This window comes from Cryobacterium sp. Y11 (assembly GCF_002929535.1).
Classification (GTDB): domain Bacteria; phylum Actinomycetota; class Actinomycetes; order Actinomycetales; family Microbacteriaceae; genus Cryobacterium.
Genome location: NZ_PJJO01000054.1, coordinates 1 through 224,873, shown reverse-complemented (window position 1 = coordinate 224,873; position 224,873 = coordinate 1). Strand labels below are relative to the sequence as shown.

The window sequence follows — 224,873 nt, the reverse complement described above, 5'->3', positions numbered from 1 at the left end:
GGGGACGTAACGATCAGTTCTTCCCTGAGGCAGGCGCGCGAGCCTACCTCGATGATCTTCCCTCCGCTGAACTGCACCTGCTCGATACCGGGCACTTCGCCTTGGATGAGCAGCTGGACACCATTGCGCATCTGATCGAGGACTTCATCGCGCGTCATGCACGATAACGGCTGCTCTACGTAAGAGCATCATGAACACAGATAGAAAGATAACGATAATGTCATTTGAGCAACGACTCTCCGTCCGGGACGTCGATCCCGAGGCTTACAAACCGATGTTCGCCCTCGAGAAATACATCCACGCGGGGAGCCTGGGTGAAGCCCTGCTGGCGTTGGTGAAAATTCGTGCTTCGCAGATCAACGGATGTGCGTACTGCCTGGATCTGCACGGGCGTGAAGCCCGAGCGGCGGGCGTCGATCAGCGCCGCCTCGATGTGCTAGCTGGATGGGAGGAGGCACCGAGTCTGTACTCCGAGCGCGAACGTGCCGCCATCGCACTCACTGAAGCGGTGACGCTCATCGGAAACGGAGGCGTGTCTGACTCGTTATGGGGGCAGGTGCAGAAATCATTCGAGGAGAAAGAAATTGTGCAACTGTTGATGGCCATTGCTGCGATCAACGTGTGGAACCGCCTGGCGGTCAGCACTCACCAGAGCCTTCCGCGACAAACGGCCTAACCACTCACGCTACTTGCACGATCGGAAGGTAGCGCGGCACACGTCGGGACGGCGGAGGCATAGCCACGGCAGCCCTGTTCTTATCGAATGAGATGGTGACTACTCTGCGTCCATTCCCCACCAAACACTCACTTTTGGCGCGACTGGACTAATAGTCGCTGCATCGTTGAAGCCATCGTTGATGCCTGCTTGCATGCGGCCATCCGCATTTACAATTCGTTTCATCACGAGCTGTAGTGGGTTTTGCATCAGGTAAGCCGATGGCAGCTGTCGAGGCCACAAGCCAATTTACGGGGAAAGAACGATGATCACGCAGAATACAACGCCGCGCGTTGGCATACCAGCAGCCGACCGTCAACGAACTATTCTTGCCCCCGATCGCGTGATGGTGTCTAGTCTCGACTCGATCAGGATGGCCGTGTGCGCCCTCGCGTTCGGCCTTCCATTTCCACATGGCGTGCGCCGTTGAGTACCGACGATTCCGACGTGACCAAGGTGCCAATGGCCGCTGCCGAAGGCGCGGTCTCAGACTCGGCGCCCCGTGGTTTCCTCGCGCTGGTCACCGCGGCCGCGTTTCTGACTTTCGCAGGCCTTCATGGTCGCCCCGATCCTGCCCCAGCTGGCGCAAGCGTTCCACACCGAATCCGGAACAATAGGTCTAGCCGTCCCGGCCTATCTGCTTCCCTACGGGGTAATGACGTTGCTATGGGGGCCGCTCTCCGACCGGATCGGACGACGTCCCATCATTCTCGGCTCGTTGTTGACGTTCGCCGCTCTCACCGCGGGCACAGTCTTGTCTGACACGGCCGGAATGTTCATGCTGATGCGTCTTGTGACGCGGGCGGCGGCTAGCGGAGTCGTCCCAATCTCCTTAGCGTTGATCGGTGACGTGGTCCCCTTCGCTCAGCGCGGCAGAGCGTTCGGGTGATTGTTCGGTGGAATGGCCGGAGGCATCGCAGTCGGCTCTACCGCCGGCGCCCTGGCGGAACCAACCATCGGCTGGGAAGGTTTGTTCCTCGTTTCCTCAGCAGGCATCTTGGTAATCGGAGTGTTGTCCGCTTTCCTGCTGCCCATCTCACATACGATCCGAGATGCGCCGCCGTGGAATGCTGTGATCGCGGCCTACGGGAAGCTACTGTCCATCTCACGAGGCCGGCGGACCTACAGCTATGTGCTCCTCAACGCCGTGCTGCACTCCGGGATCTACACCTGGCTTGGCCTGTACCTGGTCCAACGTTTCGGGCTCGGCCCGATCGGGGTTGGTCTAGCGCTGCTCGGATACGGGATTCCCGGATTCCTGTTCGGCCCGATTATCGGGAAGCTAGCCGATCGTTATGGCCGGGCGAAGATCATCCCGGCAGGGGTGCTTATCGCCGGAGTGTGCGCGCTCCTCCTGGCCATCGAGGCGCCCTTACCGGTTGTGGCCATAACCATCGCCGCGCTGTCTCTGGGGTACGACATGACGCAGCCCCTGCTGGGGGGTATCGTCACGGATTTGCCCGGTACGATCGGGCAGGCTGTAGGCCTGATGGCGTTCGTTTTGTTCATCGGATTAGGTCTGGGGAGCCTGGTTTTTCAGGGCTTGTTAGTGATGGGCTTCCCTACGGCACTTACGATCTTCGGGATGGCAGCCTTGGTGGCTGCAGGAATCGGACTGCGACTCTTCCGGGAAGAACAAGCTTCAGTCCCCGTGGAGTAAGTAAAACACCTTTTCCGGGCGCGTGGACTAGCGGGATGACAATCGGCGACACTCGGGAACCGCGACGCGTTTCTTTCGAAAATTGGCCGATATTCCTGCGCAAAATGAACAAGTGACCGGTGCAATTTTCATCGGGTGTACTGCACGGCCAAAGAAATATTCGGCCTGATCTCACGTTCATAGAACACGAAGGACTGATGACCTTCGCAGAGATGACTCGTCTGGCCTATGTCTTGATGGCCTAAGGCATCAAGAAGATCCGGTGACCGAGAGAGCCGCTCCTGCACAGGGGCTTCGAAGAGCTCGTGGCCATGCTCGCCGCGCTCTACGCTCCCACGGTCGGCACAGCGGCATCGCTCTGACCACGAACGCTTCCACCCTTGCCCTGAAGATACAGACGCGCAAGGACGCTGGCTTAGAGCGAGGTGCTCTGTCGTTCCCTCGACGATACGATCTTTCGCACTCGGGTCTTCGTTTAGTTCTAAAAACGTCGTTGTTGTTCGTGAGTCCTGCCGCTCAGACACTGTTGAATCGGGTAAGAGTGTCGGCTGGGACGGACCAGGGGCGTGGCTGGCATCGCTGGACCAGGTTTGACAACGGCTGGGTGTGGCCAGGATTCATCTGGGCCGGACGGGAGTCAGACATGTTATCAAGCTCGACAAAGTAAGAATCGTTCTATTCCACCCCAGGTCGGGACCGAGTACTTGCATGGTTCGTACTTAGCTGATAGGACTAAAAATATGAGTAGGACACTGACTCGACAAAAAATCGCCTGCTTTAGAGTGAATGAGTCGTCAGTCGTGAAAGCGGACACCTTTACTCGCGTGATGCCGCTGGAGATCAGAGGTGGCGGGATTCCTCACGCGGTGACGATGCGCACATTCAAGGACGACTATGACGTGGCTGCCGATTTCCTCGTATCGTGGGGCTTGATTGCCGGAGGTGATCAGTTTGCGTCGGCTCGACATTGTACCGGGTCCGCTGTAGAGCGGCTAAATACGTATAGCGTTCTCGATGACGTGCTGGCCACTGGTGTTCGCACCGAAATCCACGTCTGGAACTCAATTTCTACGCCACGAATTCTTCTGGTGTCCGTGGTCAGACCAGCGTTGACGTGGTGCGTACGTCGTCTGTGTATGAAATAAGCGCCGACGAAATGATAATCGACCCGGGTTTTTGGCGGCAGGCTTCGACAAACTGCGCGCAGAACAGGCTGTCTTTTCGAGACACGGTGCTCACGATGTCGAGCCGGACGAGCGTCGAATTGACGCACAAGGCCACGATGGCCAGCGTTTCGATGTTGGCCAGCGTCTTGGCTCCACCCTTCTTAGCCGTCGAACTGACGTCTGAGGGGGAATGGTATTAGAGGACTTCTTCAGGAAAGTTTGATGGTGATCAATTCCGGCGATAAATACGTCGTCGAAAAACCAGCGAGGTTGAAAGGAAGTAATGCGATATGAATGCTAAAGCGCCGATCCAGGATATCAACGAAGATGCCACTGAGATGCTGATTGGAGACCCGAAGACGTGGGCTGCCGGGGTGCCGGGGGTCACCCATTCCATGGGACCGGCCTTCTTGGAGATGGGCATTGGTCGCAGTCTGAAGCTGCTAACGGATATGAACCAGAAGGACGGCTTCGACTGTATGAGTTGTGCTTGGGCGGATCCGGATCACCGAAAGACGTTCGAGTTCTGCGAGAACGGGGCGAAGGCCGTCACGTGGGAGGCTACGCCGGTGGCTATTCCGACGACCTTCTGGTCGGCACACTCCATCAGCAGCTTGCTGGAAAAGTCCGAGTACTGGCTAGGCATGCAGGGGAGATTGATTGAACCCGTCTACAAGCCGAAGGGCAACGACAACTACGAGCCGATCAGCTGGGACGACGCGTTCACGCTCATCGGCGACCGGCTGAAAGTTCTTGATTCTCCCGACGAGGCGACGTTTTATACCAGTGGTCGCACCGCCAACGAGACCGCATTCATCTACCAGCTTCTCGCCCGTTCACTGGGCACCAACAACCTCCCCGACTGTTCCAATATGTGCCATGAGTCCACTGGACTGGCCATGGGCCAATCCATTGGCATCGGAAAGAACACAGTCGCCTACAAAGACTTTGCCAAGGCGGACCTGATCATCGTCATGGGCCAAAACCCTGGTACAAACCACCCCAGAATGCTCACGGCCCTCGAAGAGGCTAAGGAGGCCGGTGCAGATATTGTTGCGGTCAACCCGCTCCTCGAGGCTGGTCTTATCCGCTACAAGAACCCACAGAAGGTGAAAGGTATCATCGGCCACGGAACCGGCCTTGCCGACCAGTACGTGCAGATCCGCGCCGGCGGTGACGGGTGGCTGATGAAAGCAATCTCCAAGCGTGTCTTCGAAGCCGAAGCCGCACACCCCGGAAAAGTGCTCGATCACGAGTTCATCGAGGAGCACTGCGCGGGGCTTGAGGAATTCAAGACACATGTCGCCACGCTCGATCACGACTCGGTTCTTCGAGCAACCGGACTCACGACGGAGGAGATCGACGAGCTTGCTGCACGATACATCAAAGCAGACAAGGTCATCATCACCTGGGCGATGGGGCTGACTCAGCACAAAGACGCTGTTGCCATCATCAAAGAAATCATGAACCTCCTGTTACTTCGGGGAAACATCGGTAAGCCCGGCGCAGGCGCCTCGCCGATCCGTGGACACAGTAACGTGCAAGGCGATCGCACGATGGGCATCTGGGAACAGATGCCCCCAGCATTCTTAGATGCCCTCCAGAAAGAATTTCACTTCGATCCTCCCCGCAAGAACGGCTTCGACACAGTTCAAGCAGTGGAAGCGATGCTCGCAGGAAAGACCAAGGTGTGGATTGCCATGGGCGGCAACCTGGTGTCCGCGGTATCAGATACGGCAGCGGCCGAAGCAGGATTCCGCTCTGTGGGTCTCAACGTGCAGATCTCAACGAAACTGAACCGTAACCACCTGACGGTGGGCGACGAAGCGTTGATCCTGCCAACCATGGGGCGCACCGAGATCGACATCCAGGCAAGGGGCCCGCAGATGCTCTCTGTTGAAGACTCCGTCTGCGCGATCCATGCGACCAGAGGCAAGATCAAGCCGATTTCGGACAAGCTACTCTCCGAAGTGTCAATCGTCACCCGGATCGCACGCAAGGTATTCGGTGATGATGGGCCCATCAACTGGGCCGGGTTTGAAGAGAACTATGACACGATTCGCGATCACATTGAACATGTGATCGAGGGCTTCGACAACTTCAATGAGCGACTCCACCGGGACAACGGTTTCATCCTCCCTCACGGACCGCGTGATTCACGGACCTTCAGCACGCCAACTGGTAAGGCCATGATCACGGTCAATGAGCTCGAATACATCGAGTGTCCACCCGGACGGCTGTTACTGCAATCCATGCGCGCGCACGACCAGTTCAACACGACGATCTACAGCCTGGATGACCGCTACCGCGGCATCAAGAAGAGCCGGAAGGTGATCTTCGTCCATCCAGACGATTTGCCCATGCTCGGTGTCGAAGATGGCCAGATCGTTGATGTGCACAGCGAGTTCACTGACAACGTCGACCGGGTCGTGCGCAACTTCAGGGTTGTCGCATTCCCGACGTCACGCGGGTGTGCAGCTACCTACTTCCCCGAGGGGAACCCGCTCGTCCCGCTGGGTTCCACGGCCGACGGGAGCAACACACCGGCTTCGAAGGCGGTCGTCGTTCGGCTGCAACCGGTCGAGACGGACTGAGCTGCCGCGGACATTTCGGACACTGGTCCCTATGAAAATGAAGGGGTAAAAGCATTGAGCCCGCTATCGGGACTTCGACGCTCAGTACCTTCCACAAGGCCGAAATCGGGTAGACGCTGCATTCGTTGGAACCCGCTGTCACCGCGCTCTTCGCTGGGTCAGACCACGGCTCTTTTTCCCAGGCATACCGGAAAAAATCGCGACTCACAAAGAGTACCTACACTTTGTGACAGGCCGACCGGCAAGCACGGTTTCCTCGTGGTCGATGCGGCGTCGATTGATCTAGTTGCGTATCGGGTCGGCCACAAGAGGGGTCGATCATATCCACGACTGGCTGTCGGTACGCAGATAGCATACGAGCCGAAATATCGAGGGCGCACGTTGATGAATAGACATCGGGAATTTATATCCGTCAATCGTTTCATAGATTTGCAGAAGCAGGGGTTACAGATAAGGCCATAAAGGAGTCGCGCAGAGCTTTTCTTTGGTTTAATTCGGCTCCTTGACCGGGTAGACCTTTAGTCATACTCTTTAAATATGGCTCCACCTCTCGGCAGCGCACTATGTCAGTACTGCGCCGAGAGGGTGTTGTGTGTGAACTTTCCTACCGACTCTAAAATGAGCAACCGTGCGGTCGCCACTCAATCAAGATGCCCAGCCGCCGAGTGGAGAGAAGCCGAGACCCTCCACTGCTTGTCCAAGACAAGCCTAGGAAACATCGATAAAGCACCTTCGCTGTGCAACCCTCTTTTTTAGACGCTTCCCTGTAATTCTCACTCGTACAATCGATTGAAAGGACATGAATCATGACATCTACAGAGCGCAGCAAGCTCGTTCGGTTACAGGACACCAATAAGACCATCGCCGCGACGGATTCCGATATCCGAGGGCACCGAGTTTTCGACAAGGACGGCAACAACCTCGGGAAAGTGGACGCTCTCCTGATCGACGAGCGTGAAGAGAAAGTCCGATTCTTCGAAGTCGCCACGGGTGGTTTCATGGGTCTTGGCAAAAGTAAGTCCTTTATCCCTGTCGACGCTATCACCCATATCGACGATAAAGACGTCCACCTGAATCTACTGACAGACACCGTGGCCGGCTCTCCACCCTATGATCCCGATCTCGTTGAAGACAGCGTCTTCTTTCATGACACCTATGGTTACTACGGGTTCTTGCCTTATTGGGGAATGGGATATGTCTACCCGCCTTACCCGTATTACACCGAGCGGTACTAAGTATCGTCTGCAGTCGCTCGTGCGCGTATCTGCTGTAAGGATTTAGCCAGGAGGAGTCCCCAAAACGACTTAATGACATCGGTGCGGACGTGGCGGAAAGTTCGTCCAGTACAAACGCATGCTCGTGGCGACCCTGAACACAAGGCCTTGCAGCCAGATAACCTCAGAAGCGAGCGCCAAACTGCGACGTCACAAGATGCTCCGTTCGGAGATCTTCAACGTGGAAACTTTGATCGTGCCTGAGCTTTAATGGATCAAGACCTGGGCCAAAATAGACTCAGAATACCGGCGACACCATCTACTTGAGGCTAGTCAAGACTCTGCGCAGCACGGTCTGCGATGACGGCAATCGGTAGATATTGCATTTGCTGGCAACGGTATTGCCGCCAGGGGCGGCGGCTATCTTGGGTGGAGCTGCGAGCAGCGTTGAACCTGGTCAAGGTTTGGCCGGTCGCAACCAGCCCGGGATGACCCTACGAGTGTAAGAGAGGAATCGATTAGGTCGGTCCTCGTATGGGCGGCGATGGCCCAGCCGATTACTCGGCGGCTGTGGGCGTCGATCACGGTCGCCAAGTCGACCCATCCCTCCCAGGTCGTCAGGTAAGTGATATCGCCGACCCAGACCTGGTTCAGCGCCCCGGTGTCGCATTCCCGTTTGACCGCGTCGACCGGGTAAGCGTCGGCGTGGTCAATGATCGTGGTGGTCCTCCACTTCTTCGGACAGATACCCACCAATCCGAGGCGTTGCATGGTCTTGGCGACGGTCTCGCGTGAGATGGTTTCCCGTCGGCACGGAGGTCGGCGAGGACTCTCGGGGCTCCGTAGACCTCGTCGGAGTCGCCGTGGAACCACGTCACTTTCTGCTCGATGTCCTCCCGCCGAATCATGCGGTCCGATGGTTTCCGGTCGAGCCAGACGTAGTAGCCGGATCGGGACACCTCAAGCAGGCGAACCATGCGGGTGATGGTGAAATTGGTCTTCTTACGCCAATCAATTCGAACGCTTTGCGCCCGTATCCGACGGTTCCTGGGCGAAGAAGATGGACGCTTCTTTTAGAAAAGCCCGATCAAGTTTCAGGTCCGCGTTTTCTTTTCGCAACCGGAGCAACTCGGCCCGTTCAGACTCGGTGACTCCGGTCTCGCCGGTGTTGTTTCGGGCTTTGAAAGCGCTGACCCATCAGCCCAGCGAAGCCTCGTTGATGCCGAGCTCGCGGGCCACTGTCGCAACTGCCCTGCCGGTGTTGATCACCAGCTTCACGGCCTCGTCTTTGTACTCAGGAGTGAACTCCCTGCGTGTCTTTCCTACGTGAACATTTTCTCTGGTGAGGTGTGCACCCAACGGGGGCAGGGTCAGTATGAAATTGCTGATCCTGGCGTGCGCGATCAAACACCTCGTTTACCGAGGGAAAGCTGAGGGTTTGTGACCTAGCGCGTCAGCGACCGGCACCCCGGCCCGATGGACAAGTAACCTAGCGTGGACGCTGCGGAAAACTGCCAGCGCGGGAACGGATCAGGATGACGACGGGTGCCTCCCGGGCGAGCGCAGTGCAGCCGAGTCGGTGGCTTCGACTGGTCTGGATCGTGCCTGCCGTTCTGGTGGCGCTGGCCCTCGTCGCGCTCGTGGCACACGGACTGCGCACCGTTGGGCCCATCGAGTCTTTCCTGCGCAGCTATCCCGGCGTCTCTACGCACGCGGCCGCCACCCCGATTGGAGTGCCGGCCTGGCTGGCCTGGCAGCACGGGCTCAACGCCTTCTTCATTCTGTTCGTCATTCGTACCGGATGGCAGGTGCGCACAACCAAACGCCCGAACATTTTCTGGACCCGCACGAACACCGGGCTGTTTCGCACCAAGAACCCCCCGATTCGAATCACCCTCGACCTCTGGCAGCACATCGTTTTCGACACGCTCTGGCTGGTGAACGGCATCGTGTTTTACGTGCTGTTGTTTGCCACCGGCCAATGGTTGAAGGTCGTGCCAACGAATTGGGATGTCCTTCCGAACGCACTGTCGGCCGGCCTGCAATACGCCTCGTTGAACTGGCCGGCCGACAACGGTTGGGCGCACTACAACGCCCTGCAACTGCTCAGCTACTTCGTGGTCATTTTCATCGCCGCACCGGTCGCGCTTGTCACCGGACTTCGCATGTCGCCGGGCCTGTCCGCGCGGTTTCGGAGACTTGACCGGGTTTTTCCCCTGCCGGTAGCGCGCAAACTGCACTCTGCGGTGTTGATCTTCTTCGTGGCCTTCATCCTCGTGCATGTGACCCTCGTGCTCACGACCGGCGCCCGCGCCAACCTCAACAATATGTATGCTGCGCGCAATGACGACGGATGGACCGGCGTCTGGATCTTCGTCGGCTCGCTCCTGCTCATGGCCGCGGTCTGGATCGGCGCGCGTCCCCTCGTCGTTCGAGCCGTCGCGGCCCGCAGTGGGCGCATCATTCACCGCAAGCGCTAAGCGGCGGTCTGCGCGAGAACGTCGCGGCTGAGCATGGCAGCGCCAGCCACGGCTGCCGGCATGACGATGACGGCAGCTCCCGGAATCAGAAACAGTAGATAGGTGAGTACGCCGAAACCGAGGCTGCGCGCGCGGCGGGCGCGCAGCATCCGTCGTCGCTGTTTCAGGGTGAAGCCGCGCGCATCGAAGGCGAAGCCGGTCAGCTCGAGCACGAGGATCCAGCCGCCACACAGCGCGCCCAGAATGAGCACGAGCAGCTGCCCGAGACCGGGAATCAGACCGCAGATCAGCAGCGCAATCGCGACCAGAATGGCGAGGCTGACCAGCCGCACGGCGTCGGCCACGGAGCGCAGCAAGCCGCGCGCCTCTTCGACCGGCGCATCACCCAGGTTGGTCTCGACCCGGCGCCAAATGCGCTCATAGAAGGGGTCGCCGACCAGCAGCGTCACGGCCACAAAGGTATACGCCAATAAGAGGATGCCGGCGGCCGCGACAGCAGCGCCGGCCACGACCCGCATCCCCGTGCGCCACGGCTCGCCCCAGCCGCTCGCAAACGGGCTGATCGCTGCCGCAATCGTCTCGATGTTGACCAGCAGCACGACAATCCCGGCGAGGTAGACGATGCCGACGATGAACGCCGGCAGGGCGCCGAGCAGCATGAGGCGCGGCGAGGTGATCCACATTCTCAGGCCGCGACCGAGAAATGCGGCCCCGGCGATGAATTCGCGGGTGGCGGTGGGCGTGGTCGAAGATGGCACTCTCAAACCCTAACCGTGCGATGCCGCGTTCCAGGCGGTGACGAACGCGGCCGCGGCGGCCGGGTCGGTCTCGTCGGTCTCGAACCGCGGTGGGAGCACGGTCAGGGGCGTGGTGGCCTCGAAGATCAGCTGGAAGAAGCCGCCGTCATACGCGCTGATCCAGTTGGTGCTGCCCGGAACCAGCGCCGCGCGGGCGAGTGGGGCGAACTCGGCGATACCGGTAGAGTTCTGCACGACAACCCGGGCGTCGACGCCCGAGAATTCGACGCTCGTGACGAAGTCGTCGGCCAGCAGGGATGCCGCCGCCGCTAAAGCGAGCGCACGATCGACCGGGTCGGTGCCCTCGACCAGCAGGGTGGTCTCGTCGTCGGCGATCTGGTACTGGAGAGACTTGAGGCCAGCGGCGGTGGGGATGTCGGCGAGCAGGACGTCAATGCCCTGCGCGGCGGCGACGGATTCGACCATGAACCAGAGACTGTTCGGGGACACGAAGATCTCGATCACGCCATCGACATCTCCGAGCTGGTCGATGATGGCGTTGACGGTCGTGAAATCGCCCTCACCGCTCTGCGTGACCAGGCCCGATGTGATCGTGACGAGTCCGAGACGCGCCACGTCGGGCAGGGACTCAATGAAGGCGGTCGCGGGTGCGACATCCGCTTGCCGTTGCAGTTTGAGGCCGAAAGCGTCGCTCGTGAGAGTGGCGCCGGCCAGATCGAAGGCGGCCGATACGATGGCGAATGCGTCGATAGTGGCGTCGCGCCGGATTCGTTCAACACCCCCGGAAACACTGAACCGGCCGGAAGAATCTGCCGCTGAGAGCTCTGCGGCAGTGAACAAGGTGTCGTCATCAAGAAGGGCACCGGTGGCGTCGTAGGCCTCAATGAGGTGGTCAGCGCTGGCAACATTGCCGCGCACGCTGTCGCGGCCGACCACGCCGCCGGCGCTGTTGGGGGTCGCCCGCAGGTCGAAATACAGGTCGAGCACCTGCTCATTGTCGGCCCGAATGTTGTCGACCTGGAGCGTGAAGCCTCCGGTGATCACCTGGATCGCCGGCAATTTGGCGAGGGTCTTTTCCTGCGCTGCGTCGTACTCGCCGATAAGGTGCATCAGCTCCCGAAGGCGATCGTCGGAGACGTCAGACAGGGTGACGGTGGCATCCGCGGAGCCGGCAAAGGGCAAAACGTTAGTCGCCACGATGCTCACGTCGACGACGTCGGTTTCGCTAGCGAGAAATTTGGCGAAGTCGCTTCCAGCGGCGCTGCCGGCGTCCACCGGGCCGCACCCGCGCAGTCCGGTGACGACCGCAAGAACGACGGCGAGAGTGGTGACGCGCTGGCGAATAGGAGCGAGCATGGCGTTAGGGTGGCGCCTCGATTGCGGCCGTCATAGGCTGCTTCAACTATGGTGGTGGCACGATGAAACGATCCGTTCCGCGGTTCCTGGTATTTTCACCGTTGTGCTTGCCTCTCTAATATTGCTGCTGCCAGCCAGCCAGCCTCGGTTCGGACGCTTCGATCCAGGCCTGGATTCCCACCGCGCTTGGTGCTCTCTTCGCGGCTAGTGCATATGTGGCATGGCTGGTTCGGCCAAACGGGCGACAGCTGTCATCGCAGTCGAGGGAGTAGGTGTGTCTATCCACCGTCTTCAGGAGCAACCAGGCGATGAACGTTGCACGTAAGACGCTTCCCTCACTTTCTGGGAAGACCACGGTGGGTGGGAAGATCACCGTTGCTCGAGTCCCCTTATCAGCGGGTTTGGGCGATGATCGCCTCGGCGACCGAGGTTGGTCCGTCGGAGGAGACGCCGTAGAGCGTCTGGCCGAGAGAGAAGAAGAGCGGCGAGGGCGGGCCATCCTCACGACGTGCCTGCGGAGTGGTCTCGCCTTCTACCAATCCTTCGAGGACGATCGGTTCGAGCGCCGATGACATTTCGGGCATCAGGCCATCGAGAATGCTTTCACTGGGAACTTCCTCGAATTGCCTGCCGCCACTAATGACGCCAGGCGAGGTGACCGTGACGTCGACCCATGCGGAGCCGACGGGTGCTGAGATTCGCCACCCGGCCTCACCCGCGGTGGTCATCGCCGGAGATGGTCCGGCGGCGCTTGACGATCCACGGCGTGCAGCCTTGTACGGTGTCGTGCTCGTGAAACGTTGCTGCCTCGTCACGCAGCGCACCGACTACGTACGTGGCACCGGTATTCTCGAAGGATCAACAGTGAGGTGGGAGCAACAGTGACGCACGCGCATCCGCTGCACGTCGACGTTGAGGTGGCCTGCCTGTGCTGCCTCGCGCCGCAGCCGTTTCACTTCACGTCGCTGAGCGACCAGGTGGTCTGCTTGACGTGCGTGCACCACATTGGGGCCGAGAAGAGTGAGCGCCGCGACCTCGAGCACGTGCGCCTGTGGGCCGCGCGCTGGGCTATTGCGCAGAACGCGCAGCGGGAGTACACGGCAGAAACGGATGCCCTACTCATCGCCCGCGACATCGAACTGACCGCCCTGCGCGACCACGTCGCCGAACTCAGTGCCATCGTCGCCGGTCAGTTCTCGGCTGGAATCGACGGGGTGCGGGTCCTGCTGCAAAACGATTTGGTCAAGCGAGCCGAGCGCAATACCGAGCTCGCCCGGCGTCAGATCGACTGGGCGATGGCGGGGATTTGGCGCATCGCGGCGCTACACCACGACGCTGCGGCCTCGAAGTGCTCCTGCGGCCGCAGCGTCGGTAGCTGCGCGGAGAGCACAGCGATCGACTCGTTGCGCCAGGCGCTGGGCGACTGGGAGAAGAAGAACGTGCTGCTCCTGCAGGGCGGCCGGCGGCACGGACTGCCGGCGGACCACCCTGCGGCGCTGGCCCAGCGCATCCGCTGAACGAGCGTGCTGTGCAGGGCAGGTGGGCGGGCTAGTGCCCGATGGGCACCGGCGCGCCAAGCGGTGGACGCCGAATCAGGAACGCAGCTGGAATCGCGAACAACGAGATGATCGCGCCGTACAGGAACGCGTCGTGAATACCGGATGCCATCGCTGGCACCTCGGAGACGCCCTGCGTCAGGAGAGCGGCTGACTGTGCGGTCATCACGGCGATAAACAGTGCGGTGCCGACGGCGCCGGCGAGCTGCTGGATGGTGCCGACGACCGCGCTGCCGTGGGAGTACAGGTTGGGCGTGAGCGAGCCAAGCCCCGATGTAAAAAGCGGCGTGAACAGCATTGACAGGCCGATGCTCATGCCGATATAGGCGAGCATGAGCATCCACGGCTCGGTGGTCTGGCCCATCATCGTCATGGTCCAGAACGCGGCGCTGACAACGATCGACCCGGGAACGAGAAGAATGGTCGGGCCGCGACGGTCGTAGATGCGGCCGACAAACGGTGCGAGCAGGCCCATGACGAGGCCTCCCGGAAGCAGCAATAGCCCGGTGGAGAGCGCGGTCATGCCGAGCACATTCTGCATGTAGAGCGGCAGCAGAATGATGGTGCCGAACAGGGCGATCATGCTGATGCTGAGCATCGAGATCGAGAGGGTGAAGGTGCGGGACTTGAACACGCGCAGGTCGAGCAGCGCTCGATCGGTGCGCTGCAGCTGCAGCTGGCGCAACACGAACAGGCTGAGGGCGACCACGCCGATGCCGAGCGGTAGCCAGCCGGCAGCGGGTGCCCCGCCTAGGTTGCTGAGGCCGTAGACGAACCCGCCAAAGCCGAAGGCGGAGAGGATGACGGAGAGTGCGTCGAGCGGAACCGTGCGCGGCGTCGTTACGTTCTGGATGCGCGAGGCACCGAGAACGAGCGCACCGATGGCGATCGGCAGCACCAGAATGAACATCCAACGCCAGTCCAGCACGCTGAGAATGATGCCAGAGATAGTCGGGCCGATTGCCGGGGCAACCGAGATGACGATGGAGATGTTTCCCATCGTCTTGCCGCGCGACGCCGGTGCGACCAGGGTCATCACGGTCGTCATGAGCAGGGGCATCATGATGGCCGTTCCGCTGGCCTGCACGATGCGGCCAATGAGCAGCATCTCAAAGCCGGGTGCGAGGGCGGCGATCATGGTGCCGGTGCTGAACAGCGTCATGGCGGTGATGAAGATCGGCCGTGTGTTGAAGCGCTGAATGAGAAAACCGGTAATCGGAATGACCACGGCCATGGTGAGCATGAACGCCGTGGTCAGCCACTGCGCGGCGGTCGCCGTGATACTGAGGTCGCTCATGAGGTGCGGCAGGGCCACACCCATGATGGTCTCGTTCAAAATGACGACGAACGCTGAAACCAGCAGTAGTCGAATGACCAGCTGGTTGCGCTTGGCATCGGGATGTATTGCGGCCTCGGGGGTCGTTCCGGTGGCTGTTGCGGTCATAACTGGTCCTGACGGTCGTGCGAAAAAGGGATGTGCCACATAGCGAGGTGCGAAAATGAGCGGCCGTACGCCCCCGGGCCGGCTCGCTCTGTACGCCTCTACGTCAACGATTTGCAGAGTGTGAATTATTCCTGCGCCAGAGAATCGGCCGGAACGCCACGCCCTTGGCCTCAGCTCGGGGGCGAAGTCAGGAAATTCGACGCGCGGGTGCGGTTGCTGCCCGGAATTCCGGGGTCGAGTCCGCTTTGTGCAACGGATGTCCTGAATTAGCCCCCGGGGACGGGGCGAGGGGAGTGTTGGGAGTCAGGCCAGACGGCGAGCGAGGTAGGGGGCGGTGCGACTGGTGGGGTGGGCGGCCACGGTGGCGGGGGTTCCGGTCACTACGATTCGACCGCCCTGGTCGCCACCGGAGGGGCCGAGATCGATCACCCAGTCGGCGGCGGCGATTACGTCCATCTCGTGTTCCACCACGACGACGGTGTTGCCGGCGTCGACGAGGCGCCCGAGCTGCAGCATGAGCAGCTCAACGTCGGCCGGATGCAGCCCGGTCGTCGGCTCGTCGAGCAGGTAGAGCGTGTGACCGCGGCGGGCACGCTGTAGCTCGGTCGCCAGCTTGATACGCTGCGCCTCCCCGCCGGAGAGCTCGGTGGCTGGCTGCCCGAGGCGCAGGTACCCGAGACCCACCTCGCGCAAGGTTTCGAGGCTGCGCGCAGCCACGGGAACATCGGCGAGAAAGACGAGCGCCGCATCGACGGTGAGACGGAGCACCTCGGCGACGTTTTTGCCGCGGTAGGTCACTTCGAGGGTTTCGGGGTTGTAGCGTGACCCGCCGCAGGTAGGACAGGGGGCGTAGCTGCCCGGTAGAAACAGCAGGCCGACGGCTACAAAGCCCTCACCGAGGCAGGTTTCACAGCGACCACCGACAACGTTAAACGAGAATCGGCCGGCCGTGAAACCGCGCTGACGCGCTTCGTCGGTGGCGGCGAAGGTTGCCCGCACGGCATCGAACAGGCCGGTGTAGGTGGCGAGGTTCGACCGCGGTGTGCGCCCAATCGGCTTCTGATCGACCTGCACCAAACGGTCGATGGTCTCCAGCCCGCTCACCTGCGCAAGCGAAATTCGCTCGTCAGACGCCGCGTCATCAGCGGCTTCTCCAGCGGCATCGGCGTCGCCAAGGTCGAGCAACGGCACGTCGTCGGGATCCGGGTGCAAGTACAGCCCCACGGCCTCGGCGAGCACGTGGCTGACCAGGGTCGACTTGCCTGACCCCGAGACGCCCGTAACGGCAGTGAGCACGCCAAGCGGAATCTGCGCGTCGAGCCCGCGCAGATTGTGCCGGGTGATGTTGGTTAGGCCCAACCAGCCCAGCGGATGCCGAAGCTCACCCCGAGTCACCGGGTCGCGGTGGTCAGCAAACAGGTACTGCCTCGTAACGGATGCCTCGACCTCGGCCAGTCCATCGATCGGCCCGCTGTAGAGCACCTCGCCGCCGCCCTCGCCGGCCCGGGGCCCGACGTCGACGACCCAGTCGGCACGACCGACGACATCCATATTGTGTTCGACCACGAAGACCGAGTTGCCCGAGAGTTTGAGCTGTTCGAGCACGTCGAGTAGCGGTTCGGCGTCGGCCGGGTGCAGGCCGGCCGATGGCTCGTCGAGTACGTAGATGACGCCGAACAGGCCAGAGCGCAACTGCGTGGCGATGCGCAGCCGCTGCATCTCACCCGGAGAGAGCGTCGGGGTCGACCGGCCGAGGGCTAGATACCCCAGGCCCAGGTCGAGCAGTACGTTGATGCGGCGCAGCAGGTCGCCGGCCAGGGTGATGGCCACCTCCGACGTATTGGGGGCGCCAGACACGATCGGTCGCAAAACAGCAGCGAGGGCAGTCATGGGCAGAAGGTTGAGTGCCGCAATGGTGTACCCGGCGACCGTCACAGCCAATGCCTCTGGCCGAAGACCGCTCCCGCCGCAGACCGGGCATGGACCGGTTTCGACGTATCGCAGTACCCGCTGCCGCATGGTCTGACTCTTGCTGTCGGCGAGGGTGTGCAGCACAAAGCTTTTCGCACTCCAAAATCTGCCCTGATAGGTCACCGCGGCACGGTCACGCTGCGGCACGACTTCCACAACCGGTTGCTCTTCGGTAAACAGAATCCAGTCCCGGTCGGACTGAGATAGTTTCTGCCAGGGAACATCAATGTCGTAGCCGAGAACGGCGACGATGTCGCGCAGGTTCTTGCCTTGCCAGGCCCCCGGCCAGGCGGTGATGGCGCCATCTCGAATGCTCAGGGTGGGATCGAGCACCATCGACGCTTCGGTGACGGTGTGGGCCATGCCGAGACCGTGGCACCGAGGGCAGGCGCCTATCGCCGTGTTGGGCGAAAATGATTCCGAGTCCAGGCGACCAGTGGCATCCGCTGGATATATGCCGGCACGGGAATACATCATGCGTAACGAGTTGGAGAGGGTGGTGACCGTGCCGACGCTCGATCGAGAACTGGGTGTGCCACGGCGTTGTTGCAGGGCGACGGCCGGTGGTAGCCCGGTGATCTCGTCGACGCGGGGGGTGTGTCCCTGTTGAATCAGCCGACGGGCATATGGTGCGACCGATTCGAAGAAACGGCGCTGGGCCTCGGCGAAGATGGTGCCGAAGGCGAGCGAAGATTTGCCAGAGCCGGAAACTCCGGTGAAGGCCACGATGGCGTCCCGCGGCACGTCGACGTCTACATTGCGCAGGTTGTTCTCGCGGGCTCCGCGTACGCGCACGAAGCCGCTACCGGGTTGAGTGTCGCTGGACGTCTGTGTGGGGTTTTCGTTGAGCATCCGCGCAACAATAGTTGCTGTACCTGCCAGGTTGCCGCTAATGAAAGGCGCTGACCCCGGTGAGGTCGCGGCCAACGAGCAGCGACTGGTTGCTCTCGGTGCCCTCATAGGGGGGATGGACTCGATGTCGGCGAGCAGGAGCGTGAAGCGCCCTGCGCGATCGAGAAAGTGGACCTGGTCCGGGTCCGGGTCCGGGAAGGGGGATGGAGGGGAGGAAGTTGCACAAGGTTTCCATAAGGCCCGCATCACACTCTTACAGGATTCACTCACCCTGAGGAGATAGGTGCGTCATGAGCAGGTTCGAAGGTCACAGAATCGTTCGCGGCAGTCGCAATACAACCGGAATGCGGGGTAGTCCACCTTCCCCGGAAAATGTAAGACCGCAGGGAGTCTTCGGCACGCCCCTGCGCATAGTCGCAGCCGGCATGGCCGCGGTGCTCTACGCCGGACTCGGGCTGACGGCCGCACTGCCTGCCCAGGCGGCCGTCGCCGCGGTCGGCCAGGGGTTCGCCGTCACCTCAAGCGACCTTGCTTTCATTCTCAAGCAGATCAAAATTGCCGAAGCCCACGTGGCCAATACCACCGCGGCCACCGGCCCGTGTGGTGCCCTCGTCGGAACCGGTCCCAACCAGATCGCCAGCCCGTTACTCTCGCTTGGACTGCGCACGGTTGACGGATCCTGCAACAATCTGCAGCCCAGCCAGGACCAGTTTGGCGCCTCCGATCAGGTTTTTCCCCGACTGACTACACCGTTATTCACCGAAGCGGAGGCCACTCCCGCCGGATTTGGTCCGCCGAATGGCACCTCGTACGCCCAGAAAAAGGGCCTGGTTTTCGACCCCGAGCCGCGCACCATCAGCAACCTGATCGTCGATCAGACCTCCACTAACCCGGCCGCTATAGCCGCGGCTGGAAATCCGGTGCGCACCCAGGGCAATGAGGGCGTCGTGGCCTGCACGACCGACCCGAGCGAGGGCGTGCCCTTCGGCACTCCCCCCGGGTGTATCCCCTCCCACGACACGCTGTTCATGCCCAACGTGACGACCGACGTCGGCCTCTCGCCGCCGTACAACTCACTGTTCACCCTGTTCGGCCAGTTCTTCGACCACGGCATTGACCAGACGGTCAAGGGCGGCGGCACGGTCTTCGTGCCGCTTCAGGCCGACGACCCGCTGGTCGCCGGGCCGGACCACGTCTTCGGCAACGCCGACGACCTCGATCCAAACCTGCGCTTCATGGTGCTGACCCGCGGCCAGAACCAGCCCGGAGCCGACGGCGTCGCCGGCGACGACCCATCCACCGCGGCCGACGAGAGCGCCGACGACGTTCAGGATGCCCTCAACACCAACTCGCCCTGGGTTGACCAGAGCCAGACCTATGGCTCGCACGCCTCGCACCAGGTGTTCCTGCGCGAGTACGTGACCGTGGGCGACCGACCGGTTGCCACCGGCAAGCTGGTCGGCGGACCGGCCGGACCAACAGCTGGCGGTATGGCCACTTGGGCTACGACCAAGGCGCAGGCCGCGAACGTGCTCGGGCTGCTGCTGACGGACCAGAACGTGACCAACATTCCGATGCTGGCAGTGGACGCCTACGGCAAGTTCATTCCCGGACCGCTGCGCGGAATGCCGCAGTACGCCACCGCGACCGGTCTGGTCGAGGGTGACACCGGGAGTCCCGTGCCGGTTCCGAGCAACGTGCTGTACTTCAACACCCCGTTCCTCACCGACATCGCGCACAACGCGGAGCCGAAGCCCGGACTGACCCCGGATGGGAACTCGACGGCATCCGCTGACTTCGCCAGCCAGCCGGCCGGTACCTATGACGATGAAATGCTCAATGCGCATTTCATCGCCGGCGACGGTCGCGTCAACGAGAACATCGGCCTGACCGCCATTCACCAGGTCTTCCACTCGGAGCACGACCGCCTGGTGGACGATATCGAGAACACCCTGACCAACGATACTTCTGCCAAGGGCGTTGCGGCCCTGGCCGAGTGGAAACTGGCCAGCGGCGCCGCCGGCTGGAACGGCGAACGCCTGTTTCAGGCTGCCCGCTACGTCACCGAGATGGAATACCAGCACCTCGTGTTCGAGGAATTTGCGCGCAAGGTTCAGCCCGGTATCAACCCGTTCGAACCGTTTGCCTTCACCCAGACCGAGATCAACCCGGCGGTCAAGGCGGAGTTCGCTCACGCTGTGTATCGCTTCGGTCACTCCATGCTGACCGAGACTATCTCGCGTACGAACGAGGGCAAGCCCGGTGTCGATGGCGTCTTCGGCACGAGTGACGACGTTCAGGGCAGCCTGAACGACATCTCGCTGCTCGAGGGGTTCCTCAACCCGCCGGCCTACACCGATGGTGGCCCCGAGGGGCAGCTGACCTCGGGGGAAGCCGCGGGCAGCATCATCATGGGCATGAGCGACCAGGTAGGCAACGAACTCGACGAGTTCGTCACCGACACCCTGCGCAATGACCTGCTCGGCCTGCCGCTCGACCTGGCCGCGATCAACATGACTCGTGCGCGTTCTGAGGGCGTGCCGCGGCTCAACGTGCTCCGCCGCGACCTGTTCAACAAGACCAACGACGGTGCCCTCAAGCCATACACGAACTGGATCGACTTCGGTGAGAACCTCAAACACCCGGAATCGCTGATCAACTTCGTGGCCGCCTACGGTCAGTTCCCCACCATTACCGGCGCGAGCACGCTCGACGGCAAGCGCGACGCCGCACGACTGATCGTGAGTCCCGACGCCCTGGCCGGAGAAGCCTCTCCCGACGACGCCATGGACTTCATGAACAGCACGGGAGCGTGGGCCAATTCGGGCACGCACTCGATCACGGGTGTTGACGAGATCGACCTCTGGGTCGGCGGGCTCGCCGAGATGACCACCCCGTTCGGTGGCCTGCTCGGCACGACCTTCAACTACGTGTTCGAGAACCAGATGACGGACCTGCAAAACGGTGACCGGCTGTACTACCTGGCTCGCACGCCCGGCATGAACCTCCGCACCCAGCTGGAGGGCAACTCGTTTGCCGAGCTCATGATGCGCAACACTAACGCGCACACGCTGAAGGCCGATCCCTTCGCCACGGCTGACTGCAAGTTCGAGCTGAAGAACCTGGCTGGAACCGTCGCAGGCTTCGCGGCCTCTGGCAACACCGTCGCGGACGACCCGCAATCCGAATGTGTGGAGTCGGCGCTGTTGATCCGCATGCCAGACGGCACGATCAAGTATCGTGCCCGCAATGCGGTCGACCCAGCCGGAATCAACGGCCAGGCTGTCTACAACGGCACCGGAACTGTGGACCGGTTGTACGGCGGTAACGACAATGACACCTTCTGGGGTGGCCTCGGTAACGACGTCATCGACGGCGGTGGAGGTGCAGACGTGGCTCTCGGTGGTGAAGGCAACGACATCATCACCGACTTCGCTGGAGATGACGTGCCCAAGGGTGGCCCAGGTAACGACGCCATCGATGCCGGACCAGGCCTTGACATCATCATGGGTGGCGAGGGCAAGGACTTCACCAACGGTGGAGCCAACGCCAACGAAACCTTCGGTGGGGCCGACGACGACTTCATCATGCTCGGTGAAAGTCTCGACGCAGCCTTCGGTGACGGTGGCGACGACTGGGAAGAGGGCGGCAACCAGCCCGACCTCATGATTGGAGACAGCAGCAACCTGTTCTTCCTCGATGACTCGCAGAAGCCCGGTAGCGACTTCATGATCGGTCAGGGTGGAGACGACGACTACGACATGGAGGGCGGCGACGACATTGGTGTCGGTGGCCCCGGCATCGAAAAGGTCGCCGGTGGCTCCGGTTACGACTGGTCGACCGGCCAGGGTGACCCCCAAGCACAGGTCTCCGACCTGGCGCTACCGATCGCTCCGCTCGATATCTTGCAGGTCGGGGTGCGTGACAAATACAACGAGGTCGAGGCGCTCTCCGGCTGGAAGCTGAACGACATCCTCCGCGGTGACGATCTGGTTCCGAGCGCGGTCGGCGGCGGCGGCTTCATCGGTTGTGACGTTCTGGACCAAGCTGGAGTCGACCGCATCGCGGGCCTCGACGCGCTGATTCCGGTCTTCACGACCACATTGGCATCCGTTGTGGCTGTGTCGGCCCAGGGTGACTGCCCGATCCTCGACGGTCCGAACGTGTGGGGCGCCGGCAACGTGCTCCTCGGCGGCGCGGGCAGCGACCTGATCGAGGGACGAGGCGCCGACGATATCATCGACGGTGACGCGTACCTCAGTCTGCGCCTGAGCATTCGCACTACTGCGAGCGACCCGGCGACGGAGATCGGCAGTGCGAGCATCAACGGCACGAACCAGAGTGCGATGGCCAGCCAGTACCTGTCTGACGGTGCCGGTGGACTCACCGGACCGACGTTGCAGGAAGCTGTCTTCGCCGGCACTGTCGACCCGGGCAACATCGTGGCGGTTCGCGAGATTCTGTACGGATCTGGCGGCACTGACTCGGCGCAGTTCTCCGGATTGAGCAGCGACTACGAGGTCACCACCACCGGTGGTAACGGCACGCTGGGTTCGGCTGGGTCAACCACCACGGTGCTTGATAACCGTGGCACCGACGGCACGGACACCCTGCGCAACATTGAACGCCTGCAGTTCAGCGACACCGTGGCGCCGGGGACCCCGACCATCGGTGCTGCCCTTGCCGGCGACCAGCAGGCCACCGTTGACTGGACCGCGTCGCCTGTTGGCGTGGCCACCAGCTTCTCGGTGCGGGTGCTTGACTCGTTCGGAGACCCGGTGGGTGCACTCCGCACCGCGGCCGGAACCGCGGTCAACCTGGTTGTCACCGGGCTGACCAACGGCTCCAGCTACACCTTCCAGGTGTCGGCGACCAACGCGGAAGGAACGAGCGCATTCTCGGCTTCGACCACCGCGGTGACACCGGTAGCACCGGTGGTACAGGTGGTCGCTGGCGCTCCAACGATCGGAACGCCGGTCGCCGGTAACGCTCGAGTGGATGTGAACTGGACGGCCCCAGCACCGGTGGCTAACGCCACCGCGATCACGGGCTACCAGGTTCGCACCTATGAGGGAGCAAGCACCACGGTGTTCCGCACCTCGATCGTCGGCAACGTCTCCACCATTGGTATCACGGTGCTGACGAACGGAACCGGGTACACCTTCGATGTCGCCGCGATCAACTCGATCGGCACCGGAACGGCATCCGCTCGTTCGGTGGTGGTCACACCGACCGCCCCCGTCGTGCAGGTCGTAGCCGGAGCTCCCGTGATCGGAACCTCTGTCGCAGGGAACGCTTCGGTGACCGTGAACTGGGCCGCCCCTGCTGCTGTGGCTAACGCTGCAGCCATAACGGGCTACCGCGTTCGCACCTACATCGGGGCGGCCGCCGGGGTAAACCGCACGGCGACGGTCGCGAACGTCACCACGTCGGTGATCGCAGCGCTGACCAACGGAACCGGGTACACCTTCGATGTCTCCGCGATCAACTCGATCGGCATCGGAGCGGCATCCGCTCGTTCGGTTGCTGTCACACCGCGTACGGAGTTTGTGCTTCCCACGGTGATCGCGCGCACGCCGGCTTCGGGTGCTCGTTCGGTCAGCCAGACCGGCAACGTGACGGCCACGTTCAGTGAACCGGTCACCCGGGTCAGCGGTACGACGTTCGTGCTGCGGCGCGGTACAACGGTGGTCGCAGCAGGGATCGGCTACAACGCCACGACGCGAGTGGCGACGCTGAACCCGGGCGTGACACTGCTCGCCGACCGAACGTATACGGCCACGCTCTCGGGCATCCGTGACGCGGCCGGCAACACGATGGCGACGAGCACGTGGTCGTTTGTCACTGGTCCGGCTCCGACGATTACCAGGAGGACTCCCGCTTCGGGAGCTACAGCGGTGCGCCGGAACGCCAACGTGACAGCGCTCTTCAGTGAAGACATCACCGGAGTAGCCGCGGGCACGGTTCAGATCACGCGGGTCTCCACCGGGGCGGTCGTCACCTCGGTAGCGGCGTTCAACGCCAGGACCAATGTGTTGACCATCAACCCTTCGGTGACTCTGGCCTCGAACGTGGCGTACCGGGTGACTATCACCGGTGGCACCACGAGCGTTCGAGATCTAGTCGGAAACCCGTTCGTGACGAGCACCTGGACGTTCACGACGGGAGCCCTGCTCTAGGAACTACCTGATCCGCTCCGCTCCACCCGGCTGGCGACTCTCCCCGAGTCGCCGGCCGGTCCCACCACATCAGCAGAACAGCACAAAATCGTGAGGAGAGAAGTGACATCACGCAGAGAAGTTTTGCAGCTGGGTGCGTTCGGTGCGCTCGGTGTCATCGGGATGAGCAGCAACGACGACCCAGTTTCCACCGAGCCGCTCATGACGAAAAGCCAGCTCGCACCCGCAAATATGCCGGTGCCCTACGCTGGGGTGTTCCGTCGTCCCCCCGAATTGTTGCCGTACGAGACGGGCTTCGATGACGGCGACCCCTCGCGCCCCTTTGCCCGCTACGCGCTCACCCAGAAGCTCGGCCAGGCCCAGTTTGTTCCCGGGCTCGCCACGACGGTCGCTGGTTATAACGGCATCTTTCCCGGCCCGACCATCCGGCTGAACCAGGGCACCCGGAGCGAGGTGCGCATTCGCAACGCTCTGCCGGCATCCGGCTTGCTTCACTCGAGTGCGTTTCGCACCGTCACCCACCTGCACGGCTCGGCGTCGCTGCCGCAGTACGACGGGTATGCCAACGACTTTACCGCTGTCGGCAAGGTCAAGAACTATCAGTATCCCAACTTCCAGCCGGCGCGTACGCTGTGGTACCACGATCACAACATGCATCTGACGGCGCAGAACGTGTACTCGGGGTTGGCCGGCATTTATCCCCTGCATGACCCGTTCGAACTGGCGCAGCTGCCCCAGGGCGAATTCGATGTGCCGCTCATAATCTCCGATGCGATGTTCAAGGTCGACGGCTCCCTCGGCTACAACGACAATGAGCGCAAGGGGTTATGGGGCGATATCATCATGGTCAACGGGGTGCCGTGGCCCACGATGAAGGTCAAGCCTCGTATTTACCGGTTTCGAGTGCTGATCGCCTCCATTTCACGCTCCTACCGACCGACCCTCTCGAACGGTGAACCGATGTACATCGTCGCCACCGATGGTGGCATGACTCCCACCGTTCAAGCGGTGAAATCCTGGCGTCAGGGCACGGCCGAACGTTACGAAATTCTGATCGATTTTCGCAAGTACCAGCCTGGGCAAACGGTCGAGCTGCGCAACCTCAGCAACAAGAACAACGTGGACTTCGTAAACACCGGCAAGATCATGAAATTCCAGGTCGTAGCCGACTCCGGTGGCAACGCCGGTTCCATCTCGGCCATCCCCACTTCCCTCGACGATGGCGGCGCGGTCCATGCCGATTTGGGCGGCCTGGCCACCATGAGCCTCACGCCGGACATGGCCAAGGTGAAGCGGAAAATGGTGGTGGAGCGCGGGAACGGCCTGTGGAAAATCAACGGCACTACTTGGGCCGACGTAGAGAAGTCGAATTTCACCAAGCTGTTCGGTAATCCGCAGCCCTACGACGTGGAGCAGTGGACCATCACCAACTCTTCGGGCGGTTGGTTCCACCCGGTACACATTCACCTGGTGGATGGCAAGATCATCGGGCGCAATACCAATGGCGGCAAACCGTTCGCCTGGGAGAAGGGCCCCAAGGACGTCTTCTATGTCGGTGAGAATGAGTCCGTCACGGTGCTGATGCAGTTCGATACCGGCAAGGCTGCCGGCGGTCGTTACATGATCCACTGTCACAACCTCGTGCACGAGGACCACGACATGATGATTCAGTTTGCCGTGGGGGACTACCGGGTGAACGATCCGATCACCTCGGACGTTCCCGTCGTTGACAGCACGCCGATGGGCTCCTATCCGCCGGCCTACCGGCCGGGATTGCCGGCGGGTACCTGATGTTCTCCGTAAACCGGCTGGCTCCGGCGGTGCTGCTTGTGCTCATTCTGAGCGGCTGCACCGCCGGCGTAGCCGCCCCGGATTCGTTAGTGAAATCAACCGTTGCACCTGAACCTGGTGCCGACCTCGGCAACGACAGGCCGGTCGTGACCTTTGACGGCCTCATGGTGCGTCGGAGAGTGGCGCTCGCGGTGCATGCCGACGAAAACGTCGACCTCCCGGGTCTGCGCGCCGAACTCGAGCGTCGGGCGACGGATGCCAGCCTCACGTTGTCAGATATCGCCCCCGATGTTCTTCCGGCGGGCCTCCTTGATCAGGCTGTGCCCGTGCTGACGATGCTACTGCCGGCCGGTACGACGACTGCTCAAACGCGCGCTTTGATCGGGCCGGAAGCATCCGTCTCGTCGCTGTCGGCGAGCCAGGACTCAACCTTCTTCGTGGTCGATGTGCTCGTGCACGATCTTCGATTCGAGGTCGCCGCGGCCGACCCGGCGCAGGTGGCCGATTCGATCGCGACGGAAGGCATAGTTGCTGACGCGATCGGTACCTACGGCACGACTTTGGGCGCAGGACTTCTCGGGGTTGACTACATCGGACCGCTGCTCAGCGACGGCCTGGTTGAGTCTGTGCGCGTGGGAATCGCCCGCGGGGCCGGCACTGCTGCGGCGGAGGTAGCTGTGCGGCCCGAGTCGGCGACCGGGGTTGGAGTGAATATTGCAATCGAGCCGCTACCAACTCCCGCCGTCATCGCCGAAACCATGATGGACCACGACGCCGCCGAGGCGACTTCGGTGCCCGTCTCCCCTGGACGTTGGATCGGTTACTAGGTCGGCCTCACGGTGTTGCTCTGCGCGACTGTAGCGATCACGTTGCGGATCGGGTTTCGGCGGCGGCTTCTAGCTACCGCGAGTGAACGGGAACCCGATCGAGGGTCGCCATGACCGAAGTGCCACCGCCCTTCCAGGAGCGCACCTCCAGCGAGCCGCCGGCGACACTGATCGTGTCCCGCATGATGCGCAGACCCACGTGGTTGGCTGGTGCGTCTGCGGAAAGGTCGAAGCCGCATCCGTCGTCGTGGATGAGCAGAATGGTACGGTTCGCGTCTTGCAGGAGAGTCAGTTCCAGGACGCCGGCCCTGGCATGCTTCACGGTGTTGGCGAGCACCTCTCGGGCAACACGGTAGAACATGGCTGCCCGATCGCGGTCGAGGTCACAGTCGGTGGGCATATGGAGTTTGACTTCGATTCCATGCTCGAGTAACCGCGCGGCGAGCTGGGCCAGCGCTTCGGGCAGGCCCAGCTCGTCGAGGTCGGGTGGATACAGTTCGGACGACATAGCGCGCAGCGAGCGAACGTTCTTTTGCAGGATTTCCTTGGCCTGCGCGAAGAGTGGGCGATTCTCGGGCGTTGAGTGCATCTCCTCGGCCTCGAGGGCGTACGACAAACCCGCCAGATCTTGGATGACCTCGTCGTGGAGATCGCGGGCAATGCGCTGACGTTCTAGATCTGAGGCGTCTATGGCGTGTTGAAGCAGCCTGCGGCGGACGGACTGGTGCCCCTGTATTCGACGTGCCAGCTGAACGGCCGGAATGAGCTGGGCCAGTTGCAGTGCACCCAGCGACAACAGGAAAGTGGGGATCAGGCCGAGCAGGACGGAGTCCTGATCCGCGCGCACATCCGCGTCGTTGAAATAGGCTTCCACGACCACGGCCTGACCATTGACTGCGATCGCGCGAACGTAGACCTCGACCAGGTCACCGCTACCGGTTTCAAATTGATTTTCAACTTCGTCTTGGGACTCCAGGCTGGCCCGACCCTGGCCGCCAGCTAAGAGTTCGGGAGCCCAACTGGGCAGGTCGAAATGTCGACCAACCAGCATCGGTAGGTCCGAGTAGATCACCCGACCGGTCGCGTCCCACACCTTGATCCGCACCAGCGCGCCGTCGGCCAGACGCGGTTCCAAGCGCTCATTGATCTGACGATTGGCACCGGCAACTCCGTCGAGCACGGCGTCGGTCAGAAGGGGGCCGAGCGAGTAGTCGGCCAGGCGTTGCGTCAACAACACGGCGTTGGTCATGGCATTAACCGCGGCTTGTGCGCGCACCCAGAGCCCCACCGGGACGGCGATAACCACCGAGGCGATGAGTCCGATCAGGAGAAAACGTTGCACGGCTGCTCGTACCTCCGAGCGCTCTGCAGCCTGATTTTCTTCCGGCCGGGAAAGCCTCGGGGGTCGCCTAGACATGTTGGGCTGGGACCAGACCAAGACGAGTTGCGACCACGACCGCCTCCAGCTGCGAGTGCGCGCCGAGCTTGCCGAGGATGGATTTCACGTAGCCGCGGCAGGTATTCTCGGAAATTCCTAGAGTTTTGGCGTTCGCCCGCACGTCGGAGCCCTCGCCCATGAGGCGGAGCACGGCGAGCTCGCGTTTGGTTAGCTCGGGAAAGGGAATTTCCTCGCTGCGCTGACGGCGCCGAGCGCTGAGCAGCCCAACGAGGGAGGGATGCACGATGAAACCGCCCAGCCGCGCATGGCGGAGGGTGTCGAGCACCGTGGCCAGGGAGCCATCTTTGGGGAGAAAGGCGCAAACGCCGATGGCTGCGGCCTGTTCGAGTGCTTCGAGGGCCGGGTCTCCGGTAAGGATAACGATGCGGGTGTGCGGGGCACGCGCGAGGATGGCCGCGGCCGCGACGAGTCCGCTGCCGTCTGGCAGGTGGTAGTCCATCACGACGACGTCGGGAGACAGCGACAGACAGGCTTCAACGCCGCTGGCTACGCTATTGGCCGACCCGACGCTCTGCAGGTCGGGTTCGCGGTCGAGCGACCCGATCAGCAGTTCGGCGAAAGTGGTGTGGTCGTCGACGACGAGAACGCGAATCTGGGCGGTCGCTGTCGCTTGCACGCTAGGGTCGGTAGGAGACATTTGTGCGGTCATTTCCGACCTCCCTGCCGCCTGTTGAATGGTGCTCGGGCTAGCCGTGATCTTGAGGGAAAAAATTGGCGCAGTCCGAGCACTGTGCTCAGTATTGACAAATGCTGAGGTTCTGTCGAGTGCTGGTATTTTTCCCCCCCATGTGGTACGCCCAGTCGCCTTGGGGGTTGGACGGCGCACTCAGGCGTGAGCGAGCGCGCGTCGCAGAAAAGACGTAACGACATCAGTGGCCTCTCGAACGGAATCCGCGACCGGCTCTGGTCGCGGCAGGGTGGTGGTCGACTTGGCCCCGGTGCGGAGCTGGTCGTGCAACATGAGGAGTGCGGAGAGCACGTCGGCCAGGTCTCCGTCACCGTCGGCGGTTGCCTGCAGCAGACGCGACTGGGCCGAACGCAGCTTCTCGCCTGGCACACAGCCCAGCTCGCTCTGCATGGCGTGGCGGCAGCGTTCATAGGCCTGCAGACCCTCGGCGTGGTGCCCGCTAGTCTCCAGCCCGAGAATGAGGGTGGTCCAGGCCCGCTCGCTGAGCGGATCGTCGACTAACGCGAGTCGCGCGAAATTAAGGGCGTCGGGTATCCGGTGCAGTATCGCCGCGGTTTCGGCCGCCAAAAGACGGGCGGCCGTCAGTCGGGCGGCGTGCAGTTCGCGGGCGTCCAAGGCCCAGGCTGGCACCAGTTCATCACCGAGGAGTGGGGCGGCGGCGAGGTCAAGGGCGCGAAGCAGCAGCGGGTAGGCCAGCTCTGCGCTGGACTTCTGGGCCCGCTGCAGTAAAACGTCGAACTGGTCAAGATCGACGTCGACCAGCTCGCGATCCATCATGTAACCGCCGGTCGTGGTCTGCAGGGGACCGAATTTTCCGGCGCCCGGCTGCAGGTGACGTCGCAGCACGCTGACGTAACTTTCCAGGGTGGGCAGAGCTTCGACGGGTGGATTGGTACCCCAAAGAAGCTCGATTAGACGGTCCTTGGAGACCGCATGTCCCAGGTTTACGAGCAGGATCTCAAGAATTTGGCGTGGTTTAGGCCCGCCGAGATGATGCGCGCGCAATACATCAGATCCGCGACGAATGATCAGGTTGCCAAACAGGCGCACGTTCAGATGCGCCACAGTGGTGGCGACGGGCTGCTCTCGGGTGACGAATTCGATTGTCATTGCGAACCTCCACTATTGGAATGCGACCATGGTGCTCGCTCCCCCGCGTGGGGGAAAGCCGCGTGTGGAGTAGGCAAACACCCCCAATTTGGGGGAACGTATCAGGATGACGTGTGGTGTGCGGTGCCGAGTGAGAGACGGGCGCCGTGCGGCCCGTCCAGCACCAGCGCGGTGGCCTGGTTGGGGATCTCAAAGACCAGGGTCGCCACAACGGATGCCCCGGCGGCGGCGGTCTGCTCCGCCGGATCGACCCAGAGCGCGGTTGATCGGGAACCGAGGCCGGATAGGGAGTAGTCGGCCGCGTGAAAAACCAGGCCGGCAGCATCCGGTGCACTCAGCTCGAGCAGGATGCGCACGCGGTGGGATCCCGGCTGCAGGGGGCTGGTGAGCAGGGTGCCAGCGTTCGGCGCGACCCAGCCGTCGGATTCCAGCGGAATGACCGCGCTAACGCGAGCCAGTCCGCCCGGTACGACGGCGGTATCGCCGAACGGGGTGCTGGGCTTTGTGGCGGTGAGCAGCAGCACGCAGGCCAGGACTGCCATCGCCAGCCAGAGGATGGCCAGCCCGATCACGATCTTGCGATGCCGGCGAGACCGCGTGGAGGTGCTACGGGAGGTGGTGGGGTGCGGCTCGCCATCGTCGGGGCGAACCAGGCGCAGGGTCACGTTCGCGGGAGTCATGGCGGCATCTTGGTGCCGGCACCATGGGAAAACCCTGCTCGGGTGGTCTGCGGCGAGGTTTCCGGGCCCGGTGCGAAGGACCCACAGCCCTCGTGGGGTGTTCGTGCAGGGTTGTCGGTCTGCGGTAGAACGATGGAAGGGAGCCGGGCGTGCCGGCGCCCAAGTCAGCGGGCGAGAGCGGCGAGTTCGGCGCGGGTCGAGGCGCCGACCTTGCGCAGCAGATTGGCAACGTGAAACTTCACGGTGTTCTCACTGATGGTCAGGGCTTCGGCGATTGCCTTGTTGCGTGCTCCGGAAGCGACGAGTTCGAGCACGCCGCGTTCGCGCGGGCTGAGTCCCCAGGCCGCTGCGGCGGTGACGGATGCTGTCGGCGCGTCGAGTGGAAGCGACACGGCCATCTCCGAGCCCCAACCCGCTGTCGCCTCCACGTTGAGGGTGCCGCTGAGCGCGACGACGCGGGCGGCGAGTTGGCGCACGCTCGGTACCTCAGCGTCGAGGTCGCCAGGGCCATCGTCGCGAATGTGAATGAGCAGGTTGCTGCCGTCGCAGCTCCACTGCACGCGCACCCGGGCCACCCCGGCCTGCTCGACCAGGGCCAGCACGGCACCGCGCACGATAGCGCGGGCTTCATGGGCGACCTCGCCGGGCAGCGCCCTTCCATTCACGGGCGGCTCGATGAACTGAACGTCGAGGTCACCAAAGCGCACAAGTGGTTGGAGGTCGTTTTTGAGGCGTTCGAAGGCGCGGGCGACGGGCTCCTCGGTGAGGCTGCGATCGAGGTCGCTCACGGCGCGCAGCGCTACCATCGCGGCCGCGGCGAGCTCCGTTGCCTTCTGGCGTGCGGCTGTGTCGCTCGTGCTGCCCGAGCGCAGCACGGCGAGTAGGGACTCCAGCGTGGTCGCGTGCGCGTCGGTGAGGTCGGCGATGAGTTTGGAGCGTTCGGCGGCCACGGTGCGCGCGGTCTGCACGGACGAATCGGCAGGGCGGGTGCCGAGCTCGGGGAAGGGGGCGGAGAACGTCATGAGTGAAGCCTACCCGAGCCATCCCCGATGCCCGCTCGAAGCCATCCGTTTGGGTAGTTAAACCATTCCTTTGGCGGGCAGCATCACCGCTCGACGGAGTGGAGTATTGACCTATGACCGCAAACACAACTACCCCAGCAGCAGCGGATGCGCTCGGCCTCATTTTCGCCGAGAACAGCCGCGTCGTCGACGCGTTGCGGTCGGCATCCGCTTCAACGCTGGATGACGCGGCAAGCCTAATCGCTGCGGCGCCCCGAGTGTTTGTGCTCGGTGCCGGCCGCTCTGGGTTGGCGCTGAAAATGACCGCGATGCGCCTCATGCACCTCGGTCTGGACGTACACGTGGTCGGCGAGGTGACCAGCCCGGCGATTGCTTCCGGTGATTTGTTGCTGATGGCCAGCGGATCCGGAACGACGGGCGCCATCGTGCGCGCCGCTGAGACGGCTCACGGCGTGGGCGCGAGCATTCTCGCGCTGACCACGGCGCCCGAGTCACCGCTGGGGCGGCTTGCCGCCGTGACCGTGGTCATTCCCGCGGCCGCCAAGCAGGACCACGCGGGTCAGGTGTCGGCCCAGTATTCGGGCGGCCTGTTCGAGCAGGCCGTGCTGCTCGTCGGTGACGCACTGTTTCACACGCTCTGGCAGGCGAGCGGTTCTACGGCCGAACAGCTGTGGCCGCGTCACGCCAACCTCGAATAGGGCGCGCACCTTTTCCCAAAACTTTCCACTCTTAATCACTAATAGAAAGTAGAACCCCATGAAGCTCCAGGTAGCAATGGACGTATTGACCACCGAAGCCGCGCTCACGCTGGCCGCTCAGGTTGCCCCGCACGTCGACATCATCGAGCTCGGCACCCCGCTGATCAAGGCAGAGGGCCTGCGCGCCGTCACCGCGATCAAGGCCGCGCACCCCGACAAGATCGTCTTCGCCGACCTCAAGACGATGGATGCCGGCGAGCTCGAAGCTGACATCGCCTTCACCGCCGGCGCCGACCTTGTGACCGTGCTCGGCACGGCCGGTGACAGCACCATCATCGGAGCCGTCGCCGCCGCAACCAAGCACGGCAAGGGCATCGTCGTTGACCTCATCGGCGTTGCCGACAAGGTCACCCGCGCCCGCGAGGTCACCGCGCTCGGCGCCCAGTTCGTCGAGATGCACGCTGGACTCGACGAGCAGGCCGAGCCCGGCTTCTCGCTCACCACGCTGCTCAACCAGGGCGAGACCGCTAAGGTTCCGTTCTCCCTTGCCGGCGGCGTAAACCTGTCGACCATCGCCTCGGTGCAGCGCGCCGGAGCAACGGTTGCCGTTGCCGGTGGAGCGATCTACGGCGCCGAGGACCCGGCCGCTGCCGCTGCCGCCCTGCGCGCCGCGATTATCTAGTCGCACAGCTTGAACTCAGTGCCGTCCCGCTTCTGCGGGGCGGCACTTGTGCGTGAGCGGATGCCCGCGCTGCCGTGACCAGAAATCCGTCCGGGTCCGGGCCCGGTTTCAACTTCTAAAAATTAGCCGAGCAGCAGTTTGCCGAGCTGGTCGGTCGAGTGCACGACCGCTGTTGCCGCCTCGGCCTCGGCCGGGGAGCCGTAGCCCCACTCCACTAGAATCGCCGGAATGCCATTGGCCCGCGCGCCGAGGGCATCGTAGCTGCGGTCGCCGACCAGGACGGCGCCGCTCGCGTCGACGCCGGTCGCGGCCAGGCGGGCGAGCGCCTCGGCGACGATGTCGGCCTTGTTGCTGCGGGTGTCATCGGCGGAGGCGCCGACGGTTGCCGTGAAGTACTGGGCGAGGTTGAAGTGCGTGAGAATGGCAACAGCGCTGAGCTCGGGCTTGCTGGTGGCGAGGGCGAGGGGAATGCCCGCGGCATGGATGCGCGCGAGCAGGCCGGCAACGCCGGGAAAAACGGCCGTGTCGAGCGCGGCGGCGCCCTGGTATTCGGCGCGGTAGACCGCGATGGCTTCCACGGCTTCGTCGGGAGTCATCCCGGCGTAGTCCTGAAAGGCATCGAACATGGGCGGACCGACGTAGGCGAGAAGCTCCGCGGCGGGGGGAACCGGGCGGCCAAGCAGCGTAAAGGTGCGGGCCAGCGAGCTGGTGATGGCCGGCGCGGAATCGGTGATGGTTCCGTCGAGGTCAAAGAGAATGGCGCTCCAGGTGCGCGTCAATGTTGCGTTCATTCGGCATAGCCTAAGCGGTTAGTCATCCAAATGTCCCATTTGCCCATTTACTCAGCTTTCCCACGGTTTTGGACTCGTCTAGAACAACTTCGATGCCGTGTCGTCGAGTCCGCGCATGGCGTCGTAATCGAGTAGCAGGCAGCGGATGCCGCGATCCTCCGCGAGCCTGCGAGCCTGCGGTTTAATCGTCTGTGCGGCAAAAACCCCACTGACCGGCGCCAAATGCGGGTCGCGGTTCATCAGTTCGAGGTAGCGCGTGAGCTGCTCGACCCCGTCAATATCACCATTCCGCTTCAGCTCTACTGCGACGGATTGGCCGGCGGCATCCTGCGCGAGAATATCAACCGGTCCGATCGCGGTCATGTATTCGCGACGCACGAAGGTAAAGCCATCGCCGAGCAGGTGAATGTGCTCGGCCAGCAGCTTCTGCAGGTGCGACTCGGCGCCGTCCCTGATCAGGCCGGGATCGAAGCCGAGCTCGTGCGCCGAGTCGTGCTGCACGTCGTAGATGCTGACCACGAGTTGGTCGGCGGTCTTGGCGTGGGTGACCGTCCAGAGGGCGGTGATGCCGGCATCCGCTTGATCACTGTCGGGTTCGGAGATGGTGACCGAACACGGCGGGCTCATCCAGTTGAGCGGTTTGTATGAGCCGCCGTCGGAGTGCACGAGCACGCTGCCGTCGCTCTTGATCATGAGTAGGCGGGTGGCCAGTGGCAGGTGCGCGTTGAGACGCCCGGCATAGTCAACGGAACATTTCGCAATTACAAGGCGCACTGGTCGAGCTTAACCGCGCGAGCCCGAAACGGGTGCACCGGATGCCGGTCGCGCCGCCGGGGCCGCCAGCCCCGCCAGCACCATCAGCACCAACACGAGGTACAGCGCGTTGAGAATGCCCCAGGCGTCGCCGAGCAAACCGAGCACCGGCGGCCCGACCAGAAAAGCCCCGTAGCCAATGATGGCCACGGCGCTCACCCGTGCCGCCGCATTCTTGGTGTCGTCGGCCGCCGCCGACATTCCCACCGGAAATCCGAGCGAAGCACCGATGCCCCAGAGGATCGTTCCGATATAGGCCACTGGGATGTTCGGCGCGAGGATGAACAGCACGAGCCCGGCGATGCCGATTCCGGCGCAGGCGCGCAGCACGAGCACCCGGCCGAACCGGTCGAGCAGTGGCCCGCCGATCACTCGGCCCACGGTCATCGCGGCCACGAACACGCCGAACACGATCGCGCCGTCGGTGTTGCTGAGGCCGTGTCCATCGACCGAGGCGAGGGCCAGCCAATCGTTCGCCGAGCCCTCGGCGAAGGTCATGCCGAGAACAATGAGGCCGATCAGCAGTAGTTTGCGATCGCGCCAGACGGCGAGGCCGTCACGCGGCCGCAATCGCTGTCGCCGGGTGAGTGTGGGGGTATCCGTTTTCATGTCGATGCCGGCCGGGAGAAAGCGCACGGCCACGACGATCGTGCCCACAACCAGAACCGCGATGACTAATAGGTGCCAAAATACCGAGATGTCGAGAGCGGATGCCGCGGCGCCGCCGAGCGCGCCGACCACCGTTCCGAGGCTGAAGCAGGCGTGCATGAGTGGCATCAGCGTGCGGCCGATGGCCCCCTCGGCCCCCGCGCCCTCGACGTTCATCATGACGTCGAGCGATCCCATGCCAACGCCGAAGACGGCGAGAGCTGCGAACACGAACGGGGCCGATGGCACGAAGCTGACGCCGACGCCCATCAGCACGAGGCCGGTGGCCGACAGGGAGACACTGACCAGCATGGCGCGGCGTGCGCCGAGGCGGGCGAGCAGGGCAGCGGCGATGAGCAGGCCGAGCACCGAACCAGCCGAGAGACCGAAGATGAGAACGCCGACCTGAGCGGTATCGAGCACGAGGCCGTCGCGCACGGCGGGAACGCGCGACATCCAGCTGGCCAGGCCCAGCCCGGAGACGAAGAATGCCGCAAACACTGCGTTGCGCCAGCCGATCAGGGCCGGACGCGTGACTTCAATGGCCACAGGGGGTTTAGCGGAGGTCATGTGCTCCTCAAGCGGCGGGCGGGAGGCCTCAGGGTGGGTGTTTCAACGCTACAACGATTACGGTGCGGGCCGATGACATAAATTGCGGCGATCTGGGCGGTGGCGCTTTCCGCGCCGATACGGCCCCGAGAGCGCGGAGAAAATCGCGGGCGAATGTAGAGCGGATGCCTGTATTGCACTTTTTAGACGCCCGTATCGTCGAACGCTGCGCGCGTAGTGCCTGGCGATCTTATAAAAGTCGAGCTTCGTTGGCGAGCTGCCAGCTGTGGCCCGTGAGCGCCGGGGTGCCGGTACATACCCTCATTGCCACGTCGTGGGTTCAGGATCACCCGACCGACTCCGCACCCTGCCGATTCGCTCCCCGGAGCAACTTAGCGTAGCCTTGCCTTAGTCCTTCAAGCCCTCGTCTCTGGAGTCCCATGCGCATCCCCCTTTCTGTCGCCGCCCTCGTTGCCGGCGCCACCGTTCTTGCCCTCTCCGGTTGCACGCAGGCCGCCGAACCGGCAGCGACAGCCACCGAAACCAGCGACAACGCCTTCACCCTCTATTCGGGTCGCGACGAAGCGCTCGTGCAGCCCCTGATCGACCAGTTCGAAGAGCAGAGCGGCATCAGCGTCGAGGTGCGGTACGGCAACACGGCCGAGCTCGGCGCCCTGCTGCTCGAAGAGGGCGACGCCACCCCCGCCCAGGTCTTCCTCGCCCAAGATGCCGGAGCGCTCGGCGCCCTCAGTAACGCCGACCTGTTCGCCACCTTGCCGGCCGAAACCACCGACAAGGTCCCCGCAGGATTCACCTCGACCGATGACACCTGGGTCGGCGTCACCGGGCGGGCTCGCGTGATCACCTACGATAGCGAGGCGATGAGCGCGGCCGAGGTGCCTCCAAGCGTCGATGCATTCACCGACCCGGCCTGGGCCGGAAAATTCGGCATCGCGCCGACCAACGCGAGCTTCCAGGCCTTCGTCACCGCCTATCGGGTGCTGAACGGCGAAGACGCCGCCGATGAGTGGGTCGCCGCCGTCGCCGCCAATAGCCCGGTCATCTTCGACAACAACCGCGCCATTCTCGCCGCCGTCAACGACGGGGTCATCCAGGCCGGACTGATCAATCACTACTACTGGTTCGCCCAGGCCGCCGAAACGGGCGAGGCCAACATGCGCGCCCAGCTCTCCTACCCGGAGGCTGGCGACGCTGGCTCAATCGTCAACGTCACCGGCGCTGGCCTGCTCGCCGGCGCCGCCCAGGATGCCGACGCCCTTGAGTTCATCGACTACCTCATCGGTGCCGAGGCGCAGCAGTACTTCGTCGACGAAACCTACGAGTATCCGCTCTTGGCCGGCGTCGAAGCCCCGGCTGGACTGCCAGCGCTTGAGTCACTGGTCAACCCCGACCTCGACCTGGCCGACCTTGACACCCTCGCAGACACCCAGGCCCTGCTCGGCAAGCACGGCCTGATCTAACATAGAAGCAGTGAAGGCGCGGGTGTTGGCTCAGGTCGGCAGCCGCGCCATACCCTCTGTCGCGTGCCGCACGCGACGACCGCAACAAGCGGATGCCCCGGCGTGGGCTAGCGCGCCCACCCCCGCTCATCGCCCCATCCGCCACGCACAGCCCCGCCTGACCATGCCGTTGGTCGCTCCTCGAGAAGCCGGGCCGCTCGCATGACCGAGCTGCTGATCCCGCCCACAGAACCCGCCGCGCCAGCGCGGTGCCGCCTCGGCGCGCCGCCCTGGCTCGTGCTGCTCGCCGCCCTCTGCGCTGCTACGGCCGCCATTCCCCTGGTTTACCTCGTCGTGCGCACGACCGAGGCTGGCCTGACCGAACTGCTCGCCACCCTGGTGCGCCCCCGGGTGCTGCAGCTCACGATCAACACCGTGCTGCTCGCAGCGGCCGTCACCCTGTCCTGCCTCGTGCTCGGCACGATCTGCGCCTGGATTCTCACCCGCATCCGCTTGCCATTCCAGCGCACACTACTGCTGGTCTCGGCGCTGCCACTCGCGGTGCCGAGCTACCTCGCCGCTTACGGTTGGCTGGTCTGGTTTCCGAGCATGAACGGATTCTGGGCAAGTTGGTTCGTCATGACCATGGTCTGTACCCCCTACGTGACGCTGCCGGTCGCGGCGGCGCTGCGGGGGGCATCCGCTGATCTGGAATCGGTAGCCCGCACGCTGGGGCGCGGTCCGCTGCGTGCCTTTACTGCGGCGACCTGGCCGCAAATTCGACCGGCCGCGATCGCCGGGGCGCTGCTGGTCTGCCTCTACTCGCTGAGCGACTTCGGGCTGGTCTCGATGCTGCGTTTTCAGACGCTCACCTGGGGAATCAATGCCGCCTACGGCGCGAGTTTCGACCGCAACCAGGCCGCCCTGCTCGCCCTCGTGCTGGTCGTGCTCGCGCTCGTGGTCGTGGCTGGCGAACGCCGAAGCCGCCGCCAGGTCTCCAGCGTTCCCGGTCGCAGCACCATGCCGACCCGCGCGCCCGGAAAATACGGCGCCGTCTATGTCGGTCTGCTCGTCGCCGCGCCGCTCGCCGGGGTCGTGGTTCCGGTAGTTGGACTGCTCAGTCGCCTGCTCGAGGCCGAAACCCTGCGCGCCATCGACGTGCCCCGGCTGTTGGAAGCGATCGGTGCGACCCTCGGACTCGCCCTCGTCGCCGCAGTGGTCGCCGTGCTCGTGGCCTTGCCGATCGCCGCCCTCGCGGCCCGATACACGGGGAGACTGGTCGCCATGATCGAAGCCGTCGGCTTTCTCGGCCACGCCCTGCCCGGCATTGTCGTGGGCCTCTCGCTCGTATTCTTTGCGCTGGCCGCCGTTCCGATGTTCTACCAAACGTCGATCGTGCTGGTCTTCGCCTATGTCGTCTTGTTCATGCCACGCGCCATCGGCAGCGTGCGCAGCGGCATCGCGGCCGTGCCGGCGAGCCTCGGCGACGTCTCGCGCATGCTCGGTCTATCCCCGTTTCAGACCTGGTGGCGAGTCACCGCGCGCCTCGCCCTGCCCGGCATTGCGATCGGCGCACTGCTCGTTGCCATCTCGGCCATGAAAGAATTGCCGGCGACGCTGCTGCTGCGGCCGACGGGCGTGTCGACGCTCGCGACCGAGTTGTGGAGTCGCACGGCCCTGTTTGAATTCGGTGCAGCGGCGCCGTACGCTGCGGCGCTCGTGCTCGTGGCGATGGTGCCCGCGGTGCTGCTATCGGGCATCCGCGGCACAGCAAAGGAGAACTAGTGGGTTGGGTAACAATCGAGGCGCTCCGCGTCGCGTACGGTGACACGCGGGTGCTCGACGACGTAAATCTGCACATTCCGCGCGGTTCGCTGGTGGCCGTTCTCGGCCCGAGCGGATGCGGCAAGACCACCCTCCTGCGCGCGGTCGCGGGTCTGTTGCCGGTCACCTCCGGCACCATCACCGTTGGTGGACGCCTCGTCACCGGACCGGGCGTGCAACGCGCGCCGGAGAAACGCGGCATGGGCTGGGTTCCGCAGGATGCCTCGCTGTTTCCGCACCTCACGGTCGGTGAGAACATCGGGTTCGGGTTGCCACGCTCACGGCAGAGCGACGATTTGTACTGCGAGCCCGGCGAGGCCCCGGGGGGAGTGTCTGGACTGCTCGCCGGACTCACCCGCCGCGGGCGCGCCGCTCGCCGCGGTGCGGCGCGGGTGCGGGGGAGCTCCCTCGAAACTGCGCCGACGAGCCCTGTGGCTGTGGCGCTGCTGGCGAGCCGCCCGGGCGCAGCGCCCGTGCAGGCGGGTTCCGTTGCCGGCACGGCGCTTGCCGCGAACCCCCGCGCCGCCACTGTGTTGCACGAGACCCGCCGTACCGCTGTGCCCGCGAGTGGCGACCGTGGCCGCCAGAACAGCCGAGCGGACCGCATCGCGGAGCTCGCCAGCCTGGTGGGCCTGTCCGAATTGGTCGATCGCGCCCCCGCGCAGCTCTCCGGCGGTCAGGCCCAACGCGTTTCGCTGGCCCGGGCGCTCGCTCCGCGGCCCGACCTCATGCTGCTCGACGAACCCTTCGCTGCCCTCGATCCACTGCTGCGCTCGGCCCTCCGCACCGAGGTCGCCGCCCTGCTGCGCGGCCAGCGCAACACGAGCCTGCTCGTGACGCACGACCAGGAAGAGGCACTCTCCCTCGCCGACTTCGTCGCCGTGATGCGCGGCGGGAAGATTTTGCAATTCGGCACCCCAGCGGATGTCTACGAGCGCCCGGTCGACCCCTGGGTCGCCGGTTTCGTCGGTGATACCGTCGAGCTCGACGGAGTCTGGCGCGGCGGCCGGGTCGAGTGCGCCCTCGGCTCGCTCGCGGCGGACTGGATGGGCGCGCAGCCTGCCGGTGCAGCATCCGCTCCCGCCGACGGAACGGGTGTGGGCGTGCTGCTCCGCCCCGAATGGCTGACCCTGGGCGCGAAGGGTTCGGCCCAGCCAACAACGGATGCCGTCGCCACCGCCATCGCCTACGCCGGCCACGATGCCCTGGTCACTTTCGCCCTCGCTGACGCGGAGAAAACGGTGGTGCGCGCGCGCATCGCCGCGCCAGACCTGCCCCGCCTTGGTGACCGGGTGACGCTCGGCATCTGCCAGAACGCCCTCGCCTACCCGCTGGAATAACCTCGCCCGGCAGCCGAATCCTGGTGAGCAGATCTGTGGGCCACCAGCGGGCAGTTCTTCATAGCCCTGGGCACGGCTGCCTTTCACACCGGGAGAAGCCGACGCGGCGAACCGAGACGACTTACGAACCCCTCAGGGGATATGACCGTGGTCTACACGTGATCTCGTATCACGCAGGCGAGCGGGATTCGGGCGCGCGAGCGGCGGCATCCACTGGAATCAGCGCGCGCCGACGACCATCCAGGCCATGCTGCGGGCACGCAGCGACAGCGTCACAGCTCGGGCTCCGAGATAGCCGAGGGCGAACGCGGCCATGAGCAGCGCGAGCCCGGCTTCGCCCGACGGCGCCCAGACCAGCACGGCGAAGGCCAGCGGCACGAACACGGCGAGGTTGATCAGCCCGGTCAGCGCGAGATAGCGGGCGTCGCCGGCTCCGATGAGCACGCCGTCGAGCACGAACACGACCGCGCCGAGGGGAACGGATGCCCCCAGCACGATCAGGGTCAGCGGCAGCAGCTGCGTCACTGCCGAGGCGTTGGTGAACGCATGCCCGAGCACCCCGCTCGTGCCGATCACGACTACCGCGAGCACGAGGCCCGCGAGTAGGCCCCACTGCAGGCAACGATGCAGCACGGCGCGCACCTGTGGCACGTCCCCGGCGCCGAGGCCCCGCCCGACGAGGGCCTGGGCGGCAATAGCGAGGGCGTCGAGGGCGAACGCCAGCGTCGCAAACAGGGTCATCGCGATCTGAAAGGCAGCGAGCTCGGGGGAGCCGAGCTGAGCGGCCACAAACACGGCGAGCAGCATGGCGGCGCGCAGGCTCACCGTGCGCAGGAAAAGCCAGCCGCCGCTCCGGGCGCCGAGCAGCAGCCCGGCTCGGTGCGGACGGAGCGGAGCGCTGTGGCGCCGGGCGTGCCTGTTGACGACGACGAGGTAGACCAGGGCCATGCCCCACTGCGCGACGACGGTACCAACGGCTGATCCGGCGATGCCCCAGCTCAGCAGGTAGATGAACACGTAGTTGAGCGCGATGTTCGCGCCGAAACCGATGCCGGCCACGTAGAGCGGGGTACGGGTGTCTTGCAGGCCGCGCAGCAGTCCGGTGGCAGCGAACACCAGCAACATGGCGGGTAGGCCGAACATGGAGATGCCAAGGTAGGTGGCGGCATCCGCTGTCACGGCCGTTTCGGCGCCGAACGCACCGACCAGCGCCGGGGTGGCGAGCAGGCCGCCGGCGGCGAGCACCAGGCCGAGGGCGAGGGCGAGCCAGAGTCCGTCAATGCCGACGGATACCGCCCTCCGCGTGTCTCCGGCGCCGAGCCAGCGCGCCACGGCGGGGGTCGTGCTGTAGGCGAGAAAAACCATGAGGCCGATGATGGTTTGCAATACCGCGCTCGCCAAGCCGAGTCCGGCCAGCGGGGTGGTGCCGAGGTGACCGACCATGGCCGAATCGGCCAGCAGAAACAACGGCTCGGCCACGAGCGCACCGAGAGCGGGCACGGCGAGGCGCAGAATGTCGCGGTCGATGGGCTGTGCCCGCAAAATGTTGATGTGTCGACTCTACGGGTGGCGCGCTCGACCCGCGGCCTGCACCCCATCTGCCGCACTCCGCATGACCGCGCCCGATGTCGGTGCGCGCTACGCCGGTTACCGTCGCGCTCACCCCGTACCGGGCGCGGTCGCCATCGGCCACGTCAAACAATGCCAATGCTCACCGGATGCTGACTGCTCACTATGTAAAATCGCCTCAAGTCAACCGGTGCATGGTGAGGAAGACCGAATCTTTCAGCAACGGCGACCGCTGATCGGTCCTATCCCCTGCCCCATCCCGCTATGTTCGTCCCAGGAGCTTCTGCCGACCGTGGACGCTTCCGGCGCGTGCTGGGAACAACATTTCTGGCCCAGGTGCCCCGTCCCTACCGCAAGGATATTTGCCGCCTCAGTGATGAGCGTGCGGACATCCGCTTTGAAAGGCTCGACCGTGCCTGATAACCAACCACACCCCGAGACACCTACTATCGGCGTTGTCCGCGAGAGCGGGGCGGATGAGCGGCGAGTTGCCCTCGTGCCGCGCGCCGTCGCATCCCTGGTCGCCAGGGGGCTCGATGTCGTCGTTGAATCCGGCGCGGGGGCTGAAGCGCTGATGGGTGACGACCTCTATCTCGAAGCCGGCGCCACCATCGGTGACGCCTGGCGCGCCGACATCGTGCTCAAGGTCGCTCCGCCCACCGACGCCGAGATTGCCCGTCTGAAGCCGGGCGCGACCCTGATCGGGTTCCTCGCGCCGCGCAACGCGGAGAACAAGATTGCTGCGCTGCAGAGTGCTGGCATCATTGGCTACGCTGTCGAGGCGATTCCCCGCATCTCTCGGGCCCAGGTCATGGACGCCTTGTCGTCGCAGGCAAATGTCGCCGGCTATAAGTCGGTCATCCTTGCCGCATCGCTGTCGACTCGGTTCTTCCCGATGCTCACGACGGCCGCGGGCACGGTCAAGCCGGCCAGCGTGCTAGTGCTCGGCGTCGGTGTTGCGGGGCTGCAGGCCCTCGCCACTGCCAGAAGGCTCGGCGGTCGCGTCACCGGCTATGACGTGCGTCCGGATGTCGCCGACCAGGTGCGGTCGGTGGGAGCCCAGTGGCTCGACGTGGGTATCGACGCGGCCGGTGACGGCGGTTACGCCCGCGAGCTGACCGCCGACGAGCGCGCCGCGCAGCAGGCAGCGCTGGAGAAAGCAATTTCTACCTTCGACGTCGTGATCACCACGGCTCTTGTGCCGGGGCGACCGGCGCCGCGGCTGGTGACCGCTCGCGCCGTGCACGGGATGAAGCCGGGCAGTGTCGTCATTGACATGGCGGGGGAGACCGGCGGCAACTGCGAACTCACCGTTCCCGGCGAGAGTGTGGTCGTCGGCGGCGTCACGATTGCCTCGCCGCTCAATCTGCCCTCGACCATGCCCGAGCATGCGAGCGAGCTTTATTCAAAGAACCTCACCGCGCTGCTCGAACTGCTGGTGCGCGACGGCCGACTCGACCCCGACTATTCCGACGACGTTGTGGCGCTCTCGTGCGTCACGCGCGCCTCAGTCTCGAACAGGATCTGACATGGACTCTTTTCTGGCGAACATCGCCATCCTCGTACTCTCGGGATTCATCGGCTTCGCCGTCATCTCAAAAGTGCCAAACACCTTGCACACCCCGCTGATGTCGGGCACCAACGCCATCCACGGTATCGTCGTGCTCGGCGCCCTGACCGTGCTCGGCACGGCAGACAACCCCAGCATCCCGCTACAGATCATCTCGTTCGTGGCGATCGTGTTCGGCACTGTCAACGTCATCGGCGGGTTTGTCGTGACCGACCGGATGCTGGCCATGTTTAAGACCCGGCCAGCCAGCAGCAAGATCGAGGGGATCAACTGACCATGGACATCCTCGTTTACGCCCTCTATATCGTCGCGTTCGCGATGTTCATTATTGGGCTCTCCGGGCTGACTGCCCCGAGATCTGCGGTGCGCGGTAACAAAATTGCTGCGGCCGGCATGGCCATCGCGTTCGTGGCGACCCTGATCCACATCCGCGAGACCAGCAGCTGGCTGATCATCATCGCCGCCCTTGTCGTGGGCGTGATCATCGGCATCCCGCCCGCCCGCAAGGTGAAGATGACGGCGGTGCCGCAGCTCGTTGCCCTGTTCAACGGCGTCGGTGGCGGAACGGTCGCGCTCATCGCCTGGGGTGAATTCATCGAAAGCGATGGCTTCACCGGCCTCCGCGTCGCCTCCGGCCCGGTGCTCCCACTGGTCATCGCCTCCCTCTTCGCGGCGATCATCGGCTCGTTGTCGTTTTGGGGTTCGATCGTCGCCTTCATGAAGCTGCAGCAGATTCTGCCCGGGCGCCCCCTGTCGGTTGGTCGACTGCAACAGCCACTCAACGCGATCCTGTTCCTGGGCTCCGTCGGCGCGGCCGCCATCGTCGGCATCGACTCAGCGAGCACCGGCGCCGACCCGGTCTGGTTCGGCACAATCCTTGTTCTGGCGGGAATTCTCGGGGTGATGACCGTGCTCCCGATCGGCGGCGCCGACATGCCCGTCGTTATCTCGCTGCTGAACGCCCTCACCGGTCTCTCCGCGGCGGCCGCCGGGCTCGCGCTGAACAATATCGCGATGATCGTCGCCGGCATGATCGTCGGGGCGTCGGGCACCATCCTGACCAACCTCATGGCGAAGGCCATGAATCGGTCCATTCTCTCGATCGTGGCCGGCGGTTTCGGTGGCGGAGGCGCCACGGGTGTTGATTCGACGAACAACGGAGACCAAGTTGCCAAGTCCACGTCAGCAGCGGATGCCGCCATCAAGCTTGCCTACGCCAACCAGGTCATCGTCGTGCCGGGTTACGGGCTCGCCGTAGCCCAGGCCCAGCACGCGGTGAAGGACATGGCCAAGGTGCTCGAGGCGCGCGGCGTTGAGGTCAAATACGCGATCCACCCGGTGGCCGGGCGCATGCCGGGGCACATGAACGTGCTCCTGGCCGAGGCCGACGTCTCCTACGACGCCATGAAGGAGACGGACGATATCAACGGCGAGTTCGCGCGCACCGACGTCACCATCGTCATCGGTGCCAACGACGTCACTAACCCGGCCGCGCGCACCGACCCGAACTCGCCCATCTTCGGCATGCCCGTGCTCAACGTGGACCAGTCGCGCGCGGTAATCGTGCTCAAGCGCTCGATGAGTTCGGGCTTCGCCGGCATCGAGAACCCGTTGTTCTTCGGCGTCAACACCACGATGCTCTTCGGCGATGCCAAGAAGTCTGTCGCCCAGGTGACCGAGGAGCTCAAGGCGCTGTAAGTGGTTTTTGATGCATGACCGCGCCCGATATTGGTGCGCGCTCCGCCGGTGACCGTAGCGCCTACCGGTATCGGGCGCGGGCATCCGCTCCCGAAGATAAAACGGATGCCCACTGCTCAAGATGCTAGAAACCACGCGCGACCGAGCCACTACCGCGAGTCCATCTTCCCGATATAAATAATGATCCGCCGCACAATCCTTCTCGAAGTATAATTAATTCTGAGATTAATTATAAATTCGCGTCGAAAGGTGCTCCGGTGACAATATTCGGGCTTTCTGCCGTGGAAGTGGCGGTTCAGCGCGCGCTGGAAACGCTCAACAATGGGCATCCGGTGGTTGAACGTCAGATTCTCGATCTGAAGGAGGAGTCGGGACGGCGCACATCTGGTGGTCAGATCCTGCCAGCAGAGCCCAAAAGCGAGGGTGCCGTCGACAAGCTTGCCCCAGCAGTGGCCTGCATGGCTAATACTCCCGGTGGTGGAGCGTTGCTCCTCGGTGTGGCTGATAACAGCGAGGTGATTGGTACAGAACTCGACCCGGAATGGCTTCGAGTCCGCCTCTATGACACACTCGATCGCCGCGTCACGGTCGACGTGCGACCGGTGAAGATTCGGGGCAGGCGCATCCTCGTGATCATTATTCCCGAGGCCATCGAACCGGTCCGCTACAACAACAAGCTCAATTGGCGGGTCAGCGATCGATGTGTTGAGATTGACGCGTCGAGTTGGCACGCGCGGCGGCACCGACACCTGCAAGTTGACTGGTCTTCGCAAGCCAGTACGTACACGGTTGACGATGTGCGAGCGAGCGCCGTTGAAGTGGCTCGCGACTTTCTTCGTGATTCTGCCGACTCGTCTGCGCAAGAACTGGCCGACGTACCCGCCACTGACCTCTTGCGACGACTCAATGCGATGGACGGTTCGGGAATGCTCACGAACGCTGCGGCGCTCACGTTCATCGGGCGAGGGGAACCAGGCCTGGACTACCTGCGCCGGGAAAACGCCGGTGGAGACAGTATCGCGCGAGTGCGACGAGCGAACCGGTCGTTGCTGGAGGAGTTGCAGGAGGTGTTTACGACTTCCCGCGCGTACAACCCGACCACGCACCTCGATGAGGGGCTGGCCCGCGGCCAGGTACGCCAGATCCCGGAACGTGCACTTCGCGAAGCGATCGTGAACGGTGTTGCCCATCGAGAGTGGACGATCAGCGCGCCGACCGTTGTCGAACATATCGGAGGACTGCTTCGAGTCACCAGCCCCGGCGGATTCGTGTCGGGGGTGAGCCCCGAGAACATCATCAACCATCCATCGGCATCCCGGAATACGGCGCTCGTTGACCTCCTGGCTTCCCTGAGAGTCGCCGAGCGGGAGGGGATTGGCATCGATCGTATGTTCGGTGACATGCTTCGCCTCGGCTACGGCGCTCCGGACATCTCGCAAATTGACGGGCCGAGCGTAGTGACCCGATTGATTGGCAACCATCCGAATGCGGCCTGGATCGAGTGGTTGAACGGGCTCAGCGACCCACGGGTCGGGTCCGATCTTCGATTCTTGATGACGCTCTATTTCGCGATTAGCTACGGCTGGCTCGACGCACGCGTATTGGCACCGTACCTCCAAGTGTCGGAAGCTGAGGCGATTGATGCGATCGCCACTCTCGCCGATCTGACCACTGACGGGCGTCCCGTCTTCATCGATGTGAGAGGAACGCCTCCCGGTACGCCGCCCGCCAAGGCACTCAGTGAGCACGCACGAACGTCGCTCACTGCTCGTGAAGTCGATAGAAACATCCGTCGCTCATGGCCCACCCGAGAGGATGTCGCCCAGTCCTACGCCGCCGCACGTGGCCGTATCAGCACGACCGAATTGGGCGACCTCGTGGGAGCCCAAGCCACGAACGTCGGCTCCGTGCTGTCGTCGCTTGAGGACCAGGGCGTGCTCAAGCCCTCCCGAGAGCAGCGCCGTGGAGCGGGCTTCCACTACCTGTACGTGCAGAGCTAGAACGCCCCGTTTGGGACGAGCGGCGCACGGATATCCTGTTTCGTGACATCCGTTGCTCGCCCAAACTTCGTGGCCGCCTCCAAAACAGGTACGCGCTACGCCGGTTACCGCAGCGCTCACCCGTATCGGGCGCGGCCACCCGCCGAACCCACGAGTGCCCGAGACCACGCCGCAGGGCTCCCTGTCACCGGCCCCCGATAGGCTGAACCCATGACTGAGCTGGCGACTGCATCCGGAATCAACCAGAACGAACTTGACCCGAAGGTGCGCCCGCAAGACGACCTCTTTCGGCACGTGAATGGCCAGTGGATCGCGCGCAGCGAGATTCCCGCCGACAAGGCGCGCTGGGGCTCCTTCATGATGCTCGCCGAAGACGCCGAAAAGGCCGTGCGCGAGATTATCATCGAGGCGCAGACCGCGCCGGCCGGCAGCCTCGAGCGCAAGTTCGGCGACCTGTATACGAGCTTTCTCGACGAGGAACGCATCGAAGCGCTCGGCGCGACACCCCTGCACGAAGACCTCAAAGCGGTCGACGCCGTCACCACCATCTCCGAACTGCTGGCGACCCTCGGTCGCCTCGAACGTGGCGGAGTCGCCGGCGCTTTTCAGCTCTACGTCGACAACGACCCGGGCAACCCAGAGCGCTACCTCGTCTTCATCGCGCAGGGCGGCATTGGTCTGCCAGACGAAAGCTATTACCGCGAAGACAAGTTCGCCGACATTCGCGTCAAGTACCAAGAATTTCTCGAGCGGATGTTCGCCCTCGCCGGTTTCGCCGACGCCGCCCCCCGCGCAGCGCGCGTTTTCGCTCTCGAAACCGAACTCGCCTCGCAGCACTGGGACAAGGTCGCGACTCGCGACAGCGAGAAGACCTACAACCTGCGCACCTGGGGCCAGGTCTCGGCGCTCGCCGCCGGCGCCGACGTTGACCTGTGGCTGGATGGCCTCGATGCCCCGGTCGGCGCCCTCGACGAGGTTGTCGTGCGCCAACCCAGCTACATCGCCGGACTCGCCGCCACCCTCACCGACGACCGCCTTGAATCGTGGCAGGACTGGCTGCGGTGGCAGGTCATCCGCTCGAGTGCGGCGTATTTGTCTCATGATTTCGTCGAGGCGAACTTCGACTTCTACGGTCGAACCCTGAGCGGCACCCCGCAGCTGCGCGATCGTTGGAAGCGCGGCGTCTCGCTGGTCGAGGGCGCACTCGGCGAGGCTGTTGGCCGCATCTACGTGGAGCGCCACTTCAAGCCCAGCGCCAAGGCCAGCATGGACGTGCTCGTGGCTAACCTCGTGCAGGCCTACGAAAACAGCATCAGCACCCTCGACTGGATGACCGAGGAGACACGTGGTCGCGCTCTCGAGAAGCTAAGTAAGTTCACGCCGAAAATCGGCTATCCGGTGAAGTGGCGCGACTATTCGAGCCTAGAAATCGCCGCCGACGACCTGATCAGCAACGTCAAGGCCACTGGGGAATTCGAGTTTCAGCGCGAGCTCGGCAAGATCGGCCAGCCGCTCGACCGCGACGAATGGTTCATGACCCCGCAGACCATCAACGCGTACTACAACCCCGGATTCAACGAGATCGTCTTTCCGGCGGCCATTTTGCAGTATCCGTTCTTCGACGAGGAGCGCGACCCCGCCGCCAACTACGGCGCGATCGGCGCGGTCATCGGCCACGAAATCGGCCACGGATTCGACGACCAGGGCTCGAAGTACGACGGCGACGGCCGCCTCACCGACTGGTGGAGCGCCGACGACAAGGCCGCGTTCGAGCTGCGCACGACCGCACTCATCGCCCAGTTCGAGGGCCTGGAACCGCAGGCCATTCCGGGAAACACCGTCAACGGCGCCCTCACGATCGGTGAGAATATCGGCGACCTCGGTGGGCTTTCCATCGCCTGGAAGGCCTACGTGCTCTCGCTGAACGGTTCGGCGAGCCCGGTCATCGACGGGCTTACCGGCGCCGAAAGGTTCTTCCTCTCCTGGGCGCAGGCCTGGCAAATGAAATTGCGCGACGCTGAGGCCATCCGCTTGCTGGCTATCGACCCGCACTCGCCGAATGAGTTTCGCTGCAACCAGATCGTCAGCAACATTCCCGCGTTCTACGAGGCGTTCGAGGTCGGCGAAGCGGATGCCCTCTACCTCGCCCCCGAAAAGCGCGTCACCATTTGGTAGCTCGCCGGGCGCGCTACGATTCTGGGGGAGCGAGCCGAGGCAGGATTTGGGTGCGCGCTCCGCGAGACGCGTCATAACCGGGTAGCTGGTTTGCCCGGCGGCGAGCATCCACGCCTGGCCGCCCCGCTCGTTGTAGGTTAGGGTTAGCCTTGCTCTGTTGCGTTGACGCTCGGCTTGTGGCTTGAGTGTGGTCGGTGCAAACCGCGAGGATTCTGGCCAAATGGGCGCAGATCGAGTGCGCAGCGATCGAGAAGGGAATGAGCCAACAGTGGTCTCTCCCAGCGGTTCCGCGGGTGGTTCTGATTTTGGTTTTGGCGACAGCGGCGGGCATCGGTCCGGCCCGAATGCGGCTTCTAGCCAAGCGGATGATGGCGGCTTCGGCCATTCCCGCCATGCCGTCACGTCCGGTGGTAAACACCGCGGCGCCGAGGCCCCCGAAAGCTTTGCCCGCGGCTTTGCCGCCCTAGGCGACCTCGCCCTGAATGGTGTGCAGGTGTCGGCGCGGGCGACCGATCTGGCGACCGGGCGCGTACTGTTCTCGGTCGATGACCACGTATCGATGCCGACCGCGAGCATCGGCAAAGTGCTGCTGCTCATTGAGGTGGCCGCTCGGCTGAAAGACGCCGAATTTGGCCTCGCGACGATGCTCGAACGCACTCCCGCCGATGCCGTGAGCGACTCGGGCGTCTGGCAGCACCTGCAGGTCGCCCGTTTAAGCGTCGCCGATCTCGCAGCCCTCGTCGGGGCGACGAGCGACAGCCTCGCCACGAACGTGCTCATTCGAGCTGTCGGGCTGCACGCGGTACGCGCCCGCACCGAACAGCTCGGCCTGAGCCGCACGGCCCTGCTCGATCTCGTGCGCGACAAGCGTGGGCCGGATGACGCCCCGCAGCTGTCCGTTGGCAGCGCCAAGGAACTCACCTGGTTGTTCACCGCACTCGCCCGCGGCGAAATCGTCGATGCGGAGTCGAGCGCCCGGGTGATCGGCTGGCTGTCGCTCAATTCCGACCTGTCCATGGTCGCCAGCGCCTTCGGGCTCAACCCGCTCGCGCATCGGGAGCACGACCTCGGTCTGCTCATGGTGAACAAGACGGGAACGGATGCCGGAGTGCGCAGCGAGGTGGGAATTCTGCGTGGTCCCCGGGCCGGCGTGACCTACGCGGTCTCGATCGTCTTCGACGACTCCCGGCTCGCCGCGAGGCTCGCGGTGCTGGACGGCATGCGCGCTTTCGGCGCCGACCTGCTGGAGTACGCGCACTGAGGCGGACGGGGCCCGGGCCCCGTCCGCGGGCCCAGCTTATAAACTGGGCCCGTGTTCGTAGGGTGGGCCCGGACTCCGCGTGGGCGTGGGCGCTAAGCATCCGCGCACGGTTTGGGTGCTCCCGTCGTGCGCCGAGGTGTGAGTTTCGCCACCGTTGAAACGTTTTTTCGGGCTGAAACTCACACCTCGGTGACCGAAAGTCACGTCTCGGCGCGCGGCCGACCCGCGAGTTGTGCCATCGTGTACGGGACGGGCATAGACGCCCGGCACGAGCGAAGGAGCTATGCCATGGCGGTCATCGGATGGATTGGACTCGGCCACATGGGCGGTCCCATGACGGCAAACCTCATCAAGGCCGGGCACAGCGTGCGCGGCTTCGACCTCAACACCGAGGCTCTCGACGCTGCGGTGGCCGCTGGCGTGACCCGCGCGACCGGCATCGCGGACGCCGTCACCGGCGCCGACGTCGTCTTCACCATGCTTCCCAAGGGCGAGCACGCCCGCGCGGTGTACTTCGGCGACGCGGGAGTGTTCGCCAACGCCGACCCGAAGACTCTGCTGGTGGAATCTTCGACGATCGACATTGAATCGTCCCAGGCCCTGCATGACGCGGCAAAAGCAGCGGGTTTTCGCTTGGTCGACGCCCCGGTCTCTGGCGGCATCACCGGCGCCGAAAAGGGCACGCTCACCTTCATGATCGGAGGTGTTGCGGATGCCGTCGCCGACGCGACCACCTACATCCAGCCGATGGCGGCGAATATCATCCCGACCGGCGGGGCAACGACCGGCCAGGCCGCGAAGATCTGCAACAACCTCATGCTGTTCATCAATCTGGCCGCGACCTCGGAGGGGGCTGTTTTGGCCGATCGGCTGGGACTAGACCCGCAGGTTTTCTGGGATATCGCATCCGTTTCGTCGGGCGATAGCTGGGCGCTGCGTACCTGGTATCCGATCGAGGGCGTGGTGCCGTCGGCGGCGGTGAACCGCGACTTTGCGCCGACCTTCACGGCCGAGCTCGCCAACAAGGACATCGGCCTTGCGATCGCCGCCGCGGCCGCCACCGACACGCCGCTCGAGATCGGCACGCACGTTGCCCAGCTGTTTCAGCGCCTGGTCGACCAGGGTCAGGGCGGCAAGGACTGCTCGATCATCGTGAAGCTCGTCGACGGCACGCTGGCGTGACGCGTGACGCGTGACGCGTGACGCCCGACGCCCGTCGCCCGTCGCCGAACCGTGAGGTTCGCCCCGATTCGAACGGGGCGAACCTCACGGCTCGGCGGAGGGAGCTGAAACGCGCGAGCTGACACGCGGGAAAGAACCGCGGGAGAAGAACGCGCGGGCGACGTCTTAGAACCCGTGCAGCAGCTCCGCGATCACCGCAAGACCGTCTGCGGTGTTCAGCCCGGAGGTCGCCGAGGCGAGTGTTGACGACACGGTATGCACCTCGGAGTCGACAATTGCTGGAACCGCGGCGAGGGCGGCGTGGCCAAGCAGCGCCTCGAACGGTGCGAGCCCGGCACCCTGAAAGTCCTCGACCAGAATAACGTCGGGGTTCATCGCCACAATGGTCTCCACGTCGGCCGGAATGGCGGCCGTGATATCGCTGCTCACGGCGATGGCGTCGCCGCCGCTTATGCCAACGAGGCTGTTCAGCATCGACTCGGCCGAAAGAATGAACACCTTTCCACCGCGGGCCATCAGGCTGAGCACCCGAGGACTGTCGGTGACCCCCGCGACCTGCGCGATGACGGCATCCGTCATGTCGTGCAACTCGCTGATCAGGGCATCGGCGTCGGCCTGCTGCCCCAGGGCGGCGCCGAGCACGTCGATGCTGTTTTCGAGACCGCCGAGGGAGGCAAAGTCGGCGGAGCTGAAAGCGAGCACCGGAATGCCCAGCTCTTCGAGAACCTTCTGCGTTTGCTGCTCACCGCCGTGCCGCCCGGTGAGCAGCACGAGGTCGGGGTTGAGCGCGAGCACCCGCTCGGGGTCGGGCGTTGTGCCCGCTGGCAACACCGTGCCGACCTTACCGGCCGCCGCGAGCTGGGTGCCGGTGCCCTCGGCAACGCTGCCCGCCGCGATCGCGACGAACCGCGACGGGTCGGCCAGGGCAAGAGCGAGATCGCCGGTCTCCGAGCTCAGAGCAGCGATGCGCACGGGCTTGGCGGCAATCGTCACGCTACTCTCACCGACGGTCACCGTGCGCGGCCAGCTTTCTTCTGAAACGGATGCCGCCGCGCTGGCCACCTCGTCGCGCGCCGTGTTCGCGGGCGGCTCCGCGCACGACGTCGTGGCGAACAGTACGGCGAGGGCCATTGTTGCAATGAAGGTTGTCTTGGAACCGGTCATGATTCTCTTTCTTTGTCATTCGTGGGTTGGAGCGCGGTGCGCTCACGCGCGGTCACGCGCAGGGATTGGGTGACCGGATCGGTCGCCACGTGCACGTCAATGCCGTAGACGGTGGCGAGTGCGCTCGGCTGTAGAACGTGGGCGGCCGAACCGTGGCTGTGCACGCGGCCGTCGTTGATGAGGGTGAGATCGTCGCAATATCGAGCAGCAAGGGTGAGGTCGTGCAACACGACAACGACCGTGCAGCCGCGCGCGGCCTGGGCGCGCATGAGCTCGAGCACCTGCGTCTGGTATTTGAGGTCGAGGGCGGAGGTGGGCTCATCGAGCAGCAGAACGCTCGGCTCTTGCGCGAGGGCGCGGGCGAGCTGGGTGAGTTGACGTTGTCCGCCCGAGAGGGCTCCGACGCCGCGGTGGGCCCACGCGGCGGCGCCGGTCTGGGTGAGTGCGGCAGCGGCCATCCGCTCGTCGTGGGCGTTGAGCGCGCCGAATCGGCCGTGGCGGGCGTAGCGCCCCATAAGAACGAGTTCGGTGCCGGTGAAGTCTGCGTCGAGGGCGGTGTCTTGGGGGAGTAGCGCGATGGAGCGTGCCCGTTCGCGCGCGGAGAGACGGGCAAGAGTGTGGCCGGCGAGCAAAACGTTGCCCGAGCGGATGCGCACCAGCCCGGCCAGTGCGCGCAGGACAGTGGACTTGCCGGCGCCGTTTGGGCCGATGAGACCGTGCACGCGGCCCGGGGCTGTGGTCAGCGAGAGGTCGTGAAGCACCTGGCGTTCGCCAAAGAAAACGTTGAGGTGGCGCGCTTCGAGTGGGGTGGGATCGCCCATCAGGCTCGCTTTCGGCGCAGAATAAGCGCGAGCAGTACCGGGGCACCGATGAGGGCGGTGATGGTGCCGGTTTGCAGCACGACTGGGTGCAGCAGCAGGCGAGCTCCCACGTCGGCGACCAGCAAAAAGATGGCGCCGGTCAGTGCGCTGGCCGGCACGAGCAGGCGGTGGTCGGAGCCGAGAACCAGGCGCACGGCATGTGGAACGACCAAGCCGACGAAGGAGATGACGCCGGTGATTGAGACCGCGGCGGCGGTCATGAGGGCGGCAAGCACGAGCAGGGTTTGCCGCACGACGGGAACGTTGACTCCGCTGCTCTGGGCGATGGCCTCACCGAGCAGGAGCAGGTTGAGGTCGCGACCGAAAAACAGCACCGTGATGATGGCCGCGCAGATTGGCACGACGGCGAGCTGTACGTCGTGCATGGTGCGGCCGGTGAGGTCACCGTTGAGCCAGAAAATGACCGAACGCACATCGTCGGGATTGCGAGCGTTGGCCAGCGCAGCGGCGACAATCGCGCCCAAAAAGGCGTTGAGCGCGATGCCGACCAGCAGCAGCGTGGCGGTGCCCTCACGGCGGGAGGAGAGGGCGACGACCTGCACGATGGCGACGGCGCTCAGCGCGCCGATGAAGGCGCCGAGCGGCAGCGTCCACGGAGACGTGGTGGCGGCGCCGGTCACGATGAGCAAAACGGCTGCCACGGCGGCGCCGCTCGAGACTCCGGTGATGCCCGGTTCGGCCAGGGGGTTGCGAAAGACGGCCTGCATGACCGCGCCGGCGACACCGAGTGCGGCGCCAACGAGCAGGGCGACGAGGGCGCGGGGCAGTCGTACGCCGGTGATGAGGCTGGCCTCTGGCGTGATGATGCCGCCGGTGAGGAGTCGGTAAAGGGAAAAAAACGTCGCGTCGAGTGGCACCGATACCGACCCGACTGAGACCGCCGCGACCAGAGTGGCGACCAGTGTCACGCTCAGAACGGGCAGGATCACGCGGCGAGTACTGGCGCGAGACATGATGGCAACCTTATATGAGAATGGTAATCATTCGCAAAAGAGGCGGGTTGCTGAGTTTCAGCGCGGCGTCCGTGCCGCGCCGGGCGGGGGCGATATGCGGTCCGAGTAGACAGCCTGGCTAGCTAGTGAGACTATATAGTCATGCAACTCAAACCCTGGCCAGCCGAGTGGATGCGCGCCGCCCTCGGCCTCAGCGTGCTCCGCACGCTCGCGCCCGGCCCGACCTACGGCTACGCGATCGCTACCGCGCTCGAAACCGCGGGCTTTGGCGCTATCAAAGGCGGCACGCTCTATCCGCTGCTCACCCGTTTTGAAGCCGCCGGCTGGATCGCCGCCGAATGGCGACCGGGCGCCGGGGGACCGGGGCGCAAATACTTCTCGCTCACCGACGCCGGACAGCAGGAGCTCACAGACCAGGCCGCGCACTGGCAACTCTTCTCCACCACCGTGCACGACCACTTGCAGAAAGGGCCGGCCGAATCATGACGACCAGCAACCCACGCGATCACGACAACAGCGATTTCGGCAGCGGTACGTCACGCACCGCCGATTCACAGAGCACCGTTGCGGGCGGCGCTATCCCGGGCGACGCCGCTGCGCCTGGCAAACCCACCGGCATCCGCTTGGACGAGACCGCACGAGAGACCGACAACGCAGCCTGGCTCGAGGATCTCACGATCGAACTGCGCCTGCTCGATGTCAGCGGCGCTGCCATTGGCGATACCGTGGCCAGCGCCCGCGAGTTTCTCGCCGATGCCGGGACGAGCGCCGAGGAGTCCTTTGGGAGCCCCAAACGCTACGCCGCGAAGCTTGACCTGCCGGCCGTGGCCACAGCCAAGACCAATGAGGTCGCGCTCACCACTGGGATCGGGGTGATCGGGCTGGTCGTTTTCGGCCAGACGTCGTTCCCCCTCGCGAGCGGCGACGACGACTTGGCCGTTAGAGTGTGGATGCTCGTGTCCCTCGTGGCGATGGCCCTGATGTTGCCTTTGATACCGAGAGTTATCCCGGTACTGTTGCGCGCGCGTTCACGCCCCGTGGTGGTGGGGATGATTTTCGCTGGGATTTTGGTCGGCGGCGCCGGTCCCGTTCTGCTCAGCGTGTGGTGGGGGCAAGCGGTACTGTTCACCGTTCCCGCGCTGCCGATTGCCATCGGAGCCGGAATTCTGCTGGTGGGGCCATCCATCTGGAATCAGGTGCGCCACAATCTCAGTGACGATCCCATCCTGCAACCGGGCGCGGAGTCCGATCAGCGCCCATCGCTGGGGTCGCGCTTCTTTGTCGTGGTCACGAACTGGATGATGGTGTTTTATGGCGCCGGCAGCTTCGTCCTCATCTTCGTCTTCTCCCCGGACAACCAGTAATGCCCGATCTCGCAATAGAAAGGCCCGGCCGAATCATGACGACCAGCAACCCGTGCGATTCTGACAACGGCAGCACCGGCATCCGCTCGGCGAAGACGGATGACGCCACCTGGTTCGATGAATTCACCATCGAACTGCGGCTGCTCGCGGTGCCGGGCAGCGCCATTGGCGATGCTGTGGCCAGCGCCCGGGAGTTTCTCGCCGATGCCGGCACGAGCGCCGAGGAGTGCTTCGGCAGTCCCAAACGCTATGCGGATGAGCTCGATCTGCCGACCATCCCGCGAAAAGCCGTAAATGGTGCGGGGCTGCGGGCGGGTCTCGGAGTGCTCGGGCTCATCGGGTTCCTGGTTTCAGCGCTGCCTCTCGTGCAGGGTGAGGCGGTCAGCGTCGACCTGCCCACACTCTCGATGTTCGCGGTCGTGTTCATCGGCGCGGTGCTGATGCCGACGTTTCTGTCTTCCCTGGCGAGGGTGCGCCCGCGCGCCTGGATGGTCGTGGTCGCCGCCCTGCTGGGCTTCGCCCTCCCCATCGGCCTGAGCCTGTGGACGGACTCCGCGCAGTCGCTCTTCACCGTGTCAGCGCTGGTGATCGTGATCGTCTCGGCGCTGCTCGTGCTCGTTCCGGCGATCTGGAGCCAGGTGCGCCATTCGCTACGCGATGATCCCATTGTCGAACCGGGTGGCACACCAGCGCCACGCCCCTCGATCTCGACCCGGCTGTTCCTCGGCATGATCACGTGGTCGATGGTGATCCTGTCGATCGTGATCTGGCTGTTCGTGCTGTTCGGCGAGCCGATCGAGCGCTAACGGGCTGTGGTCAGGGAAGCCCCCGTTGGGCCCGAGTTTTACCCTTATGCAGCCGTCGCGCCGTGAGTTTGAACCCGATTTGAATGAGTTAAAACTCACGACTCGGCGACTGAAAGTCACGGCTCAGGGGTAACCAATGGACCAGAGCAGCATGATCGCCGCGACAACCACACCCGAACCCGGTCGCCGCGATGATCAACCCGGCGGCCACGATTGCCCAGGGCTCACTCCACGCGAATCGATCTCGTTCGCGCCAGTGCAGCACCAGCATGATTGCGAGTGCCAGCGACAGCGCGAGCACACCAGGCCGGGTGAACGCGGCCATCACGGCGAATGGAATCATTAGCAGATACCGCTTCGACAGCATCATCCACAGGCTCGCAAAGACCAGGACCAGAAACAGGCTCTCGGCGTAAGCCACCTGCAAAATGAACGACAGCGGCCCGAACCCGAACAGGGCCACCGCCCAGAGCGCGGGATGAAGCCCTGCCCGAGGAACCGGCAGCCGGCCGAGGCGAGAACCAAGCACGCTCAGGCGCTCTGCCCCACCCCCGATCGTCATCGTCCCAGACTGTCGGCGCGGCGGCCGTGCTGGTGGCGGCGTAGTTCGCAGTGGCGGAATAATAGCTGCCGCTGTCATTTGACAGCGCGCTGACGACGCGCTGAGAGAGCCACCATGGCCTATGACACAGGTCTAGCATCCCTTCGACATGAGATTCCGCACGGTTCCGAACGTGCCGCAGCCCCCGGGCGGGAAACTGCCCCGGATCGAGCGCGTAAAATAGATAATCGGGCACTCGCCCGCAATCTGCGCCCTCGACCATTGGAGCCACCGTGGCGACGCCCACCCATCTTGATTCCGTTATCGCCCTCGCCCGCCACCGCGGCTTCGTCTTTCAGGCCGGTGAGATCTACGGCGGTTCCCGCTCCGCCTGGGACTACGGGCCCCTCGGCGTGGAGCTCAAAGAGAACATCAAGAAGCAGTGGTGGCGCTCGATGGTCACCAGCCGCGATGACGTCGTTGGCCTTGACTCGTCCGTGATTTTGCCTCGTCAGGTCTGGGAGGCGTCCGGTCACGTCGAGGTTTTCAGTGACCCGTTGATCGAGTGCACCAGCTGCCACAAGCGTTTTCGCGCCGACCACCTCGAAGAGCAGTATGAGGAGAAGAAGGGCCGCCCGCCCGAGAACGGGCTCGATGACATCGCGTGCCCGAACTGCGGCAACCGTCACATCTGGACCGAGCCGCGCGCCTTCTCCGGACTGCTCAAGACCTACCTCGGGCCGGTAGATGACGAGGCCGGCATGCACTATCTGCGCCCCGAAACCGCGCAGGGCATCTTCGTGAACTTCGCCAACGTGCTGCAGGCGTCGCGCTCCAAGCCTCCGTTCGGAATCGGCCAGATCGGCAAGAGCTTTCGCAACGAGATCACCCCCGGAAACTTCATCTTCCGCACCCGCGAGTTCGAGCAGATGGAGATGGAATTCTTCGTCGAACCCGGAACCGACGAGACCTGGCACCAGTACTGGATCGACACCCGCATGAAGTGGTATACCGACCTCGGCATCAATCCCGAGAACCTGCGCCTGTTCGAACACCCGGCCGAAAAGCTCTCGCACTACTCCAAGCGCACCGTCGACATCGAATACCGCTTCGGCTTCACCGGAACCGAGTTCGGTGAGCTCGAAGGCGTGGCAAACCGTGGCGACTTTGACCTGTCAACGCACGCCAAGGCATCCGGTAAAGATCTGTCCTACTTCGACCAGACTAAGAACGAGCGCTGGGTTCCCTGGGTGATCGAGCCCGCCGCTGGTCTGACCCGCTCGCTGATGGCGTTTTTGGTCGACGCGTACGTCGAAGAAGAAGTTCCAAACGCCAAGGGCGGCGTCGACAAGCGCACCGTACTCAAGCTCGACCCGCGCCTGTCGCCGGTCAAGGCCGCGATTCTGCCACTGTCACGCAATGAGCGACTGTCGCCGATGGCACGCGAGCTCGCCGCGAGCCTGCGCCAGCTCTGGAACGTCGACTTTGATGACGCCGGCGCGATCGGCCGACGCTACCGCCGTCAAGACGAGATCGGCACCCCGTTCTGCATCACGGTCGACTTCGACTCCCTCGACGACCAGGCCGTCACCGTGCGCGACCGCGACACCATGGCGCAGGAGCGCGTGCCGCTCGCCGAGCTCGAGGCCTATCTGGCTGTGCGTCTGCGCGGTGCCTAGCCTTTAAGTGGATGCCGAGATCGATCACGTTGGTCCGTGGCGATCTCGGCGGCCTCGATCAGCGGGTTGGGTACGTCGAACCGGTAAATTTCACGACGCGCCGTAATTTGGGCGACACCGGCACGGCGTGTCGGGATTTTACCGGTGTTGCGTACGCACCGCACGCCGACCTGTTGGCGGGCCTTGATGTGGAGCTGCGGGACCCGCATCCGCCTGCTCTCTTGCTCCTGGCGAACGGTCTCATTGCCACTGTAAAACAGTGCCGGTGCCGGCTCGCCTACCACGGAGCTGACCCTGGCCAGCAGCCTCATTGCCGCCGCCACCAGCTCGCCCGTCTCAGCGCTGACCGTGCCAGAACTGTGTAATGCGCTCGATCGGGCGGGTCTGCGCCCGACGGATGCCTGGCGTCTGGTCATCGTGCAGTTGGCGGGCGATACCGCGCTGCAAGAGCGAATCCGCGCCTCGGTCGCGCACCGCAGCCACGCCGCGCCCGGCTGGGTGCTGCGTTTCGATCAGGTGCGGCCCGACCGCTCCACCGAGCTGCACCACGTGTTGCGTGACGGATACAAGGTTGTCATCGGGGTGCTCCTGCCGGGCAACCGCGACCTCGACATCGTCGTGGACATCAACCACAACATGGGCACGATCGTGAAGGACACCTGTGTCTTCGGTGTGCCGTTGCGTGAGGTCTTGTGAGCTGGGGCGAGGGCCGCTCAGGGACTGGTGCACGGTGACTCCGAGACTCACGATCTTTCACTCGCTGATGCTCGGGCACGCGTGAACCCCGTGCTGGCCCGCACCGCCGGGCTCGAGGCGTCGATCGATTTCGAGCTGTTGTCGAAGTGCCTGCCGCTCGTGGAGTGGATCGTTTCAGTGCTGCCGGAGGGGGGCGCCGATGACCGGCCAGCGGAATGGTCAGACGAGCAACTCGAGCAACTGCGCGCGGACTTCTTTGCGTCGCCGCGCGACGACGACGCCCATCGACTGCTGTTCGAGTCGATTCTCGCGTTCGGCACTCAGCAAGGACTCGATGACCCGGTGCGTTGGAGCGCGGTTGTGGTCGAGGTGCTGCTGATCGACTGGCTCCCGTCGACCCTGACGGAGTCGGCTGATTATCTGGTCAAGGCGCCGGAGCTGGGGCGCGCCGTCGTGCGGTCTGCGCATGCCGAGCGCGGCACCCGCCAGTCGAGGCGCGGAACCCGCTGGTCGATGCGCGATGCGCGAGGCGCGAGGCACGAGCGATCGAGACTCGCGAAGGAGCTCGATCGCTCGCAAGCTCGCGCCTCGATCAAGGAGCCCCGCTGGTCGAGCATGCCGGTCGCCATCGGACTGCGCGAGACAGTCTCGAAAACCGCGGCGCGGGCATCCGTCGGGCAGACTGTAGAGCATGAAAGCTGTCTATTTTGAAGAGTTCGGCGTTCTTCCGGTGCTGCGCGAGGTGCCAGAGCCGCAGTTGAGTGCGGCGGGCGTGATCGTGCGGGTGGAGGCGACCGGACTCTGCCGCAGCGACTGGCACGGCTGGCTGGGCCATGACTCCGACATCGCGTTGCCGCACGTTCCCGGCCATGAACTGGTCGGTGTCATCGATGAGGTCGGGCCGCTGGTGCGCCGGTTCCGCGTCGGGCAGCGGGTGACCGTGCCGTTCGTCTGCGCCTGCGGTGAGTGCCCGGAGTGCGACGCTGGCAATGGCCAAGTCTGCCGCAACCAGACCCAGCCCGGATCCACCCACTGGGGCTCCTACGCCGAGCGCGTCGCGCTGCACAACGCCGACGTGAACCTGATCGCCATCCCCGACGACCTTGACGCCGGTGCTGCCGCGCTGCTCGGATGCCGATTCGCCACGTCGTACCGCGGCCTCGTGCACCAGGCCTCTTTGCAAGCTGGCGAAATCCTCGTGGTTGTTGGCTGCGGCGGGGTCGGCCTGAGCGCGGTCATGATCGGGCAGGCTCTCGGCGCCACGGTCATCGCCGTCGACATCAGTTCCGCCGCGCTCGACGCGGCCACTCGGGTGGGCGCCGCGCACGTGGTCAACTCATTCGGGCTGGACGACGCGGAGGTTGTCAGGCGCATTCGGGCGCTTACCCCAGAAGGCGCGCAGGTGAGTCTCGAGGCGCTTGGCCGGGAGAATACGGTGGCCATCGGCATCCGTTCCCTGGCGATTCGCGGGCGGCACGTGCAGATCGGCCTGCTGGCCGACGACCCACGGATGCCGCTGGGCACGGTGATCGCGAGGGAACTGACCGTGCTCGGTAGCCATGGCATGCCCGCCCACGACTATCCGGCGCTGCTGGAGCTGGTATTGAGCGGCCGGCTGCGCCCGGGGGACCTGATCAGTCGGCGAATCAGCCTCGCTGAAGCGCCGGAGGCCCTCGCTGCAATGTCATCGCCTGGGGCGCCCGCCGGAGTCACCTTGATTGAGGTCGACAGCCCGATGTGACGCCCGCGAGTGGCGGCCTGTCGCCGCACGACCAGTCTCGGCGCGCGAGTCGCCATCTTTGGCCCCTTGAGAGCTCCCCCGAGGGGCCAAAGGTGGCATCTCGCGAAAACCAAGGGGCCAAAGGTGGCATCGCGCTCTGATGGCCCGGATCGAACGGATGGGCGCTGATCGCCCTAACGGCATTGAGGCCGCCGCCGAAGCGGCTGACCGGGAGCGAGTTGGCCGAGCGACCTAGGAGGCGAGCGCCTCGACGCCGCCGGCATTCGCTGCACTGGCGTCGGGCAGCGTCACGTCGATGCCGAACAGGGCGTCGAGGCCGGTGAGATACGAGTCCTGCTCGCCGGCGCGAGCGAGTTCGCGGGCGCGCACCATGGGGGTGTGCAGCAGCACGCCGGCCAGGTGGCGCAGTGCCGACTCGGTCGCCTCACTGGAGTCGCCGCGGCGGCGGGCCCGGGCAATTTCGGCGTCGCGCAGCTCGAATACGTAGTTGCGCAGGGCGACGACGGCCGGGGTGAGGCTTTGTTCCTCGGCCACGTCGGAGAATTTACGCGCGGCCTTGCCGACGATTTCGCGCGCCTCGGTCGTCGCGTTGAGCTCTTCGAGCGGCGCGTGGATGCTGATGGTTTCGAGATCAAGCAGCTCAACACCGGGCACCTGGGTCACATCGGGCGCGACGTTGCGGGGCAGGCCGAGGTCGATGATGAGCTGGGGCGGCGCCTCGGGGCCGACGTCAGCCGGGCAGCTCCGGGCCGGAGCGTCGGCGGTGGCACCCGAAAGGGCAAACGGGTCCTCGCCAATTTCGGCGCGGCCGCGGGTGATCAGTGCAGCGTCGATGACGTGGTCATCGCGCAGGGTGCAGGTGACGACGACGTCGGCGCGGGCCACCTCGGCGGCAAAATCGTCTAAAGAAACGGCTTCGATGTCGTGCGAGTTAGCGAAACCGACGGCGCGTCCGGACGGCGAATAAACGCGCACGTTCTCGGCTCCGCGGTCGCGCAGGGCTGCGAGGGAGGCCCCAGCATAGCGGCCGGTTCCGACCAGGAGCACGCGAGCTTTTGACCAATCACTGACCCGGCTCTCGGCCAGTTCGAGGGCAAGGCGCACGATGGAGCGTCCGGCCGAGCCAATGCCCGTGCGGTTCTTGACGCCGCGAGAGGTTTGAGAGGCGCGCTGAAACAGGCGCTCAAGTTCGGGGCTCGTTGTACCGTCGGCCCGAGCCTGTTCGAGTGCGCGGCGCACCTGGCCGGCAATTTCAACCTCGCCGACGACGACGGATTCGAGGCCGCTGGTCACGGCGAACAGGTGCTCGGCGACTCCATTACCGTGCACGAGGGTGAGATTGTCGCGCAGAGTGTCTTCGTCAAGGCCGGTACTCACGCTCACGGCTTCGATCGCCGCGTAGACCGCGGGCAGCGGCGAGACGCCGTATGGCTGATCGAGGTCGAGGTAAGCCTCGAAGCGGTTGCAGGTCGCGACAACGACGGCACCGCTGAGCGGCTCGTGTTGCTGTACCATGCGACTGGCCGACGAGCCCCCGCCCACAGACAATTTCTCCAGCACATCGAAGGTGGAGTTTTTATGACTGGCGGACAAAAGAATAAGCACTCCGCAATTCTACGACTCAATGCTGTACGCTCTCGGCGCACACCGTCAGGGATATTTGAGAGAATGGGCGGGATGATCCTCGACGCGCAGCATCCACTCTCCTCCGGCCTCACCGCCGATTCCAGCCTGATTCAGGCCTATCAGGGCGTTCGGCCCGCGACGACCCCGGTGTGGTTCATGCGCCAGGCCGGGCGATCACTGCCCGAATATCGCGAACTGCGCGTCGGCACACGCATGCTCGACGTCTGCCTCGACCCCGAGTTGGCCAGCGAAATCTCGCTGCAGCCGGTGCGTCGACACAGCGTCGACGCCGGAATTTTCTTCAGCGACATCGTCGTACCGCTCAAGCTCGTCGGTGTTGACGTGACGATCGTGGCCGGCAAGGGTCCGGTTCTCGGCAAAGCTGTACGCACGTCAGCGGATGTCGACGAGCTCACCGCCCTCGACCCGGCCAGCCTCGACGACGCGCTCGCTCCAATCAGGGACGCCGTCTCTCGCGCGGTATCCCAGCTTGGATCGACCCCGCTGATCGGATTCGCCGGCGCGCCATTCACCCTCGCCGCGTACCTGGTCGAGGGCGGTCCGTCCAAGGATCACATCCACGCCCGCACGCTCATGCATGCCGAGCCCGAGGCCTGGGCCCGGCTCATGGCCTGGACCGCCGATGTCACCGGCCGGTTCCTGCGCGCCCAGGTGCTCGCCGGCGCGAGCGCTGCCCAACTGTTTGACTCGTGGGCCGGAGCCCTCTCTTTGGCCGACTATGCGACATCCGTTGCACCAGCGTCCGCGGCGGCGATCGCGCACGTGCGCGACCTCACTTATAACGCCAGAACCGACGGCACCAGTGACGTCGACCGCAACGTGCCGATCGTGCACTTCGGCGTGGGAACCGGCGAACTGCTCAAAGAAATGCACAACATCGGCGCCGACGTCGTGGGCGTGGATTACCGGGTGCCGCTCGACGAGGCAAATCGCCGGCTCGGCGGCGCCGTTCCGGTGCAGGGCAACGTCGATCCGGCCCTACTGGCCGCGCCGTGGCCCGTGCTCGAAGCGCACGTGCGCGACGTGCTCGAACGCGGCCGCAGCGCGCCCTCGCACGTGCTCAACCTCGGCCACGGCGTTCCGCCCGACACCGACCCCGACGTGCTCACCCGACTGGTCAGCCTCGTGCACGACGTGAGCGCGGCCGAGTAGGAGCAGTGTCATGATCGATGTTCTCGTCATCGGCGGGGGAGTGGCCGGCCTGGTCGCCGCCCGCGAATGCGCTCAGGTCGGCCTGAGTGTCACGATTATTGAAACAACGGATGCGCTCGGCGGCCCGGTCGCCGGCCACGTTCTCGACGGACTCACCCTCGACAGCGGCGCCGAGAGCTTCGCCGTGCGCGGAGGCACGGTCGCGGCATTTATCGATGATCTCGGGCTGACCAACCAGGTCGTCGCCCCCAACGTCGCCGGAGCCTGGCTGCACCTGCCAGCTCTGGCTGCCGCAACGTCACGTGCCAGCGCGAGAAAGATCGCCACGGGGCAAGCTCTCGCCCGCTCCACAACACATGCCGCGGTCAGCGTCCCGCTGCCCAAGGCCGGCGTGCTCGGCATTCCCGGATCGCCGCTCGCCGACGACGTGCGCCGCGTCATCGGCTGGAAGGGGGCGCTCCGCGCCTACGGCGACCGGCTCATGCCCGTGCTCACAATCGGTCGCGAGCACAGTCTCGGCGACCTCGTGAAGAAGCGCATGGGTCAGCGCGTGCTCGACCGTCTGGTCGAGCCCGTCGCCTCCGGTGTCTACACGACGAGCGCCGTCGACCTCGAAATCGACGTCGTCGCCCCCGGGCTCAACCGCGCCCTCACCACGGCCGGCTCCCTCTCCGGCGCGGTCTCGGCGCTTCGCGTCGGCGCCCCGGCCGGCTCCAACGTTGGCGGACTGCTCGGCGGAATGGCCAGCCTGCCCGCCGCCATTGCGGCCTCCCTCGATCGCCACAACGTGACCATTCTGACCGGAACCACAGCCACAGCCCTAGCCCGTTCCGGCACCGACGAAGCACCGACCTGGGCCGTCACCACCACCCGCCAAGCGGATGCCGCCCCCAGCGGCTCGCCCGACGCATCCGCTGTGTCCACCGACAGCACCGCGCCGACCGACAGCACCGCGCCGACCGACAGCGCCGCGCCGACCGACAGCACCCTCATCGCGCGCTACGTCATCATTGCCACCCAGGGCGCGCAGGCCCTGCGGCTGGTCAACCCGCTCGGCGCCCAGTTCGACGCGCTCGCCGAACTCGACTGGCCAGAGCCGACCGCCGTCACGCTCACCACGCTCGTGCTCGACGCGCCAGCCCTCGACGCCCACCCGCGCGGAACTGGCGTGCTCGTCTCAGCGGATGCTCCCGACGTCACCGCCAAGGCGCTCACCCACGTCACCGCCAAGTGGGCCTGGGTGGCCGAAGCGGCCGGCCCTGGCCGCCACGTTGTGCGACTCTCCTACGGTCGGGCTGGCCAGCCCAATCCGACCGACGACCTGAGCGACGGCGAGTTGCAAGCCCTCGCGCTGCACGACGCGTCCGCGCTGCTCGGTGTGCAGCTGCCCGCCAGCTCGGTGCGCGCCTTCGCTCGCACGGAGTGGCGCGACGCCCTGTCGCCGGCCACGCTCGGCGCGCCCGGGCGCACGCACCGGGTGCGGGAGGCCGTTGCCCAGGCTCCGGCGCTGGAGATCACCGGTGCCTGGCTGGCCGGAACCGGCCTCGCCTCCGTCATTCCGCACGCGCTCGAAGCTGGCGACCGCATCCGCCACGCTGCCCTCGGCCTCACCATCACCGCACCAGACACGTAGTCGCGTCCCGAACCGCGGAAGTTCGTGGGCAAAACCGCGAAATCAGCCCAAAGCGGGCCGGTTTCGACTAAGTGTCCGCAGTTCTGCACGGGCCCTCTCGTTCACGCTCGGTATTGACTCGAGCGTGCGTCCTGCCCCGGTGTTGCCCGCGCCGAAGGGCCGGCCTAGATCACGCCCCATGCCAGCTCGCAACCGGGCTCGTCGAGGAACCAGGCGTGGGTTCCGGAAGCCAAGTCTTTGAGTCGCCGTTTGGCAGGGCCTGAGTTTCGTGACACGAACGCCGTGAGGAATCGACAGTGATTCGCCGGAATTCCCTGGGAGAGTGCCCATTCGAGGAGCGCAGCCTTGCGGGGCTCATCGATAGGGCCGTCAGTGGCGACCGCCTCAACGATCCAAAATTGGAGAGGCTCAGTTCCAGAATCGGCCAGGAGCGCATCGGGAAGGAGCTTGGCCACATCGAGATGAATGCCAGCGGCAGCCATCCCCTCCCGATCGAGCATCGCCATTTTCGTACCGGGCTCTGAAATAGAAATAACGATCGGCGAACGAAGACGTTGGGGCGCCCACTGTTCGACGACGCCCTTCAATATCAGTGACGCAGTGCCCGGTTCCAGCCGCCGACTCTCGCCGGTTGGAAGTCGAACATCAATCGCGTGTTCGGCTTGAGCCATCCTTCGCACCCCGGCAGACTTGAGTCGGCCGGAAGCGCTGGTGTACTGGGCGATCCAGTCGGCGATGGCGGCGTAGAGCGCGTCGCCTTCGAGGGTGGGATTGAAAAGCGTCGCAAACGGTCGGGTCAGTATCCAGCGCGGATGGGGGCTTGAGGTCTTGACACCCGGGCGATCGGCAACGGCGCCGAGCGCCCTCCAGCCGGGAAGGGTCTCGTCCCGTAGTGTCTCTCGGGTGTTCTCGCGGTACCACGCAGAAGCCTGAATGTTCCATCGAGCCATGAGTTCGGTTACCGATGCGTTCGCCTTCGGGCCCAAGGCCGCCCGCAGATATTCATGCCGCTCTGCCTCGGCGGTGCGGCCGGTCAGCACGACATCGCGCAGCCAGAGCACTGTGCTGGGTCGGATGTACCGTTGATCTTCGGCCGTCAACTCGGGGTTCTGAACGGCACCGACGTAGATCATGGCTGCAATCGCGGTGGCTGCCAGCGGATTTGAGAGCGACGTATCAAACGCCATCCTGGGGAAAATGAGTTCGAGGCGTTCAGCGCATAGTTCGCGCGAAACGATGGGGAGCCACCCGCTCATTCCATCCCGACGATGCGATAGGCCTGTTCCACAGCATCCACCAGCTCGTCACCGTCCAAATTCTCCCACGATGCCAGAACAGCGGGAGCTGGCATCGGCAGTGATGCCAGCTCATAGGAGCTGACGGCGACGGAACCCGAAATGCACCGCATCAGACGATCAAACGTGGGCGTAGCCAGCACGCGCGCCAATGTGGTCCGTGAAATCAGAGGTGCTTGCAGCGTCGGCCTCAGCACGTTGACGTGATTCTCGATGATGACAGAGCCGCCGAGCTCGGTGAGAACGCTTGGCGAAAGGTCAACAGCCACGAGTCGGCGCACCTGCTCCGGTGACGTCGTACGTTGAACGAGTACCGCGGGTTCCCCGAGCACCATGACGGTGCTGTCGCTGGGCAGGGAGGTAGCGAGATATCTCTTGTCATCACGAGCGCTGTCGCGGTGGATCGTTCCGCCATCGATATCTGCAGCCCAGATGATCCGCAGCCGACCCGTGCCTGGTAGCGCGTGCAGATCGTGCTTACGGCGGTTCCAGACGAGTGGGCCTGTCGAAGCGTGCCATCCGCAAGCGGACAGGGTGAGCGGAAGAGCGGATGCCGCGGCGGCCAGCGCGGCGTCGGACGATTCGCGAGGTATCAGCCAGGGGCGGGAACCTCGAGGAGAGGGGACTGTCGCGACGGCCGTGATCGTTCCATTCGAACGAGCGACATCCACCCACTGGGATCGCTGTCGGGCGAAAACAGCTAGGCACGTTTCCTGAATCACACCGTTGAAAACACCGGCCCGATCCTGTACAAAGGTCAGGCTCCGCAGGGGGGCCTGATCTGCCAGATGCTCGCGGAGCTTGTGAAAGTACAGGCCGGCCGAAAAGCTCGTCGGCACGAGAGCGGCGAGGACACCATCGTCGGTAAGACCGGCCGCGCCCGCCGCCATGAACAACCCGTACAAATTTGCATGCCCGTACAGCGTTTCGCTAAAACGTGACCGCGTCGCGTCGTCGAGTTTGAGGCGCCCGTATGGCGGATTCATGATCGAGACAAGGGCTGCCGGGTATAGAGGAGCGAGGCCGTCGCCAACAACCGCGAGAACGGGAACGGGGCGGCGAAGGTTTTCTGGGATGCGGGCGAGTGTCGGCAAGACCTCGGCAGCTAACACCACGTTTGCCAGGTAGACCGCCCACGGATCTTGGTCGATTCCTTGAATGTGATTGGCGAGCTGCGCGAGCGTGATCGAAGGATCGGTCGAGTAACTCGCGCGCAGGTGCTCGCGTAGGACGGGTAAAAGGAGTGCGCCTGCGCCGCAGGCGGGGTCGCGCACGAGGCCAGGAAGCTGATGATCGTCGGATGTCCAACCGAGAGCTTCCCGTGCCATGCGCCAGAGGCGATCGGCGAGGATCTCTGGCGTGTAGTGCCGACCGTGCTCGGATCGCGTGCGTGGACTGAGGGATTCAACATAGGCCTGACCGAGGGTATGGCCAGAATGAACGAGCGCGGCGCCCGCATCACAGCGCCCCAAACTCAACGGAAGAGGCGGGATTGCTGACATCGCCGTGCGCACGTCGAGCCACACGCCGTTCAGCCCGGCGGCGGCAGCGCGGTGCGCCCACCATTCGGGTATTGCGGCGAGAACGGCGGTAGTGCGGATGCTTGCAGTGCGGGAGCTGGGAGTCGAATCGTGGACGGCAAAAGCGGGCTCTATGAGTACCGTTTCCTCTGCCATCGCCATAGGGTTTACGATACCGTGAGCCACCGACACGATGCAGCACAGAGATTCGAGTGGAGGATGATTTTCGGCTGAGCGGCGGGCAGCCCACGCCCTGAAACTGTGCCTTTCCTGTATTGACACAAGCGGGCCCGGACTTGCCCGGCGAGACCCGATAGCGAAACGGCGAACCGGGTTAGTCTGGGGAGACCTTAGGAAAGTGGAGACACAATGCGCGGAAAGCTTCTGTTCATCACTGGCGGACTCGTCGGCTACGTGCTCGGTGCCCGGGCCGGCCGCAAGCGCTACGACCAGATCGCTGCCGCCGCGAACGATCTCTGGAACGCCAAGCCCGTGCAGCGTCGGGTGACCGAGGTGCGCGACGCAGCTCTCGAACTGGTCGGCGACGTTCCCGTCACGCTCTTCAAAGTCGGCAAGAAGGCCGTCAATCAGGCCGTCGCCAAGAAAAAGGCGGCAACGACAGTGAAAGCGGATGCCCCAGCGACGCCGAAGGCTGCCGCCCCAACGACCCCGAAGCCCACCCCAACGGCCAAGCCGGCGGCGGACGCCGATGATTCCCTGGCGAGCTAACTGCGAACCAGCTCCAAGAATACAGACACCCACCGACACCCGAACGTAGGGAAGGCAATCCGTGACTAGCAGTGGATTCAACCCGAAGAGCAAGCGCCCCTTGTTCGCCCTGATCGGGGAGCTGCCCGGCCAGATCAGCGCCCTCGTCAAAGCCGAACTAGACGCCTTTAAGGCCGAGCTCGCCGCCAAGGCCAAGAATTTCGGGATCGGCGCCGCCGTGTTCATCGTGGCCGGGGCTTTCCTCTTTTTCGCACTCGGGGTGCTCGTCGCCCTCGCAGTGATCTTGCTCGCCCTCGTGCTGCCACTCTGGCTGGCCACGCTTATCGTGCTGGTCGCGTTGCTGCTGATCGCCGCCGTGCTCGTGCTCATCGGCGTGAACCGGGTGAAGGCGGCCACTAAACCCGACCCAGATGGCATGCACGCGAGCATCCGTCACGATGTTGATGCCTTCAAGGGAGTTGGCGAATATGACCACAAATGACCTGCGTGCCGAAGCGCGGAACGCCCGCGCCGAACTCGCGTCCACGCTAGACGCGATCGAATATAAGCTCAATCTGCCCAAGCAGCTGCGCATCACACGGCGTCGCGTGACCCACGCGCTGCGCCAGCTGGGCGAGGACAGCCCGGCCGCCCTCGTTGGTATTGCCCTCGGTGCGGCCACGGTGGTCGGCGTTATCGTCTGGTTCGGGGCATCTGCCGTCGTCAAGAATCGCTAGTTCACAGAAACCGGGCACTCCTTTTGGTGCCGGGGGCAATTCAGAGCAGACTAGAGCTATGACTCACCCGGCTGCCGGAGAGGCAGTACCCAACGTTCACCCCGCCACCCCCACCGATACCGAGGTACCCGCGGCTTCGCCGCAAGGGTTCACTCTCTTTACCGTGTTGCGAAAAGACCCGCACAACCCCGATGACCTCGATGGCCGTGATGTTCCTCACGCTGTGAATGAGCTCGACGATGTGGTGGCCCTCATCGAAGCCGAGGGCGTCACCGTTCGCGGCTTCTACGACGTTTCCGGCCTGAAGGCCGATGCCGACGTCATGATCTGGACGCACGCGCCCGAGGCCGAGACTCTGCAGTGGGCCAATCGTGAACTGCGTCGCAGTCGCCTGCTCAAGAGTCTGCTACCCACCTGGAACGCCATGGGCGTGCACCGCGACGCCGAGTTCAACAAGAGCCACGTACCCGCCTTCTTGCGCGGAGTGGAGCCGAAGGGGTGGCTCACCATCTACCCCTTCGTTCGCAGCTATGAGTGGTACCTGCTGCCCGACGCCGAGCGCAGCAAGATGTTGGCAGACCACGGCCGCAAGGGCGCTGCCTACCGCGGAGCCCTCGCCAACACGGTTTCGGCCTTCGCCCTCGGCGACTACGAGTGGCTACTGCCGATCGAGAGCGACGAGCTCACCGAGCTCGTCGACCTCATGCGCGGCCTGCGCGAGACCGAAGCCCGCCTCCACGTGCGCGAAGAGGTTCCGTTCTACACTGGACGCCGCATCTCCAGCGCCGAGCTCGTCGAGGTTCTGCAGTAATGACCCACTACGACGCCGTTCTGTTGGCCGGATTCGGCGGTCCAGAAGGCCAGGACGACGTGATTCCGTTTCTGCGCAACGTAACGGGTGGTCGCGGCATCCCAGAAGCGCGCCTCGAAGAGGTCGCCACCCACTACCGCCACTTCGGCGGCGTCAGCCCGATCAACGATCAGAACCGCGTGCTGAAGGCCGCCCTGCAGGTCGAACTGACCCGTCGCGGCCTCGACCTGCCGGTGATCTGGGGCAACCGCAACTGGGCGCCGTATCTCCGCGACACCATCTCCGACGCCCATGATGCCGGCCACAATCGTCTGCTCGCCATCGCGACCAGCGCCTACAGCTCGTACAGCGGATGCCGCCAGTACCGCGAGGACTTCGCCGCGGCCCTAACCGAAACGGGCCTAAACGACACGGTCCACATCGACAAGATCCGCCAGTTCTTTGACCACCCGGGCTTCGTCACGCCCTTTATCACCGGTGTGACCCAGGGCTTGAAAGACGTCGTGGAGGCCATTCCCGGCATCAACGTTGACACGGAGGTCGAGATCCTGTTCTCGACCCACTCCATTCCGATGACGGATGCCAGCAAGAGCGGCCCGGCCGAGCGTGGCTTCGGCGAGGGTGGCGCCTACGAGGCGCAGCACCGCGCCGTCGCGCAGGTCGTGATGGACTCCCTGGTCGAGCCGGTAGACGGCCAGGCGAAGTTGAAGACCCAGTGGCAGCTCGTCTACCAGTCCCGCAGCGGCCCGCCCAGCATGCCGTGGCTCGAACCCGACATCAACGATGCGATCGCCCTGCTGCCGGAGCGAGGCATCCGCGCCGTGATCATTGTGCCGCTCGGTTTTGTGAGCGACCACATGGAGGTCATGTGGGACCTCGACAACGAGGCCATGGAAACCAGCGCGAAGTTCGGCATTCACGCCGTGCGCGTGCCGACCCCCGGTGTCTCGCCCGATTTCGTGAGCGGTCTCGTCGACCTGATCGAGGAACGCCTGAACGACACCCCCGACGAAGACCGTCCGGCCGCAACCAACCTCGGCCCCTGGTACGACATCTGTCGCCCCGGCTGCTGCGAAAATGTGCGCCTCGGCTTCAAGCCGGCCGTCGCTGGGATGGCACCGTGACCGTTATTCGCGTGGGCACGCGCGCGAGCGCCTTGGCCCTCGCGCAGACCCAAACCATCGTGAACCGCATTGCGGCCTCGGCCGGAGTCGAGGTCGAAGTCGTGCGCGTCACGACACACGGTGACACCTCCACCGAGTCGCTCTCGAGCCTCGGTGGCACCGGTGTGTTCGCGAGTGCCCTGCGCGAGGCCCTGCTGAACGATGAGTGTGACGTCGTTGTGCATTCGTTCAAAGACTTGCCGACCGAACCGCACCAGGGCCTTCGCATTGGCGCAGTACCCAAACGAGCGGATGCCCGCGACGTGCTGGTTGCGCGCGCCGGTTTCACCCTGGACACCCTGCCGGAGGGCGCCCGCGTCGGCACCGGTTCACCGCGCCGCGTCGCCCAGTTGCGGGAGCGTCGCCCGGATTTGACCGTCGTTGACATTCGCGGCAACATCGACACCCGCATCGGGCGCGTCGCCGAGGGCGATCTCGACGCCGTCGTGCTCGCGGCTGCGGGGCTTGGCCGCCTCGGCCGTCTGGATTCCCTCGGCCCCGAGTTTCTGGAGCTGTCGGCCTGGCCGAGTGCTCCCGGCCAGGGTGCGCTGGCGATCGAGGTGCGGGACGGCAAGCCGGAACGTCTGCTCGGTCTGGCACTCGCCGCCATGAACCACGCCTCCACTCAGGCAACGACAACCGCCGAACGCACCGTGTTGGCGCGCCTCGAAGCTGGCTGCGCCGCGCCGGTCGGTGCCACAGCAGTGGTCGATGATGGTCTGCTCTTTCTCACCGCGACCGTGTACAGCCCTGATGGCTCCCGCAAGGTCACCAGTTCACACGCGGCGACTCCCGATTCCCATTCCGCACCCCATCTCGTGGAAGCCGCGCTCGACGTGGCCGAACGAGTGTCCATAGATCTTCTGGCCGGTGGCGCGGCCGAGTTCGCTCCGTTGAAAGTGACCACGTGATCAATCGACTGACCAAGCCCCTCGCAGGCTGGCGCGTTCTCGTTCCGCGCGGCGGCCCCTGGGGCGACCAGGTGGCAGCGAACCTGCGGGCCAAGGGCGCGCACCCGATCGTTGCACCGATGATCAACTTCGCTGCCACCGACGACGCCCCGGCCCTCGACGCGGCCCTGCAGCGCCTTGCCGCGGGCGACTTCGACTGGATGACCATCACGAGCGCTACTACCGTCGACGTTCTGTCGTCGCACCGCGCCGTCGTCGCGCCCGGAACTCGAATCGCTGCGGTCGGCGAGACCACCGCGGCGGCGCTCATCGCAGCCGGTTACCACGTCGATATCGTGCCCTCTGAGGACAACTCCGCCCGCGGACTGTTGGAAGAATGGGAAACCGCGACCGCCGGCGTTATTCCGCTCCGAGTGCTCACCCTGCGGAGTGAGATCGCCAAGCCGCTGCTCACCGAGGGGCTGCGCCGCATTGGCCACGACGTGGAATCGGTCGTCGCCTACCGCACCATCGGTGTTCCGGTCAGTGACCAGGTCGTCGCCGACGTCAAGGCCGGACTCGTGCACGCCGTTCTCGTCACGAGTGGCAGCGTGGCGCGTCAGGTGCGCGAGCAGTTCGGGGATATCCCCGAACGCACGCTCGTGGCCTGCATCGGACCGCAGACTGCCAGAGACTCCCGGGCCCTCGGACTGCGCGTCGACGTTGTCGCCTCGGCGCGCAGCGCCGAGTCCCTCATCGATGCGCTCGTCGATGCCGCGCTCGAGGGAAGCGCTTCGGCAATCTGAGACGCCGCGATGACTGGCTGCGGCATCCGCTTATTCGATCGGGCAGGTAACGAGCAGATAACGAAATGCACAGCCGAGCGGCGTAGGGTACAAGGGTGACCAAACCCGTTATCCGCCCACGACGCCTGCGCACTAGCGGCGCACTCCGTCGCCTGGCCAGTGAAATTCGTGTCCACCCGGCCGAGCTCGTGCTCCCCATGTTCGTGCATGAGGGCGACGCGCAGCGTGCGATCAGCTCGATGCCCGGTGTCGTGCAGCACAGCATCGATAGTGCCCGACGTGCCGTGGTCGAAGCGGCCGAAGCAGGCATCGGCGGCGTGATGCTGTTCGGGGTGCCGGAGGTGCGCGATGCAATCGGAACCGGTGCGACCGACCCCAACGGCATTCTCAACCTGGCCACCCGCGCCCTGGCCTCTGAGATCGGTGATGCGCTCGTGGTGCAGACCGACCTGTGCCTCGACGAATTCACCGACCACGGGCACTGCGGCGTGCTCGCCGCCGACGGCCACGTCGACAACGATGCAACTCTCGAACGCTACCGTGACATGGCGCTGGCCCAGGCTAACGCCGGCTCAGCGCTGCTCGGCCTCTCCGGCATGATGGACGGCCAGGTAGCAGCCGTGCGCGAAACCCTCGACGCTAACGGCTTCGAAGACACCGCAGTGCTGGCGTACTCGGCCAAGTATGCCTCCGCCTTCTACGGCCCGTTCCGGGAGGCCGTCGCCTCAACCCTGGTCGGCGACCGCCGAACCTACCAGCTCGACCCGGCCAACCGTCGTGAGGGCGTGCGCGAAGCCCGGCTCGACATCGCTGAGGGCGCCGACATCGTCATGGTCAAACCGGCCGGCAGCTACCTCGACGTACTCGCCGAGGTCGCCGCTCTGAGTAATATTCCAGTTTGGGCATATCAAGTCTCCGGCGAATACGCGATGATCGAAGCCGCAGCTGCGCAGGGCTGGATTGACCGCCGGCGTGCCGTCGAAGAGTCGGTGCTCAGCATCCGTCGCGCCGGCGCCGACGCTGTACTTACCTATTGGGCCGTTGAACTGGCCACCTGGCTCACAAAGGAGCAAGCATGACCGACGCGCTACGGGCCGACGAAATTCCGCCTACAGTCGAACGCACCCACAACGACGAGCTGTTCGACCGCGCCCGTCGCGTCATCCCCGGCGGGGTCAACTCTCCGGTACGGGCGTTCGGATCGGTCGGTGGTACCCCGCTCTTCTTGGTGAAGGCTGCCGGTGCTTACGTCACCGACTCCGACGGGCGCGAATATGTCGATCTGGTGAATTCGTGGGGACCGGCGATTCTCGGGCACGCGCATCCCGAGGTGATCAAGGCCGTTCAGGATGCCGCAGCTCTCGGTTTGTCCTTTGGCGCCTCAACGCCCGCCGAGACTGAATTGGCCGAACTGGTCGCTGCGCGGGTTGGCGCTGTCGAAAAGCTGCGCCTCGTTTCTACCGGTACCGAAGCCACCATGACCGCCATTCGGCTGGCCCGCGGTTTTACCGGTCGGGACCTGCTGATCAAGTTCGCCGGGCACTACCACGGTCATTCCGACGGGTTGCTGGCCCAGGCCGGTTCCGGCCTCGCGACCCTCGCCCTGCCCGGTTCGGCCGGCGTCACCGCGGCGACCGCCGCGCAGACTCTGGTGCTGCCCTACAACGACCTCGCTGCCGTGCGGGCCGCCTTCGAGGCGCACCCCGGCCGTATTGCTGCCATCATCACCGAGGCCGCCGCTGCCAATATGGGCGTTGTCGCTCCCGATGCCGGCTTCAACGCGGCCCTGTCGGCGATTGCACACGCCAATGGCGCCTTGCTCATCCTCGACGAGGTGCTCACCGGTTTTCGGGTGAGCCGCTCTGGCTTCTGGGGCCTCGAGACGAGCAGCCTGGAGTCGGCCGGCGAGGAGTTTTACACGCCCGACCTGCTCACCTTCGGCAAGATCATCGGCGGTGGCCTGCCGGTTGCCGCGCTCGGTGGTCGGGCCGACGTGATGGACTTTCTCGCACCGTCCGGCCCGGTCTACCAGGCCGGAACGCTGTCGGGCAATCCGGTCGCAGTTGCGGCTGGCATCGCGACCCTCAACCTGCTCGACGAGAGCGTGTACGACCGGCTCAACGCGACCGCCATCATCCTCTCTGAAGCGGTTTCCGCCTCACTCGCCGCCGAGGGTGTCGCTCACCGGGTGCAGCGAGCTGGCAATCTGTTTAGCTTCGTGTTCGGCGACGAGGCGCAGGGTTCGGCCCCGCGTACCTACGCCGACGTGCAACGCCAGGAAACCTTTCGCTACGCCCCGTTCTTTCACGCCATGCTCGATGGCGGCGTGTCGCTGCCGCCCAGCGTGTTCGAGGCTTGGTTCGTCTCCGATGCGCACGATCAGAGCGCCATCGGGCGCATCTTTGAGGCGCTGCCCGCCGCGGCCAAGGCTGCGGCCGCCGCGACGCCGCAGCACTGATCGGCTTCGATTGGAGAGTTCCTGCGCTGAGACATTACCGCTTTGTTCGCGTCAGACAACGAGTTTTCGGCTTGGACCGGGCAGACTGGAACCATGGCTTCCCTGAGCGTGCATTCCGACCGGCTCGAGATCCACCTGACGCGCGCGGAACGAACGCTGGCGCTCCGACGCGAGTCGATCGTGGTGCAGCGGGAAAACATCCGGTCGGTGATTATCACCGAGGATCCGTGGATCTGGCTGCGCGGCATTCGCTCACCCGGATCGATGATTCCGCTCGTTCTGGCCGCCGGAACCTGGAAGTTTCACGGCGGCAAGGACTTCGTCTCGATCAAGCGTCACCGCGCGGCTGTGGTGATCGACCTCGTCGACGAGGAGTTCGCCCGCGTCATTCTCACCAGTCAGCACGCGGCCACCTTCGTCGACTCGCTCAAACTCCCCGCCTGAACGGTCGGGCAGCTGGAGCGGTCTCGTCGCTTGGGTATCGACTTCGAACTACGCTTGACGCCCCGTTTAGCAATGACTCACCACTCCGATTGCCGTTTAGCCGACTCCTGCCGCCCGGATGAGACATCTGAGCCTGGAGTGACGACTCGCAGCCCGGACCCAGCCAATCTGCGAGAATCACGTATGGATGCATTGCTTGTCACTGACAGCGTCGGACAGGGTGCAGCTGGGGATCTGGAAGTATCTCTGCGAATGCTCAGATACGTCGCGGCGAACCCAGAAACTCCCCGGCTGGTTCGGGTCTACCAGCCGAAGCCGACCGTTGCCTTCAGCCGACGCGAGAGCTTGCTCCCTGGATTCCCTGCTGCGGTGAGCGCTGCCGCCGACCACGGGTTTACGCCTGTGATTCGACCCGCCGGAGGACGAGCGGTTGCGTACGATCAATCATGCCTCGTCGTTGATCTTGTAAACGTTGAAGATGGTGCGTACGGAGGTCGTGATAACGAATATCACTTCAAGACGGTGGGGAATCAGTTCGCTGATGCCCTGCGAGAGTTGGGAGTGGATGCGCGGGTGGGTGCCGTACCGGGCGAATACTGCCCCGGAACCTACAGTGTCAATGCACGCGGCCAGGTAAAACTCGTGGGAACGGCGCAACGCGTGACCCGCGGCGCACGGCTCATGAGTGCCTCAATTCCCGTCGCTGAAACTGGTCCACTCATCGATGTACTGGTCGCGGTCAACCGTGAGTTCGACTTCGCGTGGAACGAACGCACATTCGGGTCGGTGCTTTCTGAAACGAGTGGAGTGACCACAGGCGATGTTACGGAGTCCATCGTTCGGGCGTTTATTGGTGATCGGAGCGGCGAAATTCAGTATCATCTCTTAGCGAATCGTGTGCAATCATGATCCGTAAATTACAAGGCGCCAGTTAGTACCAAGGCACGCGCGGTCCCTTCTCATCCGCAAGCCCGGTCAGGGTGGCCTTGAAAATGCAGCGCCACCAATTTTGCACGGCCACTTGGATATGGTCTGCGAAAAGGCAGAGGGGTCGAGTTCGACTTCGTGAACCAACCGCTGAGCCTCGTCGTCGGCTGCGAGTACATCTCGGCGGCGGGAACCTCTCTGGGTACGAACAACGGAATGGGAGTGTCCTATATTCGTGCGTTGCTGGAATCGAACGACATCCCTCATCCACCGCTGGAGGCAGTCCTCACCGCTATGGAGAACAAGGGCAAGGTGGGGCCGGACAGTTCAACGTCGGGCAACTCGGTGGGCGCCGCATGATCGATGTTAACTGGATCACGGACGAAGAGATCCTCGCGGGATGCAGCGGGTGCGCACGAATTGCGCATTGTCGACCCTGTCGGAGGCGCTCAGACCAGTCCAATCCCGGCGGCCGCATCCGTTGTCATCGTCTTCAAAGACGCAGACACTGACTCGATCGAGGCTCTCATTATCGAGCTAGACAGCGAGCTCAAGCGGGGGTGAGAACTTTCTGACCCGAGCGGGTGAACCACAAGTCCGTGGAACGCGTCTGGCCGTTGATCAAGAGCGTCGTGTCGCAACTGGGATAGGCACCTGCCGGCAACGCCGTGGAGCGAGGAGAACGGGGCGGTCCGCGACCAACGAGGTCTCGGACCGCCCCTGCCCGTAGGTGCACACAGTCCTTTCAATGTCCGCGCTCCGTGTCGGGTCGCTGGCCAGTGAAGGGACGAAGTTGGCCGACCCGGTCAAGGCGCCGCCTCAGCACCCCCCGAAATTACCTTAATACGCGGTCTCGGCGACCAGTGCTGGGTGGAATAAGCGGACTCCACCGGATGCTTTGGCCTGGTCGTCGTAGGCGGTGCCGCCGGGCGACGAAACAATCTCAAGCTGCATTCCCCACGGAGCCATGAAATAGCACCACGTGAGCCCCAAGTTGGGACCGGAATCATAGACGGTCGGCTCACCCAAGACCGTGACGTCGTTCTCTTTGAGGTAAGCGACGGCCGCGTAGATGTCGTCGACGTAGAACGCCAAGTGGTGTCCGCCAATGTCGCTATTCTTCGGTTGGATCGAGTTCTGATCAGGAGACTCGTACTCGAAGACCTCAAGGTTGCTCCCATTCCCTAGACGCAGATATCGAAACTCTTTGATGACGGCGCGCGGGTTGACCCGAAGGTGCTCGGTCATCCAGTCAGTGTCGTCGTTCCGGAAATCCGTTGCGGCAACGAAGAGCGTCTGAGCTCCGAGAATCTTCTCGAAGAAATTACACGCCTCGTTAATGTCGGGAACCGTGAAACCGATGTGTTCCATGCCGCGAATACCTGGGATTGCCATCATTAGCTCCTAGTCATGTTTCGTATTTGTATCAGAAGTAGCGGGTTATTTCCGGGCCACAGATGTTGCGAGCAATTCAGCAATTTCCGAGACGATCATCGAAAATGAGATTGCGCCCGGGTCAGCAGAGCCGACCGATCGCTCTGCCAGTACCCGCGCTCGCCCAATGAGCGGCACGAGCGCTGCTGTTGCCGCCGCTGCATCCCGAGACGTTTTGGCTGCTACCTTCCACGCATCGGTTGCGGACGCACCGTTCGCAACTGCCAACTCGAAGGCATCGGCAAACGGAACTTGGGCATCAACCATCGTTTTGTCACCGAGGGATGCGCCGCCGAGCTGAATAATGGAGGCGACGAATGCCCGGATCGCACGGGATTGAGCGGCCGCGTCCGGGGACGCATCATCGCCCAGCGCGTTACCGGCGGCGGTAAGTGCGGCGCCCCACAAAGCGCCTGACGCGCCACCGGCTTGTTCAGACCAACGATCGCCTGCACCCACAAGAGCAGTTTGTGCGCCGGCACCCTCTGATACCAGCCACTGAACAGCCTCAGCGGCGGCGTGAGATCCCCGAGTCATGCCTATACCGTGATCGCCATCGCCCGCGATTGCATCCAAGTCGCCGAGCATCTCGGCATTTTCGGCAATGAGATCTCTCACCCGACTGAGGCCTTCGGAGATGAGTGCGGCGGCCGTGCACGATTGGTCTCCTCCCCGCGTGTGTACTTTCAACGGCTCCGCTGCGGTGTTGAAGATGCGGTCAGCGGGCAGCTGATTCGCCGTCATGGGGAAACGCTGTACTGCTGGCGTGTCGCACGGCGCAAACCAATATTTTTCGATCTCATCGTCGAGCCAGATCAGCGAGAGTGATACCCCGCCCATGTCGAGCGAGGTCATGAACTCTCCGACTTCACCGTCGACAACGTCGAGCCCAGCAGCCTTTAGTCGGGTTTTTACCGAGCGATAGGTGACGAACAACTCTTCATACTTGGCTGACCCAAGGCCATTGAGAACGGCGATGACGCGCTTTCCTGGGTTTACGGGGACGTCTTCGAGAAGCTTATCCACGAGGAGCTTCGCCACGTCGTCAGCAGTTCCGAGATCAGTTTCGTAGATGCCAGCTTCGCCGTGTACACCGAGGCCGACACCGATTTTTCCCTCGGGAACTTCGAACAGAGGGTGGCCAGCGCCGGGGAGGGTGCAGCCGGAAAAGGCAGCGCCGAAGGTACGTGTGCGGTCGTTAACGTTATTGAAAACCCGCACGACCTCGTCGATATCGAGTCCAGCTTCAGCGGCAGCAGAAGTGACTTTCAGTACGGCCAGTCCGCCCGCGATACCGCGGCGTTTGGAATGGTTCTCTATGGTGGCGGATGCGACGTCGTCGGTAATGACGCAGGTTCGCACCTCGAGACCATCGGCTCGCAGCCGCTCTGCTGCCTGACCGAAGTGCAAAACATCGCCCGCGTAGTTCAGGAAGGCGATTATTACGCCGCCACCTTGATCGGCGGCCCTGGCCACGCTGCAAGCCTGAGAGGCGGAGGGGGAGGAGAAGATGTTGCCAGTGACGGCCCCATCGAGCAGGCCAGTGCCAACCCACCCCAGGAACCCCGGGTAGTGTCCAGTGCCGCCGCCAGAAATGACGGCCACCTTTCCCGGTCGTGATTCCGTGCCGCGAACGACACCTCCGAAGACTTTGCGTACGTAGCGCGAATTTGATTCGATGAATCCCTCGACCAGCTCAGCCGGAAAGTCCGCGGGATTGTTAACTAGGCGCGTCATGACGCGACCTTCCTGTTGTAGTGAACGTGCGTTTCATGCTTGAAACGAGGTACAGCGAGAATTCGACTGAGATCAATGAGCGAGACGAGGGCTCCGGGCCCGATCCGCAATGGATCATTGAGTACTCGAGTCGTTTCGCCAGGTGACGGGTCACCGAGCGAAGAAACGACGAGCGATGCATCGGAGAAGTCTTCATCTACGGTAAAAGTGCTCACCGTAACGACGGTGCGTAGACCCGCGCTTACGGCGGCCCTCAGGCCGTTGTTACTGTCTTCTATGACAATCACGTCGTCGGCATCAACTCCAAGCTCGTCTACGGCAAGCAGGTAGATATCAGGGGCAGGCTTCTTGGCCGGCACGATATCCCCGGCGAAGACCGAAAACTGTGCAGCGAGATCAGCCCCGACGGCATGTCCGAGCACGGCGCGAACGGAAGCTTCCGCAGACGTTGAGGCGCAGGCTAGATTCCAGCCGGCCGTGCTCGCCGCATGCACAATTCGCGCGATCCCGGGGCGGGCTGGCATCACTCCGTCCGCGACGAGGTTCGTGTAGATCTCCGTCTTCTTGCGGTGCCAGGCCGCGATAATTTCCGTCTGACCAGCGATATCGCGGGGCAAGCTGGCATCCGCGACAAACTCGGGAGTGAGAAGACTCTTCAGCCGTTCCTTGCCTCCGCCGATGCGCACCTTGTCGGCGTAATCGACGACGCTCCAACGTACTGGTAGATCATAAAACGCGAATGTCTCGTTGAAGGCTCTGAGGTGGCCATCTTGCTCGGTGTCGGCGAGAACACCGTCGCAGTCGAAAATAAGCGTGGGCACCGCTGTCACCAGGCCTTTCCGGCACTGCCGAACTGCTGGGCGAGGTCGTTTACAAGTTCGGTGAGGTCGCGGCTTACCGACGTAAACAGCGAAGGCGGGTCCCACTTATTGGCCTTTTCTGTCTCTCGAAGGAATGAAAGGTTGGACTTCATGTATGCCTCTTTCATAGCGGTAGAGATATTGACCTTGGCGGCACCCCGGGAGATTAAGTCCTGGAACTGCGCCGTGGTCAGCCCACTGCCGCCGTGCAGCGCGATGGGGATCGGAAGACGCTCAACAATGTCGGATACGCGCTGGACGTCCAGGACCGGGGCGCTTGTGTAACTGCCATGGGCATTACCGATGGATGGGGCAAATACGTCGACTCCGGTAGCTTCGATAAAGCGCAATGAAGTTTCGAGTGATTCGCGGGCAGCCTCGGTATCTGAGCCGTGTCCGTCTTCGACACCTGTAATCGCCTCGATTTCGCCTTCCACGTCTGCGCCGAATGACCGAGCCTCCTTCACGACCTCGATCGTCTGGCGTTGGTTCTCAGCAACGGGTAGTTCCGATGCATCGAACAGCACGGAATTCCAGCCCTCACGGAGACAGGTTGAGAGCACCTCACGGTCGGGGCAATGATCCAGGTGCAGTGTGACCGGGATAGTGATGCCATCCGTCATGGAGCGCCACATACTGGCCAATGCCTTGGGACCAATGCTACGAACGGTCTTGACCGACGTCTGCACGATGACGGGCGAGTTCGCCCTGACCGCACCGGCCAGCACAGCTTCCAACGTCAGGTCGTTGAAAATATTGATGGCCGGTACGCCATACCGCTCCCTGAATGCTCGATCCAGAATTTCTCTCAGTGGTACGACTCCCACAGCAACCTCCTTGTTTGACTGCCCTCACACTAAGAGAGGTAGCCAGTCGGGGGCTATTAGGAGTTCCCCCTCCGTGCGGAGTAGGGGAATCCTCTATAGGGCGGAGTAGCCGGAGTGCTGCGTCGCGGAGCCGCTCATGCTCACCAGCATCGTTCGATTGCGAGCTCCAGTCTTTCGCAGCAGAGATCCGACGTGCTTCTCGACGGTCTTGACGGATATCGCGAGTAAGGTCGCGATTTGTTTGTCAGGCAACCCCTGTGCAACCATTTCGCGCACTTCTCGTTCACGAGCAGTGGGGGAGTCTGCTCCGCCGAGTCCGGCGCGAGAAGACTCCCTGAGGTGCTCAAGCATGTTGCCGTCGATCAGCGCGTCCCCCTGCGCCGCAGCCACGATGATGCGCACGATAGCGTCGACATTTGACCCGCGCTTGATATAGCCGCGCACGCCTGCTTGGGTCGCGAAGCGCATTTGGTCTGCTGTTGGATTGTCTGTCAGCACGACGATGGCCATCTTGGGGTCAAGTGCGCGGACCTTGCCTATCGTGCCGGAAAGGTCGCTCTGAAGCATTTGGAGATCGACCAAGAGTACGTCGGGACGTAAAAGCTCGTAGGCGTCGAGCAGTTGGGCGAGGGTGTTGACCTCGGCGGTCACATTGATGGCGGGCTCGTTGAGGTGTAATAGCCGCACGAGGCCGGCACTGACAATTGGCTGGTCGTTGGCGATTAGTACTTTCCAACGCGGCTGAACCGCGCCGCCGGGCCCCGGCCCGACATCCGGAATTGTTGCCCGCACCTTCGTGCCCCAACCGGGAGTGGTCTCGATGTTCAACTCCCCACCCAAGTGGCTAACCCGCGAAGCCATCCCGTGCAATCCGAGGCAGCCCGAGGGAAGAGATGAATGGTCACCATGGGCAGCTTGCAAATCGAAGCCACGGCCGTCATCTTCGATCAGAACGGAGGCCTCGTGTGTTCTGTAAATAAGGCCGACGCGAACGGTACTCGCCCGGGCGTGCTTGACGACATTACCCAAGGCCTCTTGGACAATTTTAAACGCTTGGTGCGCGATCTCGGGCGGGAGCTCCCGCGGGGTGCCTACAACGACGAGGGTTGTCGATGCAGCGCTCATCGACTCGACCCAAGTGAGCTCTGATCCGACAGCCTCTGCCAAAGTGCGCCCGGCGAGGGCAGTTGGGCCCAGACCGAGCGCTGTACGCCGTGTCTCGGACAGTGCATCCAATGCGATGGCGCGTGCGGTTCCAATGTGCTGCTTGGCTGGCTTGTCGTCCCTGATGTCCTCTTCGGCCTCATCGAGACTGAGAAGGAGTGATGCCAGGGAACGACCGACCGTTTCATGCACATCACGCACGGATCTCTCGCGTTCCTCCGCGATCGCAGCCTCACGTTCTCGTTCGGATGCTCGGCCATGGAGGCGGGAATTGGCCAGCGCGATCGCTGCATGGTTGGCGAACAGTTCGGCTAGGCGTGCATCTGCCTCGGTGAAGACGCGACCGGGGCTCGCGCTGAAGATTATGCAACTGCCAATCACCTCGCCATCCCAGAGAATAGGCACGCCGATAACCGAGCAGTGCCATCGCGGGTCATCGGCGGAGATATGTCCGGCGCGTACTTGGGCGTATTCGTCCAGTATGATTGTGCCTCGTTTGCGCACGACTTCACCCGTGAAGCCTTCAGAGAGCGGGAATGTCTGGCCCTCCTGGCAGCCGACGCCAACATCGGCCTTTTTCGTGTACGTTCCAAGTTTTTCATCTACGAGCGAGATCGACCCCGAATCGCATCCTAGGAGTATCGTGGCGTGGCGCAAGATGCGCTCGAGTAGCGGAGAGAGTTCAAAACGACCAGCGAGGTCGCGTGCCAGTTCGGTCACGGTGTCGAGCTGCTGCTGGAGGCTATCGAACGTCGCCGAGTGCACGTCTATTTTGCTCTGCATCTTTGCTGTTCCATCCGACCGACGTACGCATCGAAGACGGTGACCATCCCTCGCGGCCTCGGTGCCGGGAGAACGAGCGTTACGCTATTTTCACATTAAACCATTGATTGTTGTGCTGGTTTACCCTCATCGTCGGGTCGGGGAACTCCTCATGGTTTCAACCTCAGCTACGTGGTTACCTGACATGGTCGCCGCCGCAGAAGGTCGCGACCACGACGGTATGGAGAAAGTGGTGGGGAACGACTGATGGCGCGCATAGGAATTCTAACCAGCGGCGGGGATTGTCCCGGACTCAACGCGGTGATCCGCGCCTGTGTCTTGCGCGGTATCCGGGGGCACAAAGATGAATTCTTTGGGCTGCTCGATGGATGGAGGGGAGTGGTCGAGCAAAACGCCATCGAACTCGACTGGAAAAGCGTGCGCGGCATCGCGAAGCTTGGCGGCACCATTCTGGGCACGTCCCGCACCTCGCCGTTCGACGATGGAGGCACCGTTCAGAAGGTCGTGGCCAATTTGCGTTTAATGCGACTCGACGCACTGATCGTGATCGGTGGTGAAGGCACCCTGACGGTGGCCAAAATGCTCAGCGATGAGGGCGTGCGCATTATCGGTGTGCCTAAGACGGTGGACAATGACATTTCGGCAACAGATTACACCTTTGGATTCGACACGGCCGTCGAGATTGCTACCGAAGCGATCGACCGGCTGAAGACTACCGGAGAGTCGCATCATCGTTGTATGATCGCCGAAGTCATGGGAAGGCATGTCGGCTGGATCGCCCTCCACGCAGGGATGGCCACCAGCGCACACGCCATCTTAATTCCCGAACAAAACGCGACGATCGATGAGATCTGCGACTGGGTTGGCAAGCCATTCCAGCGTGGCCGTCCTCCCCTGATCGTGGTGGCGGAGGGATTCGTGCCCGACGGCATGACGAGCGCGCATTCCGCACGCGGACTCGACGCGTTCTCTCGCCCCCGTCTCGGCGGAATCGGCGAATTCCTCGCTCCCACCATCGAAGAGCGCACCGGAATCGAGACTCGCTCGACCACTCTCGGTCATATCCAACGCGGTGGTGTACCGAGTGCTTCGGATCGGGTATTAGCTACCAGACTGGGCATGGCGGCAGTCGACGCAGCGCACGACGAAGACTGGGGTCAGATGGTGGCCGTGCGCTCCACGGAGATCGTTCGGGTTGACCTCAGCGAGGCGATCGGCCAGCTCAAGACCGTTCCGCAGAGCCGTTATGACGAGGCTCTAACGCTGTTTGGATAGTCGCCAGGTCGATGACGTAGGGGCTTCCCTACCGTCAGGGATAGGGGGAAGTCCTAATTTCTGTCGCTCCCGCCCGCCTATAGCGTTGGTACAACAGCACTGATCGGGTCGCCGAGCTTCGCAGAGTCACCATCCTGCGCGTGAACTGCGAATTACCACCTTTCTTCACTATGCAGCGCCGAGAGTAAACGAGGAATCGATGCCCAGTATTAAGAACCTTCAGCCAGCGTCCCCCTGGGTCGAACTCCAGGCCACGCAGAAAGATTGGGATGCGGCCGACCCAGCGCTACTGAAGACCATGCTCACTCAGATGCACCTGGTTAGGGCGTTCGAGGAGACCGTGCTTGTTCTCGCCGGGCAGAAGCTGATAAATGGTCCGGCGCACTCCAGCATTGGGCAGGAGGGCGGCGCAGTCGGTTCGATCATGGGATTGACGGCCGCCGACCAGATCAATGGTTCGCACCGCGGCCATCACCAGTTCCTCGCTAAGGCGTTGGGCTTCGTCTCGCCCAGTGGTTTCGATCCCACCGCAGAATTTTCTGACGACGTACGCACAGTGCTGCGGCGCGGCCTGGCCGAGATCTGTGGATTGGCAGACGGCTACTGCGGCGGTCGCGGCGGCTCCATGCACCTGCAGTGGATCGAGGCGGGAGCGATGGGCACCAATGCCATCGTCGGCGGCGCGGTTCCCTTCGCTGCTGGATTTGCTTGGTCGAGCAAGCAGGCGAAGACCGATGCCGTCTCGGTGAGCTATTTCGGCGACGGTGCTATGAACATCGGTTCAGTGCTGGAATCACTCAACCTTGCCTCGGCCTGGGACCTGCCGGTGTGTTTCTTTGTGGAAAACAACCGGTACGCCGTATCAACGACTGTCGAAGAGGCCACCGGTGAGCCCCGGCTGTCTGCTCGCGCTCTCGGGTTCAATATAGCGAGCTGGCGCGTTGACGGGATGGATCCTTTAGCTGTGCATCTCGCCATGGGTGAGGCGCTCCAGCACATGCGCGCCGGTAAAGGCCCGACCATGATCGAGGCCAATGTTTACAGGTACTTTCACCAAAATGGTCCGTTCCCCGGCAGCGCTTTCGGCTACCGCGAGAAAGCCGAAGAAACGGAATGGCGTGAACGTGACCCCCTGCGGATGGTCGAGTCTCATCTTTTGCGGCGCAAGCTGATATCGGAGGAAGAGGTCACCGAGCTTCGCGCAAAAGTCAAGAAAGTTATGGCTGATGTGTCGAATAACCTGCTTGAGGCAGACCCTGCCGGTCAGGGAACGCAACGCTTTCGTCCCGAATTGTGGCCGGACCCAAGCCTGATTGACACAGGAATCCGCGGCGACCTGAGCGAATTCACCGGGGTCGATTTTAAGGAGGCGAAGGACTTCGCTGGCAAAACAGTCACGAAGAAGTTTGTCGACGTCGTAGCAGCGGTCATGGGGCGTCGGATGGAGCAAGACGACTCGATCGTTGTAATGGGCGAGGATGTGCATAAAATGTCCGGGGGACCGCGAGGGGCCACCAAGGGGCTGAAAGACGCCTTCCCCGACCGGGTGCTCGGCACGCCGATCAGCGAGGCGGGGTTTACCGGTCTTGCCGGTGGCATGGCCCTCGATGGGCGTTACCGTCCCGTGGTTGAGCTGATGTACGCTGACTTCATTTGGGTTGCAGCGGACCAGATCTTTAACCAAATCGGCAAGGCCAGACATATGTTTGGCGGTAAGCACGACATGCCACTCGTGATGCGGATCAAAATTGGAACGCGTACCGGCTACGGCTCGCAGCACTCGATGGATCCGGCGGGAATAATGAACACGTCAGTGGGCTGGCGCATTGCCGCGCCTTCGACGGCCCTGGACTACATCGGTATGATGAACAGCTCACTTCGTTGCAATGACCCGGTCGCGGTGCTGGAGCACGACTCCGACCTCTACAAGACGTCATTCGACGTGCCGGAGACGGACCTAGACTTCTATATCCCGATTGGCTCGGCCGCGGTTCGGCGCGAAGGCAAGGCCGTCACGATCATCACGTACCTAGCTATGGTGCAGCAGTCGCTCGATGCGGTTGAAGCTGCCGGTATCGATGCGGAGGTCATCGACCTGCGCTGGCTTGACGCGGCCAGCATTGACTGGGACACGATCGGCGAAAGCATACGCAAGACAAATAATGTGCTTCTCGTCGAGCAGGGGTCGCACGGGACGTCCTACGGGGCGTGGCTGAGTGATGAGATCCAGCGCCGATTCTTCGACTGGCTGGACTCCCCCATTGCCCGCGTGACCGGCGCTGAATCGTCACCGAGCATCAGTAAGGTGCTCGAAAAAGCTGCGATCGCCGACACCGATACGGTTATCGCCTCGTTGACCGAGCTTTTTGGTGCACGTAAGGGCGTGAAGTAGATGGCTTCTATCTTGCGCATGCCCGGTATTTCAGCGGATGCCGAAGAGGCAGTCCTCCTCGAATGGTTGATCCAGGAGAGTGGAGAGTTCCACCCTGGCGACGCATTGGCCACAGTGGAGACCGAGAAAGCGAACGTTGAAATCGAGGCGGACCAGGACGCCGTCCTGTGGCGAACCCTCGCCGAGCCCGGCACTTCTGTTGCCGTCGGCGCCCCGATCGCCGTGCTCATCGCAGTGGATGAAATCGTCGGTGACGACGCCTCAGTTTTCGCTGCACTCGGATTGTCTGTGCCGGGAGGCCCAGGAGTCACGGTGTCGGCAGTGCCGGACCAGCTTCCGCAGGCTCCGATTGATCGGGCTGTGCCGGTCGCGACCGTGCCGACGTCGCTCACCCACGGCCGCATCTTCGCCTCGCCCCTCGCGCGCAGGATCGCTCGGGAAAACAATGTCGATGTTGCCGATATCGAGGGCACAGGGCCTGGCCAGCGCATTGTACGAGATGACGTTCACCGCGCTATTACTGCCCTGGCTGAGCGAGTTAAAGCACCTGACGAAGCCGCCATCACAATACCGCTGACACCCGGGGTGCCGTCCCAGAAGGCTCCAGCCCGAGTCGAAGCGCTCGGCACGGGATATACCGATATTCCGCACAGCGGGATACGCCGAGCCGTTGCCCGGTTCTTGACGCAGAGCAAGCGTGATGCCCCGCATTTTTACCTCAATGCGACCTGCCGGGTGGACGCGCTGCTTGCGCTGCGGCATCAGCTCAACGCGGATGCCGTGGTTCGCGTATCCATTAACGATTTTGTCGTGAAAGCGGTCGCCAAGGCGCTTGCTGAGGTCCCCGAGATGAACGTGATCTGGATGGACGATGCCGTCCGGCGGTACGACTCGGTCGATATCTCCGTGGCAATCGGAAGTGAAAGGGGGCTTGTGACCCCTGTTATCCGATCGGCAGAAAAACTCAGTCTGACAGAGATCTCCAATCAAGTACGTGACTTCGCGGTGCGTGCCAATGAGGGCAGATTGAAGCAGAATGAACTTGAAGGTGGCGCCTTCACCGTTACAAACCTGGGAATGTTTGGCGTAGAGAGCTTCTCAGCCATCATCAATCCACCACAGGCCGGGATCTTAGCGGTCGGTGCGGTGATTCAACAGCCCGTGGTCGTTGACGGGGAACTCACAGTGGGCAGCACCCTCACGGTGACGATCTCAGTCGACCATCGCCCGGTCGATGGCGTGCTCGCTGCCCGGTGGCTGCAACGATTTAAAGCGCTCATTGAGAATCCACTTTCGATCCTTACCTAAGCGAGGAGACTCGCCGCACCAGGTGTCCGTAATGCCGCACGCCCCGAATCGAGGTTCGGGGCGTGCGGCATTTGAGGCACGATACGGGTGTGAGCCAGTACGTAGGGACTTCCCTACCGCACTATAGGGAAAGTCCCAATTTTGACTGAGTACGGGCCTGTATAGCGTTGCAGCAGGCACTCAAGGGCCCTCAGCGGCCGACTACGGCCACCCTCACAGTTCAAAGGAGAACTCGAATGATCACCAAGCGCAGGCTAATCACGGGAATGGTGGTCGCATTCGCAACCGTCGCTATGGCCACCGGCTGCAGCAGCGTCGGCGATGTAGGAGGGGGTGCTCCAGCGGCCGCCGCTGGCGGCTCGGAGGGCGCGTTTCGTATCGCGACCGTCTCTAAAGTCGAGGGAATCACCTGGTTCCAGCGCATGAGCGAGGGCGTCACCATGTTCAACGACGACAACTCTGACACCGTCGAGGCGTGGCAAACGGGACCGGACACGGGGGACTCGGCCAAGCAAGTTGCCATCGTCGAAGACCTCATCGCACAGGGGGTCGACGCCATCATCGTTGTGCCCAACGACCCGCTGGGCATTGCACCCACCCTGAAGAAAGCCCGTGACCAGGGAATCATCGTCGGCACGACGGAGGCGGCAGCACTCGTTGGCACCGACGCTATCGACTTTGACATCGAAGCCTTCGACAACGTGGCCTTCGGTGAGGGATTCGCCAAGGGCCTGGCAGAGGCCATGGGGGGCAAGGGGGACTATGTCGGCAGTGTTGGCTCGTTGACCAGTGAGTCCCACATGACGTGGTTCACATCAGCGGTTGCTTACCTCGAGAAGAACCACCCCGACATGCACCTTGTCGCCGATCAGCCGTACGAGAACGACAACGACGATGCCAAGTCGCGCGCTTCCGCCCAGGAGATTGTCAACGCGTATCCCGATCTTGGGGGCTTCCTCGCAACGACGCCGTCCGGCGGCTCCGGCATGGCATCCGTGCTCAAGGAGAAGAACATTACGGACATCGCCAACGTGAGCCTGAGCTTGCCGTCCGTTTCCGGGCCGGATCTCGATGCCGGTTGGATGAGCTACGCACAGACCTGGGACCCGGCTGGCTGGGGTTACGCCCTGAACGCGGTCGCCCTCGCCATGCTGAACGGCGAGACGGTGGCCACCGGAGACGACCTCGGCTACGACGGCTACAACAGCGTCACCGTCGATGGCCAGCTTATTCTGGGCAACGCCACGATGGAACTGCGTAAGGGCGAGCCGGCAGCTCCGTACGCCTTCTAACCAGACAGCACACTTGTGCGGGGAGGGCTGTCTTCTAGCTCTCCCCGCAACCCATTTCTTTTCCCAATCTCGCATTTTCGCGACAGTATCAGGACGGTCGATCATGATCGGTAAGCCCCTACTCACAGCCTCAAACATCTCCATTTCATTCGGCGGCGTTAAGGCACTGCGCGGTGTAGATTTCACAATCGGCGAGGGAGAGATTCTCTGCCTCGCCGGCGAGAACGGCTGCGGAAAGTCAACCTTCACGAAGATCATCTCCGGCGTCTACACGCCCGATACTGGTGCAATTACAATCGGGGACGAGACCGTAGGTAGTTTGACCCCGCGAAGTGCCATCGCTGCAGGCGTGCAGGTGATTTACCAGGACCTTTCACTCTTTGGTCATCTGAGTGTGGCCGAGAACATTGCTGTCAATCGAATGATGCACGACGGCTCTAAGTTCGTACGCAGCAGCGCGATGCGTGACATCGCGCGCCAACAATTAGAACGTGTCGGCGTCGACCTCGACCTAGACGTTCCCGTATCAACCCTCTCGGTCGCGAACAAACAAATTGTCGCCATCTGTCGGGCGCTTAGCATGGAGGCTCGTCTCCTCTTTATGGATGAGCCAACCACCGCGCTCACCGGTCGCGAGGTCACCCGGTTGCTGTCAATAATCCTCGACCTCAAGGCACGGGGCCTGTCGATCGTTTTCATCAGTCACAAGCTCGACGAAGTATTCAAGATCGCTGACAGCATCACCATTTTCCGCGACGGTCGAAAGGTCGGTGATTTTCAAGCGAACGAGCTCGACGAGCTCAGCCTGAGTCGCCACATGACAGGTCGCGACGTGACGTACACGAGATACCATCGCACTCGCCCCGAGTCGGAACCACTGTTGGAAATCAGTAACCTCAGCCGCAAAGGCAACTATTCGGGCATCGATCTTGCTGTGCGCCCGGGCGACATCGTTGGCCTCACGGGACTGCTCGGCTCAGGCCGCACGGAAATTGCGCTGACGCTCTTCGGGTTGAACAAGCCGGATGGTGGCGAGATCAAGGTCAACGGGAAGCCGGTTGTCCTCAAAGCCCCGTGGGACGCCATGAGACACGGCATAGCCCTTCTGCCCGAAGAGCGGGGGAGCCAGGGGCTCTTCGCGACGCAGTCCGTCGAAGCCAACATCTCGGTCACGATGCTTGACCGCATCCTGAATCCAATGAAGATCCTCAATCACAAGACGGAGAAGGCTCTAGCGACACGAGTGGTCAACGAGATGGGCGTCAATAACAAGGACACGTCGCTCGCCGTCGCCAATTTATCGGGTGGCAACCAGCAGAAAGTTGTACTGGGAAAGTGGATCGCCCGCGAACCTCAAATCTTCATCCTTGACAGCCCCACCGTAGGCATCGACATCGGCTCGAAATCGGAGATTTACGACAAGATTCATCGCCTCGCCGAGAGCGGCATGGGCGTAATTTTCATCTCCGACGAGCCAGAAGAAATTGTGGCGAACTGCAACCGAGTCGTCGTCATGCACGACGGCGAAATCCTCGAGAGATTCGACGAATCACAGGTGCGAGCCGACAACTTTAAGGACGAACTCGTCCAAATCATCAACGATCCCGAATATCGGGTTCACCAGGCCGCGGGTGAGAGGTAACAGCCCATGCAACGACGATCCCTCTTCCGCCGCACATTCGATCGGCCGATGACTTCCATGGAGAAGTACCTCCTCGCGATCATCTTGGTCTACATCGTGATCGTAGCGGTGAAAAACCCCCAGTTTTTCAGCCTCGAGACACTTTTTGACATGATCAGAAACGGGTCGGGAATCATGATCCTCGCTTTGGGGGTGCTGGTGGTTCTCATCTCTGGTGGCATCGATGTGTCGTTCACAGCGATAGCAATCGTGTCGGGATACACCTCAGTACGGCTCATGAAGGTGCTTGGATTCGACAATCTATTGTTCGTCATCCTCGTTGCCGTCGTCATCGGGGCGGTGCTCGGCTCGATCAACGCGCTTCTCATCCATTTCTTCCGGCTGCCAACGCTGATCGTTACCCTCGGTACGGCCAGCGCTTTTCATGGACTCATGGCGATTGCCCTCGGCACGAAGACCTATACGGCGATCGATGTTCCGCAGTCGATGCTCGACTTCGGCTCGTCGAGCCTTCTAACGATCAGCGCTGAGCGCTCGCAATACTCACTTTCGGTCTTTTTTCTCATCGTGCTCGCGTGCATCGTGCTCACCTGGTTCTTGCTTTACCGAACCATGTTGGGTCGTATGGTGTTCGCCATTGGAAGCAATGAAGAGTCGGCATCGCGTATCGGTATCAGCCTCCTCCGAACCAAACTCTTCGTCTATTGCTACTCCGGGTTTCTGTCGGGGCTGATGGGCATCATCTATTTCAGTGGTCTTTCCTACATCAATCCTGTTTCACTCATCGGAACTGAATTGATGATCATCGCCGCAGTTGTGATCGGTGGTGCGAAACTCACCGGTGGCGAGGGCACGATCTTGGGCGCCGTTCTTGGCATCATCATCGTGCAGCTCTTCCAGTCCACCCTGGTCTTCCTGGGATTGGGCGCGTCGTGGAACAACCTGTTCTTTGGGAGCGTGCTCATGGTCAGCCTCGGCATCATGTACTACCGCCAGCGACAGCTGAACAAGCGGTCCCTTGTCTTCTCGTCGAATTAGTACGGAATAGGAACCCGATGCGCTCACTACGAAACCTGGTCCTCCGCGACAAAGAACTCGCCGTGCTCGTCTTTATGACGGCCTGCGTCATCCTCGTGCTCTACATCACGCTCGGCCAACGGCTCTTCTCCCCCACGGGTTTACAGTCGATGTCGGTGCAAGTCAGCGAGTTCGGCTTCTTGGCGCTCGCCATGGCGATCGCCATGCTCACAGGGGGAATCGATCTGTCCGTGGCAGCCGCTGCGAGCCTCGCCGGCATAATGGCGGCCCTCGTTATGTCTGGCCAGATAATCCCCGTGACAGATGAAAACTCAGGAATTTTATTTGTGCTTGGAATCGTTGCGGCTCTCGTTACAGGACTTTTATGCGGCCTTCTCAACGGCTTCCTCATCGCGAAGATCTCGGTGCCGCCGATCCTTGCCACGCTCAGCACGATGATTCTCTTCGCTGGGATTGGGATGGCCATTACGACCGGCCAGAGCGTTCCTGTCCTGGTGCCCTCCTTCGCACAACTCAGTACCTCGGCCGTCGCCAACATTCCGCTTATCTTCATCATGATGGTCGTCGCGTTCCTCGTGGTCGCGTTTGTCTTGAGCCGGACCCGGCTCGGCCGTCGCATCTACCTCTTCGGAGAGAATGAGGTCGCGCTTCGGTTCTCGGGGGTAAGAAGCGAGCGAGTCATTCTGATGAGCTACGCGCTTATCGGGATACTCGTGGGAATCGCAGGAATCATTATGACCTCACGTGCTAACTCGATGCGCGTCGGCGTTGGCGATTCCTATCTGCTTCAAGCTATCCTCGTTGTCGTGTTGGCCGGATTCAATCCGTTCGGTGGCAAGGGGCGCATCATCAGCCTCGCGGTGGGACTCGTGCTGCTGCAGCTGTTGTCTACGGCGTTCAACGCGCTCATGTTCTCCCCATACGCCAAGAACTTTGTCTGGGGTGCCATTCTCTTGCTCGTGATGGTGCTCAATCACTTCGTGCGTCACTGGCGGTTGCGGCAGCCTCCCGAGAAGCCAGCACCACCGGCGCCAGGTCATAAGGAAGAGGTTCGACCCTCGCCGGTGACAGTGTTAATACCGAATCGATGAACGCCAAAATTACTCAAGCCCCCTTCATCCTGGGCTCCAGCCTCAAAATGTATATGGGCCACCAGGCGACTTTGGACTGGGTGCGCGGCGTGCGCGACGTTTGCCGAAACCACCCAGCGGTTCGGTCTGGACTGGCAGAGGTGTTTCTTCTACCCAGCCACCCGGCGATCGTACCGAGTCGGGATCTTTTGGTCGGTTCCGATATTAAATGGGGTGCCCAGGACGTGTTCTGGGAGGACTCGGGCGCATACACCGGAGAGGTGGGGGCCCCGCAACTGCGCGAGATTGGATGCACCTACATAGAACTTGGGCACGCCGAGCGACGCCGTGTACTGGGCGAGACGGATGCGATCGTGTCGGCCAAGACGTATGCCACATTTCGCAACGGGCTCACCCCCGTTCTTTGCATCGGCGAAGATTCCTTGGTGAGCGCCGATGCTGCGTCTCTCGAGTGCATCCGACAGCTCGACGCCTCACTGGAAAAAAGTCGCGAGGTCGGTGCAATCGGCCCCGTCGTTATCGCATACGAGCCCATATGGGCTATCGGTGCGGCCGAATCCGCTCGTCCCGAATATATACGTGACGTCGTTGGCCGAATTCGTGGCTACCTCGCCGCCGATGCCAGCCTGGTGGGAAGCAGGGTGATTTACGGAGGAAGCGCAGGGCCCGGCCTCTTGACCCGCCTCGGCGATGGGGTAGATGGACTCTTCTTGGGCCGATTTGGCCATAACCCCGACGCCTTCGCGTTGATCCTTGACGAGGCCTGGGAGCTCAGCCAAAGGCGTGCCAACCAGGTGTCCTAACCGTTCGTGCAGGTGCTGTGCAGAGAAAAGAGATCCAGGGATGACGCTAAAACCACTACGAATCGTGATCGGCAGCGATGACGCCGGGCATCAGTACAAAGAGATCCTCAAAATGGACCTGTCGACCAATTATCTAGTGAGTTCGCTGATTGACGTCGGCGTCGATAGTGATGGCCATACCGGGTACCCCACGGTTGCAGTTGCCGCCGCAGAGATTGTTGCACGTGGTGAGGCTGACCGCGCCCTGCTGTTCTGTGGAACTGGAATCGGCGTGGCGATTGCAGCGAACAAGGTCGCTGGCATTCGTGCAGCGTCTGCCCATGACAGTTTTTCGGTTGAGCGCCTTGTGCTGAGCAACAACGCCCAGGTGCTGACCATGGGGCAGCGGGTGATTGGTATCGAACTTGCTCGCCGCCTCGTTCGAGAATGGCTCACCTATCGATTCGATGAGACCTCGGCGTCACAGGAAAAAGTGCAACTCATCGATCAGTATGAAGAGACAGGATCTTGCTGATCCAGAGGTCAACGCCGACGTCGACAACCGGTGTCGCAGCGACAACGGCCACGCCCAGCCTGTGTCCCCGTGCCCGACATAGTGAAATAGATGACACGGGTGGACCTGTAGCTAGGTGACGTCTTTCTTCCAGCTCAGGGCGTAGCCGATCACCGTAGCCACCACGGCGTAGCCGAGCAGCACGAGGCCACCCTGCCACCAGTCAAGCGGCGCGGCGCCGGCCGGGTTCGCGAGGGTGAAAACGCTCGCACCGACCAGAGCATCTGAGGCGGCACCGGGCAGAAAGTTGCCGATCTTCGCGGTGATTTCGAGAAACGAGGCCGCGAGGCGCAGCAGTGGTTCAACGAACTGGGTGAACGCGAGCACAATCACGATGGAAGCGACCTGGTTTGGTACCAGCACGCCGAGGCCGACACCGATCGCGGCCCACAGCCCCATGGCCAACAGAATGCGGGCTATCAGCAGCCAGGTCTCCGAGTCGAGTAGCTGTGCATCCACGCCGAACGCGCTCAGCACCCCACCACCGATACCAACGGATGCCGCCAGCGCGACGATCCCCAGGCCAGCGCCGATCAGAATCAGCGTGACCGTCTTGGCCCCGAGCACCACACCGCGGCGCGGTGTGGCCAAAAATGTCGGTGTCAGGGTCTGGTGCCGAAACTCGCCGGTCGTCGCGAGGGCGCCGAGCAGCACCGGAAAGACGTAGCCGACCGAGGACGCAAAGCTGTAGATGATGGGTGGGAGGCTGCCGAAACCAGGATCCGTCGCACCGCCGGTATTCACGGTATCCGGGTTGATCACACCGGTTTGAAGTCCGGCGAACAGTGCCGCGAGGCCGCCGGCGAGCAGGCCGATGTAGCAAAACAGCACGATGGCGAGAATCCACCACAGGCGGGTGCTGAAAATCTTGGCAAATTCGGCCGCGATGGACCGCAGGAACAGTGTCATAGCGGGTGGCCTCCGCCGACGAGGGCGAGAAACGAGTCTTCAAGGCCGGCTTTCTGTCGATGCAGCACGCTCAGTTCGACCCCGGCTTCGAAGGCGAGGTGGCCGAGCAGGGCGGGATCGGGCGTTGCGGCGATGAGTCCGGTGCGGCCGGTCGAGAAGAAGATCCCGGCCGCCGTGAGTACTTTCGCGAGGGCGTCGCGGTCGGGAGAATCCACGATCGTCTGTGGGGTGGCATCCGTGTCGAGACTGGAGAGCGGGCCGAGATGTACGAGCTCGCCGCGGGCGATAATGACGACATCGTCGACGCTCTGTTGCACCTCGGAGAGCAGGTGCGAGCTGACCAAAACGGTGCGGCCCTCGGCGGCCATGTCGCGCAAAAACCCCCGAATCCAGCGGATGCCCTCGGGGTCGAGCCCGTTGATCGGCTCGTCGAGCACAAGCACGCCCGGGTCGCCGAGCAGGGCGTAGGCGAGGCCGAGTCGCTGCCGCATACCGAGCGAGTAGCCGCCGACGCGCTGGGCGGCATGAGCGGCGAGGCCTACCTGGGTGAGCACCTCCAGCACACGTGTGCGCGGCAGCCCGGCGGCGATCGCGTACACGCCGAGGTGGTCGCGAGCGGAACGCCCGGGGTGAAAACTAGCCGCTTCGAGGGCAGCGCCGACAGTGGCAAGCGGATGCGGCAGGTCGCGGTAGCGCACGCCGCCAAAGGTGGCCGTTCCGCTGCTAGCCGCGACCAGCCCGAGCAAAATGCGTAGGGACGTCGTCTTGCCGGCACCGTTCGGACCGAGAAAGCCGGTGACCCGGCCGGGTTCGACGGTGAAAGAGAGGTCGTTGACCGCGCTTGCACCGCCAAAGCGTTTGCTGATGCTGGTGAATTCAATGACCGCGCCGGTAGGCATTCGACCCCCATCTATGGTGTTTCCCAGCCTATTCCCCGATTGACCGTTTTAGGCTGCCGACCGGGGTTTATTTGGTAAAAGCGTGCGCCGCGCAGCTGGGCGCAGCCAGGGCCACGCAGCTCAGGCAGACCACGAGCTGCTGGCGGCACGACGCATCGCGGCAGTTGAGCATGTTCGTGGTGGGCGCGGCGCAAACCTGGCAGGAACCCAGCACGGCAGCCTCTGGAGCGAAATCGATGGACATCCGCTGATCGAAGACGTAAAGCGAACCCGACCAGAGGCCTTCATTGCCGAAGGCCTCGCCGTAGCGCACGATGCCGCCGTCGAGCTGATACACCTCGCCGAATCCACGCGATTTCATGAGACCGCTCAGCACCTCACAGCGGATGCCGCCGGTGCAGTAAGTCACGACCGGCTTGCCCTTGAGGTGGTCATATTTGCCGCTGTCGAGCTCGGCCACGAACTCCCGGGTGTTGGCGACATCGGGCACGACAGCGTCACGAAAATGGCCAATCGCGGCCTCGAACTTATTGCGCCCATCGAAAAAGACGACCTCGTCACCGCGCCCGGCGACGAGCGCGTTAAGTTCGGCTGGTTGCAGTTTGGTGCCGCCGCCGATGACTCCCTCCGTGTCGACGCGGAGTTCGCCGGGGGCGCCGAAGCTCACAATCTCGTCGCGCACCTTGACTACGAGCTTCGGAAAGTCGAGGCTGTGGCCGTGCGCGTCGAGGCCGGTACCCTCGCTCCATTTGAAGTCGATGTTCTTGAACGGCGCGTAGTCGCGGGTCTTGCGAATGTACTTCTTGATGGCCGGCAGGTCGCCGCCCACCGTGCCGTTCAGGCCGTCCTTGGAGATCAGGATGCGTCCGCGCAGGCCGAGTCCGGCGCACAAATCACGCTGCCAGAGGCGCACGGCGTCGGGATCAGCCAGGGGCGTGAAGATGTAATAGAGCAGGATCTTCGGAATGGCCATATACCCATTTTATTGGGGGCGCGTAGGCTGGCCGCACAACCAATAGGAGGCCCTCCGTGACCAACGATCCGCTTGCCCGCTTTGGCGCAGTGCCCCAGTTCGCTCTCACGAGCACCGACATGATCGACGGTAGCCCGTTGCGGCCGGCCCAGTACGGCGCTGCTGCCGGGGGAGCAGATGTCTCCCCCCAGCTCTCCTGGACCGGTTTCCCTCCCGAAACCCAGAGTTTTGCCCTGACCGTGTACGACCCGGATGCCCCGACCGGCTCCGGATTCTGGCACTGGGCCGTGGCAAATCTGCCGGCTTCCGTCACCGAACTCGCAACGGGAGTCACGGCCCTGCCGGCCGGCGCGCTCGTTTTGCCCAACGAGCTGCGCCTGACCTCCTTCGTCGGTGCCGGACCGCCGCCGGGAACAGGCACCCACCGGTACCAATTCATCGTGCACGCCGTCGACGTGCCGACTCTGGACCTCGACGTGCAGTCCACGCCGGGGGTTCTCGGCTTCAACCTGCACTTTCACACGATCGCGCGTGCGGTGTTGGAGGCGACCGGAGTCGCGGGCGGGGCATCCGCTGGCTGAGGGAGGCGGCGGAATACCCACCTGAAACCGGGAGTCACCCCCAAATGGGGTCCTTCCCAGTGGGGATTCGGGGGAGTCGACTTAACCTCAAGTAATGAGTCATACCAGCACCACGTTCGACGTTGTTCGTCCCGCTACCCGTTCTCTTTCCCCAGCTTCGATAGAACGCGTCCGTGACTCTCAGTCGGTGCCCGGTGTCGCAGTTCCGGTCAGTGCAGTTCCGGTCAGGGCGGCTCCGATTAGCGCGGCCACGACCTGGCTGCACGGCATCCGTTTGCACGCCGACGGGGTGACCGTCGACCGGTCTACGCACCGGGAGACGGGCGTGCGTCGGCTGCCGGTCTGGGCGTGGCGCGCACTGATGCTTCGGCGGGCGGTGCCGGTGCATAAGTTCAACCTGAACCCCATCGATTCGGTCGAGTACGATCTCGATCTCGACTACATCGGTGACGGCCAGAAAAATCACCGGCTCGACGTTCTCGTGCCGAAGCGCGATCCCGGCGCGCTCGCCGAACCGCTGCCCGTTTACGTCTACTTTCACGGCGGCGGCTGGACCTCTGGCGATAAGGACCCGCTCACCAAGTACTGTGCGAGCCAGGCGGCCGAGGGCATGATCGTGGTCAACGCCAACTATCGCATGGCCACGCGGTTTCAGCTGGGGCACATGATGCAAGACGGCAACGCGGTACTGGACTGGGTCGCCCGCAACATTGCTGCATACGGGGGCGACCCGACGCGCATCGTGCTCGGCGGCGACTCCGCCGGTGGCCACATTGCGGCGTTGCTCACGGCTGCCGCCTACGAGCCCGCGCTCGCCGAACACTATGAGATCCGGCCACCAATCGCTGCCCGCAGCCTGCGTGGTCTGGTGCAGCACTGCAGCATCGCCGACTTCTCGGTGCTGTTTGATCGCGGTTTTGTGTTGAGCCTGAACTTCGTGCGGATGCTGCTGCCCGAGCGAGGTCGCGGCCTGCACCTGCGCACAGCGGCCCGGTTCATGTCACCAATCGAGTGGCTGGACCGGGGGTTTCCGCCGGTTTTCGTCACCACCTCGGAGCGAGACTACTTCTACCGCGCCAACCTCAACTTCATCGAGGCGCTGCGGGAGCGCAAGATTCGCGTCGACACTCTGATCTACGGGCGGCGCAGCGTCAATACCAAGCACACCTGGCAGCAGGACGACTCGCACCCAGAATCGCAGGAGGTCTACCGCCGCCTCGGCGCGTTCGTGCGCGCCGTTGCGCCGCGCGCCGTAGCCGCGCTCTGAGCTGTTCGACGGCTGAGCTGTTCGGCAGCCGGGTTGAACCTGTGTGCCGGTCGCGGCGAACGGCAGCACCGCGATGTGTGGCTCATCATGCACGTCACCACCGTTGCGGCACCGGATGCTGGCGCTCACCCACAACGGATTGCCCGCCAGAGTCGCGGCCTCGCTAGCATCGGGGACGTGCATATGTTCTTTCGAACCCTCCTCCACGCCCTGCTGTCGCGCTTCGGTCCCCGGCTCGGCCACTTCGATGTAGCGCGCACCAACTTTGTGACGCTGCCGACCGACCAGGATATTTTGCGGCACATGAACAACGGCGTCTACCTGTCCATCATGGACGTGGCGCGCTTCGACATGCTGCAGCGCACCGGCGTCTGGGCCATCTTCAAGGAGCGCGGCTGGTACCCCGTCGTGGTCTCCGAGACGATCAGCTTTCGCAAGTCGCTGAGGCTCGGCCAAAAATTCACCGTCGAGTCGCGCATCATCGGCTTCGACGAGAAGGCCGTGTACGTCGAGCAACGCTTCGTACGACCGGATGCCGACGGCTCGCCCGAAATCTACGCCCACGGCTACATTCGTGGTCGCTTTCTCAAGCGCGCCGGTGGAATCGTCACGATCGACGAGTTGCTCGCGGCCATCGGTGTCGCCCCCGACGACGTGAGCGTGCCCGACTGGCTGCTGGAGTGGGCAAGCACCGCCGCCGTTCCGCCCACGCGGGCCCCAGCCCCCAGCCTCTGGCACTAGTCGGTCGGTTTCCGGTGCGTGCCGGGACAGGACTTCGCGGCGCGCGGGCGTTGCGCCGCTGCGCGGGAGGCCGAACTCCCGCGCACTGGCGCACGTCCCGCGCGTCGCGTGGCGCGGGAGTTCGGGCCATGCCGGAACTCCCGCGCGGCGCCACAGGTCCCGCGCGGCGCCACAGGTCCCGCGCGGCGCCACAGGTCCCGCGCAGCGATCCCGCCCCAACGGATGCCCGGCGCCCGGCTTCCCGCTCTCGCGAGATGTGGAAGGGGATTAGGCGGTGTGGGCCGGAACGATGAGGTCTTTGTAGAAGTGGGCGTGGGCGGGGTAGTAGTGCTCCCACTGCGGTAGCGGCAGACCGGCGCGCGATGCGACGAGGCGATCCAGATAGTAATCCCAGCCGGGGCCGACCGTGGCAGCATCAGACGGTGAACGCAAGCGTTGCCCAAAGGTCAGATTGGTCATGCCATCGCCCTCGACCAGGTGGAACATGGCGCGCCAGGAATCTTCGCCCTCGCCAAAATCGCCGTTGAAGCGATGCGGAGCCTGGCATTCGCGAACGCACACATACTCCCACTTGGCATCCGCTTCGGCCGTCATCTTGAACTTGACCGCTCCGGTGGCCGGCGAACCGGTGTAGGTGCCGATCCACTTCTCGAGCTCGGTGGGGCGGGTCAGGCTCTCCCAGACCTGTCCGATCGGTGCGTTGAATAGCCGATTGAGCATGAGGTACAAGCCGTCTTCGCGGTGAACGAGACGGCCGGTGGGCCTGGCTGACATGGTGACCTCCACTATGAGTGAAACGCGAGTCTGACCATAGGCTAGGCCTCTTTCGGCGCCTCGGCTATACGCTCGGCCTCCTCGAGAATGGTCATCGCGATGTCGCGCCTGCCGTGCCAGTTGACCCGCTGCCGCGCCGCGAACCGGCTCCACGTCACCTTCCGTTTACCTACGAGTCACCTGCGTCTCCTACACAGGAAAACATCCATTGTCTGCAACAGGAGGATCTTTCGTATGAGACGCCCCATTCGCCGCCGAATACCCGTTGTCACCATGGCCGCCTTGGCCTGCGCCGCGCTCACGGCTGCTCCCCTCGTATCGGCGGTGCCCGCGGCATCCGCTGCCATCGTCACCGCGCCGATCGCCGCTCCGGGTATCGACTCGTACTTCACCCTGTCGCCGCTCGGCAGCTACGAAACCGGCACCTTTGACAAGTCCGCCGCCGAAATCGTCACCTACCACGCCGCCAGCCAGCGCCTCTTCGTAGTCAATGCCGCCGAGGGCGCCGTCGACGTGCTGAGCATCAGCGATGCAACCGCTCCCGAAAAGAAGTTCTCCCTCATCGCCGAGGGCGCCGCGATTGACGGCGGTAGCGAGCTCGTTCCGGCCGGCTCGACCGCCAACTCCGTAGCCGTGCGCGCCGACGGCCTCGGTGCCATCGCGATCGAATCGCCCACCAAAACGGATGCCGGTTGGCTGGTCTTCTTCGACGCCAACGCCGCAACGCCCACCGTTCTCGGTGCTGTCGCGGTCGGGGCCCTGCCCGACATGGTGAGCATCTCGGCCGATGGCAACTACGCCGTCGTCGCCAACGAGGGCGAGCCGAACGATGCCTTCACAATCGACCCCGAAGGATCAGTGAGCGTCGTCACGCTGCCGAGCGCAATCGAAGCGCCGGCTCAGTCTGCCGTCGCCACGGCCGACTTTCACGCCTACGAAACCGGTGGTACCAAGACGCTGCCCAAAGACGTGCGCGTCTTCGGACCGACAGTCAACACCATCAACCCGATCTCGGCGAACCTCGAACCCGAATATGTTGCGATCGACGGCCTCACCGCCTACGTCGCACTGCAAGAGGCCAACGCGGTCGCTGTCATCGATCTCGTGACCGCCACGGTCGAGGACATCTGGCCTCTCGGCTTCCAGGACCATGGCGAAGACGGCAACGGCATTGACGCCTCTGACAAGGACTCGATGGTCAACATTCAGACCTACCCCGGCCTGAAGGGCATCTACATGCCCGATGGCATGAACGCCTACACGGCGGGCTCGGGCGAAACCTACCTGGTCACCGCCAACGAGGGCGACGCCCGCGAGTGGGGCGACTACGTCGAAGGCGAACGCGCCAAGAAGCTCACGATCTGCGAGACCAGCCCGCTGTTCGGCCTGAACACCGATGCCGCGATGGGGCGCCTCAACGTCACCACCGAGAACGGCTTCAACGAAGCCAACCAGTGCTACGACGAGCTCTACGCCTTCGGCTCGCGCTCCTTCTCGATCTGGAACACCGACGGCGCCCAGACCTTCGACTCCGGCGACGACTTCGAACAGATCACCTATGCTGCCAACCCCGAGTACTTCAACTCCAACCACAGCGAGTCGAACCTCGAGGGCCGCAGCGACGACAAGGGTCCGGAGCCGGAGAACCTTGCCATCGGTAACATCGACGGCCGCAGCTACGCCTTCATCGGCCTTGAACGGGCCGGCGGCATCATGGCCTACGACATCACCGACCCGACCAACGCGCAGTTCGTGACGTATCTCAACAACCGCAACTTCGCCGTATCGATGGAAGATTCGGTAGATGCCGGAACCGGTGCCACCGACCTGCCGCTGGCCGGCGACCTCGGCCCAGAGGGCGTCACGTTCATCTCCGCCGACGACTCACCCACCGGTGAGCCGATGCTCGCCGTCGGCAACGAGGTCTCCGGAACCACCACGATCTTCGCGATCAACACCAAGGCTCCGGTCAACACCGAAATTCAAATCCTCGGCATCAACGACTTTCACGGTCGTATCGAAGCCAACGCGAATAACAAGGAAGCCGGCGCGGCCGTTCTGGCCGGAGCCGTCGCTCAGCTGAAGACCGAAAACCCGAACACCCTGTTCGTCTCCGCTGGCGATAACATCGGCGCCTCAACGTTCACCTCGTTCTCGCAGCAGGACGAACCGACCATTGACGCCCTTCTCGCGGCCGGGCTGGACGCATCCGTTGTGGGAAACCACGAGTTCGACGGCGGCTGGGACGACCTCAGTAACCGGGTCGTCTCGTCGTTCGGCGACCCGCGTTACGCGCTCGGCGCCAACGTGTACCTGAAGGGCAGCACAACCCCGGCGCTCGATGAATACTGGGTGACGGAGGTTGACGGCGTGCGAGTTGGCTTCATCGGAACCGTCACCGAGCAGACCGCGTCGATGGTTTCCCCGGCCGGAATCGCCGACATTGAGTTCGGCGACCAGCTCGAGGCCGCCAACCGCGTAGCCGCGCAGCTGCAAGATAACGACGTGACCAACGGTGAAGCCGATGTCATTGTGCTGCTCACCCACGAGGGTGGCGTCGGCACGGAGTGCGCGGCAATCGGCGCGGCCGACAGCCTCTACGGCGACCTGATTCGCGGAGCATCGGCCAACATCGACGCGATTCTCTCCGGCCACACGCACGCCACCTACAACTGTTCCTACCCGGTCGAGGGCTGGGCTGACGGGCTGAACCGCCCGGTTATGCAGAGCGGGCAGTACGGCATGAACCTCGACCAGTTGACCATCACGGTTGACCCGGCCACCAACGCGGTCGTGTCGCTAACCAGCGCACTTCTGCCGTTGCACGACGGCACGACCGGCCTCTACCCGGCCGACGCCACCGTGGCGCAGATCGTGACGGATGCCGTCACCCAGGCCGATATCGCCGGCTCGGTAGAAGTTGGCGCGATCAGCGACGACATCACCCGCGCCGACGGTGGCGCCGACCGGGGTTCGGAATCGACCCTCGGCAACCTCGTCGCGGACATTCAGCTCTGGGCCACCTCGAACGCGGCCTTTGGCGGCGAACCGGCCGAGATCGCCTTCATGAACCCGGGCGGCGTGCGCGACGACCTGCTCTACAACGTCGACGGCAAGGTCACCTATAAAGAGGTCGCCAACGTGCAGCCCTTCGCCAACACCCTCGTCACCATGGATCTCACCGGTGTCCAGGTGCGAGCGATTCTCGAGGAACAGTGGCAGCCAGACGGATCCTCCCGCGCCAAGCTGCACCTCGGCGTCTCGGAGGGCTTCAGCTACCTCTACGACCCCGCCGCAGTCCGCGGAGAGCACATCGTCGACATGACACTGAACGGTGTCGCTATTGCCCCGACCGATGTGTTCCGCGTCGCGACGAACTCGTTCCTGGCTTCCGGCGGCGACAACTTCACCACCTTCGCCGCGGGAACCGACGCCACCGACACCGGCCAAATCGACCTCACGGCGACCGTCGAGTACTTCGAGCAGCACGCGCTCGTCGATCCGGCTCCGCTTGGCCGCGCCGTGCTGGCCGGCACCGACTGGGCCAGCGTTGACGCCGGCGACGCCGTCTTCACCCCGGGCGAGCGGGTGACCGTCACGGTCTCCGGGCTGAACCCCGGCCAGCTGATCACCGGAACCCTGTACTCCGTGCCGGTCGACCTCGGCACCTTCGCGGCGAATGCTGCCGGAGTGGCCACGTTCTCCGCGGTGATCCCGGCGAACACTCCCGTCGGGGCGCACACGCTCGTGATCAGCTCGGTCGGTCTTCAGCCGATCAGCCTCGCGGTGACCGTGGTTGCGGTCGGTTCAGCGACGGCCGCGACTACCACGAGCGCCCTCGGCGTCATCCCGGCGCTCGGCGGGTCCCTCGCCCCGATCGGCCTCGCAGCCCTGCTCCTGCTGCTCGGCGGCGGTCTGTTGCTGGTTCGTCGCCAGCGCCTCGCTGCGAACGCGCGGGTTTAGCACACCTCAGAAACGGATGCCCCGGCGCGCGCCCGCGCCGGGGCATCCGTCTGTCTGGCCGCCAGATGCGCGCCACCGTGAGCGGGGAACGGATGCAGCCGGGCTCTGGCGCCCGGGCCTGCTGGAGGTGCATTATGGGAACAACTGAGAGGTGCACCGTGGCCAAGGACATCAGAAGTTTCTGGAGCGAAGACCCGATCAACGCACTGCGAGTGACCCCCGGCTTCAGGCTTGCGACGCTCGATACGGGGTCAACGCCGGGTTTCACGGGTTCTAAAAAAGACTCGGCCGCCGCGGCAACCCAGGCGGCCGGTATCCTCTCGCACCTGCAGGAGATGCTCTTCGCCAACAGTAGGTGTGGGGATAACCGCAAGCTTCTGCTCGTGCTGCAGGCCATGGATACGGCCGGCAAGGGCGGAATCGTTCGACACGTTGTCGGCGCGGTCGACCCGCAGGGAGTCAGCCACTTCGCCTTCAAGGCGCCCACCAAGGCGGAGCTCACGCACGACTTTCTCTGGCGTATCCGCAAGCAACTGCCTGCGCCCGGAATGATCGGCGTGTTCGATCGTTCGCACTATGAAGACGTGTTGATCGCCCGCGTGCACGAGCTCGCCCCGCCGGCCGAGATCACCGCGCGCTACGACCAGATCAACGCGTTCGAGCAGGAACTCGTCGATGATGACACCACCGTGATCAAGATCATGCTGCAAATCAGCTCCGCCGAGCAGAAGTCCCGCCTCGGTGAACGTCTGGGTCGCCCAGACAAATATTGGAAGTATCACCGGGTAGACGTTGACGAGCGGATGCACTGGCCTGCCTATCAGCACGCCTATCAGATTGCGCTCGAGCGCACCTCGACGGCGGCGGCGCCGTGGTTTGCGGTGCCGGCCGACCATAAATGGTACGCGCGCCTGGCGGTGCAGCACCTGCTCATCGACGCTCTGAAGGGGATGGTGCTGGCCTGGCCGGAAGCATCCTTCGACATCGAAGAAGAAAAGTTGCGCCTGTCAACGACCTGACGCTGCCGACCATCGGTTGCCGCCTCCGAGCGTGCGCTGGCGTGCCTGATATGGGTGCGTGCTTCGATAACGGTCATAGCGGCTGCCAGTTTCGGGGGCGGTCTCGCGAGTAGCGGATGCGCCCGGTCGGGCAGGCGGGCGGCGGCAGTCCTGTTGCGGTCTCGGCACACTCGACCAGCGACGGGGAGGCTAGGCGCGTTTCCAGCGCGATACCGCGCGGGAGAGGATTAGCCAGCTCAGACTGATTAAGAGGAGTACGACGGAAGCGGCGATGAGGCCGGCGCTTCGACCCAGTGCCACATCGAAGATGAAGACGAGAGTGCCGGACACCACGACGGCCACTCCTACCAGCGTGGCGCGCACCAAGACGCTGCCGATCTGCACGATGTGCGCCATTGCGTGCTGCCGGAACAGTAGCCGGTGCAAGATTACGGGACCAAGCCCGAGGGCCGTGGTCAGTGCCGTCACGGAGACCAAGATGAGGTACAGCGTGACCTGGTACCGGTCGAGCTCGGTAAAACGCGTTTGGAAGGCGACGGCGAGCAGAAAACCGCCGATGATCTGCGTGCCGGTTTGGGTGACGCGCAGCTCCTGCAGCAGGGAATTCCAGTTGCGATCAAGCCGTTCGTTCGCGGTCTCGGTGCGGCCGTCCTCAGGTGCAACATCCGAAGCTGATGCTGAATCCGGAGGGGTCATGCTCCGAATGCTAGTGCGATCTGACGATTTCTGACCCGGAGTCGGGCGGATGATGAGCGACGCTGGAGGGAGTCAGTGTCTGGATCGAGCGGGTGGAGCGCTCTTGTGCGCTTGATTGCCAAATACCGTCGTTCGGGCGCAACCCGAACACTTCATCAGGTAACGGGGGAGGGTTGGCTGCTCACCATGGGCCGGGTTCGGGGCAAGCGTCGCTTCCGAATGGCAATAAGGACAGTGAATTCTCATGTCTTCTCGACTCCCTCGTTCGGTGGGGTCCGCAGCTACACAGCGATTCACACGACGTGCGCGCGGATGTGTTCGATAAGTATGACCCTGAGCGCCGTGGCCTGGCTACCCCTATCGGTCGACTGACGTTCCTAGATCGGGGCGAGCGGTTCGAATGGGCGCGGCGGTTCGAGCGGGTCGGATTCGGTGAGCTTGGCCACCTTGCTCACGGCCCGGTCAAGGGCATCGCGCACGGCGACCACTCCCGGGCGCTGTGCGCTCGAGCGGCGTGCTGCCGAAAACAGGGTGCGGTGGGGGGTGCCGGGCAGGTCGTGCAGCTGCACCGCCGGCATGCGGCCGGCCCAGACCAGGTCCGGCAGAATGCCCACGGCGTTGCCCGATTCAATTAAGCGGATGTGCGCGATCAGGTCAGCGGTCTCGAACCGAACGTCGGGTTCAAACCCGGCCGAGCGGCACAGCTGCGTGGCCCACTGCCGGGAGGCCGTGCCGACCGGTTCCATCACCCAGGGCAGGCCGGCGGTCTCTTCGAGCGTGGCGGCGCTGACCCGACCTGAATCGGGCGGAACCGCCAGCCGCAGCGCATCCGTTGCCAGGTTTACCCGGTCGAGGTCTGGCCAGTGCGCGCGAGTGTGGCCGGGATACTGCTCGGCGAGCACCAGGTCGAAGTCGCGCGCGGCCACCTCGAACAGTCCGCGCTCGGGCTCGCGCTCGGTCACCTCGACCCGCAAGGCCGGATAATCGTCGGCTAAAAAAGTAAGCGCCCGCGGAATCACCGCGAGGGCCGCCGACTGAAACACGGCCACCCGCACGGTGCCAGACACGGTCGTGGTGCTCGCGCGCAGGTCGGCCTCGGCCAGTTCGAGCCGCTCCAGTAAGTAGGTGGTGTGCTCGATTAGAATCTCGGCCTGCTGGGTGAGCTGCACGCGACGGCCTACCTTTTTGAGCAGTACAACGCCGGCCTCTTTTTCGAGCAGCGCGAGCTGTTGCGACACCGCGGAGGGGCTGTAGGCGAGGGCGGCGGCGACCCCGGCGAGGGTGCCACGAATCTTCAGTTCGCGCAGCAGCCGCAGCCGCCTGACATCCAGCATCCGCTACCCCTTACACCCATTGACCCGCCCAAAACCGAATCATTACAAATTGTAACGAATATCATGCATAAACAATTGCTTTTGCTAAATATAGGCTGGCCTCAGACTGGCAATACCAGAGCAGCCCATCCGCGAACGAAAGACTAGTCTCGTGACCATGACCAATGCCTCCACCCGCCCCGCCAACGAGGATTTCAGTTCGGAGGTCGTCGCTCTCGTAAAGAAATGGCTCGACGAAAGCGCCACCATCCCAACGGATGCCGCGGCCGAGCGGCTCGCCGGCGTGCTGAAGGACCCGAACGGCCTCGACTTTACTGTCGGCTTCGTCGACGGAGTCATGCGTCCAGAAGACAAGATGGTGGCCGGCTACAGCCTCGCCAAGGTAGCCAAGAAGGCGCCCGGTTTTCTGCCGCCGCACATGCGCGCTGCTATCGGCCTCGGCGGAATCCTGGGGCCCGTGCTGCCTTGGGTAGTCATTCCAGCCGCCCGAACGGTGCTGCGCCAGATGGTGGGCCACCTCGTCGTCGACGCCACCCCCGACAAGCTCGGTCCGGCGCTCGCGCACCTGCAAGAGGGTGGCAACCGCCTCAATATCAACCTGCTCGGCGAGTCAGTGCTCGGCGAAAAGGAAGCACTCGAACGCCTCGAAGCAACGAGCCGCATCCTGCAACGCCCCGACGTGGACTACGTCTCTATTAAGGTATCGTCCATCGCCAGCCAGCTGTCAATGTGGGCGTTCGATGAGACCGTTGCCCGTGTGATTGAACGACTCACGCCGCTGTTTGAGTTCGCAGCACAATCCGCTACCCCGAAGTTCATCAACCTCGACATGGAAGAATACCGCGACCTCGACCTGACCATCGCGGTGTTTGAGGGCCTGCTTGACCAGCCGCAGCTGGCCCAGCTCGAGGCGGGGATCGTGCTGCAGGCCTACCTGCCCGATGCCCTGAGCGCCATTCAGGGCCTCACCCACTGGGCGCAGAATCGGCGCGCTGCCGGCGGAGCGCCGATCAAGGTGCGTCTGGTCAAGGGCGCCAATCTCGCCATGGAGAACGTCGATTCCGCCGTGCACGACTGGCCGCTCGCGACCTTCGGCAGCAAGCAAGACACCGACACGAACTACAAGCGGGTGCTGAACTGGGCGCTCACTCCGCAGAACACGGATGCGGTCAAGCTTGGCATCGCCGGCCACAACCTGTTCGACGTGGCTTGGGCACACCTGCTCAGCGTCGCGCGCGGCGTGGACGACCGGGTCGATTTCGAGATGCTGCTCGGCATGGCCACCGGCCAGGCGCAAGCCGTGCGTAATGACGTCGGGCAGCTGCTGCTCTACACGCCCGTCGTCGACCCGTCGCAGTTCGACGTGGCCATCAGCTACCTCATTCGCCGACTCGAAGAGAACGCCAGCTCGGAGAACTTCATGTCGGCCGTGTTCGAGCTGACCAGCAACCCCGAACTGTTCGACCGTGAGAAGGCGCGTTTTCAGGCCTCCCTCGACGCCCTCGACGACGTGGTGCCGACCCCCAACCGGGTGCAGGACCGCTCGAGCAGCTACGACCGGGGCCGCCTGGCTGCCGCCCACACGGATGCCCGCGGTCAGATTTCCGACACCGATCCAGACGCCGATCCGCAGCTGACCAGTGCGCTGCTGGGCATCACCCGCGGCTCGGTTCCCCTGCAGCCGAGCTTTCACAACGAGCCGGACACTGACCCGTCGTTGCCCGCGAACCGGGCTTGGGGGCGGCGCATTTTGGCCCGCGCCGACGCATCCACTCTCGGAATCGACACCATTAGCGCCGCGGCCGTTTCCGACGAGGCCGCCCTGAACACCATCATTGACGGCGTACTCGAGGCCGGAGCGGCCTGGGGTCAGAAGACTGGCGCTGAACGCGCCGCCGTGCTGCACCGTGCCGCCCTGGCGCTCGCCGCGAACCGTGACCGCCTGATCGAGGTCATGGCGAGCGAGTGCGGCAAGACCATCACCGAGGGTGACACCGAGGTGAGCGAGGCCATCGACTTCGCCAACTATTACGCCGAACGAGCCAAGGACCTCGACCACGTTCAGGGCGCCATCTTCGTGCCGTCCAAACTCATCGTGGTCACCCCGCCGTGGAACTTTCCGACCGCCATTCCGGCCGGTGGCATGCTCGCAGCCCTTGCCTCCGGCGCTGGCGTCGTCGTCAAGCCGGCCACCCTGGCCCAGCGCACCGGTGCCGTCGTGGTTGAAGCGCTCTGGGAAGCCGGTATTCCGCGAGAGCTGCTCGCGCTGGTGAACCTCGCGGGCGGCGAGCTCGGCGCCACGCTCATCGCGCACCCCGCCGTCGACCGGGTCATCCTCACCGGCGGTTACGAGACGGCCAAGCTGTTCCGCTCATTCCGCCGCGATCTTCCTCTGCTGGCCGAAACTAGCGGCAAGAACGCCATCATCGTCACTCCATCGGCCGACTTCGACCTTGCCGCAGCCGACGTCGTGAAGAGCGCCTTCGGTCATGCCGGCCAGAAGTGCTCGGCCGCGAGCCTCGTGATTCTGGTCGGATCGGTCGCGAAGTCCGAGCGGTTCCTGGGCCAGCTGGTGGATGCCGCGACCTCTCTCAAGGTCGGCGCGGCGAGCGACCCGGTGACTCAGATGGGCCCGATCATGTCGCCGGCCGACGGCAAGCTCTTGCATGCCCTGACGACGCTCGGCGCCGACGAGCACTGGCTGGTCGAGCCCAGGCAGCTCGATGAGACCGGCACGCTGTGGTCGCCCGGCATTCGCACCGGTGTCGCCCCCGGATCGTATTTTCACCTGACCGAGTTCTTCGGACCGGTGCTGGGCGTGATGCATGCGCGCAATCTGGAAGAAGCCATCCGCTTTCAGAATGCTGTCGACTATGGGTTGACCACCGGCCTGCACTCGCTCGATGCCGAAGAATTGGCCCTCTGGGTCGACTCTGTTGAAGCTGGCAACCTCTACGTCAACCGCGGCATCACCGGTGCCATCGTGCAGCGTCAGCCGTTCGGCGGTTGGAAGCGTTCAGCCGTGGGCGCCGGCACCAAGGCCGGCGGACCGAACTACCTCCTCGGCCTCGGCAGCTGGGTCAACGAACCGGGCCGCAACAGCTCGACGCTGCACCTGCGCGGGCTCGAGCAGCGCGTCACCGACATTATCGAAGCGAGCCAGCCGTTCCTCGACTACACCGACTTCGACGTGCTGCGCCGCTCGGCCGTGAGCGACGCTTTGGCCTGGCGCGAGGAATTCAACGTCGTGCGCGACGCGACCGACCTTGGTGTGGAGCGCAACCTGTTCCGCTACCGTGCACTGCCGGTCACCGTGCGCCTGACCGAGACGGGCACTCTCGCCCAGCTGTTGCGCGTGATTGCCGCCGCGACCCTGTCCACGTCACGTTTTGACGTGTCGAGCACCATTCCGGTGCCGCCGGCCGTTCGCAATATCCTCTCCGAGCGGGAGATTGCGGTGTTCATCGAGAGCGACGAGGAGTGGCTGGACCGGGCTCGCTCCGGTGGTCTCACGGCTAGCCGCGTGCGCCTGATCGGCAGCGACCCGGTGCTGGGGGCGCGGGTGGAGGCATCCGCTCTCGCCGAAGCCCTCAACGGCAGCCCGGACATTGCCGTGTACTCGAACGCGGTCACCCAGGCCGGTCGCATCGAGGTGCTGCCGTTTTTGCGGGAACAGGCCATCTCGATCACCGCGCACCGATTCGGCAACCCGAGCACCCTCTCTGATGGGGTGATCTAGGCCGGGTACGAACTGCGGAGATTCTTGTCTGATAGGCCCCCGATCACGTAATTTTGAGGCTTTTCGGCGAGAATCTCCGCGATTCTGCACGGGCGCACACAGGCGGCATACGGTTTACGTACAGTTTCGTGGGTCAAACTCATGGGGGCCGTATGATGATTGCTGCCCACAATTCGACAGGGGTTCACGCTTGAACGGAAACGCGACGACGACGCATCGAAACGTCGCCTTGTTGTCGGTCGCGAGTCTGATGGCGCCGCTGATCACGACGTCAGACGAGATAGATCGACGGTTGAAGCCGGTTTTGACGCGCCTGAAACTACCAACCGGGCTGCTGCAGCGTGTGGCCGGTGTCTATGAACGGCGCAACTGGGGCCCCGACGAGACGTTTGACGACGCCGCGGTCAAGGCCGGCAAGATTGCGCTGCGCGAGGCCGGCATCAAGCCGAGCGACGTTGGTCTGCTGATCAACACCTCGGTCACCCGCAAGCACCTCGAACCCTCCGTTGCCGTGCGCATTCATCACGGGCTCGGCCTGCCATCGTCGGCGATCAACTTCGACATTGCCAACGCCTGCCTCGGCTTCGTCAATGGCATGACTCTCGCCGCGCAGCTCATCGACAGCGGGCAGATCAAGTACGCCGTGATCATCGATGGCGAAGACGCTGACGAGATTCAGACCAACACCATTGAGCGCCTCGGCCGCCCGGGTATCAAACGCAAAGATTTCATGAGCGAGTTCGCGAGCCTCACCCTCGGTTCCGGCGCTGCCGCTGCCGTGCTTGGCCCAGCGGATGCCCACCCCGGTGGACACCGCATCCTCGGCGGTGTGGCCCGAGCTGCCACCCAGTTCAACGACCTGTGTGTTGGCAGTGTCGACGGCATGTTCACCGACGCGAAAGCCTTGCTCAAGGGCGGCATGGAACTGGTGGTGTCGGCCTGGACCGAAGCCAAACGCGACTGGAGCTGGTCGAACATGGATCGCTACATTCTGCACCAGGTCTCGAGCGTGCACACCAATGCCATCGTGAAGGCCACGGGAATGGACAAAACCAAGATTCCGTTGACCTTCCCTACCCTCGGCAACGTCGGCCCGGCCTCCATCCCCATCACACTCGCGCAGGAGGCGTCGACACTGCAGCCGGGAAACCGGGTACTGCTGATGGGCGTCGGCTCCGGTCTCAACACCGCGATGATGGAACTCGTCTGGTGACGATGCTTCTGGAGACCCGCTTCGACACTATGTTCGTCGACGCCGGCGTTTTCGGAGAATGTGGCCATGTCGGTGACTGCCGTGCATGCGGGGCCGACGGGTTTAGGTGGAGCGCCGTGCGAGCTGCCACCGTTGGCCCTGTGGGCCCGCGTGCTGCTGGCGAGATGCCACTTTTAGCTCCTTGGGCCTCTGCATCAACGACGAGATGACACTGGTGGCCCCATTTACTGACTGGACGAGCATCCGCTTCACGGCCCGTGGCCGGCTAGCAGCAGGATCACGGCAGGCCCCTTCGGAGAAAAGACACTGTGATTAATATCCGCACAACCGCAACGTCCCGTCGACTGCCGCGCACGACCCCGGCCCCGGCCGCGCTGCCGCCCGCCGGCCTGGCTGGGCTTGACCCGGAGTGGTCGCGCTTAGTCGAGGTCGTCGAGAGCGATCGGGGGGGCTCGGCGAGTGGCGTGAATCACGGCTGGCACCTGCTCGACAACGGCCCCCAGCTCGACGTGCTCGGCGTGATTCCGGTCGGCACAATCTTGTGTGTGCACGGCAACCCGACCTGGTCGTACCTCTGGCGCGGGCTGCTTTCTGCTGCAACGGATGCAGCACAGTCCGGCGCGCCGGCCTGGCGCGTGATCGCCGTCGACCAGCTCGACATGGGTTTCTCCGAGCGTTCCGGCGGTAGTGCTGACACCGCCGGTTCTGATGTCGGTGTTGGTGGTGCCGGCGCTGCTGCCGGCGCCGCAACCGGCCGCCGCTCTGCGGGTGCTGCTCGCCCACTCGCTCGCCGGGTGCAAGACCTCGGCGACCTCACCGACGCGCTCGATCTGACCGGCCCGGTCATCACCCTGGGACATGACTGGGGCGGAGTGGTATCTCTCGGCTGGGCCGTTGACCACCCCGAGCTGCTGGCTGGTGTCATGCTGCTCAACACCGCCGTGCATCAGCCCGCCAGCGATCCGATTCCGGCGCCACTGAGGCTCGCCCTCGGTCGGGGTGTTCTCGGCACAGCGACCGTCGCGACGCCCGCATTTCTCGACACGACGTTGTCCCTCGCGCATCCGTCGCTATCGAACGAGGTCAAGCGCGGCTACCGTGCGCCGTATCTGACGAGCGCCCGCCGCGGCGGAATCGGCGGCTTCGTCGCCGACATTCCGGTGGCGCCGCGGCACGAGAGTCGGGCGGAACTCGACCGCATCGCCGAGGCCGTGCGTGCGCTCGTCGTGCCGACGCTGCTGCTCTGGGGTCCACGCGATCCGATCTTCAGCGACCGCTATCTCGACGACGTGGTCGAGCGGATGCCGCACGCTCGCGTGCACCGTTTCGAGGGCGCGGGTCACCTGCTGGCCGAGGATGCGGACTACGCCGCCGCCGCGCTGCTCTGGCTGGGGGACTGCGTCATGACCTCTCCCGCCGACCCGGCTCTTTTAGGCGAGTCGCGTTCCCGCCATGGCGATCTCGGCAAGCTCGATCAGCGGATGGGAGCGCCCGGCGCGCCGCCCGCGTGCAATTCACGACTGGAGCCCGTTGTGTCGGGGGATGCGGCCGCGCCATCTTCGTTGGTCGAGCTTGCCGCGGAACCCGAGAACCCGCTGGTCGAGCTTGCCGAGACCGCCGCGTCGGGGAGCGGGGCTGCAGGCGCGGCCGCGCCATCTTCGTTGGTCGTGTCTCGACAGACTCGACAACCGGCCGAGGCCGCCGTGTCGGCGAAGGCTGCGTGGGAAGCGGCCGGGACGCATCCGCTGTGGTATTACCTTCACGAACTGCAGGGCTCCGACGAAACCGCGCTGGTCGACATGCAGCCGGCCCCGCGCACGGTCAGCTGGCGGCTGCTGTCGCGGCGCGTGCGCGAGATCGCCGCCGGCCTCGTCTTCATCGGGGTCAAGCCCGGTGACCGCGTTTCACTTCTGGTGCCGCCAAGCGCTGACCTCACCGCGGTGCTCTACGCCTGCGTGCGCATCGGTGCGATCGTGGTCGTAGCGGATGCCGGCCTCGGCCTTCCCGGCCTCACTCGCGCCGTGCGCGGCGCCCGGCCCGACTTCGTGATCGGGGCAGCTCCCGGCCTCATGGCCGCCCGCGCCCTCGGCTGGCCAGGGCGCAAAATCTCCACCGCCCGCTTTCCAGCACCGATGGCCGCACTCCTCGGCATCGAACATACCCTCGCTGAGTTGACCCGACTCGGCGCAGCTCGGCTGACAGCCGGAACCGAGCTCCCGCCTGGCCCCGTCCCGAGCGACCCGGCGGCCGTGCTGTTCACCTCCGGATCGACCGGCCCAGCCAAGGGTGTCGTCTACACCCACGGCCAACTCTCCGCCGTCAGCAACGCCCTCTATCTGCAGTACGGCGTCGGCGTCGGAACCGGTCTGGTTGCCGGATTCGCCCCGTTCGCCCTGCTTGGCCCGGCCCTCGGCGCCCGTTCGGTGACCCCTGATATGGATGTCACGGCGCCGAAAACCCTCACCGCCACCGCGGTCGCGGCCGCCGTTGCCGCGGCTGATGGCGATACCAGAGGCTCGACGGTCGTCTTTTTGTCGCCTGCCGCGCTCGTGAACGTCGTTGCGACCGCCGATGCGCTCACGCCCGCCGATCACGCCGCCCTCGCCGGGGTGCAGCGCTTTCTCTCGGCCGGAGCGCCCATTTCTGAGAGCCTGCTCGCCCAGGCCGCCGCGCTCATGCCGGGGGCAACCGCGCACACGCCGTACGGCATGACCGAGGGCCTGCTCATGGCCGATATCACGCTCGCGGGTATCCGGGACGCCGCTGCGAGTGTGGCGATGCCGATAGCGGATGCTGCCGCGCACGACGACGCGTCGGTCGCGGGTGCGGCAACCGCGACCGCAAAGCCGGCCGGGGGAGTGTGCGTCGGACGGGCTACCGCGACCACCCGCATTCGGATCAGCGCGCTTGACGCTAGCGGGGCATCCGTTGGTGAACTGACCGAGGAACCCGACGTGACCGGCGAGATCGTCGTGTCGGCGCCGCACGTCAAGGATCACTACGACCGGCTCTGGCTTACCGAACGCGCCTCGCGCCGCGGCGCGGTGCCGGGCGAACGCTGGCATCGCACCGGGGACGTCGGCCATCTCGACAGCGCAGGACGCCTCTGGGTGGAGGGCCGCATGCCGCATGTGATCGTGACGGCGGGCGGCGTGGTCACCCCGGTCGGTCCGGAGCAGCGCATCGAAACGCTGCCCGATGTGGCGCGCGCGGCCTTCGTCGGCGTCGGCCCGCTCGGCACCCAGCAGCAGGTCGCCGTGATCGAAACCGTGCCGCCGGCCCGGCGGGTGCACCGGGCATCCGCTTCGCTGGCCGAAGCCGTGCGCGCTGTGGTTGGGTCGCCGGTCGCCGCCGTGCTCGTCGTGCCCGGCCTGCCAACGGATATTCGGCACAACTCCAAGATCGACCGCAGCCGGTTGTCGCGCTGGGCCACCGGCATTCTCTCTGGCGCACGCTGGACTAAGCCATGAGAGTACTCGTGACCGGAGCCAGCGGCTTCCTCGGCCGCGCTGTCGCCGCTAGCATCAGCGCGGCCGGGCACGAGGTGCGCACCTTTCAGCGGCGGCCGTCCGGCCTGGCCGGCCTCGAAGACGTGTACGGCTCGATCACCACCCCGGCCGATACCCCCTACGCCGGCCTCGCCTATGCCGTGAGCGGCATGGACGCGGTCGTGCACCTCGCCGCCAAGGTCTCACTTACCGGCGACCCGGCCGAATTCGAGGCAGTGAATGTCGGCGGCACGCGCACCGTTTTGCAGGCTGCTCGGGATGCTGGCGTGTCCCGTTTCGTCTACGTCTCCTCGCCGTCGGTGGCACATTCCGGGGCGTCGATCATGGGCTCCGACGCGCTGCCGGCCTCGCCGGAACATGCCCGCGGTGACTACGCCCGCACCAAGGCGCGCGCCGAGCTGCTCGCGCTCGCCGCCGATGCCCCTGGTTTTAGCGTGGTCGCCGTGCGCCCGCACCTGGTCTGGGGCCCCGGCGACACCCAGTTGATCGAGCGCATCGTCGATCGCGCCCGCTCCGGCCGGCTGCCGTTACTCGGGCATGGCGCCGCCCTCATCGACACGACCTACGTCGACAATGCGGCCTCGGCCATTCACGCGGCGCTCGATGCCTGTGAACGGGTGCATGGCCAGTCCTACGTGATCACCAACGGAGAACCTCGCCCGGTCGCGGAACTCCTGGCTGGAATCTGCGCGGCGGCCAACGTGGCAGCGCCGGCCTGGCGGGTGCCGGCATCCGCTGCCCGCGGTGCTGGCTCGCTCATTGAGGCGCTCTGGCGGCGTCGCCCGGGAACCGACGAACCGCCGATGACCCGGTTTCTGGCTGAACAGCTCTCGACCGCGCACTGGTTCGACCAACGCCGCACTCGCGCCGACCTGGGCTGGGCGCCAGCAGTCTCCCTCGACGAGGGCTTCGAGCGCCTCGCTGCCCACTATCGCGCCGGCCGCTAGCCCACTCCCTGCCTCAGTACTGCGACCGGGCCCGGGCGGTTTGGGCACGGGAGGCGCAGGCGTGCCGCAAGCCGGGCGTCTACGAGCGGATGTCGCGCGCCCCGTGCCCGCAGCTACGAGCGAAACCCGAGGGCCGCGCGCGCATAGCTAAGCGCCTCCTCGGGGGTGACGCCGAGCTGCCTGGCCGTTCCGGCGAACGCGGCGGCGGCGTCCTGTACCTGCTGCTGGGCCGAGTTTCCGGTCGCGGCGATGAAGGATCCGTTGCGCCCGCGCGTTTCGATCACTTCGAACCGTTCGAGCTCGCGGTAGGCGCGGGCCACGGTATTGGCGGCGAGCCCGAGATCCGCAGCCAGCTTGCGCACGGTTGGCAACCTGTCGCCGGGCGCAAGGTCACCCGAATGCACCGCGGCGAGTACCTGCACCCGTACCTGTTCGTAGGGCGGCGTCGCCGAACGAGGGTCGATCAGCAGAATCATGCCGAGGTCTTCGCTTGGCTGCCTTCGTCGGGCCAGCTGTCGGCAGATGGGCCTCGACGGTGCCGGTCTAACTCGGCGGCCGTCTCCGGCCAGAGCCGGCGCAGATAGTGCGTCGTATTGCGATTGCGTAGGCTCGTGACGCTCCAGCTGACCAGACCGACCAGCAGAATCGGACCCATGATCGTGAACGATCCGACCAGAATTTCCCCGACCGAACCCGGCGCGGGCAGGTCGATCCCGTCGCTCAACGAAAAAAACAACACGCACGCGCTCACCGCGGCAATGATCCCAGGAATTCCCACCAGACTGCGCAGTGTGGTGCTGCGAAAGGCGTCGTTCCAGGCGAGCTCGATGAACGTGCTGGCCGGTTGCCCGCGGCCCAACAGCGCGTTGGCCGACGCCCAGGTCACCAGGGCGGAGGCGGCCGAAAGTGCCAGGAGCAGCCCGGCTGGCCAGAGAATCGTTCGCACCGAGACATCGTCGAACGCCCGCTCCGGGTTGATCGCGATGACAGCGAGCACGGCAATGTAGCCGAGGGTGGCCAGCGCCAGAAGGCCCAGCGAGAAGGTTCGGTCAAGCCGCGTGACGTAGTCGGCCAGGATGGGCGACGTGCTCCGAGCCAGTCGCGGCGTGTCGGATACCGGTGCCCACGCCGACCGGGAATCGTTGACGATGAGGGCAATCGTTGATCCGACGGTCATCGCCATAATCACAAAGAGTGCGTTCCACGGGCTGGTACTGCCGTGCAACACGATCACCGCGGCGACTCCGACGACGAGTCCAGCCATCGACCCCAGTTCCCCGGCGCGTTCGCGGCGGTAGATTCGGCGCGACAGCTCGGGAACGATTTCCGGGACCAACGCGAGTCCGACCTGCTGGGAGTAGGCGTGCAGCATCCGCTCGCGTGGTTCGGCCCGAGCGATATAGACCAAACGGATGCCCAACCCGGCCATTACCAGCCCCGCCACAACCACAAAAAATGCGTCCACGAAACCCTCCCTTTGTGTGTGTTTTGTACCAGAGTAGCAATACAAAATCGGGTTGGCAATCGACGCCCCCTGCCCGCGCCTTGTCGCCCACTATCGTGGCGGCCCTACCCCCCGCCCTGCCGGAGTGCTTCGACCGGGCCCAGGCTCGGAAGTCGGGCCCAGGCTCGGAAGTCGGGCCCATGATAGATCGTGGACCCACGGACCGGGCGCGGGCCCGGTCGGTTGAGTACACTCACGGGCAGTTACGAGCTCGAATCGCGCTCCAGCGCTTCGGTGACGAGCGCGAGCGCTTCGGCCGGACTTACGCCGAGTTGGTTCATCCGGGCCGCAAAGGAGTCGGCGGCCGCCTGCGCGTGCCGCTCCGAAGCATCGCCGTCGGACGCGATGAATGACCCAAATCGGCCACGCGTTTCGATCACGCTGTCTCGCTCCAGCTCGCGGTAGGCGCGGGCGACCGTGTTCGTAGCCAGGCCGAGTTCGGCAGCGAGGGCTCGCACGGTTGGCAGCCGGGTGTCGTGGGCCAGCCGGCCGGAGCGCACCGCCGCGATCACCTGGCTGCGCAACTGCTCGAACGGCGGCGTACTCGACTGGGAATCAATGACAAGAAATGAGGCGGGCACGGGACTCTCCGTTCAAACGTTATGGGTATTTTGCCCCGCTACAACGGATGCTGCAACTACGTTCTTGCGTACAATACGGCAAAACATACCGACGGAGCGTGTGAACTGGCTTTCCGCACTCCTACCGCGTGATATCTCGGTATGTGCGGGTCAATTTTCAGCACAATTGTGGGGCACGCGCAGATCGATTACCCGGTCATCGACGTGATCGTTCGCTCAGATCTGTTAGTCGGCGCGCGGGTGCTCGATGTCTAACCGCACGCGTTGCGCCGAAAAGCGCGTCATGACGTGCTGCAGCGGGGTGCCATCGGGCAGGGTGTCGAGCGCCTCGGTGACGAGCACGATCGCGCCGGGCCCCAACGTGAGTAACTCGGACTCCGTTATGGTGGCGTGTCGCGCGCCAACGACGGTCGACGCGCGCACATAGTCGTCGATACCGCTCGCGTGCAGCGCCGCAGTGACTGATCCGGTGCGCCGCAGAGCAGTCGCGATGTCGGGCACGCGCTCGACATCAAACCAGTGCGTACTCACCGAGATCTGCTGCCCGCCAGCGGAACGCGTCGTTTCGACCCGGATCGCCCGGCGGCCGTCAATTCCCAGCCGCCGGGCGATCTCTGACGGTGCGTCCTCGATGGCGTTGTGCAGCACGCGGATGGTCGCCGATGCGCTTTGGTCACCGAGGCTGGTTGTCATGCGGGTGCGCAGACCGATCCGGTGCAGGCGCACAGCGTGGCCGGTCACAAAGGTGCCGCTGCCGCGCCGAGATTCGACCAGCCCCTCCTCTGCCAATGCGGCGATGGCCTGACGTGCCGTGTGCCGGTTAACACCGAAACGCTCGGCGAGCACATTCTCAGTGGGTAGGCGGTCGCCCGTGTGCAGTCGGCCGCCGTCAATGTCCAGGCGCAATTCCTCGCTGATCAGGCGCCAGGCTGAGTATCCGCTGTTCGATCGGGAGACCGATGGGTGATCCGTCACGGGGTGTCCTTGTTGTTGGTTCACCGGACGTTCATCTGGTGGTGGCCTCCGCGTCGACCGGGAGGCTTCTGTCTTCAACCTTAGGGGCCTAATCTTTGGGTTGTCTAGATAAATAGACAACTTGGGAGCATGTGAGGCGTGAAGGGATCGAACATGAGGGCACAGGAGAAAACAGCGGATGAGCGTGCCGTTGAAGAGCGGCGCCGCGCCGCGCGAGTGCTCGCAGGAGCCTCGCACGCCGACTTGGCCGCACTGTGGGCCGCGTGGGGGGAGCAGCCAGAGGTCGCATACTTGCGGGGCCCGGAAGCAGGCTTGGTTATGGTGCAGGGCCGAATCGGCGGCACCGGCGACCGCTTCAACCTCGGCGAGGCGACCGTTTCCCGGGCAACCGTGATGCTCCATGGCGCCGGCGCCGACGAGGCGAGCGGCACGTCGTACGTGCTGGGCAGCCACCCAGAGCACGCCGGTCTCGCCGCCGTCTTCGACGCGCTGCTGAGCGCGCCGACACAGCGGGAACGCGTACTCACCGACGTTATCGAGCCGCTCGAACGCGAACAGACCAAGCGCGACTCGGCGGCCAATGCCGACGCACGCAGCACGGTTGTCGACTTCTTCACCGTTGCAAGGGAGCACGAATGAGCACGCTGATTCCACAGAACCTCACGCCCGGATTCGCGAACCCGGTGCGCGACGCACAGCGGGTGTTCCGCGCTGTGCTCGAGGCACTCGCACGCCCGACCACGCCGCAACCTGTCGAGGTGGACCTGCTGCCCCCCGCGCCGCTCGGGGTGACCATGGGGGCCGTTATTCTGGCGCTGTGCGACGAGCAGACCCCCCTCTGGCTCGACCCCGCGCTACGCGCCGCCCCCGAGGTCTGTGCTTGGATCGCCTTTCACACCGGCGCGCGCATCGTCGATCAAGCGGATGACGCGGCGTTCGTTATCGCGTCATCGCCGTCCACGGCGCCGCGCCTGGCCGACCTCGCACGGGGCACAGACGAAGAGCCACACCGGTCAGCAACACTCGTGATCGATGCCTGTTGCGCACCCGGTATCGGCTCCCTGACAGCGACCGGGCCGGGCATCCCTGGCGTCGCTCACTGGGACGGCGCCGGCCTGCCGAATGAATTCCTCACTCAGTGGCACGAAAACCACTCGAACTTTCCGCGCGGCGTTGACCTCATCCTCGCGGCCGAGACCGCGGTGCTTGGCCTGCCACGAACAACCGCGCTGATTGCTGCGATTGCCCACACTGATGAGAAGAGGAACGCCTAATGTACGTCGCCGTCAAGGGAGGCGAGAAAGCGATCGCCAACGCGCACGCGCTGCTCGCCAAGCGCGGGCGGGGCAGCATCGATGCCCCGCGCATCGACTACCCGCAAATTCGCAATCAGATGGGCGTGCTCGTCTCACGCGTGATGGCCGAGGGCTCACTATACGACCCGGAGCTCGCCGCCAAAGCACTGCTGCAGGCGCAGGGCGACGTGCTTGAAGCGGTCACGCTGATGCGCTCGTACCGCACGACGCTGCCGCGGTTCGGTATTACGATCGCGGTCGACACCGTCGGCCTGCCCTCGGAGCGCCGCGTGTCTGCGACGTTCAAGGATATTCCCGGTGGTCAGCAGCTCGGCGCAACGTTTGACTACACGCACCGCCTGCTCGCCGACGAACTGCACACCCCGGAGGTAGCAACCCCGGACGTGCCGATCGACGAGCCGATGCCCCGGGTGACCGATCTGCTCGGTGCAGACGCGCTCGTTGAGCGCGATCGGCCAGACGAAGGATGGACCGATCCGGATCCGGGCGACCTGACCCGCGAGCCGACCGTCTTCCCAATGAGCCGAGCCGAGCGCCTGCAGGCCCTGACCCGCGGCGACGAGGGCTTTCTGTTGTCGCTGGGCTATTCCACGCAGCGAGGCTTTGGCAATAACCATCCGTTCGTGGGTGAGGTGCGCGTCGGCGAGGTCGAGGTCGACTTCTTCGCCCCCGAGATCGGGTACGCCGTGCCGATTGGGCGCATCGAACTGACCGAGTGCCAGATGGTCAACCAGTTCGTTGGCAGCGCCGATCAGGCGCCGCAGTTCACCCGCGGCTACGGGCTCGTCTTTGGCCGAGCAGAGCGTAAGGCCATGTCGATGTCGCTGGTTGACCGCACGTTGCGGCACGAGGAATTTGGCGAGCGTATCGTATCGCCAGCGCAGGATGAGGAATTCGTGATCGCCCACGCCGACAACGTTGAGGCTGCCGGCTTCGTCGAGCACCTGAAACTGCCGCACTATGTCGATTTTCAGGCGGAACTCGGGCTGATCCGCAGCCTACGCCGTGAGTTTCAGGCGCGTCACCCCGCCGAGCCGGCCGAGGCGCCTGCGACCGACAACAACACCCTGATCGAGGAGAACGCATGAGCGGCCCACGGATCGTGTACAACGAGGGCTACCTCGACGAGCAGACCAAGCGGGTCGTGCGTCGTGCGCTACTCAAGGGCGTCGCCATCCCCGGGTTCCAGGTGCCGTTCGCCTCACGTGAGGTGCCAATGCCCCGCGGCTGGGGCACCGGAGGGGTACAGCTCACCGCATCGGTGATCGGCCCGGCCGACACGCTGAAGGTGATTGACCAGGGTGCCGACGATACGACTAACGCGGTGTCCATCCGGGCTTTCTTCGAGAAGGTAGCGGGCGCCGCCAGCACCACGCGCACGGATCATGCCACGATCATCCAGACCCGGCACCGGATTCCCGAGACTCCGCTGACCGAGAAACAGATCGTGGTGTACCAGGTGCCCATTCCGGAGCCGCTGCGTTTTCTGGAACCGCGCGAGACCGAGACCCGGCGCCTGCACGCGCTCGAAGAATACGGCCTGATGTACGTCAAACTCTACGAGGACATCGCGAAATATGGGCACATCGCTAAGACGTACGACTACCCGGTGCTCGTGAACGGCCGATACGTCATGGCGCCGTCACCCATCCCGAGCTTCGATAACCCCAAGATGCACCAGAGCCCCGCACTACAACTGTTCGGAGCCGGGCGGGAGAAGCGCATCTACGCGATCCCGCCATACACCGACGTGGAGAGCCTCGGATTCGACGATTTCCCGTTCGAACCGCAACGCTTCGACCAGCCCTGCGAGATCTGTGAGTCCACCGAGGTGTACCTCGACGAGGTGCTCATCGATGATCACGGCGGGGTCATGTTCGTGTGCTCCGACACCGATCACTGCGAGCGCACCCTCACGGCACGCGAGCACGACCACATTACCGAGGTGAATGCATGAATGACGAAACGCCCCTCCTGAGCGTGACTGGTGCCAGCCATCGCTATGGCGACCGGTACGGCTGCCGCGATGTCAGCTTCGATCTGTGGCCCGGCGAGGTGCTGGCCGTCGTGGGCGAGTCGGGCTCGGGAAAAACCACCCTGCTCGGCATGCTGGCCCAGCGACTCGCACTCGATGAGGGTTCCATCCGGTACCGCACGGCGCGGCAGAACGTTGCGGGCGGCGCGCGGGAAGACCTGCTGGACCTGTCGACCCTGAGCGAACGCGAAGTGCGCCGACTCTGGCGCACCGACTGGGGCTTCGTGCACCAGAACGCCGCCGATGGACTGCGCATGCACGTCAGCGCGGGCGGCAACGTCGGCGAGCCACTGATGGCGAACGGATGGCGCCACTTCGGCCAGATCCGGGCCGAAGCCGAAGAGTGGCTGCGCCGGGTGGAGATCCCGACCGATCGGATGGACGATGCGCCAACGCTGTTCTCGGGCGGTATGCGCCAGCGCGTGCAGGTTGCACGCAACCTCGTGTTCGGCCCGCGCCTCGTCTTCATGGATGAGCCGACCAGCGGCCTGGACGTGTCCGTGCAGGCACGCCTGCTCGATCTCATCCGCTCGCTGGTATCTGAGCTCGGTCTCGCTGTCGTGATCGTCACGCATGACCTCGCTGTGGCACGCCTCATCTCCCACCGCACGCTGGTGATGAAAGACGGCGCCGTGATCGAGTCCGGCCTCACCGACCGGGTGCTCGATGACCCGCAGGCCGCCTACACCCAACTGCTCGTCTCTTCGATCCTCCAGGGCTGATCTCCATGACATACGACACAACCAACCGAATGCCCAAGGACGCGGCCCTGTCCGTTCAAGACGTCGACAAGACGTTCACCCTGCACCTGCAGGACTCGCATCAGCTGCCCGTGCTGCGCGGGATGACCTTCGATGTGCCGCGCGGGGCGTGCGTGGTGCTCGGCGGCGAGTCAGGAGCTGGCAAGAGTACCGTCATGAAGATGGTCTTCGGCAGCTACGGCGCCAATTCTGGGCGCATTTTACTCAGCCATCAAGGTTCCGTTATGGATCTGGTCACGGCGGAGCCTCGCCAGGTGCTCGCCGCCCGGCGGGAGACCATTGGGTACGTGAGTCAGTTCTTGCGCGCGGTGCCCCGCGTGCCAGCCCTCGACGTCGTCGCCGAGCCGCTCATTGAGCGCGGGGTCGAGCGAGCGGTGGCACGCGAGCGAGCCGGTGAGCTGTTGGCTCGCCTGAGCATCCCCGAGCGGCTGTGGAAGCTTCCACCGGCGACCTTTTCTGGCGGAGAGCAGCAGCGTGTGAACATCGCTCGCGGCTTCATCATCGAGCGGCCACTCCTACTGCTCGACGAACCCACCGCGTCGCTCGACGCCCGAAATCGCGGTGTCGTGATCGACCTGATTCGCGAGAGCCTCGGGCATGGAACCGGAATGTTAGCGATCTTCCACGACGCCGACGTGCGCGAGGCCGTCGCTGACCTGACCGTCGACGTGCAGTCATTCACAGCCGTGCGCGAAGAGGTGCTCGCATGAGGCGATACGCCGTCTATGCGGTGCCAGGAGTCGGCGAGAACGATGCTGCCGCAGCACTGCGACTCAAGGCCGAAGTCGACACCTGGTACGACCGCGACGACCTGCGTGGCCTCACCATTGACGCGCGTCGCTATGGCTTTCACGCCACGCTCGCTGCGCCGTTCCACCTCGCCGAGGGACACACCGAGGCTGAGCTGCTGGCGGTGGCCGCGGCTTTCGCGGCCGGGCGCGCACCGGTCACGATTCCTGGCCCGCGCCCGGCGACGATGGGCAGTTTCCGCGTGCTGCTTCCCAACGGCAATCAAGACGGTCTGAACGAACTCGCGGCATCCGCCGTGCGGCAGTTCGACGACTTTCGGGCGCCGTTGAATGAAGCGGATGTTCGCCGCCGCCGCGCCCCACACCTCACGCCGCGCCAGCGCGAGCTGTTTGACCGCTGGGGCTACCCGTACGTTTTCGACGAGTTCCACTTTCATCTCACCCTGACCGATTCTGTGCCCGCCGAGCGCACCGCGGAGGTCGACGCCGCGCTGGCGCAGCACTTCGCGAACGTAGCCGGCGTCGACGTGCCGCTGTCCGGCATCACGATCAGCGTCGAGCCGCAGCCCGGCGCTGCCTTCGAGATTCTCTCCGTTTATCCCTTTGCCCACCAATTCGCTCTGGAGACCGCCTGATGTCCCTCGTTCTCAATAACGCTCACATCGTGCTCACCGATCAGGTTGTGCATGGATCCGTGCGCATCACGAACGGTGTCATCGTCGAGGTCTCTGACGACCCATACCTGGTTGTCGACGGCGTGCCCGCCCTCGACATGGGAACGGATTACCTGCTGCCCGGCCTCGTCGAACTACACACCGACCAGGTCGAGTCGCACTACCAGCCGCGCCCCAAGCGGTTTTGGGACCCGATTCCGGCCGTCATCGCGCACGACGCGCAGATGGCAGCGTCGGGAATGACAACCGTGCTCGACGCGATGCGCATCGGCAGCGGGCCGGGTGAGAATCGCATCAGCGGTGACGCGCGCACACTGGTGAAGGCCGTGATCCACGCCGCCGAGTCCGGCCTGCTGCGGGCCGACCACTACGTTCATTTGCGCTGCGAGGTCGCGACGCCGGATGTCGTTGACGTGTTTGACGAGGTGGGTGGGCACGACCGGGTGAGGATGGTGTCGCTTATGGACCACACGCCCGGGCAGCGCCAGTACGCCGACGTCGAGGCGTTCCGCACCTATATGGTGGGCAAACACAGCATGAGCAACGTGCAGTTCGACCAGCACGTCGCCGAGCTGCACGTGCTCTCGGCGCAGTACTCCGATGACAACCGCCGGTTGATGGCGGAGCGCGCCAACGACCGCGGCATCACGATGGCCGCGCACGACGACGCGACACAGGCGCACGTCGACGAGTCGACGAAAGCCGGCGTGCGCATCTCCGAGTTTCCAACGACAATCGTGGCGGCCCGAGCGGCTCGCGCCGCCGGCCAGCTCGTCGTTATGGGTGCCCCCAACATCGTGCGTGGCGGCTCGCATTCGGGCAACGTCTCGGCCACCGAGTTGCTCCACCTCGGACTGCTCGACATCTTGTCGAGCGATTACGTGCCCGGCAGCCCCCTCCAGGCCATTTTCCTCCTCTTCAGTCGCGGCGAAATCACGCTGCCGCAGGGTGCCGCGCTGGTGAGCGCCAACCCCGCCCGTGCCGCCGGTCTTAACGATCGTGGAGTGATCGCACCGGGCAAGCGAGCCGATGTCATCCGCGTGCAAGCCTATGACGGGGCGCCGACCGATCAGCATCCGCTCGGCTCACCCGTACCGATTGTGCGCGCCGTCTGGCGCGAGGGACGTCGAGTCGCATGAGCGGCACCTTCGTCGCGGTCGTCGGGCCGAGCGGATCGGGCAAGGACTCGATCATCGATTACACGCGCGCAGCCCTGACCGGCCACAGCGAAATCGTCTTCCCCCAGCGCCAGATCACTCGGCCCGCTGGCGCAGGGGAGGATCACAACCCCGTGAGCGCTGATGAGTTCGCCGCTGCCGAAGATCGGGGCGACTTCGCGCTGACCTGGCACGCGCACGGCCTCGCGTACGGTATCCCTGCTCACGTGATCGATGTCGTCGAGTCGGGCGGAGTGGTCGTGGCCAACGTCTCGCGGGGGGTGCTCAAGCGGTTACCCGGCCTGTTCACGAACGTGCGGGTCGCGCGCGTCACTGTGCCGGAGGATGTACGCCTCGCGCGCATTATCGCGCGCGGGCGCGAAAACGAGGCCGCCGCCGCTGCGCGCCTCGCGCGTATCGACCCCGCACCGGATCATCCCGTCGACCTCGAGATCGTCAACGATGGCACGCTCGACGCGGCAAGCGCGGCGCTCGTTCAGTTCCTGACGCGCGTGCGCGATACCGAGCGGGCTTGATCGGATCTGGGCCGGCCACAAGTCCGCTCCGCTAGCTCACGGCGCCATGCTCCCTGTGCCTTCGGTCATCTGCTGTTCGCTCCTGCGTCACCATTCGGGACACCTTTAGGTCCCGAACTGTTCACCAGAAGAAGAAACAATCATGTAGCCATCACAACCGACGAACGTCGGACCGTCCCCACGAAAGGCAAACTTCGATGCATTTTCGCACACGAACCCGCGGGCTCCTCGTAGGTATCGCGCTGTTCTCCGCCCTCACCGCGCTCACCGCGTGTTCGAGCACCTCCACAGCGGCCGGCGCTGCCGAGGCACCCGACAAGCTCGTCTTCGCGCAGGTCCCGAGCGAATCGGCCCAAGGCATCGCCGATGATAATGAAGCGATCATTGGGGTGCTCGAACGAGAAACCGGCCTTGAGGTCGAGATCCAGCAGGCAACGGACTACGCGGCGGTTATCGAGGGCATCCGTGCCGGCCAGATCGACATTGCGGGCATGGGCCCGTTCTCGTATATGGTCGCAAAAGACGGTGGTGCGGGCGTTGAGGCGCTCGGCTCCCTCGTCGACGATCCCGACGAGAAACCCGGGTATAAGTCGTACGGCATCGTACCGGCCGGCAGCGACATTACCGACCTCGAAGGATTCAAGGGCAAGACCGTCTGCTTCGTCGACCCGACCTCGACCTCGGGCTTCCTCTACCCGAGCGCCGGACTACTCGACCTCGGCATCGACCCCGAAGACGGCGTCACGCCGATCTTTGCGGGCGGACACGATGCCTCGGCCCTGAGCGTCGCCGACGGCACCTGCGACGCAGGCTTCGCCTACGACGCCATGGTCACGACCGAACTCATCGAGTCAGGCAGCCTGAAAGACGGCGACCTCGAAGTCGTCTGGGAGTCGGAGACCATTGCCGGCAGCCCCTACGTCGTGAGCGACAAGCTGCCCGCCGACCTGATCAGCCAGCTCAAAGAAATCTTCGCGAACGACCTGAACGTGCCGGCCATGGTGGAATCTGGAATCTGCGCGTCAGCGGCCGATTGCCAGCTGCCCGAGGCCTCAAAATACGGCTTCATTCCCGTCGAAGACTCGCTCTACGACGGCGTGCGTGCGGTATGCGAGGTTACAGAGGCCGCTGCCTGCAAGGTCTGATCCAGACGGTGTGGATCGGGCCCCGCTCGATCCACACCGGTTCCGACTGTCCGTCCCTGCAACCGACACGAAACGAGAACTGCTCATGACCAACGCCGCCGCGTATAAGACGATCCCTGAGCTGGGAACCATCCGGTTTGAAAACGTGACCAAGACTTTCGGAAGTATCACCGCCCTCGACAACGTGAGCGTGGAGTTCGCGGCGAACAAGATCAATGTACTACTCGGTCTGTCGGGCTCTGGCAAGTCCACGATGCTCCGCCATATTAATGGCCTAAACAAGCCCTCGACGGGCGACGTTTGGACGCTCGGTACCCCGGTGCACGCAGCCGGTGCCACTGCCTTGCGCGGGCTGCGCAACAATGTCGGCATGATTTTTCAGCAATTCCATCTCGTTGAGTCAATGTCGGTACTCGAGAACGTGTGCACCGGCAAGCTCGGCTCGCTGCGCGGACCACGGTTTGGGCTCTGGAGCTATCCCCGCTCCGTGCGTGAAAATGCTATGGAGCAGCTCGCCCGCGTCGGTCTCGCCGACAAGGCATTTCAGCGCGCCGGCACGCTATCCGGCGGACAGCAGCAGCGCGTGGCAATCGCCCGCGCCCTCATTCAGCGCCCCTCCGTGCTGCTAGCGGATGAGCCCGTCGCGTCGCTCGACCCGCTGTCGTCAGCCGGCGTGATCGAGCTGCTCACCCAAATCAGCCGCGAGGAAAACCTCACGGTGATCTGCAGCCTGCACCAAGTGCAAATCGCACTGGAGTTCGCCGACCGCATCGTCGGCCTAAACGCCGGTCGCGTGGTGCTTGACCGTCCAGCCGCCGGACTAACGCACAACGACGTGGACGGCATCTATGCGCCTGTCCCGGTCGACGAGCGCGTCAAGATTGCCGTCTAGATGACCGTCCTCATGGACGCGCCACGCTCCACGAACACCAAAACACCACCGCCCCCGCGACCCCGACCGAGCGTAAACCGCATCGCGGCCTGGAGCGCGCTGGTTGTGCTGCTCGGCGCCGGGCTCTGGTCGGTCGCCGCCCTCGAGATTAACATCCCATCGATGGTACGCAGCCTCGACAATGCGGCGAACTTCTTCTCTCGAATGTTCCCGCTCGATTTCCCGCCGCTGGGCGAGCTGCTGGTGATGACCGGACAGACGCTCGCAATCGTCGTTATCGCCACGGTCCTCGCGGTGGTGCTGAGCCTGCCCATCTCGATCTTCGCAGCGGCGAACACGACGAGCGGCCCCGTTATGCGTGGCGTCGCCCGAACGATCATCGTCGTGTGCCGAGCGGTCCCCGACCTCATCTTCGCGATTGTGCTCTTTCGCATCTTCGGTCTCGGGGCGTTCCCTGGGATTCTCGCACTGGGCCTGCACTCGATCGGCATGATCGGCAAGCTCTACGCCGATGCGATCGAGCAACTAGACGGCGGTCCGGCCGAGGCCGTGCGCTCAGCGGGCGGCAGCCGCTTACAGTGGATCACGAGCACGGTAATCCCGCAGGTCATGCCGCAGCTGATCGCGACGGCACTGCACCGCTTCGACATCAACCTGCGAACGTCTGTGCTGCTCGGCTACGTCGGCCTTGGTGGTCTCGGCCTCGAGCTCGCCAACGCCTTGCGCACCATGCAATACCAGCGCGGCATGGCGCTCGCTCTCATCATTCTGCTCCTGTGCATCGCGGTCGAAATGCTTTCCGGCGCCATCCGCGCCACCCTGCTCGGACGGGTGCCAACGGATCGTCGCGGCCTGCTGGGATTCATCGATCGGATAGCGGCGGGCTGGGTCACAGCGCCCATGGGCGGGAGCGAGCCGCAGCGCACGCGGCACGGCAGCATGCGGGTCGCGCCGCAGTGGGACAGCGAGCGCATCCGCCGATTCGCGGGCGTCGCGCTGACGATCGCGGTTGTCGCCCTGGCGACGGTGTATGCCGACATGGACTTTTCGACGCTTTTCGATGACCTGCTCGCGCTGCCGCAAGTGCTCGGGATGTTCCTTCCTCCATCGCCCCAAGATCTGCTCGGCATATTAGTCGAGGCAATGTTCGTGACGATCCAGATCGGGCTCGCCGCGACGCTGCTCGGCCTCGTGCTCGCTGTGCCGATAGGAATCTTCGCCGCGCGCAACGTCGCCCCGAGCGTCGGCGTTTCGAACTTGTTCCGCACAATCATCGTCATCATCCGCGGTTTGCCCGAGCTGATTCTCGCCATCGTGTTCATCGTCATCACCGGCCTCGGACCCGTGCCGGGCACGCTGGCGCTCGCGATCGGATCGGTCGGTCTACTGGGCAAACTCATTGCCGACTCGCTCGAAGAGACCGACGTGCGGGTGCAGGACGCGGTACGGGCTACCGGCGCTACCGGCAGCCAGGTGTTCTTTGCCGCAACGCTGTGGCAAACCGCACCACAGCTCATCGCACACGTGCTGTACCAGCTCGACGTCAACATCCGCTCGGCGACGCTGCTCGGCATCGTCGGTGCGGGCGGTATCGGCTACTACCTGATCAACGCGAGCCGGGTGCAGGAATTCGACGTGGTCGCGTTCATCATCGGGATGGTGCTCGTCACGGTGCTGGTCGTCGAGGCGGTCGCGGTGTGGACGCGCCGGGTTCTGAAGTAGACCAGCTTCATTCAGTGGATGATTGCGCGTTTTCCACCGCTGGCATCTGGCGTAAGAACGGACGCGGCACGGACTCGAACGGACTGGAAACGGGTCAAAAGCATCATCCAGACGACAAGCCCGATGTTTGCTAGGGCGGCCAATGCGAGAGTCGTTGAGGTTGCGCTGGCACCGATGGTATCGATGAGAAGTGTTCCCAGGGGTGGCGCTGCGGCTTGTGCGAGGAGCGCTGGCAGCGCAATTCTTCCCATCAAGGACGCGTAGCCTTCTGCGCCGAAAACAGCCAGCGGCACGGTACCGTGAGCGATCGACGCTAGCCCAATGCCTGCTCCGTAGAGAATCATGATGAGGGCGTAGAGCGGGAGGCCGGCGCTGAGAGTGCCCAGGCCAAGTCCGACGAGCAGAACGGATGCCGCCATGGTCCATAACGGATGGTGACGCTTGCCGAACAGCAGCTCGACGAAACGAATGCCGACCTGCGAGGGCCCGACCAGGGTGGCAAGGGCCAGCGCCGCGGCCATGCCGAACCCGACCGCGCCCAGGAGCGTGAACATGTGGACCGACATCGTTGTGGTGATCAGTCCGCTCAGCGTCACGATCGAGGTCAGGAGCACAACGCTCGTGCCGCTCGGTCGTCGCGGCCGCACGTCTACGTTTCTCACGGCGACACCGGTGTTCTCGCGTGCACGCTCGTTGAGTCGTCGCCTGGGCAAGACCCAGAGGTAGAGCGGTATCGTAACGACGAGTTGGAGGGCAGCATAGACGCCGCAGGTTCCTCGCCAGCCGATTTCAGAGACGAGGTACAACGAGAGTGGCCAGCAGATGGTGCTGGCCAGGCCGCCGAAAAGAGTCAACGCTGTGATCGATGTTCGCGCGGATTCCCCGTAGAGCTGTCCCAAAGTCGCAAAGGCGCTGCTGTACAGTCCCGTCCCCATGCCGAGCCCGATTACAACCCAGGCGACCAGGTAGACCCAGAGGACCGGAGACACCGCCATGAGCACGAGCCCAGCAGATAGAAGGGCCGCGCTGAGAATCAACAGCCGACGACCGTGCCCCTGACCTATTCGTGAACCAACCCGAGGCGCGACAAACGCCGAGGTCACCAACCCGATCGAGAGGCCAGCGACGACCAGGGTAGCTGGCCATCCCGTGTCAGCGGTGACCGGTTCGGCGAGGATGGCGAGGAGGTAATAGGAGGAGCCCCAAGCGAGGATCTGACCCACCCCAAGACCAGCGACAACGAGAGTCCGAGGCTTATTTTTTGACACGGTCTGACCTCGTGTATGCATGGTCTGTCTGAGCCGCAGCGGGCTTCGCTCCGGGAGCGGGGAGAGACATTCAACTCCAACACTCTTAGATTGATGCTTATCGATATACAGTTTGCTCACTGCACCAATACATGTCAATCCACGGGGAGTTTGTTCAGATGAAGTTCACCCAGTCGCTGTCGTTCGAATCTGCCACGCCCCTGGCGCATGCTCGTTGCGGAGAGGAACGATCGCGCGGCTGGGTAGGCTCAATCCATGACCTTTCCGGCCGACCTTCCCGCGCAGTTGGCCGGGCTCCTTCCTACCCTGGTCGGGATCGTGTTGCTCATGGCCGTGGTCGTGACGGTGCTGCGCGGTTATCGCGCGCCGCATCCGGTCGCCCCGGCACTGGCCCTGCTGCGCGGCACCCTGCAGCTGGCCGCGATCAGCCTCATTCTCAGTGGAATCATCAACGATCCGCTCTGGGTCGGCGTCGGGCTGCTCGTCATGTTCGCGGCAGCCGTCGGCACGGTCACCCGGAGAATCGGCCGCTCCCAGTTATTGCGCGTAGCCGCGGCGATGGGCCTTGGCGTTGTCGTCACGCTCACGATCGTCTTCACGACCGGGGCGATCGAATTTTCACCGCGCTACGTGCTCGCGATCGGCGGCATCATCATCGGCAATGCCATGTCGATCGCCACGCTCAGTGGGCGTCGCTTCACCGAGGCGGTCGGCGACCACTGGGATGAAGTCGAGGGCTGGCTCGCCCTCGGTGCCACGCCGCGGCAGTCCACTCGCGATCTGGCCCGCCAAGCGGTGTATTTCGCCATCATTCCGACCACGGATCAGACCAAGACGACGGGGCTGGTGACGTTACCCGGTGCGTTCGTTGGCGCGATCTTCGGTGGAGCCTCACCGCTGGAGGCCGGGAGGTTTCAGATCGTCGTGCTCGCCGGCATCCTCTGCGCCGGGTCGATCGCCGCGGTGACCCTCTTGCACCTGGTCTCCCCGGTGCAGCAGAAGCCCGTGCCGACCGTCTAGCCCTCCCGCGAAAGCGGGAAAAGTGTTGCTTCACGGGTGCTGAAGCAACACTTTTCCCGCTTTCGAGTGAACAGGGCTGCGCTACCCGACGGAGCGGTGGATCAGGCGGGTCAAGACGATTGCGCTTCGGGTGTGGTCTACGTTCGGCGCCAGGCGCACCTTTTCGAGCGCCGCCTCGAGCCCCGGAATGTCGCGGGCGCGAATGTGCACCATGGCATCGGCGCTTCCGGTGATTGTGCCGGCATCAACGACCTCCGGCACTCCCGAGAGAATGCGCAGCAATTCGTCGGGGGCCACGGTGCCGCGGCAGAACAGCTCAACGTAGGCTTCGGTGCTCCTGCCGTCGACGGCAGGGTCGACCTGAATGGTGAAGCTGCGAATGACCTTGTCGGCCACCAGCCGGTCAACGCGGCGTTTCACAGCGGATGCCGACAGGCCAACGACGGAACCGATATCGCCATAGCCCGCGCGAGCGTTCTGGCGCAGCAGGTCGAGAATGCTGTGGTCGAGGTTGTCCATGGGCCGAGTCTAGGCGAATCTATTGCGTGATATTGCGTCAGCACTATAATTCTCGAAGATTTATTGCGTACATTAGCGTGAAACGTCGAATCATGCTGTGTGAGACTGGAGTTGGCGTCCCGGAACGACTCTACGTCGATCGTGCCGGGCTCTCGTGAGCGACCTGGTCCGCCATCCACCCTACGTTTCGTGGTGCTACCAGGCCTGCGAAACGACGAAGGAGCCTCATGTCGATTCATTCGCCCGCCCCCATTCTTGCCGACGAACCGGTCGTTCCAACGCGCACCGCCACCAAGCGCACCGTGCTCATGTGTAAGCCGCAGTACTTCACCGTGGTCTACCGCATCAACCCGTGGATGGACCCGGCACTGCCCACCGACACCTCACTCGCCGTCGCACAATGGCAGACCCTCTACGACACCTACGTCGGGCTCGGCTACGACGTGCAGCTGATCGAACCGGTCGATGGCCTGCCCGACATGGTCTACGCGGCCAACGGCGGCTTCGTCATCGATAACCAGGCCTACGGCGCCAAATTTGCACACGTCGAGCGCCAGCCAGAAGGCCCCGCCTACATGGACTGGTTCGGCGCCAACGGCTTCGACGTGCGCGTGCCCGCCCAGACCAACGAGGGCGAGGGCGACTTTCTGCTGGTCGGCGACGTCATTCTGGCCGGCACCGGCTTTCGCAGCGACTCGAACAGTCACGCTGAGCTCTCGATTATCGCCGGACGCCCGGTGATCACCCTGCGCTTGATCAACCCGAGTTTCTACCACCTCGACACCGCCGTCGCCGTGCTCGACGACACAAACATTGCCTATCTGCCGAGCGCCTTCGACGCGCCGAGCCTGGCGATTCTTGCGGAACGCTACCCCGACGCCATCATTGTCACCGAAGAAGACGCGTCCATCCTCGGCCTCAACTCCTACTCCGACGGCTACAACGTCGTCATCGCCGCCCGCGCCAAGGACTTCGAACGCCAGCTCCGCGCCCGCGGCTACAACCCGATCGGCGTCGACCTCTCCGAGCTACTGCTCGGCGGCGGCGGCGTGAAGTGCTGCACGCTCGAGCTGCGCCGATGACAACCGCGAACCTGAAGGAGAACGACATGACGACGAACCTAACCGCAGAGACAGTGCCAGCAGCATCCGTTTCGCCTGAGGCCGCGGCTCTCATCGCGCAGGAGAGCGCGCATGCCGCGCACAATTACCACCCGCTCGAGGTCGTCGTCGCCTCCGGTGACGGCGCCTGGGTAACGGATGTTGCCGGTCACCGCTACCTGGACTGCCTCGCCGCGTATTCCGCCGTGAACTTTGGGCATTCCAACCCCGTTCTGCTTAACGCCGCCCGCGCCCAGCTCGGCCGCATCACCCTGACCAGCCGGGCGTTCTACAACGACCAACTCGGCCCGTTCGTGACCGCGCTGGCCGAACTGGCCGGCAAAGACATGGTATTGCCGATGAATACCGGCGCCGAAGCGGTGGAATCCGGCATCAAGGTCGCCCGCGCCTGGGGCTACCGGGTCAAGGGCGTCGCGCCGGATCAGGCCAACATTATCGTCGCCGCCGGTAACTTTCACGGCCGCACCACGACCATCATCAGCTTCTCAGACGACGAGTTGGCGCGCGCCGACTTCGGCCCGTTCACGCCCGGATTTCGCACCGTACCCTACGGCGACGCCGCGGCGCTTGAGGCTGCGATCGACGAGAACACCGTCGCCGTGCTGCTCGAGCCGATCCAGGGCGAAGCCGGAATCGTCGTGCCACCGGCGGCATACCTGCCGACCGTGCGTGAGATCACCACGCGCCGTAACGTTTTGTTCATTGCCGACGAGATTCAGTCCGGGCTCGGCCGTACCGGCTCGACCTTCGCCTGTGACCTGGTGGGGGTCGTGCCCGACCTCTACCTGCTTGGCAAAGCCCTCGGCGGCGGCATCGTGCCGGTGTCGGCGGTTGTGGGCAATGCCAACGTGCTCGGCGTGCTGCATCCCGGCGAGCACGGCTCAACCTTCGGCGGCAATCCGCTCGCTGCTGCCGTGGGACTGGCCGTCGTGAAGATGCTGGCCACCGGCGAATACCAGCAGCGTGCCACCGAGCTCGGGGCGCGCCTGCACGCCGGGCTCTCGGCGTTGATCGGTCACGGCGTGGTCGAGGTTCGAGGCGTCGGTCTCTGGGCCGGCATCGATATCGACCCGTCGCTGGCGCTGGGCCGCGTCGTCTGCGAGGCCCTTCTGGCCCGTGGCGTGCTGGCCAAGGACACGCATGGCTCGACCATTCGCCTCGCCCCGCCAATCGTGGTCTCCGCCGACGACGTCGACTGGGCCATCGAGCAGCTGAGGCTCGTGCTCGACGACCTCGCCGCCGCGAAGTAGGCCCCGCCCGGCTCACGGCGCACGCCCCGTGCACGACCGCACCCGGGCGCGCTGCCGCGCGGCCCTAGGCTGGCAACATGTACACCGACCTGCCCGAAGCTGAACTCCGCGCCTACCGCAGCACTCAGGCCGACCCGGGCGACTTCGACGCGTTCTGGGCCGACACGCTGGCCGAAGCCGACCGGCATCCGCTCAATGTCACCGTGATTCCGGTTGACGCCGGCCTCCGCACGCTCGACGTGTTCGACGTGACCTTCGCCGGGTTCGGCGGGCAGCCAACCAAAGCCTGGCTGCGCATTCCCACCGGCGCGACCGGGCCGCTGCCGACCATCGTGCAGTTTCACGGCTACGGCCGAGGACGCGGGCAGGCTTTCGAGAACCTCTTGTGGGCATCCGCCGGGTACGCGCACTTCGAGATGGACCTGCGCGGTCAGGGCTCCGGCGGCAGCACCGGCGACACGGCCGACGATGCCGGGAGCGGCCCGCAGGTGCCGGGTTTCATGACCCGCGGCATCGACTCGCGCGAGACGTACTATTACCGCCGCCTCTTCACCGACGCGGGGCGTGCCGTCGCGGCGGCCCGCAGCCTGGCGCTCGTCGACGATGCCCGGGTGGGCGTGATGGGCACCAGTCAGGGCGGTGGCATCGCGCTCGCCGTGGCGGGGCTGGTGCCCGACCTGGCCGGCGTTGTCGCGCGAGTGCCGTTTCTGTGTGACTTTCCGCGGGCATCCGTTATTACCGACGCCATGCCGTACCGCGAGCTCGGCCAGTACCTCGCCACGAACCGGCTGAAAGTAGCGCGGGTGCACGACGTGCTCTCCTACTTTGACGGCGTCAATTTCGCCAAGCGAGCCACCGCGCCGGTGACCATGACGGCCGCGCTGATGGATCCGATCTGCCCGCCGTCGACCGTGTTCGCCGCCTACAACAACTACGCTGGGCCGAAGCAGATCACGGTCTGGCCCTATAACGGGCACGAGGGGGGCGCGTGGGAAGACGACGCCCTCGCCCTGCGTGCCTTCGGCGAGTACCTGGCCTGAGAGCTCGGGTCGACCGCTTAATCTGACGCCCCCTTGCCGCCGAATTACGGGCAAAGTACCATTTTGGTATGGCTATTAATGTGCGCATACCGGAAGATCTCGATCGCCAGTTGGAACAACTCGCGACGGCGCAACACGCGTCGAAGCACGCGCTGCTGCTTCAGGGCGCAACGCTCATTGTGGAACGGTATTCCCGCAGGGATGAGATCGAGTCTGGTCTGCAATTTGTCTTGAGCCATGACGCGGAGTTGTTGCAGCGGCTCGAAGACGCATGACCCAATACTTGGAGGCCGCCGACGCGCTACAAGTGACCGAACGCTACGGATTCTACGTGCGCGACGCCGGCCTGCTCGCCTCGGCACTGGCGCGGCCGTCGGCGTCCATGTTCGGCACGGATGCTTACGCGACCTTTGACCGCAAGGCTGCAGCCCTGCTCGAATCGCTCGTGCGCAATCATCCGCTGGTGGACGGAAACAAGCGCACCGGCGACTTGCGCGCCGGAACCGCCTCGGCCGCGGCCACCATGGGAGCTGCAACCGGCATCAGCCGAGACAGCTGCGTGACGTGCCCGGGGCTGAGTTCCTCTAGCGAGTTCACGCCGAGCAGCCGCATGGTGCGGCTGACCTGCTCCGACAGAATCTGAATCGTGCGGTCAACGCCGGCCTCGCCGCCGGCCATCAGGCCGTAGAGGTAGGCGCGGCCGATCATGGTGAAGCGGGCACCAAGTGCGACGGAAGCCACGATGTCGGCTCCCGACATGATGCCGGTGTCGAGGTGCACCTCGGTGTGCGCACCGACCTCGCGCACGACCTGCGGCAGCAGGCGGAACGGAATCGGGGCCCGGTCAAGCTGGCGGCCGCCGTGGTTGGAGAGGGTGATGCCATCGATGCCGAGATCCACCAGGCGCTTGGCGTCGTGAAGGTTCTGCACACCCTTGACGACGACCTTACCCGGCCACTGCGCCTTGATCCAGGCAAGGTCTTCAAAAACGACGGTGGGGTCGAACATGGTGTCGAGCAGGTCGGCCACGGTGCCGCTCCAGCGGTCGAGGCTCGCGAAGGCGAGCGGTTCGGTGGTCAGAAAGTTGATCCACCACTCCGGTCGCGGCAGCGCGTTGACGACGGTGCCGAGGGTGAGCGCCGGCGGAATCGAGAAACCATTGCGCTTGTCCCGCAGCCGTGCTCCGGCCACGGGCACATCGACGGTCACCAGAAGGGTGTCGAAACCGGCCTTGGCGGCCCGATCAACAAGCGCCATCGAGCGGTCGCGGTCCTTCCACATGTACAACTGAAACCAGTTGCGGCCGTTCGGGTTGGCAGCCTTGACGTCTTCGATCGAAGTCGTGCCCATGGTCGAGAGCGCAAAGGGAATGCCGGCGCGGGCCGCGGAATGCGCCCCGGCGATCTCTCCCTCGGTCTGCATCATGCGGGTGAACCCGGTCGGAGCGATGCCGAACGGCTGCGCAACGGGGGCGCCGAGAACATCCCAGCCGGTCGACACGGTCGACACGTCGCGCAGGATCGAGGGGTGAAACTCGATGTCTTCGAAGGCCTGGCGGGCCCGGCCGAGCGAGATTTCGGCCTCGGCGGCGCCCTCGGTGTAGTCGAAAGCTGCCTTCGGGGTGCGCTTCTTGGCGATCGCGCGCAAATCAGCGATCGTGAGCGCGGCAGCCAGGCGGCGCTTCTTCGCGCTCCGCTCCGGGCTCTTGAACTTCATCAGCGGGGCGAGATCTTTGATCTTGGGGATGCGTCGTTGAACCATGATCGTCCTTGTCTAGTGTTCGTGCAGGTGGGTTTCGGCGTAATAACCGGAGATGTGGGCGTGCATGGCGAGCCGCGCGGCATCCGCTTCACCGGCCAGAATGGCGGCGAGAACGCCGCGATGCTCGTGCATCAGGCGAACGGATGTTGCCGGCCAGCTCGGCAGGCCCGCCGCGCCGGCCCGCGCGTACCCCTCGATTGCGCTGCGGAGGCCGGCCATGGTGGCGGTGACCACCTGGTTGCCGCTCGCTTCGGCCAAGGAGAGGTGAAATGCCGCGTCGAGGGCCAGAAATTCAGCCTGGGTGAGTGTCTGCCGTTCCATTGCGGTGAGGATCTGCGCGGAGGCGGTCAGGTCGGGGGAGTCTCCGGCCGCGAGCTCGGTGACGATGGCCCCTTCCAGCACGAGCCGGGTTTTCACCACATCGGCCACTGGAAAACCCTGCGCCGCGACCTGCAGCCGCATGAGCGCTGACATGCCGCCGCCGGGGCGGGCGACGATGATCGCGCCCGCCGATGGACCGGAACCGACTGCGGTGCGGATCAGCCCAAGCACTTCGAGTACGCGCAGGGCCTCGCGCACGCTGGATCGGCCGACGCCGAGATCGACGGCAAGGGTGCGCTCGGCCGGCAGATGGTCGCCGGGGCTGAGCCGGCCCTCGAGCAGATCGCGTTCGACCGCGTCGAGCACGACCTGCCAGGCGCGCGGAGCGGTCATGGGGTCCTCTCGTCGTGTGGTCTGACCACAGGTTACACGAGAACGCTCGCTTGCAAGTTGCGCGTGCACGAAACGGCAGCACGATGCACGTCCCGCGCCGGGTGCACCGACGCAACGCGCGCCGGAATCAGGCGTTCGTTCGCTACAGCCGGACATGGCCGGGTCGCGTTAGCCGCTTTAGCCGCGGGGGTGCGCTACATCGTCAGGCCGAGTGCGCTGATCATGCTGCGGCCGTCGTCGGTGATCTTGGCGGGAGTCCACGGCGGCATCCAGACCCAGTTGATCCGATAGCGATCGACAACGCCGACGAGGGCCTGCTCGGTCTGTTCCATCAGCACCTCCTGCTCGGGGCAGCCGGCCGAGGTCAGGGTCATTTGAATGATGAGCGCGTCGGTGTCGTCGTCCCAGGCCAGGCCGTAGATCAGGCCGAGATCGACGACATTGATGCCGATCTCGATATCCATCACGTCTTTGAGGGCTTCTTCGATGACATCCAGGCGTGCTGGACTGAGTGCTGAGACCATGCATCCAGCGTACGTCGCCCAGCGCGGCTAACTCGTCAATACGACGTTGAGGGGGGTCTCGCCGCGCAGCATCCGTTCTATTTGGTGGCGCACGAGGCGGGCCATGCGGGGCCGCATTGCGCTCGAGGCGCCGCCAACGTGGGGCGAGATGATCACGTTGGGCAGCGCAAAGAGCGGATGCCCGTGCGGCAGCGGCTCCGGGTCGGTCACGTCGAGCGCCAGCCGAATGCGACCGCTGGTCGCGTGCGCGAGCAGCGCATCCGTGTCGGCGACGGGACCGCGGGCGATGTTCACGAGCAGGGCGCCGTCGCGCAGCTGCGACAGGAAGGCGTCGTCGACCAGGCCGGTCGTGTGCGTAGTGAGCGGCACGCCGATCACCACGATGTCGGCCTGTGGCAGCAGCTCTGGCAAGGATTCGAAACCGTAGATCGCGCCACGCTCATCGGTGCGGGCCGTGCTGGCGACCCGGATGACCGTGGTCTCGAAGGCGAGAAGGCGAGATTCGATGGCATGACCGACACCGCCGTAACCGAGCAACAGCACCGTGCGATCGGCGAGACTGGGGTGGTGCGCTGGTGCCCACTGGCCCAGCTCGGCCGCGCGCACAAAATCGGGGATGCCGCGTTGAGAGGCGAGGATCAGCGCGAGGGTGAGCTCGGCGGTCGAGGTCTCGTGCACGCTTGCCGCATTCGCGAAGACGTGGCCGGCCGGCAGCAGCTTGTCGATGCCGTCGTAGCCGATCGACTGGCTCTGTACCAGCCGGGTGCGCACGCCGGCGAGGTGGGCGACGCGGTTGGCAGCGCCCATGTACGGCGTCACGACGAGGTCAATCTCGGGAACGGGCGCCGGGCCGTCCATTGCCCATTCGATGACCTCGACGCCGTCGGGCAGATCGCCGATGGCGGCGCGCAGGTCGGGCTCGGGCAGGCTAACGCGCAGTGTTTCGGGGCTCATCGGTCAAGCCTAGACGGGTGCTGCGGTGATAACGGGGCTGTCAGAGCGCTTGCCGCCGGGTGTAGTCGTTCGGAGCTATGGTGTCATGGCTAGGCGAGGGCCGTGTGCAGGGCGGCGATATCCCGGTCCGTGGCTGAGAGCTGGGGCGCGCGCGGCGGCTCGGTCGCGATGCCGCAGAGAGCGGCGAGGGCGTGCAGGGATCCCATGCCCCGGGCGCTTGTGGCTAGAGCCTGCGCGAGCGTGAGTAGGTCGGCGCGGGCGGGGGCATCTGTTCTGTCTGCGCGGGCAGCGCGCCACACCGCCACGTAGTGTTCGGGGCGGAGAGCGGCGATGCCGGTGTGCCAGGCATCCGTTGGCGGCAGGTGTGTGAGTATCTGCACGTCGCCGCTCACGCCGAGGCTCAGCGCGGGGCCGCCCGCAGCGCGCAGGTCAGTGAGCCGGGAAGCCGGGCGACCGGGCCTCGTTGCCGGTTCCTTGAGCGCGATCAGGTTTGTCTCGGACACGAGCCGGTTGAGCACCTCCGGTGGCAGATCGTACTGGGTCTGTACCGGTTTGTTGTAGAAGCAGATCGGCAACGGGGTCTCATCGCTCAGGGCGTGCACGAGCGCCACGACCTCGTCATCGTCGAGGGGCAGGTAGGAGAACGGGGTCACGACCAGACCCCCGGCGCCGAGGCCGGCCGCGTCCCGGGCGAAGGCGCAAACGTCGCGGGTACTCGGCGCGCTCACCGCCACGTAGACCGGCATGTCACCCGCTGCGGCTACCGCGGTGTGCACGATGGCTCGGCGTTCCTCTCGGTCGAATGACACACCGGCACCGGATGAGGCCAGCACGGTCACCCCATCGATTCCCGCTGCCGCCGCTTTCGCCACCAGCCTGGCGAGAACGTCGTGGTCGACGAGCTTGTCGCGGCCGATCAGTGGCGTGATCGGGTACGCGATGAGGCCGCGGAAGAGTGCGCTGGAATCGATCATTGCTGCCTCTATTCGGTGGAGGGTCTGACTTTCGACCCTAGACCGCCCCGCGCCCGGCTTGAGAACCCTCGGCGCGCGGGCCGGTGGGGTCGGGGCGGTTGGTACCATTGAGTAATGAGTAAAGTCGTTGATCACGCTACCGCCAGCGATGACCGATCCTTCTTTGGACAACCGCGTTCGCTCGCCAATGTCTTCGGCGTCGAGATGTGGGAACGTTTCTCCTTTTACGGCATGCAGGGCATCCTGTTGTTGTATTTATACTTCTCAGTGGCCGATGGCGGCCTGGGAATGCCGCAGACCACGGCAGCCGGTATCGTCGGCGCGTACGGTGGGGCGGTCTACCTCTCGACGATCCTCGGCGCCTGGATCGCCGATCGTCTTCTCGGCTCGGAGCGGGTGCTGTTCTACAGCGCCATCGTCATCATGCTCGGCCACGTCGCCCTGGCCGCCGTGCCCGGAGTCGGTGGGCTGGCCGCCGGCCTCATCCTGGTCGCTGTCGGCAGCGGTGGACTCAAGGCGAACGCGACATCCGTTGTTGGCACACTCTACGCGCCGGATGATCCCCGGCGAGACGCGGGTTTCTCGCTGTTCTACCTCGGTATCAACCTCGGTGGGTTCGCCGGACCGATCCTCACCGGTCTGCTGCAGACGACCGTGGGTTTTCACCTCGGATTCGGCCTCGCGGCCGTTGGCATGGCGATCGGCCTCATTCAGTATTCTCGCGGCCGCAAGCGTCTGCCGGATGCCGCCCGGCAGGTTCCCGATCCCCTGCCGCGTTCGCGTTGGTCCCGCTACATCGGCATTGCGATTCTCGCGGTCGGCATCATTGTCGTGCTCGTGCTCACCGGGGTGATTACCGCGAGTAATCTGGTCACCATCGTGATCGCACTGACGATCATCGCGACGGTAGCCTATTTCGTGGTGATTCTTTCGAGTCGCCAGATCACCACGGTAGAGCGCAAACGGGTCTACGCCTTCATCCCGCTCTTTATCGCCAGCGCCGCGTTCTGGTCTCTATATCAGCAGCAATTCACGGTCGTCACGATCTACGCCGACGAGCGACTCAACCGTGAGCTGTTCGGCTGGGAGATGCCGGTGTCTTGGGTGCAGTCCATCAACCCCATCTTCATCATCGTTTTAGCCGGCATCTTCGCCGCCCTGTGGACGAAGTGGGGCTCGAGGCAGCCGTCTACGCCAATGAAGTTCGCGGTCGGAACCGCGGTGATGGGCGGCGCGTTCCTCTTGTTCTTGCCGTTCGCCGGAGGCGCGGCGAATTCGACACCGCTGCTGGCCATGATCGGCATTCTGCTGGTCTTTACGGTTGCGGAACTGCTGCTCTCGCCAGTCGGACTCTCGGTTGCTACCAAGCTCGCGCCCACGGTGTTCAAGACCCAGATGGTTGCGCTGTTCTTTCTCTCGGTCGCGCTCGGATCCGCCGTGTCAGGGGTGCTCGCCACCTGGTACGCGACGGCGCCGGAGCGACTCTATTTCGGTGTTCTCGGCGGCATCGCGATCGTGCTGGGGCTGATGCTCGCCCTGATCGCCCGCCCGGTGCTGCGCCTGATGGGCGGGGTGCGCTAGAACCGTCCCGGTTGGAAGGTGGGTAGGCATCCGCCTGGAGACGCGGACACCCGGCTCTTGACAGAACGCTGGGGACCTACTTCACTGGTACTGCCCAATGGAAAAGCGATTTCTCATTGTGGAAATCTCCAGAAAAGGGGCAAGCAATGACGCTTGAAGAATTCAACGTACTCGATCGCGACTCTGCGCGGAACGCCCTGCGTCCCTGCGTCGACATCGATCGCTGGATTGATGCCGTCGTAGACGCTCGGCCGTACTTCAACCTCGAGGACGTGCTCAGGGTGGCGCGGGAGGGTGCACTGCCCTGGACCGAAGCCGAACTCGACGGCGCTCTTGTCCATCATCCTCGTATTGGCGAGATGACGTGCGGGGCAAGCGCCGAAGCATCACTGTCCCGGTCAGAGCAAGCCGGGGTCGATCCGAAGGACACGGTGGTCACCGATGCACTTTTCGACGGGAACCGCGCCTACGAAGGGAAATTCGGCCGTGTCTTCCTGATCCGGGCTGCCGGGCGTAGTGCTGCGGAGATGCTCACCTCGCTGCAGAACAGGATGTTGAAATCACCCGAGGAGGAAGTTTCCGTTGCTGCCCAGCAACTGCGTGAGATCGCGCTTCTCCGCCTCGAAGGAATTCTGGTTCCATGAGCCAGATCTCCACCCACATTCTGGACGGCGCTCTTGGCTGCCCGGCCGCCGACGTTCTCGTCGCGCTGCAGAGCGACGCCGGTGTTGAAATTGCCTCGGGCACGACCGACGCCGATGGCCGGGTAGCAGATCTAGGGCCAGAACATCTTGAAGCTGGAACGTATCGATTGAGTTTCGCCACCGGCGAATACTTCGGCAGAACCCGGCGGCAGACGTTCTATCCCGTCGTGTCGATCGCCTTCTCGGTCGCCGACGCCGAGCAGCACTATCACGTACCGCTACTCATTAGTCCATTTGCATATTCAACCTATAAAGGGAGTTGACCATGTCAGAGAGCACCATCGTGCTCGGCGCTAACCAGTACGGTAAAGCCGAAGTACGCCTCGTCCGGATCACCCGCGACACCGCCCGCCATGAGATTGAGGACCTCAATGTCACCTCGCAGCTGCGCGGCGATTTCGAGGCCGCCCACATCGTGGGTGACAATGCTCATGTCGTGGCCACCGACACGCAAAAGAACACCGTGTACGCCCTCGCCAAGGACGGCGTTGGCGCACCAGAAGACTTCTTGCTTCGTCTCGGCCAGCACTTCATCGACGACTTTGACTGGGTCTCGGGTGGGCGCTGGGCGGCTGAGAAGTACAGCTGGAATCGAATAGAGGTAAACGGAGCTGGTCATGACCACTCCTTCGTCCGTGGAGGAACCGAGGCGCGCACCGCCGTGGTCACTCTGGATAACGGCGAGGCGACGGTCATCGCCGGGCTGACGGACCTCGCGGTACTGAAATCCACCGGGTCGAAGTTCACCGGCTTCCCGCATGATAAATACACGACGCTCGAGGAAGCTACAGACCGCATTCTGGCAACCTCGGTGACCGCCCGCTGGCGCTACAACACGCTCGGCCTCGATTACGACCAACTCTTCGTCGGCGTTCGTGCGGTGATGCTTCAGTCTTTCGCGACCGTACACTCGCTGGCACTGCAGCAGAGCCTCTTCCAGATGGGCAAGGCGGTCCTCGAGGCGTACCCGGAGATCGACGAGATCAGGTTTTCCATGCCCAATATTCACAACTTTTTGGTTGACCTGTCCCCATTCGGATTGGACAACCCTGGTGAGGTGTTTTTCGCCTCCGACCGTCCATACGGCCTGATCGAAGCAACAGTCCAACGCGACAACACAACGGATGCCGGCCGCGCCTGGGAGGGCATCGCCGGGTTCTGTTAGACCGCCCAGTTTCTACCGCCCCTGTTGACAAGGAAGTCACCATGAAACCAGCAATCCGCGCACGGTCGCGAATTAAGTCGGGCAATCGTCCAGAAGACGAACGTCTTTCCGTCAGCGCCTCATTCGCCTACGGGCTACAGCACGTACTCACCATGTACGGCGGAATCATCGCCCCGCCGTTGATCATCGGCTCCGCCGCCGGTTTGACGACATCCGAAATCGGCCTGCTCATCGCGGCCTGCCTCTTCGTCGGCGGTCTGGCTACGATCCTGCAAACCATCGGCGTACCATTTTTCGGTTCCCAGCTCCCGCTGGTCCAGGGTGTTTCGTTCGCCGGAGTGGCCACCATGCTTGCCATCGTGGCGGGTGGCGGCGGCCTTCCGGAGATCTTCGGCGCTGTCATCGTGTCGTCGTTGATTGGTCTGATCATCGCGCCGTTCTTCGCGCAGATCCTGCGGTTCTTCCCGCCAGTGGTCACCGGTGTGGTCATCACGTCCATCGGCCTGTCGCTGATCCCGGTCGCCGCTGGCTGGATCGTGGGCAACAACAGCGAGGCACCCGACTTCGCGAGTCCCTCCAACGTCGGCCTGGCAGCGCTCACCCTGGTTGTAATCATGTTGCTCAGCAAGGTGTCCAACGCAACCATTTCGAGACTGTCCATTCTGCTCGCTCTGGTGATCGGTACGATCTTCGCCGTCATCGTGGGCAAGGCAGACTTTTCGAATGTTCTCGCTGGTGACATCTTCGCGTTCCCCACGCCGTTCGCCTTCGGTATTCCGACCTTTCACATTGCTTCGATCATCTCAATGGTGATCGTGATCCTGGTGACGCTAACAGAGACAACGTCGGATATTCTTGCCGTCGCCGAGATCACCGGCTCGAAGGTTGACTCCAAGCGCATCGCTGCCGGCCTCCGCGCGGACATGATCTCTAGTGCCGTGTCGCCGGTGTTCAACTCCTTCACCCAGAGCGCCTTTGCTCAGAACGTCGGACTCGTCGCGGTGACGCGGATCAAGAGTCGCTTTGTCGTGGCAGCTGGTGGCGTCATCCTCGTGGCGCTCGGCCTGCTGCCCGTGCTCGGTCGCGTGGTGGCGGCGATTCCACCGGCCGTACTCGGTGGTGCCGGCATCGTCTTGTTCGGCACGGTTGCAGCCAGCGGCATCCGCACGCTCGCCAAGGTGAAGTACGAGGACAACATGAACCTGATCATCGTCGCCACGTCAATCAGCTTCGGTGTGCTGCCGATCGTCTCGCGCGAGATTTACAGCCAATTCCCGTCCTGGTTTCAGGTCATCTTCGACTCCGGCATCAGCTCGGCTGCCATCATGGCAATACTATTGAACGTTGTCTTCAATCACTTCAAGCGGGGCACGCCTGAGGACCCCTCCGTGTTCGCCGCATCGCCGCCGCGGGTGATACACGAGCAAGAGCTCCGGGCGCTCGAAGATGGCGACTACTATCAGGGCGGCAAACTTATGTCCGCCGACGGCCAGGAAATCCCGATCATTGCGACCGGATCGAACGCGGTCATCCGCACGGAAGGCACCAAGCGCTAAGCGCTCAAGGCGTCTAAATTTAGGGTCAGCCTTCACTCACGCTGTCACCGGTACGAGTTCAACAGTGTAGTGAAGTGGAAGCGTTTCGGCTGGGTCACACGATTGACTCGTGTCAAGAAACCGGGCGACGCTTCCGCTTTGCGCAAACAAGGAAGTCGATGCAATGCACAAGACAATCTCCCATCAGGACCAACTGGCTCTGGCGACCGAGCTCGCCACCCAGAACGTTCGCAACGGTGGCGGGCCATTTGGCGCCATCATCGTGACCAGTGACGGTCGCGTGTTCGAAGGTTTCAACCGGGTAACGGCCAACAACGACCCGACAGCGCACGCCGAGGTCACCGCAATTCGCACGGCGTGCGCTGAGACGGAAACGTTCGACCTGTCCGGGGCCATCCTCTATAGCAGTTGCGAGCCCTGTCCAATGTGTTTGGCCTCGTCTCTGTGGGCCAGAATCGAGGCGGTGTATTTTGCTGCCGACCGACATGATGCCGCTGAAGCCGGGTTCGACGACGCCACATTTTACGAATTCTTTGATACTCCCGTCGCCAAACGCTCCATGCCCGTCACCCAACTTGTCATCAACGACGCCGGCCATCTTGCCCCATTCACTGCCTGGGCCGCCCTTGACTCTCGAATTGAATACTGATCGTTGTCATGGCGAAAATGCCGCATCCACCAATTACGAGTGAGGACCTGGAATGACAATCAGGGAAAGATCCCAGATACAAGACGGTCAGGCGCGGCGCGTTTCACGGCTGGACAGATATTTCAGGATCACCGAACGCGGGTCCACCATGGGCAGGGAGTTTCGCGGTGGTTTTGCCACCTTCTTCGCGATGGTCTACATCGTCGTTCTCAACCCGCTGATTCTCAGTGGGCCGGATGGCTCAGGGCAGACCCTGGGCATTCCACAGGTCGCCGCGGCGACCGCGATCGTTGCGGGCGTCATGACGATCCTCATGGGCCTCGTCGCTCGGTACCCTTTCGCCCTCTCGGCAGGGCTCGGGGTCTCCGGATTCGTCTCGGCGACGATCGCGACCACAGAAGACTTAACCTGGCCCGACATCATGGGGCTGATAGTGGTATCCGGTCTCGTCATGTTCATCCTGGTGCTCTGTGGGTTTCGGGAGGCCGTATTCAAAGCCGTCCCTTCCGGATTGAAACTCGCGATCGTCGTCGGCATCGGCCTCTTCATTACCATCATCGGATTCGTCAATGCCGGTTTTGTACGTCGAATCCCAGACTCCGCCCAGACGACGGTTCCGGTGAACCTTGGCGTGGGCGGATTGCTCCTGGGCTGGCCAACACTGGTGTTTGTGCTGGGGCTTATGCTCTTGATCATCCTGATGGTGCGCAAGGTGCGTGGGGGGATTCTAATCGGCATTCTCGCCACAACGGTTTTCGCCGTCATTCTCCAGCTCTTCACGAACACGCCTGCGAGCGACGCGGAGAATCCAGGGGGCTGGTCGCTCGTTGTACCTGACCTGCCCCAGCAAATCATTTCCTTCCCCGATCTGTCGCTATTTGGGAACGTGGACATCTTTGGGGCTTTCGCTCACATCGGTATCATCTCGGCGTCGTTGCTCACCTTCACCATCCTGCTCAGCGTTTTCTTTGACGCCATGGGAACGATGACTGGGCTGGCGAGCGAAGCGAACCTTCTCGACAAGGACAACAACTTCGTCGACGCTAACCCGGTGCTGTTGATCGATGCTGCTGCATCCGCTGTCGGAGGCTTTGCTTCCGTGTCTGCCAATGAGATCTTTGTCGAATCCGCGGCGGGCGTCGGGGAGGGAGCGCGAACCGGCATCGCCAGCCTCGTCACCGGTACGCTCTTCCTCATTACCGCATTCTTCGCGCCGCTGTCGAATATTGTGCCGTTCGAAGCCGTGGCGCCGGCACTGGTGATGGTCGGCTTCCTGATGACATCGCAGGTACGCAATATTGATTGGGCTGACTGGGGTATTGCCATCCCGGCGTTTCTGACTTTCGCCCTGATGCCGCTGACGTATTCCATCGCCAACGGCCTCGGCGCCGGTTTTATTGCATACGTACTTATCCGCACCGTTCAGGGGCGTGTCAGAGAGGTGCACCCACTGATGTGGGTCGTCTCTGTCGCATTCATGGTGTTCTTCCTGGTCGGACCGATCGAACAGCTGATCGGCGCCTAGAACGAGTGGGCTCTGAGATGATGCCTCGGCTCATTGTGAACCGAGGCACCATCTCGTTGTTGGGGCGTTCGGGTGTCGTTTAGCCTGAGGTGCGCTCGAACGTCAGGAGCAAGTCGGCAGCGACGCTGACGGCGATCACGGCTGGTTCCTTGGCCCTGAGACCGGGGATACCGATTGGCGTTGTGATCCGTTCCAGTTGCTGGGACGAATGGCCCTCAGCACTCAGCCTCTGCCGGAACCGACTCCACTTTGCTTTCGAGCCAATGAGGCCGATGGACGCCAAGTCGGTCTGACGGAGTGCAAAGTCACACAGCGCGATGTCTTCCGCGTGGTCGTGCGTCATGATCAGCACGTGTGTCATGGGCGGCAAGTCCGGAAGCTGCGATTCGGGGATAGGCGCGTGCCTCACCTGAACCCGCGCATTGCCGTCGACGAGGCCCGCTAGGCGGTCCTCGGTGAGCATATCGGCTCGCGAGTCGATCAGGAACAGCTCGAGATCGTGACGGGAAAGAATACGGGCAAGTTCAAGGCCGACATGGCCCATTCCGAAGATTGCGACGGACGGGACGACCGGAATCGGTTCCAGCAGCATGGTTACCTCACCTCCACAGCACTGCACCCCGAATTCGGCCGGCGCTTTGTCATTAAGCGCGACCTTCACGAGCTCGGGGTTGCGCGATGCGCTCGCAATCATTTTTCGCGCGTGCGAGACCGCGGTGGCCTCGAGGTTGCCGCCGCCGACTGTGCCCCAGACGTCGCTCACCGACACCACCATCTTCGCCCCGCCATTGCGCGGAGTGTGTCCGCGCGTGGCGGCCAGCGTCACGATGACGCCAGCCATGCGCCGCGCACGCAGACTCGCGACGGCAGCGAGCCAATCCATGTCAGGAGTCCGCAAGGACAGGAATACGTTTCGCGCCTGGTGCATCCACGCCGGGCGCGGTGGTGGCCAGTGCCTGCTTCGCCGCTGTCAGTGCCCAGAAAACCGCCTCGGGAGTCGCCGGTGAGGCAAGCTCGGTCATGCGACCCGCCGGGCCGAACCGTGCGGCGGCCTGGCGCAGCGCTTCCCGTACGCTGAATGCGAGCATCAGCGGCGGCTCTCCGACCGCCTTTGAACCGTAGATCGCACCGTCTTCATGCGCGTGCTCGAACAAGGTGACATTGAATTCCTCTGGCATCTCCGAGAAGCTCGGCAACTTATAGGTGCTGGCCGCCTGAGTGAGTAAACGTCCGCGTCCGGGCCCGTCAGTCGTGTCCCAGCGCAGGTCTTCGAGCGTGAGCCACCCGGCACCCTGCACGAATCCACCCTCGATCTGGCCGATGTCGATGATCGGGGATAGCGAGTCGCCGACGTCGTGCACGATATCGACCCGAAGAGTGCGATAAGCGCCGGTAAATCCGTCGACTTCTACCTCGGCCGCCGCGGCCCCATAGGCGAAGTACTTAAACGGAGATCCGCGCCAGGCCTCGGCGTCCCAGTGCAATCCCTCTGTGCGGTAGTACCCGGCCGCGGAGAGCTGTACGCGTTGCTGGTACGCGACCTTGGCGACGTCGGCGAACGTGAGTTCCTGGCCGTGCACACCGAGAGCATGGATCTTTCCCTGCGAGAAACGCACGTCGGTCGGGTTGGCGCCGAGCATGCCCCCGGCAACCACCGACATCCGTTCGCGAATTTGGTCACAGGCGTTCTTGACGGCGCCACCGTTGAGATCCGCGCCGGTGCTCGCGGCCGTGGCAGAGGTGTTTGGCACCTTGTCCGTTCGCGTCGGTGCGAGGCGCACGGAGGCTCGGGGTACACCGAGAGCGGTGGCGGCCACCTGGATCATCTTGGTGTGCAGGCCTTGCCCCATTTCGACGCCGCCGTGGTTGATCAGTACTGATCCGTCTTTGTAGACGAGCACGAGAGCGCCAGCTTGGTTGAACGCCGCGACGTTGAACGAGATCCCAAATTTCACCGGCGTGATCGCGAGGCCACGCTTGATATGTGGATTGACGGCGTTGAACGCCTCGATCTGGGCGCTCCGCTCGGCAAATTCCGATTTGTCGAGCAGCTGGGACCAAATCGCCTCCATTCGCTCGGCGTGCCGAACGGGCTGTCCGTATGGAGTGGTCTGGCCCGGCGCATAGAAATTGCGACGTCGAAGCAACGCTGGGTCGATGCCGAGCGGCGCCGCGCAGCGTCCGAGAATATCCTCGATCACCATGATTCCCTGTGGCCCGCCGAATCCGCGGAAGGCGGTCTGGGACGTTTTGTTCGTCTTGGCAACCTGACCGTGTGCCTCGATAGCCGGGATCCAGTAAGCGTTGTCAAGGTGGCACAGCGCGCGCGCCAGCACCGGGTCAGACAGGTCGAGGCTCCAGCCGCCATCCGCTGTTAATGACGCTTTAAGGCCCAGGATGCGACCGTTGTCGTCGAATCCGACCGTCCACGCCACATGAAAACCGTGTCGTTTGCCGGTCATGGTGAGGTCCTGGGTGCGGTTCAGGCGGAGCCGCACGGCCCGGCCCGTGCAGGTCGCTCCGATGGCTGCAATCGCAGCGAGGCCGTGCGGTTGCATTTCTTTGCCACCGAATCCCCCACCCATCCGCACACACTGAACGGTCACCGCGTTGCTGCTGATCCCCAGCACGTGCGCAACGATCTCCTGGGTCTCAGACGGATGCTGGGTGCCGGCCTGAACATACATCTGACCGCCCTCGTCGTAATACGCGAGGGACGCCATGGTCTCGAGATAGAAGTGTTCCTGCCCGCTGAATTCCCATTCCCCCGTAAAGACGTGCGGGGCCGTGGCCAGCGCGGCGTCGACATCCCCGCGACGGGTGATCCGGTGCGCTCCCTGGAATGAACCCGCAGCGATCGCCTCCGGCACCGTGATCAGCGAAGGCAGCACCTCATAATCGACCTCGACCGCCGCCGCGCCCAGCCGCGCCGCCTCTAGCGTCTCGCCCAGCACCCAGCACACGGCTTGCCCGAAGTACATCACCTCGGTGGGGAACAGCGGCTCGTCGTTCCAAATGCCGCCGTCGTTCACGCCGGGAACATCGGCAGCGGTGAGCACACGAACCACGCCGGGGACAACGAGCGCTGGCTCGGTGCGGAGTGCGATAATGTGCGCGTGCGCGTGCGGGGCCTGGACGGGCCACGCCGTGAGAGTATCGCGCCGGAGCGTTGCGATATCGTCGGTATACAACGCGCGACCGGTCACGTGCAAAGCGGCGCTCTCGTGCGGCTCGGGAACTCCAACTACCGAGTTCTCCGGTCGATCTGACAAGGTGCTCATGCTCTCGCTCCCAGCGTTGCCGTCGACTGTGCAAAAAGCTTCAATATCGACTGCGACAGCATAATGCTGCGGTACTCTGCGCTCGCCCGGTGATCGCTCATCGGTGTGCCTTCGCCGGCGAGCGAAGCCGCCGCCCTATGCACCGTCTGGGCGCCCCAGGGCTGACCAATGAGTAGTGCCTCGGTGGCGCGGGCACGCAGCGGTGTCGCCGCGACTCCGCCGAGTCCGATTCGCGCATCGTGCACGAGACCGTTTCGCACATCAAGGGCGAAGGCCACCGCAACACTCGAGATATCGTCGAAGCGACGCTTGGTGATCTTGTGGAATCCGGTGAGGTGCGCCAGCGGCAGTGGAATGCGAATCAGGCGGATCAGTTCGTCTGGCCTCAAAACGCTCGTTCGATAGCCCGTGAAGTACTCGCTCAGGTAAACATCGCGCTCCCCGCCGGGCGATGCCAGAACGAGGCGTGCGTCGAGGGCCAGCAGTGCGGGTGCCAGGTCTCCGATCGGTGACCCGGTGCCGAGATTACCGCCGATCGTGGCACGGTTACGGATCAGGCGCGACGCGAATTGGGGTATGAGCTCGGCGAGCAGGGGTACACGGCCGGCGAGAAAGCGCTCGACCTCTGACAGAGAGACGGCGGCGCCGATCTCGATGAATTCATCCCCGAACTCGATGGTGCCGAGTTCGAGAAGCCGGTCGATCGCGATCACAAGCCGTTCACGGCGGCCGCGGATGTTGACCTCGACGCCCCAATCCGTTGACCCGGCCACCACAACAGCCAAGGGATTCTCAGCGCGGAGTGCGAGGGTGTCGGCGAGCGTTGCCGGGCGCACGAAGCGACCGTCTGGAGCCTGCACATCGGTCAGGGCCGGCCCGGGAGCAGGCCGGTCGCGCCTCGCGGCCAGCGCATCGTCGACATCCGGTTCAGCCAGCGCGTAGGCAGCGTCGCGGATGGGACGGTAACCGGTGCAGCGGCAGAGGTTTCCGCTGAGGGAGTGCAGATCGAATCCGTTGGGGCCGTGGCTCTCGCCAGTCGCTCCTGTGGCGTTGGCCCCGCGACCCCGCCGATAGAACTCTGAGGCCATGCTGCAGACGAATCCGGGCGTGCAGTATCCACATTGTGAGCCGCCGGCGACCGCCATCCGCTCTTGAACCGGATGTAACTTGTCGGGGGAGCCGAGACCTTCCGAGGTGATGATTTCCTGACCGTCGAGCGCGGCGATCGGCACCAGGCACGCGTTGATGGAGGTCCACGTTGTACCTCCATCGCCGTCTGATTGCGCGACGAGAACGGCACAGGCGCCGCACTCGCCCTCAGCGCACCCCTCTTTGCATCCCGTCAGGCCGTTGTTGCGCAGCCAGTCCAGGGCGGTCGTGTGCGCTGCATCCGGCACCATCGTGCGCTGGTGCCCGTTGACGGTGAGATCGAGACGGTCCATGATCAAACTCCTTGTTGATGCCGAGGTATGACCCTGCATCAAGAGCCGATGTACCTCGTTATGCGTGGGAATTGGCGGCTCATGACGCCGCCCGTGTTCTCAGCGTTTCGTCGACGGCCGACGCGTCCGGCCGGTGTCGATGTTTGCAAAAGTGTACCTCCCGAATGGCAATTTGCGGGTGCATCTGGAAGAAACATATCGCAGAATGAAATTTTCTTCGTGACCTACCACTAGCCTGTCATCCTAAGAACCATAACGAGAGGAGAGCTCCCATGGGGCTGCCCGCTGAGGGACTGTCGGCAGCCGCCTCATCCCTCACCGGAGCGGATGTGGAGTTTCTCCGTCGGTGCATCGCGCTCTCGCAGGAGGCGAGGGCCGAGGGCCGGCATCCGTTCGCTGCCAGTGTGGTCGATGCGCAGGGAGTCGTGATCTCGGCATGCTACAACAACTCAGTGCCGCCAGGAGGCGACCCCACCCAGCATGCCGAACTCCGTGCGGCGGCGGAAGCATCGTCGAGGGTGACGAGGAATGCACTGGCTTCCGCCACCCTTTATTCGAGTGCCGAACCGTGCGCGATGTGCGCCGGTGCCATCTATTGGACAGGGATCGGCCGAGTCGTCTATGCACTCTCCGAAGTGAAGCTTCGCGCCTTGACCGGGGACAATGCCCAAAACCCCACCCTGTCATTGCCGTGCCGGGAGGTGTTTGCCCGTGGCCAGCGCGAGGTTCGGGTCATCGGACCTTTGCTCGAGGTGGAAGCAGCAGCGGCCCACTCCGATTTCTGGGACTGAGTCAGCCGATGGCGAGGTCGCGAGAAATCGTCGCGGCGGCATCTTGAAGAAGTGGAATTGCGCGGGCACCAAAGTTCTCGTCGACGCGAGAAACCGGGCCAGACACTGAAATAGCGGTCGGCGTTGGTGCATTCGGTACCGCCATGGCATAGCAGCGAACGCCGACCTCCTGCTCGCCATCGTCTATCGCGTAGCCGCGCTTTGTGATCGTGCGGAGATCAACGAGCAGGTCCTCGACGTTATCAATGCTTTGCGTGGTCGGAGTGGCCAGACCAGCCCTGCCGACGATTACGCGCACCGTCTCCTCCGGCAGTTGGGCCAGAAGCGCCTTACCGACGCCGGTGTCGTGGAGATTCACCCGGCGCCCCACTTCGGTGAACATGCGCATGGAGTGCAGGGAGGGAACCTGCGCGATATAGACCGCCATGTCGTGGTCGAGAACCGCCATATTTGCACTCTCACCCAGCTGGTCGACCAGGGACTGCAGCTGCGGGCGCGCCAGCGCACCGAGCTGTTTGCTCGCACCGTCACCGAGACGGATGAGTCGGGGGCCGAGTGCGTAGCGGCGATTGGGAAGCTGCCGGGCGTAACCCAACTGAACGAGGGTTCGGAGCAATCGATGGATGGTGGGCAGCGGCAGTTCGGTGGAACAGGAAAGTTCGCTCAGCGTGACTTCTCCACCGGCATCCGTGATCAGTTCGAGAAGCTCGAAGACGCGCTGGACCGACTGCACGCCGCTGGCGCCCTTGCGTATCGAGGCCGGAACCGCTGAACTCGTGCTCGTTGCTGGCGTGGGCACCGAATCCTGGACCGTCATGATTTTCCCTCGCGCCGCTGTATCGTCCCATTATTGCAGTTTTCATCATGCGAGAAAAAGCGCTCAAAAGCAAAGGTTTCGTCGACCTCCCAGCCCAAACTCGGCACAAGCGGGCTTGTTATTCCGCTGAACAGATAATAATATCCATAATACGAAAACTCGCACGGCCACAGCATGGACGCTCGTCCCAGCACCGGGGGTAGCGCTGGTGCCGACAGAAGCCAAGCCAAGCCCGGCTCGAGCGCTAGCTTGAGCATCAACAGTGTTAGAGGAGTGAACCAGTCGTGACCGTGAACCTCAAAGACCCATCATTGATTCCCCGTTCAGAGCAGATCCTCACTCCCGAGGCGCTTCACTTCGTGGAAAAACTGCACCGTGAATTCGCCGTTCGGCGGAACGAGCTTTTGGCCGCCCGCCGATTGCGGCGTGATGAAGTCGCTCGCACCGGCCGCCTCAACTTTCTGCCGGAGACCGCAGCCATCCGTGACGAAAGCTGGAGCGTCGCACCGGCTCCACTGGCGTTGCAGAATCGTCGCGTTGAGATCACTGGCCCGGCGTCTCCGGCCAAAATGGCTATTAATGCCTTGAACTCAGGGGCGCAGGTGTGGCTCGCCGATCTAGAGGACGCCAGTTCGCCGCACTGGTCCAACGTCATCGACTCCCAGATCAACCTCTTTGACACGACCCGCGGCACGCTCAGCTTCTCCTCGCCCGATGGAAAGGAGTACGCGCTGCGTCAGGATGCGCCACTCGCGGTTGTCCTCGTGCGTCCGCGCGGATGGCACTTGGATGAAACGCATCTGCTCATTGACGGGCAGCCGGGTATCGGTGCCCTCGTGGACTTCGGCCTGCATTTCTTCCACAACGCGCACCTCTTAGCCCAAAACGGTCAGGGCCCGTTTTACTACCTTCCCAAGCTCGAGAGTCACCTCGAAGCGCGGCTCTGGAACGACATTTTCGTCGTCGCCCAGAAGGCGCTCGGTGTGGCGCGCGGAACGGTGCGTGCAACGGTTCTCATCGAGACGATCCCCGCCGCCTTCGAAATGGACGAAATTCTCTACGAACTCCGCGAGCATGCCTCTGGCCTGAACGCCGGGCGCTGGGACTACCTGTTCAGCATCATCAAGTACTTTCGGGATTCCGGATCGGAATTCCTTCTTCCCGACCGCGCCAGCATTGCGATGACAGCGCCGTTCATGCGGGCGTATACCGAGCTGCTGGTGAAAACCGCTCACCGGCGCGGCGCCTTCGCGATGGGCGGAATGGCCGCGGTCATCCCGAACCGCTACGACCCTGAAATTACCAGGGAGGCGTTCGCTAAGGTGCGCGCCGACAAGACGCGCGAGGCCAACGACGGATTCGACGGATCCTGGGTGGCTCACCCCGACCTCGTCACCATTTGTAGGGAGGTCTTCGACGCAGTGCTGGGCGACAAGCCCAACCAACTGGACCGCAGCCGAACCGAGGTTCACGTCACGGCTAGCCAGCTTCTGGACATCGCTTCCGCCGGTGGTGTGACGACCGAGAAGGGTTTGAGAACCAACCTCCATGTCGCCGTCGCGTACACCGCCGTTTGGCTTTCGGGAAACGGCGCCGTTGCCATCCATAACCTGATGGAAGACGCCGCCACTGCCGAGATCTCTCGCTCACAGGTCTGGCAGCAAGTGCGCAACGAGGTTGTTCTCGCCGATACCGGGGAGACGGTCACGCCCGAACTGGTCAAGCGAATTCTGGCCGAGGTGACGGAGAAGTTGCGAGGAGAAGTTGGAGAGGATGTCTTCGCCCGGTTCTACGCGCCGGCCAGCACGCTCATCGAGGACATCTGCCTGTCGGAGACCTATGCGGACTTCCTCACGATCCCGGCGTATGAATTGGTCGGCTGACCGTGCCGCGTACCGTGGCCCCTGGATCCACACCGGCTCCTCGACCCACACTGCCCCCTCGATCGACACTGCCCCCTCGATCGACACTGCCCCCTCGATCGACACTGGCACTCGGGCCAGAAGAGGTGGCGGAGGTAGACCGCCTCCTCGCTCCGACGGATGAGCTCCTCAGGCGTTCTTACCCGGGGGACGCCGCGAGTCGGCAGCCGGTCCACACCGTCTATGTGCCCGGCGACCGTTACCACCTCGCCCTGCCCGCTGACTGGGGGCAGGCTGCCCTCCACAGCGTTGAGGACGCCGGCGGCATCGGCACGCTCTGCTCACTGCTCGGTTTGACCGAAGCGCTCGCCGCGCAGGTCGCCCCGAAGGTCGAAGCCAAACTGAGGGACGAACCGATCGAAGACCTGCGCCTGGACTTTGAAGATGGCTATGGGGACCGCGGGGACGACGCGGAAGATCGCGATGCCAGCCAGGCGGCCAGGCTGGTGGCGGCGGCCGACCGAGCGGGCGCGCTCCCGCCGTTTATCGGCATCCGTTTTAAGTGTTTTGAAGCGCCGACTCGCGCACGAGGCCTGCGCACCCTCGACCTGTTCGTCTCCGGCCTGGTCGAAGCGGGTGGTCTGCCGGCTGGTCTTGTTCTGACGCTTCCGAAGGTCACCACGGTTGCCCAGGTCGAAGCGATGGTCTACGCCTGCCAGAGGCTCGAGGTCGTGCACGGCTTGCCGGCGGGACGCCTGCGTTTTGAAGTGCAGATGGAAACGCCGCAGTTGATTCTCAGTGCTGAGGGCACAGTGCCGGTGGCCACGTTGCTGCACCAAGCCGACGGACGAGTCTCCGCGCTGCACTACGGCACCTACGACTACAGCGCCTCGCTGGGCATCGCAGCAGAGTACCAATCGATGGAGCACCCCGCCGCTGACTTCGCCAAACAGGTCATGCAGGTAGCCGTTGCCGGTACCGGCGTGCGGCTGTCCGACGGCTCGACCAACATCATCCCGGTGGGCGAGCCGCAAGCTGTCATCGCAGCGTGGCGCTTGCACGCTCGGCTCGTGCGCCGTTCACTCGAGCGCGGGTATTACCAGGGCTGGGACCTGCATCCGGCTCAACTAGTGACCAGGTACATTGCGACGTATGCGTTCTACCGAGAGGGGTTGCCGGCTGCCACGGCACGCCTGCGCAACTACGTTCACCACACCGAGAGCGGGGTCATGGACGAGCCGGCCACGGCACGCGCGCTCGCCGGATTCATACACCGCGCAGTCGCCTGCGGCGCTGTCGCCGACGCCGAGGTCATCGAATCAGCCGGTATCACGCCTGCGCAGCTCGCCGCCCTCGCCCGCCCTTCCGCACAGAATTGAGGATCACACGGTGACCATTCACACCTATTACGCGCCGGAGACGGTGTTGCCACCCCAGACCGACATGCTCACCAGCCGTGCCGTGGTCACGGAGGCGTACACCGTCATCCCGCGCGGCGTGCTGCGTGACATCGTCGTTAGTGAACTTCCCGACTGGACCAACACGCGTACCTGGATTCTCAACCGCCCGGTGGCCGGCGGAGCGACGACGTTCGCCCAGTACCTGATCGAGGTTGCTCCAGGTGGCGGCTCGACCGATCCGGAGCCCGAAGCAGGCGTCGAGTCGTTCGTTTTTCTCTTGCAGGGAGCGCTCACCCTCACGCTCGGGGGCGTCACGCATGAGCTCGCCCCCGGAGGCTTCGCTTTTCTGCCACCCGGATCACAGTGGGCGGTCGCGAACACGGGCGCTGAGCTGGCGAAGTTTCAGTGGATCCGCAAGAAGTACGAGCCGCTACCCGGCCATACCCCGCAGGCGCTCGTCGGCAATGAACAAGACATCGTGCCCGGCGCCATGCCGGGGACAGATAACAAATGGCGCACCACGCGCATGTTGCCAACGGATGACATGGCCTACGACATGCACGTCAACATCGTCACCTTCGAACCCGGCGCTTCAATTCCGTTCGCCGAGACCCACGTGATGGAGCACGGCCTCTACGTGCTCGAAGGCAAGGCCGTCTATCGACTCAACCAGGACTGGGTCGAGGTGCAGGAGGGCGACTACATGTCACTTCGCGCCTTCTGCCCGCAGGCCTGCTACGCCGGTGGCCCCGGCAACTTTCGTTATCTGCTCTACAAAGACGTGAATCGCCAAATCAAGCTCACCTGATCCTGCATTCACCTCCTTCCTGAATTTCCCGGGAGCGCATCGGTGATCTTGCGAGCTTCGGGTCTGCGACCGAGAAATCATGAAAGAGTACGACTATGACCGATGGATCACCCGTCTCACGGCACGTCGAGCGCTTCGATCTTGTTTTTCGTGGCCGGAACATCATGACGACCGCCGGCGTCATCGCCTGCGAGGTCGGAGTGCGAGATGGTGTCATCGTCGCCATTGAGCCACTCGGTGCCGGGCTGGCAGGCAAAAAGCTGATGGTTCTGAAAGATGATGAGACGCTGATTCCGGGGCTGGTTGACACTCACGTGCATGTGAACGAACCGGGGCGTACGGAATGGGAAGGCTTCACGTCGGCAACCCGCGCCGCGGCCGCCGGCGGAGTAACCACCATCATCGACATGCCGTTGAACAGCATCCCCGCCACCGTGAATGTCGAGGCCCTCGCGTTGAAGCGCTCCGTCGCCGCGGACCAGATCTTCGTCGACGTAGGGTTCTGGGGCGGCGCCATCCCCGGCAACAAACACGACCTACGCCCGCTCTATGACGAAGGCGTCTTCGGGTTTAAGTGCTTTCTGCTCCACTCCGGAGTCGACGAATTTCCGCACCTGGATGCAGACGAAATGGAAGAGGATCTTGCCGAGCTCAAGTCCTTCGATTCACTGATGATCGTGCACGCCGAAGATTCCCGTGCCATCGATCGCGCGCCAGCTGCCGCCGGCGACCAGTACAAAAAATTCCTGTCCTCCCGTCCACGAGGTGCGGAGAACATTGCCGTCGCCGAGGTCATTGAGCGTGCTCGCTTCACCGGGGCCCGAGCCCACATTCTGCACCTCTCCTCCTCAGACGCCCTGCCCATGATCGCCACAGCGAAACGCGACGGCGTGCGGATCACGGTGGAGACCTGCCCGCATTACCTCACCCTGCTCGCCGAGGAGATTCCTAACGGCGCCACCGCGTTCAAGTGCTGCCCGCCGATCCGCGAGGCCTCGAACCGCGAGCTCCTCTGGCAGGGACTCATCGACGGCACAATCGACTGCATCGTCTCCGACCACTCGCCCAGTACCGTGGATCTGAAAGACGTGGAGAACGGGGACTTTGCCGTAGCGTGGGGCGGAGTGTCCTCTCTCCAGCTTGGACTCTCCGTGGTCTGGACCGAAGCGCGCAAGCGCGGCATCGGGTTGGAGCAAGTCATTCAGTGGATGTCGAGCCGCCCCGCTGCCTTGGCGCGGTTGATTCGAAAGGGGCAGCTTGCCCTCGGCTGTGACGCCGACTTCGCCGTCTTCGCCCCCGACGCCAGCTACGTGGTCGACGTCACGAAGCTGCATCACAAAAACCCCATTACTCCCTATGCCGGGCGCACGCTCTCTGGCGTTGTGCGTACAACCTTTCTGCGCGGAGTGCAGATCGATGGACAGGTACCAACGGGTAGGCTGCTTCGGCGCGGCGAAGCGTAAACGGGCGTTAACCTGAGCTTCCGACCGCGGTCAAAAATCTATCCTGACAAAACCGACGACAGATCACCGCGGCACCGTTGCCTCCACGATCGCGATCTCGCGCGTGGCGGTCTCGCGGTTGCGTTCGGCGGCACGCTCGAGGTCCGGAGAAAGGTCCCCATCGCCGTCACTGTCGGGCTCTTCCGGCGCTTCCGCCCGCTCAAGCACGGCGGTCCCGCCGCGCCGACTTGGCCGGGCCGGCGGTGCCTCCCGACCGTCACCGGCGTGCACTACCCGCACCCTCGGCGCCGAGAACGGATGCACCTGCACCCGCAGTCGGCGATAGCGCACCATCCAAAACAGCACGACGGCCGCGGCCAATATTCCCGAGATGGCGGCGAGGCCGAGCGCCCAGCGCGGGCCGAAGGCATCCGCTACCCAGCCGACGAGAGGTGCTCCGAGGGGAGTACCGCCGACGAAGATGGCCATGTAGAGCGCCATCACGCGGCCGCGCATCTCGGGCCGGGTCGTGGTCTGCACATAGGCGTTCGCCGTTGTCATGAGGGTGAGCGATGACAATCCGACCAGCGTGAGAGATATGGCGAAAGTGGCATATGTTGGCATGAGTGCCGACAGCGCGCAGGCCAGGCCGAACAGGCCGGCGCCGAGCACGATCAGGCGCAGCCGTGCGCGGCTGCGCCGAGCGGCGAGCAGCGCGCCGATGACGGCGCCAATGGCCATGATCGAGCTGAGCAGGCCGAACTCCGCAGCACCCCGGCCGAACTCAATCGTGGCCATGGTCGAGGTGAAGATGGCGAAGTTCAGGCCGAAGGTTCCGATCAGAAAGACCGCGATCATGACGACGATGATGTCGCTCCTCCCTTGCACGTAGCGGAAGCCGGCTAACAGCTGCCCGCGTTCTCGGGATATTGTTGGCTGCCGACGCAGCTGGTGTGTGCGCAGCAGCATCATTGCGAACACGGTCGCTGCAAAGGTGACCGCGTTGATCATGAACACCCAGCCGGCGCCGACGGCAACCGTGAGCAGACCGGCGACGGCCGGACCGATCAAACGTGCGCCATGGAATGACGCCGAGTTCAGCGCGACGGCGTTTGATAGCTGGTCTTCGGCGACGAGTTCGGACACGAAGGCCTGGCGGGCTGGCGCGTCGATGGCGGCGACGACGCCGAGGCCGAAGGCGAACAGGTAGACATGCCACAGCTGGGCCACGTCGAGAACGGTCAGAATGCCGAGGCCGAGCGCCAGCAATCCCATGAGTGTCTGGGTGAGAATGAGCAACTTGCGCCGGTTGAATCGGTCAGCGATGAGGCCAGACCAGGGCATGAGTAGTAGCTGAGGCCCGAGCTGGAGGGCCATGGTGAATCCGACCGCCGTGGCGTCGTAGTCGGTGAGCTCGGTCAGTACAATCCAGTCCTGGGCGGTGCGCTGCATCCAGGTGCCGATGTTCGACACCAGGGCACCGGCGAACCAGATGCGGTAATTGACTACGCTCAGGGAGCGAAACATGGCACTCAACTGTCGGTGAGCTCCTTCATGATGATGGTCGCGTCGGCGAGCACTTTGTGTTGTGCGGGGCTGAGTTGGTCGACGCGGTGCACCAGCCAGGCGTCTCGACGCTTGCGGGTTTCGGTCATCATCTCGGCGCCGGCATCCGTTGTGCTGAGCACGATCTTGCGGCCATCGAGCGTGGAATCGGTGCGGGTCACGAGACCGGCATCGACCAGACATTTCACCGTGCGAGTCATCGATGGCGGGGTGACTCGCTCGTACTCGCTGAGTTCGGTGAGCGTGAGCGGGCCGTGCAGGTGAAGTACGCCGAGGGCGGAGAACTGGCCGCTGCCCAATTCATTCTCGGCCTTCTCCTGGCGCAGACGGCGAGCGAGGCGGCCATTGGCCAGCCGAAATTCGTGGCTGATTTCGTTCACATCGTGCGCGGCGTGCGGCTCTGCCGTGCTGACGCTGTGGGTCAAACTCGTCGGGTCTAGGCGTGATTCCATATATCTTTAGCATAGCAAATTAGTCTTGCTAAGTACATTGTTTACCGGAGCCAGCTCGCAAACACGGCAGACTAACCTCGTGCCCACATATACGGATGCCTCTGGCCTGGTTTTCACCTACTACGTCTGGCCGATCGACGCCCCCAAGGCTGTGATTCAGCTCGCCCACGGCGTCGGCGAACACGCGCAGCGTTACGCGGCGCTCGCCGCCGACTTGAACCGGGCTGGCTACTCCGTCTACGCCGACGATCACCTCGGTCACGGCCAGACCGGGCTCGCCCAATACGGGGGCGATCACACCAGGCTCGGCCGGCTTGGAGCCGGCGGGTTGCGCGCGGCCGTGGCCGGCGTGCATCAGCTGAGTGGAATCATCCGTTCGCAGAATGAAAAACTGCCCCTCGTGCTGCTCGGACACAGCTGGGGATCATTCATGACGCAAATGATCGTGAACGAGTACGCCACCGAGTATGACGCGATCGTGCTGTCTGGCAGTGCCTACCGCTGGCCCGGCTATCTCGACGGCGGCGACCTCAATCGCAAGCACCACACGCTGGGTACGACCGGGGTCGAATGGCTCAGCCGTGACCCGGCCGTTGCCGCGGCATTCGTAGCCGACCCGCTGACCACGGCGACGCCGCTCGCCAAGCTGTTCGGCCTGCGCGAGGCCGCCCGCTTGTTTGGCCGTCCGGCTAAAAGCCTACCCAGCGACCTGCCGATGCTCGTGCTGGTCGGCAGTGACGACACGGTTGGTGGCGAACGCAGCGCCCTCAAACTAGTCAACTCTTATATCAGGAGGTCTGGGCTGCGCGACGTGCGACTGATCGTGTATCCGGGCGCGCGGCATGAGGTCTTTAACGAGACCAACCGCGACGAGGTCGTCGGCGACCTTGTCGTTTGGCTCGACGAACACTTCAAGCCGTAGGCTAAAGCCATGCATGGTGAATATAAGGTTCCGGGCGGCAAACTGGTCGTCGTCGATCTCGATGTCGTCAACGACGTCATCGCCGACTTTCGTCTGGCCGGGGATTTTTTTCTCGAACCAGACGATGCCCTCGAAGACATCAACGCCGCGGTGAACGGCCTGCCCGCGGGCAGCTCGACCGCCACTATCGCCGCCGCCGTGCGTGGAGCACTGCCAAGCGGCGCGATTCTGCTCGGCTTCTCGCCGGAGGCCGTCGCGGTGGCCATCCGTCGTTCCCTCGCCGAGGCCAGCACCTGGCGGGACTACGACTGGAAGATTATTCACTCGCAGACGCCCGTCGCGCCCGTTCTGCAGATGGCCCTCGATGAAGTGCTCGCCACCGAGGTTGGCGAGGGACGCCGTCAACCCACCTTGCGCATCTGGGAGTGGAACGAGCCCGCCGTCGTCATCGGCAGTTTTCAGTCACTCAAGAATGAGGTCGACCCGGAGAACGCGGCGAAGTACGGCTTCACCGTGGTGCGGCGCATCAGCGGCGGCGGCGCCATGTTCATGGAGGCCGGCTCGGTCATCACCTATTCCATCTACGCGCCGACCGACCTCGTGCAGGGCATGAGCTTTGTCGACTCCTATGCCTATCTTGACGAGTGGGTCATCACCGCGCTCAAATCACTTGGCATCGACGCGCACTACCAGCCGCTCAACGACATCACGAGCCCGACCGGCAAGATTGGCGGGGCTGCCCAGAAGCGTCTCGGCAGCGGCGCCGTGCTGCACCACGTCACGATGAGCTACGACATGGACGGCGAAAAGATGGTGCAGGTGCTGCGCATCGGCCGCGAGAAGCTCAGCGACAAGGGAATCACGAGCGCCGCCAAGCGCGTTGATCCGCTGCGCAGTCAGAGCGGCCTCACCAGGGCCGCGATCATCGACCGCATGAAAGAGACCTTCACCGGCCTCTACGGCGCCACCGCGGGTGACGTCACCGCCGAAGAATACGCCAAGGCCACCGAGCTCGTGGCGAACAAGTTCAGCACAGAAGCCTGGCTGACGCGAGTTCCCTAAAACGGATGCCGCGGCCGGCTACCGCAGGCCCCGGTAAGCGGCCGCCGGCATCCGCTTTCGAAGGGTGTTTACCGTCCGCGCGTCAACAGGTCTTGATATTCGGCGTGCGTGTCGATCCAGTGCGCCGCGTAGGAGCAGTCGGCAACGACGGGCAGGTCGCTGCGCACCCGCACATCATCAAGCGCCTGCTCGACCAAAATGCTTGCCAAACCGCGGGCGCGTCGGACCGGATCGACCTCGGTATGGGTGAAATGCACCGCGGTCTTCGTCGTGACATAGTCGGCCAGGCCAACGCTGTCGTCGCCGAGCCACACCGTGTAGCGGCTCTGCCCCGGTTCATGGCGCACCTCCAGAAGCCCAACCTCGGGAAGATTCTCGGAGTGGATGATCGTTGATTCTGCAGCCATCTCGCCAGACTATGCCGATGACACGCAGTCTGGGCTGAAAGAATGGACAAATGCCAAACCCGTGGACACCAGACAGCCCAAGTCGTGTCATCCACGCCAATAACCTCGAGGTGTTGCCGAACCTGCCGGACGGCGGCTTCACCCTGATCTATCTCGACCCGCCGTTCAACACCGGTCGGTCGCAGAAACGCCAGAGCACCACCTCGGTGCGTTCGGTCGCCACCGACGGATCGCACGCGGTCGGCACGATCACCGGGTTCAAGGGCCAGCGTTACGAGCGCATCAAGGGTGACCTGCTCGGCTACGACGATCAGTTTGAAGATTATTGGGCCTTTCTGGAGCCGCGCCTGATCGAGGCCTGGCGGCTGCTCGCCGACGATGGCACGCTGTACCTGCACCTCGATTACCGCGAAGCGCACTACGCCAAGGTGCTGCTCGACGCCCTGTTCGGCCGGGAATGCTTTCTCAACGAGCTCATCTGGGCCTACGATTACGGCGCAAAATCCAAGAACAAATGGCCGACCAAGCACGACACCATTTTGGTCTACGTGAAGAATCCGGCCCGGTATTACTTCGACTCGAGCACAGTCGACCGGGAGCCGTATATGGCTCCCGGCTTGGTCACGCCCGAAAAGGTGGCCAAGGGCAAACTGCCAACGGATGTCTGGTGGCACACCATCGTCTCGCCCACCGGCAAGGAGAAAACGGGCTATCCCACCCAGAAACCGGTCGGAATTCTGCGCCGCATCATTCAGGCGTCGAGCCGCGAAAACGACTGGGTGCTCGACTTCTTTGCCGGCAGCGGCACCACCGGCGCGGTCGCGGCCGCTCTCGGTCGACGCTTCGTGCTGATTGATCAGAACCCCGAGGCGCTCGCCGTGATGCACGCCCGCTTCGAGTCGGTGCCCGCCATCGAATTTCTGCACGCTGCACCAACCGCGCAGAACGAATGAGATTTCGCATTTTCACGGGTTCCCGCAATCGCTCGCGGCACTCGTTTGAGAAGCGGGCACTTGTTCCAACGAGTGCCCGCTTCCCTTACGAGTGCAGCGAGGCCCAGTCAGCCGCTTAGCAAAGGAAAACTCGTCACAATGAGATTTCGTATTTTCACCGAGCCCCAGCAGGGCGCAACTTACGACGACGTTCTGGCCGTCGCGCAGGCCGCCGAGCGACTCGGCTTCGACGCATTCTTTCGCAGTGACCACTACCAGGTCATGGGCGACGGCGACGGCCTGCCCGGCCCAACGGATGCCTGGACCACCCTGGCTGGGTTGGCGCGCGAGACGACACGCATCCGCTTGGGCACCCTTGTCTCATCGGTGACCTACCGACCTCCGGGCATCCTGGCCATTCAGGTCGCGCAGGTCGACCAGATGTCTGGCGGGCGTGTGGAGCTCGGACTCGGCACCGGCTGGTTTGACAAGGAACACCTCGCCTACGGCATTCCCTTTCCGGCCAAGCGTTTCGGCCTGCTGGAGGAGCAGCTCGAGGTGATCACCGGGCTGTGGAACACGCCGGTCGGGCAGCGTTACGACTTTGCCGGCGAGCATTACACCCTGGTCGATTCGCCCGCGCTGCCCAAGCCCGTGCAGGCGCGTGTCCCCGTGATCGTCGGTGGTGGCGGCGCCAAGCGCACGCCCAAGCTCGCTGCCCGCTTTGCGACCGAGTTCAACCTGCCGTTTCCCGAGTTCTCCGACATCGCGGCCAAGTTCGACGGTGTTCGGGTAGCCTGTGAGGTCATCGACCGTGACCCGGCCGAGCTGACCTACTCGGCCGCGCTGATCGCCGTCGGCGGGCAGAACGAGGCGGAGTTTGCCCGTCGGGCCGCCGCGGTGGGCCGCGCTCCGGCCGAACTGCGCGAGCACGGCCTGGCCGGTACCGCCTCCGAAATCGTCGACCGGCTCGGAGCCCTCGCCGACGCCGGTGTTGAGTGCGTCTACCTGCAGATCATGGACCTCTACGACCTCGAACACCTCGACTGGCTGGCCGCCGAGGTGGTGCCGCAGCTGCGCTGATTCGAAGCGGATGCCGCCAGTCGCGCGGCAGCGCAGGCTCGCCTCGCTCGCGGCACTCGTTTGAGAAGCGCGCACGTGTTCAAACCCGTGCCACCCTCTCAAACACGTGCCGCGAGTCGGTGGGCGGCATTCAGGACTCTGAAAGCCCTCGCAGCTAAGCTCGAATCATGCTGCAGAACAACGAACCAACGGACGCCGACCAGCGGCGCACCCGACGCCGGTTCCTGATCGGCGTCCTGATCGGCGGCGTGGTCGTCGCCCTCGCGGCGGTCGCGCTGTATCTGAGTGCCGCCTTGAGCGCATAACCAAACGAAGTGAGTAGATTGTGCAGTTGACCCGGTTGCAGCGACTCGGCCTGACCACCGCTGTCGGAGCCGTGCTCGTCGTCGGCGCGACAGCACTGGTCGTGCAGGCTCTCAATGGGCCCGCCGAGACACCGGTGCAGACGGATGCCGCCACTTCCGCCACAACGAATGACCCGGTTCGCGCCACCCCCACCGACCCGGCCGCCGAAGTTGCCGTCTACGGGGAACCAGCCCTCAGCGCTGAGGTGTCGGCCCAAATAGATTACGTCCTCGCGCATTGGAATGAACCGAACTACAACTCGGCCGAGTGGGGCGTGCTCGGCATCAACGACTGCGTGAACTTCGCCAGCCAGGCCATGATTGCCCGCGGCTGGACCATGGACGATGCCTGGTCGAGCGCGAAAAACGGTAACGCCTATGACTCCTCAGCGGCTTGGCGCAGCTCGACGGCACTGATGAACTACATCGCGTCAACGGGCAAGGCCGTGGCCTTGACCGATCAACAACGTGACCAGGTCAAGGTTGGCGACATCGCGCAGTTCGACTGGGACAACACCGGCGACCGCGATCACACCGGGATTGTCACCAAGGTCGAGCGGGTCGGCGACACCACCTCGATCTCGTTCGCCGGGCACACCCTGGATTCCGACTACCGCTCGGTCGATACCGCGATCACGGTCGACCACCCGGGCGCAACGGCGTACTACTGGAGCGTCCCGTAGTCGCGCCCTCACTGTTCGAGATCGTCACAGTCGTTCCGATGTCGGTCTCGATAACCCGCCCGTCGCGTTGATCGAGCCCGCCGCGATCGCCATCAACTGGTGAGAGCGGCCTCGGCAAGCCAGCCATCGCCCTTACGCGATCGCGGCGTCCACAATCGCCTTGGCTTCGGCCTGCACCAGAGCCAGGTGCTCATCGCCAAGGAACGACTCGGCGTAGATCTTGTAGACGTCTTCAGTGCCGCTCGGCCGGGCAGCGAACCAGGCGTTTTCGGTCGTCACCTTCACGCCGCCGATCGCCGCTCCGTTGCCCGGAGCAACGCTGAACGCTCCGGTGATCTTCTCTCCGGCGAGCTCGGTGGCCGTGATCATCGACCCGTCGAGCTTCGCCAGGGCGGCCTTCTGCGCGGGCGTTGCCGCGGCATCCACTCGGGCATACGACGGAGCGCCGAAGTGCTCGGCCAACTCGGCGTAGCGCTCCGAGGGAGTCTTACCGGTGACGGCGAGAATCTCCGCGGCTAGCAGGGCGAGCAGAATGCCGTCCTTGTCGGTGGTCCAGACGGTGCCGTCGAAGCGCACGAAGCTCGCTCCGGCGCTCTCCTCGCCGCCGAACGCCACGGAACCGTCGATGAGTCCGGGCACAAACCACTTGAAACCGACCGGCACCTCCCACAAGTCGCGGCCGAGAAAGCCGGTGACCCGGTCGATCATCGTTGACGAGACGAGGGTCTTACCGACCGCAGCGTCGGGCCTCCAGCCTTCGCGGTGGCTGTACAGGTAGTCGATGGCGACGGCCAGAAAGTGGTTCGGGTTCATCAGGCCGCCGTCGGGAGTGACAATGCCGTGCCGGTCAGCGTCGGCGTCGTTACCGGTGAGAATGTCGTACTCATCTTTATGGGCGACAACGGATGCCATCACCGACGCACTCGACGGATCCATCCGGATCTTCTCGTCCCAGTCCAGGGTCATGAATCGCCAAGTCGGGTCGACCGTTGGATTGACTACGACCAGGTCGATTTCGTAGCGGTCACGGATGGCCCCCCAGTAGCCGACGCTCGCGCCGCCGAGCGGATCTGCCCCGATGCGAATTCCACTGGTGCGGATGGCCCGCATGTCGATAATGTTCTCCAGGTCGTTCACGTAGGTGCCACGAAAGTCGTAGGTCTCAACGGCGCTCGGCTCGCTCATCAGTACGCCGACCAGGCCACCAGCGATCAGCTCGTTCGCCCGGTTCGCGATCCACGAGGTGGCGTCACTGTCGGCCGGCCCGCCGTGTGGCGGGTTGTACTTGAAGCCGCCGTCCATCGGCGGGTTGTGGCTCGGGGTGACGACGATTCCGTCGGCCAGGTCGCCGTGTTCCGCGCGGTTGTAGGCCAAAATTGCGTGCGACAACGACGGGGTGGGCACGTAGTCGTCGAACTCGTCCACGAGCACGCGCACGCCGTTGGCGACCAGCACCTCGAGGGCGGTCGTGTAGGCCGGGCCGCTGAGGGCGTGCGGGTCGGTGCCGATGAACAGCGGGCCGGTGATGCCTTGCCCGGCGCGGTACTCCACGATCGCCTGCGTCGTTGCACTGATGTGATGCTCATTAAACGCGGTGTTCAGCGAGCTGCCGCGATGTCCGGAGGTGCCGAAGACGACCCTCTGGGCCGAAACCTCGACATCCGGCTTCAGGCCGTAATAGGCCTTGATCAGCCCATCAACGTCGATCAAATCGGATTCCTGGGCGGGGGTTCCTGCTCGTTGGCTCATGAGCACAGTCTGGCACCCCCGGTAGGCTGTCAGGCATGCCCGACGCGCCGAATCCGCCCCAGACCCGCACTTATAGCTACCTCGGCCCGGCCGGCACCTTTACCGAAGCAGCGCTCGCCCAGGTGCCGGAGGCGCGCGGCCAGATCTGGCGCCCGGTCAACAATGTGGGCGAGGCCTTCGCCGACGTCGTCTCGGGTCGCAGCCTGGCGGCCATGATTGCCATCGAAAACTCGGTCGACGGCGGCGTCACGGCCACCCAAGATGCCCTCGCGAGCGTGCCGAACCTACGCATCATCGGCGAATACCTGGTGCCGGTGAACTTTGTGCTCGTCGCGCGCCCTGGCACGACGCTGGCCGACGTGCAGGTCGTTAACGCGCATCCGGTCGCCTATGGCCAGTGCCGCAGCTGGCTCGAGAAGATGCTGCCGAGCCACGGCCACATTCCCGCGTCGAGCAACGTGGCCGCAGCCTCAGCCCTCTTAGATTCCAATCAAGCGGATGCCGCAATCGCCCCGCCCGGAATCGACAAACACCACGACCTCGTCGTTCTCGCCTCGAATATCGGGGACAACCCCAACGCCGTCACCCGCTTCGTGCTGGTCGCCCGCACGGCCGAGCTCACGACGCCGACCGGCGCGGACAAGACGAGCCTCATCATTGAGCTGCCAAGCGACCGCTCCGGCGCCCTGCTCGATATGCTCGAACAGTTCGCCACCCGCGGCGTGAACCTCAGCCTGATTCAGTCCCGGCCGATCGGGGATTCCCTCGGCCGCTACCGCTTCGTAGTCGACGCCGACGGCCATGTTCTCGATGAGCGTGTCGCCGACGCCCTGCTCGGCCTTCGCCGTTTCAGCCCGAAGGTGATCTTTCTCGGCTCGTATCCGCGGGCCGATCAGCGTCAGATCGAGTTCACCTCGCGCTACGACGATGGCATTTTCATCGAGGCACGTGATTGGTTGCGCGGTTTGATCGACGGGGAACCCGTTGAGTAGGCACATCGACGGGGAACCCGTTGAGTAGGCACATCGACGGGGCGTCCGCAGCCTGACCGAGCCACGCTCCCTCACCGCGATTAGGCAGCCACCCGCACGATCAGCGCGCCGGCGTCGGCGTGCAGCCGCGCCTGGCGCACCAGACCGAATTCATCGCCGTCGAGCTCAAAATCTTGCGCGTGTTCGAGCGCGATGCGAATATCGGGCCCGCGCAGGGTCGTCATCACCCGCTCATTCGACGATTCCGTCGCCGCAATCATGCGTCGGCCGACCGCTGAGCGTCGCAGCACCCCATTCTCCCAGGTCACCCGCCGCCAGATGGTCAGCCAGCCGAGCACGCCCTTGGGCTGCAGCACGGCAATGTCGAGAATGCCGTCGTCGAGGAGAGCATCGGGCAAAAACTGCAGGTTGCCCGGCAGTAGCCCGCAATTGGCCACGAGAATAGCGCTCACCTGCGCCGGCCGGTCGACGCGCCCAGCAACGCTGTAGCGGATGCGGAATGGCCGCGCTTTCGGCAGCGCCCGCGCCACCCCGTCGACGTAGGCCAGCCAGCCCACCTGCTTCTTCAGATCATCGCGAGTGTTGGCGATCATTTGCGCGTCGAGGCCCAGCCCGGCCATGACCAGAAAAACGTGTTCTTCGACATCGCCAGCGTCGGTCGTCACGCTGGCCACGCCGAGGTCGATCGCTCGGTCGACGCCGCCAAATGCGATCGCGGTCGCGGCGTCTATGTTGCCAAGCGGCAGCACAAGGTTGCGGGCGAGCAGGTTGCCGGTACCCGATGGCACGATGGCCATGCGCACGCCGGAATCGCGCAGCGCTTCGGCTACAGCCCGCACCGTGCCGTCACCGCCGGCCGTGATCACCATGGAGGCACCGGCATCGAGCGCCTGCTTCGTGGCTGCCTGACCGACATCGTCAACGCTCGTCTCCAGCCACTGCGTTTCATCCCAACCGGCTGCCCGCGCGGCAGCGGTCACGCTCGCCCGCAACTTGTCGAGGTCGACCTTCACCGGGTTGTACACGACGGCTGCGTGCTGGGCGAGGTTTTCGGAGGCGCTCACGAGGCCTAGGTTACTGGGTTGCCCCCGCGATTGCCCGTCAGCGTGCGCTTGTAGACTGGCTCGGTGATTGATCCGGTGCTGTTACGCGAAAACCCTGACCTCTTCAAGCGTTCGCAGGGGGCCCGTGGCGACTCTGTTGAGGCGGTGGATGCCGCGCTCGCCGCCGACGCCGAACGACGGTCGACGATCACCGCCTTCGAAGACCTGCGCGCAGCTCAGAACCTGTTCGGCAAGCGCGTGGCGGCCGCCCCCGGCGCCGAAAAGAAGGCCCTCGTCGCCGAAGCACAAAGCCTCGCCGCCGAGGTGAAGGCCGCCGGAGTTATCGCCAGCGACGCCGATGCCCGCTTCACCGCGATCGTCAAAACCATCGCGAACCCCATCATCGACGGCGTTCCAGCCGGAGACGAGGCGAACTTCGCCACCCTGCGCACGCACGGCGAGGCCCCGGTGTTCGACTTCGAGCCGCGCGATCACCTCGAGATCGGCGAACTGCTCGGCGCCATCGATATGGCCCGCGGCGCCAAGGTCTCTGGCACCCGGTTCTACTTTTTGAAGGGCATCGGCGCCCGCCTCGAGATCGCGCTGATGAACATGGCACTCGACCGGGCGCTCGAAGCCGGCTTCGTGCCGCTGATCACCCCCACCCTGGTGCGCCCCGAGATCATGGACGGAACCGGCTTTCTCGGCGAACACAACGACGAGGTCTACTACCTGCCGGCCGACGACCTCTACCTCACCGGCACGAGCGAGGTCGCGCTCGCCGGGTACCACAAAGACGAAATCCTCGATCTCTCCGACGAGCCGCTGCGTTACGCCGGCTGGAGCACCTGCTACCGCCGCGAGGCTGGCTCTGGCGGAAAAGACACTCGCGGCATCATTCGCGTGCACCAGTTCAACAAGCTCGAAATGTTCACCTATGTGCTGCCCGAAAACGCCGAGGCCGAGCACGATCGGCTCGTTGCGTTGCAGGAGGGCATGCTGCAGTCGCTGGGCCTGAGCTACCGGGTGATCGACGTCGCCGCCGGTGACCTCGGGTCGAGTGCTGCCCGCAAGTTCGACATTGAGGCCTGGGTTCCCACCCAGAACGCCTACCGCGAGCTCACCAGCACGAGCAACTGCACCACCTACCAGGCGCGCCGGCTGGACATCCGTTATCGCACCGAATCGGGCAAGACCGCGCCGGTCGCCACCCTGAACGGCACGCTGGCGACCACGCGCTGGATCGTCGCGATGCTCGAAACCCACCAGCAAGCGGATGGTTCGGTGCGAGTACCAGAGGCGCTCCGGCCGTACCTGGGCGGACTTGAGCTGTTGACGCCGCTCGCAGTGAAGGGCGCAAAGTGACATCGACGGTCACCACCCAGCCGTGGCTCGTTGCCCTCGACATCGACGGCACCACGATGCACGAAGACGGCTCGATCAGCCAGTCCGTCATCGACGAGGTTGCCCGCCTCGCTGCGGCCGGGCACGAGGTCATGCTCGCTACCGGGCGCTCAGCCGCTGCCGCCCTGCCGGTGCTCGACCGACTGGGCATCACACCGCGGTTTGTGGTCTGCTCCAACGGCGCCATCACCATGCACCGCGACGCCTCGGCGCCGCTGGGCTATCGCCGCGAATGGGTCGAGACCTTTGATCCGCGCGACGTGCTCACCTCGATTCGGGCGCACCTTGCCGCTGCCCGGTTTGCCGTTGAAGACGAGCACGGTTTCTACCGCTACACCGAGCCGATTCCCGACGCGACGATCGGCATGGACAGCGAGCGGGTCGACTTTGATGAGTTGCTGAAGTACCCGGCGACCCGCGTTGTCGTCATCTCACCAGACCACGACATGGAGGATTTTCTTCGAGTGGTCGAGCGCATGGGGCTGAACCGGGTCAGCTATGCGATCGGGTGGACGGCCTGGATCGATATCGCCCCCGACGGAGTCAATAAGGCCACCGCGATGGAGCGGGTGCGGCTCGAGCTCGGTGTTCCGCGGGAACGCGTCATGGCCGTCGGCGACGGGCGCAACGACATCGATATGCTGGCCTGGGCTGCCGAATTTGGGCGCGGCGTTGCCATGGCCGAATCGCCAGACGACGTGCTCGCTGCCGGGTCGGAAGTCACCGGCAACGTGGCTGTCGACGGCCTCGCCACGGTGTTGCGCACTCTCTGACGCGCATCCAGCGGTTTATCAGGTGGCTCTGTCAGCCTGCTCTGTCAGCATGAGCAGTCTGCCATCGGCTAGAATCGGGCCAGTTCGCCCAATTCTTTCTGCGTGGCATGTTGCGCTGCAAGTGGGCAAACCGGGAGGGCTGTCCGAGCGGCCGATGGAGCCAGTCTTGAAAACTGGTGGGCAGAAATGTCTCGTGGGTTCGAATCCCACGCCCTCCGCAGAACTAGTGCAACGTAAGCCCCGGCGACTCAGGGCCGCCCAGGCCAACAAAACGACGAGAGGACATGAGTGAGCGACCAGCTTCGCCCCCGCAATGCCGGTTCCAAGAACCTCAAAACCGTCGCCCGTCATGGTCGACTGAAGAAGTCGAACGCCGTGATCGTCGTTGCGAAATTCATCGCCGCCAGTGTGGCCGTCGTTCTGGTCAGTGGAGTCTCCGTGGCCGCCATCGCGACCTACGACGTTGTCCGCAGCGCGCCACCGAGCGTGCACCTCGCCAATGAGAGCAATGGCCCTGTCCCATCGATCGGTGCAATCGATGGCGGCGTGAATATGCTCATCGTCGGCAGTGACAGTCGTGTCGGCCAGGATGCTGCCTTTGGCCCGCAGGACTCGACCGGCGATCTCAATGATGTGACGATGCTGCTGCACATCTCTGAAGACCACAGCAACGCCTCGGTCATCAGCTTTCCCCGCGACCTGTACGTGCCCATTCCCTCCTGCCCCGACCCCGACGGTGGCTCGTTCAGCGCGATGAGCAGCCAGAAGATCAACACCACGCTCACCTATGGCGGCCTCGCCTGCACGGTGCTGACCGTAGAAAAACTCACCGGCCTGTCCATTCCGTTTGCGGCCGAGGCGCAGTTCAGTGGCGTCATGGCCATGTCCTCCGCCGTCGGCGGCGTTCCGGTCTGTGTAGCCACCCGGATCGAAGACGAATACACCGGAACAATGCTCGACGCGGGCGAGCATGTGCTCGAGGGCTATGCGGCATTGCAATTTCTGCGCACCCGCCACGGTCTCGGCGATGGCAGTGACCTGACCCGCATCAACAACCAGCAGCTGTTCCTGTCGTCGCTCGTGCGCACCATCCAAAGCGCTGACACGCTCTCCGACCCGGCCAAGGTGTACGGTCTGGCCAAGGCGGTCACGTCCAACATGCGTCTGTCCGACAGCCTCAACAGCGTGACTACCCTCGCGTCCATCGCCATCGCGCTCAAAGACATCGATCTCAACCAGGTCGTCTTTGCCCAGGTGCCCACCGGCAACTCGGCGGGCGGGGTGAAGGCCAGCCAACCAGATTTCGATGATCTATTCGAGGCTGTCGCTGCCGATGAGCCGCTGACCCTGAGTGGAACCACCGGCCGTGGCACCGTTGCCGACCCGAATGCGCCCGTTGAAGCGGCCCCCGTTCCGGCTGCGACCACTGATCCTTCCGCAGCTGCCGATCCGGCGGCGACCGAGGCGCCGGTGGCCACGGAGGCTCCCGGTGTTGTCTTGTCGGAGTCGGTGACCGGTCAGACGGCTGGAGACTACACCTGCACGGCCGGTCGCTTGCTCAAGAACCAGTAGCCGGACGCTGGCATCCATTTTTCGGGCCGTGATTTTCATGGTCAAAGTGGATGCCCGCAGTACGGCTAAGATGGACGAGTGTGTTTGCGCAAGCAGACTCCAAGGAGACGTCGCATAGTTCGGCTTAGTGCACCACCCTGCTAAGGTGGAGTACCCGCAAGGGTACCGAGGGTTCAAATCCCTCCGTCTCCGCAGCGAGGAATTCACGTAATTCCAGCGATTAGTTCATGAAATTCTTGCGGCAACAAAAAACCGGCGATGCGATCGCCGGTTTTTTGCATTAAAGCGCCGATTCCGAGAGTGCCAGCCCCAAGAAACGCCGTGATCCGGGCGTGGTCGGCGGTTAAACACGACTTCGCCCTGTTTTTGGCAGGGCGAAGCGACTTGTACTGCAGGTAACGGAATTGGTGACGACCGGGCGGCTTAGCTCGGTGGTGGTGGTGACGGCGCCGTGTCGGTGGGTGCCGTCGCCGAAGTGATTTCAGTGCTCGAATAGTACGTGCTCGCGAAGGATTTGTTCTTTGTGGTGAGGGGCACTCGGGCGAGCTCGCTCTGAATGAACGTCAGAATCTTTCGGATGTTGGCCGAGACCAGTGCGAGTGTCACGGCCAGCGACGCGAACGTGTTGCCGCGTGCACGCCGTTTCATGGGGGAGTCGATGTCTTCGGTCGCGGAGTCCTTGATGAACGCGTTCTGGGATTCGACGGTGTTGCGCAGGGCGTAGTAGCCCTTCCACACTGGACTTTTGTGGGGGTAGGTCTGCCCGTACTTGAGGGCCTTGTCCTTGGCGGGGTCTTTCCCGGCGGGTATCACGACCGTCTTTTTACGGATGGGCTCGATGAGTTCGCCGGTCTTGTGGTTGAAGGCCAAACCGTCGTAGTTCTTAGGGTCGGGGTATAGGTACTGGCGAGAGCCATCGGGCCGTCGCTTGCCCTTGGGCTTGGCGCGGTACTTTTCACGCTCGGCGATTCGCTGGTCTCGCAGTTCTTTGGCCTGACGTACGGGGGTTGAGTCGCTGGAGAGGATGGCGTCGTCTTCGGGTGTCTCTTCGTCGACGTGCACGCCGTTGGCGGCTGTCTTCCGGTCCTTTCGGTACAGGTCGAGGGCGTGAATCAGGTCCTGAGGCATGTAGTTCACGTACCACTGGCCGCCGACTTGGATGAGGTCCTCGTAGAAGGTTGTCTGGCCTTGCTCGTCTTTGTCGTAGTCGAAGACCGGCTTGGCACCAATTTCGGCCAGAGTGGCCTGCAGAGTGTCGGCTGTGCTGCGGGGCAGGTATGCGCGGTCGGCCATGAAATGCAGGATGGGAAAGCCGGCGGCGCGAATCGAGTTAACCAATCGGACGCCCTCGCCCTTAATCATGCCGGGTTTGTGAAAGCTGACGCCCTGGGCGAGGAGGGGAAAGATTGCGCGTTGCCCCGGCGTGGTCGACACCCTCGTTGCAGCAGGTTTCACCGCCATCGAGACGAATGCGCTGGGTGATCTAGTCACCGGATGGCTGAACAAACCTGAGACCGTTTAGGACGTCGAGTTTGATGGTGTGACGTCGTTTGACAAGGGCGAAGTCTTGCAGCGCGACGTGAAAGTCGTCTTGAACTATCACTCGTAGCCGGAGGAGAGCGAAGAGTCACCATCGCAAGCACCGAGCGCTGAGGCCTCCGGGGACACGATCGACATGCCCTTCTGGTGCGAAGACGGCGGCGGCTTTGGCAACGCGGCGCCGATGGAGGTCCGCTATACGAAGGGCAACATTTCCGTGACGATCACCGTCGAAGCACCCGTCGCGCTGTAGGGAAGCGACTCAGACGCGAACGCGTCGTTGTCCGTGACGATCATGAACTCGTCCGAAGGCCGCACTTGGGATCCCACGCTGTATACACTCGCGGTTCCTGAAAGCGATAGGGACACCTCAGTGATCAATAAAGGCGAATGGCCCACGGGCTTCCCGGATAGTGCTCGATCTGCCGGCATCAAGAACTGCCGATACGCCCTCTGCAAGAACTCAGAAAACCTGACCGAGAAGCAGCAGGCTTCAAGTTGACAAAACACGCGACCCCGTCAGCGACATGTCACCGACCAGAACCGCCCTCAAACACACGCCCCTAAACGCACGCATCCAGATAACCATGAAGACGAAGATCCGTCTCATGACCCGGATCGCGTTCGGCTTCACATCACTCGACGCAGTGATCGCCCTCGCCATGCTCAGCCTTGGTGGCCACAAACCGGTACTCCCTGGCCGGATTTAACCCACGGGATAGTCAGGAGAGCCAAAGAATGGGCAGATGAAAGATATTTCACAAGCATCGTAGAGGTCGAGAATCCAATCTAAGCGCAGAAAGGCCCATCGGATCAGTCGATGACCCTCCCGGCGGGCTTTGTGCTGCCGTAGCTATGCGTGGAGCCGATGACGTCGCCCGACTTCCACTGTTCCCACCCCTGTTGGTCCTTCATGAAGACCTCGATCTCCTCCTTGCTTGCTTCCAGCTTCGGATCGTGTTTGAGGTAGTGTCGAGTCTCGCGGACGATTAGACCCGAGAGCAACAGCAGGCCTATCAGGTTCGGCAGCGCCATCAGCCCGTTCATGACGTCGGAGAACGCCCAGACAACACCGAGCTGGACGGTGCAGCCCACGAACACGACCAGGGAGAACAACACGCGGAAAGGCATGACGGCCCGGCGTCCGAGCAGGCGCTCAATGTTCCGCTCGCCATAATACGACCAGCTCAGGATGGTCGAGAAGGCGAAGAGCACCAACCCGATGGTCACGATCCAGTGGCCCCACTCCCCGGGCAGCCCAGTGGTGAAGGCTTCCCCCGTCATCAGCGCCGCGGAGATCTGTTCCCCCGTGTCCGGGTTGATCTGGTTCCAGACGCCCGTCGTGACGATGACCAGACCCGTGCAGCTCACCACGATGATCGTGTCGATGAATGTTTGCGTCATGGAGACCAGGCCCTGGCGGACCGGGTGGGTGGTCTGCGCGGCTGCCGCGGCGATGGCCGCCGATCCCATGCCGGACTCGTTGGAGAAGATGCCGCGGGCAACACCGAACTGCACGGCGATGATGATCGCCGATCCGGCGAATCCACCGATCGCGGAGGTTCCAGTGAAGGCCTCGGAGAATATCTGGCCGAAGGCCGCCGGAATCTGGGTGACGTTGGCCAGCAGGATGTAGATGGCACCGGCAACATAGAAGATGATCATCACCGGGACCAGCCTGGCGGTGACTCGGCCAATCGACTTAATACCGCCGACCAACACCACCATAGATAGGAGAGTCAGCACCAAGCCGGTGACCCAAACGGGCACGTTCCAGCTGTTCTCAACGTTGGAGGAGATCGCGTTGCCCTGGGTCATGTTGCCGATGCCGAAGCACGCGATGACAGCAAAGATCGCGAACGAGAGTCCCAGCACTTTGCCCAGCGAGCCCCGGATGCCACGTTCCAGATAATACTGCGGTCCGCCGGATTTCTCGCCGGCGGAGTCCGTCCCGCGGAAACGGACGCCCAGGAACGCCTCCGAGTACTTCGAGGCCATGCCGAGCAGGCCGGTGACCCACATCCAGAACAGTGCGCCGGGGCCGCCAATGCCGATGGCCGTCGCCACGCCGACGATGTTGCCGGTGCCAACGGTCGCCGCCAAGGCGGTGGTCAGCGCCTGAAATTGCGAGATGTCGCCCTCGGCGCCGACATCCTTGCGCTTAAGCAGGCCGAGCCGGAGGGCGGCACCGAGCTTGAGGAACTGCAGCCCGCCCAGCCGGATGGTCAGGTACAGGCCGGTGCCAAGCAGCAGCGGGATCAGTAAGAAGGGCCCCCAGACAACGCCGCTGACGTCGCCCAGAAATGATTCGATGTCATTCCAATTCATCAGAGATAACGCCTCTCAAATATGCGGCTGAGTAATCAAGTGATCGACTTCACAGTTCAGGAGCGTATCATCTGCCGGTTTTTCCGGCTCTCCTGATTCTTCCGTGGGTCATATCCAACCAGTTAGCACCGGTTGTCGGACAATGACAGAGAACATGAACCGCAAGCAGAAATTTGACGGACTCGCCGACGACTATGACCGGAACCGGCCGCGCTGCACGTCCGATCTATTTCAGATGATCAAATCTCGGTCGCCCGTTCGAGACCGATTGAGGATTGTCGACGCGGGCACCGGCATTGTGCTTGAGGGTCTTATTGATGTTCTCGGTCAGGAGCACGACTACCCGGCCGTCGACGTGTCCACGAACATGGTTGAGAGTGCGCGTCAGAAGTTTCCGTTCGCAGAGTGGACCGTTGGTGGTGGTGAGCCGTAATTTTAATCGTTGCAGAATCTTCATTTGGTCATAGCCGCGCAACGACGCCCGGAAAGCGGCCCGCACCAACGAAGCCATACGGCCCCGTGGCCGGCACGCCAAGGATGCCCCGGCACGCCCCAGCGCTCGTGCTGCCGGCATCAAGAACTCCCGTTATGCGCTCTGGAAGAACCCCGAAAACCCCACCGAGAAGCAGCAAGTGAAGCTGGGCTGGATCGTGCAAGTCGACCCCCGCCTCGGCCGCGCCTACTTCCTCGGTCGATACCAATTCAGTATGCCCAAGCTGCCGCCCAATCAACTCTGACCGGTGCGTGATCCGAATAGCTAAGACTGAACGACCGCACCCTGAGCGGACGTTGAAGTTCCATTACTACTCAGACCCCGTTAAGCTGTGAACTTACCTACCGCAGTGCAAAGATCGTGCACAAGCTTCAGAAGTATGCCGCAACCTTGCAAGAAGTAATGGTTTATGCGCTCGCAGTGAAATTGCTCCTCATCCTTATGTCTGTCAGAGTGGTCAGGCTGAGCCCAAGGATGTGTATGAGAAAGGCGACACAGTGAACGATCAGTTCTTTCAAATTATCGCGATGGTCATTTATTTGGCTGCAATGCTCGGTATCGGTTGGTGGGCGTACAAGCGTACAACCAACCTTGACGACTACATGCTCGCAGGCCGAAAGCTCAGCCCCGGAGTTGCAGCGCTCAGCGCTGGAGCATCCGACATGTCGGGGTGGCTGCTCCTCGGACTCCCCGGAGCGTTCTACCTCGGTGGCCTCTTCCAAGGCTGGATTGCCATTGGCTTGACCATTGGTGCCTGGCTGAACTGGAAGTTTGTTGCACCCCGCCTGCGTGCCTACACCGAAGTGTCAAAAAACTCGATCACACTGCCGAGCTTCTTTGAGAACCGTCTCCGTGACAAGTCCCGCATCCTGCGCATCACAGCCGGCATCATCATCCTCGTGTTCTTCACCTTCTACGTATCCTCCGGAATGGTCGCCGGTGGTGTCTTCTTCCAGAGCGCATTCGGCTCCGAATACTGGATCGGAATGCTCGTTGTTGGAGGGGTGACCGTTCTCTACACCCTGTTCGGTGGATTCATCGGCGCAACCTACACCGACGTTGTACAGGGCATCATGATCTTCCTCGCCCTTATCGCCGTACCGATCGTTGGAATCACCCAGACCGGTGGCGTTGCCAACACGATCGAATCGATTCGTGCAGCAAACACCGAAATCGACATGCTCAGCCTCTTCACCGGAGGAACAGCGCTCGCCGCAATTTCCGCAGCAGCATGGGGACTGGGCTACTTCGGCCAGCCCCACATCCTGGTCCGCTTCATGGCACTTCGTTCGCCAGGAGATGCCGTAGCCGGTCGTCGTATCGGAATTAGCTGGATGCTCATCTCCGTGCTCGGGGCCATGGCATCCGCCCTCATTGGTGTTGCTTACTTCCAGCAACACCCCGAGCTCTCACTGGAGAACCCTGAGCGTGTGTTCCTTGAACTTGCACAGATCTTCTTCCACCCGCTGATCGCCGGACTCGTACTAGCGGCAGTGCTCGCCGCAGTCATGAGCACGATCTCCTCACAGCTGATTGTGTCGTCATCGGCGCTCGTCGAAGACCTCTTCAAGATCGTCGCCAAGAAAGAAGCAACGCCTAAGGCTCAGGTAGTCCTCGGCCGCATGGGTGTTTTGATCGTTTCGATCATCGCGATCATCCTCGCGTGGGACCCCAACTCGTCGATTCTCAGCCTCGTTGCCTACGCCTGGGCTGGCTTCGGTGCAGCATTCGGACCGATCGTTATTCTGTCGCTCTTCTGGCGCAAACTCACCAGCATAGGAGCGATCGCCGGAATGGTCGTCGGGGCAGTCACCGTAATAATCTGGGGCAACGTTCCTGCGCTCACCGGCGCCATGTACGAAATCGTTCCTGGTTTCGCGCTGGCTCTGATTACTGCGGTCGTCGTCAGCCTGTTCACTTTCAAGAGAAATGTGGGAATTACCCGCGAATTCGACACCACGGTCGAAAGTGTGCGCACCGGAACCGTTCAGTTGCCCCGCGTTCCCGAGAAAAGCTAGTTTCTGCAGAGTTTCCAGCGCTCAGCAAGATGTGAGCGCTCAGGATGCCCACCTCCACACTGTGAGGTGGGCATCCTGCGATACTGTGCGTCAGGAGCATCCTGTCGACAGGTGGGACGGCATGTGACTCCTGACAAATGACACGCGACGCGCCGAGGGCGTGTCTGACAAATAGGTGCTCCAGGTGATTGTGACGTGGAGGACTGCGGCGCGCGGTAGGTGATGGCGAGTTTGTCGTAGCGGGTGGCAGTCCTCGCCAGTGCTTTAGTGAGCAAAAGCTTCGCTCGATGACGTTGCGGCTGCGGTGTCATCGGAGTCGAAGCCGGGTAGTCTGTGGGCTGCTGCGGATATCTCGGACAGTGGGCCCTCTTGAAATGAGGGTCTACTGAAAGTAGAGATCAGCATGACCGTAGCACGTCGGCGTTTCACCCAGGAGTTCAAAGACGATCGGAAAGTCTCGCTGTTCTGGGCTGTGACCCTGCACAGTATTAGCCAGGGCGGTTTTGACGAGCGGATGGCTCGGACACTCGGCTCGGACACTCGGCTCGGTCCACGACTCGGTCCACGGCTGGGTGCCGACCGTCGCCAGCTGCATCGTAGTCGCCGTGGTCGCGCAGCTTCGACTGGACGTGCTGAGCCATCTGTGACGGATATCAAGCTGGCCTGACGCGGACCCCTCGGCTCAGATCGGATTTGCCGAGCGGCTTTCTGTACTCAGCAGGACGACCACGGCATCGGAACTCAGCGACGCTGCGGTGCGTCTGCCCGGATCGCCTGCGATGGCGCGCATCGCCGCCAGGGACGACGCGCCGCACGGGCCCGCGTCCACCCCGAGCTGCTCAAGGTCGTGTACAGCGCGGCGCGTGTCGTCTTCCGAGACGGTGACCGCGGCATCCAGCCCGTCGATCAAATATGGCCAGGAGTTGCTCGATGGCGTGCCGCAGTTGAGGCCGGCCATGATCGTGTACGAGGTCGGCACTGAAGTGCGCGTACCGGCTTGCAGCGAGACGATGACGGACGGTGCGTTCTCGGGTTCGACGCTCAGCACTGTCGGAGCCGCGGCGACTCCATCCGGTCGCGAGCGATAGTGGCGAATGGCTGCCTCAGCCAGGGACCCGACACCGACGGGAACCGTCACCAGGTCGGCGAGAAGCCCCAATTCCCCCAGCTGCGCGTCAGCCTCACTGAAGATGGTCGAGTAGCCGTCGACGATGAGCTGCGGTACCTGCTCATAGCCGGGCCAGGCGGTGTCCTGGATGTGGAGCGCACTCCCCCCCGCCGACTCGACATAGGCGCGGGCGGCAGCCACCACGCCGTCGTATGGTGCGTCCACCCCAAATACCCCCGCACCCTCCGATTCGATCGCCGCCCAGGGGGGCTTCGACAGGTAGGCCGAGACGAAGATGCGCGCGGGCAGGCCGAGCAGCCGCGCCATGTGGGCGACCGCACGGCCGTGGTTGCCGTCGGTCGCGGCGACCAGGGTGAAGGGTGACTGCGCGGTCAGCCGGTCGCGCAACTCGTCCAGGGGAAGCGCCGCATCCGGCGACCCTACCCGAGCCGACAGCACGCGGGACACCGCGTACGACGCGCCCATCATCTTGAATGCCGGTAGGCCGAATCGGGACGATTCGTCTTTCACGAACGCACGGCCGACACTTAACTCGTCGGCCAGGGCGGAAACCTCTGTGAGTGGGCTCGGCCGGTAGTCGGGCAGGCTCCGGTGGAATTGCAGGATCGAGTCGTCCACAGAATCCGTTCGCCACCGCCTGGCGGCCGGGTTGGAGTAGAAATTGTCGATCATGTTACCTCTGTTATTCCTAAAGAATTTGTTCCGCAATAGTCGATGATGACGCCGTGGAGCACGCTGGTGACGGTCTCCAGAGACTTGCGCTCATATGGTGAATTGCGACAGAGGTAAGGAGAATCATGTTTCATGGCTAATCGTCGTAAGTTCAATGCTGAGTTCCGGCCCGAGGCCGTGGAGCTGGTGATTTCGTCGGGCCGGCCGAGCGCTCAAGTCGCTCCCAAGATCGGTATCGTCGGGGGCGGATTCAACTGGTCGTTGCAACGCCGGTGCGTGTGGTTAACAGTAGCTCGTTCATCGCTTCGGCTGGCATTTTGAATGCGAGGGTTTTGCTGGGACGTTCGTTTAAGGTTTTGGCAACCTCTTCGAGGTCGACGCGGGAGTAGCGGGTGACGTCAGTGACTGTGGGGAAGTGCTGGCGTAGCAGCAGCCTGTTGATGTTCTCGTTGCTAGGCCGCTGCCGGGGCGAACGGGGATCGGCGAAGTAGAGCGGCAACCCGGTCTGGATGCGCAGCTGGGCGTGTTGTGCCATCTCGGCGACCTAGTCCCAGGTCGATGCCTTGCGCAAGGTCGCGGGCAGGGTTGTGATGTTAGGCGTGGGGCGTCCCCTCGCGCTCTCCACCAGAACAGCCACAGCACCAACCACGACATGGAACGGCGGCGCGGCCGCCCTCAGTTCTGCCAGGGCGGAGCTGCTGCGCGGCGCTGTTTTTCTGATGTTCTCTTGACCATTCCGGCCGGTGATCGTAGCTTCCGGTCGCTTTCGATTTCTCGTGTCGGAAGTGAAAAAACAAGTTGCCCGAGGAGAAAGAGAGAAATGCCATGACGGACGACTACGAGAACACTTATCCGCGCGATCGGTACGCCGATGGGTGCGCGTGCGGCGGATGCCGCAGCGGGGGCCGCGTTGACACCGGTCCCGACGAAACATGCACTGTCACCCGCTATGCCGACGGTAACGCCTAACGAGAAGACTCCATCATGACCATCCCCACACCACCTAGCTGGGGGTCTGAGGAGGATCGGCAGGGGAATTCACGCTAGCGGGCCGGTGGTTGTTGAATTAGTGGCATGGCGGTTGATTTTCTAAGTGATGAGCAGGCCGCCGGGTTCGGCCGATTCCCTGATGAGGTATCGCGGGAGGACCTGGAGCGTTCTCGTTGGTTGGACGATGCCGATCTGTCGGTGGCCGGCTGCCGCCGAGGCATGCACAACCGTCTTGGATTCGCTGTTCAACTGGCCACGGTCCGTGTCGTAGGCCGGTTCCGCACGGATCCGCTGGTTGTCCCGTGGCCAGTGGTGGAATTTCTGGCCGGGTAGCTGGGCATTGCGGATGCTTCCGCTTTCGAGCTTTACGCGCAGTGGGGCCAGACCGATTACGCGCATGCTGCGGAGATTTCTGTCGTTTACGGGTACGTCGACCTCGCTGATCCGGTCACGTACGAGGAGCTGAGACTGTTCCTGTCGGCGCGGGCGTCGTCGTCGGAGGGGCCGGTGCGCTTGTTCGGACGGGCGGATCCCTGGCTGCGTGAAGAAAATCCTTCTTCCTGGTGTATCCACGGTGACGTGTCGGGTTGCAGAGGTTCGTGCTGGCGCGAATGACCGGCTTTATTCCGTGCTGATTGCCGCGGCCAGGCCCGCCATGCCTATTCGGGATCCTGTCAATCCTGATGGGAATTTTCCTGTTCCTCGCCGACGGTACCGCGAGCCTCGGCGGAGTTTTGACCATCGGAGATCCGTTCGCCACCGAGGCCTGGGTTCTCGATATGCGCTCACTCGTGACCAATCTTGGATTCGGGATCGCCGCGCTGGTCGTGCTGGGCCTCATCGCGCTGGCCTACGCGGCCCGGAACCGTCGCACGCGCCGGCAGCGAATGCTCCAGAAACAAGAATGAGGCGCGCGGCTAGCGCCGCAGCCGCCACGCTCCTTAGCGTTGTGCTGCTGGCCGCGTGTTCCGGGCCTTCTTCGTAGCTCGGCGCTCATCGCGTCTTCAACGTCGTAAAGTTGGCTGATTTCACTGCAACTTCCGCTATGCCCGTGTTGCCTAGTGACTGCCTGGTCACGGATGTCGTGTAATTCGACAGCTGACCCTCAGCTCAACGGACTTGAGACTGAGAACCGTTAACGACTAGACATCAACGGGGTGAGAATGGTGTGGTTACCGCGAGACGGTCGCCACGGACGACAGTCTCTCGCCATTCCACCGGACGCCCCGTTCGCGCGACCACACCGTTCAATGAAGAAAGCGGCAGTGCCGACCGGGCATTCAAGAACTCGCGCCTGTTCGGCGTTAACGGCAATCGCTGTCAGGGTTTCTGGTCCGCCGTGCAGCCTGATCCCGCACCGAAGCGTCAACTCCTGATAGAGAGCAGTGTTGCTGAAATCGACGTCGAGAAGACCGGCAGCGCGATCGGTAGGCAGCCAGGCACTGTCAACGGCAAAGACATCATGGTTAGCGAAACGACGGCGCTCAATATTGACCAACGGGGCGTCGCCGGGTAGGTCGAGCCGGTGCGCAATCCGCGCGTCGACACGGATTTCGCACCGGATTAGCTCGCTGCGTTGCTTCATTCAAGAGGCCTCAACCGCCGCAAACAAAATGTAAACCGGTCCAAAGCGATGTTCTTCGCCGTGATTGACGTGCACCACCGGGCGTTTACCCCGACTTGATGACACCAGCCCCTCTCGACGCAGAGGGTTCAGCGCAAGTCGAACGGTACTGCGGCTCACCTGATATTCCGCGGTCAGTTGAATTTTACCGGGAAACGTGTCTTTGCATTCGCCCGAGGCTATCCGGCCGAGAATGTCGTCATGGACGCCCAACCAGAGCGGCTGACCAGGCACACTAGCCAGTCGTGCCCGGTCCGCTTCAGCCGCAGTTGACATGTGAGCCACGCTTCTCCGCGGGCAATCTGTGCGCCAAAAAACAATTATCCCTTGCGTGCACGAGGAGCGTGGGTCGGTCACGCCTATTCGACGTTGCTGCCGTGAAATGCCGGTCAATATCATGGGGTTGGGTGAGGCGCTGGATGGGTGGGCGTCACGGGCTTCGGGGTCTTGGTTGATCTCGTGCGGATCGAAACCAGGGCCAGTGCCGCGTTGACAGTGCGCTGCCGGGCCGCTGCCGGGGTTTGCCTGCCGCAGGCTCCGGTTATGCAGCCCGCTGGTCGTCGGACTCTCCACAACCGGCATCAGGCGCTTCGGATGGCCGCGCCCGTGGAATTAATTCCGCGATGTGATGGAAAAGTGATTTGGCGGGAGCTCGGAATCGCGCGCCAACACTGGGCATCAGGAATTCAATGAAGTACCCGCAGCTTTTGAACCCCTGAATGCCATGTAAAAATTGGGACTCAGGGGTTTTCTTTGTCCCAGAATCAGCGGTCGAATGCATTTGAGATGACCCCAGCATTCTCGAATCGATGTGCAACATCTGGCGACCGCGAACATGCCAAGTAGAAATAGTGTTGCGTGCTGCGCACCGTGCTCCACTGTTGCCGTGATCAAGTCGTTCCGACACAAGGGCTTGCGCGCACTGTACGAGACGGGCATTGCGGCTGGTGTGCAGCCGAATCACTCGAAGCGGCTGCGCATGCAACTCGCGGCGCTCGAGTCAGCGCAGTCGATCGACGACATGGGTATCCCCGGTTTTCGGCTGCATCCGCTGACGAGCGGGTTTGCCGGGCGCTGGGCGATCATCGCGAATGGGAGCTCGATGTGGCCGCGTCGACCCTGAGCCGGGTGCTCAGCGGTGCGAGCCGAGTGACGCCGGAGATGGCACTGCGGCTGTCGAAGGCACGGGGCCGGGGGCAGAGAGCTGGCTGGCAATGCAGGATGCTCACGACCTCTGGGTGGCTCGCCAGCGCGTTGACCTTGGCCGTGTGCATCCGCTCCAGCTCGTCTCGGCCTGATATAAAGCATTCGCCGCGCCCCAGCCGCACTCCCGCGCCACCGAGCCGTGAGTTGTGACCCGAAAATCGCTCAAAAATGGCCCGAAGCTCACGGCGCGGCGAACGACGCGACCGCACACTCACGGGACACCGACTTCGTCGATTTGGCAGGTGCGCCGTGATGTTCCCGCACCTCTCGATGGACCGACACTCCTTGTGGCAAGCTGCTAGAAGCCGGCGCGGTCGAACGCCTGGAGCAGGGTCGGCCGGCGGCGGTGCTGTTCGCGCATGTCCGCGACGATGGGCGGGAACAGCGCCGCAGCATCCGTCGCCTTCAATGCTCGGCGCAGCTGCTTTAAGCGCTTGACCGCGGACTTGTAATTTTGTGGTTTGGCGACGCGCAGGTCGGACTCGATCAGCTGAATAAGCACCGGAACAACGGATGCCGGATCGGCCTTCTCCCGCGCGGCTACGAGCATGGTCCACAGTCCCGCATCCGTCGTGAGCCGCTGAGCTGCCTCCCAGGCGCGATCGGCCAGTCCCAAGCCGAGCAGCGTATTGATCAGCTCACGCGGCTGCTGCGTCTCGAGCTGGGCGTAGACCGCCTCGGCGAGCGAGCTCCACGTCACGTCGCTGTTTTCGTCGTCGGCCGCTTGCGCCAGGGCCAGCGCATTCTGCGACGACGGCCACCGGTCGAAGATGAGCTGCCGGGCGGCGAGTTCGTCTTGGTGTGGCCATTCCTCGTGAAGGAGCTCGCACCAGTACTGGCCGGCGCGCTCTGCCTGCCAACCACTCTCGAGCAGGGTGGCACGCTCGGCGTACCCGATCGCCTCGTCGATGTCGCCGACCTCGACCAGGGCCTTGGCCAGATCGTGCAGACGGTAGGAGCGGGTCAGCTCGCCAAAGCTGGCGATGACCTCGTCGGGATCGCCGCCCGCGACTGCCGCCCGTTCCCGGTAGCGACCGATCAGCTGACGCGGTGAGTCCCAGGCGTCGGTCTGCGGGGGAAGCGCAGCTTCGAGTGCATTCAGGCGCTCACCCAGCAGAAAAAGTCCGGGTGCGCCGAGGGCATCCGTGTAGGCGGCGATGTCGGGCTCCCAGAAATTCTGTGAGCCGCCGAAGCGAAAGTCGATCAGCCACTCGACGAGCACGGCCGGCTTCGGTGGCTCGTCGTTGCACAGCTCAGCGTGCAGCGAAAGAAGTTCGTACGCCAAGCCGCCGATCTCGCCGTTGGAGTCGTCGGCACGCAACACCACTTTCACGACACTCGCGAGTGCCTTCTCTGTCGTGGGGATGAGGCCGGCACTACCCCAGGTCTCCACCGCTGCCCGCAGTTCTCCCACTCCGGCGAATGCCTCACCAACGTATTCGGAGACCGCGTCCCACCGGATCAGCTCTCGCCGCGTGCGGAACATGGCCAGAATGCGCGTGCGCGCCTGGGCGAGGTTGTCGACGGATGCCTCGGCGCGCGTAGCGCCGGATCGCACGTCGGACGAGGCCGCGGGTGGTTCGATCGGTGACGGAAGCATAGCTGCAAGTCTCGCAGCTTCAGGCGACTGTTCAAGCGCAACCGCACTGCGGTGAGCAGATGCAAAGATTTCTTGCATATGACCCGGACGGGTAAAATCTCGGCTTCTTTTTTTACACGTCAAGAGAGTGCGCACCGAGAGTTTGCATACGATGTGGGTTGCCAACGAGCCCTGTAGCCGCCTTGCTGCTGGCGGGACTGTGCCTGGTCGCCCCGATCGGGTAGGCATCCGCTCACATCAGCATTCGCGTGACGCGACGGCAGCGGAACACTCGTTGACGTCGAGCCAGCGGTCGAGGATCGGACTACCGTGAAGGCATGCCAACCGGCGGATTCCGCGGCGTCGCCTTCAGCCTGATTCCGGGGCTGAACACCGCCCTGCATTACCAGCGCGCGTGGCTGGTGCCCGATTTGCGCGCCGGCATCGTGCTCAGCTTCCTGCTGATCCCGGCCGGCATGGGCTACGCGGAGGCATCCGGGCTGCCCGCGTACACCGGCCTGTACGCGACGATCGTGCCGCTGCTGGTCTACGCCGTCTTCGGCCCATCACGCATTCTCGTGCTCGGCCCCGACTCGGCGCTCGCCCCGATCATCGCAGCGTCGATCCTGCCGCTGGCGCGCGGCAACACCGAACGAGCGATTGCCCTCGCCGGACTCCTCGGGCTCATGGTCGGTCTCACCCTGCTCATCGCCGGCCTGCTTCGACTCGGCTTCGTCACCGACCTGCTCTCCAAGCCGATCCGGGTCGGCTACCTCAACGCCGTCGCCTTGCTCGTGATCATTTCGCAGATTCCCAAGCTGCTCGGGTTCTCCAGCGACGCGCCCGGCCCGATCCAGGGGATGGGCGCCATCGTGCAGGGCGCTGCGGCCGGGAGCATCGATGTCGCCGCGATGTTACTCGGCCTCGCCTCCCTTGCCGTCATTGTGGGGTTGCGTTTCCTGCTCGGCGGGCGCATCCCTGGCGTGCTGGTCGCGGTCGTCGCATCCATTGTGGTCACGGCGATCTTCTCGCTGCAAAACGTGCTGCCGATCGTCGGCGCCATGCCACAAGGGCTCCCCGCCCCGGCGCTCGGCGGCCTCGGCTGGGGCGACGTGGTTTCGCTGATCGGACCGGCGCTGGGCATAGCGCTGATCGCCTTCGCGGACACCGGGGTGCTCTCCCGCACGCTTGCGGCGCGCCGCGGTGACAGTGTGAACGGCAGCCACGAGATGACCGGGCTCGGACTCGCTAATATCGGAGGCGGGTTGTTCGGCGGCTTTCCGATCTCCGCTTCCACCTCGCGCACGCCCGTCGCCGAGCAAGCGGGGGCGCGATCCCAGCTGACGCCCGTCGTTGGCGCACTGATCATCGTCATCTTCATGCTCGTGGCCCCCGGCGTCACCGGCTACCTGCCATCGGCGACCCTCGGCGCCGTGGTCATCGTCGCCGCAGCCAGCCTGCTCGATGTTGTGAGTGCCTGGCGATTGTGGCGGATCGACAAAACGGATGCCCTGCTCTCGATCGCCGCGTTCCTCAGCGTTTTTTTGGTGGGCGTTTTGCAGGGCATTCTCGTGGCGATCGGGCTGTCCCTGGTCGCGTTCGTGATTCGAGCGTGGCGCCCGTACCGGGCCGAGCTCGGGCGCATTCCGGGTGTGCGCGGTTACCATGACCGCTCACGGCATCCGGATGCCGATCGCGTTCCCGGCATCGTTATTGTGCGTTTTGACGCCCCGCTCTTTTTTGCCAACGGGGGCATCTTTGATGACTACGTGCGCTCGGTGCTGCGGCGGGCGGAGCGGGAATCGGAGGTCGGCGGCAGGCCCATTCACACCGTCATCCTTGCCGCCGAACCGATCACCGATATCGACACGACCGCCATCGACGAGCTGCTCGAGCTGGACGAGTACCTCGCGTCTCGGAAGGTGACGCTCGTGCTCGCCGAGGTGAAGGGACCGGTCAAGGACCGGCTGCGGGCGTTCGGATTGGGTGACCGGTTTCCACCCGAGCGGTTCGCGCCGACGGTGGGCGCCGCGGTTGATGCTGCCAGTGGGGAGCTTCGCGACGATATCGGCGGGGCAATCTGAGGCATTCTTGGTGGCCTCTGGCTCGGAAGCTGTGTTCCCACCAGCGCATGGTGACCGAGAGTCAACCACTACATGCAATGTATAAATCACACGTCGACCACTAGATATGGTTTCTTCGACCGGCTCATACCCCGGTCGATCGTTGTGGGCGCTGTCGACTCAAGGAGACTATTGCGCATGGAAAACCTCGGCTCAGAAACCCTCATGCTGACCAAACGAGACGGCCGCGGGCTCGCCGTCGATGACGCCAGTACCTACGCGGCCCTCGCCCGGTCAATCGGCAAGCTGATCAGCAAAGACGAGTCGGTCGTCAACGAGAACGCCAACAAGGACAGTGACGTCTTCAACACCCAACGCGACCTGACCGCTGGTGCTGTTGGCAAGGCCATCGGCCTGAAAATGCTGCCGCCGCACGTTGCCAACGCCCACCGAAAGGGCGAACTGCACTACCACGACCTCGACTACCACCCGTATGCGCCAATGACGAACTGCTGCCTCATCGATTTTAAGAGGATGCTGAGCCAGGGCTTCCGCATCGGCAACGCCGACGTCGACCCGCCGCGTTCCATTCAAACGGCGACGGCCCAGATCTCGCAGATCATCGCGAACGTGTCGTCGAGTCAGTACGGCGGATGCTCCGGAAACCGCATCGACGAAGTACTGGCTCCCTACGCCGAGAAAAACCTGGAGAAGCACCTGGCGGATGCCCGCACGTGGATCGCGGATGAATCCCAGCATCAGGGCTATGCACAGGAGAAGACCCTCAAAGACATCTATGACGCGATGCAGAGCCTCGAATACGAGATCAACACCCTATTCACCTCTACCGGGCAGACCCCCTTCACCTCGCTCGGCTTTGGCCTGGGCACGAGCTGGTTGGAACGCGTAATTCAGAAGGCGATCCTGCACATCCGAATCGAGGGGCTCGGCAGCGAGAAGCGCACCGCAATCTTCCCGAAGCTGATCTTCACCGTCAAGCGTGGCCTTAACCTCGCAGCGACCGACCCAAACTACGACATTAAGCAGCTGGCGCTGGAGTGTTCCACCAAGCGGATGTACCCAGATATTCTCAACTACGACAAAATCGTCGAACTCACCGGCAGGTTCAAGGTGCCGATGGGTTGCCGCTCGTTTCTGCAGGGCTGGACCGATGAGAATGGCAATGATGTGTCCGAGGGGCGAATGAACCTCGGCGTCGTGACGCTCAACCTGCCCCGGATCGCCCTGGAAGCCGGCGGAGCCAAGAACAAGTTCTGGAGCATTCTCGCCGCGCGGGTGACCACGGTGGGCGATGCGCTGCTGTTTCGAATTGAGCGGTGTACGGAGGCAACCCCGGAGAACGCTCCGATCCTCTATATCTACGGAGCCTTCGGCCAGCGTCTGCAGCCCGGCCAGCCGGTCGACATCCTCTTTAAGAACAAGCGCTCCACGGTGTCGCTCGGCTACATCGGCCTCTATGAGGTGGCAGCGGCCTTCTACGGCGGCGACTGGGAAACCAACATTGAGGCGAAGGACTTCACCGTCGAGATCTTGCGCACGCTTCAGGAGCGGGCCAAAAAATGGAGCGACGAGTACGGCTACCAGTTCAGCGTTTACGCGACGCCGAGCGAGAGCTTGACCGACCGGTTCTGCCGACTGGACACCGAGAAGTTCGGCTCGGTTCCCAATATCACCGACAAGGACTATTACACCAACAGCTTTCACTACGACGTGCGCAAGAGCCCGACGCCGTTTGAGAAGCTGGATTTCGAGAAGGTGTACCCGACCTATTCCGGAGGTGGATTCATCCACTATTGCGAGTACCCGATCCTGCAACAGAACCCCAAAGCGCTCGAGGCCGTCTGGGACTACTCCTACGACCGTGTCGGCTATCTCGGCACCAACACGCCGATCGACCGCTGTTACGCCTGCGGTTTCACGGGCGACTTCGACGCCACCGAGCACGGGTTCGAGTGCCCGGAGTGCGGCAATGCCGACCCGCTGACCTGCGATGTCGTCAAGCGCACCTGTGGCTACCTCGGTAACCCGCAGGCCCGTCCGATGGTGCACGGCCGGCATAGCGAGATCACCTCCCGGGTCAAGCACATGGCCGGCGCTACCGGCATTCGAGGAGCGGATGCTGCCGCGCCGGTTGCCGAGGATGCGTAATCTCCAGCCCGGGCAGTGGCTGTCAGAGAAGCTGAGCCAGCGCTATGTCGGTGACTACAAGCCCTTCGTCTTCGTCGACGGCGAGGGGGTGCGGTGCAGCCTGTATCTGTCCGGTTGCCTCTTCGCCTGTGCAGAGTGTTTCAGTGAGGCCACCTGGAATTTTCGTTACGGGGAAAAGTACACGCAGCGGCTTGAGGATCAGATTCTGGCCGACCTCGGGCAGGAGTACGTGCAGGGCCTCACCCTGCTCGGCGGCGAGCCGTTCCTCAACACCGGAGTGTGCCTGGCGCTGATCGACCGGGTACGCCGGGAGCTCGGAACGTCGAAAGATATCTGGTCGTGGACCGGCTACACGTTCGAAGAATTGTTGCTGGAGAGTGCGGACAAGCTCGCCATGCTCGGCAAGATCGACGTTGTGGTCGACGGTCGGTTCGAGCTCGCCAAGCGCGATCTCAGCCTGCAGTTTCGGGGCAGCAGCAACCAGCAGCGGATCATCGACGTCAAACAGTCCCTGGCCAGCGGCCAGGTGACGCTGTGGGGCGAGCTGAAGGATGCGACCAGCAGCTACGAACAGATCGAGAAGCGCAACCTGATCTAGTTGGAGAATTGCCACTGAAATGAGACGAAGAAGCTCGGGATCAGGAGCCAGGTCACAGGATTGCGGAAGCCGGGAGTAACGACGCTGCCGTAGCGGTTGCCCTGGTTCTGAAATCCCCACCCGGACGTGAGCAGAAGGCTGCCCCCGATACCCGCGACGATCGCGAAGCTGAGCAGAACCGCTACCGCGGCACTCGCGGCGAACCATGGTGTGAACACCAGCAGCGGCCCCCAGATACTGATTTCCGGGGCCCTCTTCAGTGCTCCCACGACGGTATCCAGCCAGTTTCCCGAAATCCTGGGTGCATCGACGCTCACGGTGTGACCGCCTGCTCGGTGACCCTGTTCCTGGTCTATCGAGTCTGCAGTGCCACGTGCTCTACAGGTACTTCGCCAGGAGAAACTCGATGAGAGGAGGCACGATCGCCAGCGCCGCGCCTCCGGCAATGGCCCAGCGTTTGAGCGTCTTCGCGGTCTTCTCCCGCTCTTTCAGCAGGTATTCGTTGACACGTGAGCTCTCCAGTGCGTGCGTCTCCAACGCGACGAGGTATGCAAGCTCGGTGTGGTGCGCGAGTACATCGGGAGTTGCCCCGCCGGATGCGCCCAACTGCTTGCGCAGTTTTTCCGCGTCAGCCTGATGCCGCTCCAGATCAGCGGCGAGCTTGGCCACTGCGTCCTCGGCTTGTTGTGCCGAGGTGGAGGTCACGGGCGCCGGCATTCCCGCAGCGTCGAGCGCCTGGCCCCACGAGCCGAAGACGCGGTTGAAATCTTCGAGGGACGGCGGCGTCTTGACGGTATCGTCCTGTTGCCTGTTCCTGCGCCACACGACGTAGTCACCCGTGCTCCTGCTGCCTTCTGGAGCATTAAGAAATTTCCAGAGCTGGGCGATGGCCTCTGCCTTGCTAGGCAAGATGGCGCTGGGTATCCGAAAGGGCAGCCCGGCGGATGTCATCGACTCCGACCATTGCTGGCTGAACTTATTGTGGCGAGGGGGCCAGGTCACCCTCTTTCCGGAGTTCGCGCTGAATTCCTGCACGATCGCCTGCCGGGTCGGGATGTTGTAGTCCGTCGCCGTCCACGCTCGTGTATCGTCCTTCGGCAGTGGAGCCATCGCCTGGTCGGCCGCGAGAACGCGCAGGGCGTCGGCTTCCGTGAGGCCTCGTTCGCGCAGAAGCAGGAGCAGCGACGGGTCCACGTCGGCGGGCGCGTCGGGCACCGTGATACGGAAAGCCCGCGCATATGCATACCGCAGACCCGCGTTCTCGATCTGCTCCGTCAACGTCAGGTCAGGTGCCAGGGTGGTGTCCATGGGTTCCATTGTGGGCCGAGTGTGTGCCCTGCTCGGGTCGTCAGGCTAGCGGATGCAGATCCCGGACAATCCCGGACACCGCGGGCAGCGTCATTCCCGGCCGAGCCCGGGGCTGCGGCTCAGGCCCAAGGGCAGCAGAAAGCGGGCGAATAACAGAGCGACGTACCCGGCGATGAGCTTGTCGAAAAGCGAAAACATCAGGTTCGACGAGAACACGGCGACCCAGAGTCCCTCGCCGATGGCGACCATCGTCGATGCCACAAGGTCACTGGCGTGGCCGGCGACGCCGTTGAAAACCAGCACGTTGATCGGCACCGCGACGAGCGTGCAGGCGACCGCGACCGCAACGTTGAGGAGCAGGAAACGTAGGGCGCCGCGGTTCCGGCAGACGAGACGGTAGCCGTAGCCCCAGACAAGTGCCCCCACGACATTGACGGGCGCGAACGGCAGCGTCTCCGGGTTGCCTTGCAGCCCGCCGAGCAGGTTTGTCAGCACCCCGACGAGTGCGCCGTGCCATGGGCCGAGCGCGATCGCCGCGGTCGCGGTGCCGATCATGTCCAACCAGACCGGCAGGTGAAATTTATCTACGACGCCGTCGCCAAACAGGTTTACGCCCACGCAACCGACCAGCAGCGCGACGGTGAGCGCGACGGTCAGAGACCGGCGATCTGGGTGGGAGGTCAGCGGCAAGACCGGCGGATACAGGGCAGCCAACTCGGCCGGCCCACCCGACGCATCCGGTCCGCCCGTGCCCACCGCGCCTGCCGAACGCCGCGCGGAGAATCGGGCGTCGAGGCACCGCTCGCGCCAGAGTGCGGCAGCGGCGTCGTCCTCGCCGAGGGCCCGCACGATCTCCTCGACCAGCACCGCGTTGATGCGTCGACGGCCCGTACGGAAGGCATCGAAGACCGACGAACGGGCGACCCTGGCTGCGGCCGGGGTGATTCCGTGAGCCTCGCGCGTGCGGGCTATCAGCGCGGCGATCTCGGCGTATGAGATATCGCCCGCCGTGTTGCGCAGGCGCTGGAGGTCCTCGACGAGTCGGTCGAGCGGTTGCGAGGATGCCTGGGTGCGCTCCAACTCCGACGTCACGTTCCCCCGACCCGCCCCTCACGGCTGCCCGGCGCAGCTTCAGGTCCAGACTAGCGGGGCGCCGCAGCTCCTGCTGCGGGGCTTACGCGCAGACCTCGAACAGGCTGGAGGGCACCGTGTTGACCGTGATCGCCACCACGCGGTCGGTCTGGTCCGCTTCGAAAATAATCGAGTTTCCGTTCTGCCCGGTGATGACCCATAAGTCGTAGTCCAGTGCTGGGCCTGGCGTCACTCGGACATCGGGGTGGGCCGCTCGCACCTCGTCGTACGTCGCACCGATCCCGGCCCCCGCCCACGTTCGCGGGAACCCGGCCGGGTTGGCGTTCCAGTCGGACACTGACACGGCGAGGATCGATTGCCTCCGGTCGGCATAGCCGCTCACAATTTCCAAGGAGCCGTTAGGGACAGCGACATCCAATTCGGCGTGCCAGGTGCAGTACTCGGGATCCTGGCTGGCCTTCTGTGGCGCCACAGCGAAGGCCTCCTCGAACGAGTCGCCGAGTTTGATCGGACCGATGCCATCGAAGTCGATCTGCCAGCTGGAAGCATCCGTTGTTATATTGGCACCCGGACCACAGCTGCAAAGCACAATCTGCACCACGCGGTCGTAGCCGTCGTAATACACCTGGTATCCGTTGGCTCCGCCGGGCGTGGCCGGGAAGACCTGGAAGGTACCGAGCTCACCGGTCTCTGCAGTGGTCGGTTCGCCGTAGAGTTCCACGGCGCGGGTCAGGTCGTCGCCGATAGACAGCCCTTCGGCCGTGGGTGCCGACGCGGTGGGGGAGATGTCGTAGAGAACACCGTCCCGAAAGCGCATGGTGGCGTAGAAACACTCCACATATACGAAGTCGATGGCGGTGCGCGTCACGGTGAGGCTCGGCTCGGCGGCGCGCGCCTGATCGAACGTCATGCCGATGCGCAGGGCGTTGAAGCCCGAGGGGGTGACGGTGTCGCCGAGAGAGTCCGGGTCGCTGGCAATGCGCAGCCGGGCCGCCAGTTGCGCGGCATTGCCCGCCTCGACGAACTCCCCGCCACTCGCCGCCGCGATGCAGGCCAGCTGGGCTTGGGCCTCCTCGTCGGCATCAACGAGAAAGCCGATGGTGTGGATCGTCAAGTCGGGATGGGCCTGCTTGAGCGTCGCAGCGATCTCGCACGATGGCGGCGGGGTGCAGGTGTCAATGCCGTCCGAGACCAGAACGATCGTGGCTTCCTCCGCAGCCGGCAACTGATCGGCAGCGTGCTGCAATGCGAGGCCGATGGGCGTGTAGCCGCTCTCGACGATCGCGGCCACGGCAGCACTGAGTTCGGTTTTATCGACCGGGCCGACGGGCAGGATCGTCGTGACGTCCCGGCATCCGGCCGCTTGGTCTTCGACCGCGTTGCCGGTCGAGGTGCCGAACACGGTGAGCCCGAGCCTGGATCCGTCACTGAGCCCGTTCACGAACGTCGTCGTGGCGGCACGCGCGGCCTCCATTCGGGTGCCGCCGGTGGAAACATCGCGCACCATCGACCCGGAGGCATCGAGTACCAGCACGGTGGGTACGTTGCGCGGCGTGGCTATTACCGGTTGAGCGGATGCCGCGAGCGGCGAGCCCACACCGCTCGCCTCGGTCTCACTCAGGATTTCCTCGTCGTATGCCGTGCCGCTGGTGTCGGCCGCACTCGAGTCAGAGGTCCCGCCATCGTTCGCCTCAGCGATCGTGCCGACGATTCCGACGGCTGCCAGCACCAGACAAACGACGAGAACGGCCAGGGAAGGGAGCAAACCTGGCGAGTGGTCGAGTTGTGGCTCCCCGGGTTGTGAATCCGGTGCCCTCTCGCCCGCGGCCGCGATCCAGTCTCGCAATTCCGGGTAGGCGGCCGGGTTGGCGGCGATGACACCCCGCAGTGCGGGGTAGCGATAGGCCAGGTCGGCGAGGGTCGCCGCCGTGGTGGCCGGGTCCGTCGCGAGGGCGTGCGGGTCGCTGGGGTCGGTCGGCGTGTCGAGCCGATTGTCGGGTGCCTCGGGTGCCTCGGTGGCGAGCGTGACTGGGACATCGTCGGGGGTTGACCCGCGCGCGGCGAGTGCGGCATCCGTTGCAGGTTCGCCCTGCGCCCCAAGCCAATCGATCAGTGCGGGGTAGGCGTTGGCGTGCGCCGCAATCGCCGGCCGCAGGGCCGGCTGCTGTTGCGCCAGCTGGAACAATTGCTCGGAGGTGGCATTCGGGTCGAGCCCGGCCGCTGGCGGCTTACGGGCGGCCCACCACAGCCGGATCGCGACCACGGCAGGGAGAAGCGGCCCGAGCAGAACCTGCTGCGGATAGGTGAAACTGCTCAGACTGCCGGTGATCAGAGCAGCGATCACCAGCAGCGTTCCCACGGCAACAGAGATGGCGCGGGCTTTGTTCGTGATTCCCGGCACGAACGCGATCGCGGCCGAGCTGATGCCGGTCACCATCAACATCGTGTCGTAGATGCTCCAATGCATGCCCACTCATTTCTGTCACACCGCTCATTGAATCCGACCATCTGCGCTGCGAGCTTTCGTTACGGCTCGAAGCGCAAGCCTTGCTAGGAATTCACGTGCGCAAAGGCCGCGAGCGGAGCGTCAGACCGGGGCACAGGTCCTTTTTCAACCCAACGATCAGATTCGCCCGACTGACTATAGAGGAGTCCCCTATCCCACGCCGCGCCGGAATAATCACCAGAGACGTTGTGCATCTTGATAACGAATTCGCCGTCCAGCCGACCAGCGAAATGCTCGGCTAGCTCGAGTGCGGTTGGTTCGATGCAGCCCCACATCTGGCTTGCAAACCAACCCTCGGGTGCGATTATCAGTTCGATGCTGGTCTCCGGTCCTAGAAAGAGGAGAGATTTTTCACCGCCTACGGGGTTGAGTGAGATGCACGTTGTTGCGGTCTTGAGGGACGCGAGGATTTCAAGGATCCGTTGCAGGAAAACGACGCGCTCGGTTTCGCTCAGGAGCCTGGCGCGAGAGAGCAGAAGCGACCAGCCAAGGTCGACGTATTCAGGCGCGGCCAAAAACGGAGCAAGCTCGAGCTGTTCTGCGCTGAATTGCCCACCTGTGCCGCTTAGCGACAGATACCCAGCTATTTCGGCAATGGAAACCAGTAAGTAGTTCTCATCGTCGGCGAGTTGTGCAGTCATCACTTACCCCGGTTCGACGAGAAAAGTTCCTCGGCAGTAGTGTCCATCTTGTCGCTGATCATTGTCATCGCTCCCCACACGCCTTCATATCGTCGACTCATTTGAGACGCCTGCTCTTGAGACAGGTTGTCAACGTCGACGTTTCTCCCGAAGAGGTGTCGCGCTCCCATCTCGTACGTTTCGTTCTGCTCCGCTTGCGTTCTGGGAATCGTCATGTCCACGAATGTCACCAGAGCTGAGATGCCCAAGACAAGGGGAGACAGTCTCTGCAGCCCGGCCGTGAGCCCGGCAGTTCCCGCAGCATGGGCCGCGCCAGGCGTGAAAGCCATAACATAACTGGTCAGGGAGGCGACTCCGGAGCCCAGGTGACCGAGGGCTCCTCCGACATCGCCGGACTTGACGAGGCCAACAATTTCGTTGCCCTCCAGCACAAGAGCGATCGGGCCCAAGAACTTTTGCAAGAGCGTTGTGGTGGGTAGGTTCGACATCTCGCGTGCGATGGTCGCTATATCAAGCAGAGTCAACGATCCACCGAGGAGATCCAGGAGCTTCTTGATAGCCTCGTCGGGTCTGCCGCCGCCTATGAGGTCCGCGATGATCCTTCCGACATCGGCGCTCTCGGCGCTCTCGACGATCCGGCCAAAAGTTGAGCCGTCGGCGGCGCTGGCGGCCTCCTGCGCGTCGGCGTTCTTGCGAAGCTGAGTCGCGTTCTCCTCCAGCACCCGCGCAACGGATGCGACGTGCAGGCTGTGCTCGGACTCCCACTGGGCCTTGAAGGTTGCTGCGAAGGGGCCGACCCACGCGCTGATTTTGATCTGGTGTCCGACGGTGAGCCGGTCTCGTTCGAGCCGGTCGCTCGCCGTGCTCATGCTGTGTGCCAACTGTCGAAGTTGCTCGACGTCGGCGCCATACTTACCCGCCATGGCAGGACCCTTCTATTGTCGATCGGAAGTGGTGTGGTTTGTGAGGGCCGCCGGGCGAACCGGCGACCTACACAAACTCGGCCGGTTAGGCGTTCGAGGTCTGTTCCTGCGCCTGAGCATTCTGCGAGGCCTTCTGCGAGGCCTCGTTCAGAGCATTGATGACCTGGCGCAGAGCAGCAGAATGCTGGCCATTCCAGTCACTGCGGAATCCTGAAGCATCCGGGCCGGTCCATTCCGTGTTGCCCAAGGTGTTGGTGAGGGTGCTCAGCACCCCTTCAATATCGCTGGCTTTCTGCGAAAGCTGGCTGCTGAGTGTACGAACCTGTTCTACATCGAGACCCCATACGGCCATGATTTATTCCTTCGTTTCGGTAGTTCGTGAGGGTGGTGCTGGCCGAGATCGACGGTTCGATCTCGGTGTTTTTGCCCCGGTGCGGTGCAACAGGGCAAATCTATGGCGGCGGTCAACAGCTGTCGATGGTGTCAATTCACCATCGCAGCCTGCAGGCGCATTGCGTGGCCGTTGACGATGAGAAAGCCCCGGCCAGGAGGAAATTCGCTGCGCTTCAGGCGCCCGAGCGGGGTGCCGAGCAGCATGTCGCCGTCCATCTCACCGGGCACGAGCAGCAAGCCCCTCCGGCCCGATTTGAACGGACCAGCGAGCGTGTAGGCCTGGGACCAGGTGGAGCTCTCGGCTTCCCCGACGACAAACAGCTCGGCCCGCGCCGCCGCCTTCACCAGCTGGGCGAGCGGATGCTCCGCGTCGGTCCCCGTGAAATCGGTCACCCCTTCGAGTACCACCGCGAGTTGCCCCACCGTGAACGAACCGGCCTCAATGCGTTCCGTGAGCCGGGACGCTGCGGTCACGACCGCGTCGATGGTGTCCGCGACGAGAACGAAACCGTCGGAGCCGTCGGTGCCGAGCCGCCCTGCAGCCGCACCGCTCAACGCTGTTCGTCGTGGCGCAAACAGGGCAATCTGCGGGTGCTGCGGTGACCGCCCGAGAGCTGCCACGAGCGTCGCGAGCGCCGTGGTGCGACCGCTGCCGGGCGGCCCCGAGATGATGAACGTTCCCCGCTGCTCGACCCCGATCGCGGCCAGGGTATCGTCGGCCAGTCCGATGGCGGCCCGGCCCTGAGCATCCGTTTCGGGCAGTAAGAGCAGCGAAACGTGTTCGGGGAGCCGCCCAATGCGTGGCGCCTCCAGCGGAGACTGGCGACGCATGCTCGCAGCCAGGCGCTGAACCTCCCGCGACTGCACCGCGAGGTTCGAGCTCGCCCCGAGCACAGCGAGCTGCACCTCGTTGCCGTCGATGATGCCCCGACCGGGAGGGCTCGTGACGCTCAGCACGTCTTTCGGCGCTCCCAGAAGCATGTAGTCATCTTCGGTGGCTTGCCGCAGTACGAGTCGCTTCTGCACGGTGGAGCTGATCGAACTGGGGATGGCGTTCGGCCGGTCCCCGGTCATCACGACGTGCACGCCGAGCTGGCGGCCATCCGCGGCGATCTGGGCAAACACGGTGAACCACTGCGACGTGGAGGCGAATTCGTAGGCTTCTCGAAATGCCCCTATCCCGTCGACGAGCAAGAGGATGCGCGGCTCGGCTGGCCGGTTCGCCAGCTTGCGGTACTCACCGATTGTGCCCGCTCGAACCTCCGCATACCGCACGGCGCGGTCATCGACCAGATCGCGCAGGGTGCGCAGCAGGCGAACGACGCGCTCGCCGTCGTCACCGCTGATGATCGCGCCGACGTGGGGCAGGTCCTCGAGCATGCGCAGGCCGCCCGCACCGAAATCAAGACCATAGACCTGAATCGGCCCGCCGTTCGAGGTGACCGCGGCGGCGATGGCGAGCAGGCGCAGGGCGGCGCTTTTGCCGGAGCCCCCGGCGCCGAAGACGGCCATGTTGCCGTCGCGATCGGGCTCGTAGAACATCGCGGGCTGCGACTGGGTCGCGGGATCGTCGATCACTCCAAGCAGCAGTCGCTCATCGGTTCGTGGATGCGGCTGCTCCATGAAGTCATACACGGCGGCAAGCTCATCGAGCCACGGCTTGCGCGGCGGCGGCACGGCGGCCTGGCTGGCGGCGGCCGTGATGGTCGTCACCATGCGCGCGATATCGGTCGGCCCCGGGTCACGTACCTCCGCGACGTCGACCTCCGGTACCTCCCAGGCCAGACCCGATCCGAAGTTCAGCTGCTGCAGGTCGATGCGTGGTCGGGTGGGGGTTTTCGTGGTCCAGCCGCCGGCATACCCGGTCTGGAACGCAGCGATGCGCCCCGGCCCGGTCTTCGCTGCGCCGCGGCCGGGGATGGACGGGTCGAAGTGCGCCGCTTGTGGTGTGCCGAGAATGTCGTTGGAATCCTCGGCGTCGGCCATGCGCAGGGCAATGCGCAGATTCGTGTTTGCTCGCAGGTTGTCCTTGATGACGCCGGCTGGTCGTTGCGTTGCCAAAATGAGGTGGAGACCGAGCGACCGGCCGCGCTGGGCCACATCCACGACGCCGTCGACGAACTCGGGCACTTCGGTCGCGAGCGCCGCGAACTCGTCCACGATGATGAGCAGGCTCGGCGGTGTCTCGGGGTCACCCGTCTTCTCAAGCGAGACGAGGTCTTTTGCGCTCTTGCGATTGAGCAGGTGCTCCCGGTAGCGCAGCTCGGCGCGCAGCGAGGTGAGCGCTCGCCGCACCAGGTGAGGCGACAGGTCGGTGACGAGTCCGACCGTGTGTGGCAGGCCGACGCAGTCGGCGAAGGCCGCGCCTCCCTTGTAGTCAACGAACAGAAAGGCAACCCGGTCGGGGCTGTGCGCGGCCGCCATGCCGAGTACCCAGGACTGCAAGAACTCGCTCTTGCCGGCCCCGGTCGTGCCGCCGACCAGCGCGTGCGGTCCCTGGGCGCGCAAATCGAGGTGAAACGGTTCGGTGCCGGTGTGCCCCACGAGCGCCCGCAGGGTGCCCTCCTTCTTGCGGCGAACTGGCGGCGACCCGTCTCGAACGGTGAGTGAGTTGTTCTCCCGCCACCGGTCGATGACCGCGCTCGGCTCATCGATCAGGTCGACCCGGCTCAGAACGGCATAGGAGACGGCCCTCGGCAGGTCGGAATCGTCACTGATTGGCGTGCCCACATCGACGACCGGGGCCAGCGCCCTGGCGAGCCGCTGGGCCGTCGCTAGGTCGAGGGTCTCGGTCTGCACCGGGATGGTCTGTTCGCCCCAGCGCACCTGGCCGCTCGACGCCCCCGGCACGGACTCGGCCGCAACGACCAGGAACGTGCGGCAGACCGCTGGCAGCCGATCGAGTGATCCGGCACACCAGATCACGTGCACGTTGGCGTCGGCGCCGCGCTCGGCCAGCCGGGTGGCTCGGCCTCGGTCTAACGGAGCATCGTTTTCGATCAACACCAGCACCGCCGGAATTAGCGCGGGCTGGCGGGCATCCGTCTGATTCTTGTCGGTCAGTGCACCACGCAATAAAACGGATGCCTCCACGCGTGCCTCCACGAGCGCCTCCAGCCGGGCGAGCAGTGCCTGGGCGCTGCCCGGGTTGTCGGCGAGGTGCTCACCGGTCAGCGGGCTGTGCGCTGACATGGTGTGCGGCAGCCACTCCAGCCAATCCCAGCCGAGGCGTGAAGCCGGGCTGGTGAAGGCGGTAATCACCAGCTCAGCGGGGGAGTGTAAGCCGACGGCCTGCAGGACGAGGCCGCGTGCGATTCCGTCACGGGTCGCACTCGGTCCGGCCAGGCCGAGCGCTCCGCTCGAACGCCAGTCCACGAGCACGGGTACCTCGTCGATCATGCTGAACTCCGCGGCCGCGCTCTCAAGTCGCTCCCAATACTCGGGCAGGGAATCGTTCGTGCCTGGCAGGGCCAGCGTCGAGCGCGACGGCACCCGCCCGAGCCCGAGCCGGGCGGTGAGAAAGGCCTCGTGTTCTGGACGGTGGGTCCAGAGCAGGGCGCCGTGGCGCCGCACCGCATCGACCACCTCGGCGAGAGAGGGGGCCTCAGCGGCGCGCACCAGCCGTTCCGCGGAATGTGCCGCCGCGCGGGCGGTCTCCGAAGCCCGCATTCCGGCGTCGAACTGTTTGATCTGCTGTTTGAGTACCCGCTTGGCGGTGACCTTGCCGTCAACGAAGGCGCCGATCACCAGCAGCGGGCTGAGCGCGATAAAAGCCAGGCTCAGGATGTTCCTGGTCACCAGGTAGAGCACGACGCCCATGATGATCGGCGCCACGATCGACAGGTAGGGAAACCGCATCGGCTGCGGTGCCTTCGGCGGTGTCGGCGCGAGCAGCTCGAGGCCGGGGAACCGCGCGACCACCCGCGGAGGGCGCACGAACTCGACGACCGGTGTGCTCGTGGGTACGGCACCGAGCTGCTGCAGCGGCGCAACGCTCAGCTCGGTGTCACCGAGCGACACCACGTCGGCGGGGGTCAGCACCGTGCGGGAGACGAGGAGGCCGCCCATGAGCAGGCCATTCGCCGACCCGAGATCGAGAATCTCCACGGCGTCGGCCACGTTGAGGCGAGCGTGTCGTTTCGACACGAGCGGGTCGCCGAGGCGTACCTCGGCGCCGTAGTCTCGGCCGATGGTGCTTGCCCCGAACGGAACGTCGAACTCCAGGCCGGCATCCGGACCGGCCAAAATGGTGATGCGCGCAGCTGCCGGTCCACGGTTTTCACCGGGGCGGGCGAATTCGTCGCTTGCCTGCACGAGCTCGACGACCGCGCCAGAGCGAAGCCCAGACTCGGTCAGGTCGACGGCGGGGTTGAGTACCCGCAGCGTGAGCGCCGAGCCATCGACGGTCTCGCCGCTCACCTGCAGGGTAAGTCGTTCCGGCAGCACAGCCCCGGCCCTGGCCGGGTCGGCCGCGTAGAGGGCGGAGGCGATATCGCCGAGCAGAGCCGTGGCATCCGCTGTAATGGCGATGTTGACCGGGGCCAGACCGGCACGCTGCAACGTGACTTTGACGCGCATGTCAGTCCTCCTGGCCGGGTGCGCCGGCCGCGTTTAACGGATGCTCCGGGTGCGGCTCGTCGAGTAGCAACAGGTCGACGCGGGTGACGATGCGTGACGCGATGGCGTACTCCACCAGGCGGGCCCGCCGGTTGGTGGCATAGGTGCTGACGCCGCCGCGTAACCCCTGCACGCCAGCCCGGTCGAGCTTGTCGCAGACGTTGTCGAGTTTGCGATTGAAGCGGGTGGTGGCCCAGCCCAGCCGCTTCGCCGCCGTGCTTGAGGTGGGGATATCGCTGCGACCGCTGCCCTCGCGCGCCAGCATCGGTTCGGCGAGAGCCAGGATGAGCAGTTTTTGGGTGGGGGTGAACGAGATGGTGCCAACGGTGGTGATCCCGTTGCGGCTGTCCACTGGATCATTGCCCCGAAACGCTGGCTGGCTGGAATGCACGGTGATTTCGTAGGTGGTCGGCCCAGCCGTGAAGATCACGGTGAGCAGGCCGAAGACGATCGGCAGGCGAGCCCCCGGTGCGAGCCAGGCCTGCACCCGGCCATTGCCATCGGTAACGGTTGCAGCGAGCCGCGACCCCACGTTCGCGAGCCACCACAGGCCATCGAACCGGCTGATCTCCAGAAATCGGCGGTGCAGAAACGGGTTGTCATCGACGCTCAGTTCGGCCTCCCGACCGATGCCGAACACCGCCTGTGGGTCGGCGCGAAACCACTCACCGCAGTACTCAACGCTCACGCCGTCGATCGCCGTGGTCAGCGGTCGGTCGCTCTCTACGGGGAACATCGCGTCGGTGCCGGTCACGGGGTACACCCGAGTACGGCCTCTGCCCCGGAACGGCCGTCATCGCGGCGCAGCGACACCTCGATGCAGGTTGGGCCAGCCGGGCTTATCGGCACGGTCACTGTCGGTTCGTCGGCGCTGGTGACCACGTTGTCCTGCCCGGTTTCGACAACCCGCCACAGGTACAGGTCGCCAGCTTCGGGTGCCGGGTTCGTCCAGGTGAATGCCGCGTCGCTGCCCGTGACCGTTCCCACCAGATCGGTCACGGCGGGCACCGAGGCCTCCACTACGGCGTCGACGGGCGCCGCCGGACCGGTTGTGGGTTCGGTCGAACCGGGAGTGGTGCCCCCGGAATCGGTTCCCCCCAGAGCGAGCGCGGCAGCGACTCCACCTCCACCGATCAGCAGCAGAGCTCCCACGATCACCGGCGCGAGCCAGCGGCGGCGACGGATGCTCATCGGCTCGCCCGATTCCGCCGCCGGCGACACCGGGCGGCGGTAGGTCTCGTCGAGTGCGGCCCGCTGGGCGGCCGGGCCACGGGTGAAGTCGAGGGCGTTGGGCGGGATTGTGGCGTCGAAATTGCGAGCTTCGACCGGTGCGTTCAGGGGCGCCGTCGGCCAGGGGGTGGTCGCGGTGAGCTTGGGGGTATCGACCGCGGCGGGCTGAGACTCCGGATCGATGCTGACAATGTTGCGCACCCGGGTGAGGCCGTCATCGTCATCCCGGTCGTCGAGGCCGTCGACGGCGTCGTCGAGTACATCGATGGTGGTGACCGACATCGAGAGCTCGATCTGCACCTTCTGCAGCGCCCGCGCGAAGTCGAGCGCGGAGGCGTACCGGTCACCCGGATTCTTGCTCATGGCCCGCGCGAACACCGCGTCGACGGAGGCCGGCACGTCCGCGCGGCCGAGGGCCGGCAGCGCGTAGGAGCCAATGCGGCTAATCACGTCGGCGCTCGTGTTTGAGGCACCCGGCAGCTGGAACGGGGACCGTCCAGCGAGCAGGGTGTAGATCGTTGCGGCCAGTGCGTAGACGTCGCTGGCCGGCCCGCTCGACGGTGGGTTCGCAAACGATTCTGGCGGCGACCAGGGAATCGACATGCCCACTGGGGCCGTCTCGTCGGCGCCGGTGGTCGCCGAGATGCCGAAGTCGGTCAGGGCTGGCCGGTTGTATTCGGTCACCAAAATGTTCGCGGGCTTGATGTCGCGGTGCAAAATACCGGCCCGGTGCGAGGTCTCCACGGCTCCGGCGACCTGGATCGCGATGCGCAGCGCCTCGCCCACATCGAAGCGTTCACGGCGGTAGCGCACCTGCAGGTTCGGCTTGGGGCAATACTCCATGGCGAGATAGGGACGGCCGTCGCCACTCACACCGGCCTGGTAGATCGTGACGATCGACGGATGCGTTGACAGCATCGCCATCACGTTGGCCTCGGCCGTGAACTCATCGGCCGATCCGGTGCGCAGCTGCTCGGCCAGCAGCACCTTCACGGCAACGCGGCGCCGAGGCAGGTGCTGCTGGTACAGAAACACGTCGGCGAAGCCGCCGGAACCGAGCAGTTCGACAAAGTCGAACCCGGGCAGGGTTGGCGGGGTGCTCGGCGCGCGTGCGGCACTCATGCGGGCTCTCGAAAGGTCACAGTGACGGCATCGCCCAGATCGAGCACGTCACCGTGCACGAGCATGGTGGGTTCGTGCGGGTGTAATCGCACCGGATCAGCCCCGGGTCGCAGTAGCTTGGTGCCGTTGGTGGTGCCGAGGTCAACGGCGAGCACGTTTTCGCCCTCGCAGCGCACCTCGAGGTGGCTGCGCGAGATATCTTGCTGGGGACTCGGCACCGTCACGAGGTGCGGCATGCGGTCCGCAGTGAATCGCGCAGCGCTCGGCTTGCGCCCGATCACCGCGCTGCGATCGAGCACTACCTCGGTGCCGCCCGAGACCAGCAGTCGGCCGTACCGCGGTGTCGGTGCGCCTGTCCACGCCGGGACGCCCGCTAGAACGGATGCTGCCGGCGCGGCCAATTCGAGCGCCCGCAGTTGCTCGAGCGACAGGGTCTCCCCGTCGTGGTCGGAGTCGATCGCGGTGTAGTGATCGGGATCGATTTCGGAGTCGATCTGGGTGCGCGTTTCCGCGCCGGTTTCGGCGGTGGTTTGCGCGGCGGCGGCTGGGGCGCCAGCGACCGGCTTCTCCGGCACGGCGGCGCCCGAACCCCACAGACCGTCGTAGTCCCGGCCCTGCGTAAATTCCGGCACCGCTAGCGTCTCGCTGGTCGAAGCGGCCTCCGTCTGAGCCGTGTGTTCCGCGTGGTCCAGGGCGGCCTCGGGCAGCGGCGGGAGGAAGATCGGAACCGGCTGCAAAACGGGTGGCAGATCGGTCGTCGTCGCCGAAACCATCCGCTCCGGCACGCCCAGAACCGCCGGCGGCGGCGTGACGCCTGGGCCGGCTGCAGCCACGAGGTTGCTTGAATCAGCGCCGTTTGAATTAACATCGTCAGACTCAGACTCAGGGTCGCGCGTCTCAGCGCCGCGCGCGCTCGCGGCGCGCTCGCCCGACTGCGCTTGAACACCCGCGCGCAGGGTTATCACGAGTGAGCTGCACAGCACGATTCCCGCGACGATCGGCAAGTTCACTCCCGGGGATGTCGACGCGGGGCTTGCGGATGGCGCGAAATCGGCGCGGGGGGCCGCGGCATCCGTTTCGACGGTAATGCTGCCGGGGGTGACCGAAACGCTTTCGCTCCAGGTGGTGACGCGGGCGCCGGAAACGCGCAGGTGGCCCTGCTCGGCGTCGCCCTCGGCCGTGACCGCGAGTGGACCACGCACCGCGAGTCGGGCCTCGTCGCCGACGAACGTGACGATGGCGAAGGCGGGCAAGCTGGCCAGACCGGTGCCAAATTCGGCGGTGAGGGCGTCGAGCAGGGCACTGAGGCCGTGGCCGGCCGTCAGATCGGTGAAAATGCGCTCGAGCAGGGTGGGGGCGATATCGCCGGGCAGTACGGCGATTCCGGCATCGGTGACGACGCCGAACCAGCTGCCGGGAACGTAGTGGCGCATCAGCGGGCCTCGGAGCGGGGAACCAGCGCGCGCGGAATAAGCGCGGCAGCAACCGGTCCGGGAGCAACGAACGCGGGCAGCTCGCCGCGCGGGATCGTATCGTCGAAGTCGGCGACCAGGCCCTCGGCATCCGTGGCGCCGCTCGGCGTGGTCTCATCGCCGGTCGCATCGATGGTGCTGAGCGCGTCGACGATGACGGTTGTCACGTTGTCACGCCCGCCGTGCAGCAGGGCCTCGTGCACGAGGCGAGTCGCGGCGGCCTGCGGCTCGGTCTCGGTGGCGAGAATCTGGCGGATCTGTTCGTCGTCGAGCTCCCCGGTGAGTCCGTCGGAGCAGATGAGAATGCGGTCTCCGGGGGCGGCCGGGAGAAACCAGTAGTCCGGTTCGCCCTCGCTTCCGGCCCCGATGGCGCGGGTGATCACATTGCGCTGCCGGTGCAGGGCGGCCTGGGCGGGAGTGAGGTCGCCGGTCTCCAGCAATTCCTGAACGATGGAATGGTCGACGCTGATCTGCTCGAGCACCCCGCCCGCCATGCGATAGGTGCGGGAATCGCCCAGGTTCAGCAGCAGCCAGTAGGCGTTGCCATCCAGCGCGGCAAGGGCGACCCCGCTGAGGGTCGTGCCGGCTCCGGCCCCGGCGCCCTCTGGTAGCGCCAGCACGCGGACGATCGCTCGTGCCACGCCGGCCCGCAACTCATCGAGGGTCACGCTCGGTTGAGCGGCGAGTGCGGTGAATGCCTCGATGACCGTGGCGCTGGCAATTTCGCCTGCGGCGTGCCCGCCCATGCCATCGGCCACGAGGTAGAGCGATCCCTGGGCGAGAAAGGCGTCTTCGTTGTTTGGCCGTCGTCGCCCGGCATCCGTTGCTGCGCCTGCGCGCACTTGAATAGGTGCGGCCGTGCCCGATTCTGCGGTCGGGTTTTGGGGCGTCATCGGGTCTCCACGGTGATGCGTCGGTCGCCGAGCGCCAGAGTGTCGCCGGCCTCCAGGAATGTTGGGCGATCGACGTCCACGACAGCTTCCGGTTGTCCCGAACGGATGAGCTTGGTCCCGTTGGTTGATCGGCGATCCATCACCCACAGTCGGGTGCCGTCGAGGCCGAAGCTCAGGTGCGTCTTGGAGATGGATTTGGTGTTGTCCGGGTACACCACGAGCTGGGCCGGACGGTCGTCCGGCGCGGCGGGATTGCGGCCGATAAAACCGCTGCGCGCCACATCGACGGGTTCACCGGTGTCCAGGCGCAGGGTCCACAGGGAAGCGGCAGCGGGGGCAGCTGCGCGGGTTTCGTCGAGGTCTTCGTCGAGATTATCGGCCTCGCTCAGGTGGAGAACAGCGGGGGAGCTGACCGGCGGGGCGGCGAAGTAGCCCCCAGCCGGAGGAGCAGCAACCGGTGGCTGGGGCGGGTGCACGGCGAATCCGGGAACGGCAGAAATGACGCCGTCGGCCGGCGGTACTGGTGGTGTCGCCGGGGCTCGCAGTGGAGCGGGCGGGGTGGGCGGTGGCGGTACCAGATCGTCGCGGTGACGCACTGGCGCAATGACCGTCTCGAGTTGTGACTCCGACTCGGCCAGTAGCGGTGACCCGGGGGCAGGCAGAGGCAGGTAGTCGACCGAACGAGTTGCTGGCAGCGCAGCTGGCGGGGGTGGCGGCGGCAGTAGCCGCTCAGCGCTCGGTGCTGGCGGCAGACTGCTCGTCGCGACCTGGCCGAAGACGCGCTCCGCGGCATCCGTTCGCGCATTGATCATCCAGGTGCCGGAAGCCTTGTCGTGCCAGCCGCGGTTGGCGCCGGTGCCGTCGAACAGCGGCGAGAGCGGACCGACGACGATGTAGGTACTGAGTGTGAAGACGATGCTGCGGCCGAGCACAACGCCGAAGCCGGGACCGTTCGCGTCGATATCCATTCCCGGCTGCACCCGAACCAGGCGCACGCCGCTGGCCTTCATTCCCGGGGTCTGGCCACGACTCAAGCGCACCCAGTAGTAGATCGCCAGCGCGATCGATCCCAGCAGATAAATTACGAGGCCGATGAGGTCGCCGCCGAGCCCGTAGTAAATGAGGGCCAAGAGAACACCCGGGCCGCCGAAGATAAGGCCGTCGAGCAGGTAAGCGCCGATTCGTGCGCCGATGCTCGCGTTCTCGTGGCCGGTGTAAGACATGGAGCCGCCGTAGGCCGGGAGTTGCTGAGTCATGATGTTCGTCTCCACTTTTTGGCGAGGGTGGTCAGGCGGGGCGATCGGGGACTTCGCGAGGTCGGTTGGAGCGGCCCCGCGCGGTTCTGTGTTCGGCCACTCGAACCGGCCAGAAATGACCGCACGGAGTGCCGGGCGCGCAGCCGGGCCCAGCCGTGCACCGAGTTGTTAAGGCTGACGACGATGCCGTCGACCTCGGTCCAGAACTCGGTGAGCTGCTGCTCGGTCGGGTCGACCGGGCCGAACACCCCCGAATCGACGCGGGCGGCGAGCAGCATCAGGCCAGCGGCCGGGTAGCGTTCGGCCAAGGCCAGGGAGCCCTCCCGGCGGGTCGCGCCGGGCGCCAGGTTCAGCCCCAGGTCGGTCGCCGTGTCGACGACCTCGCTCCAGCCGCCGCTCAGCCGGTCGACCGGCCTGGGCGCACGCGCCCGGCCTCGACGACGACGCTTTCGCAGCACGGCCAGGAGCAGCCCCGGCCCGAGTAGAACCAGAAGCAGCGCGAATACCCCGCCAGCGATGCCCGCGACCAGCCAGACCGTCGACCACAGGTCGGTGACCGGGTCGGTGGCCGAGTCATCGGCGAGCACGTCCGCCGGCAACTCGACCGGGGCCAGCGGCGGCAGCGGCGGTTGCAAGACTTGCGCTTGCGGCTCGCTCTTGGGTTTGGGCTGCTCGGCTTGCGGAACCTGGTCGGTGGGCGGTGTCGGGTCAAAGCTCACCCAGCCGACCCCGTCGAAGGCAACCTCGACCCAGGCATGCAGGTCGGCGCCGGTGATCGCGAGGGCGCCGGTGGCTACGGCATCCGTTTCTGCGGGGTAAAAGCCCATCACCACGCGGGCCGGAATGCCCAGTTGCGAGACCTGCAGGGCCATGGCCACGGCGTACTGCTCGTCGTCGCCGATCATCTGGTCGTCGCTGAGCAGCACGCCGATGCGCTCGGCGCCGTGACCGGCTCGGGAGACGGTTTCGCCCTCGAGGCCGTGGCTGAAGAATCCACCGGTGTGCAGGGCCGTTTCAATGGCGCGCACCTGTTCGATCGGAGTGACGGCGTCGGTGATGGCGGCATCCGCTGCGGTCGTCACAATGTCGGGAACCGGCGCTGACTCTGGCATGGCGAGGGTGGCAACCTGTCGGGCAGCCAGCTGCTCGTCGGTATAGCTCGGCGGCAGAACGACCGTGGCCGTGTAGCTGTCGCCCGACTGCAACCCGAGGGTCGAAACGGCCGCCCCGGTGGTGCGGTTGTAGTGCAGACTCGGGGCGAGCTGGGCGGCCCGGGCGCTGGTCGCGGTGAGCGCGGTGAGATAGCCAGCGTCGGGCACCCACACGCCGGTCAGCGCTTCGATCGTGATCGTGAGGTTCGCCGAGGTTCCGGCGCGCGGGTCGGCGATGCTCGTGCCGACCCGCGCGAAGGTGCCGGAGCCGGTGCTGCCGTCACCGGAAACGTTGTAAACGACGCCGTCGAACCGGTCCAGGGTGGCTAGACGCAAGCGGGCTCCGGCGGGCAGCCCGCTGACTGTGAACAGCGTCGTGTCCTTGAAATCGCGCACGTATTTGCGAAAGCCAACGAGCGGGCTGGCATAGGCGTGCAGGTCGAGCGGCGGCACCACGGTGTCGCGCAGCACCTGCCGGGCGGTAGCGGGCTCGGCGACGCTGCCGATTCCGACCCCGAGCAACAGCGCACCGACCAGCAGAGCGGATCCGGTGGCCACCCGACGGCTGCGCAGCCGGCGCGCGCTCGCCGGATCGGCGGTTTCGCCAGCGGATGCGGCGGCGGCGTTGACCGCGCTGGTGTCCGTTCCGTTTCGGGTTTCAGCAAGGCGCCACGCGCTCCACGCGATGGCGACAACGGCGAGCAGCAGGCCACGCAGCAGCGGCAGCACGGTCTCGTGCGTGCCGAAGCCGATCGACACGGCAAACAGGGCAGCCACCGGCAGCAGCGCGAAAGCCGGCCGACGCAGGCGCAGCGCGAAACTGCCGGCCAGCACGGCGGCGAGCAGCGTGGCGAGGTAGGGAACGATCAGCAGGGCTTCGAACCCGGCGACCGGTGCCGGGGCGGTGAGCAGCTGCTTCCAGGAGAAGACGACGCCAATGGCCAGTTCGCGCAGGGTATCGAGGGTGGGTACGACGCCGGCGATCGTGCTCGGGAGCAGGGCGAGCGCACCGCCGAAGGCGAAATAGGTGAGTGCGGTCGTCGCCGCGACCAGGAGCGTGCCCCAACGCAGACGGGCACCGAGCACGGCAACTCCCAGGCCAAGGAGCAGCCCCCCGAACCCGGCCAGCAGGTAGTCGGTACCGCCGAAGACCGGACCGAAGCCGAGCACGCCGAGACCGAGCAGCAGCACCATCGCGAGCACGTCGCCGAGCTGGGCGGGCAGGCGGCGCCGCGGGCGAATGGCGGGCCGAATGGCGGGCTGGCCGGCGGCGCTCATTCGTTCACCCGACGCATTCCGAAGGGCAGATCGCTCAGCGCGCCAACCGTCAGCACGGTCGTGTCGGCGATTGCTCGCCGCGACAGGGCCGCCCCACGCGAGCAGCGCACCGCGATCACGCGCACCCCGCTGGGCAGGTGGCTGGCCGCCGAGCGAATGCGCGCCGGCTCCACCGTGCTGCCAAATACCAGCACCACAACGGATGCATTCGGCACCTTGACCCCGGTCTGCCGCGCCAACTGCACGATGTCCGCCCGGGAACCACCGGGTTCAATCGCCGACAGCCCGTCGAGTAGCCGCTTGCCGGTTCGGGTGGGCAGAATCTGGTCCTGCGCGAGCACGGTCAGCTGCCTCTCCTCGGTGAGGGCCTGCAGTCCGAGGGACCCGCAGACCGAGACGGCGAGTTCGAACTCGTCGATCCCGACCGGAACGGCCGCGGCATCCGCTGTCATTGTTGTGGGCGCATAGTCGAGCGGGTTGCGGCTGAGCGCAATGGCCAGGTGCGAGCGCCTGGTTTCGTCGAACTGGCGCACCATGATGGTTCCGGTGCGCGCCGAGGAGCGCCAGTGCACGTTGCGCAGGTCGTCGCCCGGCACATACTCGCGCAGGGCGTGAAACGACACGTCGTCATTGCTGAGGTCGCTCGTTGGCAGGCCCTCAAGGTCGCGCAGAAACCCGGAGCTGGAGCCGTCGAGGTGCACCGTGCGCGGATGCACGAAGAGATCCTCGGCCGGAGTCCACCCGATGACCCGGCGAAACAGGCCGAGCGCGTCGCCGCGCACCGAGCGCACCGGCCCTACCGCCAGCACCGTACGGCGTTGAGTGGGAATCGTAAAGAGATCGTCGTGCTCGGCGCCGGGAGCGAGCCGCGGCAGGTGGAACGTGGCGAGTCCGGCGCCGACGGGCAGCTCGATGCGCGCCGGCAGCATGGTGCGGGTGGACGGGTTGGCCACGATCACACTGCCAACCGCACGCTCGCCGACCACCACGTGGGTATTGGCGAGCCCCAGGGTGATCGCGTAAGCGCTGCGCCCGAGCAGGAACGGCGCCGCCAGCACGAGCAGCACGACGCCCACGAGCGCGAGCGCCGTGAATTCCTGCCAGCCGAATCGTTCGCCGAGCAGCCAAGCCAGAACGGATGCCCCGAGCACGGCCCAGCCGAACCCGGTCACAACCGCGAGCATGCGTCTCAGACGTTGCCACAGCGGTTTCAAGACCGGCCAGACCGCGCCCCGCCAGACCATGCGAAGCGGATGCAGCCGGTCCAGTGTCTGCTGACCCGCCGCCGCGCTCATGCCGCCGGCTGTCTGGATTGTGGCGCGGCCACGTCGGCGAGAACTCGGCCGATGATTTTTTCCGCGGTCATGCCCGAGAACTCCGCCTCCGGGTCAAGCACGATCCGGTGGGTCCAGACCGCCGCTGCGAGGTCTTTCACGTCGTCGGGCAGCACGAAGTTGCGGCCCTGGGCGGCCGCCCAGACCTTCGCCGCTCGAATCATCGAGAGCGCCCCGCGCACCGACACACCGACCCGGGTCTCAGCGGCGAGCCGGGTCTCCTGGGTGAGCTCGGCGACGTACCGCAAAATGGCCGCGTCGGTGTGCACGCTCGACGCGAGGTCGGCCATGTCGGCCACCGCGCTAGTGGTGATCATCGCGGTGAGACCGGCGGCCGGATTGCGGTTGGCCGCGCCGGCCAGAATCAGCTCGGTCGACGCGAGATCGGGGTAACCGATCGACGTCTTGATGAGAAACCGGTCCAGCTGGGCTTCTGGCAGCCGGTAGGTGCCGGCCTGCTCGATCGGGTTCTGCGTGGCAATCACCATGAAGGGTCGGCCCACCTCGTGGCCGATACCGTCGACCGTGATGCGGCTCTCCTCCATCACCTCGAGCAGTGCTGATTGGGTTTTCGGGCTGGCCCGGTTGATCTCGTCGGCGAGCACGATCGACGCAAAGATGGGGCCACGGTGAAACTCAAACTTATGACTCTGCTGGTCGTAGATGGTGACGCCGGTCACGTCGCTCGGCAACAGGTCTGGCGTGAACTGGATTCGATTGTTCGTGCCCTGCACCGTCGCCGCGAGCGCCTTGGCCAGGGAGGTCTTACCGGTCCCGGGGGCATCTTCGAGCAGCACGTGACCCTCGGCGAGCATCGCCGTGAGGACGAGACGAATCACCTGGCTCTTGCCGAGCACGGCGAGGCCCACATTGTCGACGAGGCGTCCGAACGTGCCGGCAAACCAGGTTGCTTGTTCTGATGTCATGGTCATTGTTTGCTCTCCAGTTTCAGCATTTGGGCATTCCCGCAGGGATGGTGGTGTCCTGTCCGGCCTTGAGCGTGTAGCGGGAGACGTAGAAGGTGTTGGTCATTCGAAGCCACACGTAGTCACCCTTAACCTGAAGGCTCGAAACGTCCGTCCAGCACGTGACGGTCTGGTCACTATTTGCCTCCAGCCAATAGCCCGGAGCGTTACAGTTTGTGCCATCGAATCTCGCATTCGTCAAATTGTCTTGTGCACACGATCTGGCGTTGTCGACCGTGACGGTCCACGTAGTTGGCGGTGCCGCCCCGGAGGTGGCGGAGGCGGACTTGGTGCTGGTCTGACCGGCCGCGTCTGTGGCACGCACGTTAATCGAGTGCGTCTGGCTGTAAGAACCGACGTTTCGGTTTCCGCTGCTGACCCCAACGTTTTCCCAGCCACCACCGTCGATCGAGATCTCCAGCAAAGTGATGTCCCGACCATTACGGCCGGGGGCGCTCCACTGCACGTTGACCTGAGCGCCGCCACCGGTGGCACCGGCTCCCGGTTGGTTCGGTGCGCCGAACGGAGCGACGGAGTTGGACGACGTGCTGCCGGCTCCGTCGTAGCGCTGGCCGTCTAGCTGGGTGACGGCCCGTACGGCAATCGTGTAGCTGCCGTTGTTGTTGACCTGGCCATTGCCAATTGTTCCAGAACCGTTTCCGCCGGTGGCAGCCCAGTCCGTGCGCCACCCCGTCCCGCTGACGTTGTACTCGTAGCTCAGCTCGCTGGACGTTGCGCCGTTTCCCGCTGCCGGGTTGTACGTCACCGTGACCGTATTGTCGCCCTCGGTCGCCACCACGTTTGTCGGAGCCCCCGGCGCAACGAATGCGCGGCGCGCGGCCGATGCCGCACTTGACGCGGAGTCTCCGGCCTTATTGCTGGCCACCACCGTAAACGTGTAGTCGTTGGTCGAGGTATCGACGACGACGGCCTGTGAGGTTGTGCCGCCGGATACCGGAATCGTGCGTGACGTTCCACCGCTCTGCACCGTCAGCACGTAGCCCGCGATGGCGTCACCGTTGTTGACGGGAGCGGTCCAGGACACCTGCATCTGGGCCTGCGAGCCGACAGGATCGAGGCGGGTCGTGGTCGGCGCTGCCGGAGCGTCGGGAACGCCGGCCGGTACCATCGCGCTCGAGAACGAGCTCCAGTCGCTCGGCTCCGGGGCGCGGTTGGCCGCCTGCACTCGCACCGTATAGGCGACCCCGTTCTCCAGGCCATCCCAGGTGAGCGAATTGCCCGTCGCGGTGCGCTGTAGGCCGCCAAACTGTGGCAGCGGTGAAATTTCAAGCAGGTACGACGACACCGCACTGCCCGTGCTGGTGGGCGTGACCCAGCTCACGTCGAGGGCGCCATCGCTAAAGGCCAGGGTGGGCGGCTGCGGAACGTCGGGACGGGCATCCGGGCGGGCCACAGCCGACGCCCCGGAGGGGTCGGACTCGCCGACCGTGTTCGTGGCCGTCACCGTGAAGCTGTACTCGGTGTCGTTGGTGAGGTTCGTGAGGGTGCAGGTTGTCGACGCGCACTCCTGGGAAAAGCCGGATGCCGACACGGTATAACCGGTGATTTCGGCGCCGTTATTGCTCGGCGGCGTCCACGACAGCACGACCGTGCGGTCCTGAATCGAGGTGACGCTCGGCGTTGACGGTGCGTCGGGCCGGCCCTGCACGGTCAGGCGAATGCGGCCCTCGACCTCACGCTCGGTGTCGTTCGTCGCGTCGGCCACCCGATACCGCACCACCATCGTGCCGATGAAATCACCCGACGGGGTCACCTCCACCTCACTTCCCACAACGGATGCCGACCCCGCGCCGGTCTCCACGCTCGCCGATACCACCCGCAGTGGTTCCTCCGGGAACGGATTCGTATCGTTGTCGAGCACCGACACCGTCACGCTCTCGCCCTGATCGGCCTCCGGTACCGCGTCATCGGTCGTCGTGGCCAGGGGCCGAGTCGAGGCGATGACGCTCAACTGCAGGGTCGCCGAGACGGGGGCGGTCGTGCCGTCGTCGATGAGTAACGCCAGCGCACCGGACTGGCCCTTGGCCGTGCCGGATGGCGCGCTCGCCGACAGGGTCTGGCCCTTGATTATGGCTTCGAAGCCGGCGGGCACCGCCCCGTCGATGCGAAAAACGAGCTTCTCGAGGTCGCCCGGGTCGGCATCCATTGCCATGGCAGCCAGGTCGACGGTGACCGCGTCTTCACCGGGCGCGACCTCGACGGTGCCGCCGACAAAGGTGGGCTGCTGGTTGTCGGGCGCGAGCACGGTGATCGGGATCGCCAGGGTCGCCGTGTGACCGGCCGGGTCGTCAGGACCGGTGCCGTCGGTCACCTCGAAGCTCAGTGCCTCCGGGCCGAAATAGTCGGCCGACGAGGTATACACGAGGGTGGTTTCGTTCTGAATAAGTGAATCGCCGTTGCCGTGCGTCGCCGAGACCTTGTCAGCCACGGTGATGCGGGGGCTCTTTCCAGCGGCCACCGTCACGAAATCGTCGAGGGCCAGGCTCACCGTCTCACCGCTTTTCACCTCGATGGCCGGTACCCCGGTTGTGAGCGTGGGGCGCTGGTCTTCGAGTCCGGGTACGAGCACGAACGCACTGGCCTGTAGATCGTCAGGGTCGGTGACCGTGTAGCGAACGATTTGGGCGGTCGCAGTGAGAGCCACCCGCACCGAGCCGTCGCTCGTGACCGTCGCTGCGGGGTTGTCGGTCGTGACGCGCAGGTTCATGGCCGATCCGTCTGGATCTTCGTCGTTGGTGAGCACGGGCACGTCGACGCTGGTCTGGTCGGCAACGTCGGCAGCGGCCACACGATCGTCGCGGGCGATGGGGGTCAGGAGCGGGGCATCCGCTGTGATACTCAGCTGCAGGGTGCCGATCGCGGTCGCACCCCACGGGTCGGCGACGGTGTACGCAATGCTGTACTCGCCCGGCTGGGTGGGCGTCTGCAGCACGATCCGTTCGCCGTTCACCGTGGCGGTCAGGCCGCCGGGCACGGTCAGGCCGTCGGCGACCAGGGTGAGCGCGTCTCCGTCGGGATCGGTGTCATTGACGAGCACGGGAACGGCCAGCTGGCGGTCGGGGCGGGCACTGACGGCGTCTTTCACGGCGTAGGGTTTTTGGTTGGTGGAGCCAGGACGGGCGATGCCGACGAGAATGCTGGCCTGAGCTTCAGCCCCGAGTCGGTCACGCACCACGTAGCTGAACGAGTCGGTACCGACAGAGTCGGCGAAGGCTTCGTAGCCTAGCCAGGAGTCGCCGACCTCCACGATGCGGCCCTTGGTGGGTGCGCTGCCCTGCCCCACGAGGTGCACGGAGTCGCCGTCCGGGTCGATCTGGCCTAGCGGAATGGGAATGCGCACGGTGTTGCCCGAGAGCACCCGGGCGGTGAGGTCCTGCGGGCGCGGCGGGGAGTTCGTCGCGGCATCGAGGGCGAGAATCTGAATGGTGACGTAGCCGGAGTCCTTCTGACCGAGACTGTCGACGACCTCGTAGGTGGCGTAGACCGTCTTCGCGGTCGGTCCCGCTTGAAATCGCAGCATGTTTTCCGACACGAAAAGTTCGCCGTCGGCCGCGTCCACGAGCGGTTCGACGAGGGCGGGCGCGAGCGTCATCGTGTCGCCGTTGGGGTGAGAATCATTGGCCAAGACCGGGATTGACACGATGTCGCCGGCGCGCACGGTCACGGTGTCGTCCACCGCGACCGGCGGCAGCAGCTTCGCCGGCGCGGGCACTGGAACGACCAAAACCTCGCCCTCGGCGCTCAGCGACCCGTTCGAGACGGTGTATCCGATCGTGACGGGTGCATTCAGGCCGCTCTGATCGATCACGTGTAATACCTGGTGTTCCAGCACCGCCACCGTGATGCCAAGGTTGTCGGGAATGGTCAGCGACTGCACCACGAGAATTCCACCGGCCGGGTCGGTGTCGTTGGCGAGTACGTCAACGAGCACATCGCGCCCGACCGGCAACAGGGCAACGTCGCGAACCGCGACGGGCGGAAGGTCGCTTGCCGCTGCATCCGTCACGTCGATGCGCACGAGGCCGAGCACAGTGTTCGGGCCGTCGGTGGCCAGGTACTGCAGGTAATAGGTGCGCGGCTCGGCGGCGCTGAAGGTGAAGGTTCCGGTGGCAAAGTCGGGCACGATGGTGGCGCCGGGCACCTCGTCGATCTTGGCCAGCCGCAGGGGAACCCCGCCGGGGCTCGCATCGTTCAGCAGCGGCGACACGGTCACGGTCTGACCGACGGTCGTCGACACATGATCGGGGTTGGTGACCGGTGTGGTGCTGCCGGACGCCCGCACGTCGACCCGCACACTGCCCTCGGCCGGGTCGACCCCGTCAGACACGACGAGCGCAACGTCTTTGCGGCCGAGGTGCTGGCCGACCGCAGCGTAGCTGAGCACGCCATCAGCGGTGAACTGCACGGCATCGTCGTCCGCGGGCGTAGCGGCCTGGAGGAACAGGTCGTCACCGTCGGGGTCGATCCAGTCGGGCCGCACGTTGTGAGTGATCGAGGCGCCCTGCTCCACCACGAAGCTGCTGGTGCGTTTCTGTACCGGGGGACTGTTCGTGCCGACCTCGCTCACCGTGAGAGTGACCGTCGCCTCGGCTGTTCCGCCGCGCCCGTCGCTCACGGTGTAGCGAAAACTCGTGGTCGCGGTGGCATCGTCGGCCACGGCAATCTGCAATGCTGTACCACCGAAGATGGGCTGCACACTGCCGAGGGACGGGGCGTCGCCGACGATGGTCGCCGTGAGAATATCGCCGTCGGCATCCGTGTCGTTATCGAGCACCGGCAAGATGACGCTGCGGCCAGCCCGCACGCCAAAGCTGTCATCGACGGCGACCGGTTCGGTGTTCTCCTCGGTGCGTTGCGGAAGCACGTTCTCGACCGACTCGGTGACCGCGTCCTGGTCGTCCTCCTCGTCGCTCTCGTCGGGCGGGGGCGTGATGTCGTTCCAATTGTCGATCACGACCATGTCCTGGTCGACCAGCCAGACCAGGCCGGTGGTGAGGTCGTTGAGCACCACCACGTTGCGGTTGACCCGAAAGGTGAGGGGTGTGGCCGTGTCGATTTCGAGGTCGCGGGCTACGTCGTCGATGCTGCCTGGGCAGTCCCGCAGGTAGCGCGCGCTCGTTGACCAGGCCGCATAGGCGCATCCGTTGAGAAAGACCGGGGCGATGGGACTGCCCGCGCCGCCCGTCTCAATGCGGGTCGCTTCGCCTCCGTCGAGGGGCTGGATCAGTAGGGAATCGGGGGTGGCTACGAGCACGGCGGTGGTCGCGGTGCCGGTGCTGCTCTGCTGCAGGGCAGCACCGGCGGCGGTCTTGACCGTGCGGTCTTCCGGCAGGAACAGCGTTCCCGAGGTGCTCTCGAGCACGACGGATGCGTCCCCTACCGCTGCGATCGAAAGCTCCGGCTGGTCACCCAAATCGTTGAGAGCGGGCAGCTCGGTGAGGGTGGGGGCCTCGAAACCCATCGGACCGGTGCTGCGCGCCACGGTGACGAGTTGCCGGTCCGCGGCGGAAACGGCGTGCACCGTGCCGGTGGACCCGACGGTCACGGCGGCGCCGGCCCCGAGTTCGATAGCCGGGTCCGTGCTTTCGACGCTGAAAGACTCGAGCTCTGCCACGGTGAGGGCGAACAGGGCGCCGGTCGACCGGCCCAATATGGCGACAGTGTCGGCTCCGAGGGTGACCGCGGCATCCGGTGGCAGAGCAATATCGGCACCGAAGACCTTATTGGCCGGGTCGATCACGTTCAGCGTCGCGTTGGCCCGATCATGGGTGAGCACGATGTTGCCGGACTGCAGTATCTCGAAGTCGTTGGCTTTGGCGCGCAGCCCGGCATCGAGAACCTGGGCCTGGTAGTTGAGATGACCAACGAGCAGAGCGGTGGGTTTGGTGACCCAGACGCCGCCATCGTTCAGCTGCACATCGGCGGTAGTGATGCCCGGGTAGAGGACAGCTAACAGCGACAGGGCCACCGTCGCGGACGTGACAATGCCCATGCTCATGAGCGAGCGATGGTGGCGCGCAATGCGTCGAAACATCCCCGGACCTCCCCGTTACGATCGCAACCCTACTGGGGGCAATACTGCGGCAAACACGGGGAACGGGCGATGGGGAGAATTCCCCAAGAGGGGTCAACGGCTGGACTCGCTGGTCCGTCGGAACACCTGTCAGAGCGACGTTGGTACCGCAAGGCGGCACTCCGCGGGGTTTTTCTCGGTTCAATCGCGGCCCCATTCGATCCGAGAATCGTGAAGATTTACCGCGCATCCAGTGCGAACCCCCATAACTGGGGTGTGACAAAGTCGCACTCTTCAAAATCGGGCGAATCTGAGCGCTAGTGCCCGCCGCCGAGGTTTCCGGCGAGGCGGCTGTGCAGCTCGTGGCTCGCTTCGTTTAGGCCCTCGATGACGACGTACTTGTCGTGCCGCTGATATTTGTAGCTGATGGCGTCGAGGGTGGCGACGGTCGATGCGTCCCAGATGTGCGAGGCCGAGAGGTCGATGACGA

186 protein-coding genes, 2 tRNA genes and 4 pseudogenes are annotated in these 224,873 nt (G+C 64.1%); 113 read left to right on the top strand and 79 right to left on the bottom strand.

Annotated features, from left to right (window positions below):
- Positions 1–190: 190 nt before the first annotated feature.
- The 5 genes and pseudogenes from CXY75_RS08270 to CXY75_RS08245 all read left to right on the top strand — a co-directional run bounded on the left by CXY75_RS08270 (position 191) and on the right by CXY75_RS08245 (position 7,370).
- Positions 191–676 (top strand): carboxymuconolactone decarboxylase family protein, encoded by a 486-nt coding sequence (locus tag CXY75_RS08270; protein ID WP_369826700.1) that lies wholly within the window; start codon positions 191–193, stop codon positions 674–676.
- A 595-nt stretch (positions 677–1,271) separates the two neighbouring features.
- Positions 1,272–2,375: pseudogene (locus CXY75_RS19445) on the top strand (MFS transporter).
- 1,156 nt (positions 2,376–3,531) lie between these two features.
- A complete protein-coding gene (locus CXY75_RS21010) occupies positions 3,532–3,741 on the top strand; it encodes a formate dehydrogenase accessory sulfurtransferase FdhD (protein WP_104082342.1) in 210 nt (69 codons plus the stop codon).
- 90 nt (positions 3,742–3,831) lie between these two features.
- Positions 3,832–6,135, top strand: coding sequence for an FdhF/YdeP family oxidoreductase (locus CXY75_RS08250; RefSeq protein WP_104082341.1), 2,304 nt, complete (start codon positions 3,832–3,834; stop codon positions 6,133–6,135).
- An 806-nt stretch (positions 6,136–6,941) separates the two neighbouring features.
- Positions 6,942–7,370 (top strand): PRC-barrel domain-containing protein, encoded by a 429-nt coding sequence (locus tag CXY75_RS08245; protein ID WP_104082340.1) that lies wholly within the window; start codon positions 6,942–6,944, stop codon positions 7,368–7,370.
- A gap of 399 nt (positions 7,371–7,769) precedes the next feature.
- Here CXY75_RS08245 and CXY75_RS21005 read toward each other — a convergent pair whose 3' ends face one another.
- Together CXY75_RS21005 and CXY75_RS08235 are read right to left on the bottom strand one after the other, a co-directional pair.
- A complete protein-coding gene (locus CXY75_RS21005) occupies positions 7,770–8,120 on the bottom strand; it encodes a DDE-type integrase/transposase/recombinase (RefSeq protein WP_104082339.1) in 351 nt (116 codons plus the stop codon).
- A gap of 426 nt (positions 8,121–8,546) precedes the next feature.
- A complete protein-coding gene (locus CXY75_RS08235; protein ID WP_104082338.1) occupies positions 8,547–8,756 on the bottom strand; it encodes a transposase in 210 nt (69 codons plus the stop codon).
- Positions 8,757–8,884: 128 nt separating this feature from the next.
- Between CXY75_RS08235 and CXY75_RS08230 the strand changes: the two genes are divergently transcribed.
- Positions 8,885–9,829, top strand: a complete 945-nt coding sequence (locus tag CXY75_RS08230) for a cytochrome b/b6 domain-containing protein (protein ID WP_104082337.1) — start codon at positions 8,885–8,887, stop codon at positions 9,827–9,829.
- Here the strand turns inward: CXY75_RS08230 and CXY75_RS08225 are convergent.
- From CXY75_RS08225 to CXY75_RS08215, 3 genes are all read right to left on the bottom strand, one after another.
- Complete coding sequence (locus CXY75_RS08225; RefSeq protein WP_199182411.1) at positions 9,826–10,587, bottom strand: EI24 domain-containing protein; 762 nt, start codon at positions 10,585–10,587, stop codon at positions 9,826–9,828. The genes CXY75_RS08230 and CXY75_RS08225 overlap by 4 nt on opposite strands.
- Positions 10,588–10,596: 9 nt before the next feature.
- Positions 10,597–11,943 carry a hypothetical protein gene (locus tag CXY75_RS08220; RefSeq protein ID WP_104082336.1) on the bottom strand — a complete coding sequence of 449 codons (1,347 nt, stop codon included), beginning with the start codon at positions 11,941–11,943 and terminating at the stop codon, positions 10,597–10,599.
- A 392-nt stretch (positions 11,944–12,335) separates the two neighbouring features.
- Positions 12,336–12,671, bottom strand: coding sequence for a hypothetical protein (locus CXY75_RS08215; protein WP_104082335.1), 336 nt, complete (start codon positions 12,669–12,671; stop codon positions 12,336–12,338).
- 141 nt (positions 12,672–12,812) lie between these two features.
- On the opposite strand from CXY75_RS08215, the gene CXY75_RS08210 reads away from it, so the two are divergent.
- Positions 12,813–13,460: a hypothetical protein gene (locus CXY75_RS08210; protein WP_146069410.1), complete on the top strand. Its 648-nt coding sequence runs from the start codon at positions 12,813–12,815 to the stop codon at positions 13,458–13,460.
- A 31-nt stretch (positions 13,461–13,491) separates the two neighbouring features.
- On the opposite strand, the gene CXY75_RS08205 is transcribed toward CXY75_RS08210, so the two are convergent.
- Both CXY75_RS08205 and CXY75_RS08200 read right to left on the bottom strand, forming a co-directional pair.
- Positions 13,492–14,943 (bottom strand): MDR family MFS transporter, encoded by a 1,452-nt coding sequence (locus CXY75_RS08205; RefSeq protein ID WP_104082333.1) that lies wholly within the window; start codon positions 14,941–14,943, stop codon positions 13,492–13,494.
- Between the two features lie 303 nt (positions 14,944–15,246).
- Positions 15,247–17,766: an excinuclease ABC subunit UvrA gene (locus tag CXY75_RS08200; protein WP_104082332.1), complete on the bottom strand. Its 2,520-nt coding sequence runs from the start codon at positions 17,764–17,766 to the stop codon at positions 15,247–15,249.
- A gap of 290 nt (positions 17,767–18,056) precedes the next feature.
- Here CXY75_RS08200 and CXY75_RS08190 point away from each other — a divergent pair, with 290 nt between their 5' ends.
- The 3 genes from CXY75_RS08190 (at position 18,057) to CXY75_RS08180 (ending at position 26,563) form a co-directional block, all read left to right on the top strand.
- On the top strand, positions 18,057–23,945 hold the full coding sequence (locus CXY75_RS08190; protein ID WP_146069409.1) for a peroxidase family protein: 5,889 nt from the start codon (positions 18,057–18,059) through the stop codon (positions 23,943–23,945).
- A gap of 102 nt (positions 23,946–24,047) precedes the next feature.
- Positions 24,048–25,736 (top strand): multicopper oxidase family protein, encoded by a 1,689-nt coding sequence (locus CXY75_RS08185; protein ID WP_233201806.1) that lies wholly within the window; start codon positions 24,048–24,050, stop codon positions 25,734–25,736.
- The gene (locus CXY75_RS08180; protein WP_104082329.1) at positions 25,736–26,563 is read left to right on the top strand and encodes a hypothetical protein; all 828 of its coding nucleotides are present in this window, start codon (positions 25,736–25,738) and stop codon (positions 26,561–26,563) included. Before CXY75_RS08185 ends, CXY75_RS08180 begins: the two co-directional genes overlap by 1 nt.
- Positions 26,564–26,636: 73 nt before the next feature.
- Here the strand turns inward: CXY75_RS08180 and CXY75_RS08175 are convergent, their stop codons facing one another.
- The 5 genes from CXY75_RS08175 to CXY75_RS08155 form a co-directional block, all read right to left on the bottom strand.
- The gene (locus tag CXY75_RS08175; RefSeq protein ID WP_158251160.1) at positions 26,637–27,905 is read right to left on the bottom strand and encodes a sensor histidine kinase; all 1,269 of its coding nucleotides are present in this window, start codon (positions 27,903–27,905) and stop codon (positions 26,637–26,639) included.
- A 67-nt stretch (positions 27,906–27,972) separates the two neighbouring features.
- On the bottom strand, positions 27,973–28,671 hold the full coding sequence (locus CXY75_RS08170) for a response regulator transcription factor (RefSeq protein WP_104082327.1): 699 nt from the start codon (positions 28,669–28,671) through the stop codon (positions 27,973–27,975).
- A gap of 177 nt (positions 28,672–28,848) precedes the next feature.
- Positions 28,849–29,820, bottom strand: a complete 972-nt coding sequence (locus CXY75_RS08165; RefSeq protein ID WP_104082326.1) for a BTAD domain-containing putative transcriptional regulator — start codon at positions 29,818–29,820, stop codon at positions 28,849–28,851.
- Between the two features lie 101 nt (positions 29,821–29,921).
- Positions 29,922–30,500 (bottom strand): hypothetical protein, encoded by a 579-nt coding sequence (locus CXY75_RS08160; RefSeq protein WP_104082325.1) that lies wholly within the window; start codon positions 30,498–30,500, stop codon positions 29,922–29,924.
- A gap of 164 nt (positions 30,501–30,664) precedes the next feature.
- A complete protein-coding gene (locus CXY75_RS08155) occupies positions 30,665–31,522 on the bottom strand; it encodes a LuxR C-terminal-related transcriptional regulator (RefSeq protein WP_104082324.1) in 858 nt (285 codons plus the stop codon).
- Between the two features lie 113 nt (positions 31,523–31,635).
- Here CXY75_RS08155 and hxlB point away from each other — a divergent pair, with 113 nt between their 5' ends.
- On the top strand, positions 31,636–32,220 hold the full coding sequence (gene hxlB / locus CXY75_RS08150) for a 6-phospho-3-hexuloisomerase (protein WP_104082323.1): 585 nt from the start codon (positions 31,636–31,638) through the stop codon (positions 32,218–32,220).
- 58 nt (positions 32,221–32,278) lie between these two features.
- On the top strand, positions 32,279–32,902 hold the full coding sequence (hxlA, locus tag CXY75_RS08145) for a 3-hexulose-6-phosphate synthase (RefSeq protein WP_104082322.1): 624 nt from the start codon (positions 32,279–32,281) through the stop codon (positions 32,900–32,902).
- Between the two features lie 122 nt (positions 32,903–33,024).
- On the opposite strand, the gene CXY75_RS08140 is transcribed toward hxlA, so the two are convergent.
- The 3 genes from CXY75_RS08140 to CXY75_RS08130 form a co-directional block, all read right to left on the bottom strand.
- Positions 33,025–33,693, bottom strand: a complete 669-nt coding sequence (locus tag CXY75_RS08140) for an HAD hydrolase-like protein (protein ID WP_104082321.1) — start codon at positions 33,691–33,693, stop codon at positions 33,025–33,027.
- Positions 33,694–33,771: 78 nt separating this feature from the next.
- Positions 33,772–34,467: an endonuclease NucS gene (gene nucS, locus CXY75_RS08135; protein WP_104082320.1), complete on the bottom strand. Its 696-nt coding sequence runs from the start codon at positions 34,465–34,467 to the stop codon at positions 33,772–33,774.
- A gap of 9 nt (positions 34,468–34,476) precedes the next feature.
- Positions 34,477–35,724: an MFS transporter gene (locus CXY75_RS08130; protein WP_104082319.1), complete on the bottom strand. Its 1,248-nt coding sequence runs from the start codon at positions 35,722–35,724 to the stop codon at positions 34,477–34,479.
- A 419-nt stretch (positions 35,725–36,143) separates the two neighbouring features.
- Here CXY75_RS08130 and CXY75_RS08125 point away from each other — a divergent pair, with 419 nt between their 5' ends.
- The 3 genes from CXY75_RS08125 (at position 36,144) to CXY75_RS20080 (ending at position 40,327) form a co-directional block, all read left to right on the top strand.
- Positions 36,144–37,184 carry an extracellular solute-binding protein gene (locus CXY75_RS08125; protein ID WP_104082318.1) on the top strand — a complete coding sequence of 347 codons (1,041 nt, stop codon included), beginning with the start codon at positions 36,144–36,146 and terminating at the stop codon, positions 37,182–37,184.
- A 201-nt stretch (positions 37,185–37,385) separates the two neighbouring features.
- Positions 37,386–38,948 (top strand): iron ABC transporter permease, encoded by a 1,563-nt coding sequence (locus CXY75_RS08120; RefSeq protein WP_104082317.1) that lies wholly within the window; start codon positions 37,386–37,388, stop codon positions 38,946–38,948.
- Positions 38,948–40,327 carry an ABC transporter ATP-binding protein gene (locus CXY75_RS20080; protein ID WP_104082316.1) on the top strand — a complete coding sequence of 460 codons (1,380 nt, stop codon included), beginning with the start codon at positions 38,948–38,950 and terminating at the stop codon, positions 40,325–40,327. The genes CXY75_RS08120 and CXY75_RS20080 overlap by 1 nt, the downstream gene beginning before the upstream one ends.
- Before the next feature lie 219 nt (positions 40,328–40,546).
- Here CXY75_RS20080 and CXY75_RS08110 read toward each other — a convergent pair whose 3' ends face one another.
- Positions 40,547–41,869, bottom strand: coding sequence for an MATE family efflux transporter (locus tag CXY75_RS08110; RefSeq protein ID WP_104082315.1), 1,323 nt, complete (start codon positions 41,867–41,869; stop codon positions 40,547–40,549).
- Positions 41,870–42,308: 439 nt separating this feature from the next.
- Between CXY75_RS08110 and CXY75_RS08105 the strand changes: the two genes are divergently transcribed.
- The 7 genes from CXY75_RS08105 to mmsB all read left to right on the top strand — a co-directional run bounded on the left by CXY75_RS08105 (position 42,309) and on the right by mmsB (position 51,782).
- On the top strand, positions 42,309–43,424 hold the full coding sequence (locus CXY75_RS08105; protein WP_199182410.1) for an NAD(P) transhydrogenase subunit alpha: 1,116 nt from the start codon (positions 42,309–42,311) through the stop codon (positions 43,422–43,424).
- Position 43,425: 1 nt separating this feature from the next.
- Entirely contained in the window at positions 43,426–43,740 is a 315-nt protein-coding gene (locus tag CXY75_RS08100) for an NAD(P) transhydrogenase subunit alpha (RefSeq protein ID WP_104082313.1), read from the top strand.
- A gap of 2 nt (positions 43,741–43,742) precedes the next feature.
- Complete coding sequence (locus CXY75_RS08095; RefSeq protein ID WP_104082312.1) at positions 43,743–45,164, top strand: NAD(P)(+) transhydrogenase (Re/Si-specific) subunit beta; 1,422 nt, start codon at positions 43,743–43,745, stop codon at positions 45,162–45,164.
- A 257-nt stretch (positions 45,165–45,421) separates the two neighbouring features.
- Positions 45,422–47,164, top strand: a complete 1,743-nt coding sequence (locus CXY75_RS08090) for an RNA-binding domain-containing protein (RefSeq protein WP_146069408.1) — start codon at positions 45,422–45,424, stop codon at positions 47,162–47,164.
- Between the two features lie 210 nt (positions 47,165–47,374).
- Positions 47,375–49,339 (top strand): M13 family metallopeptidase, encoded by a 1,965-nt coding sequence (locus CXY75_RS08085; RefSeq protein ID WP_104082310.1) that lies wholly within the window; start codon positions 47,375–47,377, stop codon positions 49,337–49,339.
- Between the two features lie 268 nt (positions 49,340–49,607).
- Entirely contained in the window at positions 49,608–50,600 is a 993-nt protein-coding gene (locus tag CXY75_RS08080) for a serine hydrolase (RefSeq protein ID WP_233201805.1), read from the top strand.
- Between the two features lie 288 nt (positions 50,601–50,888).
- Complete coding sequence (mmsB, locus tag CXY75_RS08075) at positions 50,889–51,782, top strand: 3-hydroxyisobutyrate dehydrogenase (RefSeq protein ID WP_104082308.1); 894 nt, start codon at positions 50,889–50,891, stop codon at positions 51,780–51,782.
- A 165-nt stretch (positions 51,783–51,947) separates the two neighbouring features.
- On the opposite strand, the gene CXY75_RS08070 is transcribed toward mmsB, so the two are convergent.
- The 3 genes from CXY75_RS08070 to CXY75_RS08060 are packed head-to-tail and all read right to left on the bottom strand — an operon-like array spanning position 51,948 to position 54,780.
- Positions 51,948–52,946 carry an ABC transporter substrate-binding protein gene (locus tag CXY75_RS08070; RefSeq protein WP_104082307.1) on the bottom strand — a complete coding sequence of 333 codons (999 nt, stop codon included), beginning with the start codon at positions 52,944–52,946 and terminating at the stop codon, positions 51,948–51,950.
- Complete coding sequence (locus tag CXY75_RS08065; protein WP_104082306.1) at positions 52,943–53,767, bottom strand: ABC transporter ATP-binding protein; 825 nt, start codon at positions 53,765–53,767, stop codon at positions 52,943–52,945. Before CXY75_RS08065 ends, CXY75_RS08070 begins: the two co-directional genes overlap by 4 nt.
- Positions 53,767–54,780, bottom strand: a complete 1,014-nt coding sequence (locus tag CXY75_RS08060; RefSeq protein ID WP_104082305.1) for an iron ABC transporter permease — start codon at positions 54,778–54,780, stop codon at positions 53,767–53,769. The genes CXY75_RS08065 and CXY75_RS08060 overlap by 1 nt, the downstream gene beginning before the upstream one ends.
- Before the next feature lie 141 nt (positions 54,781–54,921).
- Here CXY75_RS08060 and CXY75_RS08055 point away from each other — a divergent pair, with 141 nt between their 5' ends.
- From CXY75_RS08055 to CXY75_RS08045, 3 genes are read left to right on the top strand one after another with little or no spacing between them, the layout of a single operon-like run.
- Positions 54,922–55,266 (top strand): PadR family transcriptional regulator, encoded by a 345-nt coding sequence (locus CXY75_RS08055; protein ID WP_104082304.1) that lies wholly within the window; start codon positions 54,922–54,924, stop codon positions 55,264–55,266.
- On the top strand, positions 55,263–56,144 hold the full coding sequence (locus CXY75_RS08050) for a hypothetical protein (protein ID WP_104082303.1): 882 nt from the start codon (positions 55,263–55,265) through the stop codon (positions 56,142–56,144). The genes CXY75_RS08055 and CXY75_RS08050 overlap by 4 nt, the downstream gene beginning before the upstream one ends.
- Before the next feature lie 35 nt (positions 56,145–56,179).
- Positions 56,180–56,950, top strand: a complete 771-nt coding sequence (locus CXY75_RS08045; RefSeq protein ID WP_104082302.1) for a hypothetical protein — start codon at positions 56,180–56,182, stop codon at positions 56,948–56,950.
- An 88-nt stretch (positions 56,951–57,038) separates the two neighbouring features.
- On the opposite strand, the gene CXY75_RS08040 is transcribed toward CXY75_RS08045, so the two are convergent.
- Positions 57,039–57,512, bottom strand: a complete 474-nt coding sequence (locus CXY75_RS08040; RefSeq protein WP_104082301.1) for a hypothetical protein — start codon at positions 57,510–57,512, stop codon at positions 57,039–57,041.
- Positions 57,513–57,784: 272 nt separating this feature from the next.
- Between CXY75_RS08040 and CXY75_RS08035 the strand changes: the two genes are divergently transcribed.
- On the top strand, positions 57,785–59,170 hold the full coding sequence (locus tag CXY75_RS08035; protein WP_104082300.1) for a glycine--tRNA ligase: 1,386 nt from the start codon (positions 57,785–57,787) through the stop codon (positions 59,168–59,170).
- On the opposite strand, the gene CXY75_RS08030 is transcribed toward CXY75_RS08035, so the two are convergent.
- Entirely contained in the window at positions 59,167–59,481 is a 315-nt protein-coding gene (locus tag CXY75_RS08030; protein WP_104082299.1) for a hypothetical protein, read from the bottom strand. The two genes, CXY75_RS08035 and CXY75_RS08030, sit on opposite strands and share 4 nt — an antisense overlap.
- A 37-nt stretch (positions 59,482–59,518) precedes the next feature.
- On the opposite strand from CXY75_RS08030, the gene CXY75_RS08025 reads away from it, so the two are divergent.
- The 3 genes from CXY75_RS08025 (at position 59,519) to CXY75_RS08015 (ending at position 61,607) form a co-directional block, all read left to right on the top strand.
- A complete protein-coding gene (locus tag CXY75_RS08025) occupies positions 59,519–59,866 on the top strand; it encodes a hypothetical protein (RefSeq protein WP_104082298.1) in 348 nt (115 codons plus the stop codon).
- Between the two features lie 81 nt (positions 59,867–59,947).
- Positions 59,948–60,577, top strand: coding sequence for a hypothetical protein (locus CXY75_RS08020; protein WP_146069407.1), 630 nt, complete (start codon positions 59,948–59,950; stop codon positions 60,575–60,577).
- Entirely contained in the window at positions 60,558–61,607 is a 1,050-nt protein-coding gene (locus CXY75_RS08015; RefSeq protein WP_104082296.1) for an alcohol dehydrogenase catalytic domain-containing protein, read from the top strand. Before CXY75_RS08020 ends, CXY75_RS08015 begins: the two co-directional genes overlap by 20 nt.
- 231 nt (positions 61,608–61,838) lie before the next feature.
- Here the strand turns inward: CXY75_RS08015 and CXY75_RS08010 are convergent, their stop codons facing one another.
- Positions 61,839–63,212 carry a glutamyl-tRNA reductase gene (locus tag CXY75_RS08010; RefSeq protein ID WP_104082295.1) on the bottom strand — a complete coding sequence of 458 codons (1,374 nt, stop codon included), beginning with the start codon at positions 63,210–63,212 and terminating at the stop codon, positions 61,839–61,841.
- Positions 63,213–63,284: 72 nt separating this feature from the next.
- Between CXY75_RS08010 and hemE the strand changes: the two genes are divergently transcribed.
- Both hemE and CXY75_RS08000 read left to right on the top strand, forming a co-directional pair.
- The gene (hemE, locus tag CXY75_RS08005) at positions 63,285–64,406 is read left to right on the top strand and encodes a uroporphyrinogen decarboxylase (RefSeq protein ID WP_104082294.1); all 1,122 of its coding nucleotides are present in this window, start codon (positions 63,285–63,287) and stop codon (positions 64,404–64,406) included.
- 10 nt (positions 64,407–64,416) lie between these two features.
- A complete protein-coding gene (locus CXY75_RS08000) occupies positions 64,417–66,039 on the top strand; it encodes an NAD(P)/FAD-dependent oxidoreductase (RefSeq protein ID WP_104082293.1) in 1,623 nt (540 codons plus the stop codon).
- Positions 66,040–66,203: 164 nt separating this feature from the next.
- Here the strand turns inward: CXY75_RS08000 and CXY75_RS07995 are convergent, their stop codons facing one another.
- Together CXY75_RS07995 and CXY75_RS07990 are read right to left on the bottom strand one after the other, a co-directional pair.
- On the bottom strand, positions 66,204–67,295 hold the full coding sequence (locus tag CXY75_RS07995) for a BsuBI/PstI family type II restriction endonuclease (protein ID WP_104082292.1): 1,092 nt from the start codon (positions 67,293–67,295) through the stop codon (positions 66,204–66,206).
- A complete protein-coding gene (locus tag CXY75_RS07990; protein WP_158251159.1) occupies positions 67,292–69,010 on the bottom strand; it encodes an Eco57I restriction-modification methylase domain-containing protein in 1,719 nt (572 codons plus the stop codon). Before CXY75_RS07990 ends, CXY75_RS07995 begins: the two co-directional genes overlap by 4 nt.
- A gap of 213 nt (positions 69,011–69,223) precedes the next feature.
- Here CXY75_RS07990 and CXY75_RS07985 point away from each other — a divergent pair, with 213 nt between their 5' ends.
- The 13 genes from CXY75_RS07985 to CXY75_RS19800 all read left to right on the top strand — a co-directional run bounded on the left by CXY75_RS07985 (position 69,224) and on the right by CXY75_RS19800 (position 78,362).
- Positions 69,224–69,583: a hypothetical protein gene (locus CXY75_RS07985; protein ID WP_104082290.1), complete on the top strand. Its 360-nt coding sequence runs from the start codon at positions 69,224–69,226 to the stop codon at positions 69,581–69,583.
- A gap of 61 nt (positions 69,584–69,644) precedes the next feature.
- Positions 69,645–70,064 carry a phage holin family protein gene (locus CXY75_RS07980; RefSeq protein ID WP_104082289.1) on the top strand — a complete coding sequence of 140 codons (420 nt, stop codon included), beginning with the start codon at positions 69,645–69,647 and terminating at the stop codon, positions 70,062–70,064.
- The gene (locus tag CXY75_RS07975) at positions 70,051–70,299 is read left to right on the top strand and encodes a hypothetical protein (RefSeq protein WP_104082288.1); all 249 of its coding nucleotides are present in this window, start codon (positions 70,051–70,053) and stop codon (positions 70,297–70,299) included. The genes CXY75_RS07980 and CXY75_RS07975 overlap by 14 nt, the downstream gene beginning before the upstream one ends.
- 58 nt (positions 70,300–70,357) lie before the next feature.
- Positions 70,358–71,110, top strand: coding sequence for a hydrogen peroxide-dependent heme synthase (gene hemQ, locus CXY75_RS07970; RefSeq protein WP_104082287.1), 753 nt, complete (start codon positions 70,358–70,360; stop codon positions 71,108–71,110).
- Entirely contained in the window at positions 71,110–72,234 is a 1,125-nt protein-coding gene (locus CXY75_RS07965) for a ferrochelatase (RefSeq protein ID WP_104082286.1), read from the top strand. The genes hemQ and CXY75_RS07965 overlap by 1 nt, the downstream gene beginning before the upstream one ends.
- Positions 72,231–73,184: a hydroxymethylbilane synthase gene (gene hemC, locus CXY75_RS07960; protein WP_104082285.1), complete on the top strand. Its 954-nt coding sequence runs from the start codon at positions 72,231–72,233 to the stop codon at positions 73,182–73,184. Before CXY75_RS07965 ends, hemC begins: the two co-directional genes overlap by 4 nt.
- Positions 73,181–73,969 (top strand): uroporphyrinogen-III synthase, encoded by a 789-nt coding sequence (locus CXY75_RS07955; protein WP_104082284.1) that lies wholly within the window; start codon positions 73,181–73,183, stop codon positions 73,967–73,969. The genes hemC and CXY75_RS07955 overlap by 4 nt, the downstream gene beginning before the upstream one ends.
- Positions 73,970–74,064: 95 nt before the next feature.
- The gene (gene hemB, locus CXY75_RS07950) at positions 74,065–75,048 is read left to right on the top strand and encodes a porphobilinogen synthase (RefSeq protein ID WP_104082283.1); all 984 of its coding nucleotides are present in this window, start codon (positions 74,065–74,067) and stop codon (positions 75,046–75,048) included.
- Positions 75,045–76,427 (top strand): glutamate-1-semialdehyde 2,1-aminomutase, encoded by a 1,383-nt coding sequence (hemL, locus tag CXY75_RS07945; protein ID WP_104082282.1) that lies wholly within the window; start codon positions 75,045–75,047, stop codon positions 76,425–76,427. The genes hemB and hemL overlap by 4 nt, the downstream gene beginning before the upstream one ends.
- Before the next feature lie 93 nt (positions 76,428–76,520).
- Positions 76,521–76,871, top strand: coding sequence for a hypothetical protein (locus CXY75_RS07940; protein ID WP_104082281.1), 351 nt, complete (start codon positions 76,521–76,523; stop codon positions 76,869–76,871).
- A gap of 183 nt (positions 76,872–77,054) precedes the next feature.
- Positions 77,055–77,780, top strand: a complete 726-nt coding sequence (locus CXY75_RS07935) for a lipoate--protein ligase family protein (protein WP_146069406.1) — start codon at positions 77,055–77,057, stop codon at positions 77,778–77,780.
- Between the two features lie 156 nt (positions 77,781–77,936).
- A complete protein-coding gene (locus tag CXY75_RS07930) occupies positions 77,937–78,158 on the top strand; it encodes a hypothetical protein (RefSeq protein ID WP_104082279.1) in 222 nt (73 codons plus the stop codon).
- A gap of 60 nt (positions 78,159–78,218) precedes the next feature.
- Entirely contained in the window at positions 78,219–78,362 is a 144-nt protein-coding gene (locus CXY75_RS19800; RefSeq protein WP_158251158.1) for a hypothetical protein, read from the top strand.
- A gap of 276 nt (positions 78,363–78,638) precedes the next feature.
- On the opposite strand, the gene CXY75_RS07925 is transcribed toward CXY75_RS19800, so the two are convergent.
- The 5 genes from CXY75_RS07925 to CXY75_RS07905 form a co-directional block, all read right to left on the bottom strand.
- Entirely contained in the window at positions 78,639–79,196 is a 558-nt protein-coding gene (locus CXY75_RS07925) for a VOC family protein (RefSeq protein ID WP_104082278.1), read from the bottom strand.
- Between the two features lie 42 nt (positions 79,197–79,238).
- Positions 79,239–80,969, bottom strand: coding sequence for a dihydroxyacetone kinase family protein (locus tag CXY75_RS07920; RefSeq protein ID WP_104082277.1), 1,731 nt, complete (start codon positions 80,967–80,969; stop codon positions 79,239–79,241).
- A complete protein-coding gene (locus CXY75_RS07915) occupies positions 80,966–81,790 on the bottom strand; it encodes an HAD-IA family hydrolase (RefSeq protein ID WP_104082358.1) in 825 nt (274 codons plus the stop codon). The genes CXY75_RS07920 and CXY75_RS07915 overlap by 4 nt, the downstream gene beginning before the upstream one ends.
- Before the next feature lie 5 nt (positions 81,791–81,795).
- Complete coding sequence (locus CXY75_RS07910; protein ID WP_104082276.1) at positions 81,796–82,656, bottom strand: class II fructose-bisphosphate aldolase; 861 nt, start codon at positions 82,654–82,656, stop codon at positions 81,796–81,798.
- 93 nt (positions 82,657–82,749) lie between these two features.
- Positions 82,750–84,603, bottom strand: a complete 1,854-nt coding sequence (locus tag CXY75_RS07905) for a GAF domain-containing protein (protein WP_104082275.1) — start codon at positions 84,601–84,603, stop codon at positions 82,750–82,752.
- 246 nt (positions 84,604–84,849) lie between these two features.
- Between CXY75_RS07905 and CXY75_RS07900 the strand changes: the two genes are divergently transcribed.
- The 9 genes from CXY75_RS07900 to CXY75_RS07860 all read left to right on the top strand — a co-directional run bounded on the left by CXY75_RS07900 (position 84,850) and on the right by CXY75_RS07860 (position 95,958).
- Positions 84,850–85,878 (top strand): 6-phosphofructokinase, encoded by a 1,029-nt coding sequence (locus CXY75_RS07900; protein ID WP_104082274.1) that lies wholly within the window; start codon positions 84,850–84,852, stop codon positions 85,876–85,878.
- Between the two features lie 199 nt (positions 85,879–86,077).
- Entirely contained in the window at positions 86,078–88,270 is a 2,193-nt protein-coding gene (locus CXY75_RS07895) for a thiamine pyrophosphate-dependent enzyme (RefSeq protein WP_104082273.1), read from the top strand.
- Positions 88,271–89,578, top strand: coding sequence for a dihydrolipoamide acetyltransferase family protein (locus CXY75_RS07890; RefSeq protein ID WP_104082272.1), 1,308 nt, complete (start codon positions 88,271–88,273; stop codon positions 89,576–89,578).
- 236 nt (positions 89,579–89,814) lie between these two features.
- The gene (locus tag CXY75_RS07885; RefSeq protein WP_199182409.1) at positions 89,815–90,870 is read left to right on the top strand and encodes a substrate-binding domain-containing protein; all 1,056 of its coding nucleotides are present in this window, start codon (positions 89,815–89,817) and stop codon (positions 90,868–90,870) included.
- On the top strand, positions 90,797–92,512 hold the full coding sequence (locus CXY75_RS07880) for a sugar ABC transporter ATP-binding protein (RefSeq protein WP_199182408.1): 1,716 nt from the start codon (positions 90,797–90,799) through the stop codon (positions 92,510–92,512). Before CXY75_RS07885 ends, CXY75_RS07880 begins: the two co-directional genes overlap by 74 nt.
- 48 nt (positions 92,513–92,560) lie before the next feature.
- Positions 92,561–93,550: an ABC transporter permease gene (locus CXY75_RS07875; RefSeq protein ID WP_199182407.1), complete on the top strand. Its 990-nt coding sequence runs from the start codon at positions 92,561–92,563 to the stop codon at positions 93,548–93,550.
- A 17-nt stretch (positions 93,551–93,567) separates the two neighbouring features.
- Positions 93,568–94,641 (top strand): ABC transporter permease, encoded by a 1,074-nt coding sequence (locus tag CXY75_RS07870; protein ID WP_104082270.1) that lies wholly within the window; start codon positions 93,568–93,570, stop codon positions 94,639–94,641.
- On the top strand, positions 94,638–95,444 hold the full coding sequence (locus CXY75_RS07865; RefSeq protein WP_104082269.1) for a triose-phosphate isomerase family protein: 807 nt from the start codon (positions 94,638–94,640) through the stop codon (positions 95,442–95,444). The genes CXY75_RS07870 and CXY75_RS07865 overlap by 4 nt, the downstream gene beginning before the upstream one ends.
- 40 nt (positions 95,445–95,484) lie before the next feature.
- Positions 95,485–95,958 (top strand): ribose-5-phosphate isomerase, encoded by a 474-nt coding sequence (locus tag CXY75_RS07860; RefSeq protein WP_104082268.1) that lies wholly within the window; start codon positions 95,485–95,487, stop codon positions 95,956–95,958.
- A gap of 111 nt (positions 95,959–96,069) precedes the next feature.
- Here CXY75_RS07860 and CXY75_RS07855 read toward each other — a convergent pair whose 3' ends face one another.
- The 3 genes from CXY75_RS07855 to CXY75_RS07845 form a co-directional block, all read right to left on the bottom strand.
- Positions 96,070–96,906, bottom strand: a complete 837-nt coding sequence (locus CXY75_RS07855; protein WP_104082267.1) for an ABC transporter permease — start codon at positions 96,904–96,906, stop codon at positions 96,070–96,072.
- Positions 96,903–97,805, bottom strand: coding sequence for an ATP-binding cassette domain-containing protein (locus tag CXY75_RS07850; RefSeq protein ID WP_104082266.1), 903 nt, complete (start codon positions 97,803–97,805; stop codon positions 96,903–96,905). Before CXY75_RS07850 ends, CXY75_RS07855 begins: the two co-directional genes overlap by 4 nt.
- Before the next feature lie 67 nt (positions 97,806–97,872).
- Complete coding sequence (locus tag CXY75_RS07845; RefSeq protein WP_104082265.1) at positions 97,873–98,778, bottom strand: rhodanese-related sulfurtransferase; 906 nt, start codon at positions 98,776–98,778, stop codon at positions 97,873–97,875.
- Between the two features lie 56 nt (positions 98,779–98,834).
- Between CXY75_RS07845 and CXY75_RS07840 the strand changes: the two genes are divergently transcribed.
- The 3 genes from CXY75_RS07840 to CXY75_RS07830 all read left to right on the top strand — a co-directional run bounded on the left by CXY75_RS07840 (position 98,835) and on the right by CXY75_RS07830 (position 101,367).
- Positions 98,835–99,359 carry a YbhB/YbcL family Raf kinase inhibitor-like protein gene (locus tag CXY75_RS07840; protein ID WP_233201804.1) on the top strand — a complete coding sequence of 175 codons (525 nt, stop codon included), beginning with the start codon at positions 98,835–98,837 and terminating at the stop codon, positions 99,357–99,359.
- A gap of 187 nt (positions 99,360–99,546) precedes the next feature.
- Positions 99,547–100,626, top strand: coding sequence for an alpha/beta hydrolase (locus tag CXY75_RS07835; protein ID WP_233201803.1), 1,080 nt, complete (start codon positions 99,547–99,549; stop codon positions 100,624–100,626).
- A 177-nt stretch (positions 100,627–100,803) separates the two neighbouring features.
- A complete protein-coding gene (locus CXY75_RS07830; RefSeq protein ID WP_369826702.1) occupies positions 100,804–101,367 on the top strand; it encodes an acyl-CoA thioesterase in 564 nt (187 codons plus the stop codon).
- A 267-nt stretch (positions 101,368–101,634) separates the two neighbouring features.
- On the opposite strand, the gene CXY75_RS07825 is transcribed toward CXY75_RS07830, so the two are convergent.
- A complete protein-coding gene (locus CXY75_RS07825) occupies positions 101,635–102,141 on the bottom strand; it encodes an SRPBCC domain-containing protein (RefSeq protein WP_104082264.1) in 507 nt (168 codons plus the stop codon).
- A 234-nt stretch (positions 102,142–102,375) separates the two neighbouring features.
- Between CXY75_RS07825 and CXY75_RS07820 the strand changes: the two genes are divergently transcribed.
- The gene (locus tag CXY75_RS07820; RefSeq protein WP_233201802.1) at positions 102,376–106,104 is read left to right on the top strand and encodes a choice-of-anchor I family protein; all 3,729 of its coding nucleotides are present in this window, start codon (positions 102,376–102,378) and stop codon (positions 106,102–106,104) included.
- 134 nt (positions 106,105–106,238) lie between these two features.
- Positions 106,239–107,123 (top strand): PPK2 family polyphosphate kinase, encoded by an 885-nt coding sequence (locus CXY75_RS07815; RefSeq protein ID WP_104082262.1) that lies wholly within the window; start codon positions 106,239–106,241, stop codon positions 107,121–107,123.
- A 189-nt stretch (positions 107,124–107,312) separates the two neighbouring features.
- Here CXY75_RS07815 and CXY75_RS07810 read toward each other — a convergent pair whose 3' ends face one another.
- Complete coding sequence (locus tag CXY75_RS07810; RefSeq protein WP_104082261.1) at positions 107,313–107,819, bottom strand: DUF6328 family protein; 507 nt, start codon at positions 107,817–107,819, stop codon at positions 107,313–107,315.
- 377 nt (positions 107,820–108,196) lie between these two features.
- Positions 108,197–109,153: a LysR substrate-binding domain-containing protein gene (locus CXY75_RS07805; RefSeq protein ID WP_104082260.1), complete on the bottom strand. Its 957-nt coding sequence runs from the start codon at positions 109,151–109,153 to the stop codon at positions 108,197–108,199.
- A 157-nt stretch (positions 109,154–109,310) separates the two neighbouring features.
- On the opposite strand from CXY75_RS07805, the gene CXY75_RS07800 reads away from it, so the two are divergent.
- The 4 genes from CXY75_RS07800 to CXY75_RS07785 all read left to right on the top strand — a co-directional run bounded on the left by CXY75_RS07800 (position 109,311) and on the right by CXY75_RS07785 (position 118,561).
- A complete protein-coding gene (locus CXY75_RS07800; RefSeq protein ID WP_104082352.1) occupies positions 109,311–112,892 on the top strand; it encodes a bifunctional proline dehydrogenase/L-glutamate gamma-semialdehyde dehydrogenase in 3,582 nt (1,193 codons plus the stop codon).
- 190 nt (positions 112,893–113,082) lie between these two features.
- Entirely contained in the window at positions 113,083–114,105 is a 1,023-nt protein-coding gene (locus CXY75_RS07795; protein WP_104082259.1) for a 3-oxoacyl-ACP synthase III, read from the top strand.
- Between the two features lie 308 nt (positions 114,106–114,413).
- Positions 114,414–117,575, top strand: a complete 3,162-nt coding sequence (locus CXY75_RS07790) for an alpha/beta fold hydrolase (protein ID WP_233201800.1) — start codon at positions 114,414–114,416, stop codon at positions 117,573–117,575.
- Complete coding sequence (locus CXY75_RS07785) at positions 117,572–118,561, top strand: NAD(P)-dependent oxidoreductase (RefSeq protein WP_104082258.1); 990 nt, start codon at positions 117,572–117,574, stop codon at positions 118,559–118,561. Before CXY75_RS07790 ends, CXY75_RS07785 begins: the two co-directional genes overlap by 4 nt.
- 113 nt (positions 118,562–118,674) lie before the next feature.
- On the opposite strand, the gene CXY75_RS07780 is transcribed toward CXY75_RS07785, so the two are convergent.
- The 4 genes from CXY75_RS07780 to phnF all read right to left on the bottom strand — a co-directional run bounded on the left by CXY75_RS07780 (position 118,675) and on the right by phnF (position 121,621).
- Positions 118,675–119,037 carry a GntR family transcriptional regulator gene (locus tag CXY75_RS07780; protein ID WP_104082257.1) on the bottom strand — a complete coding sequence of 121 codons (363 nt, stop codon included), beginning with the start codon at positions 119,035–119,037 and terminating at the stop codon, positions 118,675–118,677.
- Positions 119,034–120,026 (bottom strand): hypothetical protein, encoded by a 993-nt coding sequence (locus tag CXY75_RS07775; RefSeq protein ID WP_104082256.1) that lies wholly within the window; start codon positions 120,024–120,026, stop codon positions 119,034–119,036. Before CXY75_RS07775 ends, CXY75_RS07780 begins: the two co-directional genes overlap by 4 nt.
- 242 nt (positions 120,027–120,268) lie before the next feature.
- Positions 120,269–120,646 carry a GntR family transcriptional regulator gene (locus CXY75_RS07770; RefSeq protein ID WP_104082255.1) on the bottom strand — a complete coding sequence of 126 codons (378 nt, stop codon included), beginning with the start codon at positions 120,644–120,646 and terminating at the stop codon, positions 120,269–120,271.
- 225 nt (positions 120,647–120,871) lie between these two features.
- Positions 120,872–121,621 (bottom strand): phosphonate metabolism transcriptional regulator PhnF, encoded by a 750-nt coding sequence (phnF, locus tag CXY75_RS07765; RefSeq protein ID WP_104082254.1) that lies wholly within the window; start codon positions 121,619–121,621, stop codon positions 120,872–120,874.
- A gap of 153 nt (positions 121,622–121,774) precedes the next feature.
- On the opposite strand from phnF, the gene phnG reads away from it, so the two are divergent.
- The 12 genes from phnG (at position 121,775) to phnE (ending at position 132,608) form a co-directional block, all read left to right on the top strand.
- The gene (gene phnG, locus CXY75_RS07760) at positions 121,775–122,260 is read left to right on the top strand and encodes a phosphonate C-P lyase system protein PhnG (RefSeq protein WP_104082253.1); all 486 of its coding nucleotides are present in this window, start codon (positions 121,775–121,777) and stop codon (positions 122,258–122,260) included.
- Entirely contained in the window at positions 122,257–122,895 is a 639-nt protein-coding gene (gene phnH / locus CXY75_RS07755; protein WP_104082252.1) for a phosphonate C-P lyase system protein PhnH, read from the top strand. Before phnG ends, phnH begins: the two co-directional genes overlap by 4 nt.
- Positions 122,895–124,025: a carbon-phosphorus lyase complex subunit PhnI gene (locus CXY75_RS07750; protein WP_104082251.1), complete on the top strand. Its 1,131-nt coding sequence runs from the start codon at positions 122,895–122,897 to the stop codon at positions 124,023–124,025. Before phnH ends, CXY75_RS07750 begins: the two co-directional genes overlap by 1 nt.
- A complete protein-coding gene (locus tag CXY75_RS07745; protein WP_104082250.1) occupies positions 124,022–124,894 on the top strand; it encodes an alpha-D-ribose 1-methylphosphonate 5-phosphate C-P-lyase PhnJ in 873 nt (290 codons plus the stop codon). Before CXY75_RS07750 ends, CXY75_RS07745 begins: the two co-directional genes overlap by 4 nt.
- Complete coding sequence (gene phnK / locus CXY75_RS07740) at positions 124,891–125,694, top strand: phosphonate C-P lyase system protein PhnK (protein WP_104082249.1); 804 nt, start codon at positions 124,891–124,893, stop codon at positions 125,692–125,694. The genes CXY75_RS07745 and phnK overlap by 4 nt, the downstream gene beginning before the upstream one ends.
- 5 nt (positions 125,695–125,699) lie before the next feature.
- Positions 125,700–126,443 (top strand): phosphonate C-P lyase system protein PhnL, encoded by a 744-nt coding sequence (gene phnL / locus CXY75_RS07735; protein WP_199182405.1) that lies wholly within the window; start codon positions 125,700–125,702, stop codon positions 126,441–126,443.
- The gene (locus tag CXY75_RS07730) at positions 126,440–127,117 is read left to right on the top strand and encodes a DUF1045 domain-containing protein (protein ID WP_104082247.1); all 678 of its coding nucleotides are present in this window, start codon (positions 126,440–126,442) and stop codon (positions 127,115–127,117) included. Before phnL ends, CXY75_RS07730 begins: the two co-directional genes overlap by 4 nt.
- Complete coding sequence (locus tag CXY75_RS07725) at positions 127,117–128,295, top strand: alpha-D-ribose 1-methylphosphonate 5-triphosphate diphosphatase (protein WP_104082246.1); 1,179 nt, start codon at positions 127,117–127,119, stop codon at positions 128,293–128,295. The genes CXY75_RS07730 and CXY75_RS07725 overlap by 1 nt, the downstream gene beginning before the upstream one ends.
- A complete protein-coding gene (phnN, locus tag CXY75_RS07720) occupies positions 128,292–128,849 on the top strand; it encodes a phosphonate metabolism protein/1,5-bisphosphokinase (PRPP-forming) PhnN (RefSeq protein WP_104082245.1) in 558 nt (185 codons plus the stop codon). The genes CXY75_RS07725 and phnN overlap by 4 nt, the downstream gene beginning before the upstream one ends.
- Before the next feature lie 197 nt (positions 128,850–129,046).
- The gene (locus CXY75_RS07715; RefSeq protein ID WP_104082244.1) at positions 129,047–129,994 is read left to right on the top strand and encodes a phosphate/phosphite/phosphonate ABC transporter substrate-binding protein; all 948 of its coding nucleotides are present in this window, start codon (positions 129,047–129,049) and stop codon (positions 129,992–129,994) included.
- 85 nt (positions 129,995–130,079) lie between these two features.
- A complete protein-coding gene (gene phnC / locus CXY75_RS07710) occupies positions 130,080–130,886 on the top strand; it encodes a phosphonate ABC transporter ATP-binding protein (protein ID WP_104082350.1) in 807 nt (268 codons plus the stop codon).
- Complete coding sequence (phnE, locus tag CXY75_RS07705) at positions 130,887–132,608, top strand: phosphonate ABC transporter, permease protein PhnE (RefSeq protein WP_104082243.1); 1,722 nt, start codon at positions 130,887–130,889, stop codon at positions 132,606–132,608.
- Positions 132,609–132,619: 11 nt separating this feature from the next.
- Here phnE and CXY75_RS07700 read toward each other — a convergent pair whose 3' ends face one another.
- Positions 132,620–133,876 (bottom strand): MFS transporter, encoded by a 1,257-nt coding sequence (locus tag CXY75_RS07700; protein WP_199182404.1) that lies wholly within the window; start codon positions 133,874–133,876, stop codon positions 132,620–132,622.
- Between the two features lie 255 nt (positions 133,877–134,131).
- Between CXY75_RS07700 and CXY75_RS07695 the strand changes: the two genes are divergently transcribed.
- Positions 134,132–134,896 (top strand): ABC transporter permease, encoded by a 765-nt coding sequence (locus CXY75_RS07695; RefSeq protein ID WP_104082241.1) that lies wholly within the window; start codon positions 134,132–134,134, stop codon positions 134,894–134,896.
- Positions 134,897–134,977: 81 nt separating this feature from the next.
- Here the strand turns inward: CXY75_RS07695 and CXY75_RS07690 are convergent, their stop codons facing one another.
- Positions 134,978–135,415: an Lrp/AsnC family transcriptional regulator gene (locus CXY75_RS07690; RefSeq protein ID WP_104082240.1), complete on the bottom strand. Its 438-nt coding sequence runs from the start codon at positions 135,413–135,415 to the stop codon at positions 134,978–134,980.
- A 227-nt stretch (positions 135,416–135,642) separates the two neighbouring features.
- Between CXY75_RS07690 and ddaH the strand changes: the two genes are divergently transcribed.
- The 5 genes and pseudogenes from ddaH to CXY75_RS07665 all read left to right on the top strand — a co-directional run.
- Complete coding sequence (gene ddaH, locus CXY75_RS07685; protein ID WP_104082239.1) at positions 135,643–136,497, top strand: dimethylargininase; 855 nt, start codon at positions 135,643–135,645, stop codon at positions 136,495–136,497.
- Between the two features lie 26 nt (positions 136,498–136,523).
- Positions 136,524–137,786: an ornithine--oxo-acid transaminase gene (rocD, locus tag CXY75_RS07680; protein ID WP_104082349.1), complete on the top strand. Its 1,263-nt coding sequence runs from the start codon at positions 136,524–136,526 to the stop codon at positions 137,784–137,786.
- 77 nt (positions 137,787–137,863) lie between these two features.
- A complete protein-coding gene (locus CXY75_RS07675; RefSeq protein WP_104082238.1) occupies positions 137,864–138,826 on the top strand; it encodes an acetylxylan esterase in 963 nt (320 codons plus the stop codon).
- 68 nt (positions 138,827–138,894) lie between these two features.
- The gene (locus tag CXY75_RS07670) at positions 138,895–139,101 is read left to right on the top strand and encodes a ribbon-helix-helix domain-containing protein (RefSeq protein ID WP_233201799.1); all 207 of its coding nucleotides are present in this window, start codon (positions 138,895–138,897) and stop codon (positions 139,099–139,101) included.
- A pseudogene (locus tag CXY75_RS07665) lies at positions 139,098–139,253 on the top strand (hypothetical protein); the annotation flags it as partial. The gene CXY75_RS07670 and the pseudogene CXY75_RS07665, both read left to right, overlap by 4 nt.
- Positions 139,254–139,279: 26 nt before the next feature.
- Here the strand turns inward: CXY75_RS07665 and CXY75_RS07660 are convergent.
- The 5 genes from CXY75_RS07660 to CXY75_RS07640 form a co-directional block, all read right to left on the bottom strand.
- Positions 139,280–140,587: an alpha-hydroxy acid oxidase gene (locus CXY75_RS07660; protein ID WP_104082237.1), complete on the bottom strand. Its 1,308-nt coding sequence runs from the start codon at positions 140,585–140,587 to the stop codon at positions 139,280–139,282.
- A gap of 12 nt (positions 140,588–140,599) precedes the next feature.
- Complete coding sequence (locus tag CXY75_RS07655; protein WP_104082236.1) at positions 140,600–141,301, bottom strand: FadR/GntR family transcriptional regulator; 702 nt, start codon at positions 141,299–141,301, stop codon at positions 140,600–140,602.
- 194 nt (positions 141,302–141,495) lie between these two features.
- The gene (locus CXY75_RS07650; protein ID WP_104082235.1) at positions 141,496–141,825 is read right to left on the bottom strand and encodes a metal-sulfur cluster assembly factor; all 330 of its coding nucleotides are present in this window, start codon (positions 141,823–141,825) and stop codon (positions 141,496–141,498) included.
- A 27-nt stretch (positions 141,826–141,852) separates the two neighbouring features.
- Positions 141,853–142,779: a 2-hydroxyacid dehydrogenase gene (locus CXY75_RS07645; RefSeq protein ID WP_104082234.1), complete on the bottom strand. Its 927-nt coding sequence runs from the start codon at positions 142,777–142,779 to the stop codon at positions 141,853–141,855.
- Positions 142,780–142,868: 89 nt separating this feature from the next.
- Positions 142,869–143,753 (bottom strand): dihydrodipicolinate synthase family protein, encoded by an 885-nt coding sequence (locus CXY75_RS07640; RefSeq protein WP_158251157.1) that lies wholly within the window; start codon positions 143,751–143,753, stop codon positions 142,869–142,871.
- 114 nt (positions 143,754–143,867) lie between these two features.
- On the opposite strand from CXY75_RS07640, the gene CXY75_RS07635 reads away from it, so the two are divergent.
- The 7 genes from CXY75_RS07635 to CXY75_RS07605 all read left to right on the top strand — a co-directional run bounded on the left by CXY75_RS07635 (position 143,868) and on the right by CXY75_RS07605 (position 150,933).
- Positions 143,868–145,334 (top strand): peptide MFS transporter, encoded by a 1,467-nt coding sequence (locus CXY75_RS07635; protein ID WP_104082232.1) that lies wholly within the window; start codon positions 143,868–143,870, stop codon positions 145,332–145,334.
- A gap of 146 nt (positions 145,335–145,480) precedes the next feature.
- Complete coding sequence (gene uraD / locus CXY75_RS07630; protein ID WP_104082231.1) at positions 145,481–145,978, top strand: 2-oxo-4-hydroxy-4-carboxy-5-ureidoimidazoline decarboxylase; 498 nt, start codon at positions 145,481–145,483, stop codon at positions 145,976–145,978.
- On the top strand, positions 145,975–146,301 hold the full coding sequence (gene uraH, locus CXY75_RS07625; protein WP_104082230.1) for a hydroxyisourate hydrolase: 327 nt from the start codon (positions 145,975–145,977) through the stop codon (positions 146,299–146,301). Before uraD ends, uraH begins: the two co-directional genes overlap by 4 nt.
- 2 nt (positions 146,302–146,303) lie before the next feature.
- On the top strand, positions 146,304–147,203 hold the full coding sequence (gene pucL, locus CXY75_RS07620) for a factor-independent urate hydroxylase (RefSeq protein ID WP_104082229.1): 900 nt from the start codon (positions 146,304–146,306) through the stop codon (positions 147,201–147,203).
- 41 nt (positions 147,204–147,244) lie between these two features.
- Positions 147,245–148,759 carry a nucleobase:cation symporter-2 family protein gene (locus tag CXY75_RS07615; RefSeq protein WP_104082228.1) on the top strand — a complete coding sequence of 505 codons (1,515 nt, stop codon included), beginning with the start codon at positions 147,245–147,247 and terminating at the stop codon, positions 148,757–148,759.
- Between the two features lie 163 nt (positions 148,760–148,922).
- Positions 148,923–149,408 carry a nucleoside deaminase gene (locus CXY75_RS07610; protein WP_104082227.1) on the top strand — a complete coding sequence of 162 codons (486 nt, stop codon included), beginning with the start codon at positions 148,923–148,925 and terminating at the stop codon, positions 149,406–149,408.
- A 148-nt stretch (positions 149,409–149,556) separates the two neighbouring features.
- Positions 149,557–150,933, top strand: a complete 1,377-nt coding sequence (locus CXY75_RS07605) for an NCS2 family permease (RefSeq protein ID WP_233201798.1) — start codon at positions 149,557–149,559, stop codon at positions 150,931–150,933.
- 79 nt (positions 150,934–151,012) lie between these two features.
- Here CXY75_RS07605 and xdhC read toward each other — a convergent pair whose 3' ends face one another.
- Genes xdhC through CXY75_RS07590 form a run of 3 tightly spaced genes read right to left on the bottom strand, consistent with a single transcriptional unit; the run spans position 151,013 to position 155,656 of the window.
- Entirely contained in the window at positions 151,013–151,774 is a 762-nt protein-coding gene (gene xdhC / locus CXY75_RS07600; protein WP_369826701.1) for a xanthine dehydrogenase accessory protein XdhC, read from the bottom strand.
- 43 nt (positions 151,775–151,817) lie between these two features.
- A complete protein-coding gene (xdhB, locus tag CXY75_RS07595; RefSeq protein WP_104082224.1) occupies positions 151,818–154,214 on the bottom strand; it encodes a xanthine dehydrogenase molybdopterin binding subunit in 2,397 nt (798 codons plus the stop codon).
- On the bottom strand, positions 154,211–155,656 hold the full coding sequence (locus tag CXY75_RS07590) for a xanthine dehydrogenase small subunit (RefSeq protein WP_104082223.1): 1,446 nt from the start codon (positions 155,654–155,656) through the stop codon (positions 154,211–154,213). Before CXY75_RS07590 ends, xdhB begins: the two co-directional genes overlap by 4 nt.
- Positions 155,657–155,928: 272 nt before the next feature.
- On the opposite strand from CXY75_RS07590, the gene CXY75_RS07585 reads away from it, so the two are divergent.
- Positions 155,929–156,447 carry a nucleoside deaminase gene (locus tag CXY75_RS07585; protein WP_104082222.1) on the top strand — a complete coding sequence of 173 codons (519 nt, stop codon included), beginning with the start codon at positions 155,929–155,931 and terminating at the stop codon, positions 156,445–156,447.
- A 1-nt stretch (position 156,448) separates the two neighbouring features.
- Here CXY75_RS07585 and CXY75_RS07580 read toward each other — a convergent pair whose 3' ends face one another.
- Positions 156,449–157,264 carry an IclR family transcriptional regulator gene (locus CXY75_RS07580; protein WP_104082221.1) on the bottom strand — a complete coding sequence of 272 codons (816 nt, stop codon included), beginning with the start codon at positions 157,262–157,264 and terminating at the stop codon, positions 156,449–156,451.
- Positions 157,265–157,548: 284 nt separating this feature from the next.
- Between CXY75_RS07580 and aceB the strand changes: the two genes are divergently transcribed.
- The 4 genes from aceB (at position 157,549) to allB (ending at position 162,797) form a co-directional block, all read left to right on the top strand.
- Positions 157,549–159,147 carry a malate synthase A gene (aceB, locus tag CXY75_RS07575; RefSeq protein WP_104082220.1) on the top strand — a complete coding sequence of 533 codons (1,599 nt, stop codon included), beginning with the start codon at positions 157,549–157,551 and terminating at the stop codon, positions 159,145–159,147.
- An 86-nt stretch (positions 159,148–159,233) separates the two neighbouring features.
- Positions 159,234–160,505 carry an aldolase/citrate lyase family protein gene (locus CXY75_RS07570; RefSeq protein ID WP_104082347.1) on the top strand — a complete coding sequence of 424 codons (1,272 nt, stop codon included), beginning with the start codon at positions 159,234–159,236 and terminating at the stop codon, positions 160,503–160,505.
- Positions 160,506–160,515: 10 nt separating this feature from the next.
- Positions 160,516–161,334, top strand: a complete 819-nt coding sequence (locus CXY75_RS07565) for a bifunctional allantoicase/(S)-ureidoglycine aminohydrolase (protein WP_104082219.1) — start codon at positions 160,516–160,518, stop codon at positions 161,332–161,334.
- A gap of 95 nt (positions 161,335–161,429) precedes the next feature.
- Positions 161,430–162,797, top strand: coding sequence for an allantoinase AllB (gene allB, locus CXY75_RS07560; RefSeq protein WP_104082218.1), 1,368 nt, complete (start codon positions 161,430–161,432; stop codon positions 162,795–162,797).
- A 63-nt stretch (positions 162,798–162,860) separates the two neighbouring features.
- On the opposite strand, the gene CXY75_RS07555 is transcribed toward allB, so the two are convergent.
- Positions 162,861–164,303, bottom strand: coding sequence for an MFS transporter (locus CXY75_RS07555; protein WP_104082217.1), 1,443 nt, complete (start codon positions 164,301–164,303; stop codon positions 162,861–162,863).
- Between the two features lie 5 nt (positions 164,304–164,308).
- On the bottom strand, positions 164,309–164,794 hold the full coding sequence (locus tag CXY75_RS07550) for a MarR family winged helix-turn-helix transcriptional regulator (protein ID WP_104082216.1): 486 nt from the start codon (positions 164,792–164,794) through the stop codon (positions 164,309–164,311).
- Positions 164,795–164,873: 79 nt separating this feature from the next.
- Between CXY75_RS07550 and CXY75_RS07545 the strand changes: the two genes are divergently transcribed.
- Complete coding sequence (locus CXY75_RS07545) at positions 164,874–165,716, top strand: alpha/beta fold hydrolase (RefSeq protein WP_104082215.1); 843 nt, start codon at positions 164,874–164,876, stop codon at positions 165,714–165,716.
- Between the two features lie 9 nt (positions 165,717–165,725).
- Positions 165,726–166,778 (top strand): biotin/lipoate A/B protein ligase family protein, encoded by a 1,053-nt coding sequence (locus CXY75_RS07540; protein ID WP_104082214.1) that lies wholly within the window; start codon positions 165,726–165,728, stop codon positions 166,776–166,778.
- A 68-nt stretch (positions 166,779–166,846) separates the two neighbouring features.
- Here CXY75_RS07540 and CXY75_RS07535 read toward each other — a convergent pair whose 3' ends face one another.
- On the bottom strand, positions 166,847–167,185 hold the full coding sequence (locus CXY75_RS07535) for a GNAT family N-acetyltransferase (protein ID WP_104082213.1): 339 nt from the start codon (positions 167,183–167,185) through the stop codon (positions 166,847–166,849).
- A 50-nt stretch (positions 167,186–167,235) separates the two neighbouring features.
- On the opposite strand from CXY75_RS07535, the gene CXY75_RS07530 reads away from it, so the two are divergent.
- The 4 genes from CXY75_RS07530 (at position 167,236) to CXY75_RS07520 (ending at position 170,227) form a co-directional block, all read left to right on the top strand.
- Positions 167,236–168,138, top strand: coding sequence for a site-specific DNA-methyltransferase (locus CXY75_RS07530; RefSeq protein WP_104082212.1), 903 nt, complete (start codon positions 167,236–167,238; stop codon positions 168,136–168,138).
- A 138-nt stretch (positions 168,139–168,276) separates the two neighbouring features.
- Entirely contained in the window at positions 168,277–169,200 is a 924-nt protein-coding gene (locus tag CXY75_RS07525) for an LLM class F420-dependent oxidoreductase (RefSeq protein ID WP_104082211.1), read from the top strand.
- A 167-nt stretch (positions 169,201–169,367) separates the two neighbouring features.
- On the top strand, positions 169,368–169,505 hold the full coding sequence (locus tag CXY75_RS19795; RefSeq protein WP_158251156.1) for a hypothetical protein: 138 nt from the start codon (positions 169,368–169,370) through the stop codon (positions 169,503–169,505).
- 26 nt (positions 169,506–169,531) lie between these two features.
- Positions 169,532–170,227, top strand: coding sequence for an amidase domain-containing protein (locus CXY75_RS07520; RefSeq protein WP_158251155.1), 696 nt, complete (start codon positions 169,532–169,534; stop codon positions 170,225–170,227).
- Positions 170,228–170,359: 132 nt separating this feature from the next.
- On the opposite strand, the gene pgm is transcribed toward CXY75_RS07520, so the two are convergent.
- On the bottom strand, positions 170,360–171,976 hold the full coding sequence (gene pgm / locus CXY75_RS07515; protein ID WP_104082209.1) for a phosphoglucomutase (alpha-D-glucose-1,6-bisphosphate-dependent): 1,617 nt from the start codon (positions 171,974–171,976) through the stop codon (positions 170,360–170,362).
- A 35-nt stretch (positions 171,977–172,011) separates the two neighbouring features.
- Here pgm and pheA point away from each other — a divergent pair, with 35 nt between their 5' ends.
- A complete protein-coding gene (gene pheA, locus CXY75_RS07510) occupies positions 172,012–172,968 on the top strand; it encodes a prephenate dehydratase (RefSeq protein ID WP_104082208.1) in 957 nt (318 codons plus the stop codon).
- 80 nt (positions 172,969–173,048) lie between these two features.
- Here pheA and CXY75_RS07505 read toward each other — a convergent pair whose 3' ends face one another.
- Entirely contained in the window at positions 173,049–174,032 is a 984-nt protein-coding gene (locus CXY75_RS07505) for a diacylglycerol kinase family protein (protein ID WP_158251154.1), read from the bottom strand.
- 63 nt (positions 174,033–174,095) lie between these two features.
- Between CXY75_RS07505 and serS the strand changes: the two genes are divergently transcribed.
- From serS to CXY75_RS07480, 5 genes are all read left to right on the top strand, one after another.
- A complete protein-coding gene (gene serS / locus CXY75_RS07500; RefSeq protein WP_104082206.1) occupies positions 174,096–175,376 on the top strand; it encodes a serine--tRNA ligase in 1,281 nt (426 codons plus the stop codon).
- The gene (locus tag CXY75_RS07495; RefSeq protein WP_255411771.1) at positions 175,373–176,188 is read left to right on the top strand and encodes an HAD family hydrolase; all 816 of its coding nucleotides are present in this window, start codon (positions 175,373–175,375) and stop codon (positions 176,186–176,188) included. The genes serS and CXY75_RS07495 overlap by 4 nt, the downstream gene beginning before the upstream one ends.
- A gap of 133 nt (positions 176,189–176,321) precedes the next feature.
- Positions 176,322–176,406, top strand: a tRNA-Ser gene (locus tag CXY75_RS07490).
- A gap of 70 nt (positions 176,407–176,476) precedes the next feature.
- Entirely contained in the window at positions 176,477–177,760 is a 1,284-nt protein-coding gene (locus tag CXY75_RS07485) for an LCP family protein (RefSeq protein WP_104082205.1), read from the top strand.
- Positions 177,761–177,863: 103 nt separating this feature from the next.
- Positions 177,864–177,952, top strand: a tRNA-Ser gene (locus CXY75_RS07480).
- A 231-nt stretch (positions 177,953–178,183) separates the two neighbouring features.
- On the opposite strand, the gene CXY75_RS07475 is transcribed toward CXY75_RS07480, so the two are convergent.
- Positions 178,184–179,251: a hypothetical protein gene (locus tag CXY75_RS07475; RefSeq protein WP_146069405.1), complete on the bottom strand. Its 1,068-nt coding sequence runs from the start codon at positions 179,249–179,251 to the stop codon at positions 178,184–178,186.
- Positions 179,252–180,112: 861 nt separating this feature from the next.
- The gene (locus CXY75_RS07465) at positions 180,113–181,627 is read right to left on the bottom strand and encodes a sodium:alanine symporter family protein (protein WP_104082202.1); all 1,515 of its coding nucleotides are present in this window, start codon (positions 181,625–181,627) and stop codon (positions 180,113–180,115) included.
- A gap of 154 nt (positions 181,628–181,781) precedes the next feature.
- Here CXY75_RS07465 and CXY75_RS07460 point away from each other — a divergent pair, with 154 nt between their 5' ends.
- The 3 genes and pseudogenes from CXY75_RS07460 (at position 181,782) to putP (ending at position 184,138) form a co-directional block, all read left to right on the top strand.
- Positions 181,782–182,060: a hypothetical protein gene (locus CXY75_RS07460; RefSeq protein WP_104082201.1), complete on the top strand. Its 279-nt coding sequence runs from the start codon at positions 181,782–181,784 to the stop codon at positions 182,058–182,060.
- A gap of 40 nt (positions 182,061–182,100) precedes the next feature.
- Positions 182,101–182,349, top strand: a pseudogene (locus CXY75_RS07455) (transposase); the annotation flags it as partial.
- Positions 182,350–182,617: 268 nt separating this feature from the next.
- Positions 182,618–184,138 carry a sodium/proline symporter PutP gene (putP, locus tag CXY75_RS07450; protein ID WP_104082200.1) on the top strand — a complete coding sequence of 507 codons (1,521 nt, stop codon included), beginning with the start codon at positions 182,618–182,620 and terminating at the stop codon, positions 184,136–184,138.
- A gap of 682 nt (positions 184,139–184,820) precedes the next feature.
- Here the strand turns inward: putP and CXY75_RS07440 are convergent.
- Positions 184,821–185,939: a pyridoxal-phosphate dependent enzyme gene (locus CXY75_RS07440; protein WP_104082198.1), complete on the bottom strand. Its 1,119-nt coding sequence runs from the start codon at positions 185,937–185,939 to the stop codon at positions 184,821–184,823.
- 250 nt (positions 185,940–186,189) lie between these two features.
- A complete protein-coding gene (locus tag CXY75_RS07435; protein WP_104082197.1) occupies positions 186,190–186,474 on the bottom strand; it encodes a hypothetical protein in 285 nt (94 codons plus the stop codon).
- 539 nt (positions 186,475–187,013) lie between these two features.
- On the opposite strand from CXY75_RS07435, the pseudogene CXY75_RS07430 reads away from it, so the two are divergent.
- Positions 187,014–187,544: pseudogene (locus CXY75_RS07430) on the top strand (DUF4158 domain-containing protein).
- A 68-nt stretch (positions 187,545–187,612) separates the two neighbouring features.
- Positions 187,613–187,837, top strand: a complete 225-nt coding sequence (locus CXY75_RS19440; RefSeq protein WP_146069403.1) for a hypothetical protein — start codon at positions 187,613–187,615, stop codon at positions 187,835–187,837.
- A gap of 227 nt (positions 187,838–188,064) precedes the next feature.
- Here the strand turns inward: CXY75_RS19440 and CXY75_RS21000 are convergent, their stop codons facing one another.
- Both CXY75_RS21000 and CXY75_RS19790 read right to left on the bottom strand, forming a co-directional pair.
- Complete coding sequence (locus CXY75_RS21000) at positions 188,065–188,514, bottom strand: UTRA domain-containing protein (protein WP_104082196.1); 450 nt, start codon at positions 188,512–188,514, stop codon at positions 188,065–188,067.
- Positions 188,515–188,829 (bottom strand): GntR family transcriptional regulator, encoded by a 315-nt coding sequence (locus tag CXY75_RS19790; protein WP_158251153.1) that lies wholly within the window; start codon positions 188,827–188,829, stop codon positions 188,515–188,517. It abuts the gene before it with no gap.
- A gap of 610 nt (positions 188,830–189,439) precedes the next feature.
- Here CXY75_RS19790 and CXY75_RS07415 point away from each other — a divergent pair.
- The gene (locus CXY75_RS07415; protein ID WP_104082194.1) at positions 189,440–189,676 is read left to right on the top strand and encodes a type II toxin-antitoxin system RelE/ParE family toxin; all 237 of its coding nucleotides are present in this window, start codon (positions 189,440–189,442) and stop codon (positions 189,674–189,676) included.
- A 381-nt stretch (positions 189,677–190,057) separates the two neighbouring features.
- Here CXY75_RS07415 and CXY75_RS07405 read toward each other — a convergent pair whose 3' ends face one another.
- The gene (locus CXY75_RS07405) at positions 190,058–191,359 is read right to left on the bottom strand and encodes a hypothetical protein (protein WP_104082193.1); all 1,302 of its coding nucleotides are present in this window, start codon (positions 191,357–191,359) and stop codon (positions 190,058–190,060) included.
- A 317-nt stretch (positions 191,360–191,676) separates the two neighbouring features.
- Between CXY75_RS07405 and CXY75_RS07400 the strand changes: the two genes are divergently transcribed.
- The 3 genes from CXY75_RS07400 to nrdG all read left to right on the top strand — a co-directional run bounded on the left by CXY75_RS07400 (position 191,677) and on the right by nrdG (position 196,168).
- Positions 191,677–193,422, top strand: a complete 1,746-nt coding sequence (locus CXY75_RS07400; RefSeq protein ID WP_104082192.1) for a SulP family inorganic anion transporter — start codon at positions 191,677–191,679, stop codon at positions 193,420–193,422.
- A 177-nt stretch (positions 193,423–193,599) separates the two neighbouring features.
- Entirely contained in the window at positions 193,600–195,570 is a 1,971-nt protein-coding gene (nrdD, locus tag CXY75_RS07395) for an anaerobic ribonucleoside-triphosphate reductase (protein ID WP_233201796.1), read from the top strand.
- Complete coding sequence (gene nrdG / locus CXY75_RS07390; protein ID WP_104082190.1) at positions 195,563–196,168, top strand: anaerobic ribonucleoside-triphosphate reductase activating protein; 606 nt, start codon at positions 195,563–195,565, stop codon at positions 196,166–196,168. Before nrdD ends, nrdG begins: the two co-directional genes overlap by 8 nt.
- Here nrdG and CXY75_RS07385 read toward each other — a convergent pair.
- The 17 genes from CXY75_RS07385 to CXY75_RS07305 all read right to left on the bottom strand — a co-directional run bounded on the left by CXY75_RS07385 (position 196,165) and on the right by CXY75_RS07305 (position 224,404).
- Positions 196,165–196,437: a hypothetical protein gene (locus CXY75_RS07385; RefSeq protein WP_146069402.1), complete on the bottom strand. Its 273-nt coding sequence runs from the start codon at positions 196,435–196,437 to the stop codon at positions 196,165–196,167. The genes nrdG and CXY75_RS07385 overlap by 4 nt on opposite strands.
- Positions 196,438–196,546: 109 nt before the next feature.
- Positions 196,547–197,476 carry a hypothetical protein gene (locus CXY75_RS07380; protein WP_104082188.1) on the bottom strand — a complete coding sequence of 310 codons (930 nt, stop codon included), beginning with the start codon at positions 197,474–197,476 and terminating at the stop codon, positions 196,547–196,549.
- 90 nt (positions 197,477–197,566) lie between these two features.
- On the bottom strand, positions 197,567–198,568 hold the full coding sequence (locus tag CXY75_RS07375; RefSeq protein ID WP_146069401.1) for an ECF transporter S component: 1,002 nt from the start codon (positions 198,566–198,568) through the stop codon (positions 197,567–197,569).
- An 82-nt stretch (positions 198,569–198,650) separates the two neighbouring features.
- Positions 198,651–201,035: a VWA domain-containing protein gene (locus CXY75_RS07370; protein WP_104082186.1), complete on the bottom strand. Its 2,385-nt coding sequence runs from the start codon at positions 201,033–201,035 to the stop codon at positions 198,651–198,653.
- A gap of 83 nt (positions 201,036–201,118) precedes the next feature.
- Positions 201,119–201,715, bottom strand: coding sequence for a hypothetical protein (locus CXY75_RS07365; RefSeq protein WP_104082185.1), 597 nt, complete (start codon positions 201,713–201,715; stop codon positions 201,119–201,121).
- Positions 201,715–202,638: a hypothetical protein gene (locus tag CXY75_RS07360; RefSeq protein WP_104082184.1), complete on the bottom strand. Its 924-nt coding sequence runs from the start codon at positions 202,636–202,638 to the stop codon at positions 201,715–201,717. The genes CXY75_RS07365 and CXY75_RS07360 overlap by 1 nt, the downstream gene beginning before the upstream one ends.
- An 85-nt stretch (positions 202,639–202,723) precedes the next feature.
- Positions 202,724–202,990 carry a WXG100 family type VII secretion target gene (locus CXY75_RS07355; protein WP_104082183.1) on the bottom strand — a complete coding sequence of 89 codons (267 nt, stop codon included), beginning with the start codon at positions 202,988–202,990 and terminating at the stop codon, positions 202,724–202,726.
- A gap of 131 nt (positions 202,991–203,121) precedes the next feature.
- Positions 203,122–207,609 carry an FtsK/SpoIIIE domain-containing protein gene (locus CXY75_RS07350; protein ID WP_104082182.1) on the bottom strand — a complete coding sequence of 1,496 codons (4,488 nt, stop codon included), beginning with the start codon at positions 207,607–207,609 and terminating at the stop codon, positions 203,122–203,124.
- Position 207,610: 1 nt separating this feature from the next.
- Positions 207,611–208,402 carry a hypothetical protein gene (locus CXY75_RS07345; protein WP_369826698.1) on the bottom strand — a complete coding sequence of 264 codons (792 nt, stop codon included), beginning with the start codon at positions 208,400–208,402 and terminating at the stop codon, positions 207,611–207,613.
- Complete coding sequence (locus CXY75_RS07340; RefSeq protein WP_104082181.1) at positions 208,399–210,000, bottom strand: serine/threonine-protein kinase; 1,602 nt, start codon at positions 209,998–210,000, stop codon at positions 208,399–208,401. The genes CXY75_RS07345 and CXY75_RS07340 overlap by 4 nt, the downstream gene beginning before the upstream one ends.
- Positions 209,997–211,433, bottom strand: a complete 1,437-nt coding sequence (locus tag CXY75_RS07335; protein ID WP_104082180.1) for an FHA domain-containing protein — start codon at positions 211,431–211,433, stop codon at positions 209,997–209,999. Before CXY75_RS07335 ends, CXY75_RS07340 begins: the two co-directional genes overlap by 4 nt.
- Positions 211,433–212,365, bottom strand: a complete 933-nt coding sequence (locus tag CXY75_RS07330; RefSeq protein ID WP_104082179.1) for a PP2C family serine/threonine-protein phosphatase — start codon at positions 212,363–212,365, stop codon at positions 211,433–211,435. Before CXY75_RS07330 ends, CXY75_RS07335 begins: the two co-directional genes overlap by 1 nt.
- The gene (locus CXY75_RS07325) at positions 212,362–213,621 is read right to left on the bottom strand and encodes an RDD family protein (RefSeq protein ID WP_104082178.1); all 1,260 of its coding nucleotides are present in this window, start codon (positions 213,619–213,621) and stop codon (positions 212,362–212,364) included. The genes CXY75_RS07330 and CXY75_RS07325 overlap by 4 nt, the downstream gene beginning before the upstream one ends.
- Positions 213,618–216,050, bottom strand: coding sequence for a transglutaminase family protein (locus CXY75_RS07320; protein WP_104082177.1), 2,433 nt, complete (start codon positions 216,048–216,050; stop codon positions 213,618–213,620). Before CXY75_RS07320 ends, CXY75_RS07325 begins: the two co-directional genes overlap by 4 nt.
- Entirely contained in the window at positions 216,047–217,345 is a 1,299-nt protein-coding gene (locus CXY75_RS07315; RefSeq protein WP_104082176.1) for a DUF58 domain-containing protein, read from the bottom strand. Before CXY75_RS07315 ends, CXY75_RS07320 begins: the two co-directional genes overlap by 4 nt.
- Positions 217,342–218,316: a MoxR family ATPase gene (locus CXY75_RS07310; RefSeq protein WP_104082175.1), complete on the bottom strand. Its 975-nt coding sequence runs from the start codon at positions 218,314–218,316 to the stop codon at positions 217,342–217,344. The genes CXY75_RS07315 and CXY75_RS07310 overlap by 4 nt, the downstream gene beginning before the upstream one ends.
- A gap of 16 nt (positions 218,317–218,332) precedes the next feature.
- Entirely contained in the window at positions 218,333–224,404 is a 6,072-nt protein-coding gene (locus CXY75_RS07305) for an Ig-like domain-containing protein (protein ID WP_104082174.1), read from the bottom strand.
- Positions 224,405–224,873: the final 469 nt, after the last annotated feature.

What these genes read in the sequence shown, in the direction of transcription:
- CXY75_RS08250 (WP_104082341.1), top strand. Translation starts at nt 3,832, where the DNA reads ATGAATGCTAAAGCGCCGATCCAGGATATCAACGAAGATGCCACTGAG.
- CXY75_RS07860 (WP_104082268.1), top strand. Translation starts at nt 95,485, where the DNA reads ATGACGCTAAAACCACTACGAATCGTGATCGGCAGCGATGACGCCGGG.
- CXY75_RS07995 (WP_104082292.1), bottom strand. Translation starts at nt 67,295, where the DNA reads ATGAGCGGGTGGCTCCCCATCGTTTCGCGCGAACTATGCGCTGAACGC.
- CXY75_RS07745 (WP_104082250.1), top strand. Translation starts at nt 124,022, where the DNA reads ATGAGCGGCCCACGGATCGTGTACAACGAGGGCTACCTCGACGAGCAG.
- CXY75_RS07440 (WP_104082198.1), bottom strand. Translation starts at nt 185,939, where the DNA reads ATGATCGACAATTTCTACTCCAACCCGGCCGCCAGGCGGTGGCGAACG.
- phnG (WP_104082253.1), top strand. Translation starts at nt 121,775, where the DNA reads ATGAGGGCACAGGAGAAAACAGCGGATGAGCGTGCCGTTGAAGAGCGG.
- hxlA (WP_104082322.1), top strand. Translation starts at nt 32,279, where the DNA reads ATGAAGCTCCAGGTAGCAATGGACGTATTGACCACCGAAGCCGCGCTC.
- CXY75_RS08125 (WP_104082318.1), top strand. Translation starts at nt 36,144, where the DNA reads ATGCGCATCCCCCTTTCTGTCGCCGCCCTCGTTGCCGGCGCCACCGTT.
- CXY75_RS07610 (WP_104082227.1), top strand. Translation starts at nt 148,923, where the DNA reads ATGCACAAGACAATCTCCCATCAGGACCAACTGGCTCTGGCGACCGAG.
- CXY75_RS07695 (WP_104082241.1), top strand. Translation starts at nt 134,132, where the DNA reads ATGACCTTTCCGGCCGACCTTCCCGCGCAGTTGGCCGGGCTCCTTCCT.
- CXY75_RS07935 (WP_146069406.1), top strand. Translation starts at nt 77,055, where the DNA reads ATGGATGCATTGCTTGTCACTGACAGCGTCGGACAGGGTGCAGCTGGG.
- CXY75_RS08130 (WP_104082319.1), bottom strand. Translation starts at nt 35,724, where the DNA reads ATGACCTCCGCTAAACCCCCTGTGGCCATTGAAGTCACGCGTCCGGCC.
- CXY75_RS07340 (WP_104082181.1), bottom strand. Translation starts at nt 210,000, where the DNA reads ATGAGTGCCGCACGCGCGCCGAGCACCCCGCCAACCCTGCCCGGGTTC.
- CXY75_RS07870 (WP_104082270.1), top strand. Translation starts at nt 93,568, where the DNA reads ATGCGCTCACTACGAAACCTGGTCCTCCGCGACAAAGAACTCGCCGTG.
- CXY75_RS07330 (WP_104082179.1), bottom strand. Translation starts at nt 212,365, where the DNA reads ATGACGCCCCAAAACCCGACCGCAGAATCGGGCACGGCCGCACCTATT.
- CXY75_RS08200 (WP_104082332.1), bottom strand. Translation starts at nt 17,766, where the DNA reads ATGCTCAACGAAAACCCCACACAGACGTCCAGCGACACTCAACCCGGT.
- CXY75_RS07605 (WP_233201798.1), top strand. Translation starts at nt 149,557, where the DNA reads ATGGGCAGGGAGTTTCGCGGTGGTTTTGCCACCTTCTTCGCGATGGTC.
- CXY75_RS08170 (WP_104082327.1), bottom strand. Translation starts at nt 28,671, where the DNA reads ATGACCGCACAAATGTCTCCTACCGACCCTAGCGTGCAAGCGACAGCG.
- CXY75_RS07380 (WP_104082188.1), bottom strand. Translation starts at nt 197,476, where the DNA reads ATGGACACCACCCTGGCACCTGACCTGACGTTGACGGAGCAGATCGAG.
- CXY75_RS07615 (WP_104082228.1), top strand. Translation starts at nt 147,245, where the DNA reads ATGAAACCAGCAATCCGCGCACGGTCGCGAATTAAGTCGGGCAATCGT.
- CXY75_RS07325 (WP_104082178.1), bottom strand. Translation starts at nt 213,621, where the DNA reads ATGACTCAGCAACTCCCGGCCTACGGCGGCTCCATGTCTTACACCGGC.
- CXY75_RS19440 (WP_146069403.1), top strand. Translation starts at nt 187,613, where the DNA reads ATGGGAATTTTCCTGTTCCTCGCCGACGGTACCGCGAGCCTCGGCGGA.
- phnH (WP_104082252.1), top strand. Translation starts at nt 122,257, where the DNA reads ATGAGCACGCTGATTCCACAGAACCTCACGCCCGGATTCGCGAACCCG.
- CXY75_RS07900 (WP_104082274.1), top strand. Translation starts at nt 84,850, where the DNA reads ATGGCGCGCATAGGAATTCTAACCAGCGGCGGGGATTGTCCCGGACTC.
- ddaH (WP_104082239.1), top strand. Translation starts at nt 135,643, where the DNA reads ATGTCGATTCATTCGCCCGCCCCCATTCTTGCCGACGAACCGGTCGTT.
- CXY75_RS07670 (WP_233201799.1), top strand. Translation starts at nt 138,895, where the DNA reads ATGGCTATTAATGTGCGCATACCGGAAGATCTCGATCGCCAGTTGGAA.
- CXY75_RS07540 (WP_104082214.1), top strand. Translation starts at nt 165,726, where the DNA reads ATGCATGGTGAATATAAGGTTCCGGGCGGCAAACTGGTCGTCGTCGAT.
- CXY75_RS08085 (WP_104082310.1), top strand. Translation starts at nt 47,375, where the DNA reads ATGACTGAGCTGGCGACTGCATCCGGAATCAACCAGAACGAACTTGAC.
- CXY75_RS08030 (WP_104082299.1), bottom strand. Translation starts at nt 59,481, where the DNA reads ATGAGGCTGCTGGCCAGGGTCAGCTCCGTGGTAGGCGAGCCGGCACCG.
- CXY75_RS07805 (WP_104082260.1), bottom strand. Translation starts at nt 109,153, where the DNA reads ATGCTGGATGTCAGGCGGCTGCGGCTGCTGCGCGAACTGAAGATTCGT.
- hemQ (WP_104082287.1), top strand. Translation starts at nt 70,358, where the DNA reads ATGACTCACCCGGCTGCCGGAGAGGCAGTACCCAACGTTCACCCCGCC.
- CXY75_RS07405 (WP_104082193.1), bottom strand. Translation starts at nt 191,359, where the DNA reads ATGCTTCCGTCACCGATCGAACCACCCGCGGCCTCGTCCGACGTGCGA.
- CXY75_RS07920 (WP_104082277.1), bottom strand. Translation starts at nt 80,969, where the DNA reads ATGACGCGCCTAGTTAACAATCCCGCGGACTTTCCGGCTGAGCTGGTC.
- CXY75_RS08070 (WP_104082307.1), bottom strand. Translation starts at nt 52,946, where the DNA reads ATGACCGGTTCCAAGACAACCTTCATTGCAACAATGGCCCTCGCCGTA.
- phnE (WP_104082243.1), top strand. Translation starts at nt 130,887, where the DNA reads ATGACCGTCCTCATGGACGCGCCACGCTCCACGAACACCAAAACACCA.
- CXY75_RS07985 (WP_104082290.1), top strand. Translation starts at nt 69,224, where the DNA reads ATGCGCGGAAAGCTTCTGTTCATCACTGGCGGACTCGTCGGCTACGTG.
- pgm (WP_104082209.1), bottom strand. Translation starts at nt 171,976, where the DNA reads ATGAGCCAACGAGCAGGAACCCCCGCCCAGGAATCCGATTTGATCGAC.
- CXY75_RS19795 (WP_158251156.1), top strand. Translation starts at nt 169,368, where the DNA reads ATGCTGCAGAACAACGAACCAACGGACGCCGACCAGCGGCGCACCCGA.
- CXY75_RS07715 (WP_104082244.1), top strand. Translation starts at nt 129,047, where the DNA reads ATGCATTTTCGCACACGAACCCGCGGGCTCCTCGTAGGTATCGCGCTG.
- pucL (WP_104082229.1), top strand. Translation starts at nt 146,304, where the DNA reads ATGTCAGAGAGCACCATCGTGCTCGGCGCTAACCAGTACGGTAAAGCC.
- CXY75_RS07810 (WP_104082261.1), bottom strand. Translation starts at nt 107,819, where the DNA reads ATGACCCCTCCGGATTCAGCATCAGCTTCGGATGTTGCACCTGAGGAC.
- CXY75_RS08270 (WP_369826700.1), top strand. Translation starts at nt 191, where the DNA reads ATGAACACAGATAGAAAGATAACGATAATGTCATTTGAGCAACGACTC.
- CXY75_RS07655 (WP_104082236.1), bottom strand. Translation starts at nt 141,301, where the DNA reads ATGACCGCTCCGCGCGCCTGGCAGGTCGTGCTCGACGCGGTCGAACGC.
- rocD (WP_104082349.1), top strand. Translation starts at nt 136,524, where the DNA reads ATGACGACGAACCTAACCGCAGAGACAGTGCCAGCAGCATCCGTTTCG.
- CXY75_RS08045 (WP_104082302.1), top strand. Translation starts at nt 56,180, where the DNA reads ATGACGACCAGCAACCCGTGCGATTCTGACAACGGCAGCACCGGCATC.
- CXY75_RS07880 (WP_199182408.1), top strand. Translation starts at nt 90,797, where the DNA reads ATGGCCAGCTTATTCTGGGCAACGCCACGATGGAACTGCGTAAGGGCG.
- CXY75_RS08220 (WP_104082336.1), bottom strand. Translation starts at nt 11,943, where the DNA reads ATGCTCGCTCCTATTCGCCAGCGCGTCACCACTCTCGCCGTCGTTCTT.
- CXY75_RS08165 (WP_104082326.1), bottom strand. Translation starts at nt 29,820, where the DNA reads ATGACAATCGAATTCGTCACCCGAGAGCAGCCCGTCGCCACCACTGTG.
- CXY75_RS07305 (WP_104082174.1), bottom strand. Translation starts at nt 224,404, where the DNA reads ATGTTTCGACGCATTGCGCGCCACCATCGCTCGCTCATGAGCATGGGC.
- CXY75_RS07820 (WP_233201802.1), top strand. Translation starts at nt 102,376, where the DNA reads ATGAGACGCCCCATTCGCCGCCGAATACCCGTTGTCACCATGGCCGCC.
- CXY75_RS07825 (WP_104082264.1), bottom strand. Translation starts at nt 102,141, where the DNA reads ATGTCAGCCAGGCCCACCGGCCGTCTCGTTCACCGCGAAGACGGCTTG.
- CXY75_RS07590 (WP_104082223.1), bottom strand. Translation starts at nt 155,656, where the DNA reads ATGGACCGTCTCGATCTCACCGTCAACGGGCACCAGCGCACGATGGTG.
- CXY75_RS07660 (WP_104082237.1), bottom strand. Translation starts at nt 140,587, where the DNA reads ATGGTTCAACGACGCATCCCCAAGATCAAAGATCTCGCCCCGCTGATG.
- CXY75_RS08160 (WP_104082325.1), bottom strand. Translation starts at nt 30,500, where the DNA reads ATGACTCCCGCGAACGTGACCCTGCGCCTGGTTCGCCCCGACGATGGC.
- CXY75_RS08065 (WP_104082306.1), bottom strand. Translation starts at nt 53,767, where the DNA reads ATGGGCGATCCCACCCCACTCGAAGCGCGCCACCTCAACGTTTTCTTT.
- CXY75_RS07350 (WP_104082182.1), bottom strand. Translation starts at nt 207,609, where the DNA reads ATGCGCGTCAAAGTCACGTTGCAGCGTGCCGGTCTGGCCCCGGTCAAC.
- CXY75_RS07800 (WP_104082352.1), top strand. Translation starts at nt 109,311, where the DNA reads ATGACCAATGCCTCCACCCGCCCCGCCAACGAGGATTTCAGTTCGGAG.
- nrdG (WP_104082190.1), top strand. Translation starts at nt 195,563, where the DNA reads ATGCGTAATCTCCAGCCCGGGCAGTGGCTGTCAGAGAAGCTGAGCCAG.
- CXY75_RS07335 (WP_104082180.1), bottom strand. Translation starts at nt 211,433, where the DNA reads ATGCGCCACTACGTTCCCGGCAGCTGGTTCGGCGTCGTCACCGATGCC.
- xdhC (WP_369826701.1), bottom strand. Translation starts at nt 151,774, where the DNA reads ATGGCTGGCGTCATCGTGACGCTGGCCGCCACGCGCGGACACACTCCG.
- CXY75_RS07865 (WP_104082269.1), top strand. Translation starts at nt 94,638, where the DNA reads ATGAACGCCAAAATTACTCAAGCCCCCTTCATCCTGGGCTCCAGCCTC.
- CXY75_RS07645 (WP_104082234.1), bottom strand. Translation starts at nt 142,779, where the DNA reads ATGAGCCCCGAAACACTGCGCGTTAGCCTGCCCGAGCCCGACCTGCGC.
- CXY75_RS08180 (WP_104082329.1), top strand. Translation starts at nt 25,736, where the DNA reads ATGTTCTCCGTAAACCGGCTGGCTCCGGCGGTGCTGCTTGTGCTCATT.
- CXY75_RS07580 (WP_104082221.1), bottom strand. Translation starts at nt 157,264, where the DNA reads ATGACGGTCCAGGATTCGGTGCCCACGCCAGCAACGAGCACGAGTTCA.
- hxlB (WP_104082323.1), top strand. Translation starts at nt 31,636, where the DNA reads ATGACCGCAAACACAACTACCCCAGCAGCAGCGGATGCGCTCGGCCTC.
- CXY75_RS08000 (WP_104082293.1), top strand. Translation starts at nt 64,417, where the DNA reads ATGATCGATGTTCTCGTCATCGGCGGGGGAGTGGCCGGCCTGGTCGCC.
- CXY75_RS07845 (WP_104082265.1), bottom strand. Translation starts at nt 98,778, where the DNA reads ATGGCCATTCCGAAGATCCTGCTCTATTACATCTTCACGCCCCTGGCT.
- CXY75_RS07965 (WP_104082286.1), top strand. Translation starts at nt 71,110, where the DNA reads ATGACCCACTACGACGCCGTTCTGTTGGCCGGATTCGGCGGTCCAGAA.
- CXY75_RS07905 (WP_104082275.1), bottom strand. Translation starts at nt 84,603, where the DNA reads ATGCAGAGCAAAATAGACGTGCACTCGGCGACGTTCGATAGCCTCCAG.
- CXY75_RS07320 (WP_104082177.1), bottom strand. Translation starts at nt 216,050, where the DNA reads ATGAGCGCCGCCGGCCAGCCCGCCATTCGGCCCGCCATTCGCCCGCGG.
- CXY75_RS08040 (WP_104082301.1), bottom strand. Translation starts at nt 57,512, where the DNA reads ATGACGATCGGGGGTGGGGCAGAGCGCCTGAGCGTGCTTGGTTCTCGC.
- CXY75_RS08140 (WP_104082321.1), bottom strand. Translation starts at nt 33,693, where the DNA reads ATGAACGCAACATTGACGCGCACCTGGAGCGCCATTCTCTTTGACCTC.
- CXY75_RS07650 (WP_104082235.1), bottom strand. Translation starts at nt 141,825, where the DNA reads ATGGTCTCAGCACTCAGTCCAGCACGCCTGGATGTCATCGAAGAAGCC.
- CXY75_RS07460 (WP_104082201.1), top strand. Translation starts at nt 181,782, where the DNA reads ATGAACCGCAAGCAGAAATTTGACGGACTCGCCGACGACTATGACCGG.
- CXY75_RS07875 (WP_199182407.1), top strand. Translation starts at nt 92,561, where the DNA reads ATGACTTCCATGGAGAAGTACCTCCTCGCGATCATCTTGGTCTACATC.
- CXY75_RS07785 (WP_104082258.1), top strand. Translation starts at nt 117,572, where the DNA reads ATGAGAGTACTCGTGACCGGAGCCAGCGGCTTCCTCGGCCGCGCTGTC.
- CXY75_RS08245 (WP_104082340.1), top strand. Translation starts at nt 6,942, where the DNA reads ATGACATCTACAGAGCGCAGCAAGCTCGTTCGGTTACAGGACACCAAT.
- CXY75_RS07925 (WP_104082278.1), bottom strand. Translation starts at nt 79,196, where the DNA reads ATGATGGCAATCCCAGGTATTCGCGGCATGGAACACATCGGTTTCACG.
- CXY75_RS07535 (WP_104082213.1), bottom strand. Translation starts at nt 167,185, where the DNA reads ATGGCTGCAGAATCAACGATCATCCACTCCGAGAATCTTCCCGAGGTT.
- CXY75_RS08050 (WP_104082303.1), top strand. Translation starts at nt 55,263, where the DNA reads ATGACGACCAGCAACCCACGCGATCACGACAACAGCGATTTCGGCAGC.
- CXY75_RS08215 (WP_104082335.1), bottom strand. Translation starts at nt 12,671, where the DNA reads ATGACCACCGCGGGTGAGGCCGGGTGGCGAATCTCAGCACCCGTCGGC.
- allB (WP_104082218.1), top strand. Translation starts at nt 161,430, where the DNA reads ATGACCGATGGATCACCCGTCTCACGGCACGTCGAGCGCTTCGATCTT.
- xdhB (WP_104082224.1), bottom strand. Translation starts at nt 154,214, where the DNA reads ATGAGCACCTTGTCAGATCGACCGGAGAACTCGGTAGTTGGAGTTCCC.
- CXY75_RS07730 (WP_104082247.1), top strand. Translation starts at nt 126,440, where the DNA reads ATGAGGCGATACGCCGTCTATGCGGTGCCAGGAGTCGGCGAGAACGAT.
- CXY75_RS08055 (WP_104082304.1), top strand. Translation starts at nt 54,922, where the DNA reads ATGCAACTCAAACCCTGGCCAGCCGAGTGGATGCGCGCCGCCCTCGGC.
- hemL (WP_104082282.1), top strand. Translation starts at nt 75,045, where the DNA reads ATGACCGACGCGCTACGGGCCGACGAAATTCCGCCTACAGTCGAACGC.
- CXY75_RS07780 (WP_104082257.1), bottom strand. Translation starts at nt 119,037, where the DNA reads ATGATTCTGCTGATCGACCCTCGTTCGGCGACGCCGCCCTACGAACAG.
- CXY75_RS07885 (WP_199182409.1), top strand. Translation starts at nt 89,815, where the DNA reads ATGATCACCAAGCGCAGGCTAATCACGGGAATGGTGGTCGCATTCGCA.
- CXY75_RS21010 (WP_104082342.1), top strand. Translation starts at nt 3,532, where the DNA reads ATGATAATCGACCCGGGTTTTTGGCGGCAGGCTTCGACAAACTGCGCG.
- CXY75_RS07435 (WP_104082197.1), bottom strand. Translation starts at nt 186,474, where the DNA reads ATGGCACAACACGCCCAGCTGCGCATCCAGACCGGGTTGCCGCTCTAC.
- CXY75_RS08060 (WP_104082305.1), bottom strand. Translation starts at nt 54,780, where the DNA reads ATGTCTCGCGCCAGTACTCGCCGCGTGATCCTGCCCGTTCTGAGCGTG.
- CXY75_RS21000 (WP_104082196.1), bottom strand. Translation starts at nt 188,514, where the DNA reads ATGAAGCAACGCAGCGAGCTAATCCGGTGCGAAATCCGTGTCGACGCG.
- CXY75_RS07360 (WP_104082184.1), bottom strand. Translation starts at nt 202,638, where the DNA reads ATGGCGGGTAAGTATGGCGCCGACGTCGAGCAACTTCGACAGTTGGCA.
- CXY75_RS07990 (WP_158251159.1), bottom strand. Translation starts at nt 69,010, where the DNA reads ATGGCAGAGGAAACGGTACTCATAGAGCCCGCTTTTGCCGTCCACGAT.
- CXY75_RS07465 (WP_104082202.1), bottom strand. Translation starts at nt 181,627, where the DNA reads ATGAATTGGAATGACATCGAATCATTTCTGGGCGACGTCAGCGGCGTT.
- CXY75_RS07890 (WP_104082272.1), top strand. Translation starts at nt 88,271, where the DNA reads ATGGCTTCTATCTTGCGCATGCCCGGTATTTCAGCGGATGCCGAAGAG.
- CXY75_RS07815 (WP_104082262.1), top strand. Translation starts at nt 106,239, where the DNA reads ATGGGAACAACTGAGAGGTGCACCGTGGCCAAGGACATCAGAAGTTTC.
- CXY75_RS07750 (WP_104082251.1), top strand. Translation starts at nt 122,895, where the DNA reads ATGTACGTCGCCGTCAAGGGAGGCGAGAAAGCGATCGCCAACGCGCAC.
- CXY75_RS07530 (WP_104082212.1), top strand. Translation starts at nt 167,236, where the DNA reads ATGCCAAACCCGTGGACACCAGACAGCCCAAGTCGTGTCATCCACGCC.
- CXY75_RS07310 (WP_104082175.1), bottom strand. Translation starts at nt 218,316, where the DNA reads ATGACCATGACATCAGAACAAGCAACCTGGTTTGCCGGCACGTTCGGA.
- CXY75_RS07690 (WP_104082240.1), bottom strand. Translation starts at nt 135,415, where the DNA reads ATGGACAACCTCGACCACAGCATTCTCGACCTGCTGCGCCAGAACGCT.
- phnC (WP_104082350.1), top strand. Translation starts at nt 130,080, where the DNA reads ATGACCAACGCCGCCGCGTATAAGACGATCCCTGAGCTGGGAACCATC.
- CXY75_RS08230 (WP_104082337.1), top strand. Translation starts at nt 8,885, where the DNA reads ATGACGACGGGTGCCTCCCGGGCGAGCGCAGTGCAGCCGAGTCGGTGG.
- mmsB (WP_104082308.1), top strand. Translation starts at nt 50,889, where the DNA reads ATGGCGGTCATCGGATGGATTGGACTCGGCCACATGGGCGGTCCCATG.
- CXY75_RS07975 (WP_104082288.1), top strand. Translation starts at nt 70,051, where the DNA reads ATGACCACAAATGACCTGCGTGCCGAAGCGCGGAACGCCCGCGCCGAA.
- phnK (WP_104082249.1), top strand. Translation starts at nt 124,891, where the DNA reads ATGAATGACGAAACGCCCCTCCTGAGCGTGACTGGTGCCAGCCATCGC.
- CXY75_RS07640 (WP_158251157.1), bottom strand. Translation starts at nt 143,753, where the DNA reads ATGATCGATTCCAGCGCACTCTTCCGCGGCCTCATCGCGTACCCGATC.
- CXY75_RS07400 (WP_104082192.1), top strand. Translation starts at nt 191,677, where the DNA reads ATGCCAACCGGCGGATTCCGCGGCGTCGCCTTCAGCCTGATTCCGGGG.
- uraD (WP_104082231.1), top strand. Translation starts at nt 145,481, where the DNA reads ATGACGCTTGAAGAATTCAACGTACTCGATCGCGACTCTGCGCGGAAC.
- CXY75_RS07550 (WP_104082216.1), bottom strand. Translation starts at nt 164,794, where the DNA reads ATGGAATCACGCCTAGACCCGACGAGTTTGACCCACAGCGTCAGCACG.
- CXY75_RS07895 (WP_104082273.1), top strand. Translation starts at nt 86,078, where the DNA reads ATGCCCAGTATTAAGAACCTTCAGCCAGCGTCCCCCTGGGTCGAACTC.
- CXY75_RS21005 (WP_104082339.1), bottom strand. Translation starts at nt 8,120, where the DNA reads ATGCAACGCCTCGGATTGGTGGGTATCTGTCCGAAGAAGTGGAGGACC.
- CXY75_RS08100 (WP_104082313.1), top strand. Translation starts at nt 43,426, where the DNA reads ATGGACTCTTTTCTGGCGAACATCGCCATCCTCGTACTCTCGGGATTC.
- CXY75_RS08155 (WP_104082324.1), bottom strand. Translation starts at nt 31,522, where the DNA reads ATGACGTTCTCCGCCCCCTTCCCCGAGCTCGGCACCCGCCCTGCCGAT.
- CXY75_RS08015 (WP_104082296.1), top strand. Translation starts at nt 60,558, where the DNA reads ATGAAAGCTGTCTATTTTGAAGAGTTCGGCGTTCTTCCGGTGCTGCGC.
- CXY75_RS07370 (WP_104082186.1), bottom strand. Translation starts at nt 201,035, where the DNA reads ATGCATTGGAGCATCTACGACACGATGTTGATGGTGACCGGCATCAGC.
- CXY75_RS08120 (WP_104082317.1), top strand. Translation starts at nt 37,386, where the DNA reads ATGACCGAGCTGCTGATCCCGCCCACAGAACCCGCCGCGCCAGCGCGG.
- CXY75_RS07355 (WP_104082183.1), bottom strand. Translation starts at nt 202,990, where the DNA reads ATGGCCGTATGGGGTCTCGATGTAGAACAGGTTCGTACACTCAGCAGC.
- CXY75_RS07940 (WP_104082281.1), top strand. Translation starts at nt 76,521, where the DNA reads ATGGCTTCCCTGAGCGTGCATTCCGACCGGCTCGAGATCCACCTGACG.
- CXY75_RS08095 (WP_104082312.1), top strand. Translation starts at nt 43,743, where the DNA reads ATGGACATCCTCGTTTACGCCCTCTATATCGTCGCGTTCGCGATGTTC.
- CXY75_RS19790 (WP_158251153.1), bottom strand. Translation starts at nt 188,829, where the DNA reads ATGTCAACTGCGGCTGAAGCGGACCGGGCACGACTGGCTAGTGTGCCT.
- CXY75_RS07675 (WP_104082238.1), top strand. Translation starts at nt 137,864, where the DNA reads ATGTACACCGACCTGCCCGAAGCTGAACTCCGCGCCTACCGCAGCACT.
- CXY75_RS07365 (WP_104082185.1), bottom strand. Translation starts at nt 201,715, where the DNA reads ATGACTGCACAACTCGCCGACGATGAGAACTACTTACTGGTTTCCATT.
- uraH (WP_104082230.1), top strand. Translation starts at nt 145,975, where the DNA reads ATGAGCCAGATCTCCACCCACATTCTGGACGGCGCTCTTGGCTGCCCG.
- CXY75_RS08205 (WP_104082333.1), bottom strand. Translation starts at nt 14,943, where the DNA reads ATGACCGCAACAGCCACCGGAACGACCCCCGAGGCCGCAATACATCCC.
- CXY75_RS07555 (WP_104082217.1), bottom strand. Translation starts at nt 164,303, where the DNA reads ATGTTTCGCTCCCTGAGCGTAGTCAATTACCGCATCTGGTTCGCCGGT.
- phnN (WP_104082245.1), top strand. Translation starts at nt 128,292, where the DNA reads ATGAGCGGCACCTTCGTCGCGGTCGTCGGGCCGAGCGGATCGGGCAAG.
- pheA (WP_104082208.1), top strand. Translation starts at nt 172,012, where the DNA reads ATGCCCGACGCGCCGAATCCGCCCCAGACCCGCACTTATAGCTACCTC.
- hemE (WP_104082294.1), top strand. Translation starts at nt 63,285, where the DNA reads ATGATCCTCGACGCGCAGCATCCACTCTCCTCCGGCCTCACCGCCGAT.
- CXY75_RS07315 (WP_104082176.1), bottom strand. Translation starts at nt 217,345, where the DNA reads ATGAGCGCGGCGGCGGGTCAGCAGACACTGGACCGGCTGCATCCGCTT.
- CXY75_RS07525 (WP_104082211.1), top strand. Translation starts at nt 168,277, where the DNA reads ATGAGATTTCGTATTTTCACCGAGCCCCAGCAGGGCGCAACTTACGAC.
- nrdD (WP_233201796.1), top strand. Translation starts at nt 193,600, where the DNA reads ATGGAAAACCTCGGCTCAGAAACCCTCATGCTGACCAAACGAGACGGC.
- CXY75_RS07725 (WP_104082246.1), top strand. Translation starts at nt 127,117, where the DNA reads ATGTCCCTCGTTCTCAATAACGCTCACATCGTGCTCACCGATCAGGTT.
- CXY75_RS07635 (WP_104082232.1), top strand. Translation starts at nt 143,868, where the DNA reads ATGAGTAAAGTCGTTGATCACGCTACCGCCAGCGATGACCGATCCTTC.
- phnL (WP_199182405.1), top strand. Translation starts at nt 125,700, where the DNA reads ATGACATACGACACAACCAACCGAATGCCCAAGGACGCGGCCCTGTCC.
- CXY75_RS08190 (WP_146069409.1), top strand. Translation starts at nt 18,057, where the DNA reads ATGAGCAGGTTCGAAGGTCACAGAATCGTTCGCGGCAGTCGCAATACA.
- CXY75_RS07855 (WP_104082267.1), bottom strand. Translation starts at nt 96,906, where the DNA reads ATGACACTGTTCCTGCGGTCCATCGCGGCCGAATTTGCCAAGATTTTC.
- CXY75_RS07850 (WP_104082266.1), bottom strand. Translation starts at nt 97,805, where the DNA reads ATGCCTACCGGCGCGGTCATTGAATTCACCAGCATCAGCAAACGCTTT.
- CXY75_RS07585 (WP_104082222.1), top strand. Translation starts at nt 155,929, where the DNA reads ATGGGGCTGCCCGCTGAGGGACTGTCGGCAGCCGCCTCATCCCTCACC.